The organism is Dactylosporangium sp. CA-139114 (assembly GCF_050955725.1).
In the GTDB taxonomy this organism is placed as follows: Bacteria; Actinomycetota; Actinomycetes; order Mycobacteriales; family Micromonosporaceae; genus Dactylosporangium.
Genome location: NZ_CP192080.1, coordinates 4,772,476 through 5,003,161, shown reverse-complemented (window position 1 = coordinate 5,003,161; position 230,686 = coordinate 4,772,476). Strand labels below are relative to the sequence as shown.

Annotated in this window: 152 protein-coding genes, 1 tRNA gene, 5 pseudogenes and 1 CRISPR repeat array (2 of these 159 running past the window's edge); of the genes and pseudogenes, 73 read left to right on the top strand and 85 right to left on the bottom strand. The window is 74.5% G+C overall.

Annotated elements, in window-relative coordinates; translation table 11 throughout:
* The 4 genes and pseudogenes from ACQP2P_RS22435 to ACQP2P_RS22420 form a co-directional block, all read right to left on the bottom strand.
* Window positions 1-700, bottom strand: the 5' end (the start) of a protein-coding gene (locus ACQP2P_RS22435; RefSeq protein ID WP_433618866.1) for a type I polyketide synthase. The gene continues 9,122 nt to the left of window position 1, outside the view; only the first 700 of its 9,822 coding nucleotides appear in the window; the start codon lies at window positions 698-700; its stop codon lies beyond the left edge, outside the window.
* Window positions 701-793: 93 nt separating this feature from the next.
* On the bottom strand, window positions 794-27,793 hold the full coding sequence (locus ACQP2P_RS22430) for a type I polyketide synthase (RefSeq protein WP_433619211.1): 27,000 nt from the start codon (window positions 27,791-27,793) through the stop codon (window positions 794-796).
* Window positions 27,794-28,046: 253 nt separating this feature from the next.
* Window positions 28,047-49,322 (bottom strand): annotated as a pseudogene (locus ACQP2P_RS22425) (SDR family NAD(P)-dependent oxidoreductase); the annotation flags it as partial.
* 500 nt (window positions 49,323-49,822) lie between these two features.
* Window positions 49,823-61,750, bottom strand: a pseudogene (locus tag ACQP2P_RS22420) (SDR family NAD(P)-dependent oxidoreductase); the annotation flags it as partial.
* A gap of 202 nt (window positions 61,751-61,952) precedes the next feature.
* Between ACQP2P_RS22420 and ACQP2P_RS22415 the strand changes: the two are divergent.
* Window positions 61,953-62,210: a hypothetical protein gene (locus ACQP2P_RS22415; protein WP_433618864.1), complete on the top strand. Its 258-nt coding sequence runs from the start codon at window positions 61,953-61,955 to the stop codon at window positions 62,208-62,210.
* A 55-nt stretch (window positions 62,211-62,265) separates the two neighbouring features.
* Here ACQP2P_RS22415 and ACQP2P_RS22410 read toward each other — a convergent pair whose 3' ends face one another.
* Both ACQP2P_RS22410 and ACQP2P_RS22405 read right to left on the bottom strand, forming a co-directional pair.
* Window positions 62,266-62,964, bottom strand: coding sequence for a hypothetical protein (locus ACQP2P_RS22410; RefSeq protein ID WP_433618862.1), 699 nt, complete (start codon window positions 62,962-62,964; stop codon window positions 62,266-62,268).
* Window positions 62,961-63,395, bottom strand: a complete 435-nt coding sequence (locus ACQP2P_RS22405) for a hypothetical protein (RefSeq protein ID WP_433618860.1) — start codon at window positions 63,393-63,395, stop codon at window positions 62,961-62,963. The genes ACQP2P_RS22410 and ACQP2P_RS22405 overlap by 4 nt, the downstream gene beginning before the upstream one ends.
* A 101-nt stretch (window positions 63,396-63,496) precedes the next feature.
* On the opposite strand from ACQP2P_RS22405, the gene ACQP2P_RS22400 reads away from it, so the two are divergent.
* Window positions 63,497-64,258 carry a thioesterase II family protein gene (locus ACQP2P_RS22400; protein ID WP_433618858.1) on the top strand — a complete coding sequence of 254 codons (762 nt, stop codon included), beginning with the start codon at window positions 63,497-63,499 and terminating at the stop codon, window positions 64,256-64,258.
* A 46-nt stretch (window positions 64,259-64,304) separates the two neighbouring features.
* Here ACQP2P_RS22400 and ACQP2P_RS22395 read toward each other — a convergent pair whose 3' ends face one another.
* Genes ACQP2P_RS22395 through ACQP2P_RS22385 form a run of 3 tightly spaced genes read right to left on the bottom strand, consistent with a single transcriptional unit; the run spans window position 64,305 to window position 79,869 of the window.
* Window positions 64,305-65,195: an SAM-dependent methyltransferase gene (locus ACQP2P_RS22395; protein ID WP_433618857.1), complete on the bottom strand. Its 891-nt coding sequence runs from the start codon at window positions 65,193-65,195 to the stop codon at window positions 64,305-64,307.
* A 29-nt stretch (window positions 65,196-65,224) separates the two neighbouring features.
* Entirely contained in the window at window positions 65,225-66,802 is a 1,578-nt protein-coding gene (locus tag ACQP2P_RS22390) for a bifunctional 3-(3-hydroxy-phenyl)propionate/3-hydroxycinnamic acid hydroxylase (RefSeq protein WP_433618855.1), read from the bottom strand.
* Window positions 66,803-66,819: 17 nt separating this feature from the next.
* Entirely contained in the window at window positions 66,820-79,869 is a 13,050-nt protein-coding gene (locus ACQP2P_RS22385) for an SDR family NAD(P)-dependent oxidoreductase (RefSeq protein WP_433618853.1), read from the bottom strand.
* Window positions 79,870-80,074: 205 nt separating this feature from the next.
* Here ACQP2P_RS22385 and ACQP2P_RS22380 point away from each other — a divergent pair, with 205 nt between their 5' ends.
* Window positions 80,075-80,689 carry a hypothetical protein gene (locus tag ACQP2P_RS22380; protein WP_433618851.1) on the top strand — a complete coding sequence of 205 codons (615 nt, stop codon included), beginning with the start codon at window positions 80,075-80,077 and terminating at the stop codon, window positions 80,687-80,689.
* A 2-nt stretch (window positions 80,690-80,691) separates the two neighbouring features.
* On the top strand, window positions 80,692-81,729 hold the full coding sequence (locus ACQP2P_RS22375; protein ID WP_433619209.1) for a 3-dehydroquinate synthase family protein: 1,038 nt from the start codon (window positions 80,692-80,694) through the stop codon (window positions 81,727-81,729).
* Here the strand turns inward: ACQP2P_RS22375 and ACQP2P_RS22370 are convergent.
* From ACQP2P_RS22370 to ACQP2P_RS22345, 6 genes are all read right to left on the bottom strand, one after another.
* A complete protein-coding gene (locus ACQP2P_RS22370; protein ID WP_433618849.1) occupies window positions 81,714-82,358 on the bottom strand; it encodes an HAD-IA family hydrolase in 645 nt (214 codons plus the stop codon). The two genes, ACQP2P_RS22375 and ACQP2P_RS22370, sit on opposite strands and share 16 nt — an antisense overlap.
* 13 nt (window positions 82,359-82,371) lie before the next feature.
* Window positions 82,372-83,466, bottom strand: coding sequence for a Gfo/Idh/MocA family protein (locus ACQP2P_RS22365; protein WP_433618848.1), 1,095 nt, complete (start codon window positions 83,464-83,466; stop codon window positions 82,372-82,374).
* Between the two features lie 35 nt (window positions 83,467-83,501).
* Window positions 83,502-84,668: a DegT/DnrJ/EryC1/StrS family aminotransferase gene (locus ACQP2P_RS22360; protein WP_433618846.1), complete on the bottom strand. Its 1,167-nt coding sequence runs from the start codon at window positions 84,666-84,668 to the stop codon at window positions 83,502-83,504.
* Between the two features lie 173 nt (window positions 84,669-84,841).
* Window positions 84,842-85,648 carry a shikimate dehydrogenase family protein gene (locus ACQP2P_RS22355; RefSeq protein WP_433618845.1) on the bottom strand — a complete coding sequence of 269 codons (807 nt, stop codon included), beginning with the start codon at window positions 85,646-85,648 and terminating at the stop codon, window positions 84,842-84,844.
* Complete coding sequence (locus tag ACQP2P_RS22350) at window positions 85,645-86,034, bottom strand: hypothetical protein (RefSeq protein WP_433618843.1); 390 nt, start codon at window positions 86,032-86,034, stop codon at window positions 85,645-85,647. The genes ACQP2P_RS22355 and ACQP2P_RS22350 overlap by 4 nt, the downstream gene beginning before the upstream one ends.
* Window positions 86,035-86,052: 18 nt before the next feature.
* The gene (locus ACQP2P_RS22345; protein WP_433618841.1) at window positions 86,053-86,295 is read right to left on the bottom strand and encodes a DUF5988 family protein; all 243 of its coding nucleotides are present in this window, start codon (window positions 86,293-86,295) and stop codon (window positions 86,053-86,055) included.
* A gap of 179 nt (window positions 86,296-86,474) precedes the next feature.
* Here ACQP2P_RS22345 and ACQP2P_RS22340 point away from each other — a divergent pair, with 179 nt between their 5' ends.
* Window positions 86,475-87,875, top strand: coding sequence for a glycosyltransferase (locus ACQP2P_RS22340; RefSeq protein WP_433618840.1), 1,401 nt, complete (start codon window positions 86,475-86,477; stop codon window positions 87,873-87,875).
* Here ACQP2P_RS22340 and ACQP2P_RS22335 read toward each other — a convergent pair.
* Entirely contained in the window at window positions 87,766-88,584 is an 819-nt protein-coding gene (locus tag ACQP2P_RS22335; RefSeq protein ID WP_433618838.1) for a glycosyltransferase family 8 protein, read from the bottom strand. The two genes, ACQP2P_RS22340 and ACQP2P_RS22335, sit on opposite strands and share 110 nt — an antisense overlap.
* 37 nt (window positions 88,585-88,621) lie before the next feature.
* Between ACQP2P_RS22335 and ACQP2P_RS22330 the strand changes: the two genes are divergently transcribed.
* Genes ACQP2P_RS22330 through ACQP2P_RS22320 form a run of 3 tightly spaced genes read left to right on the top strand, consistent with a single transcriptional unit; the run spans window position 88,622 to window position 90,968 of the window.
* Window positions 88,622-89,245, top strand: a complete 624-nt coding sequence (locus ACQP2P_RS22330) for a 4'-phosphopantetheinyl transferase family protein (protein ID WP_433618836.1) — start codon at window positions 88,622-88,624, stop codon at window positions 89,243-89,245.
* Entirely contained in the window at window positions 89,242-90,084 is an 843-nt protein-coding gene (locus ACQP2P_RS22325) for an ROK family protein (RefSeq protein WP_433618834.1), read from the top strand. The genes ACQP2P_RS22330 and ACQP2P_RS22325 overlap by 4 nt, the downstream gene beginning before the upstream one ends.
* A gap of 5 nt (window positions 90,085-90,089) precedes the next feature.
* Window positions 90,090-90,968 carry a metallophosphoesterase family protein gene (locus ACQP2P_RS22320; protein ID WP_433618832.1) on the top strand — a complete coding sequence of 293 codons (879 nt, stop codon included), beginning with the start codon at window positions 90,090-90,092 and terminating at the stop codon, window positions 90,966-90,968.
* Window positions 90,969-91,004: 36 nt separating this feature from the next.
* Here the strand turns inward: ACQP2P_RS22320 and ACQP2P_RS22315 are convergent, their stop codons facing one another.
* The 3 genes from ACQP2P_RS22315 to ACQP2P_RS22305 all read right to left on the bottom strand — a co-directional run bounded on the left by ACQP2P_RS22315 (window position 91,005) and on the right by ACQP2P_RS22305 (window position 93,527).
* On the bottom strand, window positions 91,005-91,721 hold the full coding sequence (locus tag ACQP2P_RS22315) for a polysaccharide deacetylase family protein (RefSeq protein WP_433618831.1): 717 nt from the start codon (window positions 91,719-91,721) through the stop codon (window positions 91,005-91,007).
* Complete coding sequence (locus ACQP2P_RS22310; RefSeq protein WP_433618829.1) at window positions 91,718-92,485, bottom strand: glycosyltransferase family 2 protein; 768 nt, start codon at window positions 92,483-92,485, stop codon at window positions 91,718-91,720. The genes ACQP2P_RS22315 and ACQP2P_RS22310 overlap by 4 nt, the downstream gene beginning before the upstream one ends.
* Before the next feature lie 73 nt (window positions 92,486-92,558).
* Window positions 92,559-93,527 (bottom strand): LysR family transcriptional regulator, encoded by a 969-nt coding sequence (locus tag ACQP2P_RS22305; RefSeq protein WP_433618827.1) that lies wholly within the window; start codon window positions 93,525-93,527, stop codon window positions 92,559-92,561.
* Between the two features lie 11 nt (window positions 93,528-93,538).
* On the opposite strand from ACQP2P_RS22305, the gene ACQP2P_RS22300 reads away from it, so the two are divergent.
* The 4 genes from ACQP2P_RS22300 to nhaA all read left to right on the top strand — a co-directional run bounded on the left by ACQP2P_RS22300 (window position 93,539) and on the right by nhaA (window position 96,911).
* Window positions 93,539-94,435: a serine hydrolase gene (locus ACQP2P_RS22300; protein WP_433618825.1), complete on the top strand. Its 897-nt coding sequence runs from the start codon at window positions 93,539-93,541 to the stop codon at window positions 94,433-94,435.
* A 74-nt stretch (window positions 94,436-94,509) separates the two neighbouring features.
* Window positions 94,510-95,463, top strand: a complete 954-nt coding sequence (locus ACQP2P_RS22295; RefSeq protein WP_433618824.1) for an MBL fold metallo-hydrolase — start codon at window positions 94,510-94,512, stop codon at window positions 95,461-95,463.
* 29 nt (window positions 95,464-95,492) lie between these two features.
* Window positions 95,493-95,648: a hypothetical protein gene (locus ACQP2P_RS22290; RefSeq protein WP_433618822.1), complete on the top strand. Its 156-nt coding sequence runs from the start codon at window positions 95,493-95,495 to the stop codon at window positions 95,646-95,648.
* Between the two features lie 69 nt (window positions 95,649-95,717).
* Window positions 95,718-96,911: a Na+/H+ antiporter NhaA gene (gene nhaA / locus ACQP2P_RS22285; protein ID WP_433618820.1), complete on the top strand. Its 1,194-nt coding sequence runs from the start codon at window positions 95,718-95,720 to the stop codon at window positions 96,909-96,911.
* Window positions 96,912-96,986: 75 nt separating this feature from the next.
* Here the strand turns inward: nhaA and ACQP2P_RS22280 are convergent, their stop codons facing one another.
* The 3 genes and pseudogenes from ACQP2P_RS22280 to ACQP2P_RS22270 all read right to left on the bottom strand — a co-directional run.
* Entirely contained in the window at window positions 96,987-97,547 is a 561-nt protein-coding gene (locus ACQP2P_RS22280; protein WP_433619207.1) for a permease-like cell division protein FtsX, read from the bottom strand.
* Entirely contained in the window at window positions 97,534-97,767 is a 234-nt protein-coding gene (locus ACQP2P_RS22275; protein ID WP_433619205.1) for an RNA polymerase sigma factor, read from the bottom strand. The genes ACQP2P_RS22280 and ACQP2P_RS22275 overlap by 14 nt, the downstream gene beginning before the upstream one ends.
* Window positions 97,768-97,892: 125 nt before the next feature.
* A pseudogene (locus tag ACQP2P_RS22270) lies at window positions 97,893-98,039 on the bottom strand (hypothetical protein); the annotation flags it as partial.
* Between the two features lie 105 nt (window positions 98,040-98,144).
* On the opposite strand from ACQP2P_RS22270, the gene ACQP2P_RS22265 reads away from it, so the two are divergent.
* Entirely contained in the window at window positions 98,145-99,035 is an 891-nt protein-coding gene (locus tag ACQP2P_RS22265; RefSeq protein WP_433618818.1) for a TIGR03620 family F420-dependent LLM class oxidoreductase, read from the top strand.
* Window positions 99,036-99,099: 64 nt separating this feature from the next.
* Here the strand turns inward: ACQP2P_RS22265 and ACQP2P_RS22260 are convergent, their stop codons facing one another.
* From ACQP2P_RS22260 to ACQP2P_RS22240, 5 genes are all read right to left on the bottom strand, one after another.
* Entirely contained in the window at window positions 99,100-100,566 is a 1,467-nt protein-coding gene (locus ACQP2P_RS22260) for a glycoside hydrolase family 76 protein (protein ID WP_433618816.1), read from the bottom strand.
* Between the two features lie 208 nt (window positions 100,567-100,774).
* Window positions 100,775-101,428 carry a hypothetical protein gene (locus ACQP2P_RS22255; RefSeq protein WP_433618814.1) on the bottom strand — a complete coding sequence of 218 codons (654 nt, stop codon included), beginning with the start codon at window positions 101,426-101,428 and terminating at the stop codon, window positions 100,775-100,777.
* A gap of 130 nt (window positions 101,429-101,558) precedes the next feature.
* Window positions 101,559-103,697, bottom strand: coding sequence for a hypothetical protein (locus ACQP2P_RS22250; protein ID WP_433618812.1), 2,139 nt, complete (start codon window positions 103,695-103,697; stop codon window positions 101,559-101,561).
* A 43-nt stretch (window positions 103,698-103,740) separates the two neighbouring features.
* Window positions 103,741-103,869, bottom strand: a tRNA-OTHER gene (locus ACQP2P_RS22245).
* 67 nt (window positions 103,870-103,936) lie between these two features.
* A complete protein-coding gene (locus ACQP2P_RS22240; protein WP_433618810.1) occupies window positions 103,937-104,815 on the bottom strand; it encodes a LysR family transcriptional regulator in 879 nt (292 codons plus the stop codon).
* A gap of 72 nt (window positions 104,816-104,887) precedes the next feature.
* Here ACQP2P_RS22240 and ACQP2P_RS22235 point away from each other — a divergent pair, with 72 nt between their 5' ends.
* Both ACQP2P_RS22235 and ACQP2P_RS22230 read left to right on the top strand, forming a co-directional pair.
* Entirely contained in the window at window positions 104,888-106,132 is a 1,245-nt protein-coding gene (locus ACQP2P_RS22235; protein ID WP_433618808.1) for an MFS transporter, read from the top strand.
* A 138-nt stretch (window positions 106,133-106,270) separates the two neighbouring features.
* The gene (locus ACQP2P_RS22230; RefSeq protein WP_433618806.1) at window positions 106,271-106,507 is read left to right on the top strand and encodes a hypothetical protein; all 237 of its coding nucleotides are present in this window, start codon (window positions 106,271-106,273) and stop codon (window positions 106,505-106,507) included.
* Between the two features lie 128 nt (window positions 106,508-106,635).
* On the opposite strand, the gene ACQP2P_RS22225 is transcribed toward ACQP2P_RS22230, so the two are convergent.
* The gene (locus tag ACQP2P_RS22225) at window positions 106,636-107,589 is read right to left on the bottom strand and encodes a TIGR03619 family F420-dependent LLM class oxidoreductase (protein ID WP_433618804.1); all 954 of its coding nucleotides are present in this window, start codon (window positions 107,587-107,589) and stop codon (window positions 106,636-106,638) included.
* Window positions 107,590-107,697: 108 nt separating this feature from the next.
* Here ACQP2P_RS22225 and ACQP2P_RS22220 point away from each other — a divergent pair, with 108 nt between their 5' ends.
* Window positions 107,698-108,192 carry a nuclear transport factor 2 family protein gene (locus tag ACQP2P_RS22220; RefSeq protein ID WP_433618802.1) on the top strand — a complete coding sequence of 165 codons (495 nt, stop codon included), beginning with the start codon at window positions 107,698-107,700 and terminating at the stop codon, window positions 108,190-108,192.
* A gap of 133 nt (window positions 108,193-108,325) precedes the next feature.
* Here ACQP2P_RS22220 and ACQP2P_RS22215 read toward each other — a convergent pair whose 3' ends face one another.
* On the bottom strand, window positions 108,326-108,724 hold the full coding sequence (locus ACQP2P_RS22215) for a protealysin inhibitor emfourin (protein ID WP_433618800.1): 399 nt from the start codon (window positions 108,722-108,724) through the stop codon (window positions 108,326-108,328).
* Between the two features lie 514 nt (window positions 108,725-109,238).
* Between ACQP2P_RS22215 and ACQP2P_RS22210 the strand changes: the two genes are divergently transcribed.
* Both ACQP2P_RS22210 and ACQP2P_RS22205 read left to right on the top strand, forming a co-directional pair.
* A complete protein-coding gene (locus ACQP2P_RS22210) occupies window positions 109,239-109,565 on the top strand; it encodes a YciI family protein (protein ID WP_433618798.1) in 327 nt (108 codons plus the stop codon).
* A complete protein-coding gene (locus ACQP2P_RS22205) occupies window positions 109,562-110,779 on the top strand; it encodes an RNA polymerase sigma factor (RefSeq protein WP_433618796.1) in 1,218 nt (405 codons plus the stop codon). Before ACQP2P_RS22210 ends, ACQP2P_RS22205 begins: the two co-directional genes overlap by 4 nt.
* A 12-nt stretch (window positions 110,780-110,791) precedes the next feature.
* Here ACQP2P_RS22205 and ACQP2P_RS22200 read toward each other — a convergent pair whose 3' ends face one another.
* From ACQP2P_RS22200 to ACQP2P_RS22175, 6 genes are all read right to left on the bottom strand, one after another.
* Complete coding sequence (locus tag ACQP2P_RS22200) at window positions 110,792-111,373, bottom strand: hypothetical protein (protein WP_433618794.1); 582 nt, start codon at window positions 111,371-111,373, stop codon at window positions 110,792-110,794.
* Window positions 111,374-111,417: 44 nt separating this feature from the next.
* The gene (locus ACQP2P_RS22195) at window positions 111,418-112,101 is read right to left on the bottom strand and encodes a uridylate kinase (protein ID WP_433618792.1); all 684 of its coding nucleotides are present in this window, start codon (window positions 112,099-112,101) and stop codon (window positions 111,418-111,420) included.
* A gap of 20 nt (window positions 112,102-112,121) precedes the next feature.
* Window positions 112,122-113,339, bottom strand: a complete 1,218-nt coding sequence (locus tag ACQP2P_RS22190) for a CynX/NimT family MFS transporter (protein WP_433618790.1) — start codon at window positions 113,337-113,339, stop codon at window positions 112,122-112,124.
* Window positions 113,326-114,033: a FadR/GntR family transcriptional regulator gene (locus ACQP2P_RS22185; protein ID WP_433618788.1), complete on the bottom strand. Its 708-nt coding sequence runs from the start codon at window positions 114,031-114,033 to the stop codon at window positions 113,326-113,328. The genes ACQP2P_RS22190 and ACQP2P_RS22185 overlap by 14 nt, the downstream gene beginning before the upstream one ends.
* A gap of 227 nt (window positions 114,034-114,260) precedes the next feature.
* Window positions 114,261-115,961: a ricin-type beta-trefoil lectin domain protein gene (locus ACQP2P_RS22180; RefSeq protein WP_433618786.1), complete on the bottom strand. Its 1,701-nt coding sequence runs from the start codon at window positions 115,959-115,961 to the stop codon at window positions 114,261-114,263.
* A 69-nt stretch (window positions 115,962-116,030) separates the two neighbouring features.
* A complete protein-coding gene (locus tag ACQP2P_RS22175) occupies window positions 116,031-116,948 on the bottom strand; it encodes an NmrA family NAD(P)-binding protein (protein ID WP_433618784.1) in 918 nt (305 codons plus the stop codon).
* A gap of 50 nt (window positions 116,949-116,998) precedes the next feature.
* On the opposite strand from ACQP2P_RS22175, the gene ACQP2P_RS22170 reads away from it, so the two are divergent.
* Both ACQP2P_RS22170 and ACQP2P_RS22165 read left to right on the top strand, forming a co-directional pair.
* Window positions 116,999-117,703 carry a TetR family transcriptional regulator gene (locus ACQP2P_RS22170; RefSeq protein ID WP_433618782.1) on the top strand — a complete coding sequence of 235 codons (705 nt, stop codon included), beginning with the start codon at window positions 116,999-117,001 and terminating at the stop codon, window positions 117,701-117,703.
* Between the two features lie 48 nt (window positions 117,704-117,751).
* Window positions 117,752-118,228 carry a GNAT family N-acetyltransferase gene (locus ACQP2P_RS22165; RefSeq protein ID WP_433618780.1) on the top strand — a complete coding sequence of 159 codons (477 nt, stop codon included), beginning with the start codon at window positions 117,752-117,754 and terminating at the stop codon, window positions 118,226-118,228.
* Here ACQP2P_RS22165 and ACQP2P_RS22160 read toward each other — a convergent pair.
* The gene (locus tag ACQP2P_RS22160) at window positions 118,141-118,725 is read right to left on the bottom strand and encodes an NmrA family NAD(P)-binding protein (protein ID WP_433618778.1); all 585 of its coding nucleotides are present in this window, start codon (window positions 118,723-118,725) and stop codon (window positions 118,141-118,143) included. The two genes, ACQP2P_RS22165 and ACQP2P_RS22160, sit on opposite strands and share 88 nt — an antisense overlap.
* Window positions 118,726-118,828: 103 nt before the next feature.
* Here ACQP2P_RS22160 and ACQP2P_RS22155 point away from each other — a divergent pair, with 103 nt between their 5' ends.
* Both ACQP2P_RS22155 and ACQP2P_RS22150 read left to right on the top strand, forming a co-directional pair.
* Window positions 118,829-119,392 (top strand): TetR/AcrR family transcriptional regulator, encoded by a 564-nt coding sequence (locus ACQP2P_RS22155; RefSeq protein WP_433618776.1) that lies wholly within the window; start codon window positions 118,829-118,831, stop codon window positions 119,390-119,392.
* 195 nt (window positions 119,393-119,587) lie between these two features.
* Window positions 119,588-119,968 carry a DUF2255 family protein gene (locus tag ACQP2P_RS22150; RefSeq protein WP_433618774.1) on the top strand — a complete coding sequence of 127 codons (381 nt, stop codon included), beginning with the start codon at window positions 119,588-119,590 and terminating at the stop codon, window positions 119,966-119,968.
* Between the two features lie 3 nt (window positions 119,969-119,971).
* Here ACQP2P_RS22150 and ACQP2P_RS22145 read toward each other — a convergent pair whose 3' ends face one another.
* Window positions 119,972-121,219, bottom strand: coding sequence for an amidohydrolase family protein (locus ACQP2P_RS22145; RefSeq protein WP_433618772.1), 1,248 nt, complete (start codon window positions 121,217-121,219; stop codon window positions 119,972-119,974).
* 150 nt (window positions 121,220-121,369) lie between these two features.
* Window positions 121,370-121,483, bottom strand: a complete 114-nt coding sequence (locus tag ACQP2P_RS22140; protein ID WP_433618770.1) for an antitoxin MazE-like protein — start codon at window positions 121,481-121,483, stop codon at window positions 121,370-121,372.
* Here ACQP2P_RS22140 and ACQP2P_RS22135 point away from each other — a divergent pair.
* From ACQP2P_RS22135 to ACQP2P_RS22125, 3 genes are read left to right on the top strand one after another with little or no spacing between them, the layout of a single operon-like run.
* Complete coding sequence (locus ACQP2P_RS22135; RefSeq protein ID WP_433618768.1) at window positions 121,454-121,897, top strand: group I truncated hemoglobin; 444 nt, start codon at window positions 121,454-121,456, stop codon at window positions 121,895-121,897. The two genes, ACQP2P_RS22140 and ACQP2P_RS22135, sit on opposite strands and share 30 nt — an antisense overlap.
* The gene (locus ACQP2P_RS22130) at window positions 121,897-123,069 is read left to right on the top strand and encodes a globin domain-containing protein (protein WP_433618766.1); all 1,173 of its coding nucleotides are present in this window, start codon (window positions 121,897-121,899) and stop codon (window positions 123,067-123,069) included. Before ACQP2P_RS22135 ends, ACQP2P_RS22130 begins: the two co-directional genes overlap by 1 nt.
* Window positions 123,066-123,722 (top strand): DivIVA domain-containing protein, encoded by a 657-nt coding sequence (locus ACQP2P_RS22125; RefSeq protein WP_433618764.1) that lies wholly within the window; start codon window positions 123,066-123,068, stop codon window positions 123,720-123,722. The genes ACQP2P_RS22130 and ACQP2P_RS22125 overlap by 4 nt, the downstream gene beginning before the upstream one ends.
* A gap of 115 nt (window positions 123,723-123,837) precedes the next feature.
* Here ACQP2P_RS22125 and ACQP2P_RS22120 read toward each other — a convergent pair whose 3' ends face one another.
* Both ACQP2P_RS22120 and ACQP2P_RS22115 read right to left on the bottom strand, forming a co-directional pair.
* Window positions 123,838-124,452, bottom strand: coding sequence for a response regulator (locus ACQP2P_RS22120; protein ID WP_433619203.1), 615 nt, complete (start codon window positions 124,450-124,452; stop codon window positions 123,838-123,840).
* Window positions 124,453-124,514: 62 nt separating this feature from the next.
* The gene (locus tag ACQP2P_RS22115; RefSeq protein ID WP_433618762.1) at window positions 124,515-125,798 is read right to left on the bottom strand and encodes a sensor histidine kinase; all 1,284 of its coding nucleotides are present in this window, start codon (window positions 125,796-125,798) and stop codon (window positions 124,515-124,517) included.
* Between the two features lie 173 nt (window positions 125,799-125,971).
* Here ACQP2P_RS22115 and ACQP2P_RS22110 point away from each other — a divergent pair, with 173 nt between their 5' ends.
* Window positions 125,972-126,655: an ABC transporter ATP-binding protein gene (locus ACQP2P_RS22110; protein ID WP_433618760.1), complete on the top strand. Its 684-nt coding sequence runs from the start codon at window positions 125,972-125,974 to the stop codon at window positions 126,653-126,655.
* Between the two features lie 64 nt (window positions 126,656-126,719).
* Here the strand turns inward: ACQP2P_RS22110 and ACQP2P_RS22105 are convergent, their stop codons facing one another.
* The 4 genes from ACQP2P_RS22105 to ACQP2P_RS22090 form a co-directional block, all read right to left on the bottom strand.
* A complete protein-coding gene (locus ACQP2P_RS22105) occupies window positions 126,720-128,534 on the bottom strand; it encodes an ABC transporter ATP-binding protein (RefSeq protein ID WP_433618758.1) in 1,815 nt (604 codons plus the stop codon).
* On the bottom strand, window positions 128,521-130,287 hold the full coding sequence (locus ACQP2P_RS22100) for an ABC transporter ATP-binding protein (RefSeq protein WP_433618755.1): 1,767 nt from the start codon (window positions 130,285-130,287) through the stop codon (window positions 128,521-128,523). The genes ACQP2P_RS22105 and ACQP2P_RS22100 overlap by 14 nt, the downstream gene beginning before the upstream one ends.
* A gap of 581 nt (window positions 130,288-130,868) precedes the next feature.
* Window positions 130,869-131,786, bottom strand: coding sequence for a universal stress protein (locus ACQP2P_RS22095; RefSeq protein ID WP_433618753.1), 918 nt, complete (start codon window positions 131,784-131,786; stop codon window positions 130,869-130,871).
* A gap of 166 nt (window positions 131,787-131,952) precedes the next feature.
* A complete protein-coding gene (locus ACQP2P_RS22090; protein WP_433618751.1) occupies window positions 131,953-133,260 on the bottom strand; it encodes a D-alanyl-D-alanine carboxypeptidase family protein in 1,308 nt (435 codons plus the stop codon).
* 183 nt (window positions 133,261-133,443) lie between these two features.
* Here ACQP2P_RS22090 and ACQP2P_RS22085 point away from each other — a divergent pair, with 183 nt between their 5' ends.
* Both ACQP2P_RS22085 and ACQP2P_RS22080 read left to right on the top strand, forming a co-directional pair.
* Complete coding sequence (locus tag ACQP2P_RS22085; protein WP_433618749.1) at window positions 133,444-133,662, top strand: hypothetical protein; 219 nt, start codon at window positions 133,444-133,446, stop codon at window positions 133,660-133,662.
* A 148-nt stretch (window positions 133,663-133,810) separates the two neighbouring features.
* Window positions 133,811-134,275: a hypothetical protein gene (locus tag ACQP2P_RS22080; protein WP_433618747.1), complete on the top strand. Its 465-nt coding sequence runs from the start codon at window positions 133,811-133,813 to the stop codon at window positions 134,273-134,275.
* Window positions 134,276-134,285: 10 nt separating this feature from the next.
* On the opposite strand, the gene ACQP2P_RS22075 is transcribed toward ACQP2P_RS22080, so the two are convergent.
* Both ACQP2P_RS22075 and ACQP2P_RS22070 read right to left on the bottom strand, forming a co-directional pair.
* Window positions 134,286-135,503 (bottom strand): sensor histidine kinase, encoded by a 1,218-nt coding sequence (locus tag ACQP2P_RS22075; RefSeq protein ID WP_433618745.1) that lies wholly within the window; start codon window positions 135,501-135,503, stop codon window positions 134,286-134,288.
* Window positions 135,500-136,174, bottom strand: coding sequence for a response regulator transcription factor (locus tag ACQP2P_RS22070; protein ID WP_433618743.1), 675 nt, complete (start codon window positions 136,172-136,174; stop codon window positions 135,500-135,502). Before ACQP2P_RS22070 ends, ACQP2P_RS22075 begins: the two co-directional genes overlap by 4 nt.
* 91 nt (window positions 136,175-136,265) lie before the next feature.
* Between ACQP2P_RS22070 and ACQP2P_RS22065 the strand changes: the two genes are divergently transcribed.
* The 3 genes from ACQP2P_RS22065 (at window position 136,266) to ACQP2P_RS22055 (ending at window position 139,133) form a co-directional block, all read left to right on the top strand.
* Window positions 136,266-137,663: a ferredoxin reductase family protein gene (locus ACQP2P_RS22065; RefSeq protein WP_433618741.1), complete on the top strand. Its 1,398-nt coding sequence runs from the start codon at window positions 136,266-136,268 to the stop codon at window positions 137,661-137,663.
* A gap of 10 nt (window positions 137,664-137,673) precedes the next feature.
* Window positions 137,674-138,135, top strand: a complete 462-nt coding sequence (locus tag ACQP2P_RS22060) for an FMN-binding protein (protein ID WP_433618739.1) — start codon at window positions 137,674-137,676, stop codon at window positions 138,133-138,135.
* A 152-nt stretch (window positions 138,136-138,287) separates the two neighbouring features.
* Window positions 138,288-139,133 (top strand): universal stress protein, encoded by an 846-nt coding sequence (locus ACQP2P_RS22055; protein ID WP_433618737.1) that lies wholly within the window; start codon window positions 138,288-138,290, stop codon window positions 139,131-139,133.
* Between the two features lie 49 nt (window positions 139,134-139,182).
* Here the strand turns inward: ACQP2P_RS22055 and ACQP2P_RS22050 are convergent, their stop codons facing one another.
* The 11 genes from ACQP2P_RS22050 to ACQP2P_RS22000 all read right to left on the bottom strand — a co-directional run bounded on the left by ACQP2P_RS22050 (window position 139,183) and on the right by ACQP2P_RS22000 (window position 149,861).
* On the bottom strand, window positions 139,183-139,644 hold the full coding sequence (locus ACQP2P_RS22050) for a hydrogenase maturation protease (protein ID WP_433618735.1): 462 nt from the start codon (window positions 139,642-139,644) through the stop codon (window positions 139,183-139,185).
* The gene (locus ACQP2P_RS22045; protein ID WP_433618733.1) at window positions 139,641-140,942 is read right to left on the bottom strand and encodes a Ni/Fe hydrogenase subunit alpha; all 1,302 of its coding nucleotides are present in this window, start codon (window positions 140,940-140,942) and stop codon (window positions 139,641-139,643) included. Before ACQP2P_RS22045 ends, ACQP2P_RS22050 begins: the two co-directional genes overlap by 4 nt.
* The gene (locus tag ACQP2P_RS22040; RefSeq protein WP_433618731.1) at window positions 140,939-141,661 is read right to left on the bottom strand and encodes an oxidoreductase; all 723 of its coding nucleotides are present in this window, start codon (window positions 141,659-141,661) and stop codon (window positions 140,939-140,941) included. Before ACQP2P_RS22040 ends, ACQP2P_RS22045 begins: the two co-directional genes overlap by 4 nt.
* Window positions 141,661-142,473: an FAD/NAD(P)-binding protein gene (locus ACQP2P_RS22035; RefSeq protein ID WP_433618729.1), complete on the bottom strand. Its 813-nt coding sequence runs from the start codon at window positions 142,471-142,473 to the stop codon at window positions 141,661-141,663. The genes ACQP2P_RS22040 and ACQP2P_RS22035 overlap by 1 nt, the downstream gene beginning before the upstream one ends.
* A complete protein-coding gene (locus ACQP2P_RS22030) occupies window positions 142,470-142,931 on the bottom strand; it encodes a cyclic nucleotide-binding domain-containing protein (protein ID WP_433618727.1) in 462 nt (153 codons plus the stop codon). The genes ACQP2P_RS22035 and ACQP2P_RS22030 overlap by 4 nt, the downstream gene beginning before the upstream one ends.
* Window positions 142,928-144,025: a 4Fe-4S dicluster domain-containing protein gene (locus ACQP2P_RS22025; RefSeq protein WP_433618725.1), complete on the bottom strand. Its 1,098-nt coding sequence runs from the start codon at window positions 144,023-144,025 to the stop codon at window positions 142,928-142,930. Before ACQP2P_RS22025 ends, ACQP2P_RS22030 begins: the two co-directional genes overlap by 4 nt.
* 63 nt (window positions 144,026-144,088) lie before the next feature.
* The gene (gene hypE, locus ACQP2P_RS22020) at window positions 144,089-145,150 is read right to left on the bottom strand and encodes a hydrogenase expression/formation protein HypE (RefSeq protein WP_433618723.1); all 1,062 of its coding nucleotides are present in this window, start codon (window positions 145,148-145,150) and stop codon (window positions 144,089-144,091) included.
* Window positions 145,147-146,259, bottom strand: coding sequence for a hydrogenase formation protein HypD (gene hypD / locus ACQP2P_RS22015; protein ID WP_433618721.1), 1,113 nt, complete (start codon window positions 146,257-146,259; stop codon window positions 145,147-145,149). Before hypD ends, hypE begins: the two co-directional genes overlap by 4 nt.
* Complete coding sequence (locus ACQP2P_RS22010; RefSeq protein WP_433618719.1) at window positions 146,256-146,522, bottom strand: HypC/HybG/HupF family hydrogenase formation chaperone; 267 nt, start codon at window positions 146,520-146,522, stop codon at window positions 146,256-146,258. The genes hypD and ACQP2P_RS22010 overlap by 4 nt, the downstream gene beginning before the upstream one ends.
* Window positions 146,523-146,527: 5 nt before the next feature.
* On the bottom strand, window positions 146,528-148,858 hold the full coding sequence (hypF, locus tag ACQP2P_RS22005) for a carbamoyltransferase HypF (protein WP_433618717.1): 2,331 nt from the start codon (window positions 148,856-148,858) through the stop codon (window positions 146,528-146,530).
* Window positions 148,859-148,919: 61 nt separating this feature from the next.
* Window positions 148,920-149,861 carry a hypothetical protein gene (locus ACQP2P_RS22000; protein WP_433618715.1) on the bottom strand — a complete coding sequence of 314 codons (942 nt, stop codon included), beginning with the start codon at window positions 149,859-149,861 and terminating at the stop codon, window positions 148,920-148,922.
* A gap of 60 nt (window positions 149,862-149,921) precedes the next feature.
* On the opposite strand from ACQP2P_RS22000, the gene ACQP2P_RS21995 reads away from it, so the two are divergent.
* From ACQP2P_RS21995 to ACQP2P_RS21960, 8 genes are read left to right on the top strand one after another with little or no spacing between them, the layout of a single operon-like run.
* A complete protein-coding gene (locus ACQP2P_RS21995; protein WP_433618713.1) occupies window positions 149,922-150,374 on the top strand; it encodes a hypothetical protein in 453 nt (150 codons plus the stop codon).
* A complete protein-coding gene (locus ACQP2P_RS21990; protein ID WP_433618711.1) occupies window positions 150,371-151,687 on the top strand; it encodes a V-type ATPase 116kDa subunit family protein in 1,317 nt (438 codons plus the stop codon). Before ACQP2P_RS21995 ends, ACQP2P_RS21990 begins: the two co-directional genes overlap by 4 nt.
* On the top strand, window positions 151,684-152,112 hold the full coding sequence (locus tag ACQP2P_RS21985) for an ATP synthase subunit C (protein ID WP_433618709.1): 429 nt from the start codon (window positions 151,684-151,686) through the stop codon (window positions 152,110-152,112). The genes ACQP2P_RS21990 and ACQP2P_RS21985 overlap by 4 nt, the downstream gene beginning before the upstream one ends.
* On the top strand, window positions 152,109-152,357 hold the full coding sequence (locus tag ACQP2P_RS21980; RefSeq protein WP_433618708.1) for a hypothetical protein: 249 nt from the start codon (window positions 152,109-152,111) through the stop codon (window positions 152,355-152,357). Before ACQP2P_RS21985 ends, ACQP2P_RS21980 begins: the two co-directional genes overlap by 4 nt.
* A complete protein-coding gene (locus ACQP2P_RS21975; RefSeq protein ID WP_433618706.1) occupies window positions 152,354-152,836 on the top strand; it encodes a hypothetical protein in 483 nt (160 codons plus the stop codon). Before ACQP2P_RS21980 ends, ACQP2P_RS21975 begins: the two co-directional genes overlap by 4 nt.
* Entirely contained in the window at window positions 152,833-154,569 is a 1,737-nt protein-coding gene (locus ACQP2P_RS21970; RefSeq protein ID WP_433618705.1) for a V-type ATP synthase subunit A, read from the top strand. The genes ACQP2P_RS21975 and ACQP2P_RS21970 overlap by 4 nt, the downstream gene beginning before the upstream one ends.
* Entirely contained in the window at window positions 154,566-155,966 is a 1,401-nt protein-coding gene (locus ACQP2P_RS21965; RefSeq protein WP_433618703.1) for a V-type ATP synthase subunit B, read from the top strand. The genes ACQP2P_RS21970 and ACQP2P_RS21965 overlap by 4 nt, the downstream gene beginning before the upstream one ends.
* Window positions 155,963-156,601 carry a V-type ATP synthase subunit D gene (locus ACQP2P_RS21960; RefSeq protein WP_433618701.1) on the top strand — a complete coding sequence of 213 codons (639 nt, stop codon included), beginning with the start codon at window positions 155,963-155,965 and terminating at the stop codon, window positions 156,599-156,601. The genes ACQP2P_RS21965 and ACQP2P_RS21960 overlap by 4 nt, the downstream gene beginning before the upstream one ends.
* Before the next feature lie 16 nt (window positions 156,602-156,617).
* Here the strand turns inward: ACQP2P_RS21960 and ACQP2P_RS21955 are convergent, their stop codons facing one another.
* Window positions 156,618-157,472: a universal stress protein gene (locus tag ACQP2P_RS21955; RefSeq protein ID WP_433618699.1), complete on the bottom strand. Its 855-nt coding sequence runs from the start codon at window positions 157,470-157,472 to the stop codon at window positions 156,618-156,620.
* Window positions 157,469-158,362: a universal stress protein gene (locus ACQP2P_RS21950; RefSeq protein WP_433618697.1), complete on the bottom strand. Its 894-nt coding sequence runs from the start codon at window positions 158,360-158,362 to the stop codon at window positions 157,469-157,471. The genes ACQP2P_RS21955 and ACQP2P_RS21950 overlap by 4 nt, the downstream gene beginning before the upstream one ends.
* A 240-nt stretch (window positions 158,363-158,602) precedes the next feature.
* Between ACQP2P_RS21950 and ACQP2P_RS21945 the strand changes: the two genes are divergently transcribed.
* The 3 genes from ACQP2P_RS21945 to ACQP2P_RS21935 all read left to right on the top strand — a co-directional run bounded on the left by ACQP2P_RS21945 (window position 158,603) and on the right by ACQP2P_RS21935 (window position 163,115).
* Window positions 158,603-161,269 carry a GNAT family N-acetyltransferase gene (locus ACQP2P_RS21945; protein ID WP_433618695.1) on the top strand — a complete coding sequence of 889 codons (2,667 nt, stop codon included), beginning with the start codon at window positions 158,603-158,605 and terminating at the stop codon, window positions 161,267-161,269.
* Between the two features lie 16 nt (window positions 161,270-161,285).
* Complete coding sequence (locus ACQP2P_RS21940; RefSeq protein ID WP_433618693.1) at window positions 161,286-162,155, top strand: universal stress protein; 870 nt, start codon at window positions 161,286-161,288, stop codon at window positions 162,153-162,155.
* A 318-nt stretch (window positions 162,156-162,473) separates the two neighbouring features.
* The gene (locus ACQP2P_RS21935; RefSeq protein WP_433618692.1) at window positions 162,474-163,115 is read left to right on the top strand and encodes an MgtC/SapB family protein; all 642 of its coding nucleotides are present in this window, start codon (window positions 162,474-162,476) and stop codon (window positions 163,113-163,115) included.
* Window positions 163,116-163,185: 70 nt separating this feature from the next.
* Here the strand turns inward: ACQP2P_RS21935 and ACQP2P_RS21930 are convergent, their stop codons facing one another.
* A complete protein-coding gene (locus ACQP2P_RS21930; RefSeq protein WP_433618690.1) occupies window positions 163,186-163,788 on the bottom strand; it encodes a hypothetical protein in 603 nt (200 codons plus the stop codon).
* A gap of 272 nt (window positions 163,789-164,060) precedes the next feature.
* Between ACQP2P_RS21930 and ACQP2P_RS21925 the strand changes: the two genes are divergently transcribed.
* Together ACQP2P_RS21925 and ACQP2P_RS21920 are read left to right on the top strand one after the other, a co-directional pair.
* Window positions 164,061-164,465, top strand: a complete 405-nt coding sequence (locus ACQP2P_RS21925; protein ID WP_433618689.1) for a phage holin family protein — start codon at window positions 164,061-164,063, stop codon at window positions 164,463-164,465.
* A 38-nt stretch (window positions 164,466-164,503) separates the two neighbouring features.
* Window positions 164,504-165,100: a hypothetical protein gene (locus ACQP2P_RS21920; protein WP_433618688.1), complete on the top strand. Its 597-nt coding sequence runs from the start codon at window positions 164,504-164,506 to the stop codon at window positions 165,098-165,100.
* A 70-nt stretch (window positions 165,101-165,170) separates the two neighbouring features.
* Here the strand turns inward: ACQP2P_RS21920 and ACQP2P_RS21915 are convergent, their stop codons facing one another.
* Window positions 165,171-165,665 carry a hypothetical protein gene (locus ACQP2P_RS21915; protein WP_433618686.1) on the bottom strand — a complete coding sequence of 165 codons (495 nt, stop codon included), beginning with the start codon at window positions 165,663-165,665 and terminating at the stop codon, window positions 165,171-165,173.
* Window positions 165,666-165,853: 188 nt separating this feature from the next.
* On the opposite strand from ACQP2P_RS21915, the gene ACQP2P_RS21910 reads away from it, so the two are divergent.
* From ACQP2P_RS21910 to ACQP2P_RS21895, 4 genes are all read left to right on the top strand, one after another.
* Entirely contained in the window at window positions 165,854-166,225 is a 372-nt protein-coding gene (locus ACQP2P_RS21910; RefSeq protein ID WP_433618684.1) for a BlaI/MecI/CopY family transcriptional regulator, read from the top strand.
* Complete coding sequence (locus ACQP2P_RS21905; RefSeq protein ID WP_433618683.1) at window positions 166,222-166,401, top strand: hypothetical protein; 180 nt, start codon at window positions 166,222-166,224, stop codon at window positions 166,399-166,401. Before ACQP2P_RS21910 ends, ACQP2P_RS21905 begins: the two co-directional genes overlap by 4 nt.
* Window positions 166,402-166,491: 90 nt before the next feature.
* Window positions 166,492-167,184, top strand: a complete 693-nt coding sequence (locus ACQP2P_RS21900) for a M56 family metallopeptidase (RefSeq protein ID WP_433618681.1) — start codon at window positions 166,492-166,494, stop codon at window positions 167,182-167,184.
* A gap of 309 nt (window positions 167,185-167,493) precedes the next feature.
* Window positions 167,494-168,495, top strand: coding sequence for an NlpC/P60 family protein (locus tag ACQP2P_RS21895; RefSeq protein WP_433618679.1), 1,002 nt, complete (start codon window positions 167,494-167,496; stop codon window positions 168,493-168,495).
* 73 nt (window positions 168,496-168,568) lie between these two features.
* On the opposite strand, the gene ACQP2P_RS21890 is transcribed toward ACQP2P_RS21895, so the two are convergent.
* Window positions 168,569-170,548: a heavy metal translocating P-type ATPase gene (locus tag ACQP2P_RS21890; protein WP_433619202.1), complete on the bottom strand. Its 1,980-nt coding sequence runs from the start codon at window positions 170,546-170,548 to the stop codon at window positions 168,569-168,571.
* A gap of 89 nt (window positions 170,549-170,637) precedes the next feature.
* On the opposite strand from ACQP2P_RS21890, the gene ACQP2P_RS21885 reads away from it, so the two are divergent.
* Window positions 170,638-171,027, top strand: a complete 390-nt coding sequence (locus ACQP2P_RS21885) for an ArsR/SmtB family transcription factor (protein ID WP_433618677.1) — start codon at window positions 170,638-170,640, stop codon at window positions 171,025-171,027.
* 39 nt (window positions 171,028-171,066) lie between these two features.
* On the opposite strand, the gene ACQP2P_RS21880 is transcribed toward ACQP2P_RS21885, so the two are convergent.
* From ACQP2P_RS21880 to ACQP2P_RS21865, 4 genes are read right to left on the bottom strand one after another with little or no spacing between them, the layout of a single operon-like run.
* Window positions 171,067-172,422 carry an oligosaccharide flippase family protein gene (locus ACQP2P_RS21880; RefSeq protein ID WP_433618675.1) on the bottom strand — a complete coding sequence of 452 codons (1,356 nt, stop codon included), beginning with the start codon at window positions 172,420-172,422 and terminating at the stop codon, window positions 171,067-171,069.
* Window positions 172,397-173,401, bottom strand: coding sequence for a sugar transferase (locus tag ACQP2P_RS21875; protein WP_433618674.1), 1,005 nt, complete (start codon window positions 173,399-173,401; stop codon window positions 172,397-172,399). Before ACQP2P_RS21875 ends, ACQP2P_RS21880 begins: the two co-directional genes overlap by 26 nt.
* 43 nt (window positions 173,402-173,444) lie before the next feature.
* Window positions 173,445-175,331 (bottom strand): asparagine synthase (glutamine-hydrolyzing), encoded by a 1,887-nt coding sequence (gene asnB, locus ACQP2P_RS21870; protein WP_433618672.1) that lies wholly within the window; start codon window positions 175,329-175,331, stop codon window positions 173,445-173,447.
* Window positions 175,332-175,374: 43 nt separating this feature from the next.
* On the bottom strand, window positions 175,375-176,154 hold the full coding sequence (locus ACQP2P_RS21865; RefSeq protein WP_433618671.1) for a WecB/TagA/CpsF family glycosyltransferase: 780 nt from the start codon (window positions 176,152-176,154) through the stop codon (window positions 175,375-175,377).
* A gap of 506 nt (window positions 176,155-176,660) precedes the next feature.
* On the opposite strand from ACQP2P_RS21865, the gene ACQP2P_RS21860 reads away from it, so the two are divergent.
* Both ACQP2P_RS21860 and ACQP2P_RS21855 read left to right on the top strand, forming a co-directional pair.
* Window positions 176,661-177,746, top strand: a complete 1,086-nt coding sequence (locus ACQP2P_RS21860) for an LCP family protein (RefSeq protein WP_433618669.1) — start codon at window positions 176,661-176,663, stop codon at window positions 177,744-177,746.
* 152 nt (window positions 177,747-177,898) lie between these two features.
* On the top strand, window positions 177,899-179,050 hold the full coding sequence (locus tag ACQP2P_RS21855) for an MFS transporter (RefSeq protein WP_433618667.1): 1,152 nt from the start codon (window positions 177,899-177,901) through the stop codon (window positions 179,048-179,050).
* A 78-nt stretch (window positions 179,051-179,128) separates the two neighbouring features.
* On the opposite strand, the gene ACQP2P_RS21850 is transcribed toward ACQP2P_RS21855, so the two are convergent.
* On the bottom strand, window positions 179,129-179,527 hold the full coding sequence (locus tag ACQP2P_RS21850) for a hypothetical protein (RefSeq protein WP_433618665.1): 399 nt from the start codon (window positions 179,525-179,527) through the stop codon (window positions 179,129-179,131).
* Window positions 179,528-179,692: 165 nt separating this feature from the next.
* On the opposite strand from ACQP2P_RS21850, the gene ACQP2P_RS21845 reads away from it, so the two are divergent.
* Both ACQP2P_RS21845 and ACQP2P_RS21840 read left to right on the top strand, forming a co-directional pair.
* Window positions 179,693-180,826 (top strand): sensor histidine kinase, encoded by a 1,134-nt coding sequence (locus ACQP2P_RS21845; RefSeq protein WP_433618663.1) that lies wholly within the window; start codon window positions 179,693-179,695, stop codon window positions 180,824-180,826.
* The gene (locus ACQP2P_RS21840) at window positions 180,823-181,494 is read left to right on the top strand and encodes a response regulator (protein ID WP_433618661.1); all 672 of its coding nucleotides are present in this window, start codon (window positions 180,823-180,825) and stop codon (window positions 181,492-181,494) included. Before ACQP2P_RS21845 ends, ACQP2P_RS21840 begins: the two co-directional genes overlap by 4 nt.
* 63 nt (window positions 181,495-181,557) lie before the next feature.
* Here the strand turns inward: ACQP2P_RS21840 and ACQP2P_RS21835 are convergent, their stop codons facing one another.
* Entirely contained in the window at window positions 181,558-182,154 is a 597-nt protein-coding gene (locus ACQP2P_RS21835) for a TetR/AcrR family transcriptional regulator (RefSeq protein ID WP_433618659.1), read from the bottom strand.
* An 81-nt stretch (window positions 182,155-182,235) separates the two neighbouring features.
* Here ACQP2P_RS21835 and ACQP2P_RS21830 point away from each other — a divergent pair, with 81 nt between their 5' ends.
* Entirely contained in the window at window positions 182,236-182,979 is a 744-nt protein-coding gene (locus tag ACQP2P_RS21830) for an SDR family NAD(P)-dependent oxidoreductase (protein ID WP_433618658.1), read from the top strand.
* Between the two features lie 55 nt (window positions 182,980-183,034).
* Here ACQP2P_RS21830 and ACQP2P_RS21825 read toward each other — a convergent pair whose 3' ends face one another.
* Both ACQP2P_RS21825 and ACQP2P_RS21820 read right to left on the bottom strand, forming a co-directional pair.
* Window positions 183,035-184,591 (bottom strand): pectate lyase family protein, encoded by a 1,557-nt coding sequence (locus tag ACQP2P_RS21825; protein ID WP_433618656.1) that lies wholly within the window; start codon window positions 184,589-184,591, stop codon window positions 183,035-183,037.
* Between the two features lie 286 nt (window positions 184,592-184,877).
* On the bottom strand, window positions 184,878-185,780 hold the full coding sequence (locus ACQP2P_RS21820) for a DMT family transporter (RefSeq protein WP_433618654.1): 903 nt from the start codon (window positions 185,778-185,780) through the stop codon (window positions 184,878-184,880).
* A gap of 288 nt (window positions 185,781-186,068) precedes the next feature.
* On the opposite strand from ACQP2P_RS21820, the gene ACQP2P_RS21815 reads away from it, so the two are divergent.
* Complete coding sequence (locus tag ACQP2P_RS21815; RefSeq protein ID WP_433618652.1) at window positions 186,069-187,313, top strand: amidohydrolase family protein; 1,245 nt, start codon at window positions 186,069-186,071, stop codon at window positions 187,311-187,313.
* Window positions 187,314-187,442: 129 nt separating this feature from the next.
* Window positions 187,443-189,374, top strand: a complete 1,932-nt coding sequence (locus ACQP2P_RS21810; RefSeq protein WP_433618650.1) for an ATP-binding protein — start codon at window positions 187,443-187,445, stop codon at window positions 189,372-189,374.
* A 20-nt stretch (window positions 189,375-189,394) separates the two neighbouring features.
* On the opposite strand, the gene ACQP2P_RS21805 is transcribed toward ACQP2P_RS21810, so the two are convergent.
* Window positions 189,395-190,480 (bottom strand): hypothetical protein, encoded by a 1,086-nt coding sequence (locus ACQP2P_RS21805; RefSeq protein WP_433618649.1) that lies wholly within the window; start codon window positions 190,478-190,480, stop codon window positions 189,395-189,397.
* A 102-nt stretch (window positions 190,481-190,582) separates the two neighbouring features.
* Here ACQP2P_RS21805 and ACQP2P_RS21800 point away from each other — a divergent pair, with 102 nt between their 5' ends.
* Window positions 190,583-191,149, top strand: a complete 567-nt coding sequence (locus tag ACQP2P_RS21800) for a TetR/AcrR family transcriptional regulator (RefSeq protein ID WP_433618647.1) — start codon at window positions 190,583-190,585, stop codon at window positions 191,147-191,149.
* 1 nt (window position 191,150) lies between these two features.
* On the opposite strand, the gene ACQP2P_RS21795 is transcribed toward ACQP2P_RS21800, so the two are convergent.
* From ACQP2P_RS21795 to ACQP2P_RS21785, 3 genes are all read right to left on the bottom strand, one after another.
* A complete protein-coding gene (locus ACQP2P_RS21795) occupies window positions 191,151-192,581 on the bottom strand; it encodes a non-reducing end alpha-L-arabinofuranosidase family hydrolase (RefSeq protein ID WP_433618646.1) in 1,431 nt (476 codons plus the stop codon).
* 218 nt (window positions 192,582-192,799) lie between these two features.
* Window positions 192,800-193,408, bottom strand: a complete 609-nt coding sequence (locus ACQP2P_RS21790; RefSeq protein ID WP_433618644.1) for an AAA family ATPase — start codon at window positions 193,406-193,408, stop codon at window positions 192,800-192,802.
* A complete protein-coding gene (locus ACQP2P_RS21785) occupies window positions 193,389-193,535 on the bottom strand; it encodes a hypothetical protein (RefSeq protein WP_433618642.1) in 147 nt (48 codons plus the stop codon). The genes ACQP2P_RS21790 and ACQP2P_RS21785 overlap by 20 nt, the downstream gene beginning before the upstream one ends.
* Before the next feature lie 293 nt (window positions 193,536-193,828).
* On the opposite strand from ACQP2P_RS21785, the gene ACQP2P_RS21780 reads away from it, so the two are divergent.
* Window positions 193,829-194,578: an MEDS domain-containing protein gene (locus ACQP2P_RS21780; RefSeq protein WP_433618641.1), complete on the top strand. Its 750-nt coding sequence runs from the start codon at window positions 193,829-193,831 to the stop codon at window positions 194,576-194,578.
* Window positions 194,575-195,528: an anti-sigma factor RsbA family regulatory protein gene (locus ACQP2P_RS21775; protein ID WP_433618639.1), complete on the top strand. Its 954-nt coding sequence runs from the start codon at window positions 194,575-194,577 to the stop codon at window positions 195,526-195,528. The genes ACQP2P_RS21780 and ACQP2P_RS21775 overlap by 4 nt, the downstream gene beginning before the upstream one ends.
* A gap of 12 nt (window positions 195,529-195,540) precedes the next feature.
* On the opposite strand, the gene ACQP2P_RS21770 is transcribed toward ACQP2P_RS21775, so the two are convergent.
* Both ACQP2P_RS21770 and ACQP2P_RS21765 read right to left on the bottom strand, forming a co-directional pair.
* Complete coding sequence (locus tag ACQP2P_RS21770) at window positions 195,541-197,109, bottom strand: sensor histidine kinase (protein WP_433618638.1); 1,569 nt, start codon at window positions 197,107-197,109, stop codon at window positions 195,541-195,543.
* Between the two features lie 26 nt (window positions 197,110-197,135).
* Window positions 197,136-198,545, bottom strand: a complete 1,410-nt coding sequence (locus tag ACQP2P_RS21765; protein WP_433618637.1) for an FAD-dependent monooxygenase — start codon at window positions 198,543-198,545, stop codon at window positions 197,136-197,138.
* Between the two features lie 38 nt (window positions 198,546-198,583).
* On the opposite strand from ACQP2P_RS21765, the gene ACQP2P_RS21760 reads away from it, so the two are divergent.
* From ACQP2P_RS21760 to ACQP2P_RS21745, 4 genes are all read left to right on the top strand, one after another.
* A complete protein-coding gene (locus ACQP2P_RS21760) occupies window positions 198,584-199,285 on the top strand; it encodes a TetR/AcrR family transcriptional regulator (protein ID WP_433618636.1) in 702 nt (233 codons plus the stop codon).
* A 221-nt stretch (window positions 199,286-199,506) separates the two neighbouring features.
* Window positions 199,507-201,876, top strand: a complete 2,370-nt coding sequence (locus ACQP2P_RS21755) for a penicillin-binding protein (RefSeq protein ID WP_433618634.1) — start codon at window positions 199,507-199,509, stop codon at window positions 201,874-201,876.
* Between the two features lie 112 nt (window positions 201,877-201,988).
* Complete coding sequence (locus tag ACQP2P_RS21750) at window positions 201,989-202,324, top strand: PadR family transcriptional regulator (RefSeq protein ID WP_433618633.1); 336 nt, start codon at window positions 201,989-201,991, stop codon at window positions 202,322-202,324.
* Window positions 202,321-203,001, top strand: coding sequence for a hypothetical protein (locus tag ACQP2P_RS21745; protein ID WP_433618632.1), 681 nt, complete (start codon window positions 202,321-202,323; stop codon window positions 202,999-203,001). The genes ACQP2P_RS21750 and ACQP2P_RS21745 overlap by 4 nt, the downstream gene beginning before the upstream one ends.
* Window positions 203,002-203,095: 94 nt before the next feature.
* On the opposite strand, the gene ACQP2P_RS21740 is transcribed toward ACQP2P_RS21745, so the two are convergent.
* Both ACQP2P_RS21740 and ACQP2P_RS21735 read right to left on the bottom strand, forming a co-directional pair.
* The gene (locus ACQP2P_RS21740; RefSeq protein WP_433618630.1) at window positions 203,096-204,478 is read right to left on the bottom strand and encodes an endo-1,4-beta-xylanase; all 1,383 of its coding nucleotides are present in this window, start codon (window positions 204,476-204,478) and stop codon (window positions 203,096-203,098) included.
* A 313-nt stretch (window positions 204,479-204,791) separates the two neighbouring features.
* Window positions 204,792-205,829 (bottom strand): LacI family DNA-binding transcriptional regulator, encoded by a 1,038-nt coding sequence (locus ACQP2P_RS21735; protein WP_433618628.1) that lies wholly within the window; start codon window positions 205,827-205,829, stop codon window positions 204,792-204,794.
* Window positions 205,830-206,001: 172 nt separating this feature from the next.
* Between ACQP2P_RS21735 and ACQP2P_RS21730 the strand changes: the two genes are divergently transcribed.
* Window positions 206,002-207,453, top strand: coding sequence for an arabinofuranosidase catalytic domain-containing protein (locus tag ACQP2P_RS21730; protein ID WP_433618626.1), 1,452 nt, complete (start codon window positions 206,002-206,004; stop codon window positions 207,451-207,453).
* Between the two features lie 105 nt (window positions 207,454-207,558).
* Window positions 207,559-209,037 (top strand): sigma-70 family RNA polymerase sigma factor, encoded by a 1,479-nt coding sequence (locus ACQP2P_RS21725; RefSeq protein WP_433618625.1) that lies wholly within the window; start codon window positions 207,559-207,561, stop codon window positions 209,035-209,037.
* 51 nt (window positions 209,038-209,088) lie between these two features.
* On the opposite strand, the gene ACQP2P_RS21720 is transcribed toward ACQP2P_RS21725, so the two are convergent.
* The gene (locus ACQP2P_RS21720) at window positions 209,089-210,549 is read right to left on the bottom strand and encodes an endo-1,4-beta-xylanase (protein WP_433618624.1); all 1,461 of its coding nucleotides are present in this window, start codon (window positions 210,547-210,549) and stop codon (window positions 209,089-209,091) included.
* Between the two features lie 398 nt (window positions 210,550-210,947).
* Between ACQP2P_RS21720 and ACQP2P_RS21715 the strand changes: the two genes are divergently transcribed.
* Together ACQP2P_RS21715 and ACQP2P_RS21710 are read left to right on the top strand one after the other, a co-directional pair.
* Window positions 210,948-213,722, top strand: coding sequence for a hypothetical protein (locus ACQP2P_RS21715; protein WP_433618622.1), 2,775 nt, complete (start codon window positions 210,948-210,950; stop codon window positions 213,720-213,722).
* Window positions 213,719-216,391: a hypothetical protein gene (locus tag ACQP2P_RS21710; protein WP_433618620.1), complete on the top strand. Its 2,673-nt coding sequence runs from the start codon at window positions 213,719-213,721 to the stop codon at window positions 216,389-216,391. Before ACQP2P_RS21715 ends, ACQP2P_RS21710 begins: the two co-directional genes overlap by 4 nt.
* 43 nt (window positions 216,392-216,434) lie before the next feature.
* Here ACQP2P_RS21710 and ACQP2P_RS21705 read toward each other — a convergent pair whose 3' ends face one another.
* Window positions 216,435-217,877: an arabinofuranosidase catalytic domain-containing protein gene (locus tag ACQP2P_RS21705; protein WP_433618618.1), complete on the bottom strand. Its 1,443-nt coding sequence runs from the start codon at window positions 217,875-217,877 to the stop codon at window positions 216,435-216,437.
* 301 nt (window positions 217,878-218,178) lie between these two features.
* Between ACQP2P_RS21705 and ACQP2P_RS21700 the strand changes: the two genes are divergently transcribed.
* The gene (locus tag ACQP2P_RS21700; protein WP_433618616.1) at window positions 218,179-219,882 is read left to right on the top strand and encodes a cellulose binding domain-containing protein; all 1,704 of its coding nucleotides are present in this window, start codon (window positions 218,179-218,181) and stop codon (window positions 219,880-219,882) included.
* A 157-nt stretch (window positions 219,883-220,039) separates the two neighbouring features.
* Here the strand turns inward: ACQP2P_RS21700 and ACQP2P_RS21695 are convergent, their stop codons facing one another.
* The 4 genes and pseudogenes from ACQP2P_RS21695 to rph all read right to left on the bottom strand — a co-directional run bounded on the left by ACQP2P_RS21695 (window position 220,040) and on the right by rph (window position 223,514).
* Window positions 220,040-220,294 carry a hypothetical protein gene (locus ACQP2P_RS21695; RefSeq protein ID WP_433618615.1) on the bottom strand — a complete coding sequence of 85 codons (255 nt, stop codon included), beginning with the start codon at window positions 220,292-220,294 and terminating at the stop codon, window positions 220,040-220,042.
* 140 nt (window positions 220,295-220,434) lie between these two features.
* A pseudogene (locus tag ACQP2P_RS21690) lies at window positions 220,435-220,578 on the bottom strand (family 43 glycosylhydrolase); the annotation flags it as partial.
* Window positions 220,579-220,600: 22 nt separating this feature from the next.
* Entirely contained in the window at window positions 220,601-221,008 is a 408-nt protein-coding gene (locus ACQP2P_RS21685) for a hypothetical protein (RefSeq protein ID WP_433618613.1), read from the bottom strand.
* Between the two features lie 16 nt (window positions 221,009-221,024).
* Window positions 221,025-223,514, bottom strand: a complete 2,490-nt coding sequence (rph, locus tag ACQP2P_RS21680) for a rifamycin-inactivating phosphotransferase (RefSeq protein WP_433618611.1) — start codon at window positions 223,512-223,514, stop codon at window positions 221,025-221,027.
* Between the two features lie 187 nt (window positions 223,515-223,701).
* Between rph and ACQP2P_RS21675 the strand changes: the two genes are divergently transcribed.
* From ACQP2P_RS21675 to ACQP2P_RS21660, 4 genes are all read left to right on the top strand, one after another.
* The gene (locus ACQP2P_RS21675) at window positions 223,702-224,226 is read left to right on the top strand and encodes a PadR family transcriptional regulator (RefSeq protein WP_433618609.1); all 525 of its coding nucleotides are present in this window, start codon (window positions 223,702-223,704) and stop codon (window positions 224,224-224,226) included.
* Window positions 224,223-224,900 (top strand): ABC transporter ATP-binding protein, encoded by a 678-nt coding sequence (locus ACQP2P_RS21670; RefSeq protein ID WP_433618607.1) that lies wholly within the window; start codon window positions 224,223-224,225, stop codon window positions 224,898-224,900. The genes ACQP2P_RS21675 and ACQP2P_RS21670 overlap by 4 nt, the downstream gene beginning before the upstream one ends.
* Window positions 224,897-227,206, top strand: a complete 2,310-nt coding sequence (locus ACQP2P_RS21665) for an FtsX-like permease family protein (protein WP_433618605.1) — start codon at window positions 224,897-224,899, stop codon at window positions 227,204-227,206. The genes ACQP2P_RS21670 and ACQP2P_RS21665 overlap by 4 nt, the downstream gene beginning before the upstream one ends.
* 199 nt (window positions 227,207-227,405) lie before the next feature.
* Window positions 227,406-229,082: a CRISPR direct-repeat array (repeat unit 28 nt; unit sequence GGACCATCCCCGCGTGCGCGGGGAGCAC).
* A 5-nt stretch (window positions 229,083-229,087) separates the two neighbouring features.
* Window positions 229,088-229,345 carry a hypothetical protein gene (locus ACQP2P_RS21660; RefSeq protein WP_433618604.1) on the top strand — a complete coding sequence of 86 codons (258 nt, stop codon included), beginning with the start codon at window positions 229,088-229,090 and terminating at the stop codon, window positions 229,343-229,345.
* Window positions 229,346-229,606: 261 nt separating this feature from the next.
* Here ACQP2P_RS21660 and ACQP2P_RS21655 read toward each other — a convergent pair whose 3' ends face one another.
* Window positions 229,607-229,714, bottom strand: coding sequence for a 2OG-Fe(II) oxygenase (locus tag ACQP2P_RS21655; RefSeq protein WP_433618602.1), 108 nt, complete (start codon window positions 229,712-229,714; stop codon window positions 229,607-229,609).
* A 135-nt stretch (window positions 229,715-229,849) separates the two neighbouring features.
* On the opposite strand from ACQP2P_RS21655, the pseudogene ACQP2P_RS21650 reads away from it, so the two are divergent.
* Window positions 229,850-230,686 (top strand): annotated as a pseudogene (locus tag ACQP2P_RS21650) (IS982 family transposase); it runs 49 nt beyond the window's last position.

Here is a 230,686-nt window from a genome sequence, read left to right as displayed (position 1 = left end):
TCGAGCCGCCGGTGAGCGCCAGCGTGCACTCGCCGTTGCGCAGCGCCTGGGTGGCCAGGTGCAGGGCGACGAGCGACGACGAGCACGCGGTGTCGACGGTGACGGCCGGGCCCTCGAGGCCGAGCGCGTAGGAGATGCGGCCGGAGACGACGCTGGCCGCGGTACCGGTGATGATGTAGCCCTCGGTGCTGTCGGGCGACTGCTGCAGGACGGTGACGTAGTCCTGGCCCGAGGTGGCGACGAAGACGCCGATCTGGTGGCCGCGCAGCCCCGCGGGGTCGATGCCCGCGTGCTCGATCGCCTCCCAGGAGGTCTGCAGGAGCATCCGCTGCTGCGGGTCCATGCCCAGCGCCTCGCGCGGGGAGATGCCGAAGAAGGCGGCGTCGAACCGGTCGGCGGAGTCGACGAACCCGCCCTCGGCCACGTAGGAGGTGCCGGGGTGGTCGGGGTCGGGGTGGTACAGGTGCTCCAGGTCCCAGCCCCGGTCATCCGGGAACTCGGCGATGGCGTCGGTGCCGCTCGACACGAGCCGCCACAGGTCCTCGGGACCGCGGACCCCGCCCGGGAAGCGGCAGGCGATGCCGACGATGGCGATCGGTTCGCGGCTGCCGGCCTCGACGTCTCGCAGCCGCTGTTTGGTCGCAGCCAGGTCCGCCGTGACCAATTTCAGATAGTCCCGCAGCGCTTCTTCAGTTGCCATCAACGCACCTTCTACGAGCGTCTCCGCATTGCGACGAAAGTATTTGACGGCGAAACCGCGTCACAACCCCTAGCCGCCCCTACTGCGGCCCCATCAGCGCCCGAGCTGGCGGTTGATGAAGTCGAACAACTCGTCGTCGGTCGCATTCTGCAATTGCTCCGGCTCATTGTTCGTTTCCGAAACAGCGCGCGTGTCGCTCCATTTCGAAATAAAGGCCTGCATTTGTACGAGCAGTTTCTGCTTCGTCAGCGGGTCGGCGGCGCCACCGGCGAAGACGGCCTCGACCCGCTCCAGCGCGGTCAGGACCGGCTCGGTCACCGCCTCCGGACCGGCGATGAGCAGGCCCCGCAGGTGCTGGGCGAGCGCGAGCGGCGTCGGGTAGTCGAACACGACGCTCGCGCCGAGCTCGACCCCGGTGTCGGCGCGCAGCCGGTTGCGCAGCTCGACGGCGGTCATCGAGTCGAACCCGGCCTCGCGGAACGCCCGGGTCGCGGTGAAGTCGCCGTCGCCCTGGTGCCCCAGCACGGCGGCGGCCCGGCCGATGACGAGCTGGACGAGGTGCGCGTCCTGCTCGGCGACGGGCAGCGGGGTGAGGCGCTCCCGCAGCCGGTTGGCCACGTCGTCGCGCACGGCCGCGTCGGCCTCGGCCGCGGCCCGCCGCAGCTGCTGGACCTCCGGCAGGTCGTCGATCAGCGCCCAGGGCCCGACGTTCGCCACGATCCGGTCCCAGTGGATGTCGGCCACGATCGCCCGCGCGCCGCCCTGGGCGAGGACGTCGCCGAGCGCGGGCAGCCGCGAGCCGTCCCAGGTGTCCCAGGCGATCGCCGTGGCCGCGGTGCCGTCGGCCGCGGCGCGCTCGGCCACGGCCCCCAGGTAGGCGTCGGCGACCGCCTGGGCGGCCCCTTCGCCGGCGCCCCAGATCCCCGCCATCGAGGTGAACAGGGCGAGGGTCTGCAGCGGCCGGCCGGCGACGGCCTTGCGGAGCTGGTCGATGGGGCCGGTGGCCGCCTGGACCCCGGCGGCGAGGGCCGCGACGGTGAGCTCGGCGAGCGGGGTGGCGGGGGCGCGCCCGGCGATGTGGAACGCGGCCGTGATCGGCTCGGCGGCGTCCTCGATGCCGACGACCCGGGCTCCCCGGTCGGTGAGCCAGCGGGTGGTCTGCTCGGCGAGGGCACCGGTGGCGCCGGTGACGAGGGTGGTGTCGCGCGGCTCGTACGTGCCCGTCGCCGTGGTCTCGGCGGTGCGGGTCAACCGTCGCGTGTGGACGGTGCCGGGCCGGATCGCGGTGTGCTCCCGGTCCGAGGTGAGGGTCCGGGCGAGCCGGGCGATGGCCTCGGCATCGAGCTCGCCGGGCAGGTCGATGAGGCCGCGGTAGCGGTGCGGCTGTTCGACGGCGGCGACGTGACCGAGGCCCCAGGTGGTGGCCTGGTCGGCGTCGGGTGCCCGGTCGCCGGGGCCGGTCTGGACGGCCTGCCGGGTGCAGAGCCAGACGGCGACGGGCCGCTGGAGGAGTTCGAGGTTGGCGGCGAGGCCCCGGGTCAGGTTGGGGTAGTCGGGGTGGGTCGCGGTGTCGAGCGCGAGGAGGGAGACGACGGCGGTCGGCTCGAAGTCACCGAGCGCGGCTTCGAGGTCGGTCGTGGTCTCGGCCGCGGCGCCGTGCTCCCGCAGGCCCTTGGCGACCTGCTCGGCCGTGTCGGTGGTGGCCGCGGTGTGCACGAGCAGCCAGCGGTGCCCGGTGGCGTCGGCGTGCTCGACCTCGTGCACGACCGGCCAGGTGATGTCGTAGCGCCACTGCCTCGTCTGTTCGCGGCTGCGCATCCGGTCCAGCGCGGGCAGGACCTCCCGGAGCGGCTGGTCGGCGTCGAGGCCCTGCAGCAGCTGCCAGAGACCGTCGTCGGCGCCGACGGGCTTGACGGTGGGCCAGAACCGCTGGTGCTGGAACGGGTACGTGGGCAGCTCCGGCAGCCGCTCGCCCGGCTTGAGGATCCGCTCCCACGGCATCGCGACGCCGTGCGCGTGCAGGCGCCCCAGTGCCTCGGCGATGGTCGACCCGGCCCGCATGACCGGGACGGCGACGACCTCGTCGGCGTCGAGCATCGGGGTCAGCACCGCGTCCGGCCCGATCTCCAGGAACGTGTCCGCCCCCTGCCCCCGCACGAACGTGACCGCGTCGGCGAACCGCACCGTGTCCCGGGCGTGCCGCACCCAGTACTCGGCGTCGAACTCCGTGATCAGCTCGCCGGTCACCGTGGACACGATCGGAATTCGCGGAGGCTGGAAGGTGATGGTCCGCAGGACATCGGCGAACTCGTCGAGCATCGGGTCCATCAGCGCCGAGTGGAACGCGTGCGAGACCGTCAGCCGCTTGGTCCGGAACGGCAGCTCCAAGGCGTCGATCACCTCGGCCGGCCCGGACAGCACGATCGACTCCGGCCCGTTCACCGCCGCTACCGACACCCCCTCCGGCAGCGAATCAGGATGCCCACCGACCGCGAGCATCGCCCCACCGGCGGGCAGCGCCTGCATGAGCCGCCCACGCGCCGACACCAGCCGGCACGCGTCTTCGAGGGACAGTACCCCGGCCACATACGCCGCCGCGATCTCGCCGACCGAGTGCCCCATCATCCACGCGACCGGGACACCCCACGACCGCAGCAACTCCGCCGTCGCGATCTCGACCACGAACAGCGCCGCCTGCGTGAACACCGTCTGCGTCAACCGCTCACCATCGGCGAACATCACCGACAGCAAGCCCTCCGGCAACAGCGCACACGCACGATCGACCACCTCGGCGAACACCGGGAACGCCTCATACAGCTCGCGGCCCATCCCGGCCCGCTGCGCCCCCTGGCCCGAGAACATCCAGACCAGCCCGGCGCGCTCGCCGGATCTGGTCCCCTCGATCGATCGCAGCCCGGTCACGAGCTCGGCCCGGTCGCGGCCCGTGACCGCCGCCCGGGCACCCAGGTGCGAACGGTGGACCGCCAGCTCCCAGGCCGGGTCGGCACCGGAGGTCTCGGCCCAGTCGGCGAGCTGCGCGGCCCGGGCCTTCAGCCCGGCGGCGTCCGGCGCCGAGACCAGCCACACGCCCTCGACGGTTCCGCCCGTCGGAGCCGGCACCTCGGCCACGGCCGGGGCCGGGGGCGCCTCCAGGATGGTGTGCGCGTTGGTGCCCGAGATGCCGAACGACGACACCGCGGCGCGGCGCGGGCGACCGTGCTCCGGCCACGCCCGCGACTCCCGCAGCACCGACACCGCCCCGGCCGACCAGTCCACGTGCGGGGTCGGCTCGTCGGCGTGGAGCGTCTTGGGCAGCACGCCGTGCTCCAGAGCCTTCACCATCTTGATGACCCCGGCGACACCGGCCGCGGCCTGGGTGTGGCCGATGTTCGACTTCACCGACCCGATCCACAACGGCTCCCCACGGTCCCGGCCGTAGGTGGCGATCAGCGCCTGAGCCTCGATCGGGTCACCGAGCCTCGTGCCGGTGCCGTGGGCCTCGACGGCGTCGATGTCGTGCGGTTCGAGGCCGGCGTTGGCGAGCGCCTGGCGGATGACCCGCTGCTGCGCCGGGCCGTTCGGGGCCGTCAGACCGTTCGAGGCGCCGTCCTGGTTGACCGCGGAGCCGGCCACCACCGCGAGGATCGGGTGCCCGTTGCGCCGCGCGTCCGACAGGCGTTCCACGAGCAGGACGCCGACGCCCTCGCCCCAGCCGGTGCCGTCCGCGCCCGCGCCGAAGGACTTGCAGCGCCCGTCGCCGGCGAGGCCGCCCTGCGCATCGAACTCCAGGAACGCCCCCGGCGTCGACATCACCGTCACACCACCGGCCAGAGCCAGGTCGCACTCCCCGGTCCGCAGCGCCTGCGCCGCCAGGTGCAGCCCCACCAGCGACGACGAACACGCGGTGTCCACCGTGACCGCCGGGCCCTGCAGCCCGAACCAGTACGCCAGCCGCCCCGACACCACCGACGCCGAGTTCCCCGTCGCCTGATAGCCACCGACCTCGGCCCCGGCACCCAGCAGCAGCGTCCCGTAGTCCTGGCCGTTCGTCCCCATGAACACACCGGTCAGCGAACCCTTGAGCCCGTCCACCGGCACCCCGGCGCCCTCGAACACCTCCCAGCAGACCTCCAGCAGCAACCGCTGCTGCGGATCCAAAGCCAGGGCCTCGCGCGGCGAGATGCCGAAGAACCCGGCATCGAAGCCGGTCGCGCCGTCGAGGAATCCGCCGACCCGGGCGAAGTCGCCGCCCAGCGACTCCCAGCCGCGGTCGACGGGGAACCCGCCCATGGCGTCGCGGCCGGTGTCGACGAGGTTCCACAGGTCGTCGGCGGTGTTGACGCCGCCCGGGAAGCGGCAGCCCATGCCGACGATGACGATCGGGTCGCCGTCCGTCTCGGCCTGGGCGCGCACCCGGACGGTGTCGTCGGCGTCGCCGGCGAGGAAGTCGGCCAGCTCCGCGACCGACGGGTGGTCGAACACGACCGTCGAGGACAGCTCCACCCCGCACAACCGCGCCAACCGGTCCCGCAGCTCCACCGCGGCCAGCGAATCGAACCCCAACTCCCGGAACGGCCGCCGAACCCCCACCCCATCCACCCCGGCATGCCCCAGCACCGCCGCGACCTCACGCCGGACCACACCCACCAACTCGTCCCGCGACCGCCGCACCACCACCGCCGACGACACCGGCGCCTCGACCGGCGCCACCACGTCGAACAGGCCGCCGGCGCCGACCGAGCGGAAGACCCCGGCGAGCACGCGCCAGTCGGCGTCGACGACGGTCACGTTGGTGAGGTCGTGCTCGATGGCGTGGCCGAGGGCGGCGACGGCGGTGTCCGGGTGCATGGCGGTCAGGCCGCGGCGGGCCAGGTGCTGGCGGGTCTCGGCGTCGGCCATGCCCTCGTCGGCCCAGGGGCCCCACGCGATGCAGGTGCCGGCCAGGCCACGGTGGCGCCGGTGCTGGGCGAGCGCGTCGAGGTAGGCGTTGGCGGCGCTGTAGGCGGCCTGCCCGGCGCCGCCCCAGACGCCGGCGATCGAGCCGAAGAGGATGAACGCGTCCAGGGGGGTGTCGCCGAGCAGCTCGTCCAGGTGGGCGGCGCCGGCGGCCTTGGCGGCCATGGCCGCGCGGACGGCCTCGGCGTCGGTGTCGAGCAGCGCCTCGGCGTGGCTGACGCCGGCGGCGTGGACGACGACGGACAGGGGCGGCCGGTCGGCGAGCCCGGCGAGCAGGTCGGCGACGGCGTCGCGCCGGCTGATGTCACAGGCGGCGAAGGTGACGGCGGCGCCCAGGGCCGTGAGCTCGTCGCGCAGCTCGGCGGCGCCGGGGGCGTGCTCGCCGCGGCGGCTGGTCAGCACGAGGTGCTCCGCGCCGTGCTCGGCGGCCCAGCGGGCGACCCGGGCGCCCAGGCCGCCGGTTCCGCCGGTGATGAGGACCGTGCCGCTGGGCCGCCAGTGCTCGCGGACGACCGGTCCGGCGGTGATCGGGGCCGGGACGAGGCGCGGCTCGAGGAGTCCGGAGGGCCGCACGGCGATCTGGCCGGCGCGCCGGTCGGCGGCGATCGCGGCGCCCACGAGTGCCGCCGCCCGCTCGTCGAGGTCGGGCCGCACGTCGATGAGGCCGCCCCACAGCGCCGGGTGCTCCAGGCCGACGGCGCGGCCGAGCCCCCAGACGGCCGCCGCCTCGGGGTCCACGGCGTGGTCGTCGGGGCCGGTGGCGACGGCCTGCTCGGTCACGCACCACACCGGCGCCTGGAGGCCGGCCCGGTGCAGGGCCTGGATCAGGGTGAGGACGCCGTCGAGGCCGAGGAGGCACACGACACCGGCGAGGGGCTCCGCGCCGAGGTCGACCGCCGGGCCGAGGACCAGGCGCGTCACGTCGGCCCCCTGCGCGGCGAGGGCGCCGGCGATCGCGTCACCGTGGCCCGGCGACGGCTCGACCACCAGCCAGCGGCCGCTCAGGGTGGCGGACGGCGGGGTGGGCCGCGGCGTCCACTCGACGCGGTAGGACCACGAGTCCAGGGTCTTGCCCCGGCCGCGGGCGTGCCGCCAGGAGGAGAGCGCGGGCACGAGCGTGTCGAGCGAGGCCCGGGTGTGCTCGCCGAGCTGCGCGACGAGCTCGCCGATGTCGGCGCGGTCGACGGCGGACCAGAAGGAGGCGTCCTCGACGGCGACGGGCTTCGGGGCGGGCTCGGGCCAGAACCGTTGCCGCTGGAAGGCGTAGTTCGGCAGTCCGACGAGCCGCCCGCCGGTGAAGGTGGTGCTCCAGTCGATGTCGACCCCGGCGACGAACAGCTCGGCGACGGCCCGCAGCAGCGTCTCGGGCTCGTCGCGGTTGCGCCGCAGCGAGGTCACCACGACGGCGTCCTGTCCGTGCAGGTGCGGGGCGAGGATGGCGTCGGGCCCGACCTCGACGAAGGTGTCGACCCCTTCGGCGCGCATCGCGGCCACATTGTCGGCGAACAACACCGTCCCACGCACATGCCGAACCCAATAGTCCGCGTCGAACTCCGTGATCAGCCCACCGGTCACGTTCGAGACGATCGGAATCTGCGGCGGATGGAACGTGACCGTGTCGAGGACCGCGCGGAACTCGGCCAGCATCGGCTCCATCAACGCGCTGTGGAACGCATGCGACACCCGCAGCCGGCTCGTCCGCACCCCCGGGAACTCCGGCAGCAGCTCGGCAGGACCGGACAGCACCCACGCGTTCGGCCCATTGATCGCGGCAATCGAGACGCCCTCAGGCACGTTCTCGACCGGAGCCCCGACCGCGAGCATCCCGCCACCCGGCGGCAACGCCTGCATCAACCGAGCCCGGGCCGCCACCACCCTGCACGCATCTTCCAGGGACCACACCCCGGCCACGTAGGCCGCGACCAGCTCACCGATCGAATGCCCGCCGACCACCGACGGACGCAGACCCCACGCCTGCAACTGCTCGTACAGGGCCACCTCGATGGCGAACAGCGCCGGCTGGGTGATCTCGGTTTCGTCGATCCGCTCGTCCGGGAGGTCGCCGAAGTGGGAGCGAACCTCGGCATGGACCCGGTTGAACACCGGGAAGTCCAGACCGGCACCCATCCCCGCCCGCTGCGCGCCCTGACCCGAGAACAGCACCCCGACCCGGCGGGCCGTGGCGACACCCGCCACCGTCTCACTCGGCAGCAGCACCATGCGGTGGTCGAACCGGGCCCGGGACAACAACGAACGACCCGTGTCCGCCCCCGGGGTCAGACGCTCGGCATACGCCCGAGCCGCCTCCGCCGAGCGCGCCGACACGACGAGCGGCACCAGGGAGGAGGACTCGACCGGCTCGGGTGCGGGCTCCTCGAACGCTTCCAGGATCACGTGGGCGTTGGTGCCGCTGATCCCGAACGAGGAGATACCGGCGCGGCGCGGGTGGCCGTTGCGCTGCCACGGCTGGGGCTCGGTGAGCAGGGACACGGCCCCGGCCGACCAGTCGACGTGCGGGGTGGGTTCGTCCACGTGGAGGGTCCGCGGCAGCTCGCCGTGGCGCATGGCGAGGATCATCTTGATGATGCCCGCGGCACCGGCGGCGGCCTGGGTGTGGCCGATGTTCGACTTGATGGAGCCGAGCCAGAGCGGCTTTTCGCGGTCCTGGCCGTAGGTGGCCAGGAGGGCCTGGGCCTCGATCGGGTCGCCGAGCGTGGTGCCGGTGCCGTGCGCCTCGACCGCGTCCACGTCGGACGGCTTGAGGCCGGCGCCGGCGAGGGCCTGGCGGATGACCCGCTGCTGCGAGGGGCCGTTCGGGGCCGTCAGCCCGTTCGACGCGCCGTCCTGGTTGACCGCGCTCCCCCGCACGACGGCGAGGACCGGGTGCCCGTTGCGCCGCGCGTCCGACAGACGCTCCACCAGCAGCACGCCGACGCCCTCGGACCAGCCCGTGCCGTCCGCGGCGCCCGCGAACGACTTGCAGCGCCCGTCCTCGGACAGCCCGCGCTGCTTCGTGAACTCCACGAACGCGCCGGGCGTGGCCATGACCGTCACGCCGCCGGCGAGGGCGAGGTCGCACTCCCCCTGGCGCAGCGCCTGCGCGGCCAGGTGCAGGGCGACCAGCGAGGACGAGCACGCGGTGTCGACGGTGACGGCGGGACCTTCGAAGCCGAAGGTGTACGCCACCCGGCCGGACACCACGCTGCCGGAGTTGCCGGTGCCCAGGTACCCCTCGACGCTGGACTGGGCGTCGACGAGCTGGTTGACGTAGTCGTGGTACATCACGCCCGCGAACACCCCGGTGCGGGAGCCGCGCAGGCCGGCCGGGTCGAGCCCGGCGGACTCGAAGACCTCCCACGAGGTCTCGAGCAGCAGCCGCTGCTGCGGATCCATGGCGAGCGCCTCGCGCGGGCTGATGCCGAAGAACTCGGCGTCGAACAGGGCCGCGTCGTAGAGGAAGCCGCCGCGACCCGTGGAGCTGCCACCGTCGCGCAGGAACTCCAGGTCCCAGCCACGGTCGGCCGGGAACGCGCCGATGCCGTCGCCGCCGGTGCGCAGCAGGTTCCAGAGGCCCTCGGGGTCCTGGACGCCGCCCGGGTAGCGGCAGGCCATGCCGATGATCACGATCGGGTCGTCGTCCACCTTCGTCCGGATGGCGGCGACGGGCCCGGCCTCGGCCCCGGCGATCTGGTCGAACACGAACCCGGCCAGCAGCAGCGGGTTCGGGTAGTCGAACACCACCGTCGCCGGCAGCTGGAGCCCAGTCGCGGTCATCAGCCGGTTGCGCAGGTCGATCGCGGCCAAAGAATCGAACCCGACATCCCGGAACGCCCGGTCCAGCACCACCTGCTCCGGACCCGCATACCCCAGCACCGCCCCCACATGCCCCCGGACCAGCCCCACGACCACCGCACGAGCCTCGTCCCGCGACATCCCCGCCAGCCGGGCCGCGAAACCACCACCCACACCCGCCGACACCGCCCGCCGCGCCGAACGCCCGACCAGCGGCCGCAACACATCCGGCACCACGACCAGATCCCGCAGCGCCGCCATGTCGAACCGCGCCGCGACCACCAACTCCGCGGTTGAGCGCAGGGCCGCGCCGAGCAGTTCGAGGCCGGAGTCGACGTCCAGGGCGGACGCCTTGGAGCGTGCGAGGTCGGCGCCCATGCCGAGGTCCCACTGCCCCCAGGCGATCGACTGCGCGGGGAGCCCGAGCGCGCGCCGGTGGGCGGCGAGCCCGTCGAGGAACGTGTTGCCCGCGGCGTACGCGGCCTGGCCGGGGTTGCCCACGATGCCGGCGAGGGAGGAGAACAGCACGAACATGCGCAGCGGACGGTCGAGGGTCGCCTCGTGCAGCCACCACGCGCCCGCGACCTTCGGGGCGAGCACCCGGTTGAGCCGCTCGGGGGTCAGGCCCGTGAACACCCCGTCGTCCAGGACGCCGGCGGCGTGCACGACACCGACGAGGTCCGGGATTCCGGCGACCAGTTCCCGTACCGCATCCCGATCCGTGACATCGCAGGCGACGACCCGGGCGCCGGGCACCTCGCCGCCGCGCCGGCCGACGAGCACCACCTCGGCGACGCCGCACACGTCCACCAGCCAGCGGGCCACGACCCGGCCCAGCGCACCCAGGCCGCCCGTGACCAGCACCGTGCCGCCGGCGAGGTCCACGGCACCGGACGGCGTCGAGGACCGCACGAGGCCCGGCACGAGCACCGCGCCGTCGCGGACCGTGGCCTCGGCGATGCCGGCCGCGACCACGCCACCGAGCAGCTCCGGCGACGCGTCGCCGCGGACGAGGACGATCTGCCCCGGGTGCTCCGCGGCCGCCACGCGCAGCAGACCCCACACGGCGGCCGCGCCGAGGTCATCCGGCTCCGCGACGACGACCAGGCGGCCCGGCTCGGCCAGCACCCGGCCCGCGACCGACAGCGCCTCGCCGACCAGCGCCGGCACCGCGTCGGGGACGGTACCGTCCGTCGTCGGCACCCGCCAGACGGTGACGTCCTGCGGCAGCGGCGCCGGGGTGACCTGGCGCGGCTGCCAGTCCAGCTCGTACAGCGGGCGCCGCGCGGAGCCGCCGGCCGCGAGCTCGCGCAGCACCACCCGGTCGATGGAGACGACGGGCCGCCCGGACTCGTCGATGCCGGCGATCTCGAAGCCGGTCTCGGCGTCGCCGCGGACCCGGACCCGCAGGAGCGCGGCCCCCGACGCGTGCACCCGGACGCCGCCGAAGACGAACGGCAGCCCGGCGGCGGGGTCGAGGAACCCGATCGGGTGCAGGGCCGCGTCCAGCAGGGCGGGATGGATCCCGTAGGAGCCGGCCGCGTCCGCCGCCGGGCCGTGCAGGGCGATCTCGGCGTAGATCTCGCCGACCGCGCCGCGCCACGCCCGCCGGAGCCCCTGGAAGACGGGTCCGTAAGTGACCGTGCCGGGCTCGTACCAGTCCCCGCCCGCGATCTCGGTCGCGTCGGCGGGCGGCCAGGCGAAGGAAGCGCCCGGGTGTTCCGAGCCGCCGAGGGTGCCCTCGGCGTGGCGGGTCCACTCGTCGCCGTCGTCCTGGCGGGAGTACACCGTGACGGTCTCGGCCACGTGGATCTGCACCGTGACCCCGCCGGTCGGCGGCAGGACCAGCGGCGCGAGGAGCGTCAGCTCGTCGAGGACGGCCGCGCCGACCTCGTCCCCGGCCCGCACCACCATCTCGACCAGCGCGGCGCCGGGCAGGACGACGGCGCCGCCGACGGTGTGGTCGGCGAGCCAGGGGTGGGTGGCGAGCGACAGGCGGCCGGTCACGATCACGTGGTCGTCGCCGGGCGCGCGGACGATGGCGGCGAGCAGCGGGTGCCCGGCCACGCCGAGCCCGGCGCCGGAGAGGTCGCCGACGGCCGCGTTCTCCAGCCAGTAGCGCCGCCGCTGGAAGGCGTAGGTCGGCAGCTCGACGACGCGGCCGCCGGTGAAGGTGGTGCTCCAGTCGATGTCGACCCCGGCGACGAACAGCTCGGCGACGGCCCGCAGCAGCGTCTCGGACTCGTCGCGGTTCCGCCGCAGCGACGCGACGACCACGGCATCGTCCCCGTGCAGGTGCGGCGCGAGGATGGCGTCGGGCCCGACCTCGACGAACGTGTCGACACCCTCGGCGCGCATCGCGGCCACATTGTCGGCGAACAACACCGTGCCCCGCACGTGCCGCACCCAGTAGTCGGCGTCGAACTCCGTGATCAGCCCACCGGTCACGTTGGAGACGATCGGAATCTGCGGCGCATGGAACGTGACCGTGTCGAGGACCGCGCGGAACTCCTCCAGCATCGGCTCCATCAACGCGCTGTGGAACGCATGCGACACCCGCAGCCGACTCGTCCGGACACCAGGGAACTCCGGCAGCAGCTCGGCCGGACCCGACAACACCCACGCGTTCGGCCCGTTGATCGCAGCCACCGAAACGCCCTCGGGCACGTCCTCAACCGCAGCGCCGACCGCGAGCATCCCGCCACCCGGCGGCAACGCCTGCATCAACCGAGCCCGCGCCGCCACCACCTTGCAGGCGTCCTCAAGCGACCACACACCGGCCACATAGGCCGCGACCAGCTCGCCGATCGAGTGACCGCCGACGACCGATGGCCGCAGACCCCAGGCCTTCAACTGCTCATACAACGCGACTTCGATCGCGAACAACGCCGGCTGCGTGACCTCCGTGTCGTCGATCCGCTCGTCCGGCAGCGCACCGAAATGGGACCGCACCTCGGCGTACACCCGGTTGAACACCGGGAAGTCCAGACCGGCGCCCATCCCGGCCCGCTGGGCGCCCTGGCCCGAGAACACCACGCCGACCCGGCGGGCCGTGGCGACACCGACCACCGGTTCGCCCGGCAACAGCACCATGCGGTGATCGAACCGGGCGCGGGACAGCAGCGAACGACCGGTGTCCGCCCCCGGGATCAGACGATCGGCATAGGCACGAGCCGCCTGCGCCGAACGCGCCGACACCACCAGCGGCACCAGCGCGGACGACTCCACCGGCTCCGGGGCCGGCTGCTCGACCGCCTCCAGGATCACGTGGGCATTCGTGCCGCTGATGCCGAACGACGACACGGCCGCCCGGCGGGGGTGCCCGTTGACCGGCCACGCCTGCGGCTCGGTCAGCAGCGACACGGCCCCGGCCGACCAGTCGACGTGCGGGGTCGGCTCGTCCACGTGCAGGGTCCGGGGCAGCTCGCCGTGGCGCATGGCGAGGACCATCTTGATCACACCCGCGACGCCCGCCGCGGCCTGCGTGTGGCCGATGTTCGACTTGACCGAGCCGAGCCACAGCGGCCGGTCGCGGTCCTGCCCGTAGGTCGCGAGGACGGCCTGGGCCTCGATCGGATCGCCGAGCCGGGTGCCCGTGCCGTGCGCCTCGACCGCGTCCACGTCCGACGGGTTCAGCCCCGCGCCGGCCAAGGCCTGCCGGATCACCCGCTGCTGCGAGGGACCGTTCGGAGCCGTCAGACCGTTCGACGCGCCGTCCTGGTTCACGGCGGAGCCCCGCACGACCGCCAGGATCGGGTGGCCGAGGCGCTTCGCGTCCGACAGTCGCTCGACGAGGAGCACGCCGACACCCTCGGACCAGCCCGTGCCGTCCGCCGCCCCCGCGAACGACTTGCACCGCCCGTCCGACGCGAGCCCCTGCTGCCGCGTGAAGTCCACGAACGTGCCCGGCGTCGCCATCACCGTCACACCACCGGCCAGGGCCAGATCGCACTCCCCCTGCCGCAGCGCCTGCGCCGCCAGGTGCAGGGCGACCAGCGACGACGAGCACGCGGTGTCGACGGTGACGGCGGGACCTTCGAAGCCGAAGGTGTACGCCACCCGGCCGGACGCCACGCTGCCGGAGTTGCCGGTGCCCAGGTACCCCTCGACGCCGGAGGGAATGTCCATGGGCCGCGAGGCGTAGTCGTGGTACATCACGCCCGCGAACACGCCGGTGCGGGAGCCGCGCAGCTCGACCGGGTTCAGCCCGGCGGACTCGAACGCCTCCCACGAGGTCTCGAGCAGCAGCCGCTGCTGCGGGTCCATGGCCAGGGCCTCGCGCGGGCTGATGCCGAAGAACTCCGGGTCGAACAGGGCCGCGTCGTAGAGGAAGCCGCCCTGCTGGGTCGAGCTCGCCCCGCTGCGCAGCCCGTCGAGGTCCCAGCCGCGGTCGGCGGGGAACGCGCCGATGCCGTCCCCGCCCGCGTGCAGCAGATCCCACAGGCCGGCCGGGTTCTCGACGCCGCCCGGGTAGCGGCAGGCCATGCCGACGATGACGACCGGGTCGCCGTCGACGGCTCGGCGAAGGGCCACCGTCTCGTCCAAATCGCCCCCGGCGATCTGGTCGAACACGAACGCGGCCAGCAGCAGCGGGTTCGGGTAGTCGAACACCACCGTCGCCGGCAGCTGCAGACCCGTGGCCGACATGAGCCGGTTGCGCAGGTCGATCGCGGCCAAAGAATCGAACCCGACATCCCGGAACGCCCGGTCCAGCACCACCTGCTCCGGACCCGCATACCCCAGCACCGCCCCGACATGCCCCCGGACCAGCCCCACGACCACCGCACGAGCCTCGTCCCGCGACATCCCCGCCAGCCGGGCCGCGAAACCACCACCCACACCCGCCGACACCGCCCGCCGCGCCGAACGCCCGACCAGCGGCCGCAACACATCCGGCACCACGACCAGATCCCGCAGCGCCGCCATGTCGAACCGCGCCGCGACCACCAACTCCGCAGTTGAGCGCAGGGCCGCGCCGAGCATCCCGAGCCCCGTCTCGGCGTCCAGGGCGGCGCCCTTGGACCGCGCGAGATCGGCGCCCATGCCGAGGTCCCAGAGCCCCCACGCGATCGAGACCGCGGGGAGCCCGAGCGCGCGCCGATGGGCGGCGAGCCCGTCGAGGAACGTGTTGCCCGCGGCGTACGCGGCCTGGCCCGGGTTGCCCACGATGCCCGCGATCGAGGAGAACAGCACGAACAGCTCGAGGTTCCGGTCGAGGGTCGCCTCGTGCAGCCACCACGCCCCGGCCACCTTCGGCGCCAGCACCCGGCTCACCCGCTCCGGCGTCAACCCCGTGAACACCCCGTCATCCAGCACCCCCGCCGCATGCACGACACCGACCAGGTCCGGAAGGCCCGCCACCAACTCGAAAACCGCACCCCGATCGGTCACATCACACGCCACCACCCGAGCCCCGGGCACCTCACCACCACGCCGCCCGACCAGCACCACCTCACCCGCACCACACACGTCCACCAGCCAGCGGGCCACGACCCGGCCCAGCGCACCCAACCCACCCGTAACCAGCACCGTGCCGCCCGCGAGGTCCACGGCACCGGACGGCGACGCAGACCGCACCAGACCCGGCACCAGCACCACACCACCGCGAACCCGAACCTCACCGATCCCGGCCGCGACCACACCACCCAGCAACTCCGGCGACGCGTCCCCGTCCACCAGCACAACCTGGCCCGGGTGCTCCGCCGCCGCGACCCGCAGCAGACCCCACACCGCCGCCGCACCCAGATCATCCGGCTCCGCCACGACAACCAGCCGACCCGACTCGCCCAGCACCCGCCCCGCGACCGACAACGCCTCGCCGACCAACGCGTCCACGGCCCCGGGAACGGACGCGTCGCCGATCGGCGGCAGCGCCCAGACCGTGACCTCCGCGGGCAGGGGTGCCGGGGTGACGTGGCGGGGCTGCCAGCCCAGCTCGTACAGGGGCCGGCCGGCGGAGGGGCCGGCCGTGAGCTCGCGCAGCACGACGCGGTCGATGGACACGACCGGCTCGCCGGACTCGTCGACGGCGGCGACCTCGAAGCCGGTGGCGGCGTCGCCGCGGACCCGCACGCGCAGGGCCGTGGCGCCGGTCGCGTGGACGCGGACGCCACCGAACACGAACGGCAGCCCGGCCGCGGGGTCAAGCAGGCCGATCGGGTGCAGGGCGGCGTCGAGCAGGGCCGGGTGGACCGCGAACGCGTCGGTGGCGAGGCCGTCGACGGCGACCTCGGCGTACACCTCGTGCTCGCCGCGCCAGAGGCGGCGCAGGCCCTGGAACGCGGGGCCGTAGGCGATGGGCGAGCGGGCGTACCAGTCGTCGAGGGGCACCTCCGTGGCGCCGGTCGGCGGCCAGGCGAACGTCGGGGCGGGCATCGGGGCGGACATGGTCGCGTCGCCGAAGGTGCCCTCGGCGTGGCGCGTCCAGTCGGTGTCGTCGTCCTGGCGGGCGTAGACGGTGACGTGGGAGCCGACGTGGATCTGCACGGTGACGCCGCCGGTCGGCGGCAGGACCAGCGGCGCGAGGAGGGTCAGCTCCTCCAGGGCGGCCGCGCCGACCTCGTCGCCGGCCCGCACCACCATCTCGGCCAGCGCGGTGCCCGGGACGACGACCGCGCCCCCGACCACGTGGTCGGCGAGCCAGGGCTGGGCCGCGAGCGACAGCCGGCCGGTGAGCAGGACGCCGCCGTCGCCCGCCATGGAGACGACCGCGCCGAGCAGGGGGTGGCCGGTCGCGGACAGCCCGACGCCGGAGACGTCGCCGATCAGGTCGGCGGATGCGAGCCAGTACCGCTCGTGCTGGAACGCGTACGTGGGCAGCGGGACGACCCGGCGGCCGGGGCCGAACACGGCGCGCCAGTCGATGTCGACGCCGGCCACGAAGAGCTGGGCCGCGGCCCGCAGCAGCGACTCCGGCTCGTCGCGGTTGCGCCGCAGGGCTGCGACGACGGCGTCGTCTGCGTGCAGGTGCGGGGCGAGGATGGCGTCGGGCCCGACCTCGACGAACGTGTCGACACCCTCGGCGCGCATCGCGGCCACATTGTCCGCGAACAGCACCGTGCCGCGGACGTGCCGGACCCAGTAGTCGGCGTCGAACTCGGTGATGAGGCCGCCGGTGACGTTGGAGGCGATGGGGATCTGCGGCGGGTTGAAGGTGACGGTGTCGAGGACCGCGCGGAACTCCTCCAGCATCGGCTCCATCAACGCGCTGTGGAACGCATGCGACACCCGCAGCCGACTCGTCCGCACCCCCGGGAAATCGGGCAGCAGTTCGGCGGGACCGGATAGTACCCACGCGTTCGGCCCGTTGATCGCGGCGACCGAGACACCCTCGGGCACGGCCTCGACCGGAGCGCCGACCGCGAGCATCCCGCCACCCGGCGGCAGGGCCTGCATCAGCCGAGCCCGGGCCGCCACCACCTTGCACGCATCTTCCAGTGACCAGACTCCGGCCACGTAGGCCGCGACCAGCTCGCCGATCGAGTGACCACCGACCACCGAAGGCTGCAGACCCCACGCCCGCAACTGCTCGTACAGGGCCACCTCGATGGCGAACAGCGCCGGCTGCGTGATCTCGGTTTCGTCGATCCGCTCGTCCGGCAGCTCACCGAAGTGCGCACACACCTCGGCGTACACCCGCTGGAACACCGGGAAATCACGCAGCCCCGCACCCATGCCCGCCCGCTGGGCGCCCTGGCCCGAGAACAGGACCCCGACCCGGCGAGGCGCGGCGGTGCCCGTCACCGGCTCGCCGGGCAGCAGGACCATGCGGTGCTCGAAGCGAGACCTGGAGGCGACCAGCGAGTAGCCGACGTCGGACGGGCGCAGCTCGGGGTGCGCGTCGACGAAGGCCGACAGCCGGGCGGCCGCGGACCGGACGGACTCGGGGGTGCGGGCGGACAGGACGAATGGCACGATCGGCAGCTCGTCGGCGTCCTCGGACGGCGCCGGCTGCGGTGGGGCCTCGAGGACGATGTGGGCGTTGGTGCCGCTGATCCCGAACGACGACACGGCCGCGCGGCGGGGACGGTCGCCGGCCGGCCAGGCGTGTGCCTCGGTGAGCAGGGACACCGCGCCGGCGGTCCAGTCGACGTGCGGGGTGGGTTCGTCCACGTGCAGCGTCCGCGGCATGAGGCCGTGCCGCATGGCCATGATGGTCTTGATGATGCCGGCGGCGCCCGCGGCGGCCTGGGTGTGGCCGATGTTCGACTTGATGGAGCCGAGCCACAGCGGCCGGTCGCGGTTCTGGCCGTAGGTGGCCAGGAGGGCCTGGGCCTCGATCGGGTCGCCGAGGGTCGTGCCGGTGCCGTGGGCCTCGACCAGGTCCACGTCGGACGGGTTCAGCCCGGCGCCGGCGAGGGCCTGGCGGATGACCCGCTGCTGCGAGGGGCCGTTCGGGGCCGTCAGCCCGTTCGACGCGCCGTCCTGGTTGACGGCGCTTCCCCGCACGACGGCGAGGATCGGGTGGCCGAGGCGCTGGGCATCCGACAGTCGCTCGACGAGGAGGACGCCGACGCCCTCGGACCAGCCCGTGCCGTCCGCGGCGCCCGCGAACGACTTGCACCGCCCGTCCGAGGCGAGCCCCTGCTGCCGCGTGAAGTCCACGAACGTGCCCGGCGTCGCCATGACGGTCACACCACCGGCGAGCGCCAGGTCGCACTCGCCCTGCCGCAGCGCCTGCGCGGCGAGGTGCAGCGCCACCAGCGACGACGAGCACGCCGTGTCGACGGTGACCGCCGGGCCTTCGAAGCCGAACGTGTACGCCACCCGGCCGGAGAGGATGCTGCCGGAGTTGCCGGTGCCGATGTATCCCTCGACGCCGGAGGGGACGTCCAGGGGGCGGGAGGCGTAGTCGTGGTACATGACGCCGGCGAAGACGCCGGTGCGGGAGCCGCGCAGGGTGGCCGGTTCCAGGCCCGCCGACTCGAACGCCTCCCACGAGGTTTCGAGCAGCAGCCGCTGCTGCGGGTCCATGGCGAGGGCCTCGCGCGGGCTGATGCCGAAGAACTCCGGGTCGAACAGGGCCGCGTCGTAGAGGAAGCCGCCCTGCTGGGTCGAGCTCGCCCCGCTGCGCAGCCCGTCGAGGTCCCAGCCGCGGTCGGCGGGGAACTGGCCGATGCCGTCGCCGCCGGTGCGGACCAGGTCCCACAGGCCGTCGGGGTCGAGGATGCCGCCGGGGTAGCGGCAGGCCATGCCGACGATGACGACCGGGTCGTCGCCGGTGCGGCTCCGGACGCGGATGGGCCGGTCGTGGGCGGGCTCGGCGCCGGCGACCTGGTCGAAGATGTACCCGGCCAGCAGCAACGGGTTCGGGTAGTCGAAGACGACGGTAGCCGGCAGCGGCAGGCCCGTGGCCGACGTCAGCCGGTTGCGCAGGTCGACCGCGGCGAGGGAGTCGAACCCGACGTCCCGGAACGCCCGGTCGAGGACGACCTGTTCGGGGCCGGCGTAGCCGAGCACGACGCCGACCAGCCCGCGGACGAGGTCGACGACCGCCTCGCGGGCCTGGTCGCGGGAGAGGCCCGCGAGCCGGGCCGCCCATCCGCCGGCCGCGGCGGCGGTCACCGCCCGCCGGGCGACCCGCCCGACGATCGGCCGCAGCACCTCGGGAACGCCGACGAGGTCGCGCAGCGCGGCGACGTCGAACCGGGCCGCGACCCGCAGGCCGTCGTGCCCGCGCAGCGCCTCGCCGAGCAGGCCCAGGCCGGTCTGGGTGTCGAGCGCCATGACGCCGGTCCGGGCGAGCTCGCTGCCCATGCCGAGGTCCCACAGGCCCCACGCGATCGACAGCGCGGGGAGTCCGAGCGCGGCGCGGTGCGCGGCGAGCCCGTCGAGGAACGTGTTGCCCGCGGCGTACGCGGCCTGGCCCGGGTTGCCGACGATGCCGGCGATCGAGGAGAACGTCACGAACATCCGCAGCGGCCGGTCGAGGGTCGCCTCGTGCAGCCACCACGCGCCCGCGACCTTCGGCGCCAGCACCGGGTTCACCCGCTGCGGCGTCAGGCCCGTGAACACGCCGTCGGCGAGGACGCCGGCCGCGTGCACGACCCCGACCAGGTCGGGGATGCCGGCCACCAGCTCGAAGACCGCGCTGCGGTCGGTGACGTCGCAGGCCACGACCCGGGCGCCGGGGACCTCCCCGCCGCGCCGCCCGACGAGCACCACCTCACCCGCGCCGCACACGTCCACGAGCCAGCGCGCCACGACCCGGCCCAGGGCACCGAGCCCGCCGGTGACCAGCACCGTGCCACCGGTCAGGTCAACGGCGCCGGACGGCGACGAGGCGCGCACCAGACCCGGCACCAGCACCGCACCGTCGCGAACCCGGACCTCGCCGAGGCCGGCCGCGACCACGCCGCCCAGCAGCTCGGGCGCGGCGTCGCCGTCGACGAGCACGATGCGGCCCGGGTGCTCGGCCGCCGCCACGCGCAGGAGCCCTTGCACCGCCGCCGCGCCCAGGTCGCCGGGCTGCGCCACCGCGACCAGGCGCCCGGACTCACCGAGGACCCGGCTCGCCACCGACAGCGCCTCGGCGACGAGCGCCTCGACCGCCCCGGGGACGTCGCCGTCGCCCAGCGCGGGCACCGCCCAGACGGTGACGTCGTCGGGCAGGTCCGCCGCAGCGACCTGACGGGGCTGCCAGCCCACCTCGTAGAGGGAGGAGCGCCCGGGGGCGGTGCCGGCGGTGAACTCGCGCAGCACGACGCGGTCGATCGACACGACGGGCTGGCCGGACTCGTCGACGGCGGCGATGCGGAAGCCGGCGGTGGTGTCGCCGTGGACCCGCACGCGCAGGGCCGTGGCGCCGGTGGCGTGGATCCGCACGCCGCCGAAGACGAAGGGCAGCCAGGCGCCGCCGACGTCCTCGCCGCGGTCCGCGAACCCGATCGCCTGCAGTGCCGCGTCGAGCAGTGCGGGGTGCAGACCGAACGCCCCCGCGGTGTCGGCGGTCTTGCCCTCCAGCGCGACCTCGGCGAACACGTCGCCGTCGTCGTCGCGCCAGACCCGCCGCAGGCCCTGGAAGACGGGGCCGTAGGCGATGGGCGAGCGGGCGTACCAGTCGGCGACGGGCAGCTCGTCGGCGTCGGCCGGCGGCCAGGCGAAGGAGTCGCCGGGCCGGTCGGCGGTGCCGAGGGCGCCCTCGGCGTGCAGGGTCCACTCGTCGCCGTCGTCCAGGCGGGAGTACACGGCGACGGAGGAGCCCACGTGGATCTGCACCGTCACGCCGCCGTGGGGCGGCACGACGAGCGGGGCCACCAGCGACAGCTCGTCGAGCACGAGCGCGCCGACCTCGTCACCGGCCCGCACCACCATCTCGACCAGCGCGGTGCCGGGCACGACCACGGCCCCGCCGACGACGTGGTCGGCGAGCCAGGGCTGCGCGCCGAGCGAGAGCCGCCCGGTGACGACCACGCCGCCGTCGCCGGCCACGCGCACGACCGCGCCGAGCAGCGGGTGGCCGATGACGCCGAGCCCGGCCCCGGAGACGTCGCCGACGGCGGGGGCGTCGACCCAGTACCGCTCCCGCTGGAACGCATAGGTCGGCAGCCCGACGACCCGTCCGCCGGTGAACGTGGTGCTCCAGTCGATGTCGACCCCGGCGACGAACAGCTCGGCGACGGCCCGCAGCAGCGTCTCCGGCTCGTCCCGGTTCCGCCGCAACGTACCAACCACCACGGCGTCATCGGCCGGCAGATGCGGCACGAGAATCGCGTCCGGCCCGACCTCCACGAAGGTGTCGACACCCTCGGCACGCATCGCGGCCACATTGTCCGCGAACAACACCGTCCCACGAACGTGCCGCACCCAATACTCCGCGTCGAACTCCGCGATCAACCCACCGGTCACGTTGGAGACGATCGGAATCTGCGGCGGGTTGAAGGTGACGGTGTCGAGGACCGCGCGGAACTCGTCCAGCATCGGCTCCATCAACGCGCTGTGGAACGCATGCGACACCCGCAGCCGACTCGTCCGCGCCCCGGGGAACTCGGGCAACAACTCCGCGGGACCGGACAGGACCCACGCGTTCGGCCCGTTGATCGCAGCCACCGACACGCCCTCAGGCACGTCCTCGACCGCAGCGCCGACCGCCAGCATCCCGCCACCCGGCGGCAGGGCCTGCATCAACCTCGCCCGGGCCGCGACCACCTTGCACGCATCTTCCAGCGACCACACACCGGCCACATACGCCGCGACCAGCTCGCCGATCGAATGCCCACCAACGACAGCGGGCCGCAAGCCCCAGGCCTGCAACTGCTCGTAGAGGGCGACTTCGATCGCGAACAGCGCCGGCTGGGTGATCTCCGTGTCGTCGATCCGCTCGTCCGGCAGCTCACCGAAGTGCCCGCGCACCTCGGCATAGACCCGGTTGAACACCGGGAAGTCCAGACCCGCACCCATCCCCGCCCGCTGCGCGCCCTGACCCGAGAACAGCACACCAACACGGCGCGCCGTGGCAACACCCGCCACCGTCTCACCCGGCAGCACCACCAGCCGGTGATCGAACCGAGCGCGGGACAGCAGCGAACGAGCCGTGTCCGCCCCCGGGATCAGACGCTCGGCATACGCACGAGCCGCCTGCGCCGAACGCGCCGACACCACCAACGGCACCAGCGAAGAGGATTCGACCGGCTCGACAGGCGGCTCCTCGACCGACTCCAGGATCACGTGGGCGTTCGTGCCGCTGATGCCGAACGACGACACCGCCGCTCGCCGGGGACGGTCCACGGACGGCCACGACCGGGCCTCGGTGAGCAGGGACACGGCCCCGGCCGACCAGTCGACGTGCGGGGTCGGCTCGTCCACGTGGAGGGTCCGCGGCAGCACGCCGTGCCGCATCGCGAGGACCATCTTGATCACACCCGCCGCGCCCGCGGCGGCCTGGGTGTGGCCGATGTTCGACTTGATCGAGCCGAGCCAGAGCGGCTGTTCGCGGTCCTGGCCGTAGGTGGCCAGCAGCGCCTGGGCCTCGATCGGGTCGCCGAGGCGGGTGCCGGTGCCGTGCGCCTCGACCGCGTCCACGTCGGACGGGTTCAGGCCCGCGGTGGCGAGGGCCTGGCGGATGACCCGCTGCTGCGACGGGCCGTTCGGGGCCGTGAGCCCGTTGCTGGCGCCGTCCTGGTTGACCGCGGAGCCGGCGACCACCGCGAGCACCCGGTGGCCGAGCCGCCGCGCGTCCGACAGCCGCTCCACGAGCAGCACGCCGACGCCCTCCGACCAGCCGGTGCCGTCCGCGGCCCCGGCGAAGGACTTGCAGCGCCCGTCGGAGGCGAGGCCCCGCTGCCGCGAGAACTCCACGAACGCGCCCGGCGTCGCCATCACCGTCACACCACCGGCGACGGCCAGGTCGCACTCCCCCTGCCGCAGCGACTGGGCGGCCAGGTGCAGCGCGACCAGCGAGGACGAGCAGGCGGTGTCGACGGTGACGGCCGGGCCTTCGAAGCCGAACGTGTATGCCACCCGCCCGGACACGACGCTGGTGGCGGTGCCGGTGAGCTGGTAGCCCTCGGTTCCGGCGCCGGTTCCGGGCGCGCCGTAGCCGGACGGGGAGACGCCGATGAAGACGCCGACGGGGTTGCCGCGCGACGCGGTCGGGTCGAGGCCGGCCGACTCGAAGACCTCCCAGGACGCCTCCAGCAGGAGCCGCTGCTGCGGGTCCATGGCCAGGGCCTCGCGCGGGCTGATGCCGAAGAAGGCGGCGTCGAAGTCGGTCGCGTCGTGGACGAAGCCGCCCTTGCGCGCGTACTCGTCGTCGCCGTCGAGCCGCTCCAGGTTCCAGGCCCGGTCGTCCGGGAAGTCCACGATGCCGTCGCCGCCGGCCAGCACGAGGTCCCAGAGCTCGTCGGGGTTCGTGACGTTTCCGGGGTACCGGCAGCTCATGCCGACGATCGCGATGCGCTCGTCCTCGGGGCGCGCCGCGGCGACCGGCCGGAGCCGCAGGTCCGACGCCTCGCCGAGCAGCCGCTCGCGGAGGTGTGCGGCGAGCGCGACCGGGTTCGGGTGGTCGAAGACGAGCGTGGTCGGCAGGCTGAGCTTCGTCGCCGCGTTGAGCCGGTTGCGCAGGTCGATCGCGGTGAGCGAGTCGAAGCCGAGCTCCTTGAAGGCCCGGCCCGCCTCGACCGCCTCGGCGCCGGCGTGCCCGAGGACGGCGGCGGCGTGGTCCCGGACGAGGTCGGTGAGCAGGCGGTCCTGTGCCGCCCGGTCGACGCCGAGCAGGCGCTGGCGCAGCTCCGCCGAGCCGGCCCCGGCCGGTTCCCCGGCCGTGGCCAGGGCGGCCCGGACGTCGTCGATGTCCTCGATGAGCGGGCGGGGCCGCGCGGACACGAACGCGGGCGCGAACTGGGCCCAGCGCACGTCGGCGACGGTCACGGCGGTGGCGTCCCGGCCGACGGCCCGGGCGAGCGCGGCCACGGCGAGGTCCGGGTCCATGGCGGCCAGGCCGCGGCGGCCCAGGTGCTCCTGGGCCTCGGCGGTCGCCATGCCGCCGTCGGCCCACGGCCCCCAGGAGACGCACGTCGCCCGCAGGCCGCGCGCCCGGCGGCTCGCGGCGAGCCCGTCGAGGGCCGCGTTCGCCGCGCTGTACGCGGCCTGGCCCCCGCTGCCCCACGTGCCCGCGATCGAGCCGAAGAGGACGAACGCGTCCAGCGGGGCGTCGCCGAGCAGCTCGTCGAGCCACCGGGCACCGTCGACCTTCGCGGCCATGACCTCGGCCAGCTCGCCCGGTTCGAGGTCGGCGAGGGGCTTGATGTGGCTCACGCCGGCGGCGTGCACGACGGCGGTGAGCATCGGCCGGTCGGCCAGCCCGGCGAGGAGCCGGACCACGTCGTCGCGGCGGCTGATGTCGCACGCGACGATCGAGACGCCCGCGCCGAGCGCCGCGAGCTCGTCGCGCAGCTCGGCGGCGCCCGGGGCCGCCTCGCCGCGCCGGCTGGTGAGCACCACGTGGGCGGCGCCGTTGCTGGCCGCCCACCGCGCCACCCGGGCGCCGAGGGCCCCGGTGCCGCCGGTGATGAGCACCGTGCCGGCCGGCCGCCACTCGGGCCGGCTGCCCGCGGCGGCCCGCACCAGCCGCCGGTGGAACGTCCCGGAGTCGCGGATCGCGACCTGGTCCTCGTGCCCGTCCCCGGTGAGCGCGTCGCCGGCGGCGGTCCATCCGCGTTCGTTCGGCTCCGTCGGGAGGTCGAGCAGGCCGCCCCACGCCCCCGGCCGCTCGAGCGCGATCGCCCGCCCGAGCCCCCAGACGGCGGCGGCGTCGACGTCCACGGCCGGATCACCGTCACCGACGGCCACGGCGCGCCGCGTGACGATCCACGTCGGGGTCTCGGGCCGCTCGTTGACGAGGGCGGCCACGTCCGCGGCCGACGGGGCCACACACACGATCCGCGCGTAGTCGCCGCCGGGCTCCCGGTCGACCAGCATGCCCCGCCGGGTCAGCTCGGCCTCGACGCGGTCCGCCAGGTCGGCGTCGTCCCCGGCCACGAGCAGCCACCGGCTGCCCTCGGGCACGGCCGCGCCCGTCGCCGCGGCGCCGCGGGCGGCCCACTCGACGCGGTAGGTCCAGGAGTCGATGGTCCGGCTCCGGACGCGGGTCTGCCGCCAGGAGCTCAGCGCCGGCAGCAGCACGTCCCACGAGGCGCGGGTGTGCTCGCCGAGCTGCGCGACGAGCTCGCCGACGTCGGAGCGGTCGACGGCGGCCCAGAACGAGGCGTCTTCGGCCTCGGAGGGCGCGGCGACGGTCGAGGGCCAGTAGCGCTCGCGCTGGAAGGCGTAGGTGGGCAGCGGGACGACCCGCCGCCCGTCGCCGAACAGGGCCCGCCAGTCGACGTCCACGCCGGCCACGAACAGCTCGGCGACGGCCCGCAGCAGCGTCTCCGGCTCGTCCCGGTTCCGCCGCAACGTGCCGACGACCACGGCGTCCTCGGCCGGCAGATGCGGCACCAGAATCGCGTCCGGCCCGACCTCCACGAAGGTGTCGACACCCTCGGCGCGCATGGCAGCCACATTGTCCGCGAACAACACCGTGCCCCGCACATGCCGCACCCAGTAGTCGGCATCGAACTCGGCGATAAGCCCACCGGTCACGTTGGAGACGATCGGAATCTGCGGCGGGTTGAAGGCGACGGTCTCGAGGACCGCCCGGAACTCCTCCAGCATCGGCTCCATCAGCGCGCTGTGGAACGCATGCGACACCCGCAGCCGACTCGTCCGAACACCCGGGAATTCAGGAAGCAATTCGGCCGGACCCGACAACACCCACGCGTTCGGCCCATTGATCGCGGCAACGGAGACGCCCTCGGGCACGTCCTCAACCGCAGCGCCGACCGCCAGCATCCCGCCACCCGGCGGCAACGCCTGCATCAACCTCGCCCGCGCCGCGACCACCTTGCACGCATCTTCGAGCGACCACACCCCGGCCACATACGCCGCGACCAGCTCACCGATGGAGTGCCCACCAACGACCGAAGGCTGCAGACCCCAGGCCTTCAACTGCTCGTACAGGGCGACTTCGATCGCGAACAACGCCGGCTGCGTGATCTCCGTGTCGTCGATCCGCTCGTCCGGCAGCGCACCGAAGTGGGAGCGCACCTCGGCGTAGACCCGGTTGAACACCGGGAAGTCGAGCGTGGAACCCATGCCGGCCCGCTGGGCGCCCTGGCCCGAGAACAGCACGCCGACCCGGCGCTGCGGGGCCGCGACGCCGACGACCGCGTCGGTCAGGTCGGACAGGCCGGCGAGGAGCCGGTCGCGGTCCGCGGCGAGCACCACGGCGCGGTGCTCCAGGGGCGAGCGCGACACCACCGAGGACCAGCCGAGGTCGGCGAGGGGCGCGGTCGTGTCGTCGCGCAGCCAGCTCGCCCACTTCGCCGCCTGGCCGGCGAGCCCCCGCTCGCCGCGCCCGGACAGGATCACCGGCACGGCGGGCAGGGCGAGGGTCTCGGCGGGCGGCTCCGCGGCCGGGACGGCCGGGGCCTGCTCGAGGATCGTGTGCGCGTTGGTGCCGCTCACCCCGAACGAGGAGACGGCGGCGCGGCGGGGGCGGTCGAGTGCGGGCCAGTCGCGGCCCTCGGTGAGCAGGGAGACGGCGCCGGCGGCCCAGTCGACGTGCGAGGTGGGCTCGTCCACGTGCAGGGTGCGGGGCAGGACGCCGTGGCGCATCGCCATGACCATCTTGATGATGCCGGCGACCCCGGCGGCGGCCTGGGTGTGGCCGATGTTCGACTTGATCGAGCCGAGCCAGAGCGGCTGCTCGCGGTCCTGGCCGTAGGTGGCCAGCAGCGCCTGGGCCTCGATCGGGTCGCCGAGGCGGGTGCCGGTGCCGTGCGCCTCGACGACGTCGACGTCGGCGGCGCTCAGCCCGGCGTTGGCGAGGGCCTGGCGGATGACGCGCTGCTGGGCGGGGCCGTTCGGGGCGGTGAGGCCGTTGGAGGCGCCGTCCTGGTTGATCGCGCTGCCCCGCACGACGGCGAGGACGGGGTGCCCGAGCCGCTGCGCGTCGGAGAGGCGCTCGACGAGCAGGAGGCCGACGCCCTCGGCCCAGCCCGTGCCGTCGGCGGACCCCGCGAACGAGCGGCACCGGCCGTCGCGGGCCAGGCCGTTCTGCCGCGAGAAGCCCACGAACGGGCCGGGCGTGGACATGATGGTGACGCCGCCGGCGAGGGCCAGGTCGAACTCGCCCTGCCGCAGCGCCTGGACGGCGAGGTGCAGCGCGACGAGCGAGGACGAGCAGGCGGTGTCGATGGTGACCGCGGGGCCCTCAAGACCGAGGGTGTAGGCGACGCGGCCGGACACGACGCTCGTCGCGCTGCCGGTCATGATGTAGCCCTCGTCGACGCCGTCGATGTCGCCGTCGGCGCCGAGGCCGTAGCCGGTGGCGGCGGTGCCGACGAAGACGCCGGTCTGGTGGCCGTTGACGGAGCCGGGTGCGATCCCGGCCGCCTCGAACGCCTCCCACGCCGTCTCCAGCAGCAGCCGCTGCTGCGGGTCCATGGCCAGGGCCTCGCGCGGGCTGATGCCGAAGAAGCCGGCGTCGAAGTCGGCGGCGTCGTACAGGAAGCCGCCCTGGTTCGTGTGCGACGTGCCGGCCTCGTCACCGCCGCCGGCCCGCAGCCCCTCCAGGTCCCAGCCGCGGTCGGCCGGGAACCCGCCGATGGCGTCTCCCTCGGCCGCGACGAGGTCCCACAGCTGCTGCGGGGTCGAGACGCCGCCCGGGTAGCGGCAGGCCATCCCGACGATCGCGATGGGCTCCCGGGACTTCGCGATGAGCTGCTGGTTGAGCTGCTTGAGGCGCCCGGCCTCCTTCAGCGACGCGCGAAGTGCTTCTACGACCTTGTCGTCCGGCTTGGACATCATGCGCTCCGAACTTCAACGGTGGTCAGGACTCGGCGCTTTCCAGCGCGAGCCGCACGAGGCTGTCGGTGTCCATCTCGTCGATCAGCTCGCCCCGCCCGGCCTCCGGGCCGGTGTCGGCGGTGTCGGCGGTGCTGCCCGAACCGAGCTGGAGGACGAGGTCGAGCAGGCCCGCCTCGCGCAACCGCGCGATCGGGATGGTGGCCAGGACCCGGCGCAGCTCGGCCTCGGCCGCGTCGGCGGGCTCGGCGTCGGCGCCGAGCAGCTGCTCGCGCAGGTGGGCGGCGAGGGCGGCCGGGCTCGGGTGGTCGAAGACGAGGGTGGTCGGCAGGCTCAGCCCGGTCGCGGACTTGAGCCGGTTGCGCAGGTCGACCGCGGTGAGGGAGTCGAACCCGAGCTCCTTGAAGGCCCGGTGCGCGTCGACGGTCGCGGCGCCGGCGTGCAGGACGGCCGCGGCCTCGGTCCGCACCAGGTCGGTCAGCAGCCGGTCCTGGTCCGGCCGGCCGAGCCCGGCGAGCCGGTCGCGCAGCCGGTCCGCGCCGTCGTCGTCCGCGGTGGCCGCGGCGGCCGCCGCGAGCACGTCCCGGACCTCGGGCAGGTCCTCGATGAGCGGGCGGGGCCGGGCCGAGGTGAACGCGGGCGCGAACCGGTCCCAGCGCACGTCGGCGACGGTCACGGAGGTCAGGTCCCGCCCGGCGGCCTGGGCGAGCGCGGCGACGGCGAGGTCCGGGTCCATCGCCGCGAGGCCGCGGCGCAGCAGGTGCTCCTGCGCCTCGGGGGTCGCCATCCCGCCGTCGGCCCAGGGCCCCCAGGCGACGCAGGTCGCGCGGAGGCCGCGGGCGCGGCGGTCGGCGGCGAGCCCGTCGAGGGCCGCGTTGGCGGCGCTGTAGGCGGCCTGGCCGGCGCTGCCCCAGGTGCCGGCGATCGAGCCGAAGAGGACGAACGCGTCGAGGTGCCGGTCGCGCGTGACGGCGTCGAGGTTGCGGGCGCCGGTCACCTTCGGGCGCAGTACCGCCGCCAGCTGAGCCCCCGTCAGCTCCGCCACCGGGATCGACTCGCCCTGGATGCCGGCCGCGTGCACGACGGCGCTCAGGTCGGTGATCGGGTCGACGACCCGGGCGAGGGCGTCGCGGTCGGCGATGTCGCACTGGATGATGTCGACCTTGCCGAGCGCGGTGAGCTCGGCGGCGCCGGGCGCGTTGCCGCCCTGCCGCGACAGCAGCACGACCCGGTCGGCGCCGTTGCCGAGCACCCAGCGGGCGATCCGGCCGCCGAGGGCGCCGGTGCCGCCGGTGATGAGCACGGTGCCGGTCGGCGTCCAGGACTGCTCGGTGGCGAGGGGTGCGCGCACGAGCCGCCGCCCGAACACCTCGGGTCCGCGGACCGAGACCTGGTCCTCGGGCCCTCCGGCGAGCACGCCGGCGATGCCGCCGCCGTCGCGCAGGTCGATGAGCCCGCCCCATCGGGCCGGCTGCTCGAGCGAGACGACCCGGCCGAGTCCCCACAGGACGCTGGATTCGGCATCGGTACGCCGGGTCACGCACCAGACCTTCGCGCCCGACCCGTCCGAGTCGAGGCGGCGCAGCAGGTCCAGCAGCTCGTCCGGGCTCGGCTCGACCAGGACCACGCCGCCGAGGTCGCCGAGCGGGCCCGCGTCGGTGTCGACGGCGGCTCCGGCCGCGCGCAGGTCGGCGGTGATGTCGCCGGTGTCGCCGAGCACGAGCCACCGGCCCTGCAGTGTGGCGCCGGCCGGGGCCGGCAGCGGGGTCCACTCGGTGCGGTAGGACCAGGAGTCGAGGACCTTCCCCCGCCCGCGCTGCTGCCGCCACGACGACAGGGCCGGCACGAGCGTGTCGAGCGAGGCCCGGGTGTGCTCGCCGAGCTGGGCGACGAGCTCGCCGATGTCGGCGCGGTCGACGGCGGCCCAGAAGGAGTCGTCCTCGGCCGGCGTCGGCGCGGGCGCGGGCCAGAACCGCTCCCGCTGGAAGGCGTAGTTCGGCAGCCCGACGACCCGACCGCCGGTGAACGTGGTGCTCCAGTCGATGTCGACCCCGGCCACGAACAGCTCGGCGACGGCCCGCAGCAGCGTCTCCGGCTCGTCCCGGTTCCGCCGCAACGTACCAACCACAACGGCGTCATCGGCCGGCAGATGCGGCACCAGAATCGCGTCCGGCCCGACCTCCACGAAGGTGTCGACCCCCTCGGCGCGCATGGCAGCGACGTTGTCGGCGAACAACACCGTCCCGCGCACATGCCGCACCCAGTAGTCGGCGTCAAACTCGGTGATCAGCCCACCGGTGACGTTGGAGACGATCGGAATCTGCGGCGGATTGAAGATGACGGTGTCGAGGACCGCGCGGAACTCGTCCAGCATCGGCTCCATCAACGCGCTGTGGAACGCATGCGACACCCGCAGCCGACTGGTCCGGATCCCGGGGAACTCGGGCAGCAACTCGGCAGGACCGGACAACACCCACGCGTTCGGCCCGTTGATCGCCGCAACCGACACGCCATCCGGGACCTCGTGAACGGGCGCTCCGACCGCGAGCATTCCCCCACCGGCCGGCAGCGCCTGCATCAACCGAGCCCGGGCCGCCACCACCTTGCACGCGTCCTCCAGCGACCACACACCAGCCACATACGCCGCGACCAGCTCACCGATCGAGTGACCGCCAACGACCGCCGGGTTGAGGCCCCACGCCCTCAACTGCTCATACAACGCGACTTCGATCGCGAACAACGCCGGCTGCGTGATCTCGGTTTCGTCGATCCGCTCGTCCGGCAATTCACCGAAGTGCCCGCGCACCTCGGCGTACACCCGGTTGAACACCGGGAAGTCCAGACCCGCACCCATCCCGGCCCGCTGGGCGCCCTGACCCGAGAACAGCACCCCGACCCGGCGAGCCGTGGCAACACCCGTCACCGTCTCACCCGGCAGCACCACCAGCCGGTGATCGAACCGAGCCCGCGACAACAGCGAACGAGCCGTGTCCGCCCCTGGAGTCAGACGCTCGGCATACGCGCGAGCCGCCTGCGCCGAACGTGCCGACACCACCAGCGGCACCAGCGCGGACGACTCCACCGGCTCGACAGGCGGCTCCTCGACCGACTCCAGGATCACGTGGGCGTTCGTGCCGCTGATGCCGAACGACGACACCGCCGCTCGCCGGGGTCGGTCAAGGGCCGGCCACGGCTGCGCCTCCGTCAGCAGCGACACCGAGCCGGCCGACCAGTCCACGTGCGGGGTCGGCTCGTCCACGTGCAGGGTCCGCGGCAGGACGCCGTGGCGCATCGCCAGGATCATCTTGATGATGCCCGCGGCGCCGGCGGCCGCCTGGGCGTGGCCGATGTTCGACTTGATGGAGCCGAGCCACAGCGGCCGGTCCCGGTCCTGGCCGTAGGTGGCGAGTACGGCCTGGGCCTCGATGGGGTCGCCGAGCGTCGTGCCGGTGCCGTGCGCCTCGACCGCGTCCACGTCGGAGGCGGCCAGCCCGGCGCCGGCGAGGGCCTGGCGGATCACGCGCTGCTGCGACGGGCCGTTCGGGGCCGTCAGACCGTTCGAGGCGCCGTCCTGGTTGACCGCGGAGCCGGCGACGACGGCGAGGACCGGGTGCCCGAGCCGCCGCGCGTCCGACAGCCGCTCGACGAGCAGCACGCCGACGCCCTCCGACCAGCCCGTCCCGTCCGCGGCGCCGGCGAAGGACTTGCAGCGGCCGTCCGCCGAGAGGCCGCGCTGCCGCGAGAACTCCTCAAAGGCGCCCGGGGTGGCCATCACCGTCACGCCACCGGCGAGGGCGAGATCGCACTCCCCCTGGCGCAGCGATTGGGCGGCGAGGTGCAGGGCGACGAGCGAGGACGAGCAGGCGGTGTCGATGGTGACGGCCGGGCCTTCGAGGCCGAACACGTACGCCACCCGGCCCGAGGCCACGCTGCCGGCGGAGCCGTTGGCGACGTACCCCTCGACCTCGGCGGCGGAGCCGGTCAGCTGGGTGAAGTAGTCGTGGTGGATGAGGCCGACGAAGGTGCCGGTCTGGGTGCCGACCAGGGTGGTGGGGTCGATGCCGGCGTTCTCGAAGGTCTCCCAGGTGGTCTCCAGCAGGAGCCGCTGCTGCGGGTCCATGGCCAGGGCCTCGCGCGGGCTGATGCCGAAGAACGCGTGGTCGAACAGGGCCGCGTCGTGCAGGAACCCGCCGCGCCGGGTGTGGGAGGTGTCGCGGAGCCGGTCGAGGTCCCAGCCGCGGTCGGCCGGGAACCCGTCGATGGCGTCGACGCCGTCGTCGACCAGGGTCCACAGCTCGTCCGGGGTGGTGACGCCGCCCGGGAAGCGGCACGCCATCGAGATGATGACGATCGGGTCGTCCGCGGGGGCCGGGGCGGCGGGCCGGATCGGGTTCGCGGCCGGTTCGCTGGGGCGCAGCTGGTCGAGGATGTACGCGCCCAGCCGGCTCGGCGTCGGGTAGTCGAACACGAGCGTGGCCGGCAGCCGCAGGCCGGTCAGCGTCGCGAGGCGGTTGCGCAGCTCGACGGAGGTGAGCGAGTCGAAGCCGAGCTCCTTGAACGCCTTCGTCTCCGCGATCGCGGTGCCGCCGCCGAGGACGAGCCCGGCCTGGGCGCAGACGGTGTCGACGACGAGCTGCCGGGCGTCGTCCGGGGCGCGGCCGGCGAGCCGGTCGGCCAGGTCCGTGCCCGTGGGGCGGCCGGCTCGGGCGCGGGGTCGTCCGCCGCCGAACAGGTCTCGCAGGATCGGGAGCACCGGGGTGCCGTCGCGCGGGGCCTCGAGGCGGGCGGCGACGAGTGCGGGGCGTCCCGAGTGGACGGCCGCGTCGAACAGGGCGGTGCCCTGGGCGGGCTCCAGGGCGCCGATGCCGCCGGAGGCCATGCGGCCGCGGGCCCCGGCGTCGAGGCCGGCGGTCATGCCGCCGGTCTGCGCCCACAGGCCCCAGCCGACGCTCGTGGCGGGCAGGCCCTGCTGGTGGCGGAGCTGGGCGAGGGCGTCGAGGTAGGCGTTGGCGGCCGCGTAGTTGGCCTGGCCGGCGCTGCCGAGGGTGGCGGCGATCGAGGAGAACAGCACGAACCCGGCCAGGTCGCGGCCCGCGGTGGCCTCGTGCAGGTGCCGGGCCCCGTCCGCCTTCGGCCCGAGCACCGCGTCGAGCTGCTCCGCGGTCATGGACTCGATGACGGTGTCGGCGATGACGCCGGCCGTGTGCACGACGGCGGTCAGGTCGGGAATCGAGTCGACGAGCGCGAACACGGCATCCCGGTCGCGCACGTCGCAGGAGATCTCGCCGTGCCGGGAGGCCTGCACCACGCGGGCGACCGTGCCGCTGTCGAGCAGGTGGCGGGCGATGACCTCGGCGATGGTGCCACCGCCGGTGATGAGGACCGTGCCGTCCGGGTCCCAGCGGCGCGGCAGGGTCAGCACCAGCTTGCCGATGTGGCGGGCCTGCGACAGGGTGCGCAGCGCGTCGGGGGCGCGCCGGGCGTCGAAGGCGTGGACGGGCAGGGGCTGGAGGGCGCCGCGCTCGAAGAGGCCGACGATGTCGAGGAGCATCTCCTGGATGCGGGCGCCGGGCACGTCGCCGAGGTCGAAGGCCGTGTAGGCCACGCCGTCCGGGTCGCGCAGGTCGGCCTTGCCCAGCTCCACGAACCGGCCACCCGGCGCCAGCAGCCGCAGCGAAGCGTCGATGAACTCGCCCGTCAACGCGTTGAGCACCACATCGACACCCGGCGCGAACTTCGCCTCGAACTCCGTCGTGCGCGACGACGCCAGCCGCGACCCGTCCACACCCAGACCCAGCACCGTCGGCCACTTCGCGGGACTCGCGGTGGCGTACACGGTCGCACCCCAGTGATGGGCGAGCTGAATCGCGGCCATGCCCACGCCACCGGCACCCGAGTGGATGAGCACCGACTCACCGGACGCCAGGGCCGCCACGTCCCGCAGACCGTAGTAGGCGGTGAGGAAGACGACCGGTACCGACGCCGCCTGCGCGAACGTCCAGCCGGCCGGGAAGCGCACCAGGCGGTCCCGGGCCGTCACCGCCTCGGGCCCGATCGCGCCGTCGAACATCCCCATGACCCGGTCCCCGACGGCGAGGTCGGTGACGTCCGGGCCGACCTCGGCGACCACGCCGCTGGCCTCGATGCCCATCACGGCGCCGGGGTCGGGGTACATGCCGAGGGCGATGAGCACGTCACGGAAGTTGAGCCCGGCGGCGCGGATCTCGACCCGCACCTGGCCGGTCTCCAGGCCCGGGCGCTCGCAGGCGACGAGCCCGACGCCCTCGACCGTGCCGGCGCCCAGGTTCACCAGCCGCCAGGGGCCGTCGGGCGTCTCCAGGCCGCCGGCGGCCCGGGCCAGGGCGGGGACGAGGACTGCGCCGTCCCGCACCGCCGCCTCGCCGATGCCGGCCGCGACCAGGCCGCCGAGGAGTTCGGGGGCGGCGTCGCCCTCGACCAGCGTGAGGCGTCCGGGGTGCTCGGCGGATGCGGAGCGCACCAGGCCCCACGCGGACGCGCTCGCGAGGTCCGTGATCCGGCCGACCGCGCCCTGGGTCACGACGACCAGGCGGCCCGAGCCGGCGAGGGTGTCCCGCACCCGCTCCAGCACCAGGTCCATCGAGGTGCCGGGGGCCATCCGCCACACGTCCACGTCGGCGGGAAGCTCGGCGGGGTCGACCTCGCGCGGCTGCCAGCCGAGCTCGAAGAGCCAGCGGGCGGCGGTACGGTCGGCGGTGAGGTCGGTGGTGAGCGCCCGGAGCACGACCCGCTCGATGGACACGACCGGCTGCCCGGTCTCGTCGGCGGCGACGACCTCGACCCCGGTGGCGACGTCGCCGCGGACGCGGACCCGCAGGGCCGTGGCGCCGGCGGCGTGGACCCGGACCCCGCCGAACACGAACGGCAGCCAGGCGCCGTCGCCCGCGGGGCCGTCGGGGCCGAGGAAGGCGATGGCGTGCAGCGCGGCGTCGAGCAGCGCCGGGTGCACGGCGAACGAGCCGGCCGGGGCGGGCAGCGCGACCTCGGCGTAGACGGCGTCGCCGCCGCGCCAGACGCGTCGAAGCCCCTGGAACGTGGGCCCGTAGGTGACGGCGCCGGGCGCGTACCAGTCGCCGATCGGCACCTCCACGGCGTCTGCGGGCCGCTCGAAGGAGGTCCCGTGCTCGTCCGCGGCGCCGAGCGACCCGTCGGCGTGCCGCGTCCACGCGTCGCCGTCGTCGAGGCGCGAGTGCACCGTCACCGGACGCCGGCCCGTCGCGTCCGCCTCGCCGACGCGCACCTGCACGGCGACGCTCCCGGCGGACGGCAGCACGAGCGGCGCGACCAGCGTCAGCTCGTCGAGCATGACCGCGCCGACCTCGTCACCGGCCCGCACCGCCATCTCGACCAGCGCGGTGCCGGGCACGACCACGGCCCCGCCGACGACGTGGTCGGCGAGCCAGGGCTGGGCCGTGACCGAGAGCCGCCCGGTCAGCACCACGCCACCGTCGCCGGCCACGGACATGACGGCGCCGAGCAGCGGGTGGCCGGTCACGCCCAGCCCGGCCCCGGAGACATCGCCGACGGCCGTGCTCTCCAGCCAGTAGCGCCGCCGCTGGAACGCGTAGGTCGGCAGCTCGACGACCCGTCCGCCGCTGAAGGTGGTGCTCCAGTCGATGTCGACGCCGGCGACGAACAACTCGGCGACGGCCCGCAGCAGCGCCTCGGACTCGTCCCGGTTCCGCCGCAACGTACCAACCACCACGGCGTCATCGGCCGGCAGATGCGGCACCAGAATCGCGTCCGGCCCGACCTCCACGAAGGTGTCGACACCCTCGGCGCGCATGGCAGCGACGTTGTCGGCGAACAACACCGTCCCGCGCACGTGCCGCACCCAGTAGTCCGCGTCGAACTCGCTGATGAGCCCGCCGGTGACGTTGGAGACGATCGGGAGCTGCGGCGGATGGAACGTGACGCCTGCCAAGACCTCGCGGAACTCGGCCAGCATCGGCTCCATCAACGCCGAGTGGAACGCATGCGACACCCGCAAACGGCTGGTCCGCACCCCCGGGAACTCCGGCAGCAGCTCGGCCGGGCCCGACAGGACCCACGCATTCGGACCATTGATCGCCGCCACCGACACACCATCGGGCACGTCCTCAACCGGAGCCCCGACCGCCAGCATCCCGCCACCCGGCGGCAAGGCCTGCATCAACCGAGCCCGGGCCGCGACCACCTTGCACGCATCTTCCAGCGACCACACCCCGGCCACATACGCCGCTACCAGCTCACCGATCGAGTGCCCGCCGACGACCGACGGCCGCAGACCCCAGGCCTGCAACTGCTCATACAACGCGACTTCGATCGCGAACAACGCCGGCTGGGTGACCTCAGTGTCGTCGATCCGCTCGTCCGGCAGCTCACCGAAATGCCCGCGCACCTCGGCGTACACCCGGTTGAACACCGGGAAGTCCAGACCCGCACCCATCCCCGCCCGCTGCGCGCCCTGACCCGAGAACAGCACCCCGACCCGGCGCGCCGTGGCGACACCCGCCACCGCCTCACCCCGCAGCACCACCAGCCGGTGATCGAACCGAGCCCGGGACAACAACGAACGAGCCGTGTCCGCACCCGGCATCAGACGATCGGCATACGCACGAGCCGCCTCCGCCGAACGCGCCGACACCACCAACGGCACCAACGCGGACGACTCCACCGGCTCCGGGGCCGGCTCCTCGACCGACTCCAGGATCACGTGGGCGTTCGTGCCGCTGATGCCGAACGACGACACGGCGGCGCGGCGCGGACGGTCGAGAGCCGGCCACGGCCGCGGCTCGGCCAGCAGCGCCACCCGCCCGGCCGACCAGTCCACGTGCGACGTCGGCTCGTCCACGTGCAGGGTCCGCGGCAGGACGCCGTGGCGCATCGCCAGGACCATCTTGATGACCCCGGCGACACCGGCGGCGGCCTGCGCGTGGCCGATGTTCGACTTGACGGAGCCGAGGTACAGCGGCTGCTCCCGATCCTGCCCGTAGGTGGCGAGCAGCGCCTGGGCCTCGATCGGGTCGCCGAGGCGGGTGCCCGTGCCGTGCGCCTCGACGGCGTCCACGTCGGAGGCGGCCAGCCCGGCGGTGGCGAGCGCCTGCCGGATGACCCGCTGCTGCGCGGGGCCGTTCGGGGCGGTCAGGCCGCTGCTGGCGCCGTCCTGGTTGATGGCCGAGCCGCGCACGACCGCGAGGACGGTGTGGCCGAGCCGCCGGGCGTCGGAGAGCCGCTCGACGAGCAGCATGCCGACGCCCTCGGCGAAGCCGGTGCCGCGGGCGCCGGAGCCGAAGGCCTTGCAGCGGCCGTCGGGCGAGAGGCCGCCCTGCCGCGCGAACTCGGCGAGCATGCCCGGCGTCGACATGACGGTGACGCCGCCGACGAGGGCGGCGTCGCACTCGTGGTGCCGCAGCGACTGGGCGGCCAGGTGCAGCGCCACGAGCGAGGACGAGCACGCGGTGTCGACGGTGACGGCCGGGCCTTCCAGGCCGAAGGTGTACGCGATCCGGCCCGACGCGATGCTGCCCGCGCTGCCGTTGCCGATGTACCCGTCGAGCTCGCCCGAGCCGCCCGTGGCCCGCGACGCGTAGTCGTGGTAGATCAGGCCGACGAACACGCCGGTGCGGGTGCCGCGCAGCGTCGTCGGGTCGATCCCGCCGCGCTCGATCGCCTCCCAGGAGCCCTCGAGCAGCAGCCGCTGCTGCGGGTCCATGGCGAGCGCCTCGCGCGGGTTGATGCCGAAGAACTCGGCGTCGAAGTCGGCGGCGTCGTGCAGGAACCCGCCCTGGCGGATCGCGCCTTCCCCGACCGCCTCGACGCCCCAGCCGCGGTCGGCCGGGAAGTCGCCGATCGCGTCGGTGCCGGACGACACCAGGTCCCACAGCTCGTCGGGCGAGCCGACACCGCCCGGGAAGCGGCAGCTCATGCCGACGATCGCGATGGGCTCGCCGGCCGCCGCGGCGACGAGCACCGGGCGCTGCTCGACCGGCGCGCCGGCGATCTCACGGTCGAGGTGCTCGGCGAGCGCGGCCGGGGTCGGGTAGTCGAAGGCGAGCGTGGTCGGCAGCCGCAGCCCGGTCGCGGCGCCGAGCCGGTTGCGCAGCTCGACGGAGGTGAGGGAGTCGAAGCCGACGTCCTTGAACGGCCGGTGCGGCTGGAGGAGCTCGGCGGAGGAGAACCCGAGCACCGAGGCGGCGGCGGCCGACACCAGCTCGACGAGCCGGGCGCGGCGCTCGTCGGGGGCGAGCGCGGCCAGCCGGTCGCGGGCCGAGGCCGTGTCCGCCGCGGCGGCGACGCGGCGGCGGGTGCCGCGGGCCCGGACCAGGTCACGCAGGAGCGGCGGGATCTGATCCTCCGGTACCGCCGGACGCTTCCCCGGCAACGGCAGCAGCACCATGTGCGGCGCGTCGACCCGGCGGGCGGCGTCGAACAGCGCGATCCCCTGCGCGTCGGTGATCGCGGCGACCGCGCGCTCGCTGACGTGCGCGGTCATGGCGCTGGTCCGCTCCCACAGGCCCCACGCGAGGCTGGTCGCCGGGAGGCCCTGCTGCCGCCGCTGGTGCGCGAGCGCGTCCAGGTAGGCGTTGGCGGCCGCGTAGTTGCCCTGCCCCGGGCTGCCGAGCGTCGCGGCGAGGGAGGAGAACAGGACGAACCCGGCCAGGTCGCGGTGCGCGGTGGCCTCGTGCAGGTGCCGGGCTCCGTCCACCTTCGGGCCGGCGACGGTGTGGAGGTCGTCGGGCGTCATGGACTCGATGAGCGTGTCGCCGATGACGCCGGCGGTGTGCACGACGGCGGTCAGGTCGGGAATCGAGTCGACGAGCGCGAACACGGCGTCCCGGTCGCGGACGTCGCAGACGACGTCGCCGTGCCGGGAGGCCTGCACCACCCGGGCGACCGTCCCGCTGTCGAGCAGGTGGCGGGCGATGACCTCGGCGATGGTGCCGCCGCCGGTGATGAGGACCGTGCCGTCCGGGTCCCACCGGCGCGGGAGGGTCAGCACCAGCTTGCCGGTGTGCCGCGCCTGGGACAGCATCCGCAGGGCGTCGGGGGCCTTGCGGACGTCGAAGGCCTGGATCGGCAGCGGCTGGAGCACGCCCCGCTCGAAGAGGCCGACGATGTCGAGGAGCATCTCCTGGATGCGGGCGCCGGGCACGTCGCCGAGGTCGAAGGCCGTGTAGGCCACGCCGTCCGGGTCGCGCAGGTCGGCCTTGCCCAGCTCCACGAACCGGCCACCCGGCGCCAGCAGCCGCAGCGAAGCGTCGATGAACTCGCCCGTCAACGCGTTGAGCACCACATCGACACCCGGCGCGAACTTCGCCTCGAACTCCGTCGTGCGCGACGACGCCAGCCGCGACCCGTCCACACCCAGACCCAGCACCGTCGGCCACTTCGCCGGACTCGCGGTCGCATACACCGTCGCACCCCAGTGATGGGCGAGCTGAATCGCCGCCATACCCACGCCACCGGCCCCGGCATGGATCAGCACCGACTCGCCGTCGGCGAGGCCCGCGAGGTCGCGCAGACCGTAGTAGGCGGTGAGGAAGACGACCGGGACCGACGCCGCCTGCGCGAACGTCCAACCGTCCGGAATCCGCACTAGGCGGTCCCGGGCCGTGATCGCCTCCGGGCCGGCGGCGCCGTCGAACATGCCCATGACCCGGTCGCCGGCGGCCAGATCCGTGACGCCGGGGCCGACCTCGGCGACCACGCCGGCGGCCTCGCTGCCCATCGTCGCGGCCGGGTCCGGATACATCCCGAGGGCGATGAGCGCGTCACGGAAGTTGAGCCCGGCGGCGCGGACCTCGACCCGCACCTCGTCCGGGCCGAGCTCGGCGCGCGCGTAGCCGACGAGGTCCACGCCCTCGACCGTCCCGGTGCCCCGGTTCTCGAGGCGCCAGAGACCGTCCGGCGCCGGCAGGCCACCGGCCCGCGCCAGGCTCGGCACCAGCACCCCGCCGTCCCGGACCGCCGCCTCGCCGATCCCGGCCGCAACGATGCCGCCCAGCAACTCCGGCGCCGCGTCCCCGTCGACCAGCGTGAAGCGGCCGGGGTGCTCCGACGACGCCGACCGCACCAGACCCCACGCCGACGCGGCGCCGAGATCCGTGATCCGCCCGACCGCACCCTCGGTCACCACCACCAGGCGGCCCGAGCCGGCGAGGGTGTCCCGCACCCGCTCCAGCACCAGGTCCATCGAGGTGCCGGGGGCCATCCGCCACACGTCCACGCCGGCCGGGAGGCTGGCCGGGCCGACCGGGCGCGGCTGCCAGTCCAGCTCGAACACCCACCGGTCGGCCGAACGGTCGTCGGCGGGTTCGCGCAGCACGACGCGGTCGATGGACACGACCGGCTGGCCGGACTCGTCGGCCGCGACGACCTCGAACCCGGACTCGGCATCACCGCGGACCCGCACGCGCAGGGCCGTGGCGCCGGTGGCGTGGACGCGGACGCCGCCGAAGACGAACGGCAGCCCGGCGGCGGGGTCGAGCAGGCCGATCGGGTGCAGGGCGGCGTCGAGCAGCGCGGGGTGGATCGCGAACGCGTCGGTGGCGAGGCCGTCGACGGCGACCTCGGCGTACACCGCGTCGCCGCCGCGCCAGAGGCGGCGCAGGCCCTGGAACGCCGGCCCGTAGGAGACGGCGGAGCGGGCGTACCAGTCGTCCACGGGGACGTCGGCCGCGCCGGCGGGGGGCCAGGTGAACGTGGGGGCCGGGGCGTCGGCGTCGCCGAAGGTGCCCTCGGCGTGGCGGGTCCAGTCGGGGTCGTCGTCCGGGCGGGAGTACACCGTGACGGAGGAGCCCACGTGGATCTGCACGGTCACCCCGCCGGTCGGCGGCACGACCAGCGGCGCGAGGAGGGTCAGCTCCTCCAGGGCGGCCGCGCCGACCTCGTCGCCGGCCCGCACCACCATCTCGACCAGCGCGGTGCCCGGCACGACGACCGCGCCCCCGACCACGTGGTCGGCGAGCCAGGGCTGGGCCGCGAGCGACAGCCGGCCGGTGAGCAGCACGCCGCCGTCGCCCGCGACCGACACGACCGCGCCGAGCAGGGGGTGGCCGGTGACGCCCAGGCCGGCGCCCGACACGTCGCCGAGCCCGCCCGCGGCCAGCCAGAAGCGCTCCCGCTGGAACGCGTAGGTGGGCAGCGGCACCGGGCGGCCGCCGGAACCGGCGAAGAGCGCGGTCCAGTCGACATCGACGCCGTGGGCGAACAGCTCGGCGGCGTTCGTCATCAGCTCCCGGGCGCCGTCCTCGTGCCGGCGCAGCGAGCCGACGGCCAGGCCGGCGGCGGCGTCGAGGTCCTCCTGCAGGCCGGCCTTGAGCACCGGGTGCGGGGACACCTCGACGAAGACGCGGTGGCCGGCCTCGACCAGGCGGCTCACGACCGGCTGGAGGCGGACGGGGCGGCGGAGGTTGTCGTACCAGTACTCGGCGTCGAGCGCCCCGGTGTCGACGAGGCCGGCGGTGACCGTCGAGTAGAACGCGATGTCACAGGGGCGCGGCTCGACGCCGGCGAGGGCCGCGAGCAGCTCGTCGCGGACCGGCTCCACCTGCGCGGAGTGCGAGGCGTAGTCGACGGGCAGCCGCCGGAACCGGATGTCCCGCTCGGCGCAGACGCCTTCGAGTGCCGCCAGTGCTTCGAGGGCGCCGGAGACGACTGCGGCGGCGGTACCGTTCACCGCCGCGATCGACAGCTCGTCACCCCACGGTTCGATCAGCGCGGCCGCGTCCGCCTCGGACACGGAGACCGCGAGCATCCCGCCCCGGCCGCCGAGCGGGACCAGCGCGCGGCTGCGCACGGCGACGACCCGGGCCGCGTCCTCGAGGGACAGCGCCCCGGCGACGCAGGCCGCGGCGATCTCGCCCTGCGAGTGCCCGACGACGACGTCCGGCCGGACCCCGCAGGCCCGCCACAGCTCGGCGAGGGAGACCATGACCGCGAACAGGGCCGGCTGGACGACGTCGACCCGGTCGAGGGACGCCGCGCCGGGCCGGCCGCGCAGCACGTCCTCGAGCACCCAGTCGACGTGCGGGGCGAGGGCCGCGGCGCAGGCCCGCAGACGGTCCCGGAAGACCGGCGAGGTGTCGAGCAGGTCGACGGCCATGCCCTCCCACTGCGAGCCCTGGCCGGGGAAGACGAAGACGATCGGTCCCGGGTCCTGCGCGGACTCGGCGGCGGCCGGCTCCCCCGCCAGCCGGGCGAGCGCGTCGACGGCCTCGTCGCGGGTCCGCACGACCAGCGCGGAGCGGTGCGAGTGCCGGGCGCGCGTCGCGGCGAGCGAGTGGCCGAGGTCGACGAGGCCGAGTCCGGGCTCCCCGGCGAGGGCGGCGTGCAGCCGGGCGGCCTGGGCGCGCAGCGCGGCCTCGCCGCGGCCGGAGACGGGCAGCGGCACGACCGACGGCACCAGCCCGACCGGCGGCACCAGCCCGACCGGCGAAGCCTCCGGCGCCGGGGCGACGGCCGCGGGCGGCTCTTCGAGGATCACGTGGGCGTTGGTGCCGCTGATCCCGAACGACGAGACCCCGGCCCGGCGCGGACGGCCCGACGAGGGCCACGCCTGGGCCTCGGTGAGCAGCGCGACGGCGCCGGCGCTCCAGTCGACGTGGGGCGTGGGCTCGTCGACGTGCAGGGTTCGCGGGAGCAGGCCGTGGCGCATGGCCTGGATCATCTTGATGATGCCGGCGACCCCGGCGGCGGCCTGGGCGTGGCCGATGTTCGACTTGATCGAGCCGAGCCACAGCGGACGGTCGGCGGGGCGGTCCTGGCCGTAGGTGGCGAGAACGGCCTGGGCCTCGATCGGGTCGCCGAGAACCGTGCCGGTGCCGTGGGCCTCGACCGCGTCCACGTCGGAGGCGGCCAGCCCGGCGCCGGCGAGGGCCTGGCGGATCACGCGCTGCTGCGAGGGGCCGTTCGGGGCCGTGAGCCCGTTCGAGGCGCCGTCCTGGTTGACCGCGGAGCCGGCGACGACGGCGAGGACCGGGTGCCCGAGCCGCCGCGCGTCCGACAGCCGCTCGACGAGCAGCACGCCGACGCCCTCGGCCCAGCCGGTGCCGTCCGCGGCGCCGGCGAACGACTTGCACCGGCCGTCGGTGGACAGGCCGCCCTGGCGGGAGAACTCGGTGAACATGCCGGGGGTGGCCATGATCGCCGCTCCGGCCGCGACGGCCAGGGTGCACTCCCCCTGCCGCAGCGACTGGGCGGCGAGGTGCAGGGCGACCAGCGAGGACGAGCAGGCGGTGTCGACGGTGACGGCCGGTCCTTCGAGCCCGAACACGTAGGAGACGCGGCCGCTGGCGACGCTGCCGGCGGTGCCGGTGAGCAGGTGCCCGTCGAGGGCGGTCTGCTCGGCTCCGGCGGCGTAGTTCGAGGAGGCCGCGCCGATGAACGCGCCCGTCGGGCGGCCCGCCTGGGTGGCGGGGTCGATGCCGGCGTGCTCGAAGGCCTCCCAGGTGGTCTCCAGCAGCAGCCGCTGCTGCGGGTCCATGGCCAGGGCCTCGCGCGGGCTGATGCCGAAGAACGCGTGGTCGAACAGGGCCGCGTCGCGCAGGAACCCGCCCCGCCGCGTGTGGGAGGTGTCCCCGAGCCGGTCGAGGTCCCAGCCCCGGTCCACCGGGAACCCGTCGATCGCGTCGACGCCGTCGCGCACGAGGGTCCACAGCTCGTCCGGGGTGGTGACGCCGCCCGGGAAGCGGCACGCCATGCCGATGATGACGATCGGGTCGTCGGCGGGGGCCGTGGCGGGGGCGGGGGCGGCCGGGAGCGCGTCGGCGGTGGTCAGGTCGAGCTCGCGCAGGAGGTGCGCGGCGAGCCGGTTCGGGGTGGGGTGGTCGAAGACGAGGGTGGCCGGCAGCCGCACGCCGGTCAGCGTCGCGAGACGGTTGCGCAGCTCGACCGAGGTGAGGGAGTCGAAGCCGAGGTCCTTGAAGGCCCGGGTGGCCGCGATCGCGGTGCCGCCGCCGTGGCCGAGGACCAGGGCGGCCTGGGCGCAGACGGTGTCGACGACGAGCCGCTGGGCGTCGGCAGGGGCGAGGCCGGCGAGGCGGTCGGTCAGCGTCGTGGTCGTCGCCTGGGCGGCCTGGGCGCGGGGGCGGGCGGTACCGAACACGTCTCGAAGGATCGGAGGAACGGTCGCGCCGGGGCGCGGGGCCTCCAGCCGGGCCGGGATCAGCAACGGCCGGCCGGAGCGCACGGCGGCGGCGAAGAGGGCCGCGCCCTGGTCGGCCTCCAGCGCGACCATGCCGCCGGCCGAGAGGCGTCCCTGCGCGCCGGCGTCGAGGCCCGCGGTCATGCCGCCGGTCTGCGCCCACATGCCCCAGGCGAGGCTGGTCGCGGGGAGGCCCTGCTGGTGGCGGAGCTGGGCGAGGGCGTCGAGGTAGGCGTTGGCGGCCGCGTAGTTGCCCTGCCCCGGGCTGCCGATGGTGGCGGCGAGGGAGGAGAAGAGCACGAACCCGGCCAGGTCGCGGCCCGCGGTGGCCTCGTGCAGGTGCCGGGCGCCGTCGACCTTCGGCCCGGCGACGGTGGCGAGGTCTTCGGCGGTCATGGACTCGACCAGGGTGTCGGCGAGCACGCCGGCGGTGTGCACGACGGCGGTCAGGTCGGGAATCGAGTCGACGAGCGCGAACACGGCGTCCCGGTCGCGGACGTCGCAGACGACGTCGCCGTGCCGGGAGGCCTGCACCACCCGGGCGACCGTGCCGCTGTCGAGCAGGTGGCGGGCGATGACCTCGGCGATGATGCCGCCGCCGGTGATGAGGACCGTGCCGTCCGGGTCCCAGCGGCGCGGCAGGGTCAGCACGACCTTGCCGATGTGGCGGGCCTGGGAGAGCATCCGCAGGGCGTCGGGGGCCTTGCGGACGTCGAAGGCCTGGATCGGCAGCGGCTCCAGCACGCCCTGCTCGAACAGGGCGACGAGCTCGGTCAGCATCTGCTGGATGCGCGGGCCCGGGACGTCGCCGAGGTCGAAGGCCGTGTAGGCCACGCCGTCCGGGTCGCGCAGGTCGGCCTTGCCCAGCTCCACGAACCGGCCACCGGGCGCCAGCAGCCGCAGGGAAGCGTCGATGAACTCGCCCGTCAACGCGTTGAGCACCACATCGACACCCGGCGCGAACTTCGCCTCGAACTCCGTCGTGCGCGACGACGCCAGCCGCGACCCGTCCACACCCAGACCCAGCACCGTCGGCCACTTCGCCGGACTCGCGGTCGCGTACACCGTCGCACCCCAGTGATGGGCGAGCTGAATCGCGGCCATGCCCACGCCACCGGCGCCCGAGTGGATGAGCACCGACTCGCCGGGCGCCAGGGACGCCACGTCCCGCAGACCGTAGTACGCCGTGAGGAAGACGACCGGGACCGACGCCGCCTGCGCGAACGTCCAGCCGTCCGGGAAACGGGCGACACGGTTGCGGTCCGCGACCGCCTCCGGCCCGATCGCCGCGTCGAACACGCCCATGACCCGGTCGCCGACGGCCAGGCCGGTGACGTCCGAGCCGACCTCGACCACCACGCCGGCGGCCTCGCTGCCCATCGTCGCGGCCGGGTCCGGATACATCCCGAGGGCGATGAGCGCGTCACGGAAGTTGAGCCCGGCGGCGCGGACCTCGACCCGCACCTCGTCCGGGCCGAGCTCGGCGCGCGCGTAGCCGACGAGGTCCACGCCCTCGACCGTCCCGGTGCCCCGGTTCTCGAGGCGCCAGAGACCGTCCGGCGCCGGCAGGCCACCGGCCCGCGCCAGGCTCGGCACCAGCACCCCGCCGTCCCGGACCGCCGCCTCGCCGATCCCGGCCGCAACGATGCCGCCCAGCAACTCCGGCGCCGCGTCCCCGTCGACCAGCGTGAAGCGGCCGGGGTGCTCCGACGACGCCGACCGCACCAGACCCCACGCCGACGCGGCGCCGAGATCCGTGATCCGCCCGACCGCACCCTCGGTCACCACCACCAGGCGGCCCGAGCCGGCGAGGGTGTCCCGCACCCGCTCCAGCACCAGCTCCATCGAGGTGCCGGGGGCCATCCGCCACACGTCGACGCCGGCCGGGAGCTGCGCCGGGCCGACCTCGCGGGGCCGCCACTCCAGCTCGAACAGCCAGCGGGACGCGGCCCGGCCGGTGACCGGGCCGGCGGCGACCTCGCGCAGCACGACGCGGTCGATGGACACGACCGGCCGGCCGGACTCGTCGGCCGCGACGACCTCGAACCCCGACTCGGCATCACCGCGGACCCGCACGCGCAGCACCGTGGCGCCGGTGGCGTGAACCCGGACCCCGCCGAACACGAACGGCAGCCCGGCCGCGGGGTCGAGCAGGCCGACCGGGTGCAGGGCCGCGTCGAGCAGCGCCGGGTGCACCGCGAACTGGCTCGCCGTGTCGGCGGCCGGTCCGCTCAGGGCGACCTCGGCGTAGACCTCGCCGTCGCCGCGCCAGAGGCGGCGCAGGCCCTGGAACGCCGGGCCGTACGAGACGGCCGTGTGCGCGTACCAGTCGTCGACAGGCACCTCGGCCGCGGCCGCCGGGGGCCACGCGAGCGTGGGGGCGGTGGTGTCCGCGCCGCCGAACGTGCCCTCGGCGTGGCGGGTCCAGTCGGGGTCGTCGTCCTGGCGGGAGTACACCGTGACGGTCTCACCCACCTGGACCTGCACGGTCACGCCCCCGGCCGGCGGCAGGACCAGCGGGTTGAGGAGGGTCAGCTCGCTGAGGGCGCCCGCGCCGACCTCGTCGCCGGCCCGGACCACCATCTCGACCAGCGCCGTGCCGGGGACGACCACGGCCCCGCCGACGACGTGGTCGGCGAGCCAGGGCTGGGCGGCGAGGGAGAGCCGGCCGGTGGCGAGGACGACGTCGTCGCCGGCGACGCGGATGACCGCGTCGAGCAGCGGGTGGCCGGCGCCGGAGAGGGTGCGCACCGCCGTGTTCTCCAGCCAGTACCGCTCGCGCTGGAACGCGTACGTCGGCAGGTCGATCTTCCGCCCGCCGCCGAGGACCGCGCTCCAGTCGATGTCGACGCCGGCGACGAACAGCCCGGAGACGGCCCGCAGCAGCGACTCGGCCTCGTCGCGGCCGCGGCGCAGCGAGGCGACCACGACCGCCTCGTCGGACGGCAGGTGCGGCACGAGAATCGCGTCCGGCCCGACCTCCACGAAGGTGTCGACCCCGGCCTCGCGCATGGCGGCCACGTTGTCGGCAAACAGCACCGTGCCGCGGACGTGCCGCACCCAGTAGTCCGCGTCGAACTCGCTGATGAGCCCGCCGGTGACGTTGGAGACGATCGGGATCTGCGGCGGGTGAAACGTGACGGTGTCGAGGACCGCGCGGAACTCGTCGAGCATCGGCTCCATCAGCGCGCTGTGGAATGCATGCGAAACCCGCAGCCGACTCGTCCGGACGCCCGGGAACTCCGGAAGCAGCTCGGCCGGGCCGGACAGGACCCACGCGTTCGGCCCGTTGATCGCGGCGACCGAGACACCCTCGGGCACGTTCTCAACCGGAGCGCCGACCGCGAGCATCCCGCCACCCGGCGGCAAGGCCTGCATCAACTTCGCCCGGGCCGCGACCACCTTGCAGGCGTCCTCCAGCGACCACACCCCGGCCACATAGGCCGCGGCCAGCTCGCCGATCGAGTGACCACCGACGACCGACGGGTTCAGGCCCCACGCCTTCAACTGCTCGTACAGGGCCACCTCGATCGCGAACAACGCGGGCTGCGTGATCTCGGTTTCGTCGATCCGCTCGTCCGGCAGCGCACCGAAATGCCCCCGCACCTCGGCATGGACCCGGTTGAACACCGGGAAGTCCAGACCGGCACCCATCCCCGCCCGCTGCGCGCCCTGACCCGAGAACAGCACGCCGACCCGGCGCTCCGGGGTCGCGAGGCCGACGACCGCGCCGGTGAGGTCGGACAGCCCGGCCAGCAGGCCGTCCCGGTCGGAGGCCAGGACCACGGCGCGGTGGTCGAGCGCCGACCGCGCCGTGACCGAGGACCATCCGATGTCCGCGAGCGTCGCCGCCGGAGCGTCGCGGAGCCAGCCGGCCCAGCGCGCGGCCTGCCCGGCGAGGGCCCGCTCGTCCGCCCCGGAGAGCACGACCGGCGTGACCGGCAGGGCTGCGGCCGGGGCCGGCTCGGCGGACTCGACGGGCTTGCCGAGTTCAACCGGTGGCGGCTCCTCGATGATGGCGTGCGCGTTGGTGCCGCTCATGCCGAACGACGACACCCCGGCCCGGCGCGGCCGCTCCGCCGCGGGCCACGGCACGTCCGCGTCGAGCAGCGACACCGCCCCCGCGTCCCAGTCCACGTGCGGCGTCGGCTCGGCCGCGTGCAGGGTCCGGGGCAGCACCCCGTGGCGCAGCGCCTGGACCATCTTGATGACGCCCGCGACGCCCGCCGCGGCCTGCGTGTGCCCGATGTTCGACTTGACCGAGCCGAGCCACAGCGGCCGGTCGCGGCCCTGCCCGTAGGTGGCCAGCAGCGCCTGCGCCTCGATCGGGTCGCCGAGGCGGGTGCCGGTGCCGTGCGCCTCGACCGCGTCGACGTCCGCGGTCGTGAGCCGGGCGTCGGCGAGGGCCTGCTGGATGACGCGCTGCTGCGACGGGCCGTTCGGGGCGGTGAGCCCGCTGCTGGCGCCGTCCTGGTTCACGGCGGAGCCGCGCACGACGGCGAGGATCGGGTGGCCGAGTCGCTGGGCGTCGCGCAGGCGCTCGAGGACGAGGACGCCGGCGCCCTCGGCCCAGCCGGTGCCGTCGGCCGCGGCCGCGAAGGACTTGCAGCGCCCGTCGGCGGCGAGGCCGCGCTGGCGGGAGAACTCGACGAAGGCGCCCGGGGTGGCGAGCACGGTGACGCCGCCGGCGATCGCGAGCGAGCACTCGTTGCGGCGCAGGGCCTGGCTCGCCAGGTGCAGGGCGACCAGCGACGACGAGCAGGCGGTGTCGATGGTGACGGCGGGGCCCTCGAAGCCGAAAGTGTACGCCAGCCGGCCCGAGATGACGCTGGCGGCGGTGCCGGTGAGGACGTACCCCTCGACGCCCTCGGGCGGGTTGCGCAGCACGGTGGCGTAGTCCTGGCCGGCGGTGCCGACGAAGACGCCGGTGCGGCTGCGGTGCAGGGTCGACACGTCGATCCCGGCGCGTTCGATGGCCTCCCACGTGACCTCCAGCAGCAGCCGCTGCTGCGGGTCCATGGCGATGGCCTCGCGCCGGGAGATGCCGAACAGGGTGGCGTCGAAGTCCCCGGCGCCGTGCAGGAACGCGCCCTGGTTCGCGTAGGAGGTGCCGGCGTGGTCGGGGTCGGGGTCGTACAGCGCCGCCAGGTCCCAGCCGCGGTCGTCCGGGAACGGGCCCACCGCGTCGGCGCCGGCGGCGACGAAGTCCCACAGCTGCTCGGGCGTCTCGATCCCGCCCGGGTAGCGGCACCCCATGCCGACGATGGCGATCGGCTCGTGGGCCTCCGCCTCGAGCTCGCGCACGCGGGTGCGCGCCTGCCGAAGCTCGCCGGTGACCCACCTGAGATTCTCGAGAAGCTTCTCGTCATCAGCCATGGACGCACCCACTCCGAGAATATGCAGACGTCATGTGTGTCCCGCGCCCGCGCGTCATGGCTTGCGACCACCGATGGGACGCCTGGTCAACGTGACCCTACTGAGCGCCGATCAACGGCCCCAACCCCTAGGCACCCCTCAGGAGCCCCCTGCCGGAAGCCCTGCCGGAAGCCCTGCCGGAAGCGGCGTCAGGACTTGCCGAACTCGCGCTGGATGAGGTCGAGAATCTCGTCGGCGCTGGCCGATTCCAGGGCCACGGAGGCGTCGGCTTCGGGGGCCGGCGCGGGCACGGCCGCGAGGGTGCTGAGCCGCCGCACCAGCTCGGCGTCGTCCCGCGCGTCGAGCGGCTGCCGGGCCAGCATCCGCTCCAGCTGGGCGATCGCCTCGGCCACGGTTCTGGGCCCGGTGTCGGCCACGAGCTGCGTGCCGAGGTGCCGGGCGAGGTCGGCCGGCGTCGGATAGTCGAAGACCAGGGTCGTCGGCAGCCGAAGGCCCGTCCTCGCCTTCATACGATCCCGCATCTGTACCGCCAGCAGCGAGTCGAACCCCAGCTCCGTGAACCCGCGCCGAGGCTTGACGGCCTCGGCCGTGGCGTGGCCGAGCACTCGCGCGGCCTCGTCGCGCACCAGCTCGAGCAGCATCCGCTCCTGGTCGCCCGCGTTCGCCTCGGCCAGCCGCCCGCGCAGCTCGGCCGACGGGTCCGGGCCCGCGGCGGCCGGTCGCTCCTGCGGCGCCTCGGCGAACGCGGCGAACAGCGTGCTGCCGCGCCGGCTGGTGAAGGTCGGCAGGAACCGCCCCCAGTCGACGTCGGCGACGATGGCGTCCCGGTCGGGCGCGGTGGCGGCGAGCGCGGCGATGGCGAGGTCCGGGTCCATGGCCGGCAGTCCGCGCAGCCGCAGCGCGTCCTCGTCCGCCATGCCGCCGTCGGCCCACGGGCCCCAGGCGATCGCGGAGGCGGCGAGGCCGCGGGACCGGCGGTGGGCGGCGAGGGCGTCGAGGTGGGCGTTGGCCGCGGCGTAGGCGGCCTGCCCGCCGCTGCCCCAGATCCCGGCGATGGAGGAGAACAGCACGAACGCGGAGACGTCCCCGAAGACGGCGTCGAGGTTCGTCGCCCCGTCGACCTTGGCCCGCATGACCCGCTCGACCTCGTCGGCGGTCATCTCGGCCAGCGGCGTGCCCTGCCCGACCCCGGCCGCGTGCACGACGACGCGAACCGGCGCCCCGAGGTCCTCGTAGCGGGACCGCAGCGCCGCCAGCGCGTCGCGGTCGGTCACGTCGAGCGCGACGACCTCGACCGGAACGCCCAGGTCCTCGGCGACGGAGCCGCCGCGCCGGCTGGCGAGCACGATCCGGGACGCCCCCGACCGCGCGGCCCACCGCGCCACCCGCATCCCGAGCGAGCCGGTCCCGCCGGTGATGAGCACGGTGCCGTCGGGCGCCCATTCGCGGTCGTCCTCGGCGCGGACGACCCGCCGCGCGTAGACCCCGGAGGGCCGGATCGCGATCTGGTCCTCCCCGGACGGCAGCACCAGCGCGGCTCCCTCGGCGACGTCGACGAGGCCGCCCCACAGCTGCGGGTGTTCGAGCGCGACGACCCGCCCGGCGCCCCACAGCTGCGCCTGCGCCGGGTCGACCACGTCGCCGGCCTCGACCCGCACCGCGCCCCGGGTCACGCACCAGAGCCGGGCCGACGCGTCGAGCTTCTGCACCAGCTGCACAAGCTCGGCGACGCCGCCCTCGACCACCTCGGCGCCGGGCAGGTCCACGACGTCACCGAGCCCGGGCGGCACCAGCACGACCACACGGCCCGGCGGCGAGGGCCGGACCTCGGCCAGCGGCTCCCACGCGACCCGGTACCGCCACTGCGGCCCGTCGCCGGCGGGCTCCTTGAGCCAGTAGTGCCGGTGCTGGAACGCGTAGGTCGGCAGCGGCACGACCTTCCCACCGCGGTGGTAGGCCGCGAAGTCGATCCCGGTCCCGCGAACGTGCGCCTGCGCAAGCCCCTGCAGCAACGCGCGGGGCTCGGCCTGACCGGACCGCAGCAACGGAATGAACGCGGCATCCTCGACACAATCCGGCCCCAACGCGCTCAACGCACCACCGGGCCCGACTTCGAGGAACGTCCGCACCCCCTGCCCATGCAGGAACTGGAGGGTCGGGTGGAACCGCACGGTTGCCAGGACGTGCCGCACCCAGTAGTCGGCGTCGAACTCGGTCATGAGTTCACCGGTCACGTTCGACACGATCGGAATCCGGGCCGGCCGCCACTCCACAGAGCGCAACACCTCGCCGAACGCAGCGGTCATCGGCTCCATCAACGGCGAATGGAACGCGTGCGACACCCGCAACCGGGTCGTGCGCACCCCCGGAAACACCAGCGCGTCCAACACCTCAACCGGGCCGGACAACACCACCGACGACGGCCCATTGACCGCCGCCACGCAGACACCGTCCGGCACCACATCCAACGGCGCCCCGACCGCGAGCATCCCGCCACCCGCCGGCAACTCCCCCATCAACCGGCCCCGAGCCTCAACAACCCTCACCGCATCCGCGAGACTCAACACCCCGGCGCAGTAGGCGGCCGACAACTCACCGACCGAATGACCCGCCAGGAAATCCGGCTGCAAACCCCACTCGCGCAACTGCTCAAACAGCGCGACCTCGATCGCGAATAGGGCCGCCTGCGCATTCCGCGTGTCATCCACCGAACCCGAAGGCTCCGGCAGCAGCGCACGGACCTCCTCGTACACCTCCCGGAACCGCGGATAGACCGCGGACAGCTCCTCACCCATCCCAGCCCGCTGCGAACCCTGACCCGGGAACAACACCGCCGTCCCACCCGGCACCACCGAACCCCGCACCGCCAGCTCACCATCCAGCAGCACACCACGATGCTCGAAACCCGTCCGCGTCGACGCCAGCGAAAACCCGATATCCACCGGCGAACCCGGCCAACCCGACAACCGAGCCGCCTGCACCCCAACCCCCGCCTCAGACCGGCTCGACACCACCCACGCCACCGGCACACCGGACTCCGTCGACACCTCCGACGCCTCGACACCCTCCAAAATCACGTGCGCATTCGTGCCACTGATCCCGAACGACGACACCGCCGCCCGGCGGGGACGATCCGCCACCGGCCACGGCCGGGCCTCCGTGGCCAGCGCCACCGCACCCGCCGACCAGTCCACCTGCGGCGTCGGCTCGTCCGCGTGCAGGGTGCGCGGGATCAGGCCGTGCCGCATGGCGAGCACCATCTTGATGACACCGGTCACGCCCGCCGCAGCCTGGGTGTGGCCCAGGTTCGACTTGACCGAGCCGAGCCACAGCGGGCGGTCGCCGGGGCGGCCCCGGCCGTAGGTGGCGAGCAGGGCCTGGGCCTCGATCGGGTCGCCGAGCCGCGTCCCGGTGCCGTGGCCCTCGACCACGTCCACGTCCGGCGGGTTCAGGCCGGCGTTGGCGAGGGCCGCGCGGATGACCCGCTGCTGGGCCGGGCCGTTCGGGGCGGTGAGCCCGTTCGACGCGCCGTCCTGGTTCACGGCCGAGCCCGCGAGCACGGCGAGGATCCGGTGGCCGAGCCGTTCGGCGTCCGAGCGGCGCTCCACGAGCAGCACGCCGACGCCCTCGGACCAGCCGGTGCCGTCGGCGCCGGAGCCGAAGGACTTGCAGCGGCCGTCGGGGGCGAGGCCGCCCTGCTGGCTGAACTCGACGAAGGTGTTCGCCGTGGCCATGACCGTCACGCCGCCGACGAGGGCCGCGTCGCACTCGCCGGAGCGCAGCGCCTGCGCGGCCAGGTGCAGGGCGACGAGCGACGACGAGCAGGCGGTGTCGATCGTGAGGGCCGGGCCTTCGAGGCCGAGCGCGTACGCCACCCGCCCCGACAGCACGCTCGTGGCGTTGCCGGTGAGCAGGTGGCCGCCGACGCCGTCGACCGCGCCGAAGGAGCCGGAGGCGTAGCCCTGCCCGGACGCCCCGACGAAGACCCCGGCCCGGCTGCCGCGCAGCGATCCCGGCGCGATTCCGGCGTGCTCGACCGCCTCCCAGGCCGCCTCGAGCAGCTGCCGCTGCTGCGGGTCCATGGCGAGGGCCTCGCGCGGGCTGATCCCGAAGAACTCGGCGTCGAAGCCGGCGGCGTCGGGCAGGAATCCGCCCGCCCGGGCGAAGGAGGCGCCGGTGCCGCGGCCCCAGCCGCGGTCGTCCGGGAAGCCGGTGATGCCGTCGCGCCCGTCGAGCAGCAGCTGCCACAGCTCGTCGGGCGACCGGACCCCGCCGGGCAGCCGGCAGCTCATGCCGACGATGACGATCGGGTCGTCGCCGGCCGGGCCGGTGGCGACCGGCGCGATCTCGTCGGCCGGGGAGCCGGTCAGCTCGCGTCCGAGGTGGTCGGCGAGGGCCTGCGGGTTCGGGTAGTCGAAGACCAGCGAGGACGGCAGCCGCAGCCCGGTGTGCCGGGCGATGGCGTCGCGGAGCTCGATCGCGGTCAGCGAGTCGAACCCGAGCTCCTTGAACGCCCGTCCGGCCGCGATCCCGTCCACGCCGTCGTGGCCCAGCACGGCGGCCGCCTGGGTCCGGACCAGCTCGACGAGGTCGGCGGGCGGGACGGGGCGGGCCGGCGGGGCGACCGTCGCGGCGGCCGGCGTATCGGGGGCGAAGGCGGCGAGGAGGGGGCTGGGCCGCCGCGCGGTGAACGCCGGCAGGAACCGCCCCCAGTCGACGTTGAGGATGATCGCGTCGCGGTCCGGCGGGGTGGCGGCGAGCGCGGCGATGGCGGTCTCGGGGTCCAGCGCGGCCAGCCCGAGCCGGCCCAGCTGCTCCTCCAGGGCGCCGGCGGCCATGCCGCCCTGGCCCCACGGGCCCCAGGCGATCGCGGAGGCGGCGAGGCCGCGGGACCGGCGGTGGGCGGCGAGGGCGTCGAGGTGGGCGTTGGCCGCGGCGTAGGCGCCCTGCCCGCCGCTGCCCCAGATCCCGGCGATGGAGGAGAACAGCACGAACGCGGAGACGTCGCCGAACACGGCGTCGAGGTGATCCGCGCCGAGGACCTTGGCCCGCATGACGCTGTCGATCTCGTCGGCGGTCATCGCGGCCAGCGGCGTGCCCTGCCCGGCTCCGGCCGCGTGTACGACGACGCGAACCGGCTCGCCGAGGTCTTCGTAGCGGGAGCGCAGCGCCGCGAGCGCGTCGCGGTCGGTCACGTCGAGCGCGACCACGTCGACCGGAATCCCCAGCTCCTCGGCGGCGCCGCCCCGCCGGCTGCTCAGCACGATCCGGGACGCCCCCGACTCGGCGGCCCACCGGGCCACCCGCCGGCCCAGGGCTCCGGTCCCGCCGGTGATGAGCACGGTCCCCTCGGGCGTCCATCGCCCGCCGCTCTGGCCCCGGACCACGCGCCGCGCGTAGACCCCGGAGGGCCGGATCGCGACCTGGTCCTCCCCGGACGGCAGCACCAGCGCGGCTCCCTCGGCGACGTCGACGAGGCCGCCCCACAGCTGCGGGTGTTCGAGCGCGACGACCCGCCCCGCGCCCCACAGCTGCGCCTGCGCCGGGTCGACCACGTCGCCGGCCTCGGCCCGCACCGCGCCCCGGGTCACGCACCAGAGCCGGGCCGACGCGTCGAGCTTCTGCACCAGCTGCACAAGCTCGGCGACGCCGCCCTCGACCACCTCGGCGCCGGGCAGGTCCACGACGTGACGCAGCCCCGGCGGCACGAACACGACCGCGCGCTGGGACCCGTCCGCGCGCAGGTCGGCCAGGAGCTCCCAGGCGACCTCGTACCGGCGGCGCTCGGGCGTGACGGTCGGCAACCAGTACCGCTTGTGCTGGAACGCATAGGTCGGCACCGGCACGGCAGCCCCGCGGTGGTAGGCCGCGAAGTCGATCCCGGTCCCGCGAACGTGCGCCTGCGCGAGCCCCTGCAGCAGCGCGCGGGGCTCAGGCTGACCGGACCGCAGCAACGGAATGAACGCGGCATCCTCGACACAATCCGGCCCCAACGCACTGAGCGCGCCACCGGGCCCGACTTCGAGGAACGTCCGCACCCCCTGCCCATGCAGGAACCGCAGCGTCGGGTAGAACTGCACCGTCGCCAGGACATGCCGCACCCAGTAGTCCGCGTCGAACTCGGTCATGAGTTCACCGGTCACGTTCGACACGATCGGAATCCGGGCCGGCCGCCACTCCACAGAGCGCAACACCTCGCCGAACGCAGCGGTCATCGGCTCCATCAACGGCGAGTGGAACGCGTGCGACACCCGCAACCGGGTCGTGCGCACACCCGGAAACACCAGCGCGTCCAACACCTCAACCGGTCCAGACAACACCACCGACGACGGCCCATTCACTGCCGCCACCGACACACCGTCCGGCACCACATCCAACGCCGCCCCGACGGCCAGCATCCCGCCACCCGCCGGCAACTCCCCCATCAACCGCCCGCGAGCCTCCACCACCTTCACCGCATCCGCGAGGCTCAACACGCCGGCGCAGTAGGCCGCCGAGAGCTCACCGACCGAATGACCGGCCAGGAAATCCGGCTTGAGACCCCACTCGCGCAACTGCTCAAACAGGGCGACCTCGATGGCGAACAGGGCCGCCTGCGCGTTCCGAGTGTCGTCCACCGAACCCGAAGGCTCCGGCAGCAGGGCACGGACCTCCTCGTACACCTCCCGGAACCGCGGATAGACCGCGGACAGCTCCTCACCCATCCCGGCCCGCTGCGAACCCTGACCCGGGAACAACACCGCCGTCCCACCCTGGACCACCGACCCGCGCACCGCCAGCTCACCATCCAGCAGCACACCACGATGCTCGAAACCCGTCCGCGTCGACGCCAGCGAAAATCCGATATCCACCGGCGAACCCGGCCAACCCGACAACCGAGCCGCCTGCGCCCCAACCCCCGCCTCAGACCGGCTCGACACCACCCACGCCGCCGGCACACCGGACTCCGTCGACACCTCCGACGCCTCGACACCCTCCAAAATCACGTGCGCATTCGTGCCACTGATCCCGAACGACGACACGCCCGCGCGGCGGGGACGGTCGGCCACCGGCCACGGCCGGGCCTCGGAGACCAGCGCCACCGCACCGGCCGACCAGTCGACGTGCGACGACGGCTCGTCCACGTGCAGGGTCCGCGGGACGAGCCCGTGCCGCATCGCGAGCACCATCTTGATCACACCCGCGACGCCCGCGGCCGCCTGCGTGTGCCCGAGGTTCGACTTGATCGAGCCGAGCAGCACCGGCGCCGGACGGTCCTGGCCGTAGGTCGCCAGTAACGCCTGCACCTCGATCGGATCCCCGAGCCGCGTACCGGTCCCGTGCCCCTCCACCACGTCCACATCAGACGGCTCCAGCCCCGCGCTCGCCAGAGCCGCCCGGATCACCCGCTGCTGCGACGGGCCGTTCGGAGCCGTCAGCCCGTTCGACGCGCCGTCCTGGTTCACCGCCGAGCCCGCGACCACCGCGAGGACCCGGTGGCCGAGGCGCCGGGCATCCGCCAGGCGCTCGACGACGAGCACGCCGACGCCCTCGCCCCAGCCGGTGCCGTCGGCGGCGTCGGCGTACGCCTTGCACCGCCCGTCCCCGGCCAGCCCGCGCTGGAGGCTGAACTCGATGAAGGCGCCCGGCGTCGTCATGACCGTCACGCCCCCGGCGAGCGCCAGGTCGCACTCGCCGTTGCGCAGCGCCTGCGCGGCGAGGTGGAGGGCGACCAGCGACGAGGAGCAGGCGGTGTCGACGGTGACGGCCGGGCCCTCGAGGCCGAGCGCGTAGGAGACGCGGCCGGAGAGCACGCTGGCGGAGGTGCCGGTGGCGCCGTAGCCGCCGGTGACGTCGCGGGCGAAGAGCTCGCCGACGCCGTAGTCCTGGCCGTTGGTGCCGGCGAACACGCCGACGGCGGTGCCGCGCAGCGCGGCCGGGTCGATGCCGGCCCGCTCGATCGCCTCCCACGAGGCCTCCAGCAGGAGCCGCTGCTGCGGGTCCATCGAGGTGGCCTCGCGCGGGCTGATGCCGAAGAACTCGGCGTCGAAGCCGTCGGCGTCGTGCAGGAACCCGCCGTGCTGCGTCGCGCTCTGCCCGTCCCGGAGGCGTTCGAGGTCCCAGCCGCGGTTGGTGGGGAAGCCGGTCAGCGCGTCGGCGCCGGCCTCCAGCAGCGTCCACAGGTCTTCCGGCGACCGGACGCCGCCGGGGAACCGGCAGCTCATGGCGACGATGGCGATCTCGTCGCCGGGTCGGCCGCCCGGTCCGGCGGCCGCGGGTCGGTCCGCCCCGTCCGGCCGCAGCCGGGCGAGCAGGTGTTCGGCGAGCGCGCGGGGGGTCGGGTAGTCGAACGCGAGGGTGGTGGGCAGCGTGAGCCCGGTGGCGGCCGCGAGCCGGTTGCGCAGCTCGATCGCGCTGACCGAGGTGAAGCCGAGGTCCTGGAAGGCACGGTCGGCGGCGACCGCGGCGGCGGAGGCGTGCCCGAGGGCGGCCGCCACCTCGGCGCGGACGAGATCGTGGACGGCGCGCGGGTCGCGGGTTGCGCTGCGAGGGGCCGGCGGCTCGGGCCGCGCGGCGCGAACGGCCGGGAGGTCGGCGAGCAGCGGCAGCGACCGGCCGCCCGGCCCCGCCAGGTGCTCCCAGCGCATGTCGGCGACGACCGCGGCCGTGACGCCCTCGTCGAGGGCCCGGCCGAGCGCGTCGAGGGCGAGACCGGGCTCCATCGGGACGGCCGCGCCGGCGAGGGTGGCGCCGTCGGCCAGGCCGCCGCCGCCCCAGAGCCCCCAGGCCACCGACAGCGCGGGCAGGCCGAGGCCGCGGCGGTGGTGGGCGAGCGCGTCGAGGTAGGCGTTGCCGGGGGCGTAGTTGCCCTGCCCGGGGCCGCCGAGGGTGCCGGCCAGCGACGAGAACAGCACGAACGCGTCGAGGTCGGTGGTGAGCTCGTGCAGGTTGCGGGCCGCGGCGGCCTTGGCGTGCAGGGCGCGCTGGAGCTGGTCGGGGCGCAGCGAGCCGACGAGCGCGTCGTCGAGGACGGCGGCGGTGTGGAAGACCGAGGTCGGCGGGTACTGCTCGACGAGCGCCGCCAGGGCCGCACGGTCCCCGGCGTCACAGGCGGCGACGGTGACCCGGCTGCCCAGGCGCTCGAGCTCGGCGACGAGCTCCGCGGCCCCGGGCGCGTCGGCGCCGCGCCGGCTGACCAGCAGCAGGTGTTCGGCGCCGCCGGCGGCCAGCCGGCGGGCGACCCGGGCGCCGAGCGCCCCGGTCCCGCCGGTGATGAGCGCCGTGCCCCGCCACGACCGGCCCGGGCCGCCCGCCCGGGGTGTCGCCGGGGTGAGGCGGCGTGCGTACGTTGCGGAGGCGCGGATCGCGAGCTGGTCCTCGCCGTGCTCGCCGCCGAGCACCCACCGCAGCAGAGCCGGGTCCACCGCCGCGGGGAGGTCCACGAGGCCGCCCCACCGGTCGGGGTGCTCGGCGGCGATGACGCCGCCCAGCCCCCACGCGAGGGCCTGGTCCGGATGTTCGAGCGTGTCGACGGGGACCGCGCAGCGCGTGGCGATCCACAGTGGAGCGTCGATCCCGGCGTCGCCGAGCGCCTGGGCGAGCGCGACGGTCCCGGCGAACCCGGCGGGGACGGCGTCGAAGCCGGCCAGGGGCCGCTCGTCGAACGCCAGCAGCGACAGCACCGTGTCGGGCGGCCCGGCCACCCCGGCGAGCGCCGCCGCCGTCTCCGCGCGGTCGAGGCCGGGGGCCAGCCGCAGCACCTCGGCGTCGGGCAGGACGGTGTCGGCGAGGTCGTGGGGCGCGACGACGAGGACGCGGCGCGGTGCGACGGGCGCGGCGGGCCGGCGGACGGGGCTCCACGTGACGTCGTAGCGCCACCCGTCGGCCCCGCCTCGCGGGCGCGCCGCGGTGCCCGGCCGACCGGCGTTGAGCCAGAACCGCTCGTGCTGGAACGCGTACGTCGGCAGCGCGACGGCCTTCCCGCCGTGATACGCGGCGAAGTCGATCCCGGCGCCGCGAACGTGCGCCTGGGCAAGCCCGTGCAGCAGCGCGCGGGGCTCGGCCTGACCGGACCGCAGCAACGGAATGAACGCCGCATCCTCGACACAGTCCGGCCCCAGCGCACTGAGCGCACCACCAGGCCCGACCTCGAGGAACGTCCGAACCCCCTGGCCGTGCAGGAACTGCAGCGTCGGATAGAACTGCACCGTCGCCAGCACGTGCCGCACCCAGTAGTCCGCGTCGAACTCGGTCATGAGTTCACCGGTCACGTTCGACACGATCGGAATCCGCGCCGGCCGCCACTCCGCCGAACGCAGCACCTCAGCGAACGCAGCCGTCATCGGCTCCATCAACGGCGAATGAAACGCGTGCGACACCCGCAACCGCGTCGTACGCACCCCCGGAAACACCAGCGCGTCCAACACCTCAACCGGGCCGGACAACACCACCGACGACGGCCCATTCACTGCCGCCACCGACACACCGTCCGGCACCACATCCAATGCCGCCCCGACGGCCAGCATCCCGCCACCCGGCGGCAGCTCGCCCATCAACCGGCCGCGAGCCTCCACCACCCGCACCGCATCCGCAAGACTCAACACGCCGGCGCAGTAGGCCGCCGAGAGCTCACCGACCGAATGACCGGCCAGGAAATCCGGCTGCAAACCCCACTCGCGCAACTGCTCAAACAGGGCGACCTCGATGGCGAACAGGCCCGCCTGCGCATTGCGGGTCTCGTCCACCGAACCCGAAGGCTCCGGCAGCAGGGCGCGGATCTCCTCGTACACCTCTCGGAACCGCGGATAGACCGCGGACAGCTCCTCACCCATCCCGGCCCGCTGCGAACCCTGACCCGGGAACAACACCGCCGTCCCGCCCGGCACCACCGAACCCCGCACCGCCAGCTCGCCGTCGAGCAGGACGCCCCGATGCTCCAGGCTCGAACGCGTCGCGGCCAGCGAATAGCCGATGTCCACCGGCGAACCCGGCCAACCCGCCAGCCGGGCCGCCTGCGCCGCCACGCCCGCCTCGGACCGGCTCGACACGACCCACGCCACCGGCGCGGCGCCCTCGGCGGTGGGCTCGACGGGCGCCTCGGCGACGGTCTCCAGGATCACGTGCGCGTTGGTGCCGCTGATCCCGAACGACGACACCCCGGCCCGGCGGGGGCGGTCCCCGTCCGGCCACGGCTGGGCCTCGGTCGCCAGCGCCACCGCGCCCGCCGACCAGTCCACCCGCGGCGACGGCTCGTCGGCGTGGAGGGTCTTCGGCACCAGCCCGTGCCGCATGGCGAGCACCATCTTGATGACCCCGGCGACCCCGGCGGCGGCCTGGGTGTGGCCGAGGTTCGACTTGACCGAGCCGAGCCACAGCGGCCGGTCGCGGTCCTGGCCGTAGGTCGCCAGGATGGCCTGGGCCTCGATCGGGTCGCCGAGCGTGGTGCCGGTGCCGTGGGCCTCGACGGCGTCCACGTCGGACGGGGCGAGACCGGCGCTCGCGAGCGCGGCGCGGATGACGCGCTGCTGGGAGGGGCCGTTCGGAGCCGTCAGACCGTTCGAGGCGCCGTCCTGGTTCACGGCGGAGCCGCGCACGACGGCGAGCACGGGGTGGCCGAGCCGCTGGGCGTCGCGGAGGCGCTCGACGACGAGCACCGCGACGCCCTCGGACCAGCCGGTGCCGTCCGCGGCGGCGCCGAACGACTTGCACCGGCCGTCGGGGGCCAGGCCGCCCTGGGTGCTGAACTCGATGAACGTCGTCGCGGTCGGCATCACCGTCACGCCGCCGACCAGGGCCGCCTCGCACTCGCCGGCGCGCAGGGCCTGGACGGCCAGGTGCAGGGCCACGAGGGAGGACGAGCACGCGGTGTCGACGGTGACGGCGGGGCCTTCGAGGCCGAGGGCGTAGGCGACGCGCCCGGACACGACGCTGCTGGCGGTGCCGGTGCCGAGGAAGCCCTCGACCTCGGCGGGCACGTCGGTGAGGCTGGCGGCGTGGTTGTGGTACATCACCCCCGCGAAGACGCCGACGGGCCGGCCGGCGAGCGAGAGCGGGGCGATACCGGCCCGTTCGAGCGCCTCCCAGCTGCCCTCCAGCAGCAGCCGCTGCTGCGGGTCCATGGCGAGCGCCTCGCGCGGCGAGATCTTGAACAGCGCCGGGTCGAAGTCGCCGGCGTCGTGGAGGAAGCCGCCCTCACGGGTGCGGGAGGTGCCCGGGCGCAGGCCGTGGGGGTCGTACAGCGTGTCGAGGTCCCAGCCCCGGTCGACCGGGAACCCGCAGATCGCGTCGCCGCCCCCGGCGAGCAGGCGCCACAGGTCCTCGGGCGAGCGGACGCCGCCCGGCAGCCGGCAGCTCATGCCGACGATCGCGATGGGCTCGCTGTGCTGCTCCTGCAGTTGCCGCAGCCGCTCGCTCGTCGCGTAGAGGTCGGCCGTGGCCCGCTTGAGATAGTCGCGAAGCTTTTCCTCGTTCGCCATCAGCCACCGCCCACGAACCGACATCGAACCCTCGTGAACGTACGGGCGGCTCGGGAAACCGGACAACCCCTACCGGACGGGACCGGCCCCTAAGCCGTGCGGTTGGGTCACGTGACGCATGCGACCCGAGGCACGGGCGGGGCGATCGGCGAGCTGGGCGGGTGTGGTGCCGCGCCTCCACGCCGCCGGCCACAGCGTGATCGCGGCGCCGAACCCGCTGCGCCGCCTGTCCGGCGACGCCGCCGTCGTCCGGGCGGTTCCGGGCCCGGTCCTGCTCGTCGGGCGCTCCTACGGCGGGGCCGTCATCAGCAACGTCAGCGGCGGCGGCGTGCGCGGCCTGGTCTTCGTCGCCGCGCTCGCGCCGCTCGTGGGCGAGAGCATCGGCGAGGTGATCCTGAGGGCGGCCGCGGCGGTCGGCTGAGGACATAACCGGGGTAGGGCGGCCGCTATCAGGTGCGGGCGGCCGCGCAGCCGCTTCATCGGGGGTCGCGAGCGTTGCGGGCCTTGTGGACCCAGTGCATGACCTGGACCACGACCAGCACGGCGGCGCCGATGACCAGGTCGGAGTCGTGCCACTCGCGGTCCACCGGGAGGTTCACGAGCTCGCGGTAGAGGTACACGGTGACGGCGGCGACGACGGCGAGCCCGGGCAGGTGGAGCAGGGCGGCCCGCAGCCGGCCCCGGCCGGCGATCGCCATCGCGAGCCGCCACAGGAACTCGGCGACGATGACCACGACGATGCCGGCGCACGCGCCGACCACGTAGGCGCTGACCGACTGCGGCACGGAGGGCTCCAGGAGACGGCGGCCGAGCAGGGTGAGGGCGGCACCGGCGCTGGCCGCGATGACGAGCCAGCGGGTGAGGTCCCACGACAGCGGCAGCTGCCGGGCCCGGTCCTGCCGCTTGCGGGGGATGTACGCCCAGGCCTCGCGCTCGAACCAGGTCGCGGCGGCCCAGCCGGCGAGGGCGACGAAGATGCCGACGGGCGGGCCGATGTACCGGTCCTCGGCGACGAACCAGAACACCACCACGAGGCTCGCGACGGTGGCGGGCCCGGCGAGCACCGAGATGAGCCACGACAGGAAGAAGGGCCGGCGGGCCTCCGGCACGTCGAGCGGGTGCACGAGGGGGTGCACGGACTCGTCGGGCAGTGCGACGAGCTCGGGAACGTTCATGGTTGCCTCCACGGCACGGTGTCGATGTACGGGGCGGCCTGGTCGTTGCGGGCGAGGTCGTAGACCTTCTGCCGGGACACGCCGAGCCGGTCGGCCACGGTCACGGCGCTGAGGTCGTCGAGGAGCTGGTTGACGGCAACGGCCCGCACCCGGGCCGCCCGTGAGCTGAGGTGCGCGGCGAACGCGCTGACCTCGGCGGCGAGCAGCGCGACCCCGAGCTGCCCGCCGAACGGCTCGGCCCAGCCCGGCTCCTCGGTGCGGGCGGCGGCGTAGAGGCCGTCGCCGCCGTCGGCGAGGGTGTCGCGCACCTGGGCCGGGGTCAGCCCGCTCGCGACGAAACGGCCGGCCGCCGCCCCGGCCTCGGCCGGGTCGCGGTGCGCCAGGACGCCGCGCCACTCGTCGGGGATGTCAACCCCGGGTTTACGCTTCACACGACCAGCGTGACGCGCACCGGCGCCCGCTGTCAACCCCGGGATGACACGATCGAGAGTAGGGGTTGGGCCGGTGGCGCGGCCGCCCTACGATCGGGCGCATGACGACGCCCCAGCTCGACACCGGCCTGTGGGCGCGGACCTACCACCCGGCGGCCGCGGGATCGCCCCGGCTGGTCTGTCTGCCGCACGCCGGTGGCTCGGCAAGCTTCTACTTCCCGGTCTCGCGCACCCTCGCCCCGGCGATCGAGGTCGTCGCGATCCAGTACCCGGGCCGCCAGGACCGCCGCCTCGAGCCCTGCGTCCCCGACCTGCCCGAGCTGGCCCGGCTGGTGTTCGGAGTCCTCGAGCCCATGACCGACCGCCCGCTGGCCCTGTTCGGGCACAGCATGGGCGCCAGCCTCGCCTTCGAGGTGGCCCGGCTGCTGGAGCAGGAGGCGGGCGTCGTGCCCGTGCGGCTCTACGCGTCCGGCCGGCGCGCCCCGTCGCGGTTGCGGCACGAGACGGTGCACCTGCTCGACGACGCCGGACTGCTCGCGGACGTCAAGCGCCTCAGCGGTACCGATGCCGCCATCCTCGGCGACGAGGAGCTGCTGCGGATGGCGCTGCCCGCGATCCGCAACGACTACAAGGCGGCCGAGACCTACAAGTACGAGCCGGGTCCCCTGCTCACGTGCCCGATCACGGTCTTCACCGGCGCCGACGACCCGAAGACGACCCCGGAAGAGGCCGGCGCGTGGGCCGAGCACACCACCGGCGAGACGGAGCTGAAGGTCTTCCCCGGCGGGCACTTCTTCCTGACCCGGCACCAGGGCGAGATCCTCGGCACCATCCGGCGCCAGGTGACGGGCTCCGCCGCGTGACGCGCCCGGCCGGCTGACGATCGGGTCAGCCGGCCGGCCGGCACGATCACTCGGGCTTGCGGGCCACCGCGATCACGTAGTCGAGCAGGTCCAGCTCCTGGCGCATGACGTCCTGGCCGGACCAGTGCCGCACCACGCCCTTGTGCAGCGCCTTGCCGAGCTGGCGGCGGTACTGCTCGTCGTCGACGCGCCCGGCCATGTACTGCCGCCACGGCTCGTACACCTTCTCGCGGATCGACTCGACGGTCACGTCGGCGAATCCGGCCCCGGTCAGCTCCTTGGCGTAGGTGCTGCCGTCGTGCCAGTTCTCGTCGGGCAGGCTGAACTTCAGGAAGCTCAGCGGCCCCGACTTGAACGCCATCCGCGGGGTGGCGCCGTCGATCGGGATGATGTCGGCGACGGCGAGCACGCCGCCGGGGCGCAGGACGCGGTACGCCTCCCGGAAGAAGGCGCTGCGCGGATGGAAGTGGAACGCCGACTCGAGCGCCACCACCCGGTCGAAGCTCTCCGGCTCGAACGAGGTCGACAGCGCCGAGCCGAGCTGGAAGTCCAGCCGGTCCGCGACGCCCTCGGCCTCGGCCCGCGCCCGGGCCGCCTCGACGTGGTGCGGGGTGATGTTCAGCCCGGTGATCCGGCCGACCTCGCGCTCGCGCAGCCACAGGAAGTCCTGGTCGCCGTAGCCGAAGCCGGCGTCGAGCACCGTGTCGCCGGCGCGCAGCTCCGCGGCCTCGCCGAGCTTGCGGGCCAGGGCCTCGCCGGCCGTGTCGAGCGTGGTGGCGTCGCCGTCCCAGAAGCCGACGTTCATGTAGTGCGTGGAGCGGCCCAGGAACTCGACCTGGGGCTCCTGGATCAGGTAGAAGCGCTGGACGCGTAACTCCGGATCCTTGGTCGCCACGGCCCGCACGGCCCGGCGCAGGATCTTGAGGTTCTCGAACACCGTTGGGGTGCCCCTCTCTCACAAAGGGATCAGTGCGCCGATGAGAGCTGTCGCCGCAGGTCGTCCACGACGTCCGGCAGCCCGTCGGCGTCGGCGGCGCCGAAGATGTGGAAGTCCGGCCGCACGAGCACGCCCGCCGCCGGCATCGCGGCCAGCCACGGCCCGAGCACGTCGTCGAGGTCGGCGACGGTGGCCTCGTCCGCGGCCGCGGAGGCGCCCGGCGGGGCCAGGCGCAGCAGGGTCGCGCCGATGGAGTCGAGGAACGACACCCGCTCCGGGCCCAGCAGGGCGGCCGGGTCGCCGGTGGCGAGCACGACGAAGCCGGGCCCGCTCAGCTCGTCGAAGAGGCCGACCTTGCCGGCGCGGCTCACCCGCGCGATCGGCGTGAGGTGCCCGGCCGTGCCCTCGGGACCGCCGGCGTGCAGCACCCCCTCGGTCAGCGGCTCGACCAGCGTGCGCGACATCCCCTGGACGGCGCCGCGGCGGCGGGCCGCCAGCAGGGTGCCGTCGCGGGTGACGGCCGCGCGGCGGTTGGTCTCGCAGATCACCTTGCCCGACTCCATCGACATCGCGATGGCGTGCTGGACGTGGGCGCGTCGTTCGGACTCGTACGAGTCCAGCAGCTCGACCCCGGACACCCCGCGCAGGATCAGGTCGAGGCGCCAGGTGAGGCTGATCGCGTCGCGGAACCCGGAGCTCATCCCCTGGCCCATGAACGGCGGCATGACGTGGGCCGCGTCGCCGGCCAGCAGCACCCGGCCCCGCCGCCAGCGCTCGGCGTAGCAGGCCTGGGTGGTGTAGACGCCGAAGCGGTCGAGGGTGGCGTTGTGCGGGCCGATGTCGAACAGGCTCAGCAGGCGCCAGGCCGACGCCTCGGTGGCGAAGTCCTCGTAGGACTCGGTGGGCACGCGCATGAACTCCCACCGGCGGTGCCCGGGACCGGCCGAGACCGCGGTGCGGGGCCGGGCCGGGTCGCACACCTGCAGGTTGTTGGGCCTGAACGCGCGGGCCTCGTGCAGCACGACGTCGCAGACGAGCCAGTCGTGGGTGAAGCCGAGATCCTGCTGCGCCGCGTCGATGGCTGCGCGGACGAAGCTGTTGGCGCCGTCGCAGCCGATGACGTACCGGGCCGTGAGCGTCGTGCTCGTGCCGTCCCCGTGGCGGACCTCGGCCTCGACCCGGTCGGCGTGCTCGGTCAGCGCGACGACCTCCTGGCCGCGGCGGACCTCGACCGTCGGCAGCCCCGCGGCCCGCTCGGCCAGCAGCGCCTCGAGCCCGGGCTGGTACACCGACGTCGAGTCGGCCCACCCGAGCCCCTCCCGCTCGGGCACGTCGACGTGCAGCAGCGTCCGGCCGGCGGCGTTCTTGAACGTGTAGTCGCGCGAGGGCTCGGTCACCTCGCCCACCCGGTCGCCGATGCCGGCGGCGGCCAGGATGCGGGCCGCCTCGGCGTCGTAGGAGACGGCCCGCGGCATCGTGTACGGCGTCGGCCACCGCTCCACGACGGTGACCCGCAGGCCCCGCTGGGCGAGCAGGATCGTGAGCACCTGCCCGACCGGGCCGAAGCCGACCACCACCACGTCCAGCAGCGCGTCGTCGTCCCTCATGGTGCCCCCGTTCTCGGTCACGACAGCCCGAGCTCGTCGTCGATCAGCGCGAACAGCTCGTCATCGGTCGCCTGGTCCAGGTCGACGTCGGCCTCGGCCGCGCCCGCCGCCTGCCAGCGCGCGGCAAGCGCCTCGAGGCGGGCCGCGACCGCCTCGCGCAGCCCCGGGTCCACGGACGCGCGCTCCAGCCGGTCGAGCTCGTCGAGGATGGACGGCTCGGGCGCGGCGGCGGCCGGGACGAGCTCGGCCTGCAGGTGCCGGGCGAGCGCGGTCGGGTCGGGGTGGTCGTAGATGAGCGTGGCCGGCAGCCGGACCGCGGTCGCCCGGGTCAGCCGGTTGCGCAGTTCGACCGCGGTCAGCGAGTCGAACCCGACCTGGCTGAACGCCTTCACCGGGTCGATGTCCTCGGCGGTGCCGTGGCCGAGCACGGCGGCCGCCTCGGCCCGCACGAGCTCCAGCAGGTGGCCGAGCTGCACCGAGGCCGGCAGCCCGGCGAGCCGGTCGGCCAGGCCCGCGGCCCCGGCCGGGCCGCCGGCGGTGGGACGGGCGGCGGGCCGGCGAGCCACGAGCCCGCCGAGCAGCGCCGGCACCCGGGCCCCGGCCTCCGGGCGGCGCAGTGCCGCGAGGTCGAGCCGGGTGGGCACGAGCAGCGGCGCCGACGTGCGCAGGGCCGCGTCGAACAGGTCGAGGCCGAGCCCGGTCGGCAGGGCGAGCAGGCCGGCGCGGGCGGCCCGGGCCCGGTCGATCTCGCCGAGCCCGGCGGTCATCGCGCTCGGCTGCTCCCACAGGCCCCAGGCCAGCGACCGGGCCGGGCGGCCCGCGGCCCGCCGGTCGGCGGCGAGGGCGTCGGTGAACGCGTTGGCGGCCGCGTAGTTGGCCTGGCCGGCGACGCCGAAGATGCCGGCGCCGGAGGAGAAGACGACGAACTCGGCCAGGTCCAGGTCGCGGGTCTGCTCGTGCAGGTGCCAGGCCCCGTCGAGCTTCGGCCCGAAGACCGCGTCGAGGCGGCCCGGGTCCAGGGCGGTCACCGGGGCGTCGTCGAGGCGGCCGGCGGCGTGCACGACGGCGGTCAGCGGGCGCCCGGCGGGCACGGCGGCGAGCATGGCGGCCACGCCGGCCGGGTCGGCGACGTCACCGGCGACGACGGTGACCTCGGCGCCGAGGGCGCGCAGCCGGTCGCGCAGCTCGGCGGCGGCGGGCGCGCCGGGGCCCTGCCGGCTGCCGAGCACCAGCGACCGGATGCCGTGCCCGGTGACGAGCCGCTCGGCGACCAGCCCGCCGAGCAGGCCGGTGCCGCCGGTGATGAGCACGGTGCCGTCCGGGTCGAGCGGGCGGGGCAGGGTGAGGACGACCTTGCCCACGTGGCGGGCCTGGCTGAGGTGGCGGAACGCGTCCGGCGCCCGGCGCACGTCCCAGCTCGCCACCGGCAGCGGCCGCAGCTCGCCCCGGTCCAGCCGGCCGACCACGTCGAGCAGCAGCTCCTGCAGGCGCGGCACGCCCGCGTCGGCCGTCTCGAAGGCGCGGTAGTCCACGCCGGGGTGCCGGGCCGCGACCTCGCCCGGCTCGCGCCGGTCGGTCTTGCCCATCTCGACGAACCGGCCGCCGCGGGGCAGCAGCCGCAGGGAGGCGTCGACGAAGTCCCCGGCGAGGGAGTTGAGCACCACGTCGACGCCGCGGCCGCCGGTGGCCGCGAGGAAGCGGTCCTCGAACTCCAGCGTCCGGGAGGAGGCGATGTGGTCCTCGTCCAGGCCGAGCGCACGCAGGACCGGCCACTTGTCGGGGCTCGCGGTGGCGTAGACCTCGGCGCCGCGAGCCCGGGCGAGGCCGATGGCGGCCATGCCCACGCCCCCGGCCCCGGCGTGCACGAGCACCGCCTCGCCCGGTCGCAGGGCGGCGAGGTCGAACAGGCCGTAGGCGGCGGTCAGGAACACCACCGGGGTCGCGGCGGCGCGGGCCCAGTCCCAGCCGGGCGGGACGGGCACGAGCAGGCCGCGCTCGGTGACGGCGAGCGTGGCGAACGAGCCGTCGAAGACGCCCAGGACCCGGTCGCCCGCGCGCAGGTCGGGCACGTCGGCGCCGACCTCGGTGACGACGCCGGCCCCCTCGCCGCCGAGCAGGCCCGCGTCGCCCGGGTACATGCCGAGGGCGTTGAGCACGTCGCGGAAGTTGACGCCGGCGGCGCGCAGCGCGACCCGGACCTCGGTCGGGCCGAGGGGGGCCACGCCGGGATCGTGCGGTACGAGCGCCAGGTTCTCCAGTGTCCCCCGGCCCAGCGAGTCCAGCCGCCAGGGCGCGGTGCCGGGCGGCGGGACCAGCTCGGGACCGGCCTCGGCGCGGGCGAGCCGCGGCGCGAACAGCTGCTCGCCGCGGACGGCCAGCTGGGGCTCCTGGGCCGCCAGCACCGCGTCGAGCAGGTCGCCGTCGAGCGCGTCGGGGCGGTCCAGGTCGAGCAGGACGAACCGGTCCGGGTGCTCGGTCTGGGCCGAGCGCAGCAGCCCCCACACGGTGGCGAGGGCGGCGTCGACCGGCTCGCCGGCCCGGGTCGCCACGGCGTGCTCGGTCGCCACGACCAGCGTCGACGCGTCGGCGGCGGGGTCGTCCAGCCACTCCTGCACCCGGGCGAGGGCCGCGGCGGCCGCCAGCCGGGCCCGCGCGGGCGTGCCGGCGGCGGTGTCGGCCGCGATGTGCACGGTCGTCGCGGCGGCGCTCGCGGCCGGCACCGCCGGGCGGGGCAGCGGCGTCCAGTCCACGACGAAGAGGGAGTCGGCGACGCCGGGCGCGGTGGTGGCGATGGCGTCGGCGGCGGCCGGGCGCAGCGCGAGGGACGTCACCGTGGCGACCGGCGCCCCGGCCTCGTCGGCGAGCTGGACGGACATCGCGTGCTCGCCCGCCGGGACCGCGCGGACCCGCACCGTGGTCGCGCCGGTGGCGTGCAGGGCGACGCCGCTCCACGCGAAGGGCAGCATGACCCGGCCGGGCTCGGCGCGGCCGACACCGGCGAAGGTGGCCGCGTGCAGCGCGGCGTCCAGCAGCGCCGGGTGCAGCCCGAAGCCGTCGGCGGGGGCGTGCAGCTCCGCCTCGGCGAAGACCTCCTCGCCGCGGATCCACACGGCCCGCAGGCCCTGGAACGCCGGGCCGTACTCGTAGCCGGCCTCGGCCTGGCGCGGGTAGAACTGCTCGGCGTCGGCCGGGCGGGCGCCGAGCGGCGGCCAGGTCGCGAGGTCGAAGCCGGGCGCGGGCGCGCTCGGCGCGAGCAGGCCGGCGGCGTGGCGGGTCCACGGGTCGTCGGGCCGGGCGTCGGCGGGCCGGGAGTGGACGGTCACGGGGCGCCGGCCGGTGTCGTCGGGGGCCGCCACGGCGACCTGCAGGCGCACGGCGGCGTCGCCGTCCAGCGTGAGGGGCGCCTCGACGACGAGCTCGTCCAGCGCGCCGAAGCCGAGCTCGTCGCCGGCCCGCACGGCCAGCTCCACGAACGCGGTCCCCGGCACGAGGGTCCGGCCGAGCACGACGTGGTCGGCGAGCCAGGGCTGCAGGCGGCGGGAGACGCGGCCGGTGAGCAGCAGGCCGTCGGTGCCGGCTACGGTGACCGCCGCGGTGAGCACCGGGTGGTCGAGGCCGGTGAGGCCCGCGGCGGCCACGTCGCCGGAACCTGCTGACGTGGTTGGCCAGGAGCGCATGCTTGGCCAGTAGCGGCGGTGCTCGAACGCGTAGGTCGGCAGGTCCACGAGCCGGCCGGTCACGGGCCAGTCGATCCGCACGCCCCGCACGTGCAGGTCGGCGGCCGAGCGCAGCAACCGTTCGAGGCCGCCGTCGTCGCGCCGCAGCGTACCGGTGCCGACGGCGTCATCGCGCCCGGCGGCCTCGGCGGTGTCGGCGATGGGCCGGGTCAGCACCGGGTGGGGGCTCGCCTCGACGAACACGCGGTACCCCTGGTCCAGGAGGTCCTCGACGGAGCGCTGGAACTCCACGGGGCGGCGCAGGTTGCGGTACCAGTAGCCGGCGTCCAGCGTGGACGTGTCGGCCCAGGCCGCCTCGACGGTGGAGTAGAACGCCAGCTCGGCCCGGCGGGGACGGACCCCGGCCAGGGCGTCGAGCAGGTCGGCCTCGATGCGCTCCACGGCCGGGGAGTGGGAGGCGTAGTCGACGGGGATGCGGCGGGCGCGGCCGTCGAAGCCGGCCAGCAGCTCCTCGACGGCCTCGGCCTCGCCGGCCACGACCACCGAGCCGGGCCCGTTGACCGCGGCGATGGACAGCCGGCCGTCCCAGGCGGCGAGGTGGGTCCGGACCTCGTCGGCGGGCATCGGCAGCGAGACCATGCCGCCGCCCCCGGCCAGGGCGGCGAGCGCCCGGCTGCGGCGGGCGACGACCATCGCGGCGTCTTCGAGCGACAGGGCGCCGGCGACGCACGCGGCGGCGATCTCGCCCTGGGAGTGGCCGATGACGGCGGCGGGTTCGACGCCGAGCGACCGCCACACCTCGACGAGGGAGACCATCATCGCGAAGAGCGCGGGCTGGACGACGTCGACCCGCTCCAGGAGAGCGGGCTCGGCGCGGCCCCGGACCACGTCGTCGAGGGACCACTCGACGTGCGGGGCGAGCGCGGCGGCGCACCGGGCCATCCGCTCGGCGAAGACCGGTGAGGTGTCGAGCAGCTCGGCGGCCATGCCGGTCCACTGCGAGCCCTGCCCGGGGAAGACGAAGACGGCGCCCCGGGCGGACTGTTCGACGCGGCCGAGCGCGACGGCGGCGGACGGGGTGCCGTCGGCCAGCGAGGCCAGGCCGGCCATCAGGTCGCCGCCGACGATGGTGGCCCGGTGCTCCAGCGCGGCCCGGCCCAGCAGGGTGTGCGCGACGTCGCGGGGGTGCAGGCCCGGCTCGGCGCCGAGCCGTGCGTGCAGCCGCCGGGCCTGCGCGGCCAGCCCGTCCGGGGTGCGCGCCGACAGCGTCCACGGGACCGGGGTCCCGGCCTCGGGCTCGGCGGGCCGCTCGGGGGGCTCCGGGGCGGGGACGTGCTCGATGATGACGTGGGCGTTGGTGCCGCTGATGCCGAACGAGGAGATCCCGGCCCGGCGGGGGCCGCTGGAGGGCCACGGCCGGGCCTCGGTCGCCAGCTGCACCGCGCCGGCCGACCAGTCGACGTGCGAGCTCGGCGTGTCCGCGTGCAGGGTCGCCGGGACGACCCCCGCCCGCATGGCGAGGACCATCTTCATGACGCCCGCGATCCCGGCGGCGGCCTGGGTGTGCCCGATGTTCGACTTGACCGAGCCGAGCAGCACGGGGGCCGCGCGCTCCTGGCCGTAGGTGGCGATGAGGGCCTGCGCCTCGATCGGGTCGCCCAGCGGCGTGCCGGTGCCGTGCGCCTCGACCGCGTCGACGTCGCAGGGGGCCAGCCCGGCGCTCGCGAGGGCCTGGCGGATGACGCGCTCCTGGGACGGGCCGTTCGGGGCGGTGAGCCCGTTCGAGGCGCCGTCGGAGTTGACGGCCGAGCCGCGCACGACGGCGAGCACCGGGTGCCCGAGCCGGCGCGCCTCGCAGAGCCGTTCGAGCACGACGAGCCCGGCGCCCTCGGCCATCCCGAAGCCGTCGGCGGCGTCGGAGAAGGCCCGGCACCGCCCGTCCGGCGACAGGCCCCGCTGGCGGCTGAAGCCCACCAGCCCGGACGGGCTCGACATGAACGAGACGCCGCCGGCCAGGGCGAGGTCGCACTCCCCCAGCCGCAGCGACTGGGCGGCGAGGTGCAGCGCGACGAGCGACGACGAGCAGGCGGTGTCGACGGTGACGGCCGGGCCCTCGAGCCCCAGCGCGTAGGCGACGCGGCCCGACAGCACGCTGCCGGACGAGCCCGTGAGCAGGTGCCCGTCGTCGGCCTCGTCGCCGCCGGCGGCCTGGGCCGCGTAGTCCTGCCCGTGCGTGCCGACGAAGACGCCGGTGCGGCTCGCGGCCAGCGCGGTGGCGTCGAGCCCGGCGCGTTCCAGGGCCTCCCAGGCGACCTCGAGCAGGTGGCGCTGCTGGGGGTCCATGGCGATCGCCTCGCGCGGGCTGATGCCGAAGAACCCGGCGTCGAAGTCGGCGACCCCCTCCAGGAACCCGCCGGAGCGCACGTAGGTCCGCCCGGCCACCCCGGGCTCGGGGTCGAAGATGGCGTCGAGGTCCCAGCCGCGGTCGGCGGGGACGGGGCCGATGGCATCGCCGCCCGCGGCGACCAGGTCCCACAGCTGCTCGGGGGAGCCGACGCCGCCGGGGAAGCGGCAGGCCATGGCCACGATCGCGATCGGCTCGCCGGTCGCCGCCCGGGGCGCGCCGGGCGCCGCCGTCACGGCGGCGTCGCCGAGGAGCCGGTGGCGCAGGTGCCCGGCGAGCAGCAGCGGGGTCGGGTGGTTGAAGATCGTGGTGCCGGGCAGCCGCAGGCCGGTGCCGGCGCTGAGCCGCTGGCCGAGCTCGACCGCCATGAGCGAGTCGAAGCCGGCGTCCTTGAACGCGCGGGCGGGGACGATCCGCTCGGGTCCGGCGTGGCCCAGCACGACGGCGGCGTTGGTGCGGACGAGGTCGAGCAGCAGGGCGGTGCCCTCGTCCTCGTCCATGGCCCGCAGCTTCTCCACCAGCGGATCGTCCTGCCGCACGACCGGGGCGAGCTCGCGCAGCAGGGCCGCCCCGGCGTCGAGGGCGGCATGGTCGAGGTCGATGGCGATGACGTGCGGCCGGTCGGCGCGCAGGGCGGCGTCGAGCAGGCGCAGGCCGGCCGCGTCGCTCAGGGCGCGGGTGCCGGCGCGGGCGGCCCGGGCCACGTCGACGTCGCGCAGCCGGCCGCCCATCCCGGCCGCCTGCGCCCAGAGCCCCCAGGCGATGGTGGTGGCCGGGAGCCCGAGGGCGCGGCGGTGCGCGGCGAGGGCGTCGAGGAAGGTGTTGGCGGCGGCGTAGTTGCCCTGGCCGGGGCCGCCGAGCGTGGAGGACGCGGACGAGAACAGCACGAACGCGGCCAGGTCGAGCCCGGCGGTCAGCTCGTGCAGGTGCCAGGCGCCGTCGACCTTCGGGCGCAGGACCGGATCCCAGCGCTCGTCGCCGAGGTTGGCCACGACGGCGTCGTCGACCACGCCGGCGGCGTGCACGACGGCGACGAGCCGGTCGCGGACGGGCTCGATCGCGGCCGCGAGGCTCGCCCGGTCGGCCACGTCGCCGGCGACCACGCGGACCCGTACGCCCGTGTCGGTCAGGTCCCGCACCCAGGGTTCGGTGGTGCCGCGGCGCGACACCAGGACCAGCTCGGTGACGCCGTAGCCGGCGACGAGATGCGCGGCGACGAGCCGGCCGAGGCCGCCGGTGCCGCCGGTGATGAGCACGGCGCCGCCCGCGAGCTTCGGGGCGCGGCCGCCGGTGCCGCTCAGCGGGCGCAGGCGGGCGGCGACCAGCCGCCCCTCGCGGACGGCCAGCCAGGGTTCGTCCGCGGGCAGCACCGGGTCCGTGCCGGCCTCCAGCAGCCCGAACCGGCCCGGGTGCTCGGCCCGGGCGCAGTGCACCAGGCCCGCCACCGTGGCCTGGGCCGGGTCGGCGGGGTCGACGGCGATGACCAGACGCCCGTGGTCGTGGTCGGTCAGCCACCGCTGGATCGCGGCGAGCACCCGCCGGCCGGTCTCCCGCGCCCGCTGCGGCAGCGGGCCGTCGGCGGGGGGCTCGGCCCGCAGGAGCGTCGCCGGCTCGGTGCCGGGCGGCACCGGCGCCCAGCCGATCTCGTAGAGCCCGCCCCGGCGCTCGACCGGGCCGGTCTCCGGCAGCCAGAACCGGGTGCGCTGGAACGCGTAGGTCGGCAGCGGCACCCGGCGGCCGCGGCCCTGATGGAGCGCGGCCCAGTCGACGGCAACCCCGCGCACGTGCAGCCGGCCGAGCGCGGCGAGCAGGTCGGCCACCTCCGTGCCGCCGTCGCGCAGCGCGGCCACGAACGCGAGGTCGCCGGCGTCGCAGTCGGGGCCGAGGGCGGTGAGCACGCCGCCCGGGCCGACCTCGAGGACGGTGGTGACGCCGAGCCCGGGCAGCGCGCGGACGCCGTCGAGGAAGCGGACCGCCTCGCGGGCGTGCCGGGACCAGTACCGCGGGTCCGCGAGCAGCCCCGCGTCGGCCACGGCGCCGGTCACGTTGGACACCAGCGCCAGCGCGGCGGGGCGCACGGTGAGGCCGGCCGCGACCTCGGCGAGGGCGTCGAGCATCGGGTCCATGCGGGCCGAGTGGAACGCGTGCGACACCTGCAGCCGCCGGGTCCGCCGGCCCTCGGCCCGCAGCCGGGTCGCCACGGCGAGCACGGCGTCCTCGTCGCCGGAGATGACCGTCGAGCGCGGCCCGTTGACCGCGGCGATGCTCACCCGCTCGCAGAGCAGCGCGACGACCTCGGCCTCGGCCGCCTCGACGGCGACCATCGCGCCGCCGGCGGGCAGGGCCTGCATGAGCCGGCCGCGGGCGGTGACGAGGCGGGCCGCGTCCGGCAGCGAGAGGATCCCGGCGGCGTGGGCGGCGGCGAGCTCGCCGACGGAGTGCCCGCCGACGACGTCCGGCGTCACGCTCCACGACTCGAGGAGCCGGAACAGGGCGACCTCGAGCGCGAAGAGCCCGGCCTGGGTGAACTCGGTCTGGTCGAGCAGCGAGCCGTCGCGCACGACGTCGGCGAGGCGCGGGTCGAGCAGCGCGCAGGCCTCGTCGAAGGCGGCGGCGTAGACCGGGAAGCGCTCGTACAGCTCCCGGCCCATCCCGGCGCGCTGGCTGCCCTGGCCGGTGAAGAGCACGGCGAGGCGGCCCGGCTCGGCGGCCCCGGTGACCAGCCCGGGCGCGGGCCGGTCGGCGGCGAGCGCGGCGAGGGCGTCCCGGTCGCCGCCGGCCACGACGGCCCGGTGGGTGAGCGCGGCCCGGGTGGTGGCCAGGGAGAAGGCGATGTCGGCGGCGGGCTGGTCGTCCGCCCAGGCGAGCAGCCGGCCGGCCTGGGCGCGCAGCCCCTCGGGCGAGGCCGCGGAGAGCAGCCAGGGCAGGACGTCGAGCTGAGGTTCGGCAGGGGGTCCGGCAGGGGCTTCGGCGGGCGGCGCGGGCACCGGGTCCGGGGGCGACTCGAGGATCACGTGGGCGTTGGTGCCGCTGACGCCGAACGAGGAGACGGCGGCGCGGCGCGGGCGGCCGGTGTCGGGCCACGCGCGGGCCTCGGTCAGCAGCCGTACCGCCCCGGCCGACCAGTCGACCTCACGGGTCGGCTCGTCCACGTGGATCGTGCGCGGCAGCACGCCGTGGCGCATGGCGAGGACCATCTTGATGACGCCGGCGGCCCCGGCCGCGGCCTGGACGTGGCCGATGTTGGACTTGAGCGAGCCGAGCCACAGCGGAGTGTCCCGGCCCTGGCCGTAGGTGGCGATGAGCGCCTGGGCCTCGATCGGGTCGCCGAGGCGGGTGCCGGTGCCGTGCGCCTCGACGGCGTCGACGTCGGCCGTGGTGAGCCGGGCGCCGGCCAGGGCGCGGCGGATCACCCGCTGCTGCGCGGGGCCGCTGGGCGCGGTGAGGCCGTTGGAGGCGCCGTCCTGGTTGATCGCCGAGCCGCGCAGCACCGCGAGCACGGGATGGCCGAGCCGCTGGGCGTCGGACAGGCGCTCCAGGAGCAGCACGGCGACGCCCTCCGACCAGGCCGTACCGTCGGCGGCCTGCGCGAACGCCTTGCAGCGCCCGTCCGGGGACAGGCCGCGCTGCCGGGAGAACTCGACGAAGACCTGGGGGCTCGCCATCACCGCGACCCCGCCGGCCAGCGCCAGCGAGCACTCGCCGGCCCGCAGCGCCTGCGCGGCCAGGTGCAGGGAGACCAGCGACGACGAGCACGCGGTGTCGACGCTGATCGCCGGGCCCTCCAGGCCCAGCGCGTAGGCGACCCGCCCGGAGGCGACGCTGCCCGCGGTGCCGGTGCCGAGATACCCCTCCAGCTCCCCGGCCTCGACCCCGGCGGCGTAGTCGTGGTGCATGACGCCGAAGAAGACGCCGGTCGGACTGCCCCGCAGCGCGGCCGGGTCGATCCCGGCCCGCTCGACCGTCTCCCACGACGTCTCCAGCAGCAGCCGCTGCTGCGGGTCCATGGCGAGGGCCTCGCGCGGCGAGATGCCGAAGAACTCGGCGTCGAAGTCCGCGGCGTCGTAGAGGAACCCGCCGAGCTGGGTCGCGCTCGCCCCGTCGCGCAGGCGCGCGAGGTCCCAGCCGCGGTCCGCCGGGAACTCGCCGATGGCGTCGCCGCCGCGCGCGACCAGGTCCCACAGCTCGTCCGGGCTGCTCACGCCCCCGGGCAGCCGGCAGCCCATGGCGACGACGGCCACCGGTGAGTCGGCGGGCGGCAAGGGCTCGTCGAGGACCCGTTCGACCGTGGCGTCGCCCAGCAGCAGGCGGGCGAGGTGCTCGGCGAGCAGCGCCGGCGTCGGGTAGTCGAAGGCCAGGGTCGACGGCAGCGCGAGGCCGGTCTCGGCCCGGATCCGGTCGCGCAGCTGGACGACCTGCAGGGAGGTGAAGCCGAGCGCCTTGAACGGGCGGTCGGCATCGGTACCGTGCGCAGCCGGCAGGACCGCGTCCGCGCACGCGTGCACGAGCTGCCGCAGGGTGTGCCGGCGCTGGACGGGGGGCTGGCCGCGCAGCCGATCCCGCAGCGCGTCGCCGTCGCCGCCGCGGGGCCGGGGGACGCCGGCCGGGCCGCGCCGGAGCAGGGCCGCCGCCGGGCCGGTCGGGGTCGCGCCGGTCGGCCACGCGGTGGCGGCCGTCGCGCCGGTGAGCAGCGCGGCGTCGAACAGTGCCCGGCCCTCCCGGGTGGACGGGTCGCCGGCGAAGGCAAGGCCGTTGGGGTGCCGCGCGGCGATCCCGCGCGCGTAGGCCTCGGCCGCGACCAGATCCGCGTCCGCGGCCGATCCCCGCAGACCGGTGAGCGAGGTGAGCACGATGAGCCGGCTCTCGGCGGGGACCTCGCGCGCGGCCGCGGCGCTGCGCCAGGCCTCGTCCGCGTCGCCGCCGACGGCCACGACGACGGTCGGGACGGTCCCGTCCAGCGCGTAGGCCTGCTCGAGGTGGCCGGGCAACGCCGTGCCGGCGCCGATGACCCGCACCGGGCCCAGCGGCGCCGAGGCCACCCCGGTGGAGCGGGCCGGGACCAGGCGGGGTGCGCGGCGGACGCCCCCGCGCACCGCGACCTGCGGCTCGTCGCCCACGATCAGCGGGGCCGGGTCGGTGCCGGGTTCGAGGTCGAGCAGGCGCAGGCGGTCGGGGTGCTCGGCCTGCAGCAGGCGCAGCCAGCTCCAGGCGGGCGCGTACACCGGGTCGTGGATCGGCTCGCCGGGCGTCGTGGCGACCGCCCCGCGGGTGACGATCACGAGCCGCTCGGCCGCGAGCCGGTGCTCGACGTGGGCGCGCAGGGCGGCGTTGGCCGCGCGGACGTGCTCGGGGGTGGGCGGGGCGCCCGCGCCGTCGGCGAGCACGACGGTCCACTGTGGGCTCTCGTCCGGGCGGGCCGGGCCGAGCTCCGTCCAGGAGTCGAGCAGGAGCCGGTCGTGCTGGCCGCCGGCGACGGCGAGCAGGCGCGCGGGCCGGTCGAGCAGGGCCAGCCGGGTCACCTTGCCCGAGGCCGTGCGCGGGACGGCCGCGATGGCGTAGAGCTCCTCGGGCACCTTGAAGTAGGACAGGCGCTCGCGGGCGGCGGCGAACAGCGCGGCGGGGTCGACGCCCTCGGGGCCGGGCACCACGAACGCCACCGGCACCTCGCCGAGGGCCTCGTGCGGCCGGCCGGTCGCGGCCACGTCGGCGACGCCGGGCACGCCGCGCAGCGCCTCCTCGATCTCGCCCGGGTGGATGTTCTCCCCGCCGCGGATGATGAGCTCGCGCAGCCGGCCGACGACGGTGAGGTGGCCGGCCTCGTCGCGGCGGGCGAGGTCACCGGTGTGGTACCACCCGTCGCGCAGCGCCGCCGCGGTCGCCTCGGGCTGGTTGTGGTAGCCGAGCATCACGCTGGGGCTGCGGACCCAGACCTCGGCCTCGACCCCGGCGGGCACGTCCTCGCCGGTCTCGGGGTCGACCAGCCGCACCTCGACGCCGGGCACGGGCAGGCCGCAGGAGCCCTCGACGCGCGGGCCGGTGGGCCGGTTGACGGCGATCGAGCCGCACGTCTCGGTGCTGCCGTACGCGTCCAGCAGCGGCACCCCGAACGTCTCGTCGAAGGCGCGGCGCAGCGCGGCCGTGGTGATCGCCCCGCCGACGAGGCACATGCGCAGCTCGGGCGCGGCGAAGCCGGACTCCCGGGCCGCCTCGACCAGGTAGTGGTAGAGCGTGGGCACGCCGGCGAGGAAGGTCGCGGCGTCCTCGCGGACCGCGGCGAGGACGTCGTCGGCGGAGAGCCCGTCGACGATCCGGGCGGTGGCCCCGACCGCGGTGACGCTCAGCACGCAGGCGATGTGCGAGAGGCTGTGGAACAGCGGCAGCGGCCACACCACGCGGTCGTCCGCCGACAGGCCCGGGATCGGCACGTAGCAGGCGGCGACCGAGTACAGGCAGCTCGCCTGCGTGGAGAGCACGCCCTTGGGGCGCCCGGTGGTGCCGGAGGTGTAGAGCATCCAGGCCGGCTCGCCGAGCGCGAGGTCGTCCGGCGGGGGCGCCGCGGGCCCGGTCGTGGCCAGCGCCTCGAAGTCGTCCCCCACGAGCACGATCCGGCGCCCGCCCGCGACCCGGCGGACCTGGTCCAGGCGGGCCTCGTCGGTGATGACGAGCACCGCGCCGGAGTCTTCGAGGAGGTACTCGAGCTCCGAGTCGGTCGAGCGCGGGTTCAGCGGCACCCCGATCGCCGCGGCCCGCACGAGCGCGAGGTAGCTCTCCACCGTCTCGACCCGGTTGCCCAGGTAGATGACGGCCCGATCGCCGCGCCCCAGCCCGAGGGCGACGAGGTTCCCGGCGAGCGAGAAGGTCCGCCGCTCCAGCTCGCCGTAGGTGACGCCGCGGCGGGCGTCGCGGAACGCGGCCTTGGCCCCGAACCGGCGGCCGTGCTCGCGCAGCAGTTCGGTGATCGGCCGGATCAACTCGGTTCGCAGCATGTTCACCACATCCGTCGGTCGGGCCGGGCCGGGCCGTTCACAGTCTTGGTTCGCGGGCGGGGGGCCGGTACCCCTGCCGACCCCTAGCCGCGCCCGAGACTTTTGGGGATCTCCCGGCCACGCGCGGCGGGTTAGGGTCGGTCATCACGCTGGGACGACCCGAGGGCGGCCGCGGATGGCGCGAAGCTGGTGGTATGCCCGACTGTTGCGTCCGGCGGGCGGCGACGACGAGGCGTTGCTGGAGCTGATCCCGCACACCGTGGCCAGGCTGCGGGAGGCCGATCCCGGCGCCCACTGGGCCTACCGGCGCGAGGCGTACGGCTTCGAGCTGCGCTTCCACTGCGGCGCGCGGGCGGCCCGGCGCCTCGGGCTGAGCGTCGCGCCCGTCGCCACGGGCGATGGGCCCGCGCATCCGCAGCTGTCCACGATCGCCAGTGACCTCGCGCTCGCGCTCGCCCGCCGCGGCGAGCCCTCCGCCGACACGGCGCTGCCGATGGCCGTGCGGCACCTGCGCACGACCGCGGGGCTGATCGCGCCCGGCGAGCGGCGCCCGTTCCTCTTCGAATGCTGGCGGTACTGGTCGGCCGGCCTCGGGTCCGGCGTGCGGCTCAAGCTCATGGCCCTCGCCGAGCAGCCGGTGCCGGAGCCCTGCGCGGACGACTCGTGGACCGAGTACCACCGGGCGCTCGCCGGGCTCGGCGAGGTGACCGGGCCCATGAAGTACACCCTCTTCCGCCTCGCCGACGGCACCCTCAACCGGCTGGGCGTCCCGCGCGCCGACCAGGCGCTCGCGGCCCTCGTGGTGCGGAGGCTCCCGTGACGATCCGGACCGTCACCGTCGAGCTCGGCGCGCGCGCCTACGACGTGCACATCGGGCCCGGCGCCCGGCACCGGCTCGCGGGCGTGATCGCCGCGATCGGCGCCCGCCGGGTGGCCGTCGTCTCCGCCCGCCCGCCGGAGCTGGTGCCCGAGACGGGGGTGCCGACGCACGTCGTGGCCGCCCGCGACGGCGAGCCGGACAAGACCCTCGCGCAGGTCGAGCGCCTCTGCCGGGAGTTCGCCGGCTTCGGCCTGACCCGCTCCGACGCCGTGGTGTCGCTCGGCGGCGGCACCACCACCGACACCGTCGGGCTCGCCGCGGCGCTCTACCACCGCGGCGTCGCCGTCGTGCACCTGCCGACCACGCTGCTGGCGCAGGTCGACGCGAGCGTCGGCGGCAAGACGGCGGTGAACCTGCCCGAGGGCAAGAACCTCGTGGGCGCCTACTGGCAGCCGAGCGCCGTGCTGTGCGACACCGACTTCCTGGCGACGCTCCCGGCCCGCGAATGGGTCAACGGCTACGGCGAGATCGCGCGCTGCCACTTCATCGGCGCGGGCGACCTGCGCGGGCTCGAGGTCGTCGAGCAGATCGCCGCCAGCGTCGGGCTGAAGGCGTCGGTCGTCGCGGCCGACGAGCGCGACGGCGGCCTGCGGCACATCCTCAACTACGGGCACACGCTCGGTCATGCCCTGGAGCTCACGACCGGCTTCGCGCTGCGCCACGGCGAGGCGGTCGGCGTCGGCACCGTCTTCGCCGGGCGCCTCGCCGGGGACCTGGGCCGCATCGGCCCGGAGCGGGTAGCGGAGCACGAGGCGGTCGTCGCGGGCTACGGGCTGCGGACCGGCCTGCCGGAGGGCGCCGACGCGGACGCGCTCGTCGCGGTCATGCGGGCCGACAAGAAGGCGACGTCCGAGTCGAAGAGCGGGCTGACCTTCGTGCTGGACGGCCCCGGCGGCGTCGAGCTGGTGCGCGACGTGCCGGAGCCGGCCGTGCGGGCGGCGCTGGCCGCGATGCCCCGGGCGGCCTACCAGCCGCAGTAGGCGAGCAGGTCCTTGGGCTTGTAGAGCACCGCGTCGGGCGCGGCGGCCAGCAGCTCCGCCTCGTCGCTCTCGCCCCACAGCGCGGCGATCGCGGCGACGTTCGCGCCCCGGGCGCTGCTGATGTCGGTGACCGCGTCGCCGACCATGACCGCGTTCGCGGCCGGGACGCCGAGCAGGGCCAGGGCGTGCAGCACGATGTCGGGGGCCGGCTTCGGGTTGGCCACCTCGTCCGAGCCGATCACGTGGTCGAACAGGTGCAGCACGCCGAGCTGCTCCAGCAGGGACCGGGCGCGCTCGCCGCTCTTGCCGGTCGCGATCGCGGTGCCGAGGCCGCGCTCGCGCAGCTCCTGCACCATCTCCTCGACGCCGTCGAAGAGCGGCACGCGGTGTGCGAGCCGGTAGCTCTCGCGCACGAACGGCTCCTGCATGGCCAGCGGCAGGCCCATGATGCGCATGATGTCGGGGAAGTAGCGGCCCAGGTGCTTGTTGTACTCGGCGAACGGGGCCGGGCCGGGGCCGACGACCTCGGCGTAGGCGACGGTGAACGCCTCGCGCATGACCTCGGTGCTGTCGACCAGCACCCCGTCGAGGTCGAAGACGACGGCACGGATATCAGGACTGTTCAGCATCAGGCCACCACCATCATCGGCCGGCGGCGACCGGCGCCGGCGTCTGCATCAGCGTGCGGACCACCCCGGCCGAGGCGTAGATGCGCTCGATCGCGGCGATGGTCCTCGTCGTCTCGTCGATCGCACGACCACGGTTGCCCGGATCGGCCAGGAGCGCGGGCAGCGCGGCCAGCTGCCGGTCGTACTCGGCGCCGATCGGCTCGGCGGGCAGGGCCACCGGCGCCGCCTCGCCCGCGCGCAGGCAGGTGAGCTCGGAGTCGCCGGCCCGGTTCGGGCTGAACCCGAAGGTGCAGCGCAGGGTCGCGGTGCCGGCGCTGCCCTCGACCTTGACGACCGTGCCGTCCAGCGCCTCGTGCGAGCCCCAGCTCACCCGCAGCGACACCGACACGCCGTCGCCGTTGACCAGGAAGCCGCGCGCGGTGTCCTCGACGTCGCCGGGGGGCGCCGCCGCGCCGGGGGCGTCGCCGCGCCAGCCGGCGTTCCAGGTGCCCGAGGCGATGAAGTCGTCGGAGACGGTGCCGATGACCTGGACGAAATCGGTGCCGCCGATGAGCGGGCCGACCACGTCGAACAGGTGCCAGCCGAGGTCGACGAGGGCGCCACCGCCGGCCAGGCCGCGATCGGTGAACCAGCCGCCGGCGCCGGGGATGCCCCGGGCCCGGACCCACGCGATGTCGACGTGCCGGATGCGCCCGAGCGAGCCCGCGAGGCCGTGCAGCGCCTGGATGTCGGCGCGGTACCGCGCGGCGCTGCCCGCGAGCAGGACGGCCCCGCCGGCCCGCTCGGCCGTGGCGAGCCGCCGCGCCTCCGCGCTGGTGAGGCAGACGGGCTTCTCCAGGAAGACCGGGATGCCCTTGCCGAGCACCGCGCACGCCACGTCGCAGTGCAGATGGTTCGGTACCGCCACCACCGCCAGATCCACGAGCGCCGTGTCGAGCTCCTCGACGGTCGCGAACGCCGAGGCCGCCGGGTGGGCCTCGACGGCGGCGGCACGGGCCCCCGGGTCGGGGTCGACCACCGCCGTCACCGTGTAGGCCGGATCGGCGGCCAGCCGCGGTAGCCAGATGGACCGTCCGGCCCACCCGAGACCGATTACCGCCGTGCGCACCGGTCGGTGACCCGCACCCACGGCGGAGCCGGGCGTCACGCTCCGGCCAGGGTCTGCGCCACGATGGTGGCGATGTCCTGCATCTGCTGCTCGGTGCCGAGCAGGGTGCGGTGGTGCAGCCAGATGCTCTCGGCCGTGAGGGCCTCGCTGACCGGGCACCGCTTCGCGATCGCGTCCACGGACTCGTCGGGCGCCCCGGTCTCCCAGAAGCCGTCGGTGCGGTAGATCGCGCGGAAGCCGACGAACGCGGGCAGGCCGCGCTCGATGAGCCGGTCGACGATCGCGTTGCGCTTGTCCTCGCCGACGCCGGGCAGCTGGAACATGGCCATGTAGTGCGAGTTGCGGTCGCAGCGCTCGTCGCGGCCCTGCGGCAGCACGCCCGGGATCTCGGCGAGCAGCGAGGTCAGCAGGCGGCCCCGCGCCTCGCGGACGTCCGTCTGCGCCTCGAGCCGGGAGAGCTGGGCGCGCAGCACGCTCGCGCTGAACTCGTTCATGCGGTAGTTCGAGCCGGAGGTCTGGTGGAAGTACCGGCGGTCGGTGCGCGGGCGGCCGCAGCTGTGCCGCAGGAAGCCGCGCTCGTGCAGCTCGGCGTCGGGGAAGAGCACCAGCCCACCCTCGCCGGCGGTCATGAGCTTGCCGTTCTGGAAGCTGAACGTGGCGATCGAGCCGAACTCGCCGACCCGCTTGCCGTTCCAGCGCGCGCCCTGGGCGTGGGCCGCGTCCTGCAGCATCGTGATGCCGGCGTCGGCGCAGAGCTTCGCCAGCGCGTCCATGTCGGACATGTGCCCGGCCATGTGCACGGGCATGATGGCGCGGGTGCGCGGGGTGATCGCGGCCTCCGCGGCGGCCACGTCGATGCAGTAGGTCCGCGGGTCGACGTCGACCGGGACGGCCACGGCGCCGATGCGCTGCACCGCCTGGGACGAGGAGATGAACGTGAACGCCGGGACGATGACCTCGTCGCCCGGGCCGATGCCGAGCACCTCGACGGCCAGCTCGAGGGCGTGGGTGCCGTTCGTCACCGCGAGCGCGTAGGGGCTGCCGTGGTACTCGCCGAACTCGCGCTCGAAGGAGTCGACCTCCTGGCCCATCATGCGCCACCACTGGCCCTGTTCCAGGGCGCGGATGAGGCCGGCGCGCTCGGCGTCGTCGTACTGGGGCCACGGCGGGAAGTCGGGCGCCTGTGGGGAGAGATCCGTCATCGTCCTACTCCGAATTCGTGTGTGTCCGGAACCGAGTCGATACCCACGAGGAGCCCGGGCCGCGGGGGCGGATGGGTATGTCCGCGACCGCGCGAAAGGGACGCTACCTGCTCGGATGGCCCATGGGCTGCCCTTAGACCGGCCCCTAGGCACCCCTCAACGACGCATCGTCCTCAGTGGACGGTCACCGCGTCCAGGCGGAAGAATCGACGGTACCCGTCCAGCTGGCCCTCCAGCATGTGGCGCCCGTAGTGGATCGGGTAGCCGAGGGCGGACGCGGCGCGCAGCAGTGCCGTGTCGGCGGGCTTCATGATGATGTCGGCCACCAGCCCGCCCGGCCGCAGCGACTCGGGCGCGAACGGCAGCGGGTCGTCCTCGCGCAGGCCCAGCGGGGTCGCGTTGACGGCGATGTCGGCGTCGCCGAGCGCGGGCCCGGCGGTGGCGACGGCGATGCCGGGGCGATGGCGCTCCAGGCGGTCCACGAGATCTTCGCGGCGGTCGGCGTCGACGTCGTGGACGGCGAGGCGCCCCACCCCGGCGTCCAGCAGCGCGACCGCGATGGCCGCGCCGGCCCCACCGGCCCCGACCAGGGTCACGCTGCGCCCGGCGGGCTCGTGCCCGGCGTGGCGCAGCCCGGCGACGAAGCCGGTGCCGTCGAAGTTCTCGGCCAGCCACGACCCGTCCGGCTCGCGGCGCAGCGCGTTGGCGCTGCCGGCCGCGGCGACCGTCGGGCTGACGCGATCGGCGAGCCCGCAGACGGCGACCTTGTGCGGCACGGTCACGAGCAGCCCGTCGAGGTTCACGATGCGCCGCAGCCCCGCGACCGTCTCGGCGAGCTGGTCGGGCCGCACGTGCATCGGGACCAGCACCGCGTTGCGGCCGAGCTCGGCGAAGAGGGTGTTGAGCAGCCGCGGCGCCTGCACCTGCGCGATGGGGTCGCCGAGGACGCCGAAGACGCGGGTCGAGCCGTCGACCATCATCGGTCGCGGCCCACGACGTCCCAGCGCTGGCCGTAGGCGTCGCGCAGCAGGCCGCCCGGGCCCGGGGCGTGGCCGGAGGGCTCGGCCCGGCCGCCGGCGGCGAGCGCGCGGGCGTAGGCGGCGTCGGGCTCGGCGTATTCCAGGACCGCGTACTCGCCGGCCGCCGGTTCGCCCGCGGGTGCGGCCCGGCCGGGGTCCTGCTTGAGCAACAGGTGGTACGGGCCGAGGACCATCTCGGCCGCGAGCACCGACCCGTCGAGCAGGCATTCGCGCCACAGCTCCGCCGCGTCGAATGCCTGACGGTAATACGCGACGGCCTCGTCGCCGTTCGCGACCACGATCTCCCGGTCGGCGGGGGCCGGGTGTCCGCTCATGTCGTGCGCCATCACTGCACCTGATTCGTCCTACTCGGCCATCCGCGTGCGGCCGGTCCAGCGGAACACGACGGGCGCGCCCGCGACCCCGGTGTCGGCTACGCGCTCGAAATGCTCGTGGCCGCCGTAGTACGACACCTTGATCTTCTCCTCGTGCGACTGCACGCGCTGGGCGCGCAGCTCGACGGGCATGCCGACGGGGCCGCCCTCGAGCATCGCCTCGATGAGTTCGTGGGCGTCGAGATGGGTGGTGGGTTGGGTGTCCTGGCTCATGGGTCAGCCTCCGCCGGGGTTCGAGATGCTGCCGGGATCCGAGATGCTGTCGCCTTGTCTGGCAACGACTCTAGGACCCGGCTGTGACATAGCCCACCCCTGAGGCGCACCCCTATTGCCACCCGCGCCGACGGATTAGGGGCGTCGGCCGGGCCCCCGAACAGGAAACAATCTTGGCCGTGTCGGTCAGCGTCGTGATCCCGAGCACCCTTGAACGCAAGGTGGTGGGCGAGTGCGTCGCCGCCGCCCTCGACTCCGCCGCGCGGCTCGGCCCCGACGCCGAGGTGCTGCTGGTGGCCAACCGCGTGCCGCCCGGCGTCACGTACGAGGGCCCGGCGAGCCCCGCCCTGCGCGTGCTGCACTCCGACCCGCCCGGCGTCTCCCACGCCCGCAACACCGGCGTCGCGGCCGCCCGGCACGACACCATCCTCTTCGTGGACGACGACCTGATCGTGCCCGGGTCCTGGTGCCCCGACATGTATCAGGCGCTGCGGGGCGGCCCCGTGGCGGTCAGCGGGCCGGTGCGGCTGGCGGTGCTCGGCCCGATCACCGCGTTCATGGACCACCAGCGGTTCTACGACGCCTCGCCCCTCGACGGGCACAGCGGCGGGCTGCTGGTCACCGCGAACGCCGGCTACCGCCGCGACCTGGCCCCGCCCGGCGCGCCGTTCGACGTCGAGCAGCACCCGAACGCGGGCGAGGACACCGACCTCGCCCTGCGGCTGCGCGCGGCGGGCGGCCGGATCGGCTGGCTCGACAGCTGGGCCACGCCGCTGCACCACGTGGACGAGGACGTGTCGGCGCTCGCCGGCCGGGCGCTGCGGGACGGCCGCAGCTGCGCGCGGCTGCACTTCCGCTACGGGCTGCAGGCGCGGGCGCAGTTCCTGCCCTCGCCGTGGCGGGTCTACTCCGCGGCGCTGGCCGGGCGGCCCGACTGGTTCCGCCAGTTCGCCGAGCTGGACTCGGTGCCGGTGCGCGGCGCGTTCGCCACGATGGCGTTCATCTACTCGACCTGCCTGCACGCGGGCTACCTGCAGGAGACCGGGCAGCTGCTCGGGCATCCGCTGCTGGAGGTGGACGCCGAGCCGCTGCTGGCCGAGCTCGACGGGATCATCGCGGCGGCGATCCCCGACGGGCCGACGTGGAGCCCCCTCGCCGAGCGGCTCACGCCGGAGCCGCGGCCGGACATCGGCCACCTCGTGCCCCTGGCCGCGATCGCGGAAGCGTTCCAGCGTCACGCCCCGCGCACCGGCGTGCCGCCGCGGCCGGTGCTGCAGTACCTCAACCGGTCCGAGGGGGCCTGGGTCGCGGAGCTGCTCGCGTCGGCCGAGCGCACCACGGCGCTGTGGCAGCGGCTCGAGGGGCGCTCGGACCTGACGCTGGAGACGGTGGAGCGGGAGGGCCGCGCGGCCGGGCTCAGCCTGAGCCAGGCCTGCGGCTACCTCGACCGGCTCGTGGCCGGCCGCCCGCTCATGCCGTCAGCTCAGCCACGCGCCCGGCAAGCTCGAGATACCGCTCACGGTATCCGGCGTACGGAAAGTCGCTCTGCCACGGCTTCCTGGGGCCCAGGAAATGCGTGATGGCCACGTACCGCGCCGCCCGCGGATCGCCCGGCCACATCCACCACAGGATGGTGTCGTTCCACTTCGACTCCAGCTGGTGCCACCGCCCGTACGAGACCAGGTTCAGCGCGTCCTGATCGGGGAAGCGGAGCCGGTCGTGGTGGGCGCGCAGGTATTCGAAGCAGCCCTCGGTCACGCCGGTCTCGCGCCACACCGGCAGGTTCATGAGCAGCACGCCCGAGTTGAAGTAGGGCGCCCGGCGGCTGACGTGCGCCCCGGCGCCCGGGACGCCGCCCTCGTGGCCCATCGAGAGCGTGAAGCCGTCGCGGACCGCGCCGAGCGGGGCGCGGCCCATCGGCCGGGCGAACAGGCCGCTCAGGTCGCCGCCGACGATCGTGTCGCAGTCGAGGTAGAGCAGGCGCGTCAGGTCGGGCGGCACCAGGTCGGGCAGGAACAGGCGCAGGTACATCCCGGCGCTGATGTAGCGGTACCGCTCCTGCTGTGCGATGGGCATCGAGCGGAAACCGTCGTCGGCGGTGAGGAACCGCGCGTGCGCCCGCTGCTCGATCTGGCGGCGGAAGGCGTCCACCACCCGCGGTTGCAGGCCGGCCGGCGTGAGCAGCCAGAGCGTGAGGTCGTCGCGGTGGGTGTGGGACTGCAGGATGGACTCGATCGTGACGTGGGCGTAGGTCGCGTACCCCTCGTCGAAGGCGAGCGCGATGTCCATGTCGGTTCCCCTCAACGCGTGCACGAGCGGAGGTTCGATGATTGAGCAAATTCTGCCCGAGGAATCGATTGCCGTCGAGGTGACCGACGACCCCTGCGACGCAAGACTGTGGCCCGAGGAGGAACCCCTAGTCGCCGGCGCGGTCGAGAAGCGGCGGCGGGAGTTCACCACCGCCCGGCACTGCGCCCGGCAGGCGCTGCAGCGGCTCGGGGAGCCGGCGGTGGCGCTGCTGTCCGGGCCGAAGCGGGAGCCGCTGTGGCCGCCCGGCATCGTGGGCAGCATCACCCACTGCGCCGGATACCGGGCCGCGGTCGTCGCGCGCGAGCGCGACCTGGCCTCCGTCGGCGTCGACGCCGAGCCCAACGAGCCGCTGCCCGACGGGGTGCTCGAGTCCATCGCGCTGCCGGGCGAGGTGGCGCGGGTCGGTGCGCTGCTGCGGACGCGGCCGGAGGTGCGCTGGGACCGGCTGCTGTTCTGCGCCAAGGAGGCCGTCTACAAGACGTGGTACCCCCTCACCCACCGCTGGCTGGACTTCCACGAGGCCGACATCACCTTCGGGACCGGCACGTTCACCGCGACCCTGCTCGTGCCCGGCCCGCGCTTCGAGGGCCGCTGGCTGGCCCGCTCCGGGCTCCTGCTCACCGCGATCGCGCACCGATGAGCACGGCCCTCGGCATCGACGTCGGCGGCACCAAGGTCGCCCTGCGCCTGTCGTCCGGCTTCGAAGCCACGTTCGCGTGGCCCGACTCCTCCACCGCCCAGCAGGACCTGGCGCTGCTGGGCTCGCACGTCCGCGGCCTCGAGTTCGACGCGGTCGGGGTCGCCATGCCGGCCACCATGGACGGTTGCGGGCGCGTGACCGCCTGGCCCACCCGCCCCTCCTGGACCGGCCTCGACCTGCGCGCCGAGCTGCTGCGGATGCTCGCTCCGGCGACCGTGCGGGTGGCCGACGACGGCGACCTCGCGGCCATCGCCGAGGCGGACGCGGCCGGCTGCGCGGACGTGGTCTACCTCGGGGTCGGCACCGGAATCGGCGGCGGCGCCGTGGTCGGCGGCCGCCCCTGCCCGGGCCCCTCGCGCGGGTCGTGCGAGGTCGGGCACATGATCGTCGAGCGTGCCGGGCCCCGCTGCGACTGCGGCCGGTCCGGGTGCCTGCAGGCGATCGCCTCGGGCGCCGCGACCCTGCGGCGAGCGGGTGTGACCTTCGACGAGCTGCGCGACGGCTGGCTCGCCGGCGACGCCGGTGCGGTGTCCGCCGTGCGGGAGAGCTGCGCCGCGCTGGCCGCGGCCGCGGTCAGCCTCGGGGAGCTGCTCCGCCCGGCGCTGACCATCGTCGGGGGCGGCTTCGCGGCCGGCCTGCCCGGCTTCGTCGAGGCCGTGGCCGAGCACGCCGCGGCGCTGGGCCGCCCGGGCCACCCCCCGGCGCCGGTGCGCGCGGCGACGCTCGGCGGGCTCTCCTCCCTCCACGGCGCGCTCCTGCTGGCCCGGGCCGCGGATTGATAGGGGTGTCGGGGCCGCGGGCCCCCGGCTACGGTCGGATCATGGAACCGGCGCGTCTGCTGGCCGTCAGCGACCTGCACATCGTCTACGCCGAGAACCGCGCGTACGTCGAGCAGCTGCGCCCCGACAACCCCGGCGACTGGCTCATCGTCGCCGGCGACGTGGCCGAGCTGTTCGCCGACATCGAGTGGGCGCTGCGCCTGCTCAGCCGCCGCTACGCGCGGGTGATCTGGGCCCCGGGCAACCACGAGCTGTGGACGCCGCGGGAGGACCCGGTGCAGCTGCGGGGCGTGGCCCGGTACGAGGCGCTGGTGAAGCTGTGCCGGGAGCTCGGGATCGCCACGCCGGAGGACCCGTACCTCGTCTGGGACGGCACCGGCGGCCCCGTGACCGTCGCGCCCCTGTTCACCCTGTACGACTACTCGTTCCGCGTCCCCCAGGCCCGCTCGAAGGAGCACTCGCTGGAGCTGGCCTACGACGCCGGCGTGGTGTGCACCGACGAGATGCTGCTGCACCCGGACCCCTACCCGTCGCGCGAGGCGTGGTGCGCGGCCCGCGTCGCGGAGACCGAGCGCCGCCTCGAGGCCCGCGAGCCGGGCCTGCCGACGGTGCTCGTCAACCACTACCCGCTCGTGCGGGAGCCGACGGACATCCTGCGGTACCCGCTGTTCGCCCAGTGGTGCGGCACGACGCGCACGCGCGACTGGCACCGCCGCTTCGACGCCGCCACGGTCGTCTACGGGCACCTGCACATCCCCCGCTCGACCGTGCACGACGGGGTGCCGTTCGAGGAGGTCTCGGTGGGGTACCCCCGCGAATGGCGCCGCCGCGGCACTCCCCCGCGCCCGCGCGCGATCCTGGGCAGCCGCGTCCCGGCGCGCTGAGGCGGCCGCGTCCACGCGACCCCGCGGCCGCCGGCGCTACGACTGGTACGCGGGGACGCCCAGCAGCTCGTCGACGGTCACGAAGCGGTACCCGCGCGCCAGCAGGCCCTCGATGGTCTCGCGCACGGCGGTCACCGTCTCGGCGCGGTTGCCGCCGCGCCCGTCGAAGCCGTCGTGGAAGATGAGGATCGAGCCCGGGCGCGTCTTGGCGATCGCGCGGCGCGCCATCCGGAACCCCGACGGCTGGAACACCTCGAAGGCGTGCCCGAACTCGCCCGCGACGGGGTGCAGCCCGCCCCGGCGCAGCATGCGCAGCAGGGCCGGCTGCCGCCACAGCCACGGCGTGCGGGCCAGCGCCGGCGTCCGGCCGGTCACGCGGACCAGGATCCGCTGGGTCTGCTCGACCTCCCGCGCGAACGCGTTCGGGCGCAGATAGGTGCCGAAGCGGTGGCTCAGGGAGTGGTTGCCCACCACGTGCCCCTCGTCGATCACGCGCCGGGCCGTCTGCGGGTGCCGCTCGACGCAGTGCCCGACGTGGAAGAACGTGGCCCGGACGCGGTGCGCGGCCAGGATGTCGAGGATCTGCGCGGTGTAGGGCTCGTTCGGCCCGTCGTCGAACGTCAGCGCCACCACGCGCTCGTCGGCGGCCCCGTGATACGGATAGTCGCGCTTCGACGGGGCGAACGGCGACATCAGCAGCCAGTACGCCCCGCCCAGCACGGCGAGGAGCACCAGCACGGCCACGGCGGTCATCGGGCCCCCAGGCCGGCCTCGAACGAGCCGTCCTCGTCGCGGAACGCCGGCGCCGAGCCGAGCACCCGCCGGCCCGCGATCCGGTTCACCGCGTACGTCAGCAGGTAGTGCACCGGCAGCGTCACGAACAGGTTGTACGCGAGCCCGCGGCTCAGGCGCCGGCCGGACGTGAAGGTCGGGTTGGCGTGCTCGTAGACGACCCGGCCCCGCCGCCGCAGCCGGCGCAGCTGGTCGAGCTCGTCGCCACCCTGGGTCAGGCTGGTGTCGTAGCCGCTCCACGCCTCCCGCCGGAAGGCGATGTTCGTCGCGCTCGCGTACGCGGCGCGGCCGGTCACCCGGTAGACCGCGTGCACGGCGCCGAACAGCATCCGGGCGTAGACCCGGCCCCAGCGCGGGCCGTCGGCGTACACGCACGGGCCCACCACGGCGGCGATGCGCTCGTCGGAGCGGAACCGCGCGTCGATGCGGCTGAGCCAGTCGCGGCCGTGCACCGTGTCGGCGTCGGTCGAGATGACGATCTCGCCGCGCGCCTCCTGCGTGCCGCGCTGGCGGGCGTTGCACACGCCCGGCACCGGCTCGGCCACGACCCGCGCGCCGAAGTCGCGGGCGATGCCCGCCGTGTCATCCGTGCAGTTGTTGTCGACCACGATGACCTCGAACACTCCGTCGAAGTCCTGCTTGCGCAGGGAGAGCAGCGCGTCGGTGAGATATCCGGCCTCGTTGTAGCACGGGATGACGACGCTGATTCTGGGCCTGTCTGCCATGCGGTCGAGTCTTGAACTTCGCGGCGTCCGGCACGATCCGGAACTCCCCCGAATTCGACCGGGGGCTTTCCCCCTAATCCGCCGCGGTCCGGGCCCGATCGAAGACGACCGACCACGGGCCCGGCGCGCCGAGGATGCGGCCGGGCGCGGCGGCCGGGGTCGCCAGCACGGCGCCGGCCAGCGCGCCGAACCGTTGCGCGGCCGGGTGCGGGGCGCGCCGCGGCCACACCGCCGACGTCTCCTGCCACAGCGGGTCGCCGGCGAGGGGCCGCCACGCGACCCGCGGCTCGCGCCGCACGGCATCCTCGCGCTCCAGCCCGACACCGAGCCCGGCGAGGACGAGCCCGCACAGGAACTCCGGATTCCGGGCGTGCCGCACCCGCGACGGCTCGAAGCCGAGCTCCCGGCAGGCGCCGATCAGGGTGTCGTACCAGCGCGGCGCCGTCGCCCGCGGAAACACCACGAGCCCCTGCCCGGCGAGCTGGTCGGCGGTGAGCCCGGTGAGCCGGGCCAGCGGCGAGACCCGCGGCAGCACGACGCCGAGGCGCACCCGGGTCACCGGGCCGCACGCCAGGTCGGCCGCGTCGACGGGGTGGTGCACGAGGCCGACGTCCAGCCGCGCCTCGGCCAGCAGTTCGAGCTGCTCGGCGGTGGTGAGCTCCTGCAGGTCGACGTCGAGCCCGGGCGCCTGCTCGCCGAGCCGGCGCAGCAGCTCCCCCAGCGCGGCCGCCGGGGTCTCGGGCGGCACCCCGGCCCGCAGCGTGCCGAGGTCGCCGTCGCGGATGCTGTGCATGAGCGTGCGCAGCCGGCGCTCGGCCGCCAGGAACTGCGGTGCCTCGTCGCGCAGGGCGCGGCCGGCGGCGGTCAGCTCGGTGCCGCGGGGGAGCCGGTCGAAGAGGGTGACCCCCAGCTCCCGTTCGAGGCGGCGCATCGCCTGGCTCAGCGGTGGCTGGGCGATGCCGAGCAGCTCCGCGGCCCGGCTGAAGTGCAGCTCCTCGGCGACGACGAGGAAGTACCGCAGATGCCGCGACAGGTCGACCATACAGTGACCATATGTCGGACCATATTGCGGACCAGATGTCGATACGCGAGACCTTCACCGCCGCCGGGGTCCGGGGCCGGCTGCACGCGTGCGACATCGACTCGGGGCGGGCCGTGGGCGTCGGCGCCGACGAGCCCGTCGTGCTCTCGTCGATCGTCAAGGTGTTGCTGGTGCTCGAGTTCGCCCGCCAGGTCGCGGCGGGCGCCCTGGACCCGGCCGAGCGCGTGGTCATCGGCGCCGCCGACCGCTTCGGCGGCTGGGGCACCGCCGGGTGCGCCGACGACATCGAGGTCTCGCTGCGCGATCTCGCGTACTTCGCCATGTCCGTCAGCGACAACACCGCCGCCGACGTGCTCCTGCACCGCCTCGGCGGCCCCGACCTGCTCGGGCTGCTCGCCGCCGAGCTCGGCCTGCACCGCACGCGGGTCGCCGGCGGCCCCCGGCAGCTGCTCGAGTCGATGTTCGCCGACCTCGGCGCGCGCGACGACGCCGAGTTCGCGCGGCTGTTCCCGACGCTGGAGCCGCAGCGGGTGGCGGCGCTGCGCGTGTTCGACCCCGAGCGCACGACGTCGAGCACGCCCGAGGAGCTGACCCGGCTGCTCGGCCTGATCTGGCGCGACGAGGCCGGTCCGCCCGCGGCGTGCGCGGCGGTGCGCGACCTCATGGCCCGCCAGCTGTTCTGGACCCGGCTGCGATCGGGGTTCCCGGCCGAGGTGCGGGTCGCGGGCAAGACCGGCACCCTGCCGGGGCTCGCGATGGAGATCGGGGTCGCGCAGTTCCCGGACGGCGGGCGCTACGCGATCGCCGTCTTCGTCAGCGGCGGCGGGCGCGTCCCCCGCATCGAGGCGGATCTGGCGCTCGGCCGGGCCGCGGCGCAGGCCGTCGGTCTCCTGCGTGACCAGCGCTGATATGCGGTCGGATATGGGCCGTACGACCTCCTGGTCTTGGACAGCCCGAGCCCGGCGATGCTTGGGTGGTCGCCATGTCCGACACTCGTGACCTCAATCGCCGCGCCCTGCTGCGCACCGCCGTCGCCGGCACCGCGGTCGCCTCCGGGCTCGCCGCCGCGACCGGCCCCGCCGCCGCCTCGGCCGCACCCACCCGCGCCGGGACGTTCCGCTGGTTCGGCACCTCCGGCTGGCGCATCGACGTCAACGGGCGCACGGTGCTCGTCGACCCGTACCTCTCCCGCTACCCCACCGGCCTGTTCACCGGCGCGTTCGACCCGGCGACACCGCTGCGGGCCGACCCGGACGCGATCGGGCCGCGCATCGGGCGGCCGGAGACGGTGCTCGTCACCCACACGCACTGGGACCACTTCAACGACGTGCCGCACATCGCGAAGACCGTCGCCGGCGTCCGCGTCCTCGGCACCCTCACCGCCTACCACCTCGCGCTCGCCTCGGGCGTGCCGAGCGCCCAGGCGATCCCGGTCAAGGGCGGCGAGCAGCTCGACTTCGGCGACTACACCGTCGAGGTGGTCGCGGCCCTGCACAGCCGCAACCCCGCCTACTCGCTGGCGTTCCCGGGCGTGCGGCTCACCCCGCCGCCGGCCCCGGCGACGATCGCCGACCTGCCCGAGGGCGACACCCTCGCCTACCAGGTTTCGATCGCCGGCGGCCCGAAGGTCTTCTTCATGGGCGGCAGCGACTTCGTCGAGCGCAACCTGACCGGGCTGGCCCCGGACGTGGCGATGATCGCGCTGCCGGCGGGCGGGGTCGTGCACGACTACACCGGGCGGCTGCTGCGGGCGCTGGACCACCCGCGGGTGGTCGTGCCGGTGCACTGGGACGACTTCGAGCGGCCGCTGCGCAACCCGCCGGCGGTGGCCGCGTCCGACGCCGCGAAGCTGGACGCGTTCATCGCCGCGATCCGCAAGGCCTCCCCGCGCGCGACGGTGCTGCGCCCGGAGTACGACACCCCCTACGCCTTCTGAGCCGCCGGCCGGACCGTATGATGGTGGCGATGACGACCGCCACCACGCCGACCTCACAGCCGTGGGCGCCGACGTGCCCGGCCGGGGTCATGCGCCACCCGGGGACGAACGGGTGGCTGTCGTCGTGGGGCACGAACGCGCACGGCGAGATCGCCGGCTGCCCGCCCGGACCTCACCGCAGCTGACCTCTGGTTCCCTGGTGCCGCCCGGCGCCGGGGTCTTCGGTAACGCCGGACGGGTGATCTGTGGTGGACATGAGTCGTGTCGGGGCCGCGCTGCGCCGCGACGTGGTCGGGGGCGTACTGCTCACGGTGGCCGCGCTCATCGCGCTGGTGTGGGCCAACTCGCCGTGGTCGCAGGCGTACGAGACCATGCGCACGACCGCGTTCGGCCCCGCCGGGTGGCATCTGCACCTGACCCTGCACGGGTGGGCCGCCGACGGGCTGCTCGCCGTGTTCTTCTTCCTCGTGGGCAACGAGCTCAAGCAGGAGTTCACGCACGGGGAGCTGCGTCACCCGCGACGGGCGGCCCTGCCGGTCGTCGCGGCCGTGGCCGGCGCCGTCGCCCCGGCGCTGGTGTTCGCCGCGGTCAACGCCGGCCGCGGCGAGCTCTCGGCCGGCTGGGGCATCCCGATGGCCACCGACGTCGCGTTCGCCGTCGCCGTGCTGGCGATGGTCGGCCGCGGCCTGCCGCCGGCGCTGCGCACCTTCCTGCTGACCCTCGCCGTCGTCGACGACCTCGTGGCCATCGTCGTCATCGCGGTGTTCTACGCCGGGGCGCTGAGCTGGGCGCCGCTCGTCGCCGCGATCGCGCTGCTGGCCGCCTTCGGGCTGCTGCAGACCCGCGCCGCGGCCCGCCTGCCGGTCCGGGTGCCGGGCTGGGCCGTCGGGGTGCCGCTGGCCGTCGCCATCTGGGCGCTCGTGCACGCCAGCGGGGTCCACGCGACCATCGCCGGCGCGGCGATGGGCCTGCTGATGCGGGCCCGGGCGGCGCCGGGCGAGTCCGAAGACCCCAGCCACCGCGCCGAGCGGCTGCTGCGGCCGGTCACCGCGGCGGTCGTCCTGCCCGTCTTCGCGCTGATGGCGGCCGGGGTCTCGTTCCGCACCGGCGGTCTGTTCACCAGCACCGTCGCGATCGGCGTCATCCTCGGCCTCGTCGCCGGCAAGGTGGTCGGCATCGCCGGCGGGGCCTGGCTGACCGCCGCGCTGACGCCGGCCGAGCTCAACCCCGGCCTGAGCTGGTGGGACATCCTCGGCCTGGCCCAGCTGGCCGGGATCGGCTTCACCGTCTCGCTGCTCATGGCGGAGCTGTCCTACTCCGCCGACGAGCACCTGGTCGAGGACGCCAAGGGCGGCGTGCTCGCCGGCTCGGCGGCCGCGGTCGTCCTCGGCACGGTCACGCTGTCGATCCGCGCGGCCCGGTACCGTCGCGCTCATCCGCCGTCGTAGTGCGCGCCGTTGGTGTCGTGGTCGGTGCAGTGGCCGAGCGTGGGCGCGCCGGCGCGGATGACGTCGGCGTCGATGTCAGCTCGGTAGGAGCTGGCAGCTGCAGATCACGTCGGACACGCCGCCGAGCGAGGCGACGAGCCGCTCGACCGTGTCGGCTCCGGCGCGGTCGGCGACGCGGAACCGGAACGACTCGGGAAGGTTCTCCGGCTTCGTGGCACCGACCAGGTCCGGCGCGTCGCTGAACTGGCGCCGGAAGTTTCGCCAGGCGGTGGCCTGGTCCTCGAACCGCAGGCAGTACACCTGGGCCGAGCGCTCCAGCACGGTGCGTACCTCCGCCCGCTGCTCATCGGTGGTCCCCTGCTTGAGCAAGACGCTGACGTCAGTGCCCGGCCCGTCGCAGGACCGGGGCGCGGCGGTCTGCGCCGGCGGCGCCGAGCCGGCGATCCGCCAACCCGCGACGCCGCCGAGGAGCAGCAGCGCGACGAGACCGGCAGCGCCGATCGCCCGCCGCCGGTGTCCACGGACGGCGGCGGCGCGGACTGCCTCGACGCCGCCGGGGCGCAGGGCCTCGTAGGACAGGTCGTATTCGGCGCGCAGCGCGGCGCGCAGCACCTGGTCGGTGTCAGAGTCCAGCATCGGTGTGCACCTCTCGGAAGTCCTGAAGGCTGGCGGCAAGGGTGAGCCGCGCGCGGTACAGCCACGTCCGCACGGTCCCCGCACGGACGCGGCACACGTCGGCGACCTCGGCGACGGGCAGCCCGACCAGGTAGTGCAGGACGACGGCGCGTCGCTGACCGTCGGGCAGCCCGGCGAGCGCGGCGCGGATCGCCACCGCGTGCGGCTCGGGGCCGGGCACCGGCGCGACGACCTCGAGGACCTGGTGCCGCCGGGCGACGCGCCAGCGACGCAGGCGCGAGGTAGCGAGTTCCAGGCCACCCGGCGAACCCAGACGGCCGGCTCCTCGTAGCCCGCGATGCGGTCCCAGCGCTGCCAGGCCCGCACGAACGCTTCCTGGGTCACGTCGCGCGCCTCGTCGAGGTCGCCGAGGTACACGCTGAGCTGCGCGGCGATCTGCCGGAACTGCACGGCGTAGAACTCGGCGAACCCGTCACGGCCGGCGCGGCTCATCCTCATACCTACATCACGCGCGAGCCGCGCGGAACGTCACAGGCGGGTTTCCGCCGGCTCAGAGACAACCTGCGTAATCGCGACGGGCCGGGGAAGATGGAGCGCATGGCAACGAGGCAGACGATCGACGCGACCCGCAAAGCCCTCGGCCCCGTCGGCGTGTGGACCGACGCCGTGCGGGGCGAGCCTGCCGCCGTGCAGCGCGAGGTCGTCGCGCGCATCGAGGCGCTCGGGTTCGGCTCGGTATGGCAGGGCGAGGTCGTCGGGGCCAACGACATCTTCGCCCAGGAGGCCGTCTGGCTCGCGGCGACCTCGCGGATCGTGGTCGGCGCCGGGATCGCGAACGTCTGGGCCCGCCACCCCGGCACCGCCCGCGCCGCGGCGGCCACGCTCGCCGACGCCTGGCCGGGACGGTTCGTCCTCGGGCTCGGCATCAGCCACGCGCCCCTCGTGGAGCAGTCGGGGCAGGCGTACCGCCGCCCGCTGCAGCACATGCGCGAGTACCTGACGGCCATGGGCGAGCTCCCGGCCTCCGTCCCCGTGGTGCTCGCCGCGCTCGGCCCGCGCATGCTCGAGCTCGCCGCCGACCGCACCGACGGCGCCCACACCTACTTCGTGCCGCCCGAGCACACCGCCGAGGCCCGCGCGGCGCTCGGCCCCGACCGGCTGCTCATTCCCGAGCAGGCGGTCGTCGTGGAGACCAGCCCGCGGGTGGCCCGCGAGGTGGCCCGCCGGCACACCGTGCGCTACCTGCAGCTGCCGAACTACGTCAACAACCTGCGGCGCCTCGGGCTCACCGACGACGACCTCGCCGGGGCCGGCAGCGATCGGCTCGTCGACGCGATCGTCGCCTGGGGCACGCCCGACGACATCGCCGAGCGGGTCCGGGCCCACCGCGACGCCGGCGCCGACCACGTCCTCGTCCAGCCGCTCGGCGCCGGGTTCACCGACGCCCTGCACCAGCTCGAGGAGCTGTCGGCCGTGCTGCTGGGCTGAGCCGGCCGGGCCTGCGTCGACACACACATCGCCGGCGCTGCCGGCCGCGGCCCTCACCCGGTGATCAGGGCGCGGCGTTGAGCAGGTCCACCGCGCTGTGCTGGCACCGCTGGCTGGTCGCGGTGCGCGGCCCGGCCCAGTGGTTGCCGTACGCGTCGATGGTGTCCCGGTCGTTGGCGTAGGCACTGTCGGCGTTGCGCTGCAGGTAGGCGTTGTAGGCGCCGCCGGCGGCGGCGTTGAGCACGCCGAGCCCCCGGATCGCGGCCCCCTTGAACGAGGCGCCGTCGTCGGAGCACGTGCTGCTCTCGTTCGGCTCGCGCAGGACGCCGCCGGGCGACAGGGAGGCGCTCGCGGTGAGCGCGTCGCCGATCCGCCGCGCGGTCGCGAGCGCGGCCGCGTCGCCGGTGAGCCGGTTGAGCTGCACGAGCGCGTTGACGAGCACGCCCTGGTTGTAGGTCCAGGTGGTGGCCCCGTTGGTGCGGCACGTGCTGAGGCTGATGCCGTCGTTGACGAGGTTCGAGCCGTTGAGCATGCCCGTGCCCTGGAACCAGGTCCAGGCCGCCTGGGCCCGCCCGCGGTACACCGTGTCGCCCGCGATCCGCTTCGACAGAGCGGCATTGAGCTGGATGTAGAGGCTGTTCTCGATGGCGTTCTTGCGCGTCCGGTCGGTCTTCCACCACACCCCGCCGCCGCAGGTGGTGTCCCAGTAGCCGAACATGTGGTCGGCCCCGGCCCGCGCGGTGTTCAGGTAGCGGCTGTCCCCGGTCAGGTCGTACGCGTCGACCCACGCGAGGGCCCACCAGCCGGTGTCGTCCAGGTACTCGTTGCGGAACTGCCCGAGCCGGGCGTTGACCTGCTTGTCGTAGGTGTTGGCGATCGCGTACCCGTAGCTGGCCATCCCGGACCGCCGGGCGTTGTCGATCACCGCGGTGAGCGCGTTCGCGCTGGTCCACCAGTCGCCGTCGCCGAACAGCCCGGTGCCGAGGTCGTACTGCATCATCAGCGCCGTGGCCGCCGCGGTGCGCCGGTCCCAGGCGTTCCAGGTGCTGCGCGTCCACGCGGTGCACACGAGCTCGGCCCGGTCGCCGGCCTTCCCGCACGCACGCAGGACCCCGACGCCGTTGGCGTTCCAGTTGTCGACGTTGTACTGCCTGGTGCGCCGGCTGGTCGCGCCGGCGGCGACGGTGCTGTCGCCGATGCGGGCGTCGGACCAGGTCCTGCCGCCGTCGAAGGACCGGTCCATCCACACCTCGTCGCCCGCCTGCCCGCTGTCGAGCGTGGCCCAGCCCATGGCGTCGGTGTCGTTGAGGTGCATGGTGAAGCGGCGGCCGTACAGCGTGGCGCTCACGGTCGCCCGGTCGGCCGGCGCGAGCGAGGCGTCGCGCCCGTCGCAGTAGCGGTTGCAGATGGTCGTCGCGGCCGGCGCCGGGGCGCTCGTGGCGGTGCCGTCGGCGGCCCCGGCGGCCGGCGCGGGCACGAACACGACGGCGGCGGCGACGAGGATGGGCACGGCGATCAGGCGTGGGGACACGGTTCCCTCCCGGGGAGCTGTGGCCCGGACCGCCATCCGGTTTCATCGAACTTCCTCTATCGCCTTCCTTCTGTCAACTCTTGACATCACCGCCCGCACGCACGCACAATCCGGCACCGCGGAGTCGGCGCCGGATCGCGGACCCCGTCGCCGCGTAGCGGGCCGAGCCGTCCGCGACCGCCGCGTTGCCCGGCCCGGCGACCTCTTCTCAGCCGTTCGGGGCCCTCGCGTCGGCGGCGGCGAGGGCGGCGCGGATCGCCTCCTGGGCGCCGGGCTCCCACGGGCCGGACCCGGCCAGGGGGATCTCGGTCATGAACCGGCGCTCGGACTCCGGGATCAGCGCGACGACGCGATCCGGGTCGGTGGCGGCGGTGGCGTAGAGGCTCGGGCCGTCGGCGTAGAACAGGTCGGCCACGACCAGGCGACCGTCGGCGGCGCGCATGACGTTGTCGGGGTTGGTGTCCAGCGGCCCGCACCAGGGCAGCTCCCGACGTGCCCGGGCGTGCACCCGGCGCACGACGTCGACCAGGGCGGCGACGTGCCGGGCCCGCTCGGCGATCGCCCGGTGGAACGCGGCGGCCTCGTCCGCCTCGACGGGTCGCAGCCATTCCAGCAGCTGCAGGTCGCCGCCGCCGGCCAGGCGCCGGTGCGCGAACAGCGCCGGGACCTGGCGGGTGGGGGCCGCCTCCCGGTACAGCGCCGCGGTGTACGGCCCGGCCGGGTCGAACGGGCTGATGCGGGCCGCGGCGGTGCCGTCCGGCGAGCGCAGGGCGATCGCCCAGTCGCCGGCGCCGCACGGGGTCCATCCGGCTTCGAGCAATGCCGCCTCGGCGTCGCGGTGGTCGGCGTGGGAGCCGACCACCGCGAGCGCCTCGCGCGGCGACGGGCCGAGGAGAGCGCGGGAGCTGTTTGCGCCAGAGCTCCGCTCGCGCGGAGTTCCCGAATTGAACGGAGAAGAAGGAAGCTCCCGCATGGCCTCGGCCGCCGCCAGTCTACTCGGGGATCAGCTCGGCGAGCCGATCCAGGGTGAACGCCTGCGACCCCTCCGGGAGGTCGTCGGGCGCGTGGATGCCGATGTACGTCACCGGCTCGTCCGGCACCTCACCGTCCCACATCGCCACCGCGGTCCGCGTGGCGAACAGGTCGACGAGGTAGGACACGGTCAGGTACCGCCGCTCGACGAGTGCCCGCACCCGGTCGGCGACGGTGAGCGTGTTGTCCTCGACGCGGTTGAACGCCGGCATGCCGCGCAGGTACAGGTGCAGCCACACGGCCTCCCAGCCGCGCTTGCCCTGCGCGAAGACCATCGGCAGCGCCACCCGGCCCGGGCCTCGCAGGTCCGAACGGGCGCGCACGGTGCGGGCGTCGAACGGGGCGCCCTGCTGGTCCTTCGCGCGGGTCTGGTAGCCGAACATCGACTCGGCGACGTCGTCGAACGACTCCCCCGTGTAGATGTACACCTGCGGCACGACGTAACGGACCCGCGTCTTCGACAACGGCATGTCGATGAACTCGGTGGCGCCGTCGGTCGCGTCGGTGATGTCGCCGGAGTGCACGAGACCGCCGCCGCGGTAGTTCGTCCACGACACCTGGCCCGCCGGGTGGAACTCGGCGTCGAGCATCTGCACCGACAGGTCGTAGTCGGTGCGGCGCGCGGTCTGCCGCCAATACATGAAGAACCGCAGCAGCTCGCCCGAGACCATTGACCGCGACCCCCGCGGCAGCACCGCGAACCCGCCCTCGGCCGCCCGGCCGGACAACGGCAGCGCGACGTCGAGCACGTCCGGGTCCACCAGCAGCGGGTGCGGCAGCTGCGGCAGCCGGGCGAGGATCTCGGTGTCGAGCCGCGACGACAGCTCGGCCACGAGCCCGGCCGGCAGCGCCGGGCGGGTGTCGCGGGCCACCCACGCACCCCGCGAGCGGTTCGCGAACATGCGGGCCGACGCGGGCGTCAGCCGGTTGCCGACGTGCTCCCGCAGCGAGCACAGCACGCGGCCCGACGCCGAGCCGAGCGCGCCCGAGACGGCCTCGACCACGGCCGAGCGCTGCGCCGCCGGGGCGATGCGCAGCAGCCGGTCCGCACAGCGCAGGAGCAGGCCCGGCGCGGCCGAGAGCACCGACGCCGCGGGTGCGACGGCACCGGCGCGGATCGCCGCCTCCGCGCGACCGGCGATGCCGGGCACCTTCCGCTCGCCGCGGGCGACCGCGAACACCGCCTGGGCGTGCGGCCACTGGGCGTACTCGTGCGGATGCAGCCGCTCGCCGAGCCGCTTCCACGGCTCCGAGAACCGCGCGACGTCGCCGAGCTTGGCCGGGTTCGCGCCGACGACCTCGTCCAGAGCCGCCAGCAGGACCCGCCGCTGCCGGCGCGGGAAGGCCCGGAACCTGGTGGCCGTCCCGAGCGAGGCGTCCCCGCCGCAGACGTGGCAGGCCAGCCGCAGCACGTCGGTGGTCGTGTCGACGGCGACCAGCGGCCGGCCGAGCACGAGGCGGACCCCGTTGAGCACGGCGCGGTGCTCCCGCACCGGGATCGCGTCCGGCTGCTCGCCGTCCACGCAGGCGACCGTGAGCTCGCCGAGGATCGCGAGGTCGGCCTCGCCGAGGGGCACGGTGCCGCCGGCCAGGGCCAGGTACAGCCGCGACGCCTCCACCTCGACGGTGTCGCCGAGGTGCAGCACGGTGAGCCGGTCACCGGCCGCCGCGACGAACTCGTCGTGCGCGGCCAGGAGATCGGCGTACGTGTGCTGGTAGGTGCCGTAGCCGGGCAGCTCGAGCAGGTTCAGCCGCCCGTCGGCGCAGGCCGTCGCGCCGCCGGCCAGGACCGCCGCCGCCAGCCGCTGCATCCAGAAGTCCACGGTGTCCGGCACGCCGTCGGGGAAGTCGCGGAAGTACGCGTTGTGCCGCACGTGGTCGCCGACGAGCTCGCGGACCGCGGACACGGCCGCGGCGGCGAGGTCCATCGCCGGGCCGGGCGCCAGGCCGCCGACGTGCTCCAGCAGCGCCCGCGACGCCGAGAACCCGGCGTCGAGCAGCGCCGCGTCGAGCTGCCGCGCCACGGCCGCGCCGTCGCCGGCCGCCCCGGTGCTCGCCGGCACCCGCAGCGTCTTGCTGACGATCAGCTTCTCGAGCACGCGCTCCTCCGTTCCGCGGTCGCCGGACTGTGCTGTGACGATGTGGGCCGCCGGGGACTCGAACCCCGAACCCTCCGGTCCAACAAGGAGAAGGAAGCACACCCATGGCCGCGAGGGGCGGTGGGCGGACGTGCTGACCAGCCGGAAGCTCTACCCATTGAGCTAGCGGCCCAACGACGACGATCGTCGCACGGCCCGCGGCGACGGGGCCAACGAGTTTCGGCTCGCGCCGCGGCGGCTCAGGCGGTCGAGGGGCTCAGGGAACGGGAGCCGCTCGCCAGGATGGTGGCGATCAGGGCCTTCACCGCCGGCCGCTGCTCGGCCCGGGGATTGGCCAGCAGCACGAGGTCGATGGTGCCGAGCTCGGGCAGGCGGTGCGCCGGCCCGAGCACGGTGAGCTGGGGCGGGACCAGGCTCGCGGCCAGCGCGGACACCCCGATCCCGGCCGCGACCCCGGCGATGAGGCCGTTCACGCCGCGGCACACGCAGGCGCTGCGGTACGGCAGCTGCGCCCGGTGCAACGCCTTGCGCATCTCGTCGCGTGACACGCTCGGCGCGGCGTACACCACCAGCGGAACGGGCCGCGTCAGGTCGAGCTTCGTCGCGGGCGTGCCGACCCACACGAGCCGGTCGCGCTTCACGAGCTGGCCGCGGCCGTCGCCCGGCGCCCGCTTGCCGACGAGCACGTCCAGCTTGTCGCTCTCCATCCACTCGTGCAGCACCCGGCTCTGCTCGACGGTCAGGTAGAAGTCGACCAGCGGGTTGTCGCGGCGGAACTCCCACAGGATCTGCGGCAGCCGGGTCAGGGCGAGGTCGTCGGACATCCCGATGCGCAGGCGGCCCCGGGGGCGGGAGCCGGTGAAATACGCGGCCGCCTGCTCGTGCGCGGCGAGGATCGTGCGCGCGAAGCCGAGCATCGCCTCGCCGTCGGCGGTCAGTGCCACGGTGTGCGTGGTGCGGTGCACGAGCGTGCGGCCGACCTGCTCCTCGAGGCGGCGGATGTGCTGGCTGACCGTCGGCTGGCGAATCCGCAGCCGGTCCGCGGCCTGGGTGAAGCTGCCGGTCTGCTCGACCGCGAGGAGGGTGGCGAGCAACTGCGGGTCATACAGGGCGGCCATAGCGAATGACTATAACTGTGAGTCACGTTATCGGGGTTCCCTATGTCGGTGGCCTCGGGAAAGGTTGAGGTCGTGACCACGGCCTCCGCCGTTCTGAGCCCGACCCCGTTCACCGCGCTACGATTCCGCGGCTACCGCATCTATCTCACCGGACAGACCCTCGCCAACACCGGCGCCTGGATGGGCAGCATCGCGCTGGACTGGCTGGCCCTGCGGCTCACGGACAGCCCGGCCGCCGTCGGCGTCACGATGGCCCTGCAGTTCCTGCCCATCCTGTTCCTGGGGGTGCACGGCGGCCTGCTCGCCGACCGGTACCCGAAGCGCCGCACGCTGCTCATCACCCAGTCGGTCAACGCGGTCCTCACCGCCACGCTGGCCGCGCTCACCATCGCCGGTGCCGTACGCATCGGCCATGTGTTCGCGTTCGCCCTGCTCACCGGCCTCGTCTTCGCCGTCGACGCGCCGACCCGGCAGGTGTTCGCGAACGAGGCGGTGCCGCCCAGCCACCTGCGCGGGGCGGTCGCCCTCAACGCGTCGGTGTTCCAGGCCACCCGGCTCGTCGGGCCGGCCGCCGCGAGCGTGCTCATCGGCACGGCCGGCATCGGCTGGGCGTTCGCGGGCAACGCGCTGTGCTACATCGGGCCGACGATCGCCCTGCTGCGACTGCGCCCGGCCGACCTGACCCCCGCGCCGCCGGCCGGGCGCGAGCCGCGCGCGTTCCGCACCGCGGCACACTACGTGCGCGAGCGCCCGCGGGTGCTGTGGACCATCGTCCTGGTCGGGGTCGTCGGCACCTTCGGCCTGAACTTCCCGATCGTGCTCACCGCGATCGCGACCGAGTCGTTCGGGGGCGCCGCGGGCCTCTACGGGCTGTTCAACATCGTCCTGGCCGTCGGGTCCGCGGTGGGTGCGCTCGTCGCCGGTTCCACGGTCCGCACCGGCCTGCGGCGCATCATGGTGTACGGCGGGCTCTTCGGCGCCGTCCAGCTGCTCGCCGCGGCCGCGCCGAACCTGCCGGTGTTCCTGCCGCTGCTGGCCGCGCTCGGATTCGTGAACCTCGCGTTCCAGGCGCTCGCCAACGCCTCCGTCCAGCTGTGGGTCGACCCGGCGATGCGCGGCCGCGTGATGGGGCTCTACATGCTGGTGTTCACCGGCGGGACCCCGTTCGGCGCGCCGATCATCGGGGCGCTCACCAACGCCTTCGGGGCCCGCGCCGGGATGGCCGTGTGCGGGCTCGTCCCGGCCGCCGCGGCGGTGGCGATCGCGCTCATCCAGCGCAACAGCCTCAGTCCGGCGGGCGGATCAGCTGCGCGTTGACCACCACCGCGGGGTCCACGCCGAGGTTGGCCTGCGGCTGCGTGTCCTCCTGGTGCCGCCGGGCCAGGATCGCGGCCCCGGGGCCGTCGCCCTGCTCGATGGCCCGGATCAGCTCCGCGTGGCTCCTACTACTTCGGGGTGCCCGACGACCTGGTGTACCCGGTGCCGATGCACACGTTCTTGCGCAAGGACCTGACGCTGCGGGCCGGGACGACCAAGGATCGGCCGCGGGTGCTGCGGCCGGCGCAGCGGCACCTCCAGGACCACCCGGCGCTCCTGGACGCCTACGTCACCGACCGCCTGCCGATGGACCGAGTCCAGGAGGCCTACGACCGCGCGGCGGCCCCGCGCCGGCACCGGAGCCTGCGGAGGTGACGGCGTGAGCGGTCCGGAGCGAAGCGGAGGGGCCGCTCACCATCAACACAGGTCCCTCGCGCCGGCACCGGAGCCTGCGCAGGTGACGGCGTGAGCGGTCCGCAGCGAAGCGGAGGGGCCGCTCACCATCAACACAGGTCCCTCGCGCCGGCACCGGAGCCTGCGGAGGTGACGGCGCGAGCGTCGCGCGCCTCGAGGAGGGGCTGCAGGAAGGCCGGCAGCTCCTGCGGGCCCCGGACGAAGGCGATCGGGTGCACGATCACGCAGTCGGCGCCCGCGTCCCACAGCTGCCGCGCCTCCTCGAGCACCGGCGGCGCGCCGGCCTCCTCGGCCGTCATCTCGTGCGCCACCAGGGTCGTGGCGGCGGTGACGGTGACCGAGCGCGGGTCCCGGCCGGCCCGCTCGCACGCCGCGCGAATCCCGGCGACCGCGGCCCGGAAGTCCTCGATCGGCATCGGCGCCGCCCACCAGCCGAGCCCGTGGCGCACGATGCGCTCGATCGCCCGCGGGGTGGGGTTGAAGCCGAACGACAGCCGCAGGTCGGCGCCCTGCACGGGCAGCGGCATGCTGTGCAGGTCCGTGAACGCCAGGTGCCGGCCGGCGTGCGCGGCGGGCCCGCCGCCCCAGAGTGCCCGGCACACGGCGACCTGCTCCTCGAGGTAGCCGAAGCGGCCCTCGAACGCGCGCTCGGTCGTGCGGTACTCCTCCTCCTGCCACCCCACCCCGAGCCCGACGTCGAGCCGCCCGCCGCAGATGACGTCGAGGGTGGCGAGCTGCTTGGCCAGCAGGACGGCCGGGCGGATCGGCGCGATGAGCACGTTGGTGCCGAGCCGGGCCCGTTCGGTGACGCCGGCGACGGCCGCGAGCGCGGTCAGCGGCTCGTACCAGTTGGTCGCGATCGGGTACGGGAAGCCGAGCGCGACCCGCTCCCGGTGCGCCCGCTCGCTCATCGTCACGTGGTCGGGCAGCACGAGCAGGTCGACGCCCGCCCGGTCGGCCAGCGCGGCCGCCTCGAGCAGCCCGGCGAACCGCCTGCCGTAGAGCTCGTCGACGCCCATGAGGTTGAAGCCCAACCGCGCCATCGCGACCCCGCTTCCGTTGCCAGCGAACAGATTCCCTAACCAAGCAAGTGCTTGGTAGCTTAGCCGTGCGGGCCTGGCTCACACCAGGCTCTCGACCGAGGAGGTTCGATGACTGACGAGGACGCGATCCGCGCCGTGGTGTGCCGCTACTGCCGGGGCATCGACCGGCTCGACATGGAGCTGGTCCGGTCCTGCTACCACCCCGGCGGGATCGACCACCACACCGGCTTCGACGGCCCGATCGAGGACTACATCGCCTGGGTGGAGCCGAAGGTCCGCGGCTTCGACGGCACGCAGCACCTGGTGGCCAACCACCTCGTGGAGGTCGTGGGCGACCGGGCGCTGTCGGAGACCTACGGCATGGCGGTCCACTGGGGCACCCCGTCGCACGACCCGAAGCTGAACTTCACCAGCGGCTTCCGCTTCGTCGACGTGATGGAGCGCCGCGGCGGCGGGTGGCGGATTCTGGAGCGCTTCGCGTCGCGCGAGTGGACGCGCTCGGACGCCGGGGCGTTCATCCCCCGCGAGGGCCCCGGCCCGGCCGGACGCCGGGACCGCGAGGACCACATCTACCGGCTCCGCGCCCGGCTGCTCACTCCCTGAAGCCGGCGAGGTGGTCGTGCGCGGCCACCCCGCCGACCTGGGCGGTGCCGGAATGGTCGAAGCCCTCCTCGCCGGGGTCACGCCGACGTGCTGCGTGAACTGGGCTCAGGCGGTTGCCGCAAGAGGCCGGGCGTCAGCGGGGCGCGAAGGGGCGCACGCCGTACCGCTCGGCCTGCTCGATCGTGTCCCAGAGGATCCGCGGGGCCTTGGTGCCCTGCACGGTCGACACGGACTTGTGCAACCCGGTGCGGTAGGTGACCGTGATGCGGTACGCGTACCGGTCGCAGCACGGGTGCTTCGGCTGGTACGCGGGGCGCAGCCGCAGGAACCTGACGCTGCCGGCCATCCGCAGCGCGGGCCGGCCGCCGACGGTGCCGCGGTCCACCACGAACGCGGTCTGCTCGCCGGCGAGCCCGCCGGAGCGCTCCAGCACGATCTTGTTCGCCAGGCCGATGGGGATCATGCCCGGGGCCGCTGCGGCCGGTGTTGCGGGCGCGGCGGCCGCCACCGCACCGGCCAGGGTCAGGGTCACGATTGCGTTGCGTGCGAGCGTCCGTCCCATGGTGCACCCCCGTGCTCACGGCCCCGCCGACCGGCGCCACTCCCCTGAGCACACCACGCGACGGGATGGTCACGTTCGGTTTCAGGCGGTTTGCCAACCATCCGATGTACTGCGGGCAGCGCTGACGAGCGCGTGGTCGTCGAGCGTCGCGTGCCGGCCGCGGGGTCGACGGCGCGCCGGTCGCTCCTCGGGGCGTCGCCCCGCAACGGTAGCGCGCCCGCGGCGGCCGCGCCGACGGCGCCGAGGTGGCGCACGCCCGCGCGGACCACGACGCTGGACTCGCGGCGTCGCAGTGGCTCGGGGTCCGCGAGGAGCCGGTGCGGCTCACCGTCCGTCACGTGCCGATAGCATCACGTTGCGGGCGTTCGCCGTACACATTCCTGCAGAAATTGTTCGCCGGGCCTGTCGGATCGCGGCGGCGGCGTTCGTAGGAGAGGCGAGCGGCGGCCCGCGGCGGGCCCGCCCGAGACGGGAGACGAGAGCGATGGCGCAGTACCTGATTTCCGTGCTCAACGACAGCACCGAGCACGCCACCGAGGAGGAGGACGTCGCGATCGACGCCTTCAACGAGCAGCTGCGGGCCGGCGGCTACTGGGTCTTCGCCGGCGGCCTCGGGGCGCCGGCCACGGCCACGGTCGTCGACAGCCGGGCCGGCGAGGCGGTGTTCACCGACGGGCCGTTCGTGGAGACGAAGGAGTTCGCCGTCGGCTTCTGGATCATCGAGGCCCCGGACCTCGACGTGGCGCTGCGGCTCGCCTCCGGCGGGTCGAAGGCGTGCAACCGCAGGGTCGAGGTCCGGCCGTTCCTGTGACCGGGATCGAGGAGAGGATCGCCGGGGTGTACCGCGCCGAGTGGGCCCGGGTGGTCGCCGGGCTCGCCCGCCGCATCGGCGACCTCGACGTCGCCGAGGAGATGGCGGCCGAGGCGTTCGCGACCGCCGTCGAGCGCTGGCCGGTCGACGGCGTTCCGCCGAACCCCGGCGCGTGGCTCGCCACCACCGCCCAGCGCAAGGCGGTCGACCGGCTCCGGCGCGAGGCCAAGCGCGACGAGAAGCACAAGGAGGCGCTGATGCTCACCGACACTGCGGAACCGCTCGGCGCCATCGACGACGACCGGCTCCGCCTCGTCTTCACCTGCTGCCACCCCGCGCTCGCGATGGAGGCGCGGACCGCGCTGACGCTGCGGATGGTCGGCGGGCTCACCGTGGCCGAGATCGCCCGCGCGTTCCTGGTCCAGGAGAGCGCGATGGGCCAGCGGATCACCCGCGCCAAGGCGAAGATCAAGGCGGCCCGGATCCCGTACCGGGTGCCGGACCGCGAGGACCTTCCGGCGCGCGTCACCGGGGTGCTCACCGTGCTCTACCTCATCTTCAACGAGGGCTACCTGGCCGGCGACCCGCAGCGCGAGGCGATCCGCGAGGACCTGACCGCCGAGGCGATCCGGCTGACCCGGCTGGTCCGGGAGCTGATGCCGGCCGACGGCGAGGTCGCCGGGCTGCTCGCGCTGATGCTGCTGACCGAGGCCCGCCGGGCCGCGCGGATGTCGGCGAGCGGCGAGCTGGTGCCGCTCGACGACCAGGACCGCGGCGCCTGGGACCGCGCCCTGGTCGCCGAGGGGCACGCCCTGGTCCGGGCGCGGCTCGCGTCCGGGCAGGCGCCGGGGCGGTACCAGATCCTCGCCGCGATCAACGCCGTGCACACCGACGCCCCGGACGTGCGCGACACCGACTGGTCGCAGACCGTCGCGCTCTACGACATGCTGCTGCGGCTCGAACCCACGCCGATCGTGCGGCTCAACCGGGCCGTCGCCGTCGCCGAGCTCGACGGCCCGCAGGTGGCGCTGGCGCAGGTGGAGGGGCTGCCGCTGGAGGGCTACCCGGCCTTCCACGCCACCCGCGCCCGGCTGCTGCGCCGGTTGGGCCGCGGCGCGGAGGCGCGGGCGGCCTACGACCGGGCCATCGAGCTGGAGGGCAACAGGGCCGCGACGGCGTACCTGACGCGCCGCCGCGACGAGACCGGGCGTTGACCCGGCGGCCGATCAGCGGACGCGGTTGGCCCAGCGCCAGTTCGCGATGAACCCGCCGCTGACGGCGCCGAAGAAGTACCCCCACACGTGCGAGGCGGCGTAGGGGCCGATGCGCTCGAAGACCGCCTTGCACTCGTCGCGGCGGCCGGAGAGCGCGTACGCGACGGCGAGCCAGTTCTCGCAGGTGAGCGCCTGGGTGTGCGCGGGCACGCCGGGCGAGCGCCACCTCGTCACGCAGTCGTCGAGCTCGCGCTGGACGGCGGGGCGCTGGAAGTACCGGCGGGAGCTGATGAGCCCATCCCGGGTCACCTTGCCCCAGCAGTACTCCCGCATCGCGTACTCGAAGTGCGCGAGCAGCGGCAGCATCGTCACACCGCTGCCGGGCGGCGCGTCGAACCCGGGCTCCTGGGCGGCCGCGAACATCGCCTCGTGCGAGCCGTACCACTTCTCGCACAGCGAGCTCCACCGAGCCGCCCCGCATCGGGCCGAGCGCGGTGACCGCGTGCAGCTGCGAACCGAGGTGTTGCGGCGCCCGCGCCTCGAGCGCCGCAGCACCTCTTCGGCGTCGACCTGCTGACCGCGGGCCATCTGCATCAGCAATGCCCAGGGCGCCGGGTCGCGAGACCCCGCCTACGGCTTTACTCCTCCGGCAACACGCCACGCAGGACGCGAGGCCGCTCGAAGTCACGGTTGTCGATGACGATGTCCGCTTGCCCGGCGGGACGGACCTCGGCCAGGTACAGCTGCTCGCCGGGGATGTAGTACGTGCGGTACCGCTCGGCTGCGGCTTGCGCCGAGTCCATCCACGCCTGGTCGCGAGCCGTGCCCCGGCGCAGCACGTCCGCGACCTCGATGTGGAGATAGACGCGCAGGTCCCAGTGCCGGGCCAGGGCCGGCTTCTGCAGGAAACCGCCGTCCGCGACGAGGATCGCGTCGTCCGAGGTCACGTGGGCCCCGGAGTCGATGGGCACGCGACCGCTGAGATCCATGATCTGGGTGCGGTACCGCCGGTTGCCGCCCGGTCCGAGCGGCACCAGCAGCTCGTCGCGGATCGCGTCGACGTCGAACATCTCGAAGTAGTAGCTCTCCGGCGAGCCGGGCGGATACTGCGTGCGCAGGTCGACGTGCCGCTTGAAGTGGTCGACCATGACGCGCAGCACCGGCCGAGCCGTCCTCCCGCGCAGGGTGGTGGCCAGCTCGTCGGCCAGGGTCGTCTTGCCGGCCGCGGAGTGACCGTCGATGGCCACGCGCGCCGGATGATCCAGGCGCAGCGCGAGGATGCGGTGCGCCAACCCGTCGAGGACCCGCTGCCGTGCCGACATCGTCCCAGCATGCCGTGTCGTCAGGCGATGACGCGGTCGCGACCCGCCAGGAAACCGGACACGACGAGCACGACGTCCACCGCGATCATCGCGATCAGCGCCGGAGTCCACGAGCCGGTGGCGTCGTGCAGCGCGCCGACCGCGGGCGGGCCCGCCGCCGCGACGAGGTAGCCGACGCACTGGGCCATGCCGGACAGGGTCGCCGCCTGGGTGTGGTGCCCGGTGCGCAGGCCGAAGAACGACAGTGCCAGCACGATGCTCGAACCGCCCGCGATCCCGGCGCAGATCGCCCAGACGACGCCGTACTGCGGGGCGGCGAGGATGCCGAACGTGGCGACGGCGTACAGCACCGGGCCCGCCACCCCGAGCATCCGCTGGTCGCGCAGCCGCGGGATGAGCGCGGAGCAGGCGACGCTGCCCGCGATGCCGCACGCGTTCAGCAGCAGCTGGTGCACGCCGGCCTCGGTCGCGGGGACCCCCGCCGAGCTCTCGATCGACGGCAGCCAGGTGATGAGGATGTAGTAGCCGGTCGACTGCAGCGCCATGAACGCGGTGACCTGCCAGCCGAGCGCGGTGCGCCACGGGCTGCGGGTGGCGGTGACCCCCGCGGCCGGGACGTCGGCGGGGCTCGGCGGCGGCCCGCCGCGGCGGCCGAGCTGCGGGGCCAGGACGGCCAGCGCGATGAGGGCCAGGCCGGCCCACATGCCGAGCGGGAGGCGCCATCCGGCCGAGGTCCAGCCGGCGGCCGGGACGGCGAGCCCGGCCGCGATCGCCGCGAAGCTGGCCTGCACCGACGAGTACGCGCCGGTGACCGGCCCGATCCGGTGCGGGAAGTCGCGCTTGACGAGCGCCGGCAGGACCACGTTGAGCACGGCGATCGCGACACCGAGCAGCGCGGTGCCGAGCCACAGCAGCGGCGCCCCGGGCAGCGAGCGCACGACGAGCCCGGCGGCGAGGACCACGAGACCGGCGCCGAGGGTGCGCTCGATGCCGACGCGGCGGGCCAGCACGGGAGCGACCGGGGAGACCACGGCGAAGGCGATCAGCGGAAGGCTGATCAGCGCCGAGGCGGTCAGCGAGGTGAGGCCGAGGTCGTGGCGCAGCTCGTCGAGGACCGGCCCGACGCTCGTGATGGCGGCGCGCAGGTTGGCCGCGACCAGCAGCAGGCCGGCCATTACCAGTGCCGGGTGCGCCGTCCGGGTCTTCGCCGGGCGGGTGACACGGTCAGTGAGCGTCATGGTGCTCGGCTTCCTCTTGCAGTTCGTGGGCGAGCCGGGCCATGCGCTCGGCCGCGGCCGCGGCCGCGTCCGGGTCGCCGGCGATGACCGCGTCCAGGATCTCGGCGTGGCTCGCGTCGATGTCCGCGAGCCGGGGCCGGGCCGCGGCCAGGTCGACGTCGGGCGAGTTCAGGTGCTGCAGCGAGCGCTCGTTGCCGCCGGTGCCGCGGTAGATCTCGGCGAGCAGGGCGTTGCCCGACGCCTCGAGCAGGAGCCGGTGGAACACGATGTCGGCCGCGGCGTAGGCGGGGCCGTCCGTCGCCGCGGCGCGGGCGGCGAGCGCCTCGGCCAGGCCCGCGCGCTGCTGCGGGGTGGCCCGGGTCGCGGCGAGCCGCGCGCCCTCGCGCTCCAGCAGCAGGCGCACCTCGGCGACGTCGGCCGCCCGGTCGCGCTCCAGCCGCCGGGCGAGCGCGGGCCCGAGGTCGCTCGTGGCGATCACGAAGGTCCCGTAGCCGGCCCGGGCGCCGAGCAGGCCGGCGTGGACGAGCGAGCGCAGGCCCTCGCGGACGCTGTTGCGGCTGACGCCGAGCTCGCGGGTCAGCTCGTGCTCGGTCGGCAGCAGCGCGCCGACGGGGAACTCGCCGTCGGCGATGCGGCGGCGCAGCTGGTCGGCGACCTGCTCCGACAGCGACACGTTGGGCCTCAGGCGCGGCATGGGGTCCAGCCTGCCATTGAGCCAAATGTTGGACAATTACCTGCGCGTGTCGCAACGTGTGGTCTACCGCACGGCGGGGATCTGCGCCCACGCGCGAGGGAGGGTCATCCGACGACGGCGTGCGAGGGCGGCCTGGCGCTCTCGCGCCCCGCGGTGACGCTGATGATCGGCGACTGACATCGCCGGAGCCCGGGGCAGCGCGCCCCGGGCTCCGCGATGGTCACGGGTCAGGACTTGCGGAAGGTCTGCGCGCCGGAACCGTTGCAGTCCCAGATCTGCAGCCGCGTGCCGTTGGCCGTGTTGCCCGAAGGGGCGTCGAGGCAGCGGCCGGACTGCGGGTTGCGCAGCGTGCCGTTGCCGCCGTCGACCCAGACCTGTGCCGCGTTGCCCGTGCAGTCGTGCAGCTGCAGGACGGTACCGTTGCCGGTCGCGCCACCGGCGATGTCGAGGCACCGGCCGAGCGTCGTGAGGGCCGAGCCGTTCCACTTCCAGTTCTGGTCCCGGGACGCGTCCTGGCAGTCCCAGAGCTGGACGGCCGCGCCGTCGCCGCCGCTGTCGTCGCCCGCGACGTCCACGCACTTGCCGGCCGGGCCGACGATGTTGGATGCGCCGCCGTTGTAGACGAAGGACTGCGCGCCGCTGCCGTTGCAGTCCCAGATCTGCAGCCGGGTGCCGTTGCCGGTGGCGCCCGACGGGGAGTCGAGGCAGCGGCCGGAGCCGACGTTCACGAGCGTGCCGCTGGGCGTCGTGCGCCACTGCTGCCAGCCGCCGGCGTTGCAGTCCCACAGCTCCAGCTTCGCGCCGGCGGCCGAGGAGGCGCCGGTGACGTCCAGGCAGCGGCCGAGCGTCTGCAGGGTGCCGTTGTTCTTGAGCACCCAGTGCTGGTCGGCCGCCCCGGCCTGGCAGTCCCACAGCTGCACGGCCGCGCCGTTGCCGCCGATGTCGTCGCCGGAGACGTCCATGCACTTGCCACCGGGGCCGATGACCGTATTTCCGGTACCGCTCGATCCGCCGCCCGGGCCCTTGTTGTAGACGGCCACCGAGTCGATGACCATCGACGCGCCCGAGATCGTGGCGGCGTTGGGGCCGCCGCCGAACGCGTCGGGGAAGCCGCCGCCGATGGCGAGGTCGTAGATGATGAAGAACGGGTGGTCGACGGCGTTGGACCAGGTGGTCGCGTCCACCTGGTTGGCGAACAGGGTGAAGAAGTTGCCGCCGTCGAGGTAGAAGCGGATCTGCTCCGGCGAGACCGAGCGGTCGACCTCCACCGCGTAGTCGTGGAACCCGGTCTGGCAGCCGGGGCAGCCCCGCTCGCCGCTGCCGAGCCCGGTGCTCTCCTTGCAGGGGCCGCCCGGGTTGACGCCGCAGTGCAGGGTGCTGAACAGCGAGCTGCGGCCGTTGATGTCCTCCATGATGTCGATCTCGCCCGAGCCCGGCCACTGCACGCCGGCCCGCAGCGGGGCGCCGAGCATCCAGAACGCGGGCCAGTAGCCGGCGCCGTTCGCGGTGGTCACGTTCGGCTGCTGCAGCCGGGACTCCACGCGCATGACGCCGCCCGGGGCCGCCCCGAAGGTGGCCGCCTGCGTCTCGACCCGGCCCGACGTCCAGCCCGAGCGGGGGTCGGAGCCGCTGTGCAGGGCGGTGAGCAGCAGGTGCCCGGCGCCGTCCTTGTGGACGTTGGCGGTACTGCTCGTCATGGTCTCGATCTCCCCGGTGCCGAAGCTCGAGCCGGGGCCGGTGTCGTACTTCCAGACGTTCGTGTCGAGCCCCGAGCCGTTCGGCCCGTCGAACTCGTCGCTCCACGTGAGCGTGAAGCCGGGCGGGGCGGGGTTGATGGTGGCGTTCGCGGCGACGGTGGCGGTGACGGCGTAGTACAACGGCACGGCCACCACGGCGGCCAGCAGGGCCGCCTGGAGCTTCCTGCGCATGGCTGACCTCTCTCGGCGCTCCTGAGAGCGCTCTCTGTCAGCTTTATTTACAGTTCGGCGACGCGGATGTCAATTCTTGTCGATGGACTGTTCACCGCCGGCCGGGGCCAGGAACGCGCGCAGGGCGGCGGCGCCGGACTCGGCCAGCCAGCCGGCGAACGTGCGCAGTCCGGGGTGGATGACGCGCAGCGCCTCGATGTCCGCGTGCCAGCGCTCACCGGTCCGCCACCGCCGGAGGGTCTGCTCGACCATCGGGCCGAGCGCGACCGCCTCGGCCTCGGTGAGCTGCTCGTAGCGGACCTCGACGCCGGTGGCCTCGCTGATCGCGGCGGCCGCCTCGACCGGGGTCGGGTCGTCGCCGGCCAGTTCCAGCGTCCGGCCGGCGAACCGGGCCGGGTCGGCGAACGCGAGCGCGGCGAAGTCGGCGATGTCCTCCAGCGCGATGACCTGCATGGGCTCGTGGGGTGCGAACAGGTGACGGTGCACCCCGTGGACGATCCCTTCGAAGCCGGCCGCGCCGGTCCCGAGGTAGTTGGTCATGAACCGCACGGGCCGCAGGACCGTGGCGAGCCTGATGTGGTCGTGCAGGTACCGCTCGATGAGCGCCTTGCCCCTGGCGGACTGCGTCCTGGTCGAGGACGACGCGACCGTGCTGAGCACCATCTGCTCGACCCCGGCGGCGGACGCGGCGTCGATCAGGGCCCGTCCTCTGGCGACCTCCCGGTCCGTGTCGAGCGTGACGGGCGGGATGGCGAACACCGCGGCGGCGCCGTCGAGCGCGGGCGCGAGGCCGGCCGGGGCGTCGAGGTCGCCCGGGACGAGCCGCGCGCCGGCGGCGGCCAGCGCGACGGCCGCCGGTGCGGTGATGTCGCGGACCAGGGCCCGGACCGGCCGGCCCAGCTCCAGGAGCCGCCGCGCGGTGGCACCGCCCTGCTTGCCGGTGGCGCCGGTGACGACGATCGGCCCGGGCGCGTGTGATAGTGACATGAACCGGAACGATCCACCCGGCTGCGGGCCGAGGACAAGGATTTCGTGACATGACCGCCGAGCGCGCCGACGGCCGCCACAACCGCGAGCTCGTGCTGCGCACGGCGATGCGCGTCTTCGCCGACGAGGGGCTGGAGGTGCCGCTGACCCGCATCGCGCAGCGGGCCGGGGTCGGGGCCGGCACCGTCTACCGGCACTTTCCGAGCAAGGACATCCTCATCGAGGCGGTGCTCGCCGAGCATGTGCGCGGCCTGGCGCACGCCGCCGACCGATGGGCCGGCCGCGCCGCGCCGGGCGAGGCCCTGGTCGGGCTGCTCCTCGAGGCGATCGAGCAGTCCTCCGGCCGCGTCAGCGTCTGCAACGGGCTCACCGGCGACAAGAGCTGGCCGCGCGCCGCCCTCGCCCCCGCCGTCCGGGAGTTCGGCCAGGCCCTGGAGCGGCTGCTGCTGGCCGCGCAGCGAGCCGGCTCGGTGCGGGCCGATGTGCGGGTCGACGACCTGACCGCACTCATCGCCGGCGGCGCGGCGCTGCGCGCGGCCCATCGCAGCCGCACCCGCGGCGCCCGGCTCGTGCGGCTGCTGGTCGGCGGCCTGCTCACGAAAGAGGTCGGGTTTCGTGACACGGACGCCGGCCGGCGTCACGAAACCCGGCACTGCCTCGAGTGCGGCACCCGGCTGCGCATCCACACCACGGGCCGGCCGCCCAGCTACTGCGGGCCGACCTGCCGCCAGCGCGCCCGCCGCCGGCGCCGCTGAGTCGCATGCTCGGTTGCCCGGCACCCTCGCCGGGCGCAGCATGAGGGCATGAGCGTGGAGATCGTCGCGGTGCCGGACGCGGACACCGGGCCGCTGGTGGCGCTCCTGCACGACGCCGAGGAGGACGACGAGCGCATCCGGGCCGCGCTGCGCGATCCGGCCTGCCGCGCGTACGCCGCCCGGCTCGGCGGCGAGACCGTCGGTGCCGCGGTCGTGCGGTGGGACCGGCGGGAGCCGTCCGAGCTGCTGTACATCGCCGTCGATCCCGCCCGCCGGGGCACCGGCGTCGGCCGGCGCCTCGTCGCGGCCGTCCAGGCGGAGCTGCCCGTCCACGGCCGGTCGCTGCTCGTCGGCACGGCCAACTGCTCGCTGGACAACATCGCCTTCTACCAGCGGTGCGGCTTCCGGATGCACTCGGTGCGGCGCGACTTCTTCGCCTACATCCAGCCGCCGCTGTCCGAGCACGGCATCCCGATGCTGGACATGATCGTCTTCTCGTACACCAGTCCCACCGCGACCGGGTGACGCGCACCGACCGGCGCGCGCGGACACCGGCGGAGTGCGGGGTCTGCTGCTGTCCGTGAACGTCGGGCGGCCGGAGAACGCGGCGTGGCAGGGGCGCACGGTGGGATGCCGAGCGCGCGGGCGAACCGCGGGCGCGCCGGCTGACCGGCCACGTTCATCAGCTCCATCGGCAGGCCCGCGTACGCCGGCATGCCCGCGGCGAGCGCCTCGGGCTCGGTCATGTCGGGCGCGGCGAGCGGGACGCCGAGGGCGCGGGACAGGATCCCGGCGATCTCGGTCATCGCGAGGTGGTCGCTCGCCAGCTCCAGCTCGATCTCGTGGAACCGCTGCGGCTGGGCCACGGCCGCGGCCACCGTCGCGCCGATGTCGTCGACCGCGACCAGCGAGAGCCGCGTCGAGGGCCGCAGCACGGTCACGATGCCGCCCTCGGCACCGCGGGGCAGCAGATACGCCGCGGAGAGCAGGAAGTTCTCCATGGGAGCGGATTCAGCCGGCATGAGCTGCCCTTCTGGACGATTTCGCTGAAACGGCGGGGTGCGCCGTTTCCGTCCGGGCTAAGATACGGCTACCCCCGCCACTTAGCGAGCCCGTGGAGCACGCATGACCGGTCAGCGCGCCGACGCCCGCCGCAACTACACGCTGCTGCTGTCCGTGGCCGAGCGGGCGATCGCCGAGCAGGGCGCCGACGCGTCGCTGGAACAGATCGCCCGCACGGCTGGGGTCGGGTCCGGGACCGTACGCCGGCACTTCCCGACGCGGCACGCCCTGCTCGAGGCGGTCTTCCGCAAGCAGGTCGACGCGCTCGCCGACCGCGCACGGGAACTGGCCGGACACCCGGACAGCCGCGCCGCGCTGCTGGACTGGCTCGACGCCGTGCTGGCGTTCGCGGCCACGACCCGCGGCCTGGCCGAGGCCCTCAACCGCGACCACGAGGCCGACCCGGGCGAGGCCCACGAGCACTGCGCCACCGCGCGGCTGACCGAGGCGGGCGACCCGCTGGTGCGCCGCGCGGCGGGCGACGGCGGGCTGACCCCGGGGGTGACCATCACCGACCTGCTCAACCTGGTCACGGGCATCGCGCTGGCCACCGAGCACAGCCCGGACGCCGCCACCGCGGCGAACCGCCTCCTGCGCCTGACCATCACCGGCGTCAGCCCGGCCTGAGCACCATGGAACCGGGGCGGCATGTCCGAGTCGTTCGCCGGCCGGGCGATCGCCCGGCACTCCCGCCGGGAGGACATCGTGCTCGCCACGTCGTGGCCGCGCCGCAGGACAGCTTCTGGCGGTGACGGCCGCGGTTCAACGCCGCCTCCACGGGAAGTGCGGCGGGTGACCGAACCTTCTGCGAAAGGACCCGTCATGGCCTCGTGGACGCCCGACGAGCTGCGCCGCATCGGCGCCGCCGACGAACTGCAGATCGCCCCGACCCTCGCCGACGGCACCCTGCGGCCCCCGACGACGATCTGGGTCGTCCCGGACGGCGACGACGTGTACGTCCGCGCCGTCAACGGCACCGACTCGTCCTGGTACCGCAGCACCCGCACCCGGCACCAGGGCCACGTCCACACCGACGGCGTCGACCGCGACGTCACCCTCACCGACGTGCCCGACAGCGACCCCGTCAACGCCCGCATCGACTCGGCGTACCGCACCAAGTACCGCCAGCACGACACCGCCTACGTCGACATGATCCTGACGCCGGCCGCCCGAGCCGCCACCCTCAAGCTCACCCCCCGCTGACCCTCACGCCGGTGCCGCCGGCCGATGCACGACGCCGGCGCGCATGACGAAGTCGACGGCACCGGTGGCGTCGATGTCGTCGAACGGGTTGCCGGGCAGGGCGATCAGATCGGCGACGGCGCCGGGTTCGATGCGGCCGAGGTCGGGGCGGCCCAGCAGGTCGGCGGCGGTGCTGGTCGCCGCGCGCAGGGCCCGCGCCGGGCTGATGCCGGTGTGCACCATGGCCGGGAACTCCCGCCAGTTCTGCTCGTGCGGGAACATGCCCGCGTCGGAACCGAATGCGATGCGCACCTCACTGGCGGCGACGTTGCGGGCACTGTCGCGCAGCTGGTCGGCGTAGCGGCCGAACTTCGCGCGCTCGGCGGGATCCTTGCCCCGCCAGTACTCGCCGTCGTCGAGGTGCTCCAGCGCGTCGGAGACCATGAACTGGGTGGGGACGAGGAACACCCCGCGCCGCTGCATCAGCGACAGGGTCTCGGCGGACGCGAGGTTGCCGTGCTCGACCGAGCGCACCCCGGCCCGCACGGCGCGCGCGACGCCTTCGTCGCCGTACGCGTGCGGGGTGCACGCCACGCCCAGCTCGGCGGCGGTGGCCACGAGCACGTCCATCTCCCGCTGCGTGTAGGTGGTCCGGCCGGGGTCGTCCGCGGGTGTGCCGAACCCGCCGGTGGCCCCGAACTTGACCCAGTCGGCGCCGGCGCGGATCTCCGCGCGCACGGCGCCGGTGACGGCGGCGGGCCCGTCGGCGAGCACGCCGATCTCCCGGCCGTAGTCGGGTGCGAGCAGCGTGGAGATGTCGCCGTGGCCGCCGCGGGCCGAGATCAGGTGCGGGGCCACGAGCATGCGCGGCCCGCTCACCAGGCCCCGCGCCACGGCGTCACGCAGGTGGACCGTGACCGGGTCCGCCGCGAACGTGGCCAGGTCGCGCACCGTGGTGAAGCCGCGGTCGAGCAGGTCGCGCAGCACCGGCAGGGCCCGCAGGGCCAGCACCGCGGCCGAGTCGGACACGAACGCGGTCAGCAGGGCGGACGGCTCGACCGTGGTGTGGACGTGACAGTCGATGAAGCCGGGCAACAGCATGCGATCGCCGAGGTCGACGACGCGCCTCCCGCCACGCCCGACCCGCTCGCCGACCTCGGTGATCCGGCCGTCGTCCACCGCGACCTCGGTGTGGGCGGACGGCACCGCGGCCAGCCCGTCCCAGCACCGCTCGGCGACGATGACAGCTCCGGTCGATGCATCCGCACGCACCGGGGTGCACTGCCCCGAGAACGCCCGGCCATGCGGGGCGACGCGGCCCGCATGGCCGGCATCGTGTCCGGCTGCACCCTCGTGGTACGCGAGGGTGCGATCGGCCATTCGGCCTGTTCGAGCAGCCCAGGCGCCGGTTGGATAAGCCACCTATAGGCTCGCGGCGATCAGACCCGGCCCGTCAGGAGCCCAGATCCGCACGGGCCGGATCCCCTCGAAGATAGGTGCACGACGATGACGCTGGACACGGCCCTGCTCGACCATCTGGATGCCGAAGCACAGCAGGAGAACCCGTCCTCGGCATTCACCACGATCGGCGGAGCCGCCGCGGTCTCCGCGGTCGTGGAGGAGTTCTACGCGCGGCTGCTGGACGACCCCGCCCTCCGGGACTTCTTCACGCCGCTCGTCGAGTCCGGCGGGCTGGGCGCGCTCAAGCGGCACCAGGTGCTGATGCTGACCAAGGTGCTCGGCGGGCCCGACCGGTACGACGGCCGTGACCTGCGGGCGGCCCACGCCCACCTGACCATCACCGACAACGCCTACCGGCGGGTCAGCCTCCACCTGCTGACCGTGATGCACGACTTCAAGGTGCCGATGGACATCCTGCAGGCCGCCGACGACGTCCTGCGCTCGGTCAGCTCGCTGATCGTCAGCGGGGCGCAGGGGGACGCGCGGTAGTGGACACAGCCGCGCTCAAAGCAAGCTGGGCGCAGGTCGTACCGCTGGGCGATCAGGCCGCCGCCTACTTCTACGCCACCCTGTTCAGCATCGACCCCAGCCTGCGCCAGATGTTCTCCGCCTCGATGGGCGGCCAGCGCGACCGGCTGCTGTCCGCGCTCGGGCACATCGTGTCCAATGTGGACGACTCCGAGACGCTGGTCGCGTTCGTGGAGCAGCTCGGTCGCGACCACCGCCGGTTCGAGGTCCAGCCGCAGCACTACCCCGTCGTCGGGCAGGCACTGCTGCACACCCTGGCCCACGGGCTGGGCCCCGCGTGGAACGAACAGCTGGCCGCCGACTGGGCCACGGCGTACGGCATCGTGGCCAAGGCGATGATCGACGCCGCGGCGGCCGTCGACCCGTTCGAGCCGGCCTGGTGGAGTGCCGAGATCGTCTCCCACGAGCGGCGTACCGGCGACGTCGCCGTGCTCACCGTGCGGCCCAAGGGCGAGGTGCGGTACCGGGCCGGGCAGTCCCTCGCCGTGGAGTCGCACCTGCGGCCGAAGGTGTGGCGCTACCTGACGCCGGCCAACGCTCCGCGCCGGGACGGCACGATCGACTTCCACGTGCGGGCCGTGGCCGGCGGCCAGCTGTCCCCCGCGCTGGTGTACCAGGCCCGCGAGGGCGACGTGCTGCGCCTGGGATCGCCGATCGGCAACCGCCTGACCGTGGCGTCCGGGCCAGGCCCCGACCTGTTGATGCTGGCGGGCGGCACCGGCGTCGCGCCCATGAAGGCCATCATCGAGCAGCTGGCCGCCGGCCTGGAGAACCGCAAGGTCACCCTCGTCGTCGGGGCCCCGAACCGGTGGGACCTGCACGACCAGGCCGAGCTCGACCAGCTCGCCGATGATCTGCGCTGGGTCGAGGTCATCACGGCCCTGTCCGAGGACATCGTCGGCGGGCAGCCGGTCACCGCGGTCGAGGCCGCCCTGCGCCACGGCACCTGGCACGATCGCCAGATCTACGTGTGCGGCTCACCGGCGATGGTGGCCGGCACCTGCCAGACGCTGCGCGACGAGGGCTACGCCGCGGCCGGCATCCACGTGGAACAGTTCGACGACAAGACCTATGCGCCGCTGCGTGCCTCCATGACGCCGGAGCGGGTGTTCGAGGAGGTGACCCGACCATGAGCGCAGAATCCACCCCACGGCGTAGGCCGCTCTCGCCCCATGAGATCCGCAACGCCCGCCTTCGCCAGATCGGCTTCCGCAAGGGCTACGACCCCGGGGAGGTCAACGCGCTGCTGCAGCGGGTGGCCGAGGAGATCGCCGCTCGCGACGCGCAGATCAGCACACTGCTGCACGACGTGGAGCGGCTCCAGCGGGAGGTCTACGCCCGCCGCCACGGCGCGCTGCCCGACAACGCTCCCGTCGGCCTGGACGAGGCGCTCATCTCCGAGCGCGTCCAGGCCCAGCAGTACGTCGACGAGATCGTCGCCGCCGCTCAGACCAACGCCGCGCACCTCGTGGCGCAGTCCCGGCAGCAGGCCAGCGAGATCATCCGAGCCGCACACGCCGCGGCCGAGCAGGCCGCGCGCGACTATCGCGCCAGCTCGGGGCCCAGCTACAGCCCCGACCGGGAGGAGCTGGCCCGGCTGGCCACGCTCGCGCAGTGGGCGATCCGCCAGTTCTCCGGCCTGCGGACCCAGGTCGACGCGACCGATGACGCGGCCCGTCAGGAACTGGCCTCGATCCTCGACCGGCTCGCGCCCATCCTGCACCCGGGCAACCCGAACGGCGCGGCCTACCCGGGGGACCCGAAGCATCGCAACGGAAAACCGTAGCGAGTTGCCCACGGCGCCGTAGGGGGCGAGCCCGCCGTCTACGGCGCCGTGGGTCAGCGCAGACGTGGACGGGTTCCACTGTCCGCCGCTGTCATTGACGGGCGCGGACACGGGGTCACTCGGGCAGCGGGCCGGAGCCGGGAACGATCAGCCCCGTCTCGTACGCGGCGATGATGGCTTGCGCCCGGTCGCGGATGTCAAGCTTGGACAGGATGCGGGTGACGTGGGTCTTCACCGTCGTCTCGCTGATGTGCAGCCGGGCCGCCAGCTCGGTGTTGCTCAGGCCGCGGGCGATCAGCCGGAGGATGTCCAGCTCGCGCGGGGTCAGGGTGGACAGGTCCCGGTGCAGCGTCGACTCCTCGTCGCGCCGGGCGAACCGCTCGACCAGGCGGCGGGTCACGCTCGGCGCGAGGAGCGCGTCCCCGGCGCGGACCATGCGCACCGCCGAGACGAGGCGGTCGGCGGTGACGTCCTTGAGCAGGAACCCGCTCGCGCCGGCGCTCAGGGCCGCGTACACGTACCGGTCCAGGTCGAAGGTCGTCAGGATGACGATCCGGGGCGGATCGGGGTGGTCGGCCAGGATGCGCCGGGTGGCCTCGAGGCCGTCCACGCCCGGCATCCGCACGTCCATGAGCACCACGTCGGGCCGCGTGCGCCGGACCGCGTCGATCGCCTCGGCCCCGTCGGCGGCCTCGGCGACGACCTCGATGCCGTCGGCGCCGAGGATCATCGCGAAGCCGGTGCGAACGAGCGCCTGGTCGTCGGCGATCACGACCCGCGGCGGGTCCGTGGTCACGACCGCTGCACCGGGATCGTCGCGTGGACCCGGAAGCCGCCGGTCGGCAGTGGCCCGCCGGCGAGGGTCCCGCCGTAGACCGCGAGCCGTTCCCGTAGTCCGATGAGACCGCGGCCGTCGCCGGCCGGGGCCGCCGGGCCGGTGCTACCGCCGTCGTCGGTGACCTCGACGCGCACCTGCGCGGGCCGGTGCTCGATGCGGACGCGCACCGCCGCGCCCGCCGCGTGCTTCATGGCGTTGGTGAGCGCCTCCTGCACGACCCGGTACGCCGCGAGGTCGACCCCGGGCGGCAGCGGCCGCGGGTCGCCCTCGACGATGACCTCCACGGGCGTGCCGGCGTCGCGGACCCGGGCGACGAGCTCCGGTATCCGGTCCAGGCCGGGCGACGGCGGCTCGACCTCCGGCTCGTCCGGGCCGGGCTCGTCGCCGTCCATGGTCAGCAGCCCCATGACGTGCCGCAGTTCGTTCATCGCGGCGCGGCCGCCCGACTCGATGGCCGCCAGGGCCTGGTCGACCTTGTCCGGCGCCACCGACAACACGCGGCGGGCCGCGACCGCCTGCACCACCATGACGCTCACGTTGTGCGTCACCACGTCGTGCAGTTCCTGGGCGATCCGGGCGCGCTCCCGCTGTACCGCCACCGTCGCCTCGGCCTCCCGTTGCGCCTCCGCCATCCGCACCCGCTGCTGCAGCCCGTGCACGGCGTTCGCCGCGAGCCCGACCGGCACGAGGATCAGGACCAGCAGCAGGGCCGGCTGGTTGATCGGCAGGCTGGCCCGGTGCAGCACCATGGTGATCCCGCCGAGCACCACGCTGACCACGGCGGGGATGCGGTACGGGCTGTGCATCACCGCGCTGTACGCGGCGACAACGCACGCGGCGAACGTGAACAGCGGATCGCCGAAGCCGGGCGACCGGTGGTACGCGGTCGCCGCCAGCAGCACGATCCAGAACACCGTGAGCGGGTAGCGGCGCCGGGCCGCCACGGGCAGCGTGGCCAGCCCGACCACCAGGCCCCACAGCAGCGCCTGCGGCCACGGAAGCGACGTGAAGTACGGCACCACGACGTCCGGCGGTCCGGTCGCACCGGGGGCCACCGGCGGCGGCGGCCCGTTCGACGCCGTCGTGGGGATGCCCTCGACGCGCAGGGCGAACCCGAAGTACGCCCCGCCCGCGAGGGCCACCGCCAGCACGACATCCGCGGCCAGCGCCCACCGCGACTGCGCCGGCGGGGTCACCGGACCGGTTCGCAGCTGTTCGCGGATCGACGTCAGGCTCACCGGACCAGTCTGGCAAAGTCCGCCCGCCCGGCACATCGTCCGCCGGCAGCACGCTACGGGCCTGCGGTCGTACATCGCTGGTAGGACCCCGCCGCGTCGTCGTACCCACGGACCGGCCGATGTCGGAGCACCGATCGACGCGCGGCGACCCGTGCGGCCCATAGCGTCCAGGCATGAGCATGATCGAGGCCCGGGACGTCGCCCGGTCGTTCGGCACGACCCCGGCGCTGCGCGGCGCCACCGTCGCCGCGGCGCCCGGCGAGATCCTGGCCGTGCTGGGCCCCAGCGGCTCCGGCAAGTCCACGCTGCTGCACTGCCTGTCCGGCATCTTCACGCCCGACAGCGGCGAGGTGCACTACGACGGCCGGCGGCTCGACACCCTGCCCGAGCCGGCCCGCACGAAGCTGCGGCGCGCCGCGTTCGGGTTCGTCTTCCAGTTCGGCCGGCTGGCGCCGGAGCTGACCGTCGCGGACACCATCGCCCTGCCGCTGCTGCTGAACAAGGTCCGCCGGAACACGGCGTACGCGACCGCCGCGAGCTGGCTGGACCGGCTCGGGCTCGGCGGCCTCGGCCGGCGGCGGACCGGCGAGCTGTCCGGCGGCCAGGCCCAGCGGGTCGCCGTCGCCCGGGCGCTGGCCATCCGCCCGCGCGTGCTCTTCGCCGACGAGCCGACCGGGTCGCTGGACCCGGTCACCGGCAAGGCCGTGATGGACCTGCTCGTCGCGCTGGCCCGCGAGGAGGCCGTCACCGTGCTGCTGGTGACCCGCGACAGCCAGGTGGCCGGGTACGCCGACCGGCTCGTCATCGTGCGCGACGGCCGGGTCGGCACCGCGGCGCAAGCGCGGGCCGGCCGATGACGATGCCGCTCGGCGCCCGGCTCACGCTGCGAGTCGCCGGCCGCGAACACGATCGGGACGGCGGTCACGCCCGCGCCCCCGGCCGGCTGTCGGCGTAGGCGCCGGCCTGGATGCCGTACAGCTGCGCGTAGAGGCCGTCGCGCCGCATGAGCTCCTGGTGGGTGCCGTGCTCGACCAGGCGGGAGCCGTCGATGACCACGATGAGGTCGGCCATCCGTATGGTGGAGAACCGGTGCGACACGAGCAGCGTGATGCGCCCCGACGCGCCGGCGTCGGGCTCCCGGGCCGCGGCGGCGTAGCGCTCGAACAGCTCCCACTCGGCGACGGCGTCGAGCGCCGAGGACGGTTCGTCGAGCACGAGCAGCAGCGGGCGGCGTCGCATGAACCCGCGGGCCAGCGCGATCTTCTGCCACTGCCCGTGCGACAGGTCGACGCCGCCGGCCCAAGCCGCGCCGAGCTGCGTGTCGAGGCCCCGCGGCAGGCCGGCGACGAGGTCGGTCGCGCCCGCGCGGGCCAGGGCGTCCGGCAGCGCGCCGGGGTCGTCGCGGCGCAGGTCGCCGACGCCGACCGCCTCCCGGACCGGGTACTCGAACTTCACGAAGTCCTGGAACGTCCCGGCGACGCGCTCCTGCCAGGCCGCCGGTGCGACGGCCGCGAGGTCGGTGCCGTCGACGGTGATGCGCCCGGCGGTGGGGGCGTAGTACCGGCACAGCAGCTTCACGAGCGTCGACTTGCCGGCCCCGTTCTCGCCGACGATCGCCACGACGGCGCCGGCCGGCAGGTCCAGGGTCACGTGCTCCAGCACGGCGCGGTCGGCGCCCGGGTACCGGAACGTGAGGTCCTCGACTCGGATGCCCTGGCGCAGCCTCTCCGGAGGCGGGACGTCGCCGGCCTGCGCCGCGGCGCGGGCGTAGTCGTCGAGCCAGGTGAGCCGGCGGGCACCGTCGAGCCAGATGACCCGGAACAGGTGGATGTCGCGGACGGCCTGGCCGAGGTACTGCGACAGCCGGCTGCCCGCGGCGAGGGTCAGCACGGCGGCCGCGGCGGCGTCGGGGCCGGTGGCGACGAAGGCGACGCCGGCCACGAGGGCGGCACCGAGGACCGCGTAGGCCGCCGACAGCCAGACCGCGGAGACCGTCCTGGCCCGGGCCATCCCCCGGTACCGCGCGCACCACGAGGTCTCCGCCAGCTCCACGAGACGCTCCTGCAGCCGCCCGACCCGCACCTCCTTGGCCGCCTGCGGGGTGGTGCCCAGCAGGAAGAGGCTCCGGGCCCGCCGCTCGGCCTGCGCCCCGGCCTCCTCGGCCCGCTTCTCCACCTTGCCGCGCCAGTCCGACACGAGCACCGGCGGGATCGCCAGCAGCACGAGCAGCAACAACCAGGGGCGGATCGAGGCGAGCAGCCCGACGGTGATGCACAGCCGTAGGACGACCCCGAGATTGGAGAACAGCATCTGGTACAGCTGGCTGAGCGCCGACGCGTGATCGCGCAGGAGCGCGAGCCGGTCGACGTATTCGGCGCGCTCGTGATGCTCGATCGTCGGGATCCTGGCGTGCAGCCGCACCATGTACGCCTCGACGTCGACGGCGGCGCGGTCGGTCAGCCGCGTGTTGATCCGTCCCGCGCCGAGGCCGAGCAGCCAGGTCGCGGTCACGAGGGCGGCGAGGGCCGCGGCGGCGACGGCGATCCGGCGCGCGTCGCCGTCGGCGGTGGCGGCCACGAGCCGCGACAGCGCCAGGGCGAGCAGCGCGTCGGGCGCGGCCCCGAGCACGGTCACGGCGAACGCCGCCACCATGAGGACGGGCTGGGCCCGCAGCCCCAGCCGCAACGACAGGGCCAGTGACCGCGGCGACGACGGCAACTGGTCAACGGCTGGCACGGTGCGTGTCCTCCTCGTCGAACCGGGACGCCTGCATGTCGAACATGAGGCGATAGCTGCCGCCGAGGGCCATGAGCTCGTCGTGGGTGCCGAGCTCGGCCACCCGGCCGTCGCTGAGCACGCAGATGCGGTCCGCGTGCCGCACGGTCGAGAACCGGTGCGAGATCAGCAGCGTGGTGCAGGCCCCGGTGGCGGCCAGGACCCGGTCGAAGATCTCGGCCTCGCCGCGGACGTCGAGCTGGGCCGTCGGCTCGTCGAGCACGACCACCCCGGCGCCCTGGCGCACCGCCGCGAGGGCCCTGGCGATCGCCACCCGCTGCCACTGGCCGCCGGACAGGTCGGTGCCGTCGTCGTACCCGGGCGCCAGCACCGTGTCGAGCCGGCGGAGGCCGGCCGCGCCGGCGTCGGCGAGCGCGGCCAGCACCACCTCGTCCGGCGCTGCGAGCGGCGCGACGTTCTCCCGCAGGGGCAGCTCGTATCGTGCGAAGTCCTGGAAGACCGCGGTCAGCCGGCGCCGCCACGAGGAGACGTCGAACTCCCGCAGGTCCTTGCCGTCCACGAGGATCTGCCCGGACGTCGGGTCGTAGAGGCGGCACAGCAGCTTGATGAGGGTGGTTTTGCCCTGGCCGTTGCGCCCGACGACGGCGAGCGACGTGCCGGCCGGGATGACCAGATCCAGGCCGGACAGCACCTCGTGGTCCTGGCCCGGATAGGTGAACCGCACGTCGCGGAACCGGATCTCGACGGCCGGTAGACCCTCGGCGTCCGCCGCGCCGGACGGCAGCGCGCCGGTCCCGGCCATGCCCCGCCCGGCGCGCAGCACCGCCTCGACGTTGTCGGCGGCCAGCGCGAGGGCCCAGTTGAACCCGCCGAAGGCGATGAGGCTGGCCCCGACGGCGGCCTGGGCGAACACGACGACGCGACCGCTGTCGATGCGGCCCGCGCCCGCCTGCCGGGCGATCCACCAGAAGAGCACGGCGTTGGCCGCGAGCAGGATCAGCAGCGCCCAGCGCAGCGGACGCTGCCGCACCCGCGTGGAGTGCAGCCGCCGGTCGACGAGGTCCCGCCGGGTCGCGACGAACCGGCCGGCCAGCCAGTCGGCGAGGCCGAAGACCCGGATCTCCTTCGCCGCCGGGCCGGCGACGCCCAGGCTGTAGGTGTACTCCGCCCGCTGCTGGCTGGCGCGGACCTCGTCCTGGGTGAGGTCCCACGAGGTGCTCTCGCGCAGGAGCACGTGGGTCGAGGCCCAGGCCGCGCCGATGAGCAGCGGGGCCCACCAGGCCAGTCCGAACAGCAGCAACGCCTGGATCGCGCCGGTGACGATCATGACCAGCCCGCCGGAGATGATGCCCAGCGACAGCGACAGCCGCGGCCCGGACATGCCGGTGTCGAAGTCTCGCGCGACCGCCAGGTCGCCGGCCCGCTCAGGCGACTCCAGGTGCTCGATGCCCTGCGGAGCGGTCGCGGCCACCAGCAGGTGCCGGTGCAGGTACAGCGCGACGCGGTCGCCGAGGTTCGCGCCGACCTGGCTCAGGATCGGCGCCTGCACCAGACCGGCGACGAACACCGCGCCGAGCAGCACCAGCGGTGTCCGCGGGCTGTCCCCGCGCTGGAGCGCCGAGACCAGCACGCCGATCGTCACGCTGAACGCCGACGGCAGCAGACCGCCGAACGCGACCAGCCCCCACCAGGCGGCCGCGAGGGCACGGTCGCCCCGCGGCAGCACGGCGAACAACCGCCGGACCTCGCGCATCACATCTCCTCGTTCGCCGCGCTGGCAGGGTTTCGGCGCGCGGCACCCACGTCCGGCCGAGCCTTCCGTGCGGAGCCGGCGACCATTTCAGAAACGGGACCATCGATCCGTAGCCGCCAATGCCACCACCGTCGGCCCGGATGACCCTACCGAGACGCGACGGCACGTCGGTGTACCGCCACGGCTATACCGCCCGCGTCCTCGAGCTGATCCGTGCCGGACATGCGCCCGTCTGCACCCTGGCCGGGCGGCTCCCGGCCGGGTCGAGTGCGCCGACGTGGGGTTGACCGAGCCCGTCGGCGGCGCGACAGATTCGTCCGCCGAGGGTGACCGGCGGCGGGACCCGCCTCCTGCCGGCCTGGAACTCCGCGGTGCGGCTGCGGCTTACCGTGTCATGGAGAACCTGACGCGAACCGCCGGCCGGGGTGAGGCCGCCGGGGTGCCGGCACGGGCACCGTCGGATGCATGGCTGAAGATCCGCGCGAGAAGGTCCTCGACGGAGGCTTCGACACCAACGACACGGGCGGCTGGTTCTCCACCGGCGCCGGCGGGCCGGTACGCATACCCTGACCCGTGCCTGTTCACAGTGCTGCGGCCGGCTGCGTTCCCGCCCCGGCGGGTTCGTGCTCGACCCCCGCGGAGGTTGTCCGCACGACGAGCACCGGCAGATGAGCGTGGTGCAACGCGGCCATCGCCACGCTGCCGAGCAGAATCTCACGAACGGCCGAGCGGCCGCGCGACCCGACGACCAGCACGGCCGCCGCGTGCTGGCGGGCACATGCCGCCAGCGCCGCGGCAACCGAACGTCCGTGCGGTCCCTGCCCGCCGGCCGGCCGCAGCCGCGCCGCCGCACGGTTGCCCGCCGGCGGCGGATGGGGTGCCTCGTCGGTGTCCTGAGCGTCCTGCACCGTCGCCGGCAGCAGCGTCCGGGTCGGAAACAGCCGGCCCGCGGTCGTCAGCGCCGTCTGTGCCCCGGCCGAGCCGTCGTACCCGACGAGCACCGGTCCCGCGGCCAAGGCTGCGAATTCGTGGATCAGCAGTGGATACGGGACGACGAGGACGGGCCGGGACGTGAAGTGCACGACCATGTCCGACACGCTGCCCAGCACCGCTCGAGTGCCGCCGAGCCCTCGCGATCCGACCAGGGCGAGATCGGCGTCGACGCGCTCGGCGAGCTCGGCGAACCGCAGGCCTTCCCCACCGTAGCTGGACACGACGAGTGGTTCGGCGGGCCAACCGGCGGCCGTGGCGAGGGTGACACCGACAGCCGCCATTCGGTCGGCCTCCCGTCGGCCCTCTCGCTCGACCGCCTCGACGAACTCGTCGACGTGCTCGGCGCCGGTCCACAGCCGGTCGCGCAAGCTCGCGCTGCCGAACGGTGGCGTCCACAGGTGCGCCACCCACGCACTCGCCTGCGGGAACAGCCGAGCGCCGGCCTCGATCGCCGCCGTCGCTGCCGGGGAACCGTCGTAGCCAAGGATGATTCTGGTCGGCATCATCGCCTCCTCGGCGGCCGGGAGCGATACGCGATCCGCGTTGCCACGCACCTACAGGTCCAGCGTGGCACGGACGGGCCCCGGCGGGGGCCCTCCCACGCCGCCTGCTCATCGCCCGTTCGGCAGAGAAATCCTCGCGGCGAGCAGGCGGCGTCGTCGTCATCGCCGCTCACATGTGGGTGATTCTCTCCCACTGGCTGGGTGGATTCAGCGTGTGCGTGGCCTGGAGGGCGGCGGTCACGGCCGTGTCCGAGGCGGTGAGCTTGAGCGTCCCGACGCCGGCCCCCGCCGCGATGCGACCCCGCACGCTGCCCAGCGTCTCGATCCGGTAGGTCAGGCCGGGCCAGCCGAGCACGCTCACGTCGCCGCCCGGGACGAGCGTCGTGCTCCTGCCCATCGGCCCCCGGACCGTCGCCACGACGTCGCCGGCGCCCACGACCCGATACCGGTGCAGCAGACCGCTGCTGGCCTGGATCAGGCGACGGGCGGCCTCGAAGGCGTCCGTCATGTTCGGACCGGGTGCGAGCACCGCGCCGATGACCTTGAACCGGCGACCTTCCGCGGAGATCTCGGCCGCGAAGAGCAGGCAGCCGCCGGCCTCGTCGGTGAATCCGGTCTTGATGCCGATGATGCCGTCCTGGAACAGCTGTGTGTTGACGTTGCTGACCTGCCCGACGACGGGGAGCGCGGCCTGCGGCAGCGCCACGATCTGCGCGAACACCGGCACCTGCATCGCCAGCCGGCCCAGGGTGGCCTGGTCGGCGGCGGTGCTGACGGTGGCCGCTTCGAGTCCGGACGGATCGGTGTAGTGCGTGTTCGCCATCCCGAGCTGGGCCGCGGCCTGGTTCATCTTGGTCACGAACGCGACGTCGTCACCGGCGTCCCACCGGGCCAGGATGTGGGCGATGTTGTTGGCCGAGGGCAGCAGCAGGGCCACGAGCGCCTGCCGCTCGGTGAGTGTCTCGCCGGCCACCACCCGGACCACCGACTCGCCGGAGGCGAACTGGGACGGGTAGGTGGCGGCCTCCTCGGCCGAGACGGTCAGCGTGGGGCCGTCCTCGTCCAGGCGCAGGGGATGGTCGCGCAGGATGAGGTACGCGGTCATCACCTTGGCGACGCTGGCGATCGGCACGGGCCGGGAACCGCCGGAGGTGCCCACCCGCCCGAATCCGTCGACATCGACCGCCGCCTGCCCGGCCTTCGGCCACGGCAGCCCCGGTGCGGCGCCCGGGATCGCGTAGGTCTGCGCGACGGTCTGCACGATCTGCGGCGCCGGCACCGGCCTGGCCAACCTGAACGTGACGAATCCACCGGCGATGAGCACCACGGCCGCCACGGCCACGGACAGCCACAGCTCCCGGCGACGAGCCGGCCGTGGTGCGGCCACCGGCTCCTGGTCCTCGCTGACGCCGGTATCAGTCTCGGTCTCGGTCTCGGCTACGGTCTCGGTCTCGGTCTCGGTATTGGTCTCGGCCACCCCGACTCCCCACGGCCAAACATGCAACGAAGCCGCGCCGAACGCGGCATCGCGCGCCCTACCCGCACCGACCGCTGGCTAACGTCCGAACTCGGCCTCGACTCCTGGCCGCCCGGAAGCTGGCGGGCCTCCTGCCGAGCTAGCTTTGAGCTTTGGAACCGCTCCGGCGTCGAGGTGGTCAAGATGGCAACGGCCGGCGTCCTCGTCCTCGCCGTCCTGCTGTTCGCCTGCGCGGTGGCGTCCTTCTGCGTCGCCTCCCGGCTCGCCCGGCAGGACGAGCGGCGCATGCGCCACGCGGATCGGCACCGGCACGCGACCGCGGTGTACCGAGGCGCCCACGAGCCGCATCGGCCCGTGGGCGCGTTCCGGCCGCCGCGCCGCCAACACCTCGGCAACGGGTGAAAGCGAGCCGCGGCGCCCGAGCCATGGTGACGGTGCGGTCGCGGAGCAGGCCGAAGTGCCCGGCGGCGCCGGCCGCCGCCGGACGGCAGCGTGCGGTGTGTCCGTTCCACGACCGCGTGATCAGCGGGAAGGCGGGACCATACCGGTCGTGACCATGCGCCTCTACGACCGCAGCAGCCGGACCCTCGCCTACGCCGACCTCGACCCCGCCCTGCGCCAGGCCGTCGAGCGGCACGCCGAGGAGCGTCTGCTCGGCGCCGTCGCCCCGGTGGCCGTTGTCGACACACGCTCGGTCAGCCTCAAGCGACGCGGGCTGTTGCGCCGCGGCGAGCCCGAGCACCGCACCGTCGGGCTGCTGCTGCCGCACGCGCTGATCGTGCTCACCGCGGGCGCCGAGCGCGGCGTCGTCGTCAAGTCGACCCTCCTGGCCGACATCGCCGCGATCCGGCGCCAGGACCCGCAGCTCGTCCTCGACACCGGCTTCAGCGTCGAGGCCCGATGGGACGGTGCCCGCGCCGTGTCCTGGTTCCTCGCGCTCGGCGACGACCCGGCCGGCCGGGCGTTCCACGAGACGCTGCACGACGCGGTGGTGGCGGCGCGCCGGCGCGGCTGACGCGCCGGCTTCACCCCAGGCCGGCGCCCGCCGGAAGGAGCATGGTGAAGCGGGCGCCGTGCCCGGGGCGCCCGTCGATGCGCAGCTGCCCGCCGTGTGCGTCGACCACCTCCTGGACCAGCGCCAGGCCGAGCCCGAAGCGGCGCCCCGGCCGGTCGACGGGGTGGTCACCCCGCGCGAATCGGGCCAGCAGGTGCCCGGCCCGGGCCGGGTCGAGCCCCACGCCGTCATCGACGACCGCCAGACAGACGCGGTCGTCCACCCGGTCGACGGCGACCGTGACGATGCCACCCGCGCTCACGTGGGCGAGGGCATTGTCGATCAGCGCCGCGAGGGCCCGGCGCAGCGAGGAGCGCACCCCGGTCACCTCCATGGGTCCGGCACCGATGTCCGTGCGCAGGGTGACGTGCTGCGCGGCGGCGTACGGCTCCACCGACGCGGCAAGCTCCCGCGCCAGGTCGGCGGCGTCGAACACCATGCCCCCGGCCGGCCGGTGCGACAGTTCCGCGGACAGCAGCAGGTCGTCGACGACCTCGCCGAGCGCGTGGGTGTCGGCCACCAGCTCGGCCACCTCGGCGCGTATCCGCTCGGCGTCGGCGTCCCGGTTGAGGCGCCGCTGCAGCAGCTCGGCGCGGGTGTGCAGCACGGCCAGGGGCGTGCGCAGCTCGTGGCTGGCATCGGCCACGAAGCGGCGCTGCAACGACAGGGCGCGCGCCAGCGGCCGCACCGCCCGCCGGCCGAGGACGGCGCCGACCGATGCCGCCGCGACGATCCCGATCAGGCCGGCGACCAGCAGGGACTCGATCAGGCGCTCGCCGGACTCCTCGCGGGCGGTGACGTCGAGCAGGCCGACGGTCCGGCCGCCGTCGGCGCGATCCACCACGTAGACCTCGAAGTGCCGGTCACCGATCGTCGCGTTGCCGCGCCCGGGCCGCAGGCCGGTGACGTCGGTGCGCAGGACGGCGGGTGGCGTGCCGCTACCCGCCGTGACGACGCCGTCCGGTGCGCGGCGCAGCAGTACCACGCCTTCGGTCCCGGTCAGGTCCGCGCCGGCGTGGAGGGTCTGCTCGCGGACGGTGTGCTCCTCGGCCCGGTGCTCGGCCCGGATGGTCAGCGAGAACGCCAGCACGCTGACCAGGACGACGGTCGCGGCGACGGCGGCGGCGACCTGCACGGCGATCGCGGCGGTGGCCCGGCGCAGCAGGCGCGACTCGGGATCGGCCGTCATGCGGTGCCGATCTGGTAGCCGAGGCCGCGCACCGTGCGGATCACCGGGCGGCCCAGCTTGCGGCGCAGGTAGTGCACGTAGGTGTCGACGACACCCGGGTTCTCGGCCGCGTCGAACACGAGCGTGCGCAGGTCGCTGCGGGTGAACACCTGATGCGGCCGCGCGGCGAGCGTCTGCAGCAGCGCGCACTCGCGGTCCGACAGCGCCACCACGTCGCCCGACTGGTCGTGCACCTGGCGGGTCGTCACGTCGAGCCACCGGTGCCCGATCGACAGCCGGTCGGCCCGCTCGCGGTGGCGGCGGCGCAGGGCCCGCAGCCGGGCCAGCAGCTCCTCGGCGTCGAAGGGCTTGGTCAGGTAGTCCTCGGCCCCGGCGTCGAGCCCCTCGACCCGGTCGGTGACGGTGCCCCGGGCGGTGAGCACGAGCGCCGCCGTGGTGACGCCGCGCCCGCGCAACCGGCGCAGCAGGTCCAGCCCCTCGATCGCGGGGAGGCGCCGGTCGAGCACGATGACGTCGTAGGAGCGGGACAGCCCGAGATGCAGCCCCTCCTGCCCGTCGCGGGCCCACTCCACGAGGTAGCCCTCGTCGGCCAGCAGCTCCTGCAGCACGCCGGCCAGCCGCCGGTCGTCTTCGATCAGCAGCAGTCTGGGCGGTGCGGGGGCGTTGAGCACGGGCTCCAGCTTGGCACGCGACGGGCTAAGAATCCTCGAAGAACCACGGGGCACAGTGGCGGCGAGTTCGTCGGATGAGGAGGGTCGTTTCGTGGCGGACACCGTCAACGGCCTGCGGCCCCATCCGCTGACGCCCGGTGGCGCGATGCGACCGGGACGACGGCGGGTGCGCGCGTGGTGGGCCGATGTCGTGGGCGCCGCGGCGATGCTCAGCATGCTCGTGGTCGTGGCGCTCTGGGTGCACAACCGGGGCGTCCAGGACCTCACCGGCTTCGGGCCGGGCCTGACCTCGCTGGGCCGCCTGACCGGCCTGGTCGGCGCCGATCTGCTGCTGGTCCAGGTGCTGCTCATGGCTCGCGTGCCGTGGGTCGAACGCAGCTTCGGCCAGGACCGCCTCGCCGCGTGGCACCGCTGGACCGGGTTCACCTCCTTTCAGCTGATGCTGGCGCACATCGTCCTGATCACCGTCGGCTACGCGGCGAACGAGGACGCCGGCCCGGTGGGCGAGCTCTGGCAGCTGGTGACGACCTACCCGGGGATGCTGCTGGCGGCCGCGGCGTCGGCCGCGCTCACGCTCGTCGTGGTGACGTCGGTGCGCGCGGCCCGCCGCCGGCTGCGCTACGAGTCCTGGCACCTGCTGCACCTGTACGCGTACCTCGGCATCGCCCTGGCCGTCCCGCACGAGCTGTGGACCGGCACCGACTTCGTCTCCTCGACGGCGGCCCGCGCGTACTGGTGGACGCTCTACCTCGTCGCGGCCGGCTGCCTCGCGCTCTTCCGGCTCGCCCTGCCGGCCTGGCGCACGCTGCGGCACCGGCCGGTCGTCGCCGCCGTGGTGCCCGAGGGCCCCGGGGTGTTCTCGGTCTACCTGCACGGCCGCCATCTGCACCGGCTGCCCGCGCGGCCCGGGCAGTTCTTCCTCTGGCGCTTCCTCGACGGGCCGGGCTGGTCGCGGGCCAACCCGTACTCACTGTCGGCCGCGCCCCGGCCGGGCCTGCTGCGGGTGACCGTGAAGGACCTCGGCGAGGGCAGCCGGCGGGTGGCGACGATCCGGCCCGGCACGAAGGTGATCATCGAGGGACCGTACGGGCGGTTGACGGCGCCGCCCGCCGACGGCCGCCCGATCACCATGCTCGCCAGCGGGGTCGGGATCACGCCGCTGCGGGCGCTGCTCGACGAGGTCCGGGTGCCGGTGACGCTGCTCTACCGCGCCCGGACCGCGGACGACCTGCTGTTCACCGGCGAGCTGGACGCGGCGGTCGCCGCCGGACGGCTCCGGGTCGGGCACCTGGTCGGGCCACGCTCCCGGGACGGCTCCTGGGTCCCGGCGGGATTCCGGGACGACCAGCTGGCCCGCTGGGTGCCCGGCATCCGCGACCATCATGTGTACGTCTGCGGGCCGGACGCCTGGATGGCCGCCGCCTCGGCGGCGGTGCTGCGCGCCGGTGTACCCCCGCAGCGCCTGCACACCGAGCGTTTCAGCTGGTAGGAGAGCACGGATGAGGCGGATCACGCTGTGGCTGATGTCCACGGTGGCGGCGGTCGTGCTGCTGTTCAGCTACCGCACCAGCACGATGGGCGCGACGGCGCCGAACGCGCCCGGCGTGGTCGGTGCGGCGCCGGGCATGGTGCCGGGCGGCCCCGCCCCCGCGCCGTCGGGCTCATCCGCCTCCTCGGGCGCCACGGTCGTCAACGGCACCGTCTCGCAGACCCGCTGGGGGCCGGTCCAGGTGCGGGTGAGCATCTCCGGCGGCCGGATCACCGACGTCGTGGCGCTGCAGGTGCCCAGCGGCAACCGGCGCGACCGGGAGATCAACTCGTACGCGGTGCCGGCGCTGCACGACGAGGTCCTGCGGGCGCAGAGCGCCGACATCGACTCGGTGTCCGGCGCCACCGTCACCAGCGACGGCTACCGCCGCTCCCTGCAGGCCGCGCTCGACGCCGCCCACTTCGGCTCCTGAACCGGCGGGCCTTCGACCGGCGCTGATGGCCCGGAACAGCTCACGGTGCAGAAAAACAGGCCGGGTGCCCTGCTACAGCGGTGCGTACCGGGGCATGGTGAAGGTGGAAGGCAGTTTCCCTGCGGTGCGTCCGCCGACATCGGGAGGTCGTCATGACCGCCAATCCCCGACCGGTGATCGTGGGTGTCGACGGCTCCCAGGCCGGCCTCGGTGCGGTCCGCTGGGCCGCGGACGAGGCGGTGCGCCACGAGCAGCCGCTGCGGGTCACCCACGCCGTCGCCGTCGCGGGTCCCCTCGAACGGGCCGCCGACGAGCACGAGGTCGCCCTGCACGCCGCGGTCGAGGCCCGCGCCGGGCACCCCGCCCTGCACGTCACCACGTCCACGTGGCGCGGCAGCCCGGCTCGTGTGCTGCTCGACCAGTCGCGTTCCGCCGCACTCCTCGTGGTGGGCAGCCGGGGCGTGGGTGGCTTCGGCTCGCTGCGGGTCGGCTCCGTCGGCCTGCAGGTGGCCGCGCACGCGCACTGTCCCGTGCTCGTCGTGCACCACGCGGAGCGCTGGGCCCGCCCGGAAGTCCCGCTGCCAGGGCATCAGCCGATCGTCGTCGGCGCCGACAGCTCCGCGCACGCCGAGTTCGCGGTGGAGCTGGCGTTCGCGGAGGCGATGTCGCGCGGTGTGCCGCTGGTCGCGGTACGCGCCTGGCAGGAACCCGCCCACCACTGGGGCCGCGGCACGGACCTCACCCGGTGCGCCACCGAGGCGTACGACATGCTGGCCGCCGGGATGGAACCGTGGCGGGCCAAGTACCCCACCGTGCCGGTCGAGCTGCGCACCGTCCAGGGCGCGCCAGCCGCGGCCCTGCTCGGCGAGGGCCGCGACGCGCTCATGATCGTGCTCGGTCCGCGTGGGACGGGCGGCTTCGACGACCTCAGACTCGGCTCGGTGACCCAGCAGGTGCTGGACCACGCCGCGGCGCCGGTCCTCGTCGCCCGCCACTGACACTCGCCGCACACCCGTGGGGGCCGGGGGCGGGCGCGCCCTCGCGGGCTCACGGCAGGTCGCGGACCGCGGCGACGACGTGCTCGACCACGCGGTCGACGGCGGTGGCCACGGCCGGGGTCAGGCCGATGCCGTAGCCGGTGTCCGCCGCCTCGATCCCGAGCAGCAGCATGCGGTCGGGGACCCGGCCGAGCTCGCGGGCCAGGGCGACGGCGTCGCCGAGGTCCATGGCGTGGGAGCTGGTGCTGCCCCCGGGGCCGCCCGGGCGGCGGGCCAGGAGCCGGCGGTGGACGTGGCCGGCCGGGGCGTCGTGCGTGTGGACCGTGTCGACGACGACGGCGAGCCGGCGTTGTTCCCACAGCGTGATGAGCGCGCCGGGCTCGCCGTCGCTCTCGGCCAGGGCGACCCCGGGCAGGCCGGCGCGGCGGAGCCGGTCGACGACCGCCGGGCCGGCGCCGTCGTCGCGGCGGAACGGGTTGCCGACACCGATCACGACGACGGGCGGGTTCATGCGCGCTGCACGGTGAGGTCGAGGAAGTGGGTGGCGCAGGAGATGCACGGGTCGTAGTTGCGGATCGCCTGCTCGCACTCGGCGGTGAGTCGTTCGTCGTCGAGGTCCAGCCGCTCCTGCACGTACCGGCGCAGGTCGTCCTCGATGCTCGGCTGGTTCTGCGCCGTGGGCGGCACGATCCGGGCGCTGCGGATCGTGCCGGCGCCGTCGAGCTCGTAGCGGTGGAACAGGGCCCCGCGCGGCGCCTCGGTGGCGCCGAACCCGATCCCGGCACGTGGCGGCACCTCCAGGTGCGGCGGTGCCGGAGGCTCGTACGCCTCGATGATGCGCAGTGCCTCGTCGAGGGCGTAGACCATCTCGACCGCGCGGACGACGATGCTGCGGAACGGGTTGTCGCAGCGCGGGCCGAGACCCGCCGCGTCCGCGGCCTGGCGGGCCGTCGCCGACAGCACGGCGTGGTTGAGCGCATACCGGGCGAGGGGGCCGGTGAGGTACTTCCCCGCGCCGGCCAGCGCCGCGTGCAGGGCGGTCGAGTGCTCCGCCTGCGTCTCGACGATGTGGTGCTCGAAGTCGCGCACCGGGAACGACCGGCCGGCCGACGTTCGCGGCTCCCCGCGGTCGATCGGGTACCGGTCCGGGTCGGTCAGCGCGAGCAGCTCGTGGCCGACGGTGAAGTCCGGGAACGGGAAGCCGGCGACCCACTCGACGGTGGCGAGGGCGTGTTCGAGGGCCGGGCGCAGCGTGTCCCGGGCGAGCGCGCGCAGGTCGCCCGGTGCCGGGGCGTGGTAGAAGCCGCCGACGCGGACGTTGATCGGATGGATGGCGCGGCCGCCGATGAGCTCGAGGATGGCGTTGCCGGCCTTCTTGAGCGCCAGCCCGCGCTCGACGGCGCCACGATGGTCCCGCGCCATCTCCACGACGCCGGGGTACCCGAGGAAGTCGGGCGCGTGCAGCAGGTACACGTGCAGCGCATGGCTGGCGACCCACTCGCCGCAGTAGAGCAGCCGGCGCAGCTCGGCGACCGGCTCGCTCACCCGCACGCCGCACGCGTCCTCGATCGCCAGGCAGGCGCTCGTCTGGTATGCCACCGGGCAGATGCCGCAGATGCGGGCCGTGATGTCGGGTGGTTCGAGGTGGCCCCGGCCGCGCAGGAACGCCTCGAAGAAGCGGGGCGGTTCGTAGATCCGCAGCCGCACGTCGGTCACCGTCGCCCCGTCGACCCGCACGTGCATCGCTCCTTCGCCCTCGACCCGGGCGAGCGCGCCGACGCGCAGCGAACGGTCGTTGCGGTGGCTCATCCGCGCTCCCCCTGCTCGGCGGCGGCCCGGAACTCGGGCTTGGCGGTGTGGAAGGTGCGAAAGACGCGGGCCACGTCGGCCGGGGACATGCCGAGGCCGCGCAGCGAGGCGACCATGGCGGGGGTGTTGGGCCCCGCCATCGGGCCGAAGCAGCCGTAGCAGCCGCGACCGTACGCGGGGCACAGCGCGCCGCAGCCGGCCCGGGTGACCGGCCCCAGACACGGGATGCCCTGCGCCACCGTCACGCAGGTCGTCCCGCGCAGCTTGCACTCCTGGCAGACGCTGTGCCGGTCGATCGGGCACCCCGGCAGCTCCAGGTCCACCCGCACGTGGGCCTCGATCGGCGTCGACTCGGCCAGCGTCGCCACGTACTGCGGCCTGGCGTAGACGACCGAGCGGAACTCCTGGACGTCGGCGAAGTTGCGCAGCGCCTGGACGCCGCCGGCGTTGGCGCACGCGCCGATCGTGATCAGCATCCCGGACTGCTCCCGGATGCGGTGGATCCGTTCGACGTCGTCCTGCGTGGTGACGGAGCCCTCGACGAGCGAGACGTCGTACGGGCCCTCCACGACCGCACTGGAGGCCTCCAGGAAGTGCGCGATGTCGACGTGCTCGCTCAGCGGCAGCAGCTCGTCCTCGCAGTCGAGCAGGGTGAGCTGGCAGCCGTCGCAGGAGGCGAACTTCCACACCGCGAGCGTCGGCCGGCTCGGCGCCGTCATCACAGCTCCTTGACCGTCAGCAGCGGGCCGGCCTGCTCGTAGCCGACCACGGGGCCGTCCCGGCACAGCAGCAGCGGGCCGAGCTGGCAGTGCCCGCAGTGCCCGAGCCCGCAGTGCATGTTGCGCTCCAGCGACAGCCACACCCGGCCGGCGGGCACGCCCAGACCGACCAGGCCCCGCGCGGCGAACCGCATCATGATCTCGGGCCCGCACACGCAGGCGAGCGTCTCCGCCGGCCGGTGCTCGAGGCGGCCGTACAGCTCCGTCACCACGCCGACGTGGCCGCCCCACTCCGCGGTGGCCCGGTCCACCGTCGTGTGCACGTCGAGCCCGGCGGCGCGCCAGTCCCGGTACTCGCCGGGGTACAGCAGGTCGTCCGGGGTCCGCGCGCCGATCAGCACCACCACCCGCCGGTAGCGGGCCCGATCGGCCATCGCGTGCAGGACGACCGGGCGCAGCGGGGCCAGCCCGAGCCCGCCGGCGACGACGACCAGGTCGGCACCAGCCGGCGCGGGCAGCTCCCAGCCGCGGCCGAACGGGCCGCGCACGCCGAGCATCGCGCCCGGCTCGGCCCGGCACAGGGCACCGCTGGTGGCCCCGACCGCCCGGATCGTGTGCAGCGGGCCGGCGCCGCCGTAGCCGGAGACGGAGATCGGCACCTCGCCCACCCCGAAGGCGTACAGCATGGCGAACTGACCGGGCCGGAAGACCGGCAGCGGCGCGTCGACCGGCTCGAGCGCGAGGGTGACCGTGTCGCCGGTCTCGCGCCGGCGATCGGTCACCCGGTAGCGGGCGGCGGTCATCGTGCTCATGCCGGTGCCTTGTACAGGTCGAGCAGCCGGATCCGGGTCGCCTGCATGCGCTCCACGACGACGGCCATGAACCGCTTCGTCAGCTCGTAGCCGAGGTCGGGGTCGGCGTCGCACAGCGCGCGGACACCGGCGCCGTCGACCGCGATGCTGAGCACCCGGTCGACGGCGACCGCGCCGAAGTGCCAGCGGTACGGCGGGAACATCCACGACCACCCGAGCACGGTGCCGGGGCCGATCGTCTCGATGACGACGTCGCCCCGGCCGGGCACCCGGATGTCGAGGTGGACGCAGCCCTCGCGGATGAGCCAGAACCGCTTCGCGCGGCCGTTCTCCTCGAAGATCCGGGTGCCGGCGCGGAACGGCGCGGGGCACGCCCAGCGCGACAGGCGCTCGACGTGGCCCGGCGGCAGCCCGGCGAGGAACGGATGCGCGACGAGCAGGTCGTACGTGGTGATCATGGCGGGTCCCCGTCGGGTGGATGCGCGTTGAGGGCGTGCAGTTCGGCGGTGACGTCGATGCCCACCGGGCACCAGGCGATGCAGCGGCCGCAGCCCACGCATCCCGACTCGCCGAACTGGTCGTGCCAGGTGCCGAACTTGTGGGTGAGCCAGTGGCGGTAGCGTCCGGCGTTCGACTCGCGCACCGGCCCGCCGTGCAGATAGCTGAAGTCCAGGTCGAAGCAGGACTCCCAGGACTCCCAGCGCTCGGCGTGCTCACCGGTCAGGTCCGTGGTGTCGGTGACCGAGGTGCAGAAGCAGGTCGGGCAGACCATCGTGCAGTTGCCGCAGGTCAGGCACCGTGACGCCACGTCGTCCCACTGCGGGTCCGCGCGGTGACCGGCCAGCAGCGTGCGCAGGTCGGTCTCGGGCAGGGTCCGGCCCATCCGCGTCGCGGCGGACTCCACCGCCCGCTGCGCGGACCCGATGTCGTCGGCGGATGCCGGCGTCGCCGGAGCCCGGGCGAGCACCGCCTCGCCGTCGGCCGTCCCGCTGTCCGCCAGGTACGTCCCGTCGGGGCGTTCGGTCAGCACGATGTCGTAGCCGGTGTCGGCGCCGGGTCCGCCGCCCGCCGACACGCAGAAGCAGGCGCCGCCCGGCTCGGTGCAGTTGACCGCGACGATGAGCATCTCGGCGCGGCGCGCGGCGTAGCGTTCGCCGTCGCCCAGGACGTCGCCGAGCACGCCGATCGCGCGCAGGTCGCAGGGGCGGACGCCGAACAGCGCCAGCCGCCGCGGTGGCGCGGGTTCGTCGGTGACCGTGAAGCCGCCGGCGGACCGGTCGGCCGAGCTCAGCTGCTGCCGGGGCGGATGGAGCACCTGCTTCCACGACTGCGGGCCGGACGTGTGCGTGAACGCGAGCCGCTCGTCGCCGGGCCGCAGCCGGTAGATGCCGGCCTCGACCTCGGTCCGCCGGCCGTACGGCAGATCCGCCGCACCGCCGATCTCGGTGAGCACGATCGCGTGCCCGCGCACCGTCGGGCCGATGACGCTGCGGCCGTCCTGCCGCAGGGCGGTGAAGAGGTCGTCGAGCCGGGACAACACCACCGGGGTCATCGCGCGCCTCCACAGCTGAGCGTGCCGCCGTCACTACCCCGTCCAGGCCGTTCCATCCCGATGTCAGCAGATCCGTGGCAGCTGCTCGCCGACGAGCATGTCGACGACCCGGCGGCCGCCCATGAGCGTGCGCATGACCACCCGTCCGGGGTGCTCCCCCACCACCGACCCGAGCCGGACCGCGTCCCGCCCCTCCGGCCTGCCCCGCATCGTGGCCAGCAGAGCCTCGGCCGCCTCCGGCGCCACCACCGCCACCAGGCAGCCCTCGTTGGCCACGTGCAACGGATCCAGGCCGAGCAGCTCGCACGCCGACGCCACCGGCGCCGGCACCGTGACCGCGGCCTCGTCGATCTCGACCCCGGCACCCGCCGCGGCGGCGATCTCGTGCAGAGCCGAAGCCACGCCGCCCCGGGTCGGATCACGCATGACGTGGATCGCCCGCCCCGCCTCGGCCACCATCGCCGCGACGAGCCGGTGCAGCGGCCGGGTGTCGGAGGCGATCTCGGCCTCGAAGCCGAGCGCCTCGCGCGTGCTCAGGATGGTCGTGCCGTGCGCGCCGATCGGCCCGGACAGCAGCACGGCGTCCCCGGGCCGGGCGAACGCGGCCGACACCGCGGCGCCGGGCAGCCGGCGGCCGAGCCCGGTCGTGGTCACGAACAGGCCGTCGGCCGCACCGCGCCCGACCACCTTCGTGTCGCCGGTGACGACCGGCACCCCGGCGCCCGCCGCGGCGGTGCCGACCGAGGCGGTGACCCGCCGGAGATCGGCGAGCGGGAAGCCCTCCTCGATGACGTACGCCACCGCGAGCGCCAGCGGCGCGGCGCCCATCATCGCCACGTCGTTGACGGTGCCGTGCACCGCCAGCGCGCCGATGTCGCCGCCGGGGAAGAACAGCGGGCTGACGACGAACGCGTCGGTGCTCACGACGAGGTCGAGGCCGTCGAGCGCCACCACGGCGGCGTCCTGCGGCACGGTCTCGGCGGCGGCGGCGCCGAGTGCCGGGATCACGACGTCTCGCAGCAGCTCCGCGGACAGCTGGCCGCCGCTGCCGTGCCCGAGCAGCACCTGCTCGGTCTCGGCGAGCGGCACCGGGCAGGTGCCGCGGGCCGGGTCGGTGGCGGTCATCTCGGCCCCGCGCCGGCCGCCGCGCGCACCCGGCCCGCGTTGTGGAAGGCGGCGCACGTCCCCTCGGCGGACACCATCGGCGCGCCGAGCGGCGTGCGCGGGGTGCAGAGGCTGCCGTAGGCGGCGCAGTCGGTCGGCACGCGCGTGCCCCGCAGGATCTCGCCGGCGATGCAGGCGGGGTGCTCCCGAGCGCTCCGGCCGGTCACGGCGAAGCGCGGCTCGGCGTCGTATCCGGCGAACTCGTCCGCGAGCAGGAGGCCGCTGCCGGGGATGGTGCCGATGCCGCGCCAGGCGCGGTCGCCGATGCGGAACACGCGGCGGATCGCGTCCTGGGCCTCGGTGTTGCCCGAGCGGCGCACGGCGCGGGCATACTGGTTCTCCACCGCCGCGCGACCGCCCTCGAGCTGCCGGACGGCCATGAGGATGCCCTCGAGGAGGTCGAGCGGCTCGAACCCGGTCACCACGATCGGCACCCGGTAGCGGGCCGCGATCGGCTCGTACTGCGTCCACCCCATCACCGCGCAGACGTGCCCGGCGGCGAGGAACGCCCGCACCTCACACTGCGGCGCGTCGAGGATCGCCGTCATCGCGGGCGGCACCAGCACGTGGCTGACCAGCATGCTGAAGTTGGCCAGCCCGAGCTGGTGGGCCCGCAGCACGGCCATGGCGTTGGCCGGGGCGGTGGTCTCGAAGCCGACGGCGAAGAACACCACCTCACGGTCGGGGCGCTCGGCGGCGACCCGGACCGCGTCGAGTGGCGAGTAGACCACGCGGACGTCGGCGCCGCGGGCGCGCAGCGACAGCAGGTCGGTCTCGCTGCCCGGCACGCGCAGCATGTCGCCGTAGGAGGTGAAGACGACCTCGTCGCGCCCGGCGATCGCCAGCGCCTTGTCGATGAGCTCCAGCGGCGTCACGCAGACGGGGCACCCCGGCCCGTGGATCATCCGCAGCCCGGCCGGCAGGAGTTCGTCGATGCCCTGCCGCACGATGGTGTGGGTCTGGCCGCCGCACACCTCCATCAGCGTCCACGGCCGTGTGACCGCCGCGCCGATCTCGGCGAACAGGCGCCGGGCGAGGGCCGGGTCGCGGTACTCGTCGACGTACCTCATGGCGCCGCCCCGGGGCCGCCGGCGAGCTCCCGTTCCAGGACGTCGCCCATCGTCCCCAGGATCTCCAGCGTCCGCCGCGCCTCGGCCTCGTCCACGAGGCTGATGGCGAACCCGACGTGCACGATCACGTAGTCGCCGGCCCGCGCCTCGGGCACGTAGGCGAGGCAGACCTCACGCGCGACGCCGCCGAAGTCGACCGTGCCCATCAGCAGGCCGCTCGCGTCGTCGGCCGACACGATCCGGCCCGGGATGCCCAGGCACATCCGGCTCACTCCCCGCGCATCCGGGCGGCGGCGACGGCCGCCTGGCCGTAGCTGATCCCGCCGTCGTTGCCGGGCACCAGCTCGTTGACCAGCGGCTCCAGCCCGGCACCGGACAGTCCCCCGACGACGGCCTCCAGCAGGATCTGGTTCTGCATGACCCCGCCGGACAGGCAGACGGTCCGCAGCCCGTAGCGCGCCGCGACGTCGGCGCACAGGGCGACGGTCACCGCGGCGACCGTGGCGTGGAACCCGGCGGCGAGCGGCCCCGCACCGACGCCGTCCCGCGCCGCCTCCAGCAGCGCCAGCAGGGTCGGCGCGGGGTCGTACACCACCAGCTCCCCCCGTCTCGTCAGCCGCCACGGCAGTTCGGGCGCGGCCGGGCCGGCGGTGGCGAGCGCCTCGAGCATGACGGCCGCCTCGCCCTCGTAGGTCGCGTCGTCACAGACACCGAGGAGCGCCGCGACCGCGTCGAAGAGCCGCCCCGCGCTCGAGGCGACCGGGCAGTTCACGCCGCGCGCGACCATCCGGCGCACGGTGGCGACCTCACGATCGGGCAACCGGCGCAGGAACGGGCCGGCGGCGCGCGGCACCCGCTCGTCGGGCAGCTCGCCGCCGAACAGGTAGCCCAGGGCCATGCGGGCCGGGCGCCGCACCGCGGCCTCGCCGCCGGGCAACGGGGCCCGGGCGAAGCGCGCCACCCGCCGGTACGAGGCGAGGTCGGCGACGAACACCTCGCCGCCCCACAGCGTGCCGTCGTCGCCGAGGCCCAGCCCGTCGTAGGCCACGCCGACGAACCGGCCGGTCACACCGTGCTCCGCCGCGCACGACGCGACGTGGGCGTGATGATGCTGTACCGCGATCCGGCGCCCGACCGGCAGCGCTGTGGCGTACCGCGTCGACAGGTACCCCGGGTGCGGGTCGTGCGCGACGGCCTCCGGCGTGACGCCCGCGACCCGGGACAGCCGCGCGAGGTTCGCCGTGAACGCCTCCATCGCGGCCTGCCGCTCCAGGTCGCCGGTGTGCGGGCCGACGACCGCGGTGCCGCCGTCGGCCAGCGTGAACGTGTGCTTGAGCTGGGCGCCGACGGCCAGCAGCGGCCGCGGCGCGGGCACGGGCAGGGCGATCGGCTCGGGCGCGTAGCCGCGGGCGCGCCGGAGGAGCGACACCCGCCCGGCCGCGACGCGGGCCACCGAGTCGTCGTAGCGGGACCGGATCGCCCGGTCGTGGCCCAGGAACCCGTCGGCGATCCCGGCGAGGCGCTGCCGGGCCTCGGCGTCGCCGGTCACGATCGGCTCGTCGGAGACGTTGCCGCTGGTGACCACCAGCGGGCGGCCCAGATCGGCGAGCAGCAGGTGGTGCAGCGGCGTGGTGGGCAGGAACAGCCCGAGCCTCGGCACGCCGGGCGCCACCGCGTGCGCCACGGGGCCGTCCGTTCGCGGGGCCAGCAGCACCACCGGGCGAGCGGGCGAGCAGAGCAGCGCCGCCTCCACCTCGCCGACCCGGGCCAGCCGCCGCGCCGCCGCCACGCTGTCCACCATGACGGCGAACGGTTTGGCCGGGCGATGCTTGCGCTCGCGCAGCCGGGCGACGGCGGCCCCGTCGGTCGCGTCGCAGACGAGCTGGTAGCCGCCGAGCCCCTTGAGCGCGACGACTCCGCCACGGCCGATGAGGCGCTCCGCCGCGGCGAGCGCATCCTCGCCCGGGGCGACGGCGCCGTCAGCGCCGTCAGGGCCGTGCCATGCCAGCCGCGGGCCGCAAGCCGGGCAGGCGATCGGTTCGGCGTGGAAGCGCCGGTCGGCCGGATCGGCGTACTCCCGCGCGCAGTCGGCGCACATGCGGAAGTCCCGCATGCTCGTGCGGGCCCGGTCGTACGGCAGGGCGTCGACGATCGTCGCCCGCGGGCCGCAGTCGGTGCAGGTGACGAACGCATAGCGGTGCCGCCGTTCGCCGGGATCGAACAACTCGGCCCGGCACCGGTCGCAGGTGCCGACGTCGGGCGGTATCCGGCCGCCGACGGCGCCGGGCGCGGGCGGGCGGTTCGACCGTCCGACCCGGAAGCCGGTGCCGGGCGCGGGCGGGCGGCCTTGCAGCTCGCGCACCCGCACGTCGGCGATGCGGGCCTGGACGGGGGCCTCGGCCCGCAGCCGGGTGACGAGGGCGTGCACCGCCTCGGCGGGGCCGGCGGCCTCGACCACCACGACGCCGCCGTCGTTGCGGACCCAGCCGTCCAGGCCCAGCCCGCAGGCCAGCCGGTAGAGGAACGGCCGGAACCCGACGCCCTGGACCGTCCCGTGGATCTCGATACGGTGCGCCACCCGCGTTGCGACCGTCTGCACGAGTGCAAGTCTCGTCCCCGCGCACGGGCCCGCACACGAAAGTCCGGGACTTCTCACCCCGTCACGGTCGCAGGCCGGCGTCGAGCACCGCGTCGTACGCCCCCGCCCCGGTGCTGTCCGCCGCGGCGGCCACGGCGGCCCTGACCCGCCAGCCGTCGACCGCGAGCGCGGCGGCCGCGCCGATGGCGGGGCGCCCGTCGAAGCCCGAGGAGCGCAGCAGCGTGTGGGCGTCCCGGCCCACCCGCGCCCACCAGGCCGCCTCCGCCCGCCAGAGCGCGTCCGGCTCGGCGATGCCATCGAGGGCCCACGCGGCCGTTGCCGGAAGGGCCGCGACGAAGCCGGCGAACGACGCGGCCTCGAGTGCACGCCGCCCGAGCAGACCGGCGGCGCGGGCGCGGGCCGCCTCGGTGAGCGGCCGGCCGATGAGCCACTGCTCCCGCGCCACCATCAGCGCGAGGCCGCCCGCGGCCCAGGGCTCGGCCCCGGGAACCGCCGCGGCGCGCACCGCCCAGGCGGCCCGCATGCCCTGCCCGATCGCGCGGGCCGTCGCGGCCCCCGGGTCACCCCACGCGGAGGACGCCAGCGCCGCCCGCACCTGCTCCACTGTGAACGTGGCGGACAGCGGCGGCCGGACGACCGCCAACGACCCCAGCCGGAACGGCGCCGGGCCGTCATGCCCGCGTCCGTGCCGCAGCATCCGCTCGACGTTGCGGATCTCGAACCAGCCGGCCAGCGCCCCCACCTGCTCGGCACCGTCCCGCGGCAGCCATCCCGCGAGGATCCGCACGTGCCACAGCACCGTGCGGGCCACCGCCTCCTGCACCGCCGGAGCGTCCTGGCCCGGGCGGACCTCGCGGCCGTACGGGCCCGTCTCCAGCAGGCCGATCGCCGCGTCGAGCCCCGGGCTCCCGGCCAGCACCCGTGCCGCGGCCGGACCCACGCAACGCCGGGCGAGGGCACGCGCCCGCACGGCGCCGGCGACGTGGGCGGCACCGGATCGCATACCCCCAGAATGCGCCGCGGTGAGCCGGTGCCGGCCGTCCGGCGGGGGTAGGTACCGGCCGTGACGACGCTGCGGCAGCTGCTGCGACGGTTCCGGCCGGCCGGTCCCCCGGGCGCGGCCGGGCGGGTCGCGGTGCCCGCCGACCGGGCGGCCCGGGCCGAGGAGGAATTGCGCCCGGTCTTCGCCGTGCTCGCCGCCGCCGACGCGGAGGCCGCCGCGATCCGGGCGGCGGCGCAGGCGGAGGCGGCGCGGCGGCAGCGGCGGGCCGGCCTCGCGGCGCAACGGATCGTCGCGGCCGCGCGGGCTCGGTCACAGCAGGCGCGCGCCGAGGCGTTCGCCGCGGCGCGCGCCGACACCGCCCGGGCCACCGAGACGGTCATGGCCGACGCGCGACGCGCGGCCGAGGCGCTGCGGGCCCGGGCCGGGATACGCCTGGACGCCGCCGTGCCGCCGATCGTCTCCGCCGCGCTGGACGAGGTGTGCGGCACCGGCCGGGACCGGGGCGCACCATGACAGCGCCCGGGCCGGCGTCGTGGCGGCAGCGGCTGCGGCCGGTGCGGATGACGCGTGTCGCGCTGGTGGCCCCCGACGACGCGCTCGACGCGGTCCTGGCCGAGGTCGGGGCCGCCGGCGTGGTCGAGCTGGAGCCGGTCGACCCCGGCGGCGGCTCCGGCGCCGGCGATGCCGAGGCGGTCGGCTTCGACCGGATGCGGGCCGGGGCGGTGCACCGCCACGGTGCGGCCGCGTATCTGGGCTGGTGTCCCGAGCCGGCCCGGGGGGCGCTGGGCCGCCGGCTGGCGCCGCTCGGTGGGGCCCTCGCCGCGCTGCCCCTGCCGCCCGGAGCCGAGCCGCCGACGCTGCTCGCCCGGTCCGGGCGGGTGAACAGGTCGTTCGCGCCGATCGTCGAGACGTACGGCGCGGTGCCGTACGCCGACGTCGACCCGACGCTGCCGGCGGGAGTCGCCTACGTGGTGATGTTCGGCATGATGTTCGGCGACGCCGGGCACGGCCTGGTGCTGGTGGTGGTGGCCGCCGTACTGGCCCGGCGCCCGCCCCGGCGGTACCCCCGGCTTCGCGAGGCGTGGCCGTTCGTCGCCGGCGCGGGGCTGGCCAGCACCGTCTTCGGGGTGCTCTACGGCGAGTGCTTCGGGCCCACCGGGCTGCTGCCGGCGCTGTGGCTGCGGCCGTTGGACGAGCCGGTGCGGCTGCTGGTCGCCGCGGTCGGGCTCGGCGGGGCGCTGCTGGCCGTCGCCTACGTGGCCGGCATCGTGAACCGCTGGCGGGAAGGCTCCGCCGCACTGGCGTTGTACGCGCCGTCCGGCATCGCGGGTGCCGCCGTCTTCGCCGGCCTCGGCCTGCTCGCCGCCGGGGTCTTCACCGCCGCCATCCCGCTCGTGGCCGTCGCGGTGGCCGTCGCGGCCGCCGGGCTGGTGGTCGCCGCCGCCGGCCTCTACACCGCCGCGGGCGGCGGCGGTGCCGCCGTGGCCCAGACCGTCGTCCAGCTCTTCGACCTCGTCATCCGGATCTGCGCGAACCTGGTGTCGTTCGCCCGGCTGGCCGCGTTCGGGCTGACCCACGCGGCGCTCGGCGCGCTCGTGTGGGCCGGCACCACGGCGCTGTGGCACCGAGGCGGGGCGTTGACCGTCGCCGCGGTGATCGTCTTCGCGCTCGGCAACGCGCTCGCGTTCGGCCTCGAAGCCGTCGTAGCCGGAGTCCAGGCGCTGCGCCTGGAGTACTACGAGCTGTTCTCGCGGGTGTTCGAGGGGACCGGCCGGCCCTACCGCCCGTGGCGCTGTGTTCCGGCTTCCAAGGAGGTCCAGCGGTGAACGCACTCTGGCTCGTCGCCGTGCCCGCCGTCGCGGTGGTCGCCTGGGCCGTGCGGCGAACCGCCGCCCGGCGGCCCCGGCTGGTGACCCGCGCGCTGCTCGTGGTGAACGCCGTGCTCTTCGCGGCCGCCACCGCCGCGGCGGTCCTGCTGCTCACCCCGGGCCCGGCCGGCGCGGGCACCACGGCGCCCGCCCCGGCCGCGACGGGGAGTGCCGGCTGGGCCGCGCTGCTCGGCGCGGCGATCGCGGTGGCCGGCTCGTCCATCGGCGCGGCGATCGCCGTGGCGTACACCGGCGCCGCGGCGCTGGCGGCGCTGAGCGAGCGCCCCGAGCTGTTCGGCCGCGCCATGGTGGTCGTCGGCCTGGCCGAGGGCATCGCGATCTACGGGCTCATCGTCGCGATCATCCTGATCGGCCGGGCGTGAGCATGGACGCGACGGGCCGCATCGCGGCGATCGGCGAGGCCCGCCTCGTCCGCGGCTACGGCCTGGCCGGGGCCGCGGTCACCACCGCGGAGGACGAGACGGCGGCGACGACCGCATGGCGGCAGCTCGACGCCCGGGTCACCGTCGTCATCGTCACCCCGTCCGCGGCTCGGGCCGTGGCGGCGGCCGGTGGACCGGGCGGGCGCCTGCTCGCGGTACTGCCGGATCCGGACGGTGCCGCGTGAACCTGGAACCGGTCCGGGCCGCGCTGCTGCGCCGTGCCCACGCGGACGCCGCCGCCGTCCGCGCCGAGGCCGCACGGTCCCGCGCCCGGCTGCTGGGCGACGCCGGCGCCGAGGGCGAACGGATCCTGCGGGAGGCGCGCGGCAAGGGCCGCGCCGACGCCGCCCGTCTCGCCCGGGCCGAGGAGGCGCAAACCCGCCGCGCCGCCCACGCGCTCGTGCTGGCCGCGCAGCGGGACGTCTACGACGAGCTGTGCCGCCGCGTCGCCGGGCAACTGCGCTCGGCGCTCGACGGCGGACGGCTCGGTCCCGCGCTCGCCGCCCGGGCCACGGCCGCCCTCGGCCCGGACGCCCGGGTCGAAGCGGCGCCCGGCGGCGGCTTCACGGCCCGTCTGGGCGACCGCCGCGCGGACTGCTCCATCGCGTCGCTCACCCGGCACGCGGTCGAGTCCGCCGGAGCCGTCGCGCAGGTGTGGCGATGACCGCGCGGGGCGCCCGGATCACGCGCGTCAGCGGGCCGCTGGTGCAGGTGGACGGCGCGGACGCCGCCATGCACGACGTCCTCGAGCTCGGCCCGCACCGCTCACCCGGGGAGGTGGTCGCCGTCCGCGGCGCGCACGTCACCGTGCAGGCGTACGAGTACACCGGCGGTCTTCGCCCGGGTGACACCGCCGTCCCGCTCGGCCGCCCACTGGCCGCGCCCCTCGGGCCGTGGCTGCTCGGCGGCCTGTTCGACGGCCTGCTGCGCCCCCTCGCCGGTGCCCCGGTCTGGCTCGCCGCGGGGTCGCTGACCGCCGCACCGGCGCACGGCCCGGCCCGGCGCTTCACACCGCGGGTGGCGCCGGGCGACACGGCCGCACCGGGCGGAGTCCTCGGTACCGTCGCCACCGGTGGCCCGATCGCGTTCCGGGTCCTCGTCCCGCCGCACGTGTCCGGCCGCGTCGGACGGGTCGCCGCACCCGGCGAGTACGGACCCGGCGACACCCTGGCCACGGTCGGGGCGGTGCCGGTGACGATGACCGCGTCGTGGCCCGTCCGCACCCCGCGCCCGTACGAGGCCCGCCGCACTGCGGACGCGCCGCTGCTCACCGGGCAGCGCGTGGTCGACGCGTTCTTCCCGATCGCCAAGGGCGGCACGGCGGCCGTTCCGGGCGGGTTCGGAACCGGCAAGACCCTGCTGCTGCAGCAGATCGCCAAGTGGTGCGACGCCGACGTGATCGTCTACGTCGGCTGCGGCGAGCGCGGCAACGAGATGGCCGACGTCGTCGCGGAACTGTCCACACTGGACGACCCCCGCACCGGTGGGCGCCTGCTCGAGCGGACCGTCGTGCTCGCCAACACGTCGAACATGCCGATGATGGCCCGCGAGGCGAGCATCTACACCGGCGTCACGGTCGCGGAGTTCTACCGCGACATGGGCTACGACGTCGTGGTCATCGCCGACTCCACCTCACGCTGGGCGGAGGCGCTGCGCGAGTTCGCGTCCCGCAGCGCAACCCCGCCGGCCGAGGAGGGCTACCCCGCCGACCTCGCCTCGGCGCTCGCCGCCTTCTACGAACGGGCCGGGGCGGTGCGGACGCTCGGCGGTGGCCACGGCTCCGTCACGATCGTCGGCGCGGTGTCCCCGCCCGGCGGCGACCTGACCGAGCCGGTCACCGCGAACACCGAGCGGTTCGTACGCTGCCGGTGGACGCTCGACCGGGACCTTGCCTACGCCCGCCACTACCCCGCGGTGTCCTGGTCGGCGTCGTTCTCCCGCGACACCGGGCTGATCGGTGCCGACTACGCGCGTCGCGCGGATCCGGGCTGGGCCGCCCGGCGGGCGCGGGCCCTGGACGTGCTCGCCGACGCCGACCGCATCGCCGCGCTCGCCGACCTCGTCGGCACGAGCGGGCTGCCGGCGCACGAACGGATGACGCTGCTCACCGGGCGGCTCCTGCGCGACGGCGTCCTGCAGCAGAACGCCCTCGTTGTGAACGACGCCTCCTGCACGACGGCGAAGTCGGCGGCGCTGCTCGAGGCCGTCCTCACCGTGAGCGACCGCTGCCACGCGCTCGTCGAGGCCGGCGCCGCACCGGCCTGCATCGAGGCGGTCGACTTCGGCCCGCTGCTGCGGGCCCGCGAGACGGCCGGGCCCGGCGACGCGCACGGCGTCGCCGGGCCGCGCGACGCCGTCCTGGCCGGGCTCGACGCGGCTGCCGGGAGGACGGCATGAGCGCGTGGCCGGCGGTCGAGTACGGCGACATCCGCGAGCTGCACGGCCCGCTGGTCGTCCTCGGCGGCGTCGCGGGAGCCGGCTACGACGACGTCGTCACCGTCCGTCTGCCCGGCGGCGACGAGCGGCACGGCGTGGTGCTCGAGGTCGACCGGGACACGGCGGTCGTCCAGGTGCTCGAGGGCACCGCGGGCATGGGCCGCCACGGCAGCACCGTCGCGTTCGCCGGGGCACCGATGCGCATCCCGGTCGGCGGCCAGTGGCTGGGACGCACCTGCAACGGCCGCGGCGCACCGATCGACGGCGGGCCGCCCGTGACCGGCGAGCGCGGCGCGGCGGTCGCCGGGGCGCCGCTCAACCCGACCTGGCGCGAGCCCCCGGCCGAACCGGTCATCACCGGCGTGTCCGCCGTCGACGCGCTGACCACCCTGGTGCGCGGCCAGAAGCTCCCGGTGTTCAGTGTCGCGGGCCTGCCGCACCTCGAGCTCGCCGTCCAGATCGCCGCGCAGTCCCACGTCGGCGGCGCGCCGTTCAGCGTCGTCTTCGCCGGCATGGGCCTCACCCACACCGACGCCGCCTACGTCCGCGACGCCCTGGACGAACGGGCTACCGCCGGCGAACTGGTACTGCTGCTGAACACCGCCGACGATCCGGTGATCGAACGCATCCTCACGCCGCGGCTGGCACTGACCGTGGCCGAGGATCTCGCGTTCACCGCGGGCCGGGACGTCCTGGTCGTGATGACCGACATGACCGGCTACGCCGAGGCGCTGCGGGAGGTGTCGTCCGCCCGCGGCGAGCCACCCGCCCGGCGTGCCTATCCGGGGTACCTCTACACCGACCTAGCGTCGATCTACGAGCGGTGCGGCCGCATCCGGCACCGGCCCGGCTCGGTGACGATCCTGCCGGTGCTGACCATGCCCGCCGGGGACATCACCCATCCGGTGCCGGACCTCACCGGGTACATCACCGAGGGGCAGATCGTGCTGTCGGCCGAGCTGCACGGGCGGGGCGTGTATCCGCCGGTCGACCCGCTGTCGTCGCTGTCGCGGCTCATGCGCCACGGGGCCGGGCCGGGCCGCACCCGGGCCGACCACCTCCCGCTCGCGGCGCAGGTGCTCGCCGCCCTGTCGCACGCCCGCCAGACCCGCGAGCTGGCCGACCTGATCGGCGCGGCCGCCCTCGGCGACGTGGACCGCCACTACCTCGGCTTCGCCGACGTGGTCGAGCAGCGACTGATCGACCAGCGGCCGGACGAGGCGCGAAGCCTGGACGACACGCTCGACCGGGCCTGGCAGGCGCTGCGGGCTCTTCCGCAGCGCGAGCTCGTCATGCTGCCCGAGTCGCTCCGCGGGGCCCACGCCGCGCCCGCGGAGGGTGCCGAGGTGACCGGATGACCGCGCTGCGCCATGCTCCGGTGGGCCGGTCGGGCCTGCTGTGGCTGCGGCACCGGCTCGAGGTGACCCGGCACGGCAGCGGCGTCCTGCGGCGCAAGCTCACCCTGCTCGCCGCCGAACACGACCGCCTCCGGCAGCGCCGGGCCGAGACGGCCAGGGACTGGGCGGCGGCCGACGCGACGGCCCGCGGCCGGCTCGGGCGCGCGACGATCCTCGACGGCCTGGAGGCGGTCGAGGCGGCGGCCGAGGTGCCACCGGCCGAAGCCACGCTGCCGTGGACGACCGTGATGGGCGTGCGCTGCCCGGGGGAGCCGTCGCTGGTGCTCCCGCCGCGCCCCGCCCAGCTTCCGGCGCCCGGCGGCGCGGCGCTCTCACGGGCCGAGGCCGCGTACCGCGCGGCGGCGCTCGCCGCGGTGCGGCACGCGGCCGCCGACGCCGCCCTCGCCACCGTCGAGGCCGAGATGGCCGCCACCCGGCGGCGGGTGCGGGCACTGGACCGCCACTGGATTCCGGCCCTGGAGGCCGCGCTCGCCGCCCGGACCCTGCAGCTGGCGGAGCTGGAGGCGGCCGACCTCGCCCGCCGGCGCGGCGGTCCTCCTCCGGCGGCACCGGCGCCCGGCCGCGGCGCACCATGACGGTCGCGGCTTCGCCTCAGCCGTGCGGCGAGCGGACGACCGCGACCGGGCACCGCGCGTGGTGGAGCACCGCCTGGCTGACCGACCCCAGGCGCAGTCCGGGAAAGCCGCCGTGACCGCGCGCGCCGACGACGAGCAGTTCCGCTCCGCCCGACGCATCGGTGAGGACCCCGCCGGCCGGTCCCCGCACGATGTTCAGGCGCACGTCGGCTTCGGGATACCGCTCGCGCCAACCGGCGAGCGACTCGGCGGCCATCCGCCGCTGCTCCTCGCGCACCTCGTCCTCGTCGTACACCACCGCGGCGATGCCACCCGCCTCCGCGGCGGACGAGAACCAGTACGCGTGCACCGCCGTCAACCCGGCGCCGCGGAACGCGGCCTGCTCGAAGGCGAACCCCAGGGCGTGCCCGGCATCGTGGGAACCGTCGACGCCGACGACGACCCGCCCGGCCTCGGGCCCGTCCGCATCGCCGGGACGGCGCACGACCACCACGGGACACTCGGCGTGCGCGGCGAGCTGGAGGCCGGTCGAACCGACCAGCAGCGCGGCGAAGCCACCGAAACCCCGGCTGCCGACGACCACCAGCGAGGCGTGCCGCGCCGCGTTCAGCAGGGCCGGCACCGGCCGCTCCGCGACGATCTCGGTGGTGATCCGCAGATCGGCCGCGACATCGCGCGCGTCCACCACGGCACGGGAGATGATCCGTTCGGCGGCCGGCACCGCGTCCTGCCGCTCACAGGCCTGGACCAGGTGCAGGGGGCGGTGCCGGCGGGCCGCGTCGGCGGCCGCCCACTGCAGCGCCCGCACGCCGTCGTGGGAGCCGTCGACGCCGACGACGACGGCGGCGGCCGGCATGGATGCGGCGGTCACGACGGTTCCTCCGGTTCCTGGGCGCCGCGCCGGGCGTGAGCGATCAGTACGGGGCAGTGTGCCCGGTGCAGCAGGCGCAGACCGACCGAGCCGAGCAGCAGGCCGGTGAACCCGCCGTGGCCTCGGCTGCCGACGACCACCAGCTGCGCCCGTTGCGATCGCTCGACGAGCACATCGGCCGCGTCGCCGTGGACACCGTGACACTCCCAGCGCACGTCCGGGCAGCGCCGGCCCGCCTCGGCCACCTGCGCGACCGCCTGCTCGGCCAGCACCCGCTGGACCTCGGCCGCGTCGTACAGCACCGGGGGCGCACCGACCGGGGGCGGCACCAGCGGCGACTCGACGACCCGCACCGCCGTCAGGCCGCAGCCGCGCTGCCGGGCCTCGCCGAACGCCAGGACCAGCGCGAGGCCCGACGGTCCGGAACCGTCGACGCCGACGAGGACGTCACCGGCCGGGTCCGCCCGCCCGCGCACGACCGCGACCGGGCACGACGCGTGGACGGCGACCTGCTGGCTGACCGAGCCGAGCACGGCCCCGGTGGCGGCGTGGCGGCCCCGGGTCCCCACGACCAGCAGCCCCGCATCGTCTCCGGCCTGCAGCAGCATCTCGGCCGGGTGTCCCGGCAACGCCAGGGGGCGCACGTCAGCCTCGGGCTCCGCGGCGGACACCTGCCGCGCGACCTGCGTGACCGACCGGTCGGCGAACCACTGCGCGGCCTCGGCGAACTCACCCGCCGGCTCGAACGCGGTCAGCGGCACTCGCCAGTGGTAGGTCAGCAGCACCCGCAGCGGCACACCCCGCCGGACCGCCTCCGCCGCGGCCCAGCGCGCGGCCAGCAGCGACGGCTCCCCGCCGTCGACGCCGACCACGACCATCCCGTCGTCCACGCCAACCTCCGCTCGACGGCTCGCGTGCGTACGGTCTCCACTCCGCCGACGCCCACACCCCGGATGGGCCGATTCGCCCGCCGAGGATGACCGGCGGCGTCCGCCCTGCCGTCCGCCCTGGTCGCGGGCGAGAATGGCGGCTACGGGCAGAGCGCATTCCTCCGAACGCCGCGCACGACGGCAGCACGGGCTGGAGGCAACCATGACCGACCGGGTGACGACGCCGGCGGTGGGCTCGCGATGAGCGCCGTCGACTGCCTGACCATGGACGGGCGGATCGTCCGGCTCCGCACGATCCGGCCGCGGGACGCGCCGGCGCTGCTCGCCCTGCACCAGCGGCTCTCCCCGAACAGCCGGTATCTGCGGTTCTTCAGCGCGGGTGCGGCACTGGACGCCGAGGTCCAGAGGCTCACCCGGCCGTCGGGGCCGGACTGCGTACACCTGCTCGTCGAGGAAGGCGACGCGGTGCTCGCCGCCGGCTCCTACGAGCGGGTCGACGCGGCCCGCGCCGACTTCGCGCTCGTGGTCGACGACAACCACCACGGCGAGGGCCTCGGCACGCTGCTGCTGGAGCAGCTCGCCGCCGAGGCGCGACGGGCGGGCATCACCGAGCTCGTCGGCGACGTGCTGGCGCACAACGCCGCCATGCTGCGGGTGGGCGGCGATCTCGCCCCGGGTGTCGCCCGCCGGCTCGGCGCCGACGCCGGGACGGTCCAGATCCGGGTGCCGACGCTGCCCGACGAGGCCGCACTCGCCGCCGTCGGGGTCCGCGACCGCACGGCGGCGCACCACTCGCTGCGCCCCCTGCTGGCCCCCGCGTCGGTGGCGGTCATCGGTGCCGGACGGCGACCCGGCGGGATCGGCCGCGCGGTGCTCGCGGCGCTGCGGGCCGGCGGCTACACCGGGGCCCTCCACGCGGTCAACCCGCACGCCGAGCGGGTGTGCGGGATCGCCGCGCATCCGAGCGTCGCGGCGATCGGCGGCGCCGTGGACCTGGCGGTCGTCGCCGTGCCCGCGGCGGCGGTCCCCGAGGTCGTGCGGCAGTGCTGCGCGGCCGGCGTGCGCGCCGCGGTGATCCTGACGGCCGGCATCGAACCGGCGGCCCAGTCGGCGCTCGTGCGCGAGGCGCGCCGGCACGGCATGCGGATCCTCGGCCCCAACTGCCTGGGCGTGGTGAACACCGACCCCGCCGTGCGGCTGACCGCCACGTTCGCCCCGGCACCGCCCGTCGCCGGCGGCCTGGCGGTGGCGTCGCAGTCCGGCGCGGTCGGCGTGGCCATCCTCGACGCGGCCGCCGGCTGCGGCATCGGCATCTCCAGCTTCGTGTCGCTGGGCAACAAGACCGACGTCAGCAGCAACGACCTGCTCGCCTACTGGTACGACGACCCCGCGACCCGAGCCGTCGCCCTGTACGTCGAGTCCTTCGGCAACCCGCGCCGGTTCGCCTGGATCGCCAGGGCCCTCGCCGGCCGCAAGCCGGTGCTGGCCGTCAAGAGCGGCCGCTCGGAAGGCGGCCGGCGGGCGGGCGCCTCGCACACCGCCGCCGCGGCGGCACCCGAGACGGCCGTGACCGCGCTGTTCGCGCAGGCCGGCGTCATTCGCACCGACACGCTCGGCGAGCTGCTGGACACCGCGCGGGTCCTGGCCGACCAGCCGCTGCCGACCGGCAACCGCCTCGCGGTGGTGGGCAACGCCGGCGGGCTGAACGTGCTGGCGGCCGACGCGGCCCAGACCGCGGGCCTCGTCGTGCCCGCACTGCCCCTGTCCGGCCACAGTCTCGGCGAAGGCCCGCAGGCCGTGAACCCCGTCGACCTCGGCGCCCAGGCCACCCCCGAGACGATGGCCGGGGCGATCAGGGCGGTCGCCCGGTCCGGCGAGGTGGACCTGCTGGTCGTCACGTTCGTCGCGACCCGGACCAACGACGCTCGCGCCACGACCGCGGCCGTCGCCGCCGCGGTGGACGACTGCCCGCAACTGCCGGTCGCCGTCGTCGTGGCCGGGGCGCCGGAGGTGCCCGCGACGCTGGGGGTCCGCAAGGTCCCGGTGTTCGGCCTGCCGGAGCCGGCGGTGCTGGCGATGGGCCGCGCCGCACGGTACGCGGCCTGGCGGCGCGAGCCGGCCGGGAACCGCCCCCCGCTGCACGACATTCACCACGGCGCGGCCCGCGACATCGTGCGGCGGGCACTGGCGGCCGGCGGCGGCTGGCAGCCCGCCGACGTGGCCAGGTCGCTGCTGGCCTGCTACCGCGTGCCGGTGGTGGAGACCCGCATCGCCACGGACCCCGACGCGGCGGTCCGCGAGGCCCGGGCCATCGCCGGTCCGGTGGCACTGAAGGCCGCCGCGCCGCAGCTGGTGCACAAGAGCGACATCGGCGCCGTTCGGCTCGGCCTCGCCGGCGAGGCCGACGTCCGCCAGGCGTACCGGGCGATCGGTAAGGCCGTCGGCGCCGCGCGGCCCGTCGTGACCGTCCAGCCGATGGCCGATCCGGGCGTGGAGATGGTGACCGGCATCGTCCACGATCCGCTCTTCGGTTCCCTGCTCATGCTCGGCCTCGGCGGTGTCTACACCGACCTGCTCGGCGACCGGGCGCTGCGGCTGCTGCCGGTCACCGACCACGACGCCGCCGCCATGTGGCGCGGGCTGCGCGCCGCGCCCCTGCTGACCGGCTACCGCGGCGCGGCACCCGCGGACACCGGGGCGCTGGAGGACCTGCTGCTGCGCCTGGGCCGCCTCGCCGAGGACTTCCCCGAGGTCGCGGAGCTGGACCTGAACCCGGTCCTCGCCGGCCCGCGCGGCTGCGCCGCGGTCGACGTGAAGCTGCGCCTGGCGCCGGTCGGCGCCGAGCCGCCCGACCCGTACCTGCGGCATCTGCTGTGGCAGAGGACCGACGCGACGTCGGGGTCCTGAGGGGAAGGCACCGGTCATGCGGAGCGACAATGCGGTGGTCGTCGGCGTCGACGGCTCACCGAGCAGTCTCGGCGCCGTGGAGTGGGCCGCCGCCGACGCGATGCGCCGGCGACGCCCGCTGCGCGTCGTGCACGCCTTCGTGTGGCCCGCGGTGTTCGGCCCGGCGCCGCCCCGGCTGTACGAGCAGGCCGTCCGGGAGTCCGCCGAGCAGATCCTCGGCGCGGCGGTCTTCCGGGCCCGCGACGTCGCGCCGGACCTCGACATCAGCACCGACACGCCCGCACTGCAGGCCGCCGCCGCGCTCGTGGCCGCCTCCCGGCACGCCGTCGCCGTCGTCGTGGGCAGCCGCGGCCTCGGCGGCTTCACGGGCCTGCTCACCGGCTCCGTGGGCGTCGAACTCGCCGCCCACGCCGCGTGTCCGGTCGTCATCGTCCGCCACACCGTCCGACCGGGCAGCGCCGAGGCCGGCCGCGTCCTGGTCGGCATCGACGGATCCCGCGACGCCGGGCGCGCACTGCGGTTCGCGTTCGAGCAGGCGTCGCTGCGCGGTGCCGGGCTCACCGCCGTCCTGGCCTACCTTCGGCCCGAGCCCACCCGGCCGGACGACGTCCTGCCGCTGATCGGCGATCAGCAGAGCCTGCGCGACGACGAGCGCCGTGTGCTGGGCGAGTCAGTGTCCGGCTGGGCGGAGCAGTATCCCGACGTGCACCTGCGCACCACCGTCGTCCACGGCCGCCCGGCGGCCGTGCTCACCGAGCTGTCGGCCGGCGCGGAGCTGCTGGTCGTCGGCTCGCGCGGGCGCGGCGGCTTCGCGGGGCTGCTGCTGGGCTCCGTCAGCCAGGCCGTCATCCGGCACGCCGCCTGTCCGGTCGCGGTCGTCCGGTAGCGACGTGCGGGGCCCGGGCACAGCGAAAGACCTACGAGGCGGTTTCCCTTCGCCGGCATTGTCCGGATCAGGTGGTGGGGATCGCCGGTGCGACCTCTCGGTCGTTTCAGCCTCTCAGCTCAACTGTCACCAGTTGGGCTCTCCCGCACGTCTCGTAGGCCCACCTCCGAAGCTATACCGAAGGCGAGACGGTGCGGGGTGAGACATCGGGGCATTGCCCCGGCCGCGGCGGCGACGTTTCACCGGCTCCCGTGCGGGAAGCGAGCCGACGCGGGGCCACCCGCAGGGCCGGCACGGACGGGCCGTGAGGGGGCTGGTGTGGTCGACTACGGCTGGGTGGTGGTCGGGCAGGTGCTGCTCGCGGCCGGGTTGGGTGCCGTGATCGGGCTGGAGCGCGAGTTCGGGGCGCAGCCGGCCGGCCTGCGCACCCACATCCTCGTCTCGCTCGGCGCGGCCCTCTTCACGCTCGCCGGCGTCGGACTGCAGCGCTCGGACCCGACACGGGTGGCCGCGCAGGTGGTCACCGGCATCGGGTTCCTCGGCGGCGGCGCGATCTTCAAGGAGGGGGTCACCGTCCGCGGCCTGACCACGGCCGCCTCCTTGTGGGTGACGGCCGCCGTCGGGCTGGCGGTCGGCCTGCGCGCCTGGCCCGCGGCCCTGGTCACCACCGTCCTCACGGTCACCGTGCTGTGGCTGCTCAAAGTGGCCGAGCGCCATTACCTCGCCTTACGGCGGCACCTGCTGATGTGCGTGACGCTGAAGGACGGTGTGTCGCTCGACGAGGTGGAGCGCGAGCTGCTGAAGGTCGTACCCCGGGCAACGATGCTGCGGGTGACGTACGCCGAACACGAGCACGTGATCGAGATGACGGCCCGGCCGCCCGCGACGGCATCCCTGCCGCAGCTGGCCGAGTCGTTGCGCCGGCTGCCCGGCATCGTGGGGGTCAACGTGTCCGGCTGACCGCTTCGCGGTTGCCGGGTCGTATGCGCCAGCGGCGTGGACCGGGCCGCGACGGCCCGGTCCGCGCCCGTCAGGCCTTCGGGGTCTTCGCCATCACGCCCTTCACGAGGGCCGTCATGTTCGTCTTCATGGCGTCGGAGTCCCAGGGCTCGGTGCCGCCGGCGTTGAACCGGACCTCGACGTACAGGTTCTGCTCGACGCAGACGATGACCGCCTCGATGCGCTTGCCGCCCGAGCTGAGCCGCCGGGTGTAGAAGCCCTGTGAGCCGCAGCCGGTGACCTTCTCGTCGTCGAAGCCGGAGATCTTCGGGTAGGTGTCCGCGGACTCCTGGTAGCGGGCCGCGGTGTCGCCGTCGACGTTGGCGAACACCTTGAGCTCCTGGAAGCCGTCGGCGGCGGAGAGGGAGTACTCGCAGCCGTTGAGGGTGTACCTGGTCTTCTCCTCGAGGGGCTCCCCCGTGCCGGTGCCGGCGCGCGGGCCGAGCAGGCTCGGGTCGGCGAGCGCGCACCGGTCGGTGGGCTGCTTGTAGCCGCCGCCGGGGTCCGCGGCGCGGGTGGCCGCCGGGGAGGCCGAGTTGGTGGCGGCCGGCTTGTCGTCCCCGCCGTCGACGAGGACGAGGACGACCCCGAGGACGACGCAGAGCACGATTGTCCCGCCGACGATGCCGAGCACGAGGGCGAGGACGTTCCTGCGTCTCGGCCGGGGAGCCGTCGGCGGGAGGGGCGGTGTCGTATATGGAGCGCCCTGGTAGGGCGGTTGGTGTGGCGCGTTCATGGTCATCAAGTCTGGCGGCGGACGGGCGGCCGCACGGTCGGGCGGCGGATGCCGGGAAGGTCGGCTATCCGACTGTTGTCGGGCTTTGCCCCGCTCTCCCCGGGGGCGGCTCCTGGCGCCTGCCGCGAGATGCCCCGTTTGACGCCGACGGTGCAGGGAACGACCCGCCGATGACCGAACCCGAAGCACGCCGCGACGAGCCGCGCACCGAGGAACCCGCCGCCCGGCTCACCGAGGACATGGCCGAGATCACCCGGCACGAACGGCTGAAGATCCGTGATCCGCTCGTCGAGGCGGTACGCGGCACCGGCGTCACCGCCGCGCTGCTGGCCGGAGCCGGGTTCTTCGGGACGCTCGCCGTGCTGGCCGGCACCGGCACCGCGCTGCGCCCGATGGAGACGAGGATGCCACCGGTGCGCGCCGCGGCCACCCTCACCGGCGCCTACCTGGGGGCGAGCGCGGCCCTCGCCCTGCTCGCCGTCGGCCGCGTGCGGCGCGCCGAGTCCCGATCCGCGGCCGTGACCCGGGAGCTGCGGCGCGTCATGCGGGCGTCGATGCGCGAAGCGAACCGGTGACCGGCATGGAGCGGCCGGGGGCGGGTAGGGCCGTCATCATGGCGAACCTGATGAAGAGCAGCGTCATCGATGAGCGGGACACGGTCCTGCGTTCCATGCACGACACCGGCCTGGCGGCGTGGTTCGGCGGGTCGTTGATGGGCGCGGTGGGACTCAACGGGGCGGCGGGGAAGGTCGACAACCCGCGGGAACGGCTCGTCATCTCGTCCATCGGCTGGGACCGCTGGGCTCCGGTCAACATGGCCGCTATCGGCGCCCACCTCGTCGGGGCGGCCGGCATCCTGGCCTCCGAGCGCAGGCGGGTCTTCGGGCAACGGGGCGTTGCCACGATGAGCGCGGTGAAGACCGGCCTGACCGCGGCGGCGCTCGGTGCGACCGCGTACAGCCGCAAGCTGGGCAAGGAGCTGGAGCGGGCCAGCGAGGTGCCGGTCCAGGCCGTGACCGAACCGGCCGCCGACACCCCTGCCTCGGTCCGGGCGGTGCAGCGGCGTCAGCGCATCGCGCAGTGGTCCGTGCCGGTGCTGACCGGCGCGCTGATCGCCGTGTCGGCTCTGGCGGGCGAGCAGCAGAAGCCCGGTTCGGTCCTGCGGGGCGTCGGCGCGCGGCTGGGCGGCGCCCTCGGCCTTGGCCGCTGACCCTCGCCCGGCCGCGCTGTCACAGTGACGTCGGTCCGTCCGGCGGTGGACGGGCCGCCGCCGGCCGGCGTCACGCGATCTTGTTGAAGCGGTACAGATGGCAGACGTCCGGATCACCCTCGTACCAGTACAGCCACGGCTGCTCCCGGGTGCCGGAAATATCCAGGGACGTACCGTGCGACCGGGGCTTTCCGTCCGAGGTCAGGCGCAGCCTGATGTCGCCCTGGCTGCCACCGGCCGATTGCAGGCTCCACTCCCCGGGTCCGGAAAGGTTCAGCGATTCGCCCATGAACTCCGTAACGAGCGCGGTCGCCACGAGCGAGCCGTCCGCCTGGAGTTCGAGGTGGGCGCCGTCCTGAGCCTCGTAGGTCCCGACGAGATCGGCCTCGGCAATGCCATCGGGCCGCTCGGCGCCGCAGCCGAAATAGTTCACCGGCCCGAGCAGGACCCACGCCCCGGCGCAGCAGACGAGGATCGCGCAGCAGGCGGCGACGATACCCGCGACCGCGACACCCAGGGCACCCACGACACCCGTGGCCGCGCCGGCCGACGTCTTCTTGAACATGTTCAGATTCTGAGCCGCCCTCGGCTCGGCGTACAAGACCGGTCGTGCGTGACGGCGGGCACCCCGCCGATCGGCCGTCCGGACAGCACGCCTCGCCGACGTTCACCTAAGCGCCTTCGTTGACCGGATCGTTCGACATCAGGGAGGAAATGCCAAGATACGATGGCGCTTCGTCGTGGGGAGGTGCGGTGCAGGGGTTCGGCGACCTGGAAGCGGCGCTCATGGAGCTGCTGTGGGAGCGCGGCGAGCCGACCACGGTCCGTGAGGCCCTCGACGGGCTGCAGTGGCATCGCGACCTCGCCTACACGACGGTGCTGACCGTGATCGACAACCTGTACCGCAAGGGCCGGCTCACCCGCGAACAGCACGGCCGGGCCTACCGGTACACGCCCGCGCTGACCCGGGAGCAGTGCGTCGCGCAGGCCATGCACAACGCCCTGGTCGACAGCGGTGATCGGATCGAGGCGCTGACCCACTTCGTCGGGCGGATGAGCCTGGACGAGGCCGCCGCGCTGCGGGCCGCGCTGCGCTCCTACGAACGCCGGATCGCCGGCCGGTGAGCCCGCCGCTCCTCGCCGCGTTCACCACGGTGCTGGCGCTCGTCGCCGCGCCGCGGCCGGCCTCGGCGCGCTGGGTCGTGCGCGCGCCCCGGCTCGCCGTCGCCGCGTGGCTGGGCCTGTCCGGTGCGGTGCCGCTCTCGGCGGCCTTCACCGCATTGACGCTGCTGTTGTACTAGGACCGCGCCCACGACCTCGTCAAGGGCGCCTGGCACATCTGCCTCGACGCGCTCCTGGGCCACCACGGGCGCGCGGCCCAGGCGGCGGCCGTGGCCGGACTGACCGGTCTGGTCCTGCTCGGCGGCCGGCTGGCCGTCAACGGCCGGCGTCTCGTGATCGCCGCCCGGGCCCGCCGCGCCGAGCTGCGGCTCGCGGTGCGGCTCGGCGGGCTGCCGTCCTCGCTGCCCGGGACCAGCATCGTGCACCACGACGAGCCCGCCGCCTATCTCCTGCCCGGGCCCAGCCGGCCCGGCCGTGCGGCCGAGATCGTGCTCACCTCGGCCGCCGTCGAACGCCTGCGGGCGCCCGAGCTCGCCGCCGTCCTCGCCCACGAGCGCGCGCACCACGCCGGGCACCACTACGAGATCACGCATTGGATGCGGCCGCTCGCGGCCGCCTTCCCGCGGGCCGGCAGCTGCACGCTCGGCCGCGGCCAGGTCGACCGGCTGGTGGAGCTGTGCGCCGACGACACCGCGGCCCGCGCCACCGCCCACATCGATCTGGCCCGGGCCCTGGTCAGCATGGCCCAGCCCGGCCCCTCCGGCCCGCCGGACGGCGCCCTGGGCGCCCGCGGCGGCGACACCCTCGAACGGCTGCGCCGACTGCTCGATCCGCCGCCGCCGCTGTCGTGGCCGGCTCGCGCCACGATCGTCGCCGCGACCGCCGCCGCCCTCGCCGCCCCGATCGCGATGGCGGCGTTCGACCGGTACGTCACCTGGGCCCCGGCCCTGTTGCCGATGTAGTCCGGGTCCCGCACCGGCGAGAAGGGTCGTGCCGGCACGACTTCCAAGGGGATTGGCAGGCTCCGGCACGACCCAGAACGACAGTACTACTAATTTGCGTAGTAGTACAGCGCCAGTTGGCGGCGATGGACAGCCCGAGTCGCCATACCCGCCCACCCGGGTTACCTGCGTGCTACTAATGCGCTTAGTAGCTTGGAATCCCCGGACGCGCGCCAGCTGCTGCAGGCTTGGCACCTGCCCGGCACCACTGCTATCTCGGCTAGGAGACGGACTTGTCTGGCCGGGCGGCGGTGCGTAAGGTTCGCGGACGTGCCGTTCCGCCGCCTCCACGCGCCTCGCATCTGCCCACCGTCGCCGCGCAGGGCCCTGGTCACCGTGGTGACCGTGGTCGCGGTGCTGCTGGCCGGCACCGGGGCGGCCCAGGCCGAGCCGACCCCCGCGGAGCTGGAGCGACAGATCGACGAGATGTGGAACCAGCTCGAGCCGACCATCGAGCAGTACAACCAGGTCCACACCCAGCTCAAAGACAACCAGGCCAAGGCCCAGAAGCTGCAACAGCAGCTCCAGCCGCTGCAGGCCCAGGTCGACGCCGCGATGGGCAAGATCAGCGAGATCGCCGTCCGCCAGTACAAGACCGGCCGCCTCACCACCCTGCAGGTCCTGCTCTCCGGCAGCACCCCGACCGACACGCTCGACCAGCTCACGGTCGTCAACGCCATCGCCCGCAACGAACGCGCCCAGATCCAGGACGTCGCCGCGGCCCGCGACCGGCTCGCCGCCGACAAGCGGACCCTCGACACCCTCATCGCCCGGCAGACCACCGAGGACAAAGAGCTCGCCGCGAAGAAGACGCAGATCGAAGCCAAGATCTCCGAGCTGCAGAAGCTCCGGCAGCAGGCGTACGGCGGCAGCGGCGCCACCGGCACCCTCAAGCCCGTCGCCTGCCCCGTCGACTACCTCGGCGGCGCGGGCGGCACGGCCGCGAAGAAGGCCTGCGAGCTCATCGGCAAGCCCTACGTCTGGGGCGCCACCGGCCCCAAGGGCTACGACTGCTCCGGACTGACCATGGCCGCCTGGGCCGCGGCCGGGATGTCCCTGCGGCACTACACCAAGTGGCAATGGGAGGACGCGAAACCGGTCGCCAAGGCCGACCTGCGCCCGGGCGACCTCGTGTTCTTCTACAGCGACCTGCACCATGTGGGCCTCTACGTCGGCGGCGGCTGGATGGTCCACGCCCCCACCACCGGCGACTACGTCCGCATGGCAAAGCTCGACGGCCGGCCCATCGCCGGGTACCGCCGGCCCAGCTGACCGCGGCCGCGGCCGGTCCCGCCCGCGGCTGGTCCGCCCGCGGCCGGCGCGCTCGCGGGCTGACGGCTGCGGCTCATGCGGCCGCGATCCGGCCCGCGCGCCGCCAGGCGGCATCGGCGAGCAGGCGCAGTCCGTTGAGGCCGACGATCACGGTGGAGCCCTCGTGCCCGGCGACCCCGAGCGGCAGCGGCAGGTGACCGAGGAGGTCCCACGCCACGAGGACGGCGATGAAGGTGCCGGCGATGACGAGGTTCGCGGCCACGACCCGGCGGGCCCGGCGCGACAGGGCGATGAGCGGCGGCAGGGCGGTCAGGTCGTCGCGGACCAGGACCGCGTCGGCACTGGTGAGCGCCAGGTCGCAGCCGTGGCGGCCCATGGCGACGCCGAGGTCGGCGGTGGCCAGGGCGGGCGCGTCGTTGACGCCGTCCCCGACGAGCATCACCCGCTCCCCCCGCCGCTGCAGGGTGCGGACCCGTTCGACCTTGTCCTCGGGCAGGAGGGCGGCGTGCACGTCGGTGATGCCGGTGTCGGCGGCGAGGCGGTGCGCGGCGCCGGCGTTGTCGCCGGTGAGCAGGACCGGCGGGGTGCCGGTGACCGCGGACAGGGCCGCGACGGTGGCCGCGGCCCCGGGACGGACCTGGTCGGCGAGGACCACCACGCCGGCCGGGCGGCCGTCGACGACGACGGCGACCGCGGTGCGGCCCGCGTCGTGGGCGCCGGTGACGACCCGCCGCACGTCCGCTCGGCCCGGGTCGGCGGCGCCGGACAGGACGGGCCTGCCGGCTCGGACGTGGCGGCCGCCGACGATCGCCTCGACGGCGTGCCCGGGCGTGGCCCGGAAGCCTTCGGCGGGCGGGACCTCCAGGCCACGCTCGCGTGCGGCCCCGACGACGGCCGCGCCGAGGGGGTGCTCGCTGTGCGTTTCGACGGCGGCCACGAGCCGCAGCAGATCCCGCTCGCCGAGGCCGGAGCCGGTCGCGGGGTGGACGCCGGCGACACGGATCGCGCCGTTGGTGAGGGTGCCGGTCTTGTCGAAGGCGACGACGGTGGTATCGGCGAGCTGTTCCATCACGACGGCGGACTTGACGAGCACGCCGTGGCGGCCGGCGAGGGCGATCGCGGACAGCAGCGGCGGCATCGTGGCCAGCACCACCGCGCACGGCGACGCGACGATCATGAACGTCATCGCCCGCAGCAGCGTGGTCCGCAGGTCGGCGCCGAACAGCAGCGGGATCGCGAACAGGGCGAGGGTGGCGACGACGACGCCGATGGAGTACCGCTGCTCGACCTTCTCGATGAACAGCTGGGTGCGGGACTTCGTCGCGGACGCCCGCTCGACCATGGCCACGATCCGGGCGATGACCGAGTCGCCGGCCGCTCGGTGCACCCGGGCGGTCAGCGCGCCCGTGCCGTTGAGCGTGCCGGCGAACACCTCGTCGCCGGCGGTCTTCGCCACCGGCAGCGACTCGCCGGTGATGGTGGACTGATCCACGTCGCTGTCCCCGGTGAGGACCACCGCGTCCGCCCCGATGCGTTCGCCGGGCCGGATGCGAACCAGGTCGCCGACCCGCAGGGCGGCGGCGGGGACCACCGTCGTGGTGCCGTCGGGGTCGAGCCGGGTCGCCTGTTGCGGGGCGAGGTCGAGCAGCGCCCGGACGGAGTCGGCGGTCCGGGCCTTGGCGAACGCCTCGAGCGCACCCGAGGTGGCGAAGATAACGATGAGCAGCGCCCCGTCGAAGACCTGCCCGATCGCGGCCGCCCCGATCGCGGCGACGATCATGAGCAGGTCCACGTCGAGGCTGCGCCCCCGCAGCGCCCGTAGCCCGGCGAGGGCCGGCTCCCACCCGCCCGTGACGTAGCCGGCCAGGTACAGGCTCCACCACACCGGCGCCGGGGCCCCGGCCAGCTGCGCCAGCCCGCCCGCGGCGAAGAGCACCGTGGCGGTCGTCGCCCAGCGGATCTCCGCCAGGGCCCACATGCGCGGGCCGAGGCGGCGCGGCCGGCCGGAGGCGAGCCCGGCCGGCGCCGTGGCGGGTGGTCGTGCCGACGTCAAGGTCACGAGCGACAACACTACCTGCGTAGGCATGCAGATAGCCAGGCAGATGAGCAGACGAATACGGAGGATGCGGTTACGCTGGTCGGGTGCACACCGAGCTGCCCGACTTCCGGATGCCGAACGACGAGCAGGTCCATCTCGCCGCCGAGGGGTTCCGGCTGCTCGCCGACCCCACCCGGATCAAGATCCTATGGGCCCTCCTGCAGGGCGAGTCGTCGGTGGCCTGCCTGGCCGAGCTCGTCGGCGCCGCCCCGACCGCGGTGAGCCAGCACCTGGCCAAGCTGCGGCTCGCCGGGCTGGTCCGGGGACGCCGGGAGGGCACGTTCGTGCACTACTCCGCCGCCGACGCCCATGTGCGCGCCCTGCTCGCCGAGGCGCTGTTCCACGCCGACCACGCCGACCGGAACCTGCCCGACCATCCCCGCGGCGACGCGGTGACCCACCAGCACACGGTTCCCGCGGTCGCGCCCGCCTGACCGCCTGCCGCCTGCCCGTCCGGCGTCCGGGCCGTGGGCCTAGGCGTTCTGCGGGGCCTCCGCACGGGCCGGTGCGGGCGCCGCGAACGAGGGGCCGAGCGACCTCAGCGCACCGGCGTAGAGCATCAGCATGCAGATCAGGCCGGCGGCGGAGCCGATGAGCAGGCCCCACGCGGCGCCGTGCAAGCCGCCCCGGCCGGCGCCGAGCGCGAGGCCGCCGAGGGAGACGACGGCGAAGACGACGTACTGCCCGAACAGCGCCCGGGCCTGGTGCATGCCGCGCAGCGCGGCGGTGAACGGCGCCTGCACCAGGTAGACCGCGCCCTGCAGAGCGATCGGCAGGGCCAGCGGGGCGGCCTCGGCGAACTTGTGGGTGTGCACCAGGACGTACGAGACCACCGGCCAGACGATGAGCACCATCAGCGCGCCGAGGACGGCGAAGGCGAGCGCCAGCCGGTGGGTCTGGCGGCGCAGGGCCGCGGCGGCGGCGGTGCCGCCGGGGCCGGGCTCGGCGGCCTCGGCGGCGTGGCGGGAGGCCCGCGGCGTGAGCAGGCTGCTGATCGCGGTGACCAGGTTCTGGACCGGCTGGAGCTGGACGGTCTGCACGAAGCGGAAGTTGCCCAGGTCGATCTTCGACAGGCGTCCGGCGACGGTGAAGCTGATGGCCAGGGTGTGGACCTGGGCGACGATGGCGGTGAGGGTGAACCAGCCGGAGAGGTGGCGGGTTTCGGCCAGCCAGGCCGCGGGGCTGCCCCGCCAGGGCAGGCGGCGCTCGCGCAGCAGGTAGACGGTCATGCCGGCGGTGGCGCCGAGGCCCCAGACGGTCAGCAGGGCGCCGGCGCTGCAGCGGTGGGTGGCGATCATGACGGCGACGAGGACGGCCTGGGTGCCGGCCCAGACGAGGTCGATGCCGAGGGCCTTGTCCGGGCGGCGGTCGGCGAGGTAGTCGCAGCGGGCGGTGTCGTGCAGCATGATCGGGACCATGAACGGGGCCAGCCGGACGAGCTCGCGCAGGTCGATCTGGCCGTGGCCGGGCCAGGCCGCCCAGAGCGCGACGAAGACGGCGGTGGTCACCACGCCCGAGCACAGTGCGGTGGCGAGACCGTTGCGGGCCAGGCGGACCCGGGGGTCGCCGTCGTAGCGGGACGCCAGGGCGAGCAGGACGTCGCCGACCACGGCGCGGTTGAGGTACATCGCGAGGTAACCCACGGCGAGGGCCAGCGCGAGCGCGCCGAAGTGCGCCTTCGACAGCAGGATGCCGCCCAGCAGCGTGTTCGCCGCGTTCGCCGCGGCGATCACCAGCTGGTCGAGCAGGCCGGCGCCGACGAAGCGGGACGCGCCACCCAGTCCGTGCGGGTGGCGCGTGCGTTCAGGCGTCCTGGGTACGGCCGGCATGCTCGACCAGACCCGGAAGCTGCCCGTCGTTGCGCGTCGCCGGCACCGTGACGGGACTCGGCGCGGCGAGCACCGGCTCGTCGTAGTGACGCTCGCCGCGGGCCGTGGTCAGCACCGCGCGGACGAGCAGCTGCAGGTCGAGCCGCACGCTCTGGTGCTCGATGTAGGCGAGGTCCTTCACCAGCCGCTCCTGCGGCGGCATGTGGAACTTCTCGATCTGGGCGATGCAGGCGATGCCGGGCCGCACCGTGTGCCGCTCGGCGTATCCGGGAACCGCCTCGAGGTGCTGGTTGACGAGCACGGTGCGCAGCGGCCGGGGCCCGACGAGGGCCATCGAGCCGCTGAGCACGTTGATCAGCTCGGGCAGCTCGTCGAGGTGCCAGCGGCGCAGCCAGCGCCCGACCCGCAGCGTGCGCGGGTCCCCCGCGGGCGACACGACGGGTCCGGTGAGCCGTTCGGCCCCGTACTGCATGCTGCGGAACTTGAACTGCCGGAACGTGCGTCCGCCGCGGCCCACGGAGTTCTTGGTGAAGAAGATCGGCCCCGGCTCCTCGAACCAGATGAGCAGTCCGATGATCGGCCACAGCGGCAGCGTGAGCGCGAGTCCGACGAGGGCGCCGACGACGTCCAGGACCCGCTTGCCCCGCGGCTCGCGGCGCACGGCCCAGGCGGTGTGGTGCCGCAGCACCGCGTGCTGCACCGCGGGCGACGGCGGCGCGTTGTCCTCCACGATCCCGGCGGTGGCGCCGCTGAGCACGATCCCGCCCGCGAACGACCCGGTGATGAGGATCATGGCGGCCCGCGCCGGCACGTCATGGCCCAGGCGCAGCCAGATCCACGGCGCGACGATCAGCGTCGCGGTGACGACGAAGGCGACGCGGCAGGCCCAGGCCCGGGCGGGCGGGGGAACCGAGGAGGTGAGCACGACGGCGGGCAGGCAGGCCAGGAACAGCGGGATGAGCAGCACCCAGTGTCTCACGGGTTGTCGTACCTCCGGGGAAAGCGGGCGGGCGCCGTCGTCGTCATCGGTATGCCTTCTCCTGCTCGGCCCACATCGTGAACAGCAGCAGGATCCAGATCTCGCGGGCGTGTTCGGCCACGCCGCTGAGGTGGCGCCCGACGATCTCGTCGACCGCGTCGAAGCGCAGATAGCCCTGCCGCCGCAGGACGTCGCGGGACAGGTAGTCGCCGACCAGCGGCCGGTAGACGCCGCGCAGCCAACGCGGCAGCGGGGCGTTGAAGCCCTTCTTGCCCATGGCGAGCGTCTGCGGCGGCAGCAGGCCGGCCATCGCCTGCCGCAGCAGCCACTTCGGTTGCCGGCCCGGCAGCTTCATGCGGCCCGGCAACGAGAAGGCGAACTCGAGCATCGGCGTGGCCAGCAGCGGCACCCGGACCTCCAACGAGTGCGCCATGCTCACGCGGTCGACCTTCGTCAGCACGTCGTCGGGCAGGTAGACGTGGGCGTCGGTGTACTGGAACCGGGTGAGCCGGTCGAATCCGGCCCCGGCGTCGTAGTGCGGCTCGTGCGTGTCGTAGGTGTCGCACAGCTCGGCGAGCACGTCCGGCTGCAGCAGCCGCGCCTTGTGCGCCTCCCGGAACACGACCCGCCACAGGTAGTGGCTGCGGCCGGGCTCCTCGACGGCGTTCTCGGCGAAGCGGCGCGCCTTGAAGTCGAAGCTCGCCCGCTCACTGGAGCGGGGCAGGTACCGCAGCAGGCCCGGCACGAGCCGGCCCGTCACCGCGCGCGGGAGGTGGCGGTAGTAGCGGGCGTACCGGTCGGCCTGGTAGGTGAGGTAGCCGGCGAAGAGCTCGTCGCCGCCGTCGCCGCTCAACGCCACGGTCACGTCCCGGCGGGCGAGGCGGCACAGGTAGTAGGTGGGCACCATCGACGGATCGGCGAAGGGCTCGTCGAAGGCCGGCAGGATGCCGTCCACGACGTCCTGCGCCGCCGGCTCGACCAGCAGCTCGGTGTGCTCGGTCCCGAACCTGTCCGCGACGAGGGCGGCCCCGTCCCGCTCGTCGTAGGACCGGTCGGCGAAGCCCACCGAGAACGTCTTCAGCTCGGCGTCGGGCTCGGCGCGCCGGGCGGCGGCGACGACGGTGGCGGAGTCCATGCCGCCGCTGAGGAAGAAGCCCAGCGGTACGTCGGCCGCCAGTTGCTGGCGGACGGTGCTGACCAGGAGCTCGCGCAGGATCCGTCCCGCACGGGCGACGGTGAGGTCCTGCCGCTGCGGCACGTCGGCGAGCGCCCAGTAGCGCCGCGAGGTGCAACGGCCGTCCTGCCATACGAGCGTCGTACCGGGTTCGAGCTTGCGGATCTCCCGGTACATCGTCCGCGGCGCGGGCACGTACATGAGCGACAGGTACGCGCTGAACGCCTGGAGGTCCGGTGTCCGCTCGGGCAGGGCGCACAGGACCGCCTTGATCTCCGACCCGAAGACGAGGCCGTCGGCGCGCTCGGCGTAGTGCAGCGGCTTCACGCCCACCCGGTCGCGGGACAGCACCAGGCGATGACGGGCACGGTCGTACAGGGCGATGGCGAACATGCCCTCCAGGTGCTCCGCGAAGCCGGTGCCGAACTCCTCGTACAGGTGCGGAATCACCTCGGCGTCGTTGCCGGATGCGAAGGTGTGGCCGCGCGCGGCGAGGTACTGCCGCAGTCTGCGGTGGTTGTAGATCTCACCGTTGAGCACCGCGACCACGGCGCCGTCCTCGGACCGCACCGGCTGCCGGCCGTGCAGCACGTCGATGACGGCCAGGCGCCGCACCGCCAGGCCGGCGGTGGGGGTGAGGAAGAACCCGTCCTCGTCGGGGCCCCGGTGCGCGAGGCTGCGGCACATGGCGCGCAGCCGGTCCTCGTCCACGGGACGCGTGTCGTCGGCCAGCACCATGCCGGCGATTCCGCACATGTATCCTCCGCCTCGGTCGGTCGATGAACTGGGGCGGGTGCGGTCAGACCGGTGCGGGCTCGACCGGCCGGTGCGAGGGCGCGGGCACGTAGGGTTCCCACAGCCCGGCCTTCTGCGCGGACAGCCGCACGAGGTAGCGGGGGCCGAGAATCAGGTAGCGCCGCCACAGCCGGCGCGGCTCGAGGACCAGCCGCAGCAGCCAGGCCAGGCCGTTGCGCTGCATCCAGCGCGGTGCGCAGCGCAGCCGGCCGGAGTGGTAGTCGAAGGCGGCCCCGACCGCCAGCAGCGGCATGGCGAGCAGCGGCCGCATCGCGTGGACGAACGACTCCTGCCGCGGGCAGCCGAGCCCGACCAGGACCACGCGGGCCCCCGACGCGTTGATCCGCTCGGCGATGCGGGCGTATTCGCCCGGCTCGGCGTCGCGGAACCGTGACGGCTCGGCGCCGGCGATGCGCAGGGCCGGCATGGTCCGGGTCAACACCTCGACCAGCCGGTCGACGGTGCGCTGGGTGGAACCGTAGAGGTAGACCGGCAGCCCCTCGTCGGCCGCGCGCCGCAGCACCCGCAGCGTCAGCTCCGGGCCGCTCACCCAGTCGCGCAGCCGAGCCTGGTGCAGCAGGTTCAGCGCCCACCGTACCGGCTGGCCGTCCGGGGCCACCACGTCGAAGGCATTGAGCCGGGCGTTGTGCCGCCGGTCCGACAAGCCCGTCATCACGCCGTGCACGGCCAGCGCCGTCAGGATGAACGGGCGCTGTTGCCGGGCGGCCGTGATCACCCTCGCGACGGCGGTGTCGTAGTCGATGACGTCGACCAGAACCCCCATGACGCTGCGTTTTCCCGCGTCGACGACCAACGATCTTCCTTCCCCTCGCCCCGCGACACGCGCCGGTCATCGGACCGGCTCGAGGCATCGAACGCCGGCCTCAACTGCGGGATGTCGAGCGCGCCTGTACCCGGCCGGTTCCCGGTAAACGCGGCGCGCCGGGCGGGCGGAGGTGACTTTGCGGGGTGTCCGGCAGTGCCACCTGCGCTATCACCTGCCGATACGTCGCCCGGCCCGGCCGGGGCCTCTTACGCTTGCGAGGTCACGCAGATGTCACGGCTCCCGGCGCGCCAGATTCGCGGCCGGCCCGGCTCGAGGACAGAGACGGTATGGGCGATCCAATTCCTGATGCAGGCGCCGGTGACGGCCGACGGGCCCGTGGGCGGGCGGTGGTGCGGGCCAGCGTCCCGCCACCCGAGACGGCCGCCATCCGGGCCGCGGACCCGCCGCGTCCACAGCGTCCACAGCGTCCGCGGAGGCCTCGGCGGCCTCGGCGCTGGGCCCGTGTGCTCGTCCTCCTCGGCGTGCTGCTCGTGCTGGTCAGCGCCGCCGCCCTCGCCGGCTCCCGGGCGCTGCTGAGCCGCTACACCGCCTCGATCGGCCAGGAGAACCTGCTCGGCGACGCGGCGGACCCGCACGTCAGCATCGACGGGCCGATCAACCTGCTGCTGGTCGGCATCGACCAGCGCATCGATCAACGCGACGACAGCCCGGACGTCGACCACAACGCCGACTCGATCATGATCGTGCACATTCCGGCGAGCCACGACGCCGCCTACCTGGTCTCGGTGCCCAGGGACTCGTACGTGTCGATCCCGCCCTATCCGAGGAGCGGGTTCGACGGCGGCCACGCCAAGATCAACGCGGCGTTCCCCAGCGGCTACGGCAACGGCGCCGGCCGGGCGGGCGGGTTCGGGCTGCTCGCATTGACGATCAAGCAGCTGACCGGGATCTCCTTCAACGGCGGCGCGATCGTCGACTTCGCCGGGTTCAAGTCGCTGGTGGCGGCCCTCGGTGGGGTGGACATGTGCGTGGACGAGCGGACCGTCTCGGTCCACATCGGCCACGATGCCCATGGCCGGTACCAGATGCCATATGCGATGACCGATGACGGGCCGGTTGCCGTTGCGGGGGTCACCCCGCAGGTGTACCAGCCCGGCTGCCAGCATCTGGCCGACTGGCAGGCCCTGGACTACGTGCGCCAGCGCGAGCTGCTCCCGGACGGCGACTACGGGCGGCAGCGCCACCAGCAGCAGTTCATCAAGGCCGTCCTGAAACAGGCCACCAGCAGCGGCGTGCTCACCAGCCCCGGCAAATTGGACCAGGTGCTGCGCGCCGCCGGCCAGGCGCTGACCTTCGACAGCGGCGGGATCTCCGTCGCCGACTGGATCTTCACGCTGCGCGACATCCGCTCCGGCGCCCTGACCATGCTGAAGACCAACGGTGGCACCTTCAACTCCGAGGTCATCAACGGCCAGGACACCGAGATTCTCAGCGACACCAGCCTGCAGCTGTTCAGCGCCGTGCGCGAGGACACCGTGCCGGCATTCGTCGCCGCCCACCCCGACTGGGTGGCCGGCGACGCCGCATAGGGCCGGGGCCGACCGGCACCCGCGGGAAATCGGCTTGATGCATCCGGCCGGGGCTGGCAGCGTGCCATCCCGTGCCGAAGGCAGCCGCCGCTTCCGGCGGGCCCCTCCGGTCGCCGGCCTTCCGGTGGTACTCCGCCGGCCTCACGATCTGCATGGCCGGCAGCTTCATGTCGCCGGTCGCCCTGGCCTTCGCAGTCCTCGAGATCACCGGCAGCGCGGCCTGGCTGTCCACGGTCACCGCCACCGCCTTGGTGGCGACGGTCGCGACGATGCTCGTCGGCGGCGGCGTCGCCGACCGCTACCGCCGCGACGCCGTGCTGCGCCTCACCGGTCTCGGCGCCGGCGTCACCCAGGCCGGCGTCGCGGCCCTGCTCCTGACCCATCAGCACCCGGCGCTGCTGCTGCCGCTGGCCGCCTGCAACGGCGTGTTCCAGGGGCTGACGACACCCGCGCTGCGCGGCATCGTGTCGAACCTCGCAGCCGGGCGCGATCTGCAGACGGCCAGCTCCCTGCTGGCCTCGGCCCGCAACGTCACTCGAATCCTCGGCCCGGCCGCCGCCGGCCTGCTGACCGCCTCGGTCGGCGGCGGCTGGGCGATCGCCGCGGACGCCGCCTCCTTCCTGCTGGCGGCCGCCTGCTTCTCCCGGATCTCGCTGCCCGCGCCGGCACCGCGCGGCGAGGACAGCCCCACGATGCTCGCCGACATGGTGGAAGGCTGGCGATACTTCAAGTCCCGGCCGTGGATCTGGTCGGTGACGCTGGCCTTCGCCGTGTTCAACGCGGCCAACCGGGGCGTCTGGCAGATCCTCGGCCCGGTCATCGCACACGACACCATCGGCGCCGCGGGCTGGGGCCTGGTGCTGAGCGCCCAGGGTGTCGGGGCGCTGCTTGCCAGCGTGGCGCTGGTGAAGGTGCGGCTGATGCGGCGGCCGATGATGCCGGCTCTGTTCGCCATGGCGCTGGCCACCCTCCCGCTCGTGCTGCTGGGCGCCGGCGCCGACGTGGTCTGGCTGGCCGCGGCGTCGCTGTTGACCGGGGTGGCCGTCGAGTTCTTCACCGTCGTGTGGGAAACCGTCAACTACACCAACATTCCCGAGCGTCTCCTGTCCCGGGTCGGCGCTCACGACGAGTTCTGGTCGACGGTGTCGCTGCCCGTCGGCCAGATGTCCGCGCCGGTCCTCGCGGCGGCGTTCGGGGCGGCGACGGTGGCCGCCACCGGGGGCGGGGTCGCGGCGGCGGCGATGCTCCTGGTCTCGCTCGTGCCGTCACTGCGCCGGATCGAGATCAAGCACGATGACGTCTGAGCGGCCGCGTGGAACAGGCCGCCCTGACCCGATGACGAGCGCCGTGCCCGCGCCGGTGCCGACCAGGGCGCCGGCGGGCTAGGACTGGAAGTGGCGCCGCGACGCCGGCAGCGCGAGCAGCCCGGCGCAGACGACGGTCACGGCCAGGAACACCAGCGACGCCGACTCGTCGAAGGCGATGAGCTTGAGCAGGCTGAAGGCGGTTTGCGCCGCGAGCAGGGCCAGCGCCGTGCGCAGCGCCCACGCGGGGCCGCGGCCGAGGCGCAGCGCCGTGACGATGCAGCCGAGCGCCATGACGGGCGCCCAGACGACGGCGATGTAGTCCTTGCCGGCGAGCGGCGTGATGATCGAGAAGACGATCGTCGCGACGAGCTGGAACGCTCCGAGCGGCAGCAGCAGCAGGAGCTGGGCGCCGCGAACGGCGATCGGCACCCGCCGCCGCACGGTGGTCGTCACTTCGGTGGTGGTCGTGGTCATGGGTGGCTCCGGTTCTGGTCGGTGTTCGTCGACGTCGATCGTGCGGCCGGGCGGTGCCCTCGCTCATCGACCCACGGGCGGAACCGCGGCTGATCCGGTGGGCCGAGCACGAGCTCAGCCCCTGGGCTGATGACACGCCACGCGCGCAGCGCCTACCGTGGCCGCGTGTCACCTTGGCGGCGGTTCGTGCGGCTCGGGACCACGGACAGGGTGGTCGCGGCACTGCTGGCGGCCGTCGCGCTGGCGCAGGTCCTCGTGTTCCTGCCGATCGCCCCCGCCCCCATCGGCGCGCTCGTGGCCCTCGGCTCGACCGCGCCGATCGCCTGGCGCCGCACCCATCCGGTCGCGGCCGCGCTCGTCGGCTCGGCCGTCTGGCTGGTCCCGGCCGACGGCTTCCTGCTGGTCGGCTACCTCGCCGCGGTGCTGCTGTTCTACGCGGTGACCGCATACGTGCACGACCGGCACCTGGCGGCCGCGACGGTCCTCATCGGGACCATCTTCGGCATCGCCGGCTCCGCCATGCAGCGGGTGATCGCCGGGGAATACGTCGGCGCCGTCCTCGTCGTCCTGGCGCCGGCCGCGGTCGGGGTGCTGGTGCGCCGTCAGCGGGGACGCAACCGCCGGCTGGAGGAGCTGACCCGGCATCTGGAACAGGAGCGTGACCGGCGCGAGCGGTCGGCGGTCGCGGACGAGCGCGCCCGCATCGCCCGGGAGCTGCACGATCTGGTCGCCCACGCGGTGAGCGTCATCGCGGTGCAGGCCGACGCGGCGGAGGCGGCGCTCGAATACGATCCTGTGCTCGCGAAGCGCCCGATCGCCGTGATCCGCGGCTGCGCCGTCGAGGCGCTCGCCGAGATGCGCCGGCTGCTCGGGGTGCTGCGCGCCGACGCCGGCGACCCGGACCGGGAGCCGCTGCCGGGCCTGGCCGAGCTGCCCGCGCTCGTGGACCGGGCCCGGGACGGCGGCCAGGCGGTGGATCTGGCCGTGGACGGCGCACCGCTGCCGCTGCCGCCGAGTCTCGACCTGTCCGCGTATCGCATCGTGCAGGAGGCGTTGACCAACGCGACCAAGCACGCCCCGGGCGCACCCGTCACGGTGGGTCTGCACTGGTTGCCCGACGCGCTGCGGATCGAGGTCTGCGACCGGGGTCCCGGCGCCCAGGGGCCGCCCTCGCCCGACGCGCACGGCCTGGTCGGCATGCGCGAGCGGGTGCGGATTCACGGCGGCAGCCTGAAGGCGGGCAACGCCGCGGACGGTGGGTTCGCCATCCGCGCGCTGCTGCCGATCGAGGCGGCATGACGCGCGTCCTCATCGCCGACGACCAGGACCTCGTCCGCTCCGGTCTCCGCTTCGTGCTCGAGGTGGCCGGTCTGGCGGTGGTCGGCGAGGCCGTGGACGGCGCCGAGGCGTTCGCGCAGGCGGAGCGCCTGCGGCCGGACGTGGTCCTGATGGACGTCCGGATGCCCGGGACCGACGGCATCGCGGCGACGCAGCGAATCGTCGATGCCGGCCTGGACACGAGGGTCCTCATCCTGACGACGTTCGACCTGGACGAGCACGTCTTCGCGGCCCTCCGGGCGGGCGCCAGCGGCTTCCTGCTCAAGGACGTCGGCCGGCAGCAGCTGGTGGAGGCGGTGCGGGTCGTGGCGGCCGGCGACGCCCTGTTCGCCCCGACCGTGCTGCGCCGCCTGGTGAGCCACTACGTCAACCGCCCACCGGCTCCGCCGCCGGTCGCCGCCCTCGCCGAGCTGACGCCCCGCGAACGCGAGATCCTCCAGCTCATCGGCTGCGGCCGGTCGAACACGGACATCGCCGCGGAGCTGGTGATCTCGATGGCCACGGTGAAGACCCACGTCCGGCACCTGTTGCAGAAGCTCGCCCTCCGCGACCGGGCCCAGGCGGTCGTCCTCGCCTACGAGACCGGCCTGGTCTCCCCCGGCTCCGCCCCGTTCCACCCGACCGCGTGACGACGACTCGCGCGCCCCTGCGCAGGGCGTGCGGTCCGCGAAGGACGGCGCACGAAAGGTCGGTCAGGCGGCGAAGGCGTGGACGTAGGCGAGGGCGGCGTTCAACGACGCCCGCATCGGTTCGGCGGTGCGCAGGGTCTGGCTCAGGAGGCTGCCGCCCTGCAGGGCCGCGAGCAGCGCCATCGACAGCTCGTCGAGGTCGGCGTCCGGCCGCAGGTCACCGCGTTCGCGCATGGCCTGCAGGCCGTCGTGCAGCAGTGACTGCCACCGCTGGAAGGCGTTGCACAGGTCCTCGCGCGTCTGCATGTCGGCGGGGGCCAGCTCGCCCGCCAGCGAGGTCAGTGTGCACTCGCCGCGGCCGTTGTTGTGCTCCTGGTGTTCGGTCGCGGCGTCGGCCCAGGCCCGCAGGGCGTCGAAGCTGTCCAGGGCGCCCATGATCGGCCGGCCGGGGACGAGCGGCGCCTCGGCCTGGCGGGTGATGACCGCCCGGATCAGGGCCTGCTTGCTGTCGAAGTAGTGGTAGAGCTGCGACCCGCTGACGCCGGCCGCCTTGCGCACGTCCTCCGTGCTGGTGCCGGCCACGCCCCGCTGGGCGATGAGCTCGGTCGCCGCCTCGAGGATGCGTTCCCTGGTCGCCTGCCCTTTGCGGGTCAATGTCACGCCTCCAGCCTAGCCGACTGGGTTGCACAACCCAAAAAGACGCGCTAGAAATTGGGTTCATCAACCCAGAAAGGGGTCGACATGCCTGCTCTCACAGGGAAGATCGCGCTGGTGACCGGGGCCACGGCGGGTATCGGCCGAGCCGTCGCGCTGCGGCTCGCCGAACACGGAGCCGAGGTCGTGGTGCACGGGCGGGACGCGCGCCGCGGGGCCGAGCTGGTCTCCGCGATCGCCGATCGGGGCGGCCGGGCGCGGTTCGTCGCCGCCGATCTCGCGAACGCCGAGGACGTCGAGCGGCTGGCGGCCGACGCCAGCGAGGTGGACATCCTGGTGAACAACGCCGGGGTGTACGAGTTCACCTCGACCCCCGACACGAGCGCCGACAGCTTCGACCGGCACCTGGCGGTCAACACCCGGGCGCCGTTCCAGCTGGTCGCGGCGTTGGCGCCGGGCATGGCCAAACGCGGCCACGGGGCGATCGTCAACGTCAGCTCGACCGCCGCCGGCTCGGTCGCGCCGGTCGGGGCCGCCTACGGCGCGTCGAAGGCGGCATTGGAGACGCTGACCCGGTACTGGGCCACCGAGTTCGGCGGCGCCGGCATCCGGGTCAACGGGATCGCGTCGGGGCCGGTGCGCACCCCGGGGACGCAACCGCTGCTGGCCGCCCACCCCGACGCGATGAACCAGGTGAACGCGCGCGGCCGGATCGGCGAACCGGAGGAGATCGCGGACGTCGTGCTGTTCCTGGTCCAGGAGCGCAGCAGCTACGTGAACGGGGCCGTGGTGAGCGTGCACGGCGGGGAGCGCAGCCTGCTGCCGGGCTGAGCGGGGTGCGGTGATCGCCGCGTTCGACGGTCACCGCACCCGGGGCCCGAGCCGGTCAGGCGTAGGTCTCGAACTCGGCGACCTTGGGCGTCCCCGACGCGCCGGTGATCCTGAACGTGATCTTCTTCAGGGACGTCGGCGTGAAGCTGATGACGCCCACGCCGCTGCCGGACTTCAGCACGGCGCCGGTGTCGGCGTTGAGCACCTGCCAGGAGCCGATGGTCCCGGCGGAGCCGGACGCCTCGCGGATGTTGATCCGCGACACCGACTTGGCGGAGCTCCACTTGACGGAGATGTCGCCGGTCGTGCCCGACGGCGACCAGGAGGTGCTGAGGCTGCCGTCGATGACGTCGCCGTAGCTCGTCCCGCTCGCCTTGCTGGAGCCGTCCGCGCCGGCGCCGATGCTGAGGTTGGTGCCCGACGGCTGGGACTGCGTGGGGGTCGGGCCGGCGGTCCGCGTCGGGCTGGCGGTGGCGGTCGGCCCCGGCGTGGTGGCGGTCGGTGTCGTCACCGTGCAGGAGCCGCTGGACACGTGCAGGCCCTTGTTGGCCCCGGCGGTCTGCGTGACGACGGTCGGCACGCAGCCGGCGGCGTCGAGACTGTACGCGTAGGGGATGCTGATGCTCGTGTTCGACTGCACGTTCGGGCCCGCCGGGTGGTTCTCGGTGCCGGGGCTGGTCCAGGTGACGTTGTCGAAGACGTTGCCCGCGACCTGCCAGCCGCCCATCAGGTCGGTGTAGAACGTGCCCAGGACGTCCTGGGAGTTCTTGAAGTAGTTGTTCTCGACCTTGGCCTTGCCACCGTCGCGCGGGTTGATGCCGGACTTGTTCAGGCTCACGTAGTAGTTGTTGTAGATGTGCGCGGTGGCCGCGCGCAGCAGGGGCGTGCGGGAGTCGATGTTCTCGTACAGGTTGTGGTGGAACGTCACCGGCCCGTTGCCCGTGTCGCTGTCACTGGACCCGATCAGCCCGCCCCGGCCCGAGTTGCGCAGCGTGTTGTACGAGACGGTCACGTAGTTCGTGCCCGCCTTCATGTCGATGAGCGAGTCGTAGCCCTGGTCCTCGCCGCCCGAGGCCAGCAGGCTGTTGTGGTCCACCCAGACGTTGTGGACGCTGCTCTCCATGCCGATGGCGTCGCCACCGTTCGAGGTGGGCGAGCCCGACTTCTTCACGTTCTGCACGGTCACGTTCTGGATGATGATGTTGCTGGACTCGCGGATGTGGATGCCGATCTGGTCGAAGAGCGCTCCGGCGCCGACCCCGACGATCGTGACGTTGCTGATCTGCTTGAGCTCGATGACCCCGGCGGCGGTGTTGCAGCTGTCGCCAGAAACCTTGGCGGTGTTCCCGACGGTGATCGTGCCCTCGACCTGGATGATGATCGGGGTGCTGCTCGACGCCCGGCTGCACAGCGCGGTGTGGATCGCGGTCCCGGTGGTGGCCCGGACCGTCTGGCCGCCCGCGCCGCCGGTGGTGCCGCCGTTCTGGGTCGCGTACCCGGTGACGCCACCGGTGGCCGCCGATGCCTGCGGCACCACCAGGGCCACGCCGATCGCCATGGCGGCGCCGGCCGCACCGACCGCCAGGAGCCGCAACGCGACTGGTCGTCTCATGCTTGCTCACCTTCGTCTCATTCGATGGGGTGTCGCTACTCCCGCGGCCGTCAGGAAAGCGCATTCCTCATCAAACTGGCGCCCGGCCGGGCAGAAGTCAATGGATCGGCGTGTGCAGGATTGTTGCAGCGGATGATTGATGAGCATGAACGTTCGCGGGCGAAGCCGGGCCGCCGGCGCGGGGTCAGCCGACGCTCGGCTCCCGCTCGGCGGCGGTCTCCGCGGCCCGTTCACCGGCGGTGTATGTCCGCCGCGCTCAGCACGAACGTGCCGCGCCGGTTCGGCGTCAGGTGCGAGGCGGGTGCGGGTAGCGGCGCGGGAGGTGAGGGCGGTGGTGGGCGTGGTGGTGGGCCTCCACCAGCCGGGAGGAGGCGAGGGCGTAGACGCCCACGGTCATCAGCGCCAGCGCGGCGATCTCGACGACCACGGTGACCGGTGTGATCCGCATCGTGCCCTGCAGCACCCCGACGCCGATGGCCACGCCGGCGAGCGGCTCGGCGGCGGCCACGGGCGGATAGGAGACCGGCAGCGGGGCCAGCTTGAACGCGCTCTGGGCCAGCAGGATGCCGATGACGGCGATGACGACGACGGCATATGGCGTCCAGTCCACCAGCATCGGCAGCAGCCCGCGCTCGAAGAGCCGGTGCGCCGCCGCGCTCGTCAGCGCCGCCTGCAGACCGAAGAGCATGCCCGCACCCAGGCCCAGCACCGCCGCCTCGTGGTGCGGGCGCATCCGCCGGGCCAGCGACACCAGCCCGGCCGTGATCGCGCCGATCGACGCGGCGGCCAGCGCCCACTGCCACACCGGCGCGTCCGGCCGCCCCGGGCCGGGCCGGGCGACGATCAGGAACACGATCACGCCGACGACCACCGCGCCCGCGCCGGACCACTCCCGCCACCCGACCCGGTACCGGCTCCACACGGCCGCGACGCCCATCGCGAACAGCACCGCCATCACGCTCAGCGGCTCCACCTCGACGACGCTGCCCAGGCCGAGCGCGGCGCCGCTGAGCACGTTGCCGACCACCGACGTGGCGATGCCGGCCAGCCACAGCCTCTGATGGAGCAGGTAGCCCAGCAGCCGCCAGTGCAGCACCGCGCCGGACGGCGCCCGGGCCGCCGAACGTTGCTGCACCGCGTTGCCGATCCCCACGAACGCCGCTGCGGACAAGGCCAGCGCGTACACCATGGCGTCCGGCCTACCCGCTGTTCCGCCCCCGGACACCAGCCGATGCCCCGCAGCCTCGGCGACCGACCCGGCGTGCCGGGGTGAGCCCGACGAACGCGTTCGTTGCGAACCCGTTCGTTTGCCTGTACGGTCGTGACGAACACGTTCGTCAGATACATGTTCGCGAGCGACGTCACCTTCGGGGGGCAGCCCCATGCAGCCGGGGCAGGCAGGCCCGTGAGCGCCGGGGACAGACCGCGACATGAAGCCGGAGGAGGGCGGACAGCCCGTGCAGGAGGCAGGCAACCCATGAAGACAGCCCTCATCAACGCGCGGATCTTCGACGGGCACACGGTGCTCGGCGCCACGACAGTGCTCCTCGACGGCCCGGTGATCGCCGCGGTGGGCGGCGAGACGCCCGCGGACGTCGAGGTGATCGACGCGGCCGGGGCGACGCTGCTGCCCGGACTCATCGACGCGCACGTCCACACCAACGCCGCGAGCCTGGCGCTCGCCCTGCGGTTCGGGGTGACGACCGAGCTGGAGATGCAGGGCACCAACACGCGCCCCAACCGGGCCGGCATCGCCGACGACGACACCGTGGCCGACGTGCGCTCGGCCGGGTTCGGGATCACGCCGCCCGGCGGGCACCCCAGCGAGCTGTTTCCCCCGGGCTTCCGGCCCGGACCGCCCGCCGGCTCGGCACCGCCGCCGGTGATGCCGTTCTCGACCACGCCGGAGGAGGCGGCCGCGTTCATCCCGAGGCTCGTCGAGACGGGCTCGGACTACATCAAGTTCATGGTCGACGACGGCAGCGTCGAGGGCCATCCCGGCCTGCCCATGCTGGACCAGGCGACGCTCGACGCCGGCGTGGCCGCGGCGAAGCGGCACGGCATGCTCACCGTCGCGCACGCGCTCACCCTCGACGCCACCCGCATGTCGATCGGGGCGGGTATCGGCGGGCTGGTGCACCTGTTCATGGACGGGCCCCACACCGACGAGATCATCGCGTTCATCGCCGCCTCGGGCGCGTTCGTGGTGCCGTGCGTGGTCGTCAACGCCTCGATGATGGGCATCACCGGCGCCGCGCTCGCCGACGACCCCCGCGTCGCCGCCCGGCTGCCGGAGGACTGGATGGCGACCCTGCGCTCGAGCTTCGGCCGCTACCCGCAGGGCCGCATCGGCGACGTCCTCGCCTCGGTGAAGGCGCTGCACGACGCCGGCGTCGACATCCTCGTCGGCACCGACGCCGCGTTCCCCGTGCCCTTCCTGGGCGGCCTCGCCCACGGCGCCAGCGTGCACCACGAGCTGCAGTACCTCGTCGAGGCCGGCCTCCGCCCCGTCGAGGCGCTGCGGGCCGCCACCAGCACCCCGGCCCGGCGGTTCGGACTGACCGACCGGGGCCGCATCGCCGCGGGGCTGCGCGCCGACCTGCTGCTCGTCGACGGCGACCCGACCACCACCATCACCGACACCCTCAACACCCGGGCCGTCTGGCGACGGGGCACCCGGCTGCACCAGGAGCACGTCGCGGCGCGGGCGGCGCGCCGGTAACCCCGACTAAAATGGCCTCGAACGCGCTCGCCCGCCGGACTCGCGATCACGCCCGGGCCGTCGCGTTCGCTTCGCATCGTGGGTCCGAGACAGCGGCGTTCGAGCCGCACGTCACCATCGGAGGCTGCCGTGCGTGGTGGGCTGGTTCTTCGCTTCGCCGTGGGTTACGCGGTGGTCGTCATCGTCGGCTCCATATTCGGCGCCCTGCTCGTCTCGATGCTGCAGCACCGCGAGGCGGACCGGATCGCGGCGCGCTCCGCGGCGCTGCTCGCGGCCGAGGACGAGGCCGAACAGCGCGTCCTCGACCTCGACCGGACCGAGCGGGGCTACCTCGTGACGAGGGACCCGGCGTTGCTCACGGCCTGGCAGCGGGAGCGGGCCCGGCTGATCAGCACGGACGCACGGTTGCGGCGGCTGGCCCATACGCCGGACCAGGCTCGCCAAGCCCGCGCGATCACCCGGGTCAGCCAGTCGTACCTCGACGACTCCGCGGTGCCGGCGCTCGAGGCGGCCCGGCGCGGCGACCCGGCCGCGCGCAGCCCGGCGACGCTGCGGGAGGACGAGCGCAGGGTCGCCGAACTGCGGGACCGGCTCGACCGGCTGACCGCGAGCGAGCGGCAGTTCCTGGCCGAGCACGACCGCCTGCTCCGGGCGCGGGCCGGCCGGGCGATGACGGCGGGCGCCTTCGGCGTGGCGGGTGCGGCCTTGCTCGGCTGCGCCGTCGTCGGGTACGCCGACCGGGCCGTCGCCCGGCCGGTTCGCCGGGCCGCTGCCATGGTCGGCCATCTCGCGCGCGGCGACCTGGACTGCCGCGTGCCCGAGACCGGCGCGGGTGAGGTCCGCGACCTCGCGCGCTCGTGCAACCTGCTGGGCGACGCCCTCCAGCGGCGTGTGCGGCACCTGGCGCGCGCCGCCCGGGAACAGGCCGCGGCACGGCGCATCGCGACCCGGGCGGCGGGCGGTGCCCCTCCGGCCGCGGTCCTGGACGCCGCCGGCGAGAACCTGGAGTGGCTCATCGGCAGCAACGGCGCGCACGTCATGCGCTACGAGGACGACGGCACGGCGACCGTGGTCGGCGCGTGGCGGTCCGCCGCCCCCGGCATCCCGGTCGGCGCGCGGCTGCCCCTGGACGGCCGCAGCGTCACGGCGACGGTCCGGCGGACCGGCCGGCCCGCGCGCATGGACAGCCTCGCCTCCGCCCCCGGCGCGATCGCCGCTCAGCTGCGCCGGTGCCACGTGCGCGGGACGGTCGCGGCCCCGATCCTCGTCGAGGGGCGGGTCTGGGGAGCCGTGAACGCCACCGTGGCCGGCGAGCGGCCGCTGGCGCCGGCCGCGGAGGCGCGACTGACCGACTGCGCCGAGCTCATCGCCACCGCCGTCGCCAACGCCCGGGCGCGCCGCGACCTGGCCGCCTCGCGGTTTCGGGTCGTGGTCGCCGCCGACCGGGACCGGCGCCGGATCGAACGCGACCTGCACCACGGCATCCAGCAGCTGCTCGCGATCGGCATCCGGGCGGGCGACGCGGTGTCGAGCGTCCCGCCGGACCTGCCGGAGCTGCGGCGGCGCCTGTCCGAGGTACCGCACGGGCTGAACGCGGTGCTCGACGACCTGCGGGAGGTCTCCCGCGACATCTACCCCACGATGCTGTCCGACCGCGGGCTGCGCCCGGCGCTCAAGGCCCTGGCCCGGCGTTCGGACGTCCCGGTCGAGATCCACGCGGGCCTCGACCGCCGCCTCCCCGAGCCGATCGAGACGGCGGCGTACCACGTCGCCGCGGAGGCGCTGGCGAACACCGCCAGGCACGCGCGGGCCTCGCACGCCCGGCTGGAGGTGACGGTGCGCGAGGACCGGCTCCGCCTCGCCGTGCGCGACGACGGTGCCGGCGGCGCCGACCCGGTGCACGGCAACGGCCTGCTCGGGCTGACCGACCGGGTGCACGCGCTGGGCGGGAGCTTCTCGATCAGCAGCCCGCCCGGGCAGGGCACCACCCTGGAGGCGGACCTGCCCCTCGAGCTCACCCCCGGCGCCAGCACTCCCCCGGGCGCGCCCGCCGCCTGGTGAGACCGCGCCGGCCGGTGAACCTACGACAGCTGATACTCCGACAGCTGGTACTCGCCGCCGCACGCCTCGGCCAGCGCCGAGCCGAACAGGGCCGCGGGGGTGTACGCGCCCGGCCTGCCCTCGCCGTCGAGCAGGCGGCGGACGACCTCGGCCGGCACCGCGCCGGTCCAGGCCTGCGCCTCGCCGACGCGCAGCCATCCCTCGCGGCGGCTGCCGTCGGGCCATTCGACGACGGCGTGGCCCCAGGAGTGCTCGCGCGGCTTCGGCCGGGCCGTGGACCGCACCGCGGCCAGCCGCCGCCGCGCGAACGATCGCACGGGTCCGAGGTTCAGCAGGGCCGCGGCCGCGGGCAGGACGGCGCGCACGACGGGCGCGGCTGGGGCCTCGCTCGACGCGCTGAGCACGTCGGCGGCGCCGCTGGCCCGCTGGGCGGCCATGAGCTCGCCGAGCGGCATGCCGGCGGTGGTGACCACCGAGCCGTCGGGCAGCGTGAGGCGGATCGGGTCGGCGGCCAGCCGGGCGGGGGCGAGCCGGCCGCCGCGGTAGCGGCGGCTCTGGTACCGGCCGCCGCCCGCGACCCCCGGCAGCCCCTCGACGATGGTGCCCGCGAGGGCGTCGCCGAGCACACCCTCCTCGGTGGCCAGGGAGGGCACCATGTCGACCCGGACGCGGCTCGCGGTGGGCCGTCCCTCGCAGAGCTTCACCACGACGCTCTCGGTCGCGGTGACGCCGAACCCGGCGCCGGTGACGGCGGTGCGCCCGGCGGTGGCGAACGCTTGGTCCTGGCCGAGGGTCGCCGAGACGGCGGCGAGGTCGTTGGCGAGGTCGAGGTAGTGGCTCGCCGGCAGGCAGGCCCGCAGCAGCGGCGCGGCCGTCTCGGTGAACGGGCCGATGGTGTTGACGACCACGGCCGGGCGGTCCCGGCGGATCGCGTCCGCCGTCTCCGCGACCGACCCGGCCACGAGCGTCGGCAGTCCGTCGCCGGCCGCCTCGAGCCGCCCGGCGTCCCGCCCCACGAGCACCGGCCGGATGCCCCGGCCGAGCAGTTCGGCGGCGATCGCCCGCGCGCTGCGGCCGGTGCCGCCGAGAATCCATACATCGTGCATGACACAGCTCCGCCCAGGTGCGGCGAGCATCCCGATGACGACACGCCGTGTCATCACCATAGCGTCAATGACACGACATGTCATCACGGCTAGACTTCCGTCATGGCACGATGGCAACCCGACGCTCGCGAGCGGCTGCGGCAGGCAGCCCTCGAGCTCTTCGCCGAGCAGGGCTTCGCCGCGACCACGGTGCCGGCGATCACTGCCCGGGCGGGCCTGACGACGCGCACGTTCTTCCGCCACTTCACGGACAAGCGCGAGGTGCTCTTCGCCGACGAGTCCGCGATCCCGGCGTTCGCCGAGCAGCTCATGACCGACGCCCCGGCGACCGCCGAGCCGCTGCCGACACTCCTCGCGGGCCTGCGCACCGTCGCCGAGACCCACTTCGAGGGCCGCAAGGCCGCGCTGCGCCAGCGCCGGGCCATCGTCGCGTCCGACCCCGGGCTCCGCGAGCGCGACCTGCACAAGCGGGCCGCGCTCGCCGAGGTGGTCCGGGAGGGATTCCGCGCCCGCGGCCTCGAGCCGGCCCGGGCCGCACTGCTCGCCGAGACCTCGGTCACCCTGATGTACGTGTCGGTGACCGAGTGGCTCGACGCCGATGACGACCGCAGGCTCGTCGACATCATCGAAACGGCGCTGGAGACCTTGCGCGCGGAGCTTCGGCCGTAGCTCAGCGTTGCAGGGTCAGCACGCCCGGGCGGTAGGGCAGCAGGCCGTAGTCGCCGCCGGAGCTCGGGGACCGGCCCTGGTACAGCAGCTGCAGGTTGCACGGGTCGATCGTCTTGGTCTGATCGGGGTTGGTCCGCACCAAATCACCGTGGCTGATGTCGTTGGTCCACGTCGCACCGCTGTTGGCCTTGCCCGCGAACGGGTTGCTCTCACTGGCCGCCTGCGGCGTCCACGACCCACCCAGACTCGTCGCGGTGAACGACCGGAAGTAACGCCCCTGACCACCGATCGCCTCGACAAGCATCAGGTACTGGTTCTGCCCCTGCACCTTGTAGACCTCGACCCCCTCGAACAGGTTGTTGGTCGAGTCACTCATCACCTGCGTGTAACTGGAACCGAAACTGCCCGGGAAGTTCCCGATCGGCATGCTCGCCCGGTAGATCTTGCCGTTGTCACCGGCGAAGAACAGATACATGTTCGAACCGTCACCGATGATCGTCTGATCGATCGGACCCGTCCCAGAACCCGAAATACTCCCCGTGAACAGCGTCTGCTGCGCCGACCAGCCATTCGGATTGGACGGATCACTCGACGTCCGGTACGAAAACGCCGTCCCACCCCACTGATACGTCAGCACCCAGACGTTCTTCGGCGCGAAGTAGAACAACGTCGGCGCGACCGCACTGAAACTCATCCGGTTCTGACTCGCCGAACCCATGTCCGACCAGTTCGTGAACAAACCGAAGTTCATCGACCCCCACGACGAACCCGTGTCATGCGTCGTGGCATACACCAGATGCTTCCCGTTGTAGACCACATTCGTGAAGTCCTTCAACGACACCCAACCATTCGCCGGACTCGCCAGCGCACCCGTCGACGACCACCGGTACGACGACGGCAGCGCGCACGTCGGCGCGGAGGCGCTGGGGCTGCTCGACGGGGAACGAGACGGGGAACTGGAGGGTGAAGTAGACGGGGAACGAGACGGGGTGCTGGACGGGGTGCCCGTCGGGGTGGTGGTCGCGCCGTTGCAGGCGACGCCGTTGAGCGCGAAGCCGGTGGGCACCGGGTTCGAGCCGCTCCACGAGCCGTTGAAACCGAAGGCGACGTTGGCGCCGGTGGGAATGCTGCCGTTGTACGTCGCGTTGTCGACCGCGACCTGGGCGCCGGACTGGGTGACCGTGCCGCCCCAGAGCTGGGTGACGGTCTGGCCGGCACCGAACGACCAGGTGAGCCGCCAGCCGTTGACGGCGTCGCCGTAGTTGGTGACGGTGACGTTGGCGGTGAAACCGTCCGGCCAGGAGCTGGCGACGGTGTAGTCGACACGGCAGCCGGCGGCCGCCTGGGCGGGGTTCGCGGTGAGCACCGCGACGGCCCCGGCGACGGCGAGTCCGGCCGCCGACGCGGCGGCCACCACCCTAGGGAACTGCATCAGATCCTCCGTGGGCGACAGGTACGAAACGAATTTCGCGAATGTTATCGCTCACATGCCTGCCGCCCGGAAGCCCCGGAGCCGGTCACCGCGTGCCGGCGCGGCCGCGGCCGCCGTCCCCGGGCCGCTCGTGATTTCGGCGTTCGCGCTGCCCGGAGGACCGATGCCGGCCGGGCGGTGCCCGGCGCGACCCGCACGCCGGGCACCGCCCGGGCCGCTCACCAGGAGTTGAAACTTTCGTCGCGCCGGAACCGGATGGCGCCCAGGCTCGCGGCCCCCGGCCGGTCGATGAGCGTGACGGACGCCGCGTCGCGGTGCTCGCCGTGCACGACGGCCCGCCAGTTGCGGCAGTGCGTCTCGAACGACCGCGACCGCACGCGCCGGCCGCGCGCCGCCTGCCCCGCGAGCGCGTCGGCCGGGCTGACGTCGAGCAGCAGCAGGTGCACCCGGCGGCCGGAGCGGCGCGACGCGGCGAAGATGAGCCGGCGGGCCCACGGCCGCGTCGCGCACTCGTGCACGACGATCGGGCCGTTCGCGTTCAGCGCGCGCATCAGCCGGGCGTAGTGGCTGACGTGCACGACGGGGCGCCAGAACCGGTACGGGAGCCGGCCGAGGTACGGGCGCCACCACTCCCGCGCGTGATCGGAGTCCAGCACCCGCACGGCCGAGCCGGCGGCCGGGAACAGCCGGCGCAGCAGGGTCGTCTTGCCCGCCCCGGGCACGCCGGCGACCACGAGGACGGCGTCGGTGTCGTAGTGCAGCTCGGCGACGCCCGCGCCGCGCAGGTCACCACCGGCGCCGGGCCGCTCAACCGCGACGGCGGACACGGGACACGACCTGCTGGAGGCGGCGGCGGTTCTCCGGCTTGCGCAGCTCGTCCTGGGCGCGCATGATCAGCCGCTGCCCCTGGGGGCTGCTCAGGAACCGGCGAATGCGGTCGGCGATGGTCGGCATCTGAGGTCCTTCCCGCCGTCGGCAGGAACCGAACTCTCGCACGCGAGACCTCGACCCTGTCCGCGGCAAACGTGTTCGTCACCAGCTGGGTCGAAGGTCTCGTCCACCCCGGTCACGCGGGGCCCGGCCACCGGGAACCGCGAGGGCTCCGAACTGACGGCGAACCGGCGAAGGACTACTCCCCTTCACCGGCAAGGGTACCCGACGTGCACAACTCCAGGCCGCGCGCGCCGGTCGCCCGCGCCCGGGCGGGAAAGAGCTTGCCGGGCAACACGCGTGTTACCGTTCGGACCATGCGCCGGACCGGGTTCGTCGACGCGGTCGACGCGCTCGGCGGACACGACCACATCAGCTGGATCTTCGACGATCCGGCCGACTACCACGAGGTCGCGGACCGCTTCCTGGCCGATGGCCGGGGGGCCGGTCACCGGGTGCTCAGCTTCGTGCACGACGACCGCGGCGGGCCGATCGACCCGGCCGAGCAGGTGCGCTTCCTGGCGGACGCGACCGAGCGGGCGCTCGCCGACGGCTACACCGGTCTGCGGGTCGCGGGCGACGCGACCCGGATGGTGGCGACGCCGGAGGGGCGAGCGGCCTTCGGACGGTTCGAATTCATGATCGACTCCTACATGGCGCGCCACCAGCTGTCCGGTCTGTGCGGATTCAACCGCGCCGCGCTCGGTGACGCCGCCGTGGCCGAGCTCGCCGGCATGCACCCGCTCGCGCAACCGGCCGCGACGCCGTTTCGCCTGTACGCGGCCGGGGAGCCGGGGGTGGCCGCGGTGCTGGCGGGCGAGATCGACCCGGCCGGGCACGAGCAGCTGCGGGCGGCGCTGCGGTGGGTCGCGCTCGAGCCGGTCGGCGGCGCGGTGACGATCGACGCGCGGGGGCTCGGGTTCATCGACCACCGAGCCCTGATGCAGCTCGTCGGGCACGTGCGCGGCCGGGGCGCGGCGACCGTGCTGCGGGTCGGGCGGGACAGCGCCGTACCGCGCCTGGCCGGCCTGCTGGAACTGCGCGACCTTCGGGTGGTGGTGTCGTGAGGTCAGGACCCGCGGCCGGGCACCACGGCTTCCTGCACGAGGCCGGCTTCTACGCCGGCGACGAGGAGTTCCTGGCGCTCGTGCTGCCGTTCCTGCGCGACGGTGTCGCGGCGGGCGAGCCGGCCGTCTCGCTGTTCGGCCCGCACAACCAGTCGCTGGTGCGCGACGCCCTCGGCACGGGCAGCGGGGTCGTGTTCATCGACGGCGGTCGCCACTACCTGCGCCCGGCGGTCGCGATCCGGCGGCACCGCGACATGCTGGCCCGCTACGTGGCCGAGGGCGCGACCCAGATCCGCATCGCCGGGGACGTGCCGCACCCGGGCTCCGGGGTGCCGTGGGAGTGGTGGGCGCGCTACGAGGCCGTCGCCAACGAGGTGTACGACGAGTTCCCGATGTACGGCCTCTGCCCCTATGACACCCGCACCGCTGCGCCCGAGGTCCTCGAGGACGTGCGGCGCACGCACACGCACCTGGTCACCGCCGACGGGGCCCGGGCCGGCAGCCCGGACTACCGGCAGCCGCGCGACTTCCTCGCCCACGCGGCGCGGCCGTGGGCGGACCCGCTCGAGGCGCTCCCGCCGGCGGTCGAGCTGATCGACCCGTCGCTCGTGCGGGCCCGCAACGCCGTCGAGGCGCTGCAGCCGATCGCGGCGCTGGACGTCGAGGAGCTGCAGGGGCTGGTGCTGGGCGTCACCGAGGCGGTCACCAACGCCGTGCGGCACGGCCGCGCGCCGGTGCGCCTGCGCGCTTGGGCCGAGCGGGGCCGCATGCTCGTGACCGTCGGCGATCGCGGCCCGGGTCCGGCCGATCCGGCGGCCGGCCTGATCGCCGCGGAGGGGCCGGGCGGGCTGGGGCTGTGGCTGACGTACCAGCTGTGCGCGTACGTGTCGCTGCGGCACGGCCCGGAGGGCTTCACGATCCGGCTGATCGCGGAGAACCCCGCACCCTGAGCTTGAAGCTCGTCACGGCCGTTCGAGCGGGAACTCGGCGTGCAGGCACGTGCCGCGGCCGGGCATGCTGTCCACGGTCAGGGTGCCGCCGAGCGCCGCGACCCGGTCGGACAGGCCGGTGAGGCCCGTCCCGGAGCGGGGATCCGCGCCGCCGACGCCGTTGTCGCGGATCGACAGGTGCAGCACGCCACCCCGCACCGCCGCCGCGGCCGACACGACGGTGGCCTCGGCGTGCTTGGCGGCGTTGGTGAGGGCCTCGGCCATCACGTAGTACGCGGCGACCTCCACCGGCTCGGGCAGCCGCCCCTCCATCTGCACGTCGAGCTCGACGGCCACGGCCGAGCGCCGGGCGAGCGCGCGCAGCCCGAGCCGCAGCCCGCCCTGGGTCAGGATCGACGGGTGTACCCCGCGCGAGATCTCCCGCACCTCGTCGACGGTGCCGTTCAGTGCGGCGACGACGGCGTCGAGCTCCGCGCGGAGCCGGGTGAGCTCGGGGGGAACCTCCGACTCGGCCCGGCGGATGTCCAGCGCCAGGGCGATGAGCCGCTGCTGGACGCCGTCGTGCAGGTTGCGCTCCAGCTCCCGGCGGGCGTCGTCGTTGGTGAGCAGCAGCCGGGTGCGCGAGGCGACCAGGCCGGCGCTCTGCACGAGCGTGATCGCCTGGCGGACGACGAGCAGGGTGACGACCGCGGACGCGACGATCACCGTGACGTCGTCGGCCTCGGTGCCCCTGACGCGCAGCACGACCAGCGCGACGGCCATCGCGGCCACCGGGTAGTACGGCAGCAGCAGCCGGCCCCAGCCCAGCTCGCCGCGCGCCGCCCAGCGCGGCGGCGGGCCCGGTTCGGTCCACGCCGCGAACGCGATGAGGACGAACCCGGCGACGTACCCGATGTCGGCGATCGGGGGGATGCCGCCGGCGCGGACGGACACCTGGTAGGCGAACGTGCTGTCGGACAGCACGAAGCAGAACAGGCCGCCGCCGAGCAGGGCCAGCTGGGTGCGGTGGACCGCCGAGGACGCGCCGAGCAGCAGGACCACCTGGACGGTGAGCAGCAGGTCGGTGACCGGGTACGCGATCGCGAGCGCGTAGTCCATCCGATTGGCGCCGCCGCTGTGCACGGCGGGGCCCAGCACGCTGATCCAGCTGAGCACGAACAGCGCGCCGACGATGACGAGCCCGTCGATCGCCGTCAGCGCCTGCCCCGCGAGGTGGCGGGGCAGGCGCTGGCCGGACGGGCCGATCGCGATGGTGACGAGCGCCACGAACGCGAACACCGGCAGGATCAGGTAGCCGGCATCGGCGAGCGAGGGGCTCGGCAGCCGGTTGCCGCGGACCAGGAAGTACCAGCACCAGACGAGCTGGCCCAGCGCCCAGCCGCACGTGCCCACGCCCATCCAGATGCGCCACCACCGCTGGATCCCGTGCTGCCGTGCGGCGGCGAGCCAGCAGGCCACCGTCGCGGCGACGGCGGCCAGCAGCTGCGCGACATCGTCGACGAGCACGGACCACCACGGGCTGAGCAATCCGGAGCTGTCCAACACGACGACGGCGGCCACCAGCACGACGGCGACCCACACCCCGGCAACGGTACCGCGCGCCGGGGCTAGCCCTGCAGCAGCGCGTCGCGGACCCGGGCGGCGTCGTCGGCGCCGGTGCCCCGCCAGGCGACGACGTGGTCCGGGCGCAGGAGCAGCACCTCGCCGGGGCCCGCGAAGTCCACCCGGCCACCGCCCGGCAGCACCGCCCACCGCGGCCCGGCGACGTCCAATGTGGACACCGCCCGGCCGTCGTCGAGCCAGCGGTGCGGCACCCGGGTGCCGACGCGGCCCGCCGGGGCGAAGTCGAGCGTCGGCTCCTCGGAGCCGTCCGGCACGATCGCGCCGGCGGTGTACTGGAAGCCGCCGGCCGCCAGCACGTAGGGGTGCGCGAGGGTCGGGTCGGGCGCGCCGAGCCGGAACGACTCGGTGCGGCGGGCGGACTGCTCGGCGGCGAACCAGCCCGCCGGGCGGCGCTCGGCGTGATAGGTGTCGAGCAGGCCCGGCGCGGCCTGCCCGCGCAGGACGGCGGCGAGCTTCCAGCCGAGGTTGTGCACATCGGCGATCCCGGTGTTCGCGCCGCTGGCCGCATACGGCGGCATCACGTGCGCCGCGTCGCCGGCGAGGAACACGCGTCCGGCCGAGTAGCGCTCGGCGACCAGCATCTCGGCCTGCCACGGCAGGACGCTTCGCACGTCGAGATCCGGCACCGGTACCCCCAGCGCCGTGCGCAGCAGCGATGGCCAGTCGCGCTCGGTGTCGCCGCCCGGGCTCATGAACACCCAGCGGTGCCGCCCGTCCACGCAGGCCAGTGCGCCGGGCGCATCCGGATGGTCGATCTGGCACAGGTTGAACTCGCGGCCGCGCACGACGTCGGCGAGGTCGGCGGTGAAGTACACGTTCACGTTCGGCCCGCCGAGCGCGCCCGATCCCGCGCGGGTGATGCCGAGCGCCTCGCGGATGCCGCTGCGGGCGCCGTCGGCCGCGATGAGGTACCGCGCGCGGATCTCGGCGTGCTCCAGGCGGCCGATCACCTCGTCGCCGGTCTGCTCGAAGCCGAGCAGACCGGTGCCGAACCGCACGTCCGCGCCCGCCTCGACCGCCGCGGCGCGCAGCAGCGGCTCGAGCGAGTCCTGCGCGAGCAGGCACGGCAGCTCCGGGCTGACCTCGACCGCGATCCCGCCGGCCGGCTGCCACAGCGGCAGCCGCTCGGCCTCCGCGAGGGTGCGCCCGGCCGCCATGTGATCGTGCCCGGCCAGATCGCGGGCGGCCGCGTGGACGAGCCCGGCCAGCCCGAGCTCACGGAAGATCTCCATGGTGCGCATGTGGAAGCGGCGGGCCTTCGGCTGCGGCGAGGTCCCGGCGCGGCGCTCGACGAGGGTCACGCAGACCCCGTGATGGCGCAGCACGAGCGCAGCGGTGAGCCCGACCAGCCCTCCGCCGACGATGAGGACGTCAGGTGTACGTTGTCCACTCATGGTGTACGTAGTACACGCCCTGCTAATCTTTGTCCACCATGAACAGTCCGGTGTGGTACGACACCCCCGCTCCCCCGCCCCTGAGCCGCGAGCGCATCGTCGCCGCCGCGACGGAGCTGGCCGACGCCGAGCCCAGCGGCGAGGTCACCATGCGCGCGCTGGCCGCCCGCCTGGGCGTGCGCAGCCCCATGGCGCTGTACCGGTACGTCGGCAGCAAGGACGGCCTCGCGGACCTGATGGCCGACCAGGTGTACGGGCGGTTCACCGTCCGGCGGGGCGAGGGCTGGCGCCCGGCCCTGCGCTCGATCGGCACGTCGGGCTGGGCCGCGGTCCAGCGCCACCCGTGGTTCGCGCGCCTGGCCTTCGCCCGCCCGCCCCTGGGCCCGAACGCGCTGGCCCTCTACGACGCGGCCCTGGCGGAGCTCGACCCGCTGCGCCTGCCGGCGGCCACCCGCATGGGGTTCGTCAGCACCGTGCTGGGCCACGTGTTCGGCTCCGGCCTGGCGCTGCTGGAGGAGCGCACCATGCGCGCCGGCATCGGCTCCCCCACCGACGCCGACCTGGCCGCGAGCGCGGCGCCGTATCTGGAGCGCATCGCGGCGCAGGGCGCCCACCCCCACTTCAGCCGCTGGGCCGCCGACCCGGACCGGCACGCGGCCGCGCCGCAGACCTTCGAGGCCATCCTGGACTGGCTCCTGGACGGCCTGGAATCCCTGGTCCCCGGATCGGCTGCGAAGTAGCACCGCCGGTCAAGCCGCGGCCCGCCGGCGACCCGCAGGCCGCCGCACTCCCGGAACCGGATCGCGGCCGACCGCCCCGGATCGGGGTTGCCGCCGAGCCCGTACCCTGACCGCGAAAACTTTCTCACACCGGCGGCAACCTCACGCTCCGTGTTCCGCGTCTAGGACGGACGAGGACGACGAACGCACAAGGACGCCGCACGACACGGGGGGACGACAGCGTGGCCCGGGTACGAATTCGTAGGAACAGCCTGCTGCCCAGCGCGGCCTCGCTGCTGCTGTGCGGGCTGCTGGCCGGGCTGGTGGTCGCCGGGGCGGCGTTGCCCATCGTGGCGATGTCGGGGCTGGCCGCGAAGACCGGCTCGGACACGTTCGAGAGCATGTCCAGCGACCTCGTCGTGCTGCCGTCGCCGCAGATCAGCTACGTGCTCGCCGCGGACGGCAAGACGCGGCTGGCGATGATGTACGACGAGAACCGCCGCGACGTGAAGATCGACGACGTCGCCCCGGTCATGCAGCAGGCGATGGTCGCGGCCGAGGACAACCGGTTCTACGAGCACCGCGGCGTGGACGTGAAGGGCGTCGCGCGGGCGTTCGTGGCCAACCAGAACGCGGGCGGGACCGAGCAGGGCGCCTCGACGCTGACGATGCAGTACGTGCGGCAGGCCATCGCGTACTCCGCGCAGACGCCGCAGGAGGTGGTCGACGCCACCGGCAAGACCAGCACACGCAAGCTGCGCGAGATGAAGTACGCGATCGACCTCGAGAAGAAGCTCTCCAAGAAGGAGATCCTCGAGCGGTACCTCAACATCGCGCCCTTCGGCCACGGCGCCTACGGCGTCTACGCGGCCGCGCACGTGTACTTCGACAAGGACCCCAAGGACCTGACGCTGCCCGAGTCCGCGCTCATCGCCGGGCTGGTGAAGGCACCGGGCACCAACGACCCCGCCACCGAGAAGGGCTACCCGGAGGCGGTCAAGCGGCAGAAGTACGTCCTCAACCAGATGGTCTCGATGGGCTACATCGACAAGGCGGCCGCCGATGCCGCCGCGACCGAGAAGCTGACCATCGTCGGCAAGCGGACCCCGGAGGGCTGCGAGTCCATCCAGGCCTCCCCCGAGCTCGGCGCCGGGTTCTTCTGCGACTACCTGCGGCGCTGGTGGGACGACCAGAAGGTGTTCGGCGAGGACGAGTACCAGCGCGCCAACCGGCTGCGCGCAGGCGGCTACACCATCATCACCTCGCTGGACATCCAGACGCAGACGGCCGCGGCGAAGTATGCGCAGGAGCAGCCCAAGGACGTCGCCAAGAACCAGCAGATCCACCTCGGCAACTCCAGCGCCCTCATGCTCGCCGCGATCCAGCCCGGGACCGGGCGGGTGACGGCGCTGGCGACCAACCGGACGTTCAGCAACGACCAGAGCGGCAACAAGGAGAACACGAACCCGGGCAAGAAGGGCCAGAAGGGCAACTACCCGAACACCACGGTGCCGATCATCACCGGCGACGCGGACATCCCCGGCTACCAGGCCGGCTCCGCGTTCAAGATGTTCACCGCGGTGGCGGCGCTGGAGTCCGGCCTGCCCCTGGCCACGACGATCCAGACCGAGAAGCAGTTCGTCTCGGACTTCATCCTCAACGGCGGCGGCCCGGCCACGTGCAACGGCAACCACTACTGCCCGAAGAACTCCGGCGGGCAGTCCGGGCCCTACAACATGTGGACCGCGTTCGGCAGCTCCATCAACACCTACTTCGTCCCGCTCGAGCAGCAGGTCGGCGTCAAGCACGTGGTCGACGTGGCCAAGCGCCTCGGCATCCAGTTCAACGCCAAGGAGGACGCCGACCTCGCGGCCAAGCCCGACGGGTGGGGCGCGTTCACGCTGGGCGTCTCGGCCACGACCCCGCTGCAGCTGGCCAACGCCTACGGCACGCTCGCCGCGGACGGCCTCTACTGCGAGCCGACCCCGATCCTCGAGGTCAAGGACAACAGCGGCAAGAAGGTCGAGGGCCTCGACCCGAAGTGCAAGCAGGTGGTCGACCCCGAGGTCGCGCGGGCCGCGGTGGACATGGCCCGCTGCCCGGTCGGCGACCAGTCCGCGACCAGCAAGTGCAACGGGGCGACGGCGCAGTACGCGCGCGGCTTCGTGAAGCGGCAGATCGCCGGCAAGTCCGGAACGACGGACTCGGAGAAGAGCGCCACGTTCACCGTCATGACCAAGCAGCTCGCGGTCTCCGGCTTCCTGACCGACCCGGACTGGCCCGAGACCACCGTGGACATGCAGCACGCGCCGGTGAACTACGCGGCCCTCGGCGTGCTGCGCGACGGGCTCGCCGGCCAGCCCGAGGTCAAGTTCACCGCGCCCACGAAGGACCGCGCGCAGGGCAAGCTGGTCGACATCCCGTCGGTCAAGTGCCTCCCGGTCGACCAGGCGCGGGACAAGGTCGCCAAGGCGGGCTTCTCGGTCACGGTCGCGGCGGCGCAGGTGCCGTCCAAGTGCCCGGCCGGCACCGTCGACCGCACCAACCCGGGCGGCGCCACGACCAAGGGCGGCCCGGTCCAGCTCGTCGTCAGCAACGGCCAGCCCGAGTGACGGACGGGGGCCCGCGGCAGGGCCCCGTCCCGACTTGCCCCGCCGGCGCGGGCAGGTGCACCGCCGCCACCGCGGCGAGAGCATATACCATCGCGCGGTATATGCTCTCGACGTGGAATCATTGAGCGAACAGTCGTTTCTGATCCTCGCCGGGCTGGCCGACCAGCCCCGGCACGGCTACGGCCTGGTGACCGAGGTGGCCGCGCTGTCCGGTGACCGCGTTCACCTCCGGGCGAGCACGCTCTACGCGGCGCTGGAGCGCCTCACGGCCCGCGGCCTCGTCGAGCCCGAGCGCGACGAGGTGGAGAACGGCCGGCTGCGCCGCTACTACCGCCTGACCGACGCGGGCGCGGCCGTGGTGGAGGCCGAGACCGAACGCATGGCCGGCCAGGCCCGCGCGGCCAAGCGCCGCCTCGCCCGCCGCGCGCAGCTGGGCCTGAGCGGATGAGCCCGCTGGAGCGGCGCTACCGCCGCCTGCTGCGCCTGCTGCCCGCCGACCATCGCGCCGCCCGCGGCGAGGAGCTGCTCGGCCTCCTGCTCGACCTGGACGAGGGCCGCACCCGGCCCAGCCTGCGCCAGTCGGCCGGCGTGCTCGGCCTCGCACTGCGTCTGCGCCTGGGCGGCCCGGCGTCGCTGCTGCTGGCCGCGTACCTCGTCGCCGTCAGCACATGGATCGCCACAACGGCGTACGACATCGGCACCGGCAGGGCCTTCGTCAGCGTCGACCGCGCGTTGCCCATCCACAGCGTGGCCCTCGTCCTGCTGATCCCCGCCGTGCTCCGGCTCGCCATCGCGGTGGCGTGGATCCTCTCGGCCCGCCGCACGATGCTGGGCGTCGTCGCCGCACTGCTGCTCTACCAGGTGGCCGCCGGCGGCATCGCGCAGGTCGACGCCCTGGCCGTCCTGGCCGTGGGCGTCGCCACGGCGCTGCGCTGGCCCGCACCGCGCCCGCGCGCCGTCCTGCTCGCCGCGATTCCCGTCACGATGCTGCTGTGGGTGCTCGTCGCCGCCCTCGGCCTTCTGCGCGTCTCCCCGCTGGCCGTCGCCCTCGTCGTGGTCCTGCTCGTCGCGGGCACCGGCCGCGTGCTGCCCGGCGTCAGGCGGCGGCCGGCGACCACCGGCTGATCGGCCGGCGCAAGCCGGCAGCGGGTGCGTGGCCGTGCGGTCTGCCAACCGCACGGCCACGCGATCGGGCGTCGCGTCCAGCCCGATGGAGATGTCAGCCGGCCGAGCAGGCCGGGTTGAGGCCCGCGGCCGTCCCGGTGGCCTGGAAGCCGAACTCCGTGTACTGCCCGGCCTCGACGTGCCCGTTGTAGGACACGTTCGTCCAGGAGTTGCCGGAGCGGGTGACGTTCCAGGAGCCGGTGACGGTCACGCCCGACGGCAGCGCCAGGTTCACGGTCCAGCCGTTGATGGCGGACGAGCCCGCGGTGACCCTGACGGTGGCGACGAACCCGCCGTCCCACTGGTTGACGGAGACGGCCGCGGTGCAGCCGCGGCCCGTCCCGCCCCCGGGCGAGGAGCTCACCGGCGGCTGCGAGCTCACCGGCGGCTGGGAGCTCACCGGCGGGGTGGACACGGTGCTGCCCGGGCCGTTGAGGGCGTTGAGCGTGGCGGTGTACGCGGCCTTCTTGTTGCCGTTGGCGTCGAAGAGCAACGGGTTCTCGCCCGTGCGCCACGAGTCGCTGTCACGGATGCCCCAGGTGGTGATGCCCGCGCACCGCGACACGTTCAGGCACGCCTTGACCACGTTGGCGTAGGCGGTGGCCTGGTTGGAGCCGGAGATGTCCAGCTCCGTGATCTGCACCTCGACCCCGAGGTCGGCGAAGCGCTGCAGGTTCGCCTGGTAGTCCGACGGCGGCAGCCCGCCCAGGTGGGACTGGAACCCGACGCAGTCGATCGGCACCCCGCGCGACCTGAAGTCCTTCACCATGTTGTAGACGCCGGTGCTCTTCGCGTTGATGCCGTCGGTGTTGTAGTCGTTGTAGCAGAGCTTCGCGCCCGGGTCGGCGGCCCGGGCGGCCCGGAACGCGGCCTCGATCCAGTCGTTGCCGGTGCGCTGCAGGTTCGAGTCGCGCCGCGCGCCGCTGTTGCCGTCGGCGAACGCCTCGTTCACCACGTCCCAGGCGTAGATCTTGCCCTTGTAGTGCCCGGCGACGGTGCTGACGTGGTTCATCATGGCGCTGCGCAGTGCGCTGCCGGACATGTTCTGGGCCCAGCCCGGCTCCTGCTGATACCAGAGCAGGGCGTGGCCGCGCATGCGCTGCCCGTGGGCCTGGGCGTGCGAGACGATCTGGTCGGCGCTGGTGTAGCGGAACTGCCCCTGGGTGGGCTCGGTCGCGTCCCACTTCATCTCGTTCTCGGGCGTGATCATGTTGAACTCGCGGTCGAGAATGCCGGTGTACTGGCTGTTGCTCAGCTTCCCCGCGGCGACGGCGGTGCCGAAGTACCGCCCCTTCTCCGCCGCCGAGGCGCCGAGCGTGCTGCCGGCTTCCGCACCGGAGGCGAGGGCGACGGCGGCGCCCGCGGCCACGGCGCTCACCGCGGCGAGCGTCACGGCGAGGCGCACACGGCCGCGGCCGCCTCGGATGGTTCGGGTCATGAGGGAGGATCCCCTTCCGGGTCTGACCGATGCGGCCGGACGAGCGCATCGGCGGGCGCCACGATCCGGACGAATGACATTCGCGAATGTCCACGGTCACACGAAAGGCGTCAATGCGCCCGCGGGGAGCCCTCGCTTCCCCCTCCGGCCATGCGCGCGCTCGCAGAGCGCGAAACCCGGCCGGACACGGCCCCGCGGGCGGCTCGAACGCGCTGAAAGTTTCAGCGCGCGACGCCGTGCCGCGGTGCACCACGAGGCCGCGCTGAGCGTCTCGGCGGCCGGTGCCGGGCGCGGCCCGAACGCGCCGGACGCTTCAGCGCGCGGCTGGTGGCGCGGTGCTGCCGCGCACCACGAGGGCGGCGCCGAGCTCGACCCGCGTCTGCGCCGGGCACTCGCCCGCGGCCAGGGCCATCACGAGCCGGGCCGCCGCGGCACCCATCTCCGCGAACGGCTGGCGCACCGTGGTCAACGGCGGCCCCGCCCAGGCGCAGTGCTCGATGTCGTCGAAGCCGACGACGCTGAGCTGGTCCGGAATGCGCAGGCCGCAGATCCGCGCCGCCTCGTAGACGCCGATGGCCTGCAGGTCGTCGCCGCAGATCACGGCGGTCGGCCGGTCGGGCCGCCGCAGCAGCTGCAGGCCGAGGTCGCGGCCGTCCTCGAAGGTGAAGACGCCGCTGCGCCGCAGCCCTTCGTCGAACGGCACCTCGGCGGCGTCGAGCCCGGCCCGGAAGCCGTCGAGGCGGGCCCGCGCGGCGAGGTCCTTGACCGGCCCGGTGATCACGCCGATGCGCCGGTGCCCGAGGCCCAGCAGGTGCCGGGTGGCGGCGAGGGCGCCGCTCCAGTTGTTCGAGCCGACGGACGGGACCGGGTGCACGTCGCCGGTCGGGTCGAGGGTCACGACCGGGATGTCGCCCGCGTCGAGCAGCTCGAGATGTTCGGCGGTCAGCCCGGCGAACGCGGCGACGACCCCGACGGGCCGGCGCAGCAGCAGCGGCTCGATCCACGACTGCCCGGCCGCGGCCCGGCGCGTGATGTCGGTGACGCTCACGGTCAGGTCCCGGGCGGCGGCCACGTCCTCGATGCCGCGGACGACCTCCAGCGCGATGTAGGCGAGCATCCCGGAGAAGAGCACCTCGACGCCCGCCGTCGCGGGCGCGCCGGCCGACCGGCGGTAGCCGTGCTCGCGCAGCAGGGACTCCACCCGCCGGCGGGTGGAGTCGCCGACCCCGGCCCGGCCGTTGAGCACCTTGGAGACCGTGGGCTGGGAGACGCCGGCGAGCTGCGCGATCTCGGCCACGGGCAGGTCACCGCGCCAGCGCACGCGCGGGGACGGCGGGTGCCTGTCGATCACATCGCGCAGTGTACGGGAGCCTTCCCGAAAAGGGTTATGCCCGCGCGCCTGCCACGGTCGTCCCGCGGCGGCGGTTGACATCGGGAAAGTGAGCGCTAACACTCCCGAACGAATATTCGCGAATGTCGAATCCGGCTGGCCGCCACCGGTAACGCTCCTGGAGGGACACTCGATGTCTGAGAGCTCCACCCGACGACGGCGCCGGCCGCTCGTCGCGATCATCGCGCTCACCGCCCTGACCGTCGCGGGCACGGGCCTGGCCGGCAGTCACCTCGCGTCCGCGGCGACGACCGGCTGCCGGGTCGCGTACACCGTGACGAACCAGTGGCCGGGCGGCTTCGGCGCCGCCGTCGACGTCACCAACCTCGGCGACCCGGTCAACGGCTGGCGGCTCACCTGGACCTTCACCGCCGGCCAGACCATCACCCAGCTGTGGAACGGCACCGCCACCCAGTCCGGCGGCGCGGTCACCGTCACCAACGCCGCCTACAACGCCGCCATCACCACCGGCGCCACCGTGAGCCTCGGCTTCAACGGCACCTTCACCGCCGCCAACCCCGCCCCGACGGCCTTCGCCCTCAACGGCATCACCTGCACCGGCGGCGTGAGCGGATCACCGACCCCGAGCCTGAGCCCGAGCCCGAGCACCTCGACGCCGCCGCCCGGCCCGACCGGCCCGTGCGACATCTACGCCGCCGGGGGCACGCCCTGCATCGCGGCGCACAGCACCACCAGAGCACTCTTCGCTGCCTACAACGGCCCGCTCTACCAGGTGCGGCGCTCCTCCGACAACACGACCCGCGACATCGGGGTGCTCAGTCCCGGCGGCTACGCCAACGCCGCCACGCAGGACACGTTCTGCGCCGGCACCACGTGCCTGATCACGATCATCTACGACCAGTCCGGCCGCAACAACCGGCTCACCCAGGCCCCGCCCGGCGGCTTCCAGGGGCCGGCCGCGGGCGGCTACGACAACCTCGCCAACGCCACCGCCGCCCCGATCACCATCGCCGGGCACAAGGCCTACGGCGTCTCCGTCGCGGCCGGCACCGGCTACCGCAACAACGCCACCAACGGCGTGGCCAGGGGCGACCAGCCCGAGGGCATGTACGCCATCTTCGACGGCACCCACTACAACGGCGGCTGCTGCTTCGACTACGGCAACGCCGAGACCAACAGCCGCGACAACGGCAACGGCACCATGGAGGCCATCTACTTCGGCAACATCAAGGTCTGGGGCTACGGCACCGGCAACGGCCCCTGGATCATGGCCGACCTCGAGAACGGGCTGTTCTCGGGCGTCAACGCCGGATACAACGCCAATGACCCGACGGTCAACTACCGGTTCACCACCGCGATCGTCAAGGGCGAGGCGAACCACTGGGCGATCCGCGGCGGCAACGCCCAGTCCGGCAACCTGTCGACGTTCTACGACGGCAAGCGGCCCAACGTCAGCGGCTACAACCCGATGAAGAAGGAGGGCGCGATCATCCTCGGCATCGGCGGCGACAACAGCCACGGCGCCGTCGGCACCTTCTACGAGGGCGTCATGACCTCCGGCTACCCGGGCAACGCCACCGAGGACGCGGTGCAGGCCAACATCACGGCGGCGGGTTACCGCTGATCCGTGGGGCCGCAGATGTGGGGGAGCCGGATGCTTGACAACGTCCCGGGCGGTATGCCGAGATGGACACCCGGCTCCCTCGACGCAACGGCCGGTGATGGCATCTTGGCAACGACGAAGGCCGGCCGGACTTCCCTGGTCGCGGCGGCGAAAGCGGGTGACGAGCGCGCGCTCGGCGACCTCCTGGAGGCGCACCTGCCGCTGGTCTACACCATCGTGCGCCGCGCCCTCGCCGGGCATCCGGGCGCCGTCGACGACGTGGTCCAGGACACGATGCTGCGCGCACTGCGGCAGCTGCCGTCGCTGCGCGAACCGGAGAGCTTCCGCGCCTGGCTGGCCGCGATCGCCGTCCGGCAGGCCGGCACCTACCTGCAGCGCGAGCGCATCAGCGCCGGGCGGAGGGCGCTCCTGGACGCGCTCACCGACGCGCCGGACGCCGACGACTTCGAGGATCTCACCGTCCTGCGCGTGGAGCTCTCCGGGCAGCGGCGGCAGGTCGGGCAGGCGGTCGGCTGGCTCGACCCCGACGACCGCGTGCTGTGGTCGCTGTGGTGGCTGGAGATCGCCGAGGAGCTGACCCGCGCCGAGCTCGCCGCCGCGCTCCGCGTCGGTGTCGTGCACGCCGGCGTGCGCATCCAGCGCATGCGCAACCGGCTCGAGGAGGCGCGGGTGCTCGTGGCGGCGCTGGACGCGCGGCCCCGCTGCCCGTGGCTGGACACGGTCGTCGCCGGCTGGGACGGCATCCCCAGCCCGTTGTGGCGCAAGCGGATCGCCCGGCACACCCGTTCCTGCGTGGCCTGCGCGCGGGCGGCCGAGGGGATGGTCGGCACCGAGCGGCTGCTGAACGGCTTCGCGCTGTTGCCGGTGCCGGCCGCGCTCACCGGGGCCCTGACGGCCCACGACACCGTCATCGGCGCTGGCACCGGCACCGCGTACCCCGCGGTCGTCAAGGCCACCGCGAGCGGCTCGGCCAAGGCGGGATGGGCGGCCGGCCTGCCGATCGCGAAGCTCGTCGTCGCCGGCTCGCTGGCCGCCGGGGTGGTGGCCACCGCCGCGACCTGGCCGGGGAGTAAGCCGTCGCCACCGTCCGCGGCGAGCCCCTCCGGCGGCGCGCGGCCATCCTCCGCGCCGTCCTCCGCGCCGCCGTCGGCGCCGGTCGGGCTGCGTCCCGGGCCGGTGTCGCTGGAGTTCGGGGCGTCCGCCGGGCGCTACCTCGGCACCGACGGGCAGCTCGGCGTCCTCGTGGAGCCCGGCACCGCGTCCTCGCGGCAGCGGGCCACGTTCGAGGCGGTGCCGGGCCTGGCCGACGCGACCTGCTACTCGTTCCGGGCCGCCGACGGGCAGTACCTGCGCCACGCGTCCTGGCGGCTGCGGTTGAGCCACAACGAGGGCACGTGGCTGTTCCGCGGCGACGCGACGTTCTGCCCGCTCGGCACCGGCGCCGGCGACGTGATGCTGGAGGCGTCGAACTACCGCGGGTACTTCATCCATCGCGAGGGCGACCAGCTGTGGGTGCGGCAGGCGGACGGCACCGCGGCGTTCCGCACCGACAGCACCTTCCGCGTCCGGCCCCCGCTGGCGTAGGCCGGTGTGGCGGCGGGATTCCGCCACCACACCGGCGCCGGTGGAATGCGCTCAGCTCAGGCTGAAGCGCTGGTTCGCCCCGCCCCAGCAGTCGTAGAGCTGGACCTGCTGGCCGTTGCCGGTGCCCCAGACGTCCAGGCAGCGCCCGGACTGCACGCCGGAGATGGTGCCGTTGGCGTTGACGTTCCACTGCTGGTTCGTCTGGCCGTTGCAGCTGTAGATCTGCACCGCCGCACCGTTGCCGGACCCGGCGGCGTCGAGGCACATGTTGCCGTACACCTGCAGCTGCTTGCTGGAGGTGTAGGTCCACTGCTGGTTGGTCTGGCCGTTGCAGTCGTAGAGCTGGACCCGGGTGCCGTTGGTGTGCGACGCGTTCGGCACGTCGATGCAGCGGCCCGACTGCGCGCCGACGATCCGGCCCCCGCCGCCGCCCCCCGTCGTGGGCGTGGGCGACGGGGACTGGGTGCCGCCGCCGGTCGGCGAGGTGGTCGGCGAGGTAGTCGGGCCGGCGGCGTTGAGGGCGTTGAGGACCGAGGTGTACGCGGCCTTCTTGTTGCCGCCGCCGTCGAACAGCAGCGGGCTCTCGCTGGAGCGCCACGAGTCGCTGTCACGCACGCCCCACACGGTGATACCGACACAGCGCGGCACGTTCATGCAGGCCTGGGTCAGCCCGGCGTACTGCGACGTCGACGCGTTGGTGACGTCGACCTCGGTCAGCGCCACGTCCACACCCAGCGCGGCGAAACTCGACAGCGTCGTCTGGAAGTTCGACGGCAGCGAACTCCCACCCGTGAAGTGCGTCTGCAGCCCCACGCAGTCGATCGGCACGCCACGGGACTTGAAGTCCCGGATCATGTTGTACACACCCTGCGTCTTGCCGTAGGACCAGTTCTCGATGTTGTAGTCGTTGTAGCACAGCTTGACCGACGGATCGGCGTTGCGAGCGGTCCGGAACGCCACCTCGATCCAGTCGTTCCCGGTGGCCTGCAGGTTGGACTGCCGGCGGCTGCCGTCCTCGTTGAACGCCTCGTTGACCACATCCCAGTACGCCAGCTTGCCCTTGTAGTGGGCCATGACGCCGTTGATGTGGTCGATCATCGCCTGGCGCAGCGTGCTGCCGCTGATCCCGCCCCACCAGCTCGGCTGCTGGGAGTGCCACGCGAGGGTGTGCCCGCGGACCTTCATGCCGCGCTGCGTCGCCCAGTTGTAGATCTGGTCGCCGGAGCTGAAGTTGAACTGGCCACGCTGCGGCTCGGTGGCGTCGGGCTTCATCTCGTTCTCGGCCGTGACCATGTTGAACTCACGCCCGGCGATGGTGGTGTACGTCGAGTCGCCGAGCCGGCCCGCGGCGATCGCCGTGCCGAAATACCGCCCGGACTGCGCGGCCGCCGCGCCGAGCGTGCTGGCGGCGGCGTTCGCGTTCGGAATGGTCATGATCGCGCCCGCCACGGCGACGGCGGCGACGGCCCCGCCGATCACCGCCTTGACGCGCAACGATCGTCTGGTTGCCACGATGGGCCTCCTTCTCGGTCCCGGGGCCGGGTCGCCGCCCACCGCACGCGGGCAGGCGGGAGCCGCCGCGCGTGCGCAGGGGGTGTCGGTGGGGCGCATGACCCGGACCACAGAACGGTGGGCTTCAATGCGATGCCATGCTGGCACGGGCCGTCCGCGGCGAGCAAGACTTTCCGGAATACTTTCGGAAGGTGTCGCGGCGCGGCGCAGCCCCGCAACGCGCGGGAGGTGCGCAGAAGCGGACCTCCGGCCGGAAGTTTCGAAGTTTCGAGTCTGAAAATTTCGGACTGCGGACGACCGGCGCCCAGCGAGCGCGGCAACCTTTCCTTGCCCCTTCGGGCGATCCACTTCGTGGGAGCGATCCCACGCGGCGCCCGAGACCCGGCTATGGTCTGCGCGTGCTGGCCGTCGTCTGGAGTGCCATCCGTATCCGCCGTGGTCCCGCCGTGGTCATGGCGGCGCTCGTCGCGCTCACGGCGGGTGCGCTCGCCGCGGCCGGCTGGTTCGCCGAGCGGGACGCGGCCCGGGTCACGGCCGCGCTGATCGCCGCCGCCCCGCCCGACCAGCGCACGATCGCCGTGCGCGGCGCGGTCGCGCTCGGCGCCGACCCGCAACAGGCGCTGGAGCGCTTCCGTGCGACGACCGAGTCGACGGCGGGGCTCGCGCTGGAGCGCGCCCTGGCCGGGGTCCAACTCCCGGGGTTCCTCGCGACGCCGGCCGGGGAGCGGATCACGACCGAGCTGCGGTACCGCGACGACGGGTGCGCGGGCCTCACGATCACCGGCCGCTGCCCGGCCCGGGCCGGCGAGGTGGTGCTGCCCGCCGCCCTGGCCGAGCGGCTGGGCACGACGGCGGTCCAGCACTCCAACGCCCTCGGCCGGCAACCGCTCACGCTGACCGTCGTCGGCACGTTCGAGCAGCCCGGCGACTATGCGATCACCACCCTCGACACGATCGCCGCGGCCGGGGTGCCCGCCTACGCGACCGAGAACCTGCTCCTGCCCGCCGCGCAGTTCAGCCGGGGCGATCCCGCCCCGGTGGCCGCCGCGGTCGCGCGGCTGCAGCGCAACTCCCTCGAGGTGAGCCAGAACGCCGAGGCGCTGAGCCGGGCGGTCGCCGCCGAGCGGTACGCGGTCACGCACGGCATCGTCGTCGCCGCCGTGCAGCTCGCCGCGATCGGGTGGATCGCGATCGGGGTCACCGCCTGGTATGCGGCCGAGGGTCGCCGCGCCGACGCCGCTCGCATCGCGCTGCGCGGGGCGCGACGCTGGCGGGTCCTCGCCGCGACCTCCGGGCAGAGCGCGCTGCCCGCCCTCGTCGGCGCCGCCGTCGCGGGGAGGACCGGGCTCGTCGTCGGGGCCGGGGCGCTCGCGCTCATCGTGGCGGCCGACTGGCGGCTCACCCGCGCCCCGGTGCAGCGGCTGCTGCAGTCCGCGCCGCCGCGCCGGGCCGCGCTCGCCGGGGCCGCGCTCGACCTCACCGTCCTGGCCCTCGCGGTCGCCGCCGGCTACCAGTCCGCGGTCACCGGCGAGGCGCCCGTCGACGGCTTCGGCCTCGAACTGCTCACGCCCGTCCTGCTCGCCACCGCCGCCGCCGTGCTGCTGACCCGCCTGCTGCTGCCGCCCGCCGTCGCCGCCGGGCGCGCGGCCCTGGCCCGGGGCCGGGTCACCGCCGGGCTCAGCGCGCTGTTGCTGGCCCGGCGCGCGTCGGCGTACCGGATCGTGCCCGTCCTCGCCGCGGCCGCCTGCGTGTGCGGGGTCGCCGCGCAGGACTGGGTGCGGGCCGACGCCGCGCGGCTGCACCGGGCCCAGGCCGAGGTCGGCGCCGACCGGGTGCTGCAGATCGCGCCGGTACCGCGCGACCGCCTCCTGTCCGCCGTCCGCGCCGCCGATCCGCGGGGCCGCCACGCCATGGCCGTCGTCGTGGCGCACGCGTCGGGCCCCGGCCCGCGCATCCTCGCCGTCGACTCATCGCGGCTGCGCGCGGTCGCCGCGGTCGACCCCGGACCCGCGATCGAACGGCTGCACCCGCCCGCCCCGCCGCCGATCGTGTTCACCGGCACTACCCTCACGCTGCGGGCGGCCGGCGGCGGGACGGTCGCCGTGGGCCTGACCCTCGCCGTGAACGGCACCGGGGAAACGGTGCGCGCGGACTTCGGGGCGATCGGCGACGACAGGGAGTACGACTCGGACGTCACGGCCTGCGGGGACGGCTGCCGGGTCGTCGCGCTCGAGCTGCGCGGAGACCCGGGCGCGCAGCTCGATCTCTCGGAGCTGCGGGCCGACGGGAAGGTGGTCGTCGACGGGGCCGGGTTCGCCGATCCGGCGCGGTGGCGGAGCACCGTCGGCGCCGCGGCCACCGGGCTGCAGCGGCTGCGCGGCGAGGGCCGGATGCGGCTGGCCACCATCGCACCGAACCGCGCCAAGGAGGTCGACCAGCACCTGTACGTCGTCGACGCCCCGCTGCCGCTGCCGGTCCTGGGCGCCCCGGGCAGCCTGCGGGACCCGGACCAGAGCGGCACCGCCGAGCTCACCGTCGCCGGGGTGGCGCTGCCCGTGCGAGCGTCCACGGTGGACGGGATGCCGGGCGTCATCCTCACCGACCTGGAGTACGCGGACCGGCTCACCACCGGGCTCACGCCCGCCCCGGGCGCCGGGGCCGACGAGCGCGACCAGGTGTGGCTGGCCGCCGGCGCGCCGCCGGACATCGCCGACCGGCTCACCGCGGCGGGCCTGCGGATCACCGGCGGCGACTCCGTGGCGGCCGCCCAGGACCGCCTCGCGCGCCTCGGCCCCGCCGCCGCCCTGCGCTTCCACCTGCTCGCCGCGGGTGTCGCGCTGCTGCTCGCCGGGGCCGCGCTGACCGTTGTCGCGGCCGTGCAGCGCCGCCAGCGCCGGGCCGAGACCGAGGCGCTGCGGCGGCAGGGTGTTCCCGCGGCGGTGCTGCGCGCCGCCGGCCGGTGGTCCGCCCTGGCGCCCGTGGTCCTGGCCCTGGCGATCGGGCTCGCCGCCGCGGCGGCGGCCCGCTGGCTGCTGCGCTCGCCGGTGCGGCCCTTCACCGACGGCTGGCCGGTGCACGAGCCGCCGGTCTCGGCCCCGGCCCTGCTGGCCGCCCTCGCCGCCGCCTCGGTCTGCTTCGCCGCCGCCGCGCTCGGCTCGGGAGGCCGCCGATGATCGTGCTGACGCTCGCCATGCTCCGGGCCCGCTGGCGCCCGGCCGTCGCGCTGTTCCTCCTCGCCGCGCTCGCCTCGGCCGGGGTCGCGCTCGCGCCCGTCTACCTGGCCCGCGCCGAGGAAAGCATCGTCGCCGACGAGGTCGCCGCGGCCCGCCCGGACGAGCGCGGCATGCTCGTCTCCGCCACCGTCGAGCCCAACGGCGCCGGCACCATGGACGACCGTTTCGAACGCGGCGGCGCCCGATTGCTCGACGCGCCCGGCTTCACGCGCGTGTTCTCGGCGTCGTTCGTCGCGCAGCCGGCCGACGAGCCCGCGGTGTTCCTGGACGGCACGCGGCAGGTGACGTTCCGCGACGACCTCTGCGGACACGTGAGCGTCCACGAGGGACGGTGCCTGATGGGCCAGGGCGACGCCGTGCTCAGCGAGGAGACCGCGCACCGGTTCGGGGTCCGGCTCGGCGACCCGCTCGTGCTGCGCTCGTCCTCCTACAACTCGACCACGAGCCAGTTCGTCGCCGACGGCGCGCCCGGCTACCTGACCGTGGTCGGCATCGTGCGCCCGATCGCGGGGCCGTACTGGGGCCGCGGCCGCACCGACGCCGCCGTCTACGTCGACCGGCGCACGTTCGGCGGCTTCGCGCGCACCTCGGAGCTGCAGACGTTCGACGCCTTCCCGCAGCCCGGCGCCATCCGCGTCGCGACCCTGCCGCGGCTGCGCGCCTGGCTGTCCCGGGCGGACGCGGGTGGCGGCGCAGGACAGGCCTCGATCGGTCTCGGCGCCCTGCTCGACCGCATCGACGCCGCCCGCGCCGCGGCCCGCGAGCCGGTTCCGTTCGCGGCCGTGCCCGTCGCGCTGCTCGGCGGGGCCGTGCTGCTCTTCGCCATCGCGACCGGCGCCCGCGCAAGCCGCTTCGAGCACGGCATCGTCGCGCTGCGGGGCGCCCGCCGGCCCGGCCGCTGGTGGCTCGCGATCGCCGAGCCGGTCGTGCCCGTCCTCGTCGGCGGCCTGACCGGCAGCCTGGTCGCCGGGGCCGGGGTGCCGGTGGCGCTGCGGTACGGGGCCGCGCTGAGCGCCGCCGTGGTGCTCGCCGGGGCCGTGGTGGCCGTCCGGGCGATCTCGGCGCCGCTGAGCGACCTGCTGCGGCGGGTGGACCGGCGCGGCGCCCGGTGGCGGTCGGCGACCTTCGATACCCTGGTCGTGCTGCTCGCCGTCGTGGCCGTGGTGCACTTCCACACGTCCGGCGACAGCGTGTACGGCGTGGCACCCCTCGCCCCGGCGCTGCTCATGCTGGCGGTGGCCCTGCTCGCCGCGCGGGCGATGCCGCTCGTGGCCACCCGCGCCGCCGCGGCCGCGCTGCACCGCGGCCGTCCGGTCGCCGCCCTCGCCGCGCTGCGCCTGGCCCGCCAGCCGTCCGGCCGCCGCCTGCTGACCGTGCTCGTCGTCGCCGTGGCGCTGCTCGGCTTCGCCGCCACCGGCGTCGCCGTCGCCGCCGCGACCCAGTCCACCCGGGCGGCCATCGCGGTCGGCGCCGACCGGGCGCTGACCCTCGGCCCGGTCACCCGCCAGCGCCTGCTCACCGCCACCCGCGCGGCCGACCCTTCCGGACGTTTCGCCATGGCCGTCGTCCCGCTGCAGGGCCTGCTCGCCGTGGACGCCACCAGGCTGTCCCCGGCCGGCTTCGCCCGCGCACTGCACCCCTTCCCGGCCACGGCTCCGGTCGCGGTGCACGGCGGCACCGTGGCGTTCGACATCACCGCCGCCCGCCTCGACGACCTGACCCCGGACCTCACCGCGCACCTGGCCCCGCTGGACGGTTCGCCCGGCTTCGAGACGCGCCTCGGCCGCCTTCGACCGGGCCGGCACGTGTACTCCCAGCCGGCCGCCTGCACCGCCGGTTGCCGGCTCGCCGATCTGGACGTCGAACTGCCCGACACCGCCGGCCCGACCGTGGTCCTGACCCTGCACGCCCCGCCGACCCGCGACTGGCGCACGCCGCCGGACGGGTCGGTCACCGCGGCCCCCGACGGCGTCACGTTCACTCTGCAGGCCGGCGCCCGCCCCGACGCGGGCCTCCTGCGCCCGGCCGGCGTCCCGGACAGCATTCCGGTGATCGCGACCGCGCCGCTGGACGGCCCCCTGACGGTCTTCGACCGCACCCCGGTGCCGATCACGGTCGCCGCGACCGCCCGCACGCTGCCCCGCCTCGGCGCCCACGGCACCCTGATCGACCTCGAGTACGCCGATCGCCTGGCCGGCGACTCCGGCGTCACCGACAACGCCGAGGTCTGGCTCGCCGCCGGTGCTGCACAGTCCATCGTGGACGCCCTCACCGCCGCGGGCCTGACGGTCACCGGCGAGCGCACGACCGCAGGCGAACGCGCGCTGCTCGGCCGCGCCGGTGGCGCCCTCGGCATGCGGTACTCGCTGCTGGCTGGCGTCGCCGCGGTGACCCTGGCCGCCGCCGGCCTCGTGGTGACGACGCTCGGCGCGAGCCGCGCGGACCTCGTGGCCCTGCGCCGCCAGGGCGTGCCGGCGCGCGTGACGCGGCGCGTGGAGCCGGCGACGCTGGCGGCCCTGGTCTTCTGCGCACTCGTGATCGGCGCGGCGGCGGCCGCGGCGGCGTGGTTCGCCATCGGCCGCTACCTGCCCGCCGTCGCGCCGGTCTGATGCGGCGGCGCATCACACCCACGGCAACGACCCGCGAGCACCGTCAGCGGTATCCGGCGGCGACGATGTTCGCCTGCACCGCGCCGTCGGTGGCGTCGGACGGGTAGCCGGAGACCATGGCGCCCTCGTAGAACGTGCCGGCGCTCTGGTTCGTGTTCGTCGCGCAGCAGTCGCCGCCGCTGCCGAGCACGATGGCGCCCTGCTTGCGCATCGGGCTGTAGCCGCGGGGCAGGGCGCCGTCCCAGAGCGTGGTCAGGCCGCCGGACTGGGCGTTGCTGCCCTTGATGGCGAACCGGGAGGTGCCGTTGTTCTTCAGCATCGCGGTGACGAACTTGCTCGTGAAGGCGCGCTGGTTCGGGTTCCACGACGAGCTGCCGCCCGGGTAGAGGCCGTACTCGAGATCCGCCTGCACCCACGGCCCGGTGCCCGAGCAGCCGCCGAACCAGCAGCTCGTGCCGAAGTAGATGGCGTCCATGGCCCCGGCCCCGTCGGCGCGGCGCGTGGTCTCACTGTTGCCGTAGTCGAAGCAGCAGCCGCTGTTGACGTGCGTGCCGCTGGTGATCATGTACATGCCCTCGGGGGCGCTGCCCGTCGGCACGCCGGAGCCGGATCCGTTGTGCCAGTAGCTGTTGCCGGCGTTGATGTAGAGCGAGTAGGCCTTGCTGCCGCCCACCGTCAGCGACTCGCGGGTCGCGCTCGCCGGGGTGTCGGCCCCGCCGGCCCCGCCGGGCCCCTGGTAGGCCAGGTCGTTGCCGTGGCCGGACTGGTCGAACAGGATCGTGACCACGCACGAGGTGCCGGCGCAGAACGAGTCCTGGGCGGAGGCGTTGGCGGCGCCGCCGCGGGTCAGCACGCCGATGTTGCGCGTGGTGTTGTCGGAGGAGCGGCGGATCTGGTACAGGCTGCCGCTGTACGAGCCGTAGAGCGCCCGCACCGTGCTGTGCGCCGCGATGCAGGGCGTGCCCCCGGCGGCGTAGATGTCGCACGGGCCGGTCGGGCCGGTCGGCGGCGTCGAGGTGCTCGGGCTCGGGCTCAGGCTCGGGGTCGGTGATCCGCTCACGCCGCCGGTGCAGGTGATGCCGTTGAGGGCGAAGGCCGTCGGGGCGGGGTTGGTGCCGGTGGAGCTGCCGTTGAAGCCGAGGCTCACGGTGGCGCCGGTGGCGATGGCGGCGTTGTAGGCGGCGTTGGTGACGGTGACCGCGCCGCCGGACTGGGTGGCGGTGCCGTTCCACAGCTGGGTGATGGTCTGGCCGGCGGTGAAGGTCCAGGTGAGCCGCCAGCCGTTGACCGGGTCGCCGAGGTTGGTGACGTCGACGGCGGCGCCAAAGCCGCCCGGCCACTGGTTCGTCACGGTGTACGTGACCCGGCAGCCGGTCGTCGCCGCGGACGCGAGGTGTGTGCCGGCCAGGCCGGCGGCGGCGACGGTCAGCGCGGCGGTGAGGGCGACGAGCGGCCGGCGCCGTCGCCGGGTGGAGGGTTCAGCCATCGGGGTGTCCCTTCTGGGGGCTCATACGACGCGGTCGTGTGAGCGCTCACACTGCGTCGCCGACGGTGCCAGAAATGCACCGGCAATTCAAGGGCACGTCCGTGCCGCGAATCGCCGCCGATCAATCCGTCGAAAAACTGTTATAACGCGGCCGCGCGGCGAGTCCCGCGACGCCGAATTGGAACTTTCACGCCGCACCGGGGTCCACCGCGGAACAACTCCGCACCGCACCGTGCGCCGTTCGACACGGGCGATTGTGAGCGATAACAATCATGCGCACCGACGACCGGAAAGGCGAGTCATGAAGCGAGATCAGCAAGAGCCGGCGACCGGCGGCAGCCGGCTGCTGAGCCGCAGGACCGTGCTGACGACCATGGGGGCCGTGCCGGTCCTCACGGTCGCGGCGTCGGTCCTCGGGGCCACGGAGGCCTCGGCCGCGACGGCGAACGTCAATCCGTCGGCACCGCGGCAGACGATCCGCGGCTTCGGCGCCATGTCCCACGCCATCTGGGCCGGCGACCTGACGGCGGCGCAGCGGGACACCGCGTTCGGCACCGGAGAGGGCCGTCTGGGGTTCTCGCTGCTGAGGATTCCGGTGAACGAGAACCAGTCGGACTGGGGCCGCGATCTGGCGACGGCGCAGCGCGCGGTGGCGCTCGGGGCCACGGTCTTCGCCTCGCCGTGGAACCCTCCGGCCGGCATGACCGAGACCTTCACCCGTGGCAGCCAGACCAACGCGAAGCGCCTCAAGTACAGCGCGTACGGCGCCTATGCCCAGCACCTGAACGACTTCACCACCTACATGCGCAACAACGGCGTGAACCTGTACGCGATCTCGGTGCAGAACGAGCCCGACTATGCCTCGACGTGGACGTGGTGGACCGCCACCGAGATCGTCAACTTCCTGAAGGCGAACGCCGGCGCGATCAGCACCCGGGTGATCGCCCCCGAGTCCTTTCAGTACGTCAAGTCCATGTCGGACCCGATCCTCAACGACCCGGCGGCGCTGGCCAATGTCGACATCATCGGCGCGCACCTCTACGGCACGCCGTACGCGAACTTCCCGTACCCGCTGTTCCAGCAGAAGGGCGCGGGCAAAGAGCTCTGGATGACCGAGGTCTACTACCCCAACAGCACCGACTCGGCGGACGCCTGGCCCGGGGCGCTCGACGTTGCCGAGCACATGCACCATGCCATGGTGGACGCGCAGTTCCAGGCGTACGTCTGGTGGTACCTGCGGCGCAGCTACGGCCCGATGCGGGAGGACGGGCAGATCAGCAAGCGCGGCGCGATGATGGCGCACTTCGCCAGGTTCGTCCGCCCCGGATACGTGCGGATCGACGCGACGGCGAACCCGGCGTCGAACGTCTTCGTCTCGGCGTACCGCGGCGGCGACACCGTGGTCATCGTCGCCGTCAACAAGAACACCTCCTCGGTGACCCAGCAGTTCACCCTCGCCGGGACCGCCGCGTCCGGCGGCGTCTCGAACTGGCTCACCGACGCGAGCCGGAACGTCGCGCCCCAGAGCGCGCTCACCATGACGAACGGCTCGATCACCGTCACGCTGCCCGCCCGCAGCGTGACGACGCTCGTGACCAGCGTCGGCGGCACCTCGCCCAGCCCGTCGGCGAGCATCACGCCCTCCGTCCCGGTCAGCCCGTCGCCCAGCCAGCCGCCCGGCGGTGGCCCGGCGCCCCGGGTCACCTACACGATGAGCACGTGGAACAACGGCTTCACGGCCGCCATCGGCATCACCAACACCGGCACCTCGGCCATCAACGGCTGGACGCTCGGATTCACCCTGCCCTCGGGCCAGTCCGTCACCTCGGGCTGGAACGCCACCTTCTCCCCCTCCAGCGGCCAGGTGAGCGCCCGCAACGTCAGCTACAACGGCACGATCGCCCCGGGCGCGTCGGTCGACATCGGCTTCCAGGCCACCCACACCGGCAACACCGCCGAGCCGGCCGCCTTCACCCTCAACGGCATCCCCTGCACCGTGGCCTGACCGCCGCGAAGCACTCGTGGCCGTCAGCCCCGAGGTCGCGCGGCGTGCGCCGGCCGAGCTCGCGCGGCCGGATGGACGCCGGGCGCCTCGAGGTCGCCGCCGGTGACGATCGCGGTGGGGCGGTCCGGCCGGGCGGCGGCGCGGCCGGCGTCCACGGTCAGCTCGGTCCGCACGACGAGGGCGGGGCCGGCCGGTAGTCGAACCAGTCGAAGTGCACGGTGCCGTGCTCGGCGTACATGCCGATGACGCGCCCGGTGAAGCCGCCGGCGACCTCGGTCGAGAGGTACCGGCCGTCGAGGGTCGCCAGCGCGTCGAGGCTGCCGTCCGGCCGCGCGAGGCCGAGGGACACGCAGTCCGGCCCGCTGCGGGAGTCCTGCGCGCCCTCGTACGCAACCGTGTCGGCACCGAGCACGACGGGACCGCCGGGCACGGCCCGGGCCGCGACGACCGTGCGCGCGGGCCGATGCGGGCCACCACGCGCGCCTCGCCGTCAGCGAGCTCGGACCAGGGGCCGGCCGGGTCGGTCGCGGTGACGAGCAGGTTGCCGTCGCCGCTGACGTTCGTGGTGACGATCCAGAACCGGCCGTCGTGGTGGCGCAGTGTGGGGGCGTAGATGCCGCCCGAGGACGCGGTGCCGGCCGGGATGCGCAGCTGGCTCGGGCGGTCGAGCGCGTTGCCGATCTGGGTCCAGTGCACGAGATCCCGGGCCGCGGCGTGATCAGCGCGCGTCGTCCAGCAGCGCCGCGATGCGCCCGGCGGTCCTGCGCGCCGCACGCTGCTTGATCAGCCCCTCCTTCGCGACCGCCCGCACGTGCACGGCGGTGCTGTGCTCCCCGCGGCGAGTCGCGACGACGGTGACCTCCACGGGGTTCAGGTTCCCGGTTCCGCCTCCGGTGCGCCTGCGCACCGTGATGCGATCCGGGCCCGCGTCCACCAGTTGCGCAGGCCCGGACCGGGGCAGCTCGGCGAGCACGGCGCAGATGCGTTCCATCGCCAGGCCCAGACGCAGCGGCACTTCGCGGTCGAACTCGCTGACGTCGTGACCGAGGAGCCCGGCGGCGAGTTTCGCGCCGCGGCCGACGCGGCCGAATCGTTCCGCCAGGATCTCGTCCTCCGGCTCCCCCATCGGCCCAGTCTGCCACCTACGGCAGCAGCTCGATGTACCCCTCGGTGCCGTGCACGCGAATCCGCTGCCCGTCGGCGATCAGGCGCGTCGCGTCCACCACGCCGACGACGGCCGGCAGCCCGTACTCCCGCGCGATCACCGCGCCGTGCGTCATCAGCCCGCCGACCTCCGTCACCAGCCCGGCGACGGAGACGAACAGCGGCGTCCAGCTCGGGTCCGTGTGCGCCGTGACGAGGATGTCGCCCGGTTCGGGGTCGGCCTGGGCCAGGTCCAGGACGACGCGGGCCCGGCCCTCGACGGTGCCGGCGGAGACGGGCAGGCCGGCGAGCGAGCCGGGCGGCAGGTCCTCGCGCCGGTACGACCCGTTGATGCCCTCCCCGTCCGAGGTGAGCACCCGCGGCGGTGTGAGCGTCTCGTGCCACCGGAACTCCTCCCGCCGCGCGGCGATGAGCGAGTCGTCCGCGCGGTGTGTGCGCACGACCTCGCCGAGCTCGTCGAAGCTGAGGTAGTAGATGTCCTCCCGCTCGCGCAGGACCCCGGCCCGCACAAGGCGCTCCGCCTCCTCCAGCAGGGCCCGCTTGTAGACGAAGTACCGGCTGATCATGCCGTACTTCGGATACTCCCGGTACCCGATGAAGGTCCGGACGCGGTCGATGCGCTGTTTCGTCTCGGCGGCCTTGTGCTCGCCGTCGGGCAGGTCCCGCAGACGCGCCAGGATCTCCTGCTCCTTGCGCCAGGCCTCCTGCCGGCCCTGCTCGAAGCGCCGCGCACCCTCCCCCGGCTCGAAGTTCCTGATGTTGCCGAGGATCAGGGGCACGAGCGTGGAGGGGCGTTCGCTCCAGCGGGGGCGCGTGATGTCGATCTCGCCGACGCAGCGCATGCCGTACTTGTGCAGCCAGCCCTCGATGGCCAGGCGCGCGGGCTCGGGCAGCTCGTCGAGGAAGCCGTCGTCCTGCACGTGCCGCAGCCGCTCCACCACGTCCGGGTGCGGGCGGATCGCGTCGGCGACGTCGAGCAGCGCCAGCCCCATCTGCGAGGTGACGTTGTTCGGCACGGACTGCGCGAGCGTGTCGGCCGCGTTCTTCTCGCCGAGCCACTCCTCCAGCCGCTCGTTGAGCCACCAGGTGGCCTCCATCGCCGGCAGGTACACCCGGCGGCTCTCCTGATCGAACAACAGCCGTCGCAGCTCCTGCAGGTCCGCGCGGATGAAGTCGAGCAGCGCCTCGCCGGACTTCGTGCGGATCTCGCGCTCCGCGGCGGCGACCGAGTCCTCGCCGCGCCGGATCAGCTCGGTGACGACGGCCGGGTCGGTCTCGATCGGCTCGAGCGCACCGCCGGCCAGCGGCCTGACCGGACCCTCGTCGGGCAGTGGCCGGATGAAGCCGTCGCGCTCGAGGACGCTGCGCACCGCGTCGGCGGTGAGCGGATCGGATTTCCCCATGAGGTCCAGGAGGGCCTCCCGAGTCGACGGTACGGCCAGCCGCTGCGTGACGTCGACGAACAGACGGCCACCGGCGAACGCCATCGGCGCCGGGGTCGTCATCTGCCAGAACGAGATCCCGAGGGGCTTCATGGCGTCGGTCATCATCTGCTGGTGGCCGACCGAGAGGTAGACGTGGTGCTCGTCGTCGCCGCGCTCGGGGATCGGGAACAGCGTGGTGATCGGCCGGCTCTGCACGACGAAGCAGTCGTCGCCGGCCAGGCACCACTCGATGTCCTGCGGGCGGCCGAAGGAGGCCTCGATCCGCCGGCCGAGCCGCACGAGCCGAAGCACCTCGGCGTCGGTGAGCAGCGGGTCGACCGGCTTGGCGACGATCTCGCCCTCGCGCACCGTGAAGGTGTCGGGGTTCGCCAGGCCGGCGACCAGCGCCTCGCCGAGGCCGGCGACCGCCTCCACGGAGGTGACCGTCCGGTCGGAGGTGACCGGGTCGGCGGTGAACATGACGCCGGACGCGCGCGGGTCGACCATCCGCTGCACGATCACGGCCATGCGGACCGCGCGGTCGTCGATGCCGTGGCGCCGGCGGTAGGTCACGGCCCGCTCGGTGAACAGCGAGGCCCAGCACCGGCTGACGTGCCGCAGCACCTCGGCCGGCCCGACGACGTTGAGGTAGCTGTCCTGCTGGCCGGCGAACGAGGCCGTCGGCAGGTCCTCGGCGGTCGCGCTGGAGCGCACCGCGTAGGCGTCCCGCTCGCCGAGCCGGGCCAGCGCGCCGGTGATCTCGGCCGCGAGATCGTCCGGGATGGCGATCTGCTCGACGGCCCCGCGGATCTCGGCGCAGAGCGCGCGGACCGCCTCCCGGTCGTGCGGGTCCAGGCGCGCCAGCCGATCGAGGAGATCGTCGAGCGCGCCCGCCACGACCTGCCGGAAGGCGTCCGTCGTCACGCAGAAGCCGTCGGGGACGCGGACGTCTTCGAGCCGCGACAGCGCGCCCAGGTTCGCGCCCTTGCCGCCGACCGCCGCGACCTGGGTCTGGTCCACCTCGTGAAGAGCCACAACACGCATGGTCGCCGATTCTGCGGCACAACCCGGCTCTTGCCGCAATCCCCCCATACTGCTATATATTAAGGTGGGAGGGAATATTCCCGCTTCAGGCAAGCCTGGATTCCCTCAATCTCCGCACCATCCCAGCTCAGGCTCTCTACACGACAGGTATACACAGCATGTATACCTGTCGTGTAGAGTCGCGGGCATGTCCATCGGTCAAGCGTTCCTGGGGCTGCTCGAGACCCGCCCCCGCCACGGGTACGACCTGAAGCGGGCCTACGACGAGCGTTTCGGCGCCGACCGGCCCCTCGCCTACGGCCAGGTCTATGCGACCCTATCCCGGCTGCTCAAGCACGGCCTGGTCACCGTCGACTCCGTCGAGTCCGGCGAGGGCCCCGACCGCAAGCGCTACGCCATCACCGACGCCGGAGTCGCCGACGTCGAGCGCTGGCTCGCCCAGCCCGAGAAGCCCGAGCCATACCTGCAGAGCACCCTGTACATGAAGGTCGTCCTCGCCCTCGCCACCGGCCGGCCCGCCGCCGACGTGCTCGACACCCAGCGGGCCGAGCACCTGCGGCTCATGCGCGACCTCACCCGCCGCAAGGCCCGCGGGGACCTCTCCGACCAGCTCATCTGCGACCACGCGCTGTTCCACCTCGAGGCCGATCTGCGCTGGCTGGAGCTCACCGCCGCCCGCCTCGACGACCTCGCCAAGGATGTCCGCCGATGACCCCGCTGCTGTCCGCCGAGGATCTGCACAAGTCGTTCGGGTCCACCGCCGCGCTCGCCGGGGCCTCGATGTCGGTCGCGGCCGGGGAGATCGTCGCGGTGATGGGCCCGTCCGGCTCGGGCAAGTCCACGATGCTGCACTGCCTGGCCGGGATCATCCGCCCCGACTCGGGCCGGGTCCGCTACCGCGACCAGGAGCTCTCCGCCCTGTCCGACGCCCGCCGCAGCGCCCTGCGCCGCGGCGAGTTCGGGTTCGTCTTCCAGTTCGGCCAGCTCGTGCCCGAGCTGACCTGCCTGGAGAACGTCGCCCTGCCCCTGCGCCTCGACGGCGTGCGCCGCCGCGACGCCGCACAACGCGCCCGCGACTGGCTGCACCGCCTCGAAATCGACGACGTCGCCGCCAAACGCCCCGGCGAGGTCTCCGGCGGCCAGGGCCAGCGCGTCGCCGTCGCCCGCGCCCTCGTCACCGGCGCCCGCGTCGTCTTCGCCGACGAACCCACCGGCGCCCTGGACTCCCTCAACGGCGAACGCGTCATGCGCCTGTTCACCGAAGCCGCCCGCGACACCGGCGCCGCCGTCGTCCTCGTCACCCACGAACCCCGCGTCGCCGCCTACTCCGACCGCGAGATCGTCGTGCGCGACGGCCGCGCCCTCGACCTGGACCGCGCCCGATGAGCTCACCGCGCCGCTGGGCCGCCGACGTCGGGCTCGGAGCCCGCCTCGCCATCAGCGGAGGCCGCGAAGGCCTGCTCCGCACCGCGCTCACCGCGCTCGGGGTCGCGCTCGGCGTCGCCGTGCTGCTCCTGGCCGCCTCGCTGCCCGGCATCCTCGACGGCCGCCACCACCGCACCGACGGCCGCGACGACCTGCACTACGGCGACACGCCGGCCGCGAGCGCCACGAGCATCCTGTCCGAGCCGGTGTTCAGCTCCTACCACGACAAGTCCGTCCAGGGCCGCTTCGTCAAGGCCGAGGGCGACCACCCGATCCTGCCGCCCGGCGTGACCGCGTGGCCCGCCGACGGGCAGATCGTCGTCTCCCCCGCCCTGAAGACGCTGCTCGGCTCGCCGGACGGCCGGCTGCTGCGCGAGCGGTTCCCGCAGCCGATCGCCGGCACCATCGGCAAGGACGGCCTCTCCGGCCCGAACGAGCTCTACTTCTACGGCACCCGCGACTCGCTCGCCGAGGGCCAGCCCGACGTCATGCGGGTCACCCACTACGGCTCCGACTCGCCCGACCAGCGGCTCGACGCCTTCCTGCTGCTGCTCACCGTCGTCGTGCTCGTCGCGCTGCTGCTGCCCGTGGCCATGTTCGTCGCGGCGGCCACCCGCTTCGGCGGGGAGCACCGCGACCGGCGCCTCGCCGCGGTCCGGCTCGTCGGCGCCGACACGTGGATGACCCGCCGGATCGCGGCCGGCGAGGCCGTGGTCAGCGCCGCGCTCGGGGTGCTGCTCGGCGCCGTGCTGTTCGTGGCCGCCCGCCCCTTCGCGGAGCGGTTCGAGGTCGCCGGCCTGAGCGTCTACGGATCCGACATCAACCCGGGGCCGATCATGGCCGTGCTCATCGCCGCCGGGGTACCGCTGGCCGCCCTCCTCATGAGCGTCTTCGCGCTGCGCCGGGTCGTCGTGGAACCCCTCGGCGTCGTGCGCCGCGCCACCAGCCGCACCCGGCGCCGGGTCTGGTGGCGGCTGCTGCTGCCCCTGGCCGGCCTCGCCCTGCTCGCCCCGCTGTTCGGCACCAAGGCCGCCACCTTCAACGTGTGGCAGGTCAGCGGCGGCGTCATCCTGCTGCTCATCGGCGTCTCCACGCTGCTGCCCTGGGTCTTCGACCGCATCGTGCACCGCCTCGGCGGCGGCTCCCTCGCCTGGCAGCTGGCCCTGCGCCGGCTCCAGCTCTCCGGCGACAGCGCCGTGCGGGCCGTCAACGCGGTCGCGGTCACCGCGGCCGGCGCCATCGCGCTGCAGATGCTCTTCGCCGCCGCCCAGCACGGGTACACCAGCCGCACCGGCTACGACGTCGCCCGGGCCCAGGCCGCGCTCTTCACCAGCACGACCGCCGACTCGCACCCCCGCACCGCCGCCGACATCGACGCCACCGTCCGCGCCACGCCGATCGTCACCGGCTCCTACACCCTGCGCAGCGGCGTCGGCGACCTCGGCGGCGCCTCCTTCGAGGTCGTCGTCGGCGACTGCGACACCCTGCGCCTGCTCGCCGACCTGCCCTCCTGCGCCGACGGCGACGTCTTCGGCATCGGCTCGACCAGCCCCGCGACCGAGGGGACCACGCCGCCCGAGCCGACCAGCCTCGGCGGCCAGACGATCACCCTCGGCGACGACGCCGAGCCGTGGACCGTCCCCGGCCCGGTGCGGCCCGCCACCGTGCGCGCCGACCCGAACGGCCAGGAGCACGCCGGCCTGCTGCTCACCCCGTCGCGCGCCCCGGCGGCCGGGCGCGTGCAGCGGTTCGTGACCTTCGTCCGGTACGACACCAACGCCCCGGACGCCGACGAGCTGATCCGCAACGCCGCCGCCCGCATCGACCCCGTGACCGACGTGACCATCCTGCGCACCACGCGCACCGACACGACCTTCTCTAGCATCCAGCGCGGCCTCTACGCGGGCACCGCCGTGGTGCTGCTGCTCGTCGGCCTCAGCCTGCTCGTCGCCACCGTCGAGCAACTCCGCGACCGCCGCCGCACCCTGGCCGCGCTCGTCGCGTTCGGCACCCGCCGCGGCACCATCGGCCTGTCGATCCTCTGGCAGACCGCGGTGCCGGTCGCACTCGGCCTGCTCATCGCCGCCACCCTCGGCATCACCGTCGGCGCGGTCCTGCTGAAGATCGTCTCCGAGCCGGTCCGGCTCGACTGGCCCAGCATCGCCGGCGTCACGGGCATCGCGGCGGCCCTGGTCCTGCTGGTCACGGCCGCGAGCCTTCCGCCGCTGTTCCGCCTGATGCGCCCCGAGGGCCTCCGCTTCGAGTAGCGCAGCCCAACGCGTCGTCGCGCGGCCGGCGCCGAACCGCCCCACCGGCGACTCGCTTCCGTCGCCGCGCGTACACCGACCATCACCGGCGTAGGCGGGGAACACCAGCTCGCCGCCGCGTGGCGCCTTGCACGCATCGGGACCATCCGCCGCGTACGCCGGGAGCACGGCGTACGCGGAACTCACCGACCTGCGCCGCGGACCATCCCCGCGTGCGCGGGGAGCACAGGGCGGGGCGGCTGTCGCGGCCGGCGCGTTCGGGACCATCCCCGCCTGCGCGGGGAGCACGTCCGTCCACTGTGCACTGTACACACCGTACTAGGACCATCCCCGCGTGCGCGGGGAGCACGCGAACGTGCCCACCAACCCGGTCTTGTTCTGCGGACCATCCCCGCGTGCGCGGGGAGCACGACCCCTCAGGAGCCCCCATGGCCCGATCGCTGGGGCCGTCCCCGCGTGCGCAAGGAGCACACGTTCGCCTGATCGATCGCGGCCTGCGTGTTGGGACCATCCCCGCGTGCGCGGGGAGCACCGACGGGGTGTCGTCGGCGGACGTGTCGGCGCTGGGACCATCCCCGCGTGCGCGGGGAGCACGGCGAGCGCATCGGCCGGATCCTCAACGCCCACGGACCATCCCCACGTGCGCGGGGAGCACCGAAGGACCTCCACGACGAGGTCCGCCGCCGCAGGACCATCCCCACGTGCGCGGGGAGCACCCCTTCCTGTGCATGAACTCCCCCTCTTCCCGGGGACCATCCCCGCGTGCGCGGGGAGCACTTCATCCCGTGCACGGGGTTCCTGTCGCTGCTGGGACCATCCCCGCGTGCGCGGGGAGCACCCGGGCACAGTGGTTCCTCGGCGGCGCAGTCCCCGGACCATCCCCGCGTGCGCGGGGAGCACATGTTCCGTGCGGCGCTGTCGTTCGCGCCTGAGGGACCATCCCCGCGTGCGGGGGGAGCATACCAACCCGCACACCGACCACGTGCACGTCAGCGGACCATCCCCGCGTGCGCGGGGAGCATCAGCCCCACAGGCTCGACGCGCGGTTCCAGGAGGGACCATCCCCGCGTGCGCGGGGAGCATTCAGCAAGCAATTGCAGCCGTTCGATTGCCGACGGACTATCCCCGCGTGCGCGGGGTGCATTCCTCGGGGCTGGCCGCGGTGAACGACTCGTCCGGACCATCCCCGCGTGCGCGGGGAGCATGGCACGTCGAACTCCGGCGCGTTCTCGTACATCGGACCATCCCCGCGTGCGCGGGGAGCATGCCCACGCGATCGCCGAGGGGTTGGGCGTGAGTGGACCATCCCCGCGTGCGCGGGGAGCATCCCGGGTTGTAGCCGCGGCCGCCCGCGATGGGCGGACCATCCCCGCGTGCGCGGGGAGCATGCGCTGGTACCGCTGGTACGCCTCCCGGGTGCGGGACCATCCCCGCGTGCGCGGGGAGCATTGAGTGTGGGTCGCTACATCCACACACGCGGACGGACCATCCCCGCGTGCGCGGGGAGCATAAGGTCACCGACCCCGTTCTCGTTGATGTGCGAGGACCATCCCCGCGTGCGCGGGGAGCATACCGGCGTGAGCTTGCGGCCCGGCGTGCACCGGGGACCATCCCCGCGTGCGCGGGGAGCATGCGGCGCAGTTCGAGCAGAAGGTCCGCGTCCGGGGACCATCCCCGCGTGCGCGGGGAGCATGCCAACGCGTTCAAGCGGTTCCGGGTCGCCGGGGGACCATCCCCGCGTGCGCGGGGAGCATTCGAACTGCTCGATGCTCAGGTGCTTGTGCCCGGGACCATCCCCGCGTGCGCGGGGAGCATGAGGTGGCCGAGCAGATCGCCGCGGCGACGGTGGGACCATCCCCGCGTGCGCGGGGAGCATACTTCTTGACCTGCATCGATAAAGATCAATTTCGCCGATTTCATTCACTTGCAGACTACGACGAGATCGTTCCCGGGCCGATCAAGGTGGCGGAGAATGACTGCTCCAATCCTGAGCGATACTACCTCGCTCGCTGGCAGGATCTGCGATGCCGCCGGCCTGCCGGCTGCCGAGCCCATCTGCCACACGGGCAGCCGCTCGCTCCCCAGCAGCCGCATCTGTCGGTGGACAGCGCGCATCACCAAAACTTCGGCTGCGGTTGATGAGCCGTCGCTGGGCTGTGATCGATTTAGCGCTCAGCAGGCATCCGACGGGCGTACGCGTTGGGCGAACAACACGACGTACACGAGTTGCAGAAGGCCGGGGGTCACCGCTACCCCCGCGACGAAGAGGCCCCCGTAACGGTTTCGGTGTTGGACTCTTGGTCAGCCAGGCGGCGGACGTACAAGGACAACCGCCGATGGCCGCCGCGCGTGCCCGGCGTCAGCTCGTGTACGCGCGACCGTCCGGGTCGGGGAGGTAACTCATTCGGCGTCGTGCATGACCAGGCCGAGCGCGTAGCGGGTGCCGCCGCGTACGACGCTCACGCCGTGGCGGACGGGAGCCGCGGTCCAGCCGCGCGCCGAGCGCACCGGGCGGTCGCGCGTCGTGAATACTAGATGATTGATGCCTTGAAGATTCGGGTGTGTGTCGCTGCTGGGTAGATGCGGGGAGGGTGTCCAAGATCGGCGTTGCTGACCCAGCCGCCGAACTCTTGGAGCCCGTCGTTGGACGCTGATCTGGACACCCTCGTGACCGCACTGTACGTGGAGATCGATGATCTGATCGAGCGGCCCCGGGGCCGGGGTCGCCGGCCGTTGCTGTCCCACGCCGAGCTGCTGTGCCTGGCGGTGATGCAGGTGCTGCTGCGCTTCCCATCGGAGCGGCACTGGCTGCGCTACGCCCGCAAGCATCTGCGCGGAATGTTCCCCTACCTGCCCGACCAGGACGGCTACAACAAACGGATGCGCAAAGCAGGACCGCTGCTGGCCACGGTGATGCGGCATCTGGCCACCCGCACCCCGTCCTGGTACGACCAGCTCCGCCTGATCGACTCCACCCCGCTGCCCTGCGGCGCATCCCGGGAGACCGTCAAACGGTCCGACCTGGCCGGCGACGCCGGCTACGGCTACTGCGCCTCCCACTCCCGTTACTTCTGGGGTTTCCGCCTCTACCTCGTCTGTACCCCGGAGGGCATGCCGGTCATCTGGGGCCTGGCCAACCCCAAACTCGGCGAACGCGAGGTGATGACCGCCTTCCTCGAGGCCGACCATCACCTCGTCCATGCCGGCCAGGTGCTGCTCGGCGACAAAGGCTTCGCCGGCGCGGACTTTGAGGGGTTCATCACCGGGCAGCTCGGGGCGCACTTCGTGCGCCCCGACCGCAAGGGTGAACCCGCCCGGTTCGGCAAACTCGCCCGCGTCCGGCAATGGGTCGAGGCCGTCTTCGACACCCTCAAAGGGTCAACTCGACCTGGAAGCCCACGGAGGCCGCACCCTGGCCGGGGTCTTCGTCCGCGTCGCCCAACGCCTCCTCGCCCTCACCGCCGTGATCTGGCACAACTG

Bases quoted from the DNA above. Each gene is read 5' to 3' on its own strand.
- ACQP2P_RS22055 (WP_433618737.1), top strand. From the start codon at position 138,288: ATGACCGCCAATCCCCGACCGGTGATCGTGGGTGTCGACGGCTCCCAG.
- ACQP2P_RS22265 (WP_433618818.1), top strand. From the start codon at position 98,145: ATGGCAACGAGGCAGACGATCGACGCGACCCGCAAAGCCCTCGGCCCC.
- ACQP2P_RS21915 (WP_433618686.1), bottom strand. From the start codon at position 165,665: ATGTTCAAGAAGACGTCGGCCGGCGCGGCCACGGGTGTCGTGGGTGCC.
- ACQP2P_RS21805 (WP_433618649.1), bottom strand. From the start codon at position 190,480: ATGCACGATGTATGGATTCTCGGCGGCACCGGCCGCAGCGCGCGGGCG.
- rph (WP_433618611.1), bottom strand. From the start codon at position 223,514: ATGCGTGTTGTGGCTCTTCACGAGGTGGACCAGACCCAGGTCGCGGCG.
- ACQP2P_RS21880 (WP_433618675.1), bottom strand. From the start codon at position 172,422: ATGCCGGCCGTACCCAGGACGCCTGAACGCACGCGCCACCCGCACGGA.
- ACQP2P_RS21815 (WP_433618652.1), top strand. From the start codon at position 186,069: ATGAAGACAGCCCTCATCAACGCGCGGATCTTCGACGGGCACACGGTG.
- ACQP2P_RS22330 (WP_433618836.1), top strand. From the start codon at position 88,622: ATGATTGAGCAAATTCTGCCCGAGGAATCGATTGCCGTCGAGGTGACC.
- ACQP2P_RS22050 (WP_433618735.1), bottom strand. From the start codon at position 139,644: ATGAACCCGCCCGTCGTCGTGATCGGTGTCGGCAACCCGTTCCGCCGC.
- ACQP2P_RS21940 (WP_433618693.1), top strand. From the start codon at position 161,286: ATGCGGAGCGACAATGCGGTGGTCGTCGGCGTCGACGGCTCACCGAGC.
- ACQP2P_RS22180 (WP_433618786.1), bottom strand. From the start codon at position 115,961: ATGCGCAGGAAGCTCCAGGCGGCCCTGCTGGCCGCCGTGGTGGCCGTG.
- ACQP2P_RS22315 (WP_433618831.1), bottom strand. From the start codon at position 91,721: ATGACCGCCGTGGCCGTGCTGGTGCTCCTCGCCGTGCTGGGCGGGGCG.
- ACQP2P_RS22225 (WP_433618804.1), bottom strand. From the start codon at position 107,589: ATGGCGCGGTTGGGCTTCAACCTCATGGGCGTCGACGAGCTCTACGGC.
- ACQP2P_RS21745 (WP_433618632.1), top strand. From the start codon at position 202,321: ATGAGCCCGCTGGAGCGGCGCTACCGCCGCCTGCTGCGCCTGCTGCCC.
- ACQP2P_RS21920 (WP_433618688.1), top strand. From the start codon at position 164,504: ATGGCGAACCTGATGAAGAGCAGCGTCATCGATGAGCGGGACACGGTC.
- ACQP2P_RS21830 (WP_433618658.1), top strand. From the start codon at position 182,236: ATGCCTGCTCTCACAGGGAAGATCGCGCTGGTGACCGGGGCCACGGCG.
- ACQP2P_RS22040 (WP_433618731.1), bottom strand. From the start codon at position 141,661: ATGACGGCGCCGAGCCGGCCGACGCTCGCGGTGTGGAAGTTCGCCTCC.
- ACQP2P_RS22100 (WP_433618755.1), bottom strand. From the start codon at position 130,287: ATGCGCGAGGTCCGGCGGTTGTTCGCCGTGCTGCCGCGGGGCGACCGT.
- ACQP2P_RS22035 (WP_433618729.1), bottom strand. From the start codon at position 142,473: ATGAGCACGATGACCGCCGCCCGCTACCGGGTGACCGATCGCCGGCGC.
- ACQP2P_RS21730 (WP_433618626.1), top strand. From the start codon at position 206,002: ATGTCTGAGAGCTCCACCCGACGACGGCGCCGGCCGCTCGTCGCGATC.
- ACQP2P_RS21800 (WP_433618647.1), top strand. From the start codon at position 190,583: ATGGCACGATGGCAACCCGACGCTCGCGAGCGGCTGCGGCAGGCAGCC.
- ACQP2P_RS22185 (WP_433618788.1), bottom strand. From the start codon at position 114,033: ATGCCGCGCCTGAGGCCCAACGTGTCGCTGTCGGAGCAGGTCGCCGAC.
- ACQP2P_RS21710 (WP_433618620.1), top strand. From the start codon at position 213,719: ATGATCGTGCTGACGCTCGCCATGCTCCGGGCCCGCTGGCGCCCGGCC.
- ACQP2P_RS22135 (WP_433618768.1), top strand. From the start codon at position 121,454: ATGACGCTGGACACGGCCCTGCTCGACCATCTGGATGCCGAAGCACAG.
- ACQP2P_RS22190 (WP_433618790.1), bottom strand. From the start codon at position 113,339: ATGACGCTCACTGACCGTGTCACCCGCCCGGCGAAGACCCGGACGGCG.
- hypD (WP_433618721.1), bottom strand. From the start codon at position 146,259: ATGAGGTACGTCGACGAGTACCGCGACCCGGCCCTCGCCCGGCGCCTG.
- ACQP2P_RS22175 (WP_433618784.1), bottom strand. From the start codon at position 116,948: ATGTCACTATCACACGCGCCCGGGCCGATCGTCGTCACCGGCGCCACC.
- ACQP2P_RS22150 (WP_433618774.1), top strand. From the start codon at position 119,588: ATGGCCTCGTGGACGCCCGACGAGCTGCGCCGCATCGGCGCCGCCGAC.
- ACQP2P_RS22030 (WP_433618727.1), bottom strand. From the start codon at position 142,931: ATGATCACCACGTACGACCTGCTCGTCGCGCATCCGTTCCTCGCCGGG.
- ACQP2P_RS22325 (WP_433618834.1), top strand. From the start codon at position 89,242: ATGAGCACGGCCCTCGGCATCGACGTCGGCGGCACCAAGGTCGCCCTG.
- ACQP2P_RS21765 (WP_433618637.1), bottom strand. From the start codon at position 198,545: ATGAGTGGACAACGTACACCTGACGTCCTCATCGTCGGCGGAGGGCTG.
- ACQP2P_RS21855 (WP_433618667.1), top strand. From the start codon at position 177,899: ATGGCCGGCAGCTTCATGTCGCCGGTCGCCCTGGCCTTCGCAGTCCTC.
- ACQP2P_RS22220 (WP_433618802.1), top strand. From the start codon at position 107,698: ATGACTGACGAGGACGCGATCCGCGCCGTGGTGTGCCGCTACTGCCGG.
- ACQP2P_RS21780 (WP_433618641.1), top strand. From the start codon at position 193,829: ATGCGCCGGACCGGGTTCGTCGACGCGGTCGACGCGCTCGGCGGACAC.
- ACQP2P_RS22385 (WP_433618853.1), bottom strand. From the start codon at position 79,869: ATGCTGCGAACCGAGTTGATCCGGCCGATCACCGAACTGCTGCGCGAG.
- ACQP2P_RS21760 (WP_433618636.1), top strand. From the start codon at position 198,584: ATGAACAGTCCGGTGTGGTACGACACCCCCGCTCCCCCGCCCCTGAGC.
- ACQP2P_RS21665 (WP_433618605.1), top strand. From the start codon at position 224,897: ATGAGCTCACCGCGCCGCTGGGCCGCCGACGTCGGGCTCGGAGCCCGC.
- ACQP2P_RS22360 (WP_433618846.1), bottom strand. From the start codon at position 84,668: ATGACGGATCTCTCCCCACAGGCGCCCGACTTCCCGCCGTGGCCCCAG.
- ACQP2P_RS22240 (WP_433618810.1), bottom strand. From the start codon at position 104,815: ATGGCCGCCCTGTATGACCCGCAGTTGCTCGCCACCCTCCTCGCGGTC.
- nhaA (WP_433618820.1), top strand. From the start codon at position 95,718: ATGAGTCGTGTCGGGGCCGCGCTGCGCCGCGACGTGGTCGGGGGCGTA.
- ACQP2P_RS22025 (WP_433618725.1), bottom strand. From the start codon at position 144,025: ATGACCCCGGTGGTGTTGTCCCGGCTCGACGACCTCTTCACCGCCCTG.
- ACQP2P_RS22300 (WP_433618825.1), top strand. From the start codon at position 93,539: ATGTCGGACCATATTGCGGACCAGATGTCGATACGCGAGACCTTCACC.
- ACQP2P_RS22155 (WP_433618776.1), top strand. From the start codon at position 118,829: ATGACCGGTCAGCGCGCCGACGCCCGCCGCAACTACACGCTGCTGCTG.
- ACQP2P_RS22310 (WP_433618829.1), bottom strand. From the start codon at position 92,485: ATGGCAGACAGGCCCAGAATCAGCGTCGTCATCCCGTGCTACAACGAG.
- ACQP2P_RS21970 (WP_433618705.1), top strand. From the start codon at position 152,833: ATGACCGCGCGGGGCGCCCGGATCACGCGCGTCAGCGGGCCGCTGGTG.
- ACQP2P_RS22125 (WP_433618764.1), top strand. From the start codon at position 123,066: ATGAGCGCAGAATCCACCCCACGGCGTAGGCCGCTCTCGCCCCATGAG.
- ACQP2P_RS21850 (WP_433618665.1), bottom strand. From the start codon at position 179,527: ATGACCACGACCACCACCGAAGTGACGACCACCGTGCGGCGGCGGGTG.
- ACQP2P_RS22120 (WP_433619203.1), bottom strand. From the start codon at position 124,452: ATGATCCTCGGCGCCGACGGCATCGAGGTCGTCGCCGAGGCCGCCGAC.
- ACQP2P_RS22345 (WP_433618841.1), bottom strand. From the start codon at position 86,295: ATGAGCCAGGACACCCAACCCACCACCCATCTCGACGCCCACGAACTC.
- ACQP2P_RS21685 (WP_433618613.1), bottom strand. From the start codon at position 221,008: ATGGGGGAGCCGGAGGACGAGATCCTGGCGGAACGATTCGGCCGCGTC.
- ACQP2P_RS21965 (WP_433618703.1), top strand. From the start codon at position 154,566: ATGAGCGCGTGGCCGGCGGTCGAGTACGGCGACATCCGCGAGCTGCAC.
- ACQP2P_RS21840 (WP_433618661.1), top strand. From the start codon at position 180,823: ATGACGCGCGTCCTCATCGCCGACGACCAGGACCTCGTCCGCTCCGGT.
- ACQP2P_RS22000 (WP_433618715.1), bottom strand. From the start codon at position 149,861: ATGCGATCCGGTGCCGCCCACGTCGCCGGCGCCGTGCGGGCGCGTGCC.
- ACQP2P_RS22370 (WP_433618849.1), bottom strand. From the start codon at position 82,358: ATGCTGAACAGTCCTGATATCCGTGCCGTCGTCTTCGACCTCGACGGG.
- ACQP2P_RS22210 (WP_433618798.1), top strand. From the start codon at position 109,239: ATGGCGCAGTACCTGATTTCCGTGCTCAACGACAGCACCGAGCACGCC.
- ACQP2P_RS21795 (WP_433618646.1), bottom strand. From the start codon at position 192,581: ATGCAGTTCCCTAGGGTGGTGGCCGCCGCGTCGGCGGCCGGACTCGCC.
- ACQP2P_RS22060 (WP_433618739.1), top strand. From the start codon at position 137,674: ATGAGGCGGATCACGCTGTGGCTGATGTCCACGGTGGCGGCGGTCGTG.
- ACQP2P_RS21670 (WP_433618607.1), top strand. From the start codon at position 224,223: ATGACCCCGCTGCTGTCCGCCGAGGATCTGCACAAGTCGTTCGGGTCC.
- ACQP2P_RS21700 (WP_433618616.1), top strand. From the start codon at position 218,179: ATGAAGCGAGATCAGCAAGAGCCGGCGACCGGCGGCAGCCGGCTGCTG.
- ACQP2P_RS22305 (WP_433618827.1), bottom strand. From the start codon at position 93,527: ATGGTCGACCTGTCGCGGCATCTGCGGTACTTCCTCGTCGTCGCCGAG.
- ACQP2P_RS22350 (WP_433618843.1), bottom strand. From the start codon at position 86,034: ATGGCGCACGACATGAGCGGACACCCGGCCCCCGCCGACCGGGAGATC.
- ACQP2P_RS22170 (WP_433618782.1), top strand. From the start codon at position 116,999: ATGACCGCCGAGCGCGCCGACGGCCGCCACAACCGCGAGCTCGTGCTG.
- ACQP2P_RS22085 (WP_433618749.1), top strand. From the start codon at position 133,444: ATGGCAACGGCCGGCGTCCTCGTCCTCGCCGTCCTGCTGTTCGCCTGC.
- hypE (WP_433618723.1), bottom strand. From the start codon at position 145,150: ATGACCGCCACCGACCCGGCCCGCGGCACCTGCCCGGTGCCGCTCGCC.
- ACQP2P_RS21785 (WP_433618642.1), bottom strand. From the start codon at position 193,535: ATGCCGACCATCGCCGACCGCATTCGCCGGTTCCTGAGCAGCCCCCAG.
- ACQP2P_RS21925 (WP_433618689.1), top strand. From the start codon at position 164,061: ATGACCGAACCCGAAGCACGCCGCGACGAGCCGCGCACCGAGGAACCC.
- ACQP2P_RS21990 (WP_433618711.1), top strand. From the start codon at position 150,371: ATGACAGCGCCCGGGCCGGCGTCGTGGCGGCAGCGGCTGCGGCCGGTG.
- ACQP2P_RS21945 (WP_433618695.1), top strand. From the start codon at position 158,603: ATGAGCGCCGTCGACTGCCTGACCATGGACGGGCGGATCGTCCGGCTC.
- ACQP2P_RS22165 (WP_433618780.1), top strand. From the start codon at position 117,752: ATGAGCGTGGAGATCGTCGCGGTGCCGGACGCGGACACCGGGCCGCTG.
- ACQP2P_RS22290 (WP_433618822.1), top strand. From the start codon at position 95,493: ATGACGACCGCCACCACGCCGACCTCACAGCCGTGGGCGCCGACGTGC.
- ACQP2P_RS22335 (WP_433618838.1), bottom strand. From the start codon at position 88,584: ATGGACATCGCGCTCGCCTTCGACGAGGGGTACGCGACCTACGCCCAC.
- ACQP2P_RS22045 (WP_433618733.1), bottom strand. From the start codon at position 140,942: ATGAGCCACCGCAACGACCGTTCGCTGCGCGTCGGCGCGCTCGCCCGG.
- ACQP2P_RS22140 (WP_433618770.1), bottom strand. From the start codon at position 121,483: ATGGTCGAGCAGGGCCGTGTCCAGCGTCATCGTCGTGCACCTATCTTC.
- ACQP2P_RS22095 (WP_433618753.1), bottom strand. From the start codon at position 131,786: ATGATGCCGACCAGAATCATCCTTGGCTACGACGGTTCCCCGGCAGCG.
- asnB (WP_433618672.1), bottom strand. From the start codon at position 175,331: ATGTGCGGAATCGCCGGCATGGTGCTGGCCGACGACACGCGTCCCGTG.
- ACQP2P_RS21960 (WP_433618701.1), top strand. From the start codon at position 155,963: ATGACCGCGCTGCGCCATGCTCCGGTGGGCCGGTCGGGCCTGCTGTGG.
- ACQP2P_RS21825 (WP_433618656.1), bottom strand. From the start codon at position 184,591: ATGAGACGACCAGTCGCGTTGCGGCTCCTGGCGGTCGGTGCGGCCGGC.
- ACQP2P_RS22160 (WP_433618778.1), bottom strand. From the start codon at position 118,725: ATGCCGGCTGAATCCGCTCCCATGGAGAACTTCCTGCTCTCCGCGGCG.
- ACQP2P_RS21705 (WP_433618618.1), bottom strand. From the start codon at position 217,877: ATGGCTGAACCCTCCACCCGGCGACGGCGCCGGCCGCTCGTCGCCCTC.
- ACQP2P_RS22075 (WP_433618745.1), bottom strand. From the start codon at position 135,503: ATGACGGCCGATCCCGAGTCGCGCCTGCTGCGCCGGGCCACCGCCGCG.
- ACQP2P_RS22195 (WP_433618792.1), bottom strand. From the start codon at position 112,101: ATGTCGGCACGGCAGCGGGTCCTCGACGGGTTGGCGCACCGCATCCTC.
- ACQP2P_RS22390 (WP_433618855.1), bottom strand. From the start codon at position 66,802: ATGAGGGACGACGACGCGCTGCTGGACGTGGTGGTGGTCGGCTTCGGC.
- ACQP2P_RS21820 (WP_433618654.1), bottom strand. From the start codon at position 185,780: ATGGTGTACGCGCTGGCCTTGTCCGCAGCGGCGTTCGTGGGGATCGGC.
- ACQP2P_RS22295 (WP_433618824.1), top strand. From the start codon at position 94,510: ATGTCCGACACTCGTGACCTCAATCGCCGCGCCCTGCTGCGCACCGCC.
- ACQP2P_RS22410 (WP_433618862.1), bottom strand. From the start codon at position 62,964: ATGAACGTTCCCGAGCTCGTCGCACTGCCCGACGAGTCCGTGCACCCC.
- ACQP2P_RS22400 (WP_433618858.1), top strand. From the start codon at position 63,497: ATGACGACGCCCCAGCTCGACACCGGCCTGTGGGCGCGGACCTACCAC.
- ACQP2P_RS22355 (WP_433618845.1), bottom strand. From the start codon at position 85,648: ATGATGGTCGACGGCTCGACCCGCGTCTTCGGCGTCCTCGGCGACCCC.
- ACQP2P_RS22280 (WP_433619207.1), bottom strand. From the start codon at position 97,547: ATGCTGGACTCTGACACCGACCAGGTGCTGCGCGCCGCGCTGCGCGCC.
- ACQP2P_RS22430 (WP_433619211.1), bottom strand. From the start codon at position 27,793: ATGTCCAAGCCGGACGACAAGGTCGTAGAAGCACTTCGCGCGTCGCTG.
- ACQP2P_RS21865 (WP_433618671.1), bottom strand. From the start codon at position 176,154: ATGGGGGTTCTGGTCGACGTCATCGACTACGACACCGCCGTCGCGAGG.
- ACQP2P_RS22110 (WP_433618760.1), top strand. From the start codon at position 125,972: ATGAGCATGATCGAGGCCCGGGACGTCGCCCGGTCGTTCGGCACGACC.
- ACQP2P_RS22200 (WP_433618794.1), bottom strand. From the start codon at position 111,373: ATGCAGATGGCCCGCGGTCAGCAGGTCGACGCCGAAGAGGTGCTGCGG.
- ACQP2P_RS22010 (WP_433618719.1), bottom strand. From the start codon at position 146,522: ATGTGCCTGGGCATCCCGGGCCGGATCGTGTCGGCCGACGACGCGAGC.
- ACQP2P_RS21740 (WP_433618630.1), bottom strand. From the start codon at position 204,478: ATGACCCGAACCATCCGAGGCGGCCGCGGCCGTGTGCGCCTCGCCGTG.
- ACQP2P_RS21675 (WP_433618609.1), top strand. From the start codon at position 223,702: ATGTCCATCGGTCAAGCGTTCCTGGGGCTGCTCGAGACCCGCCCCCGC.